Raw genomic sequence first — 228,514 nt, 5'->3', positions numbered from 1 at the left:
ACGACTTTCGGCTTCAGCCCCTTCTGCCGCGCCTGGTTCCAGAACGTGGTGAAGTCGGGCGGGATGATCACGCCGGTGACGATTTCGGCATCGGCACCACGAAACGCCGCGATCTGCGAGCTGAAATCGTCGTTGAGGTTCTGGAAGCGGCCGGGATCGGTGAGCTTGAAACCCTGCTTGGCCAACACGGGCGGGAAGCCGATGGTGGTGTCGCCCCAGGCGTTGCCGTCGGCATCGTTGGGGAACAGCGCGCCGACCGACTTGTTGGTCGCGACCTGGCTCCACATGCTGGTGAAGACGCCGATCACGTCCTCCAGCCCCCAGAAATAGTGGAAGGTGTATTCGAACGGCTTCCAGCTCTTGGGATCGCCCGGATTGGCCTGCCGACCGATGAAGTTGGTCTGCCACGGCGCGACGGAAGAGATGCACGGCACCTGCTCGAGCTCGCACTGCGTCGCCACCGGATTGTTGGTTTCGGGCGTGGCGCCGACCACGATCAGCCCGACATTGTCACGGGTGATCAGCTCCTTGGCGACCTCGGCGGCGCGGTTCGGATTTGACTGACTGTCTTTTGTCACCACCTCGACCGAGTAGGTCTGTGATCCGACCTTGACGCCATCCTTGATGAACTTTCTGAACTCGCCGAGCACGAAATCGTCAGCTTCGGCAAAGGCCGCCAGCGGACCGCTCTTCGGAGAGACATAGCCGATCTTGATCGGCTTGTTGGCCGCCCGCACCGCCGGCGCGAACAAAGTCGTCGAGCCTGCGGCGGCGAAACCACCGGCGATGCCCTGCAGCACACGGCGGCGATCGAAAGACTTTATGTTCAGTAGGTCCTTGGTCATCTTCCCCTCCCTTGAGGCAAGCCGGTCTTCAAGCCGGCTGCCGTTCATTCCGTTCTGGAAAATTATCCGCGCAGCGTCGCATCACGCGGCGGCGACGGACTTCGCCTGCGCCTTCGCGCTACGGCCGAGGATCTGGCCGAACACGTCGAGCAGCACGTCGGGGGCATTCACTGCCGCCTCTCTGGCGCGCCAGGCGACATACATGTCGGGACGCACCAGCACGCAGCCGTCCTCGTCGACTTCGCTCTGGCGATACCAGTCGGCATAAATGTCGAGCGCATCGCAGCCTTGCGGGCCGATGGTGACGACATCGACCGGCAGGCCGTAGGCCTTCTCGATCGCGGCAGCCGCCGCCTTCCAGCCATCGCCCCCGATCCCGGTGAGCAGCGTGAAACGGCCCTTGCCGACAAGATCGAGCGTCGATTTGCGCTTGCCCTGATGCTCGACCCAGACATGCGGCAAGTGCGCGCCGGGCCAGGTGGTGGCCTGATAATAAAGTTCGTGATCGCGGCTGAAGGCCGGCATCGGCGTTCCGTCGGACACCACGGCGGTCGAGCCATAGCGCTGGTTCATCTCGACGCCGTGGCAGTTGAACTCGTAGCTCTTGTTGGCGATGGCCTCATAGAGCTTCTTGCGGCGCGCCTTGCCCTCGGCGGTCGGCGCCTTGCGCGCGGCGATCGCCTTGCGCGCCTCAATCGGATCGGTCGAGGCGACAAGTCCCACCGCCTCGAAGATCGGCGGGAAGTCGCCGATGCTCTTGTTGGCGCGGGTCACGATCTGCTTGCCGACCGGCTGGCGCTCAGCCGAATAGGTCTCGAGCAGCGACGGCGCCGCATGGCCCTCGAGCACCAGCTTCAGCTTCCAGCACAAATTATAGGAGTCCTGGATCGAGGTGTTGGAGCCGAGGCCGTTGGTCGGCGGATGGCGGTGCACGGCATCGCCGACGCAGAACACGCGGCCGGAGGCGTAGTGGCCGGCATACATCTCGTTCACGGTCCAGGTCGAGGTCGAGCGAACCTTGACCTCCAACGTCTCGTCGCCGACGAGATTGCGCACGATCGAGATCGCCTCGTCATTAGAGAGCTTGCGCTCGCCCTGCTCGATGTCGTAGCCCCAGATGATCAGCCATTCGTTCCAGGGCCGCACCATTCGGATCAGGCCGGCGCCGATGCCGCCGATCTCAGCGCCAGGCTGCAGCACCCAATAGAGTACACTCGGCCTGTGCGCGACGTATTTGCTTAAGTCCGCCTGCACGATGATGTTCATGCTGCCGGCGCGGCCCATCTGCCCCTCCATCGGCAGCCCGATCACCTCGGCAACCCGGCTGCGGCCGCCATCGGCGCCGATCAGATACTTCGCGCGGATCTGGTAGGTCTCGCCGGATAGCCGATCCTTCACCGTTGCCGTGACGCCGTCGGCATCCTGCACCAGGTCGACGAACTCGGTGTTGAAGCACAGCGAAGTGCCGCGCTGGCCGGCGGCCTCGATCAGGATCGGCTCGAGCAAATTCTGCGGCAGGTCGCAGATCCGGGTCGGACTGGAGAGATCGTAATCCGCCTTGCGCGAGGGATGATTGCCCCAGGAATAGAGCCGGCCGAACTCCTCGCCGGCGAGGCTTTCGCAGAACACGTTGTTGGCCATCAGATGCTGCGGCACCGCCTGCGCCACCGCCTTGTCCTCGAGGCCGAGATCGCGCAGCACCTCCATCGCACGCTGGTTGGTGATGTGGGCGCGCGGCGTGTCAGCCAGCCAGCCATATTTCGTCACCAAGATGTGCTTGACGCCGTACATGCCGAGCAGCGCTGCCGCCGTCGCGCCGGCCGGGCCGCTGCCGACGACAAGCACGTCGGTCTCGATCGGTTTGCTGGTCATCATCCTCTCCTTGGTCGTGTTGTTGGTTGCGATCGTCATTCCGCCGCCATCATCGGCCGGGGCACCAGCCCTGCGCCCGGTTTCATCTGGAAGTCGTAAGTCATCAGGTGCCACGGGCCGGAGACCTGCTCGCCGTTCGGCAGCGCTGCTTCGTTGCGCGGCTCGACGCGCGCGATGAGCTCGTCCTTGACGCCGAACACCACGTCGCTGCGCAGATATTGGTCGCCGTCGAGGAAGACGTGGGTGATCAGCGGCTCGTAGCCTTCGGCCTTGACCAGGAAGTGCACATGCGCGGGGCGCATCGGATGACGCTGCGTGGCGGTGATGAGATCGCCGACCGGGCCGTCGGTCGGGATCGGATAGCTGCACGGCAAGATAGTGCGGAACGAGAAGCGGCCGTCGGCATCGGCGACGAAGCGCGCGCGCAGCGACGGACCGTGGGTCGCGTAATCGGCCTTCTGCGAATCGTAGAAGCCGTCGTCGTCGGCATGCCAGACGTCGATCTCGGCACCGGCGAGCGGCTTGCCGGCGAGGTCGGTGACGCGGCCCTGCACGAACATCACTTCACCGTCGATGCCCTCGGAGATATTGGCACCGTGCGGCGTAACGCGGTGCTCGCCGACATAGAACGGGCCGAGCACCGTGGTCTCGGTCGCGCCCTCGCGCTCGCGGTGATTGACCGCGTCGACCAGCATCGAGACGCCGAGCACGTCGGAGAGCAGGATGAACTCCTGGCGCAGCGGCGTGCAGGTCTGGCCGGTGCGGGTCAGGAACTCGATCGCCTGATTCCATTCCTCGAAGGTGAGTTCGGTGCGGCGCACCAGATCGTGCAGCGATTTCACCGTCTCCTCGATGAGGAACTTCAGCCGCTTGTTCGGCGTGTTGGCGAAGCTGCGAACCACCTCGTCAGTGAGGTTATGCTCGTTGAAATTGGCCATGGTGTTGTCCTTGGATCCCTGAGGTTCAGTCCTGCGCGGGCGCATCGCCGCGCCAGGCTGCCGCGATCAATTGCTCGATCGGGGCGCGATCAATCGGTCTGGGGTTGGCATATGGGTTGCGCACCGCCATCTCCGCGGCGCGTGCGATGCCGTCCTCGGGCATTCCGATGTCGGCGAGCGCGCGCGGCAGCGCGAGCTGCCGGGCAAGGTCAAACAGGCCCTGCGGAGCGTTGGCGCTGTGCAGCGCCCGCGCGACGCGAGTCATGGCCTCAGACGCGGCGGCGGCGTTGTAGGCGGTGGCGTGCGGCAGCACGATCGCGTGAGTTTCGGCATGCGGCAGGTTGAACATGCCGCCCAGCACGTGGCAGAGCTTGTGGTGCAGCGACATGCCGACCGCGCCGAGGCAGACGCCGCACAGCCAGGCGCCATAGAGCGCATCGCGACGGGCGCCGGGATCGGCGGGCGCCACCACGATGCGCGGCAGCGCGCGGGCGAGCGCGGCGATGCCATCCTCCGCCATCAGCGAGGTCAGAGGATTGGCGTCGGGCGCATAAAGCGCCTCGACGGCGTGGGCGATCGCGTTCAGGCCGCTGGCGGCGGAGATGTGCGGCGGCAGGCTGATGGTGAGATCGACGTCGTAGATGACGGTATCCGGCACCAGATCCTGGGATTGCTGCGTGGTCTTGATGCCGTTGCGGGTCTCGCCAAGAATCGGCGTCATCTCGGAGCCGGCATAGGTGGTCGGCATCGCGATATGCGGCAATCCCGAGCGCAGCGAGAGCGCCTTGCCGAGTCCGACCGTCGAGCCGCCGCCGATCGCGACCAGCCCGTCGATGTCGCGGGACTCCACAATCCGAAGCGCTTCGTTGGTGACTTCAACCGGCGTATGCATGCGTGCGCCGGTAAACAGTCCGGCGAGCCTGTCACCGAGGCCTGTGCCGAGCCGTCGCCCGAGGTCGTGCTGCTCACTTGTGGTCAGCACCAGCGCCCGCTTGATGCCGAGGCGCTCTGCCTCCTCGCCGAGTCGCGCCGAGGTGCCGGCACCGAACAGGACGCGATATTGCTGCGAGCAATAGGCAAACGCGCCCTTGCCGGCATCACCGGCCGTCGCAACGGACGCGCCTCCGGCATCGACCAGCGCGATGCTCATGGTAATCCTCCCAAGCCGGCGGACCGGCGATCTCATGTCGTTGGGAGGAAGCTAGGGGCAGGCTGGCGCGGCGGGCCTGCACGAAACCGAAGAAAATTTGCACAAAACCGGAAAAATAATGCAGGGCCGAATCGGGCCTTCGACCGCCCCGGCCGCGATCAGCGGAACCTAGTGGCTGTGTCGGTATCGTCCGGGTGTTATGCCAGTAAAGCGGCGGAACATCCGCGTGAAATGCTCTTGATGGGAGAAGCCGCAAGCCAGCGCGATCTCGGCCAGACTCAGGGTCTCGTCGGCAAGCAGCGCCCTGGCGCGCTCTATGCGCAAATTGAGCACGTATTGATAAGGCGAGACGCCGCTGGTCGCCTTGAAAAGCCGCACGAAATACTCGGTGCTGCGGCCACACAGCTCCGCCAGCTGGTCGAGGCGGATATCGCTATCGATATTGGCATCAACGAATTCGCGAATGCGTGCCATCTGCCTGCCACTGAGCAGGTTCGGATGCTTGCCGGCTTCCGTGCTCGGCTTGTGGAAGTTGATCGCCACGAAACGGTTGGCGATCGCTTGCGCGATCGGATCGATGAAGAGCGACGAGGCCGGCAGACCACCGGTGATGGTATCACCGATCGCCGAGGCAAGATGCTCCAGCACAGCGTCCTGATCGCCGAGCATCGGCGCGAGGCCGCTGATCACGCCGGGTGACCCGTCAGGGCCGGCGAAAAGGTCGGAGCGCAGATAGATATGGGTGGATTCCAGCGGTTCGCGCAGGAGCACGTTGCATGCATGGCCCGCCGGCAGGAAGAAAACGCCACCGCGCGGGATGTGCCGGGCGACCGACTTGCCCTCCATCACATACGTGATGTCGACCGGGCCGCCCCGATGTAACACCATCAGATTGTCGGATAGTGCGTGGAAGTGCCCCTCAAACGGTCGTTCGCGCTGAACCGAGGCAAATGCGGACGACCAGCCGAGCCCTTCGCTCGAGCCGCGGAATTCGGCCTGGAAGCGGTTCAGGATCCCGTGCGTCTCCTGCACCCCAAAATTCGACGTCGCCTGCATCCGACAGACCAAGGGCTCGAGGCTTCGGTGCCGCGGAGTAAAACCCAATGGCCCTCAATTTTCAATACAATCGCTCCCATCGTTGCTGCAGCGCAATGGCGATCGATCACCGACGAAAATCTCCCGATGTCGACGCTACTTGGTCGAGAGCACCTCACCGAACCGCTCCCACCGCTTGCCGGTGAAGCGCATGAACTGCAGCTGCTCGACCGGCAGATGGTCACTCTCGCCGGTATTGACCTTGATGCCGGGCAGTAGCATCGGCAATTCCAGGTCTTTGATCGACAGCGCCTGCCGCAGAATGTTCTCGCGACTGAGGTCGTCGCCGGCCGCCTTAAGCACGTGCTCCAGCCCCATGCCGTTGTTGTAACTGTTGACGTAGTTGGAGTCGCGGACATCGCCATCAGGTACGTATTTGGCCATGTAGTCGCGCCACCCCTTCACGCCGGGGTCGTCCGCCCAGGCCGGATCGAGCGGATCTTTGACATAGGCACTCGAAATGATGCCGGTGCCGGCGTCGAGCCCGGCGGGCTCCATCACCGAGGACATCCATACCGACACATTGGTCAGGAACGTCATCGGACGCCAGTTGATCTCGTAAGTCTTGCGGATCGCCTGCGCAGCGAATTTCGGCGTCGCGGCGATCACGAGCGCATCCGCGCCGGTCGATTTGAGCTTCACGATCTGGGAGTCGATCGTCGGCTCGGTCGGCTCGTAGGTCGCCGCCGTGACTGCCGTGTCGAACCGATCGCCGAGCACATCCTTGAGCCCGGAAAGGTAATCGCGGCCGAAATCGTCGTTCTGCGCCAGCACCGCGAAGGTCGCCTCGGGTTTCTTCTGCAGGGCATAGCGCGCATACATGCGGGCCTCGTTGCGGAACGGTGCCATCACGCCCATCAGCGCCAGGGGAAACTGCGTAAGGTCGCCGAACTTCGAGGCGCCCGAGGCGACGAACAGCTGGGGCACCTTCTTGCCCTGCAGATATTTGGCGATCGCCGTGTTATGCGCGGTCCCCATAGTCGAGAAGATGAACGAAACCTGGTCGCTCTCGATCAGCCGGCGCGTCTGCTCCACGGTCTTGGGTGGCACGTAGCTGTCGTCGAGCGAGAGCAGGTTGACTTTGCGGCCGTTGATGCCGCCGCGGTCGTTGACCATCTTGAAATATGCGACCTCGCCCTTGCCGAGGATGCCGAAGGCGGACACCGGCCCGCTATAGGGCATGGTCTGTCCGATGCGGATCTCGGTCGCGGTGATACCGGGCTCGTCTTCGGCTACAGCCGGCGCCGCGAGAACGGACCAGACCACGTACAGCCCTGCAGCTGCGATAGCGCTTCGCATCGACACCTCCCTGATAGGCCGCGCTGAGAGCGGCTGTTTGTCCGGGGCATAGCTTTCCCACGATTCTTGCGACGTCTTTCGAATTACTCGGCTGCGAGCGGGCGTCCAATGGAGATGGGCGGGGTCCTCGAGCGCCAGATCGAAGTTCTAACCAATGCTTGCAGCCAAGCGCTTGGCCTCCGTCGTCGCTTGCCGGCGCATCGCTTCGAACTGTTGCCGTTTCGGATCGATGTCTCGATTGGTCGGGAACGACTGAAGTATCTCTCCGAACGACTCTGCGACTTCGTCTTTGAATTCGCCGTGCGGAAGAATGTATGGCTCGTTCCCGACGATTCCTTCGACCACCCGTTCGCCTACGGCGAGAGGATCCATCCCGGCTTCCAACGGCGAACCGCCGGCCGCGAACGGGCCGCCCGCCGATTGAGCAGAACCGAACGTGTTGAGGTGAAGCGTCGTGTCGACGAGATTGCTGCGAACTAGGCCGGGACAAAGGAGCGAAACGCCGATGTTGTGCGGTCCGAGCGCCATTCGCAACGACTCCGTCAGGCCGCGCACCGCGAATTTGGATGTCGAGTAGATGCCGCCGGGATTTGGAAGAGCGAGAATGCCGGCCATCGAGGAGGTGTTGACGATGTGACCACCTTCTCCATGCGCTCGAATCCGGGGAACGAACGTCGCGACGCCGTTGACGACGCCCCCGACGTTGATGTTCATCACAAAATCCCAATCCGCGAAGCTCGCGTCTTCCATAGGCACCATGCTCGATACGCCTGCATTGTTGCAGAGTATGTGGACCTTGCCGAATACCTTCTCGGTCTCCGTCGCCGCCCGTGCCGTTGACTCGCGGTCGGTAACGTCCAGACGGATCAGATGGTAGTTCTTGTTGGAGCGATCGAGGGCGGAAGCCGCCGCATCGAGATGCGATTGACGGACGTCCGCGATAACGACCTTCACCCCATGTTGCAGGAACGCGCGGGCCATTCCGAACCCGATCCCACTCGCGCCTCCCGTGATGAACGCGACCTTATCTTCGATATCTTTCATTTGATGGCGCTCCTGATCCCTTGCGCTCGCCCCTCGACGTCATCGCGCCTTCTCGAGCATGAGCGATGCCTCTGGCGTCGCTTCACGGATGCGCCATGCCACGAACGTGTCAGGCCGCACCAGGACACAACCGCTCTCCTCAATTTCGCACTGTCGATACCAGTCGGCGTAAATGTCAAGTGCAGCGCATCCAACTGGGCCGATCGTGACCACCGCGACGGCGATGCCATGCTTGTCTTCGACAGCGTCCGCGGCCGCCTTCCACCATTCGCCGCCGATTCAAGCGGGCCTCTTTCCAAGACTCACACCGCCATCAATCGGAATTTGCGCACCGGTAATGTAGCTAGACGCGGGGGACGACAGGAAAAGAGCTAATCCCTTCAGGTCGTCAGCGTCTCCAATGCGGCCGATCGGGATCGTGGCTCCTATTGAGTTTTGGACCTCGGGCTGCTTTAGCCACCCACCTCCTATGTTCGTGACGACGAACCCGGGCGCGACTGCGTTCACGCGGATTTTGTATTGGGCCAGTTCGAGAGCAGCGTTGCGCGCCAGATGAGCTGCTCCAGCCTTCGCGGCCATGTAGGCTGCCCCTATCATGCCCTCATTCAAGTAGGCGGCGATCGACGTTGTGACGACGATGCTCCCGCCTCCTCCGCCTCGTTTCATGTGGCGCGCGGCAGCGCGAATGGTGGCGAAGATGCCATTGAGATTAACCTCAATATTTCTGTTCCACCGCTCGTCCTCGTAGTTTTCGATAGCACCTGCCTCGGACGGGCTGCCGTCCGGGTTGGAAAAGCCAATTCCCGGGTCGATGCCTGCGTTGGCAAAAACGACGTCGAGGCGTCCGTATTCTGCTGTGACTTCTGCGAAGACCTGATCGACCGCCTTGCGATCAGTCACATCAAGTTTGTGACCTCGAACGTCCAAACCTCTTGCGGAGAGCCGGTCCACCTGTTTGCCCAGGGAGATCGAGTCCACATCAAGGATCGCGACCCGTGCACCGCTATCGGCCAGTGCTTCGACAAAAGCGAGACCGATGCCGCTGGCGCCGCCCGTGACAATCGCGCCATATCCCTCGACAGAGAACCTCTCGAACATCATCAGCTCCCGCCCTAATCGAATAGCCTAGGACATCCCCGGGATGTCTAGCTGTTCGCAAGCCAATGCGAGGTCGCCCCGCCAGCATTGGTCAATGCCATGCGCGTCTCCCCCAGAATTCCGCGTCGTTCTTGCGAAGCGTTTGTTGAAGCAATTTAGGAGAAGCAGGATACCGCCGCCTGCACAAATCGATCCGGCTTGCAAAAAACTGACACAAACTGCATGTCGCAATGCGGCATCATCGTCGGCCACTTGAAAAAAGAAGGGATTCCTCAGTTCATCCGCGTCGATACGCACCGGGCGTGGACAGAGCTTGCGGCACGGCGGCAGTGCCATTCCTGCCCTTACACCCGCTGCGGCAGGTTCAGCTGCTCCGCGAACCTGACGAAGTATTCGAGGCTCGCCGGGTTCGCCATGGAATCGGGGCTCGCCACCCTTTCGGCAGGAGTGCCAAGCAGCAGCTTGCGCACCGGAAGCTCCATCTTCTTGCCGGTCAGGGTGCGTGGGATCTCCTCGACCTGGAAGATCTCGCTCGGCACGTGGCGAGCGGAGCCGTAGGTGCGGATCTGTGTGGCGATCCTCGCCTTTAGTTCATCGGTGAGCATGAGCCCCGGCTGCAGCACGACAAAGAGCGGCATGTAGGATTCTCGCCCGAGATACTCGAGGTCGACAACCAGACTGTCGCGGATTTCTGCAATATCCTCGACAACGCGATAGATCTCCGCGGTTCCGATACGGATGCCAAACCGGTTGATTGTGGTATCGGAGCGACCGTAGATCTGGCTGGTCCCGGCGGCTGAAAAACGGATCCAGTCGCCATGTCGCCAGCGGCCGGGAAACTGCTCGAAGTAGCTCTCCTGGTAGCGTCGGCCGCCCTCATCGTTCCAGAAGAATATCGGCATCGACGGCATCGGCTTGACGATGACGAGCTCGCCGACCTCGTCGATGACCGGTTCACCCGCCTCGTTGAAGGCGAATGCTGCGACGCCCAGTTCACGGCATTGGATTTCTCCGGCATGGACCGGCAGCACAGGACTGCAGCTCACGAAGCCCGAAGCTATGTCGGTGCCGCCGCTGATCGACGCAAGCCAAATATCTGATTTGATCGCGTCGTAGACCCACCGATAGGCCTCGACCGGCAGCGGCGAGCCGGTCGAGCTGATCGACCGCAGCTTCTCCAGCGCGACGAATTCCTCAGGGCGCAAGCCGTCCTTCATGCAGTTGGTGAGAAACGCGGCGCCGCAGCCGAAATGCGTGACGTCGTATGCATCCAGCAATTTCCAGATCGCCCGATTGTCCGGCCAGGCCGGATTGCCGTCGTACAGCACGATCGAGGCACCGGTCAGCAGCGCACCGACCTGCAGGTTCCACACGATCCATCCAGTGCTTGCCAGGAACATCAGGCGTTCGCCGGGACGCAGGTCGTGCTGGAGCGACATGGTTTTGAGATGGGTAAGGACGATACCGCCGTGGCCGTGTACGATCCCCTTCGGCAAGCCCGTCGTTCCGGAGGAATAGACGATCCAGAGCGGGTGCGAGAACGGCACTCGATCGAACTGCAATTCGGCGTCGCCGCTGACGGCATCGCCCCAGCTCATCACGTTGCGCCATCGGATCGGTCTCTCCGCCGCGAGCGGGCCGGGAACATGAATGATCTGGCCGACGCTCGGAAGCCCTTCGCGCAAATCCTCGACGATAGGCGCGCGATCGTGGGTCTTGCCGTTATAAGTGTAGCTGTCGGCCGCAAACAGAACTTTCGGTTCGATCTGGCTGAAACGATCGAGCACCATGGTTCGCCCCATCTCGGGAGAGCAGCTGGACCAGATGGCGCCAATACTGGCGCACGCCAGAAGCGCAACGACCGTCTCCGGGCGATTGGGCAGGTAGGCGGCAACGCGGTCACCCCGCTTGATGCCCAGACGACGCAGTGTTGCCGCCAGCGCGGCCGTCTGTTGCCGCAGAGCTTCCCAACTAACCTCCCGGGCCTCGCCCGTTTCACTGAGCACGACGAGCGCAGGCGATACGGGCCGAGCAGCGCGGAAGATGTGCTCGGCATAGTTCAGGCGGGTATTCGGAAACCAATCGACGCCGGGCATCGCGTCCGATTGCAGCACGGGGGTCGGGTCGCCGTCTGCCCGCACGTCGAAATAGTCCCAGATCGATCCCCAGAAGGTGTTCAAGTCGCTCGTCGACCAGCGCCAGAGGTCCTCGTAGTCCTCGAACTTGCGACCCTGGCGCTCATCAAGCCAACCCATGTAATCCCACAAGCGAGACCCGACGATCTTGTCCTCGGACGGGGTCCACAGCAGCTCCAAAGTCGCAGTTGCTTTCATCGTCAGTTCTTTCACTACTTGCGGCGCCCTCCGCTATCCAAGCATCAAGCGAGTAAGCCTATTCGAGCTTCGGCGAGGGGCGCACGGCGTGCAAGGCTTTCGCTGGCATCGTCGAACACCAGCAAGCTGGTCGCTGCGTCCACGACAATCCCGGAATTCATTTGACCAGATCCGTAGACGTCCGCCAACTTGGCCGGCTCATGGGATGGTCGGCCAGACCTCCGGCCGCTACTTCACCACAAGATGCGGCGGCGCGTAAAATCGAATTTACGTTGGTCGTGACCCCACATATTCCGAGATCCACCTTTCCAGGAAAGCAGCGATGTCATCGCTGTTCCTTTCTTGCATCATCAGGTGGCCGTTGCCGCGCAGGCCATGGTCTTCGAGCCGCAGATGGACGGCTCGCACGCCTGCCTGAACGAGATAATCGACGGTGCCATGGTCGTGCATGGACCAGGCCGACGCCTCCGATGTCACGACAGCAACGGGTATCGATGCGAGGTTGGGAAGACGCCTCGCCGGCTCTTTCTGAACGAAGCAGTCCGCCAGCCCCGGCTTCTGAGCCTTGCGGATTTCGCGCCGCAGTTCAGTTGGGCCTTTGACGGGCGGATCGAACGTCATCGGGATCGCGGTGAGTCCGTAAGAGAGGTCGCCCAGCCCCATTGGCAATTGGGCGAAAGGCGGCCCCATTGGCTCAACCGCGACAATGCCTTTCACCAGGTGCGGTCGACTATCGGCCACGAGCCAGCCGAAGGGCGCGCCCATGGAATGGGTGAGCAGGATCGCTGGACCGATACGATCCAGCAATTCGGCTCCGGCTCGCTGCATCAGCTGTTGCGTCTGTGCCAGAAAGACAAGGAATGGACCTTGGGTCGCGATGAATTGGTCCAGAACTGGATCGCCTACGACGCCGGAACCAGGCCACTGATTGTGCTTTTGCGCGTTCGGCCAGCTGTTCGGCTGCTTGCCGGGCGCGGTAAACAGCGTCATGGCAAATTCGTAGGTCAGCGGAGGTGTCATGGGACCCAGAGCCTCCGGATGCAGGGGTGAGCGACCGTGCCCTGGGCGGTCGACGACATAGACCGCGTAACCCTGTTTCAGAAAATAAGTGGCCCATCCAGGCCGTCCATCAGCAGTACCGAGAAAATCCGTTCCCTGCCCCCCACCTCCATGCACCATCACGATGGGATATGGATGCCGGATGTGCTCCGGGATCTGATATTGTACGAACATCTGGCCCGCAGCGATGGTGCCATTCGGTGTCTGCTGGCGGACCAAACCGGTCCAAAAGAATCCCTGATCTGCCAGCACCAACGGAGCAGGTTTTGCTTTAGTTTGGGTCACGTCCCCTCCGACTTTCTTCAGAGATCCAGAAAACCGGTCGGCAGCCCGAGATTGCTGCGACCAATGTACTTCGCGAAGGTCATGTACTGGGAGGACATGTGTCCTCGATACATCTGGGCGTCGCCAAAGTATCGAAGCATCCTTGAGCCCTTCCGCGCCGCGGTCGACCCGGCGGTCTGGAACAAAAGTTCGATGGCTTCACAGGCAAGACGTGCGCCGGTCTGCAGCATTCCCCAGAGTCGCAAGTTTTCTTCCGCGGAGGCTTGCAAACCCGTCTTCGCCCACCGCTGGCAGTAGTCCATGTGCTTACGCAAACCCTGGAGCAGCACGCCTTCGGCTGCATCGGTCAAAGCTATGGCGCGGCCATAGTTGACCTGGAAATCAGTCTCGAAGGCGCGCTTGATGAAAGGTGGAACAAATGTGTTTTGCGAGAACAGGATATCGCGATATTCATCGATCGCCGCGCGCGCGGCACCGACGATAGGCGATGTCAGGGCCGCGTGATAAGGACCCATGAGAACGCCGAGATACATGGGGTTGCCATGCAATCGCGTTCCGGGTGTGCCATCGGAGAGATCCTGCTTTACACCCAGCGCGTCGAAGAACGCGGTCATGTGCTCGGGCACGAAGACGTTGTCCAACTTGACGCTGTTCGAGCCGGAGCCGCGCATACCCAAGGTGCGGTCTCCACCCCAATCGCCCAGAATTGTGTATTGCCCACGCGGCACAACGAAGTTCAGGATTCGTGGTGGGAACGAAGTTTGAAGCAACGTTGCGCCCAGGAAGTGCGTGCTGTGCGGTATTCCCGACGAATATGGCCACACACCATTAATGATATAGCCGCCCTCGACCGGCAGGCACGTGCCCCCGGGGGCAGCCCGGTGCGGTGACGCGAAATGTCCGGATGAACCGAAGATTTCGATCTGTGCAGCTTCCGACCAGTGCGAGGCTATGACGGGCGCATGAGAAGCGGCCAACGTCAAGCACCACCCTGCGGACGGATGACCGCGCGATATCTCCACCATGACGCGAAAAAATGTTTCGTAATCGAACTCGTAGCCACCAAACATTTTGGGCTGCAAGATCCGATAGAATCCAGCATCAATGAACTTCTGCTGGATTTCGTCCGAAAAATGTCCCCGCTCATCGGTTTCGTCCTGCGATTCCCTCAACAGCGTTCTCATCGACGCGGCGCGGTCCACCAGATCCTGCGGAGTGAGGTGAGGTTCCGGTGCCGGCAGGCTCTTGCGCATGGCCTGAACGTTCATTTCTATCTCCTGATATTTCCGTTGAGCGCGGTTGCGGCTAACCGGCGACAGGCATTTATGCCGGCGAACTCACAATCATTCTTCTGTGCCGCTCGAGCACCCGCGGCGCAGTTTCGTCCAGCATCAGGCAAAGCAAGCCTGCACAGATACAAAGCGTAGCGGCGATCCACATCGAGCTGGACGGACCGAACACGTCGGAAGCGATCCCAGCGAGGGCCGGGCCCGCGAAGCCGCCCGCGAGCTCGCCCACCCCCATGATGAAGCCAAGCGCAGTAGCAACATGGGTCGCCGGGATTGTCTCGGACGGGACAGTGGCCATGAACAACGAGAAGCTGCCAATGGCGAGATAGCCGACCCCCATGAACAACACCATCAAAGGCAAAGGTCCATCGAACATTACGGTTGTCACCGGGGCAACCACGCCGACGAAGCCTGACAAGATGAGAATCGGACGGCGGCCAAATCGATCCGACAGCGCCGGTACGATGATCGAAGACGCGGCCGTTGCGATACCGGTCGCGGCCACGGCAACGCTCATCACGCCGGGCGACAGACCGCGAACCTGCACCAGGTAGATCGGAAGGAACGTTATCTGGATCAGGAGCCAGGACACCATCAGGCAGCTCACGATCGCGCAAACCCAGATGTTGCGATGTTTCAGCATCGTCGAAAGCGGGATCGTGTTGCGCGCAGACGCAGCCGATATCGGAACGGCACCCGACGAAGGTTCACGGATAAATGCGACAATCAGGGCCGCCACCACGAAGCCAGGCACCGCCGCAATGTAGAAAGCACTTCTCCAGCCGTAGATCTGCCCAATTGCGACGAGCACCAGAGGAGCGGCAAAATTACTTAGAAGCGCGCTGAAGAAATTCTGCAGAACGCCCATGTTGAAGCCGCGACGGTGCTCCGACGATTCCGCAGCCATGATCGATTGCGCGATCGGAAGTACAGGTCCTTCCGCAAATCCCATAACGAGGCGCGCGGCAAGCAACGTCAGAAACGAATTGGCGAGACCGGATCCTACCGAGCAGATCGAGAAGATCACTATCGCGCAGACCAGGAGCGTTTTACGATTTTGAAAATAGTCCGAAAGAGTGCCGACGGCATAGCCGGCGATTGCCCAGGTCAGCGCCAGGCCACCCGCGAGGGCACCCAGCTGGGTGTTGTTCAGATGGAGCTCAGGCACCAGAAATGGAGCTAGAAAATTCAGCGCCAGACGGTCGAAAAATACGAAGCCAAACGCGGCTCCCATCAAGACGACAACGAGATTTTCATAACTAAAAATGCGATTCTTGCTCATGAGCCCTCCTTAGTGTTTCCCGTTCTGGTTTTTTTCGGCCGCGTTCTACGCGCATTGCGCCGGCGCGGCTTCTGATATTTGTTGAGGCGCCAGCCCATTGCGCCGGCTCTCGTACAGCCGCCGCATTTTCGCGAACTCGACGACCTGCTCGGCCACGAATGCAAGCTGTTGCGCTATGATCGGATCACTGCACGCACCATCTGCGGAAAATGGCCTCTGCGCGGTGTTAATCACCGCTGAAAATGGAGTCGGCCAACCGCGCAGCGCGTGAACAATGGTCCGCAGAGTCCCCAGCGTCGCTCCCATGGCTTGGGCTCCGCCCGCGCATACGATGGCGCCGACAGCGCGTCCGGCAAGATAGCTGCGCGCGTCGGCGCGGAGATCCTCGGTGTAGTCTATTGCGTTCTTGACCAGGCCGGAGATCGAGCCATGATAGCTTGGGGTGGCAATGATGACGCCGTCTGCGGTGCGCAGTGCTTCGACCAACGACGTCGCACGCTCCGTACGTTCGATGGCGTCGTAGTGAGGCAGGTTCAACGATTGGCCCGCGAAGATCTGTGTTCTTGCACCGAGCCGCGCGGCTTCTGTCAAAGCCAGGCGGAGCGCCCTCTCCGAGGTTGATCCGTCGCGCAACGTTCCGCCGATCCCGACGACGAGCGGAGACCAGTCCTTCATCGCAGCGGCCCACTTTCCTGAGCAGCACGATCACCCGAGGTGCAAGGCTCCTCAAGCGAATGCTGGCCAATTTGGATATGCGAGCACCCTCGCCCGGCATCGAACAATGCCATGCGCGTCTCTCCCTATCATCGGCGCCGTCATTGCGTGTGGCGCCTCTTCGTGAGGTGAAATTAGGACATGCCGGGTGGCTAAGCCTGCACAAACCGGACCGGTTTGCAGGAAACTGACACAAACTGCCCGCTTCGTTGACAGGAAACGAGCCAGCGTTCAGATCGGAAAGGCTGATCGTGGGGCTCTTAGTTCATCGCCCGTCGATAAGCGCCCGGCGACAAGCCCGTCATCCGACGGAACGTGTTCGTGAAATGCTGCTGGTGCGCAAACCCGCATTGCCTTGCAACTTCCGCGAGGCCAATGTTTGGATCCGTCAGGAGCAGTTTCGCATGATGAATTCGCACCCCCACAACGTAGCGGTGAGGAGACACGCCCAGCGAAGCCTTGAACACCCGTATGAAATACTCGGGACTTACGCCGCAGATCGCAGCCAAATCGTCCAGCTTGATGCAATCCGCGATGTTGGCTTCGACAAAATCACGAATCGAGCGGACGCTACGTGTACTCAGCTGGCGTTCCACAGCACACGGCGCTTTCCGCTCCCGTGCATTGAGCACGACAAGGCGATTGGCTATTGCATGCGAAATTGAATCGGCCAGGAGGGAACACGAGGTATCACCCTCACGCACCATTTCTTCCACCACTGCCAGGAGATTGCCGGTTAGGGGCTCCGGCTCACCCAACAAAGGCAAGAGGCCAAAATCGGAGTTCTGCGCTTTACCTTCAGAGCCAGAAAACAGTTCAGGACGCAGGTACACATGGATCGAATTCAACGGCGTATTTAGCGTCACCTCACAGTCGCGGCGCGGCGGCAGGAAAAAGATACCCTTCTCCTGCAAGTGCCTGGATACAACACGCCCGTCGATCCGATAGGTAACATCGACTGGTCCACTAGCTGCAGTCACCAGCAGGGCGTTGGCATTGGCTTCGAAGCGGCCCCTGAACGGCTCTTCCCGCTGAACCGATGCGAACATAGTCGACCAGCCGAGCCCCACACTGGATGCCTCGCGTTTCACGGCGAACTGTCGCAGCACGGAATGGACCTCGCCTCCGTCAAAAGGCCGCACGGTATGCTCATTTTGCGCTGCGGCTGGCGATGGTAGATCGGAGCGTTTCTGCATTGGCCCTAGCTGCTTGTTCAGTTGACGCTGCGACGGTACCGACCAGGCGTTTGACCCGTCAGCCTGCGGAAGGCACGCGTCAAGTGTTCCTGATGGGAGAAGCCACAGCGTAGAGCTATCTCAGCGAGCCCTTCCTGGTCTTGCTCGATCAATCGCTTGGCCCGTTCGACACGTGCCGCGATCACATATTGGTATGGTGATTTGCCGGTCGTTGCTGCAAAAGCTCGAACGAACGACTTTGTGCCGATGCCGCACGCGCTGGCCATCGCAGCAAGGGTGATCTCACCCTCAAGATTGGCTTCTATGAAATCCTGAAGGCGCCGAAGTTGGTATTCAGGCAGCCCAGCGGTCTGAACCTGCCACGGTTCGCTACTCCTGCTAATCGCGGAGACCCTGTTCGCAAGCGCCCGCGCTATCGGATCGATGAAGCGATCTGAATTCGGGGCATTCTCGCAAACCGCCTGCTCAACCGCCTGTGCCAGATGCTGTATAACCACATCCCGTTCCACCAGCAGCGGTGTAACATCGTGGACAGGAATTAAGTTTGCGCGGAGATAAATATGGAGAGTATCCAGCGCCCCATGCAATCCTACCTCGCACGCATGACCTGCCGGCAAAAAAAAGATGCTTCCTTTTGGAATGCAACGTGAAGTGACGTGCCCGCCGGACGCAAAGGTCGTCTGCACGGGGCCGCTACGGTGCAACACAATGAGGTCGTCAGCGATCGCTTCGAACCGCCCCTCGAAGGGATTCTCTCTTTGGATCGACGCGTAAATCGAAGACCATCCATGCCCCTCACTTGTAGCACGGATGTCGGCCCCAAACCGTTGCAGAACACCGTGGGTATCGGAGCCTCTAAACTCGCGCTTGGCTTCCATCTCGTGCTCCGCGTGTAGTCAGCTGACGGGGCCCGCTGCAGCGCAATATGCGCCTCGTGGTGATGAACGATAGTTCATTATAACCACGATGCTGTAAGCACGCCAGCGCCCTCGTTCGTCTGACCGAGCCTCCGCAAGGGAGAGGTAAGGGGCTGGAGCTGATCAGTTCTGTCGCCAAGATATTCGGCAGGTCGTCGATAAAGTTGATGCGCTTCTGCTATTCGTTGCTCCTTCAGCACTGGATCCTTCGCAGCCAGGTCCATGCGACGCCTCTGACGATAGATCTTGATGATACCGCCTTCTTCGACAGGGCTAGCTTCGAGCGCTCATCAGACCATCGAACATTGTTCCAGCACGGAGTCGCTCCTGGGGCACTCGTAATGCATCAACGACGAAATGCAGCTGTTCCGTTTTACGTTGCCGGGTCCACCTAGGCATCACGGATGCACCACGCAATCGGCCCCGTTAGCCAATCGGCAAGCCCATATCTAACCATCTTAACCGCGGCAGTGAGTGGATATTGTTTGAGGCAACGCGTCGGGTTGTTGTTCGAGGCGTTCAACCTATTCCGTATCTGACTGCTGGCGGCAACAATCACGCCAGAGAGCGCGCGATTCGCGAGCTCCACCGCGTCGGGTTAGAATGCTGATGAGGACCTTGTGTTCGTAAGAAGCCAAGTCCTGTCTTGGCACCATGAAGCGACTCGTCAAGGACACGAAACATCACATCCCATGACACGCAGCTGGTCGTTGATCATCGCTTTCTTTGCGTCTGTTTGGCCAGCTCGCTCGCGCAGTGATCGAGTTCAAGTTCAGTGCAAAGCACCGGGCGGCGGCACCCCAACGCATCAGCACCAACTCGCTCCCGGCTTCCGTGTTGCGGATCGCGGACGCTGCATCGTCGGGGAAGACGCCGGGCATCGGTTGCAAGTTGCCAACGTAGCCGTTTACCACGCGGAAGAGCGCGAGAATGGCGACTTGGTTGGTGGTGATACTGTAAAGGTTGCACATCGTAGGCGAACCAAAAAAAACCGGGTCCCGTTCCGCGGCCAATGCCCTTGTCGTGGAGAACGGCTCAACAGCGTTGGCGAGCGTCTCGCCGTCCATGCCAACACCGCTGTCGGTGACGAAGATGCGGATGTAGTCCCCGGCAGGCAGGTCCTGCTCATTCCGCTCGGCGAGGGTCACCTCCGATGCTCCTGTAACCCGAGGATCGCAGAACCAGTGATGACGTAAACCGCCTCTCCGAATCGACACTGACGCGCAAGGGCGCCCTCCGTGCACCATTTTGCAGGACAAGTGTTCGCCGCGACCGGCCGCAAGTCTCGATAGCCTTTGCACCCGTTTTTTGCGAGGTGGAGCAACTGCTTGCTTCTGCTTTTGCTGCCGAAGATCTCGTCTATGCCCGGTTCTCGGTGGGGCATGGGTCGATGAGCAGGTCTGTTTTGGTTGGGCGCTGAAAACGTCCACCAAACGTCCCGTTCTGATGCTCATTCGCTACAAGCGATTGATTTTGCTTGGTGGGCGCACCAGGGCTCGAACCTGGGACCCGCTGATTAAGAGTTCAAAACCGGCGCCTCTCCGCGATTTCTGAATCTGCGCCACACTACGATGAAGCCGAGAAAGGTCTTTTATTTATAGAGACTTGTCGCATAGCTTCGCAGCTCAGCGAACCCTGACCCTCAAACACCTCAGTTCGCCAAAACCGTTTGAAAACCGTTTTAGCAGTTCACGTCGACCCTCATGACAGACCTCAGCGATAAGGCCATCGCCCAGCTGCCGACTCCTGAAGATGGCTGGTATTTGGCTCGCGACACCGAGTTGAAAGGCTTCTTCGTGGTTGTCGGGAAGCGAAAAAGGACCTTCACTGTTTCAAGGTGATCTTAGACAACGAGGAAAGCGGGCATCCCTCCATCAGAGTATCGATTGGTGACGCCAGCGAGTTGACGACCAGGGCAGCCCGCGCGATTGCCAAGGAATATCTTGCTCAGATCAGCAAGGGACAGCACCCGAAAGCCAGGGAGAACGGAAACTCCGAACAAGCCGCAACTGATGGGAATGGTGCTGTAGGGCCGCCACCCTGGAGCAGGCTTGGCAACGCTACCTGGAAGCCCACTTGATCCAAAAAGGCCGTAGCGAGAAAACGATCAGCGGGTATTGCGATCACGTTGAACGTCTCTTTTCGGAGTGGCTGGAGACCCCCGTATGGGGACCGGCGATTTGAAAGCATGGTTTCTCGAACTGGCAAATCTTGAGAACCCAATCCGGCGCGAATTCCATCTTTTAGCATTGCTGTGTGGATCTAGACCCACCGCCTTGCAGCAGGTCAGACCCGAACACATAGATTTTCGACGGCGTACGCTCCACATCCCAAAGCCCAAGGGAGGCAGTAAGCGAGCGTTCGACATCCCGCTATCTCGGCAAATGATCCTGTGTCTCATTCGGTGCTCCGTTTCGGCCACTGTCTCATCTGGGTTATCGATCCGCGCTTCATCAGGTCCTCAGCCCTTGAAGGCCGTTTGAGCTTCCGGCAGATCCCAAATCTTGCCGATCGCCTTGGCGCCTGCCGAAATGATCGTGGCCTCATCACGGTGGAGATACCGGCCGTCACCCACCAGCACCCGTCCATCGACGATCACGTGATCGATATTGGCGCGGTTGGCGAGCGCGACGAGGGCGCGCCGGGATCGTATAGCGGCTGAAGGTGCGGATGCGTCATGTCGACGACGGTGAGATCGGCGGTTGCGCCCGGTGTGACCGTGCCGAGGTCCGGCCGGTTGATGATGCCGGCAGCGGTCGCAGCCGCACAGCATCTGCGGCGAGACCTCGAGCGACGAGCTCATGCCGTAGAGCGTGTCGTAAACCGTGAAGCCGTGGTTTCGCGAGACCTGCGCGGTCGAATAGATCGGGTCGACGAAGGCAAGATCGATCGTCGGGATGAAGTGCAACGTGGTCTGCTCTTCGGCGCGCAAGATTCCCGGAAATGAGAGCGCCGGGACCGCGGCTGCAGCTTTCAACAGGGAGCGTAGCGGGGAGCACTCGCCGCCAACAGGCGAGCTATTCACCATCGTAGCCAACCCACGACTACCGTCACCGACTGGCCGCTGCTGGCAGCTTGATAAGCTTTCGTGTGAAATCTGTCAGTGTCGAGCGAGTTCGAGATCAATTGCGATTAAGCCCCGTCAAGCATCGGGCTTCGCTTTTTGGCGCCGGCAGAATGTCCGGGCGAACCTCCAATCCAGATGCGAACAATAACTATGCTACGCGGCCAGGTCGTATGGCATCCGCGAATGTCCAGTTCGCATCCTTACCGAGTTCGGTCAGCGGATTGGCGTCGCAAGAATGGTGCCGTTATTGCGCAGTTAGGCTCGAAGCTGGCCATCGAACGCTTGCATGCGGACGAAGTCGCGCTACATGTAAACAGACCAATGGACATCCGACCCGTGCTCCTGCAGTCTGAGCTGTTCAAAGCTCTGACCTGTGAAAGTGGAACGTCGCAAGCTCGCGCCTATTTGCACCGTATTGAAGCATAGAGCAATGTTTGAAGAGAGAAGCAAATCCCGACCGCGCGTCGTAGTCGTGGGAACAGGCGGCACTATTGCATCTTCCGCGACCGTTTCCACAGACTTTCACAACTACGATGTCAGCGACTCCATCGAGCAGATCCTGGCAGCCGTCCCGGAAGCCGCCGAACTCGCCGACCTTTGCGGAGTGCAGGCAGTCAACATCAGCAGCCACAGAATCGACAACTCGATTCTTTTAAGCCTCGCGCGTCGCGTCTCAGAGGCGCTAGACGATCCCGGCACAGATGGCGTTGTCATCACCCACGGCACGGATACACTCGAGGAAACTGCCTATTTCCTGCATCTCGTGCTTCGAACGACCAAGCCCGTTGTGGTGGTCGGCGCGATGCGTCCGGCCAGGTCGCTGAGCTCGGATGGAGCACTCAATTTTTTCAATGCCGTCGCCACAGCCACAACACAGTCTTCCCGGGGCAAGGGTGTTCTGGTGGTGGCCAACGGTCACATCTACGGCGCTCGTGACGTCATGAAGCGGGACACATCCTCAATCGACGCCATTCAGGGATCGAAATTCGGCATACTGGGTGAGGTCCGGGAACATGCCGCCCAATTCTTCCATTCTCCGGTACAGCGGCATACTGCATCCAGCGAATTCGAGATCAACCGCCTGCAGGAACTTCCTCAGGTTGATATTCTGTTCGATCATCAGGCGGCGGGCACTCACCTTTGCCGGGCATCCGTAGAGGCTGGTTCCAAGGCGATCGTCGTCGCAGGCATGGGCAACGGAAGCTTGTCGCCCGGGCTACGCAAAGGTGCCGCGCTTGCGCGCGATGCCGGTGTCATCTTCATTCGCGCCAGCAGATCCGGTCAGGGCATCGTGGCGCCGCTGCACAGCGATGCAGAGCTGGGCATCATCACGGCAGGTTCTCTACCGCCACAAAAGGCGAGAATCCTGGCGATGCTCGGCATCGCCCACGCCAAAGACATCGAGCAGTTGCAGAGGGCTTTCGATAGCTATTGAGGAGCCCGGCTTTGGTTCGAACGCAATCCAAGTCGCAGGCCACTCTGGAACACCGACTCGGGCCCCGACAGCGCGTCGAACGAAAATGCGGACCAGGACGTCCCTGGTCCGCGTGAGTCTACCGGACCCGCTCGCCATTCATGTACACGGCATCGAGCGCCATGGCTTCGATCCCCTGGCTGGCAAGGATCTTTCGATACTCGCCGTTTTCCATAAGCACCTTGAGCGCGGCTGCGTAGGCATCACGCACGCTCACCTCGCTCCTTGCGAAACCAATGCCCTGGTAGACGTCGGCGAACGGCTCGCCGATCAGGAAATACGTGTCCTTCTCCTGATTCATTATGAAAGGAAGCGTTTCCGAGCCCTGGACGACCGCGTCAACGCGCCCCTGCCTGAGTTGAGTGCGAGCGTCGGCTGAGCTTTGGGTGCCGAAAATGACGATAGGCGGTCTGCCCGACTTTTCGCAGTTTTGCGCACTCCACTTTATGGCTTGATCCGGGAACAGTGTAACCCTGCTCATGCCAATGGTCTTGCCACAAAGGTCGACCGGCGTCTTGAACTCGTTCTTTCGCGAAACAACACTGTAGAACTGCGGGCCCGACTTCATGTAATCGACGAAATCGAGTGATTCGCGGCGCTTTGGAGTGTCAGCCATACCCGAATGGATGACATCGACCCGGCCGGTAGTCACAGCCGAGATCATCTGTTCGAAGGCAGTTTCTGTCCACACGACCTCCACGCCGAGCTGTTTGGCGAGCGCTCGGCCCAAGTCGATGTCCGCACCCTTCAGTTCGCCCGTCCCTGGATCCTTGTATTCCATCGGCGGATAAACCGGCTGGGTTGCGACAATCACCTTTCCGGCGGCTTTTATGCGTTCGGGCAACTCGGCGGCCACAACCGTCGTCATGCCAAGCCACGCAATGACCATGCCCACAAAACACTTATTCATTCATTAGCTCCTCTCTCTGCGATCTCACGTCGGCTTCCACACTGCGGCTCTAGTTCTCTGACTACAGCCGTGCCGGCAATTTTCGGAGTGATGAGATCTCCAATTCCGCCCTTCGCCAGCGAACGCTTTCAAAACTAATGCTCGTGGCGTCCCGATTACCCAGCCAGGACTTCCCGCGCTTCCGGAAGCTCCCATATTCTGCCAATCGCAGCCGCGCCTGCCGAAGTAATCGCGGCTTCATCGCCCTGGCCGTAATGGCCTTGGTCGACGAGCACCCGGCCATCGACGATCACCTGATCGATATTGGCGCGGTTGGCGAGCGCCACGAGGGCGCGCCGGGGATCGTATAGCGGCTGAAGGTGCGGATGCGTCATGTCGACGACGGTGAGATCGGCGGTTGCGCCCGGTGTGATCGTGCCGAGGTCCGGCCGGTTGATGATGCCGGCCGCGGTCGCAGTGACCGACTCGATCAGCTCCGGCGAATTCGCCACATCGGCGCGCTGCGATGACGTCTTCGAGATGATCGAGGCGGCGTTGAGCTCGCCGAGCAGGTCCATGTTGTAGCCGTCGGTCCCAACCACCGTCCGGACGCCGTGCTCGGCAAAACGGCTGAACGGCGCGGTGACGCCTCGGCGCGCAAACACCCGCGGGCAGTTCAACACGGTCGCGCCGCGCGCCGCCATCAGCTTCAGGTCGTCGTCCGTGCAGGCAATGCAGTGTGCCGCGAGCAGGTCCGGTGCAAGGAGCCCAAGCCAATCCAGATATTCCGCCGGCGTGCGCCCACCATACCGTTTGCCGATGGTCTCGACCTCGGCACGGCTCTGCGCGAGATGCGTCGTGATGGGAACGCCAAGCTCGCGCGCCCGCGCCGCGCAGGCCTTCAGCAGGTCGGGACCGCAAGTGTCGGTCGCATGCGGACTCATCGCGAGCCCAATGCGTCCTTCGCCGCGGCCATGCCAACGTTGATAGAGCGCGTCCCAGGTCACCAGGTCGGCTGCGCCGTCGTCGCCAGCATAATGGACCACGCCGTCCGGACCGGCCTTGGCATCGGACGTCGAGAACAGATAGGGCGCGCCATAGAAGCGGATGCCCATCTCCTCAGCGGCGTCAAACATCTCCGGAATGGTATTGCGGAACGGCTCCATCACGGTGGTTGCTCCCCCTTTTAGGAGCTGGAGGATGCCAAGCCGCGCGATGGCGAGCCGCTCCTCCGGTGACAACAGATCAGCGCCGCGTTTGGTGAGCGGCAACAGCACCGTATAGACGATGCTCTGGTCGTGGCGGCAGCCGTTACCATCCTCGGTGTGGCTGCGTGCCACAGCCTCGCTGAAGCAGTGATTGTGAAGGTTCAACAGGCCCGGCAGGATGAAACGGCTAGGCCGGTCATAGACCTGGTCGGCGCGCGGCTTGTTGCGCGTGACCGCGGCGATGGTCTTGCCTTCGAGCAACACCCAGTGGTCGCGCAGAACATGCTGCCGACCATCCTCGCGCGACAGGACATAGCTACCGAAGATTGCGATCGTGCTCATGCGGGGCGTACGTTCCAGAAGACGGGGGTGCCGTCGAGAATGCCGGTGATGCTCTTGCGATAGGCGGTAGGCTGCTTGTACAGGCCGATCGGAAGATAGGGAATTTCCTCGAAGGCGAGCGCCTGGATGTCGCGGCAGATTCGCTGCTGCTCGGCCAGATCGGATGCTGCAAGCCACTGACTGCGCAAGTCTCCCATTTTCTCGCTCGCGTACCAGCCGGCCACCTTGCCCTCGCCGCGCAGGTTGGAGTTGCCGGCCGGATTGAGCCAATCGATCCCCTGCCAGTTGGCGACCGCAGCGCTCCAGCCGCCCTGCCCGATCGGATCCTTCTTGAGCTGGCGTTGCAGCACGACCGCGAAATCCAGCGCCGCGTATTCGACGTTCATGCCGGCCCTGCGCAGCGTGTCGGCCGCGATTTCGCCGAGCGGCCGCTGCGCCAGCGAATTGGTGGGAACGAGCAGCACGATCTTCTCACCATTGTAGCCAGCCGTCTTCAGGTCCGCCTTGACCTTGGCGAAGTCGCGCGGTCCGCGGAAGATATCGAGGCCGACGTCGCTCGCCATCGGCGTCCCCGGCGCAAAGAAGCCAATCGGCGACACCTGGTAGGCCGGATCGGTACCCGCGACGGCGGTCATGAACGAGGACTGGTCGATGGCGCCGAGGAGCGCGCGGCGGATGGCGGGATTGTCGAACGGCGGCTGCAAATGATTGAGACGCAGCATGCAGGTATAGCCTCTCGGATCGAGGATCCGCGTCTCGATATCGCCGGCCGCCTTGATGACCGGCAAGAGATCATGCGGCGTCGTTTCCTGCCAGTCCTGTTCGCCAGTCTGGAGTGCGGCAACACCGGTGCCGGCATCCGGCGTCGTGGTCCAGATCACGCGCTCGTAGTGCACGATCTTGGGACCGGCGGTCCAGTCCGGCTTGCCATCGGTGCGGGGCTGATAGCGTTCGAAGCGAGCATAGGCGTTGCGCACGCCTTGCACGCGCTCGTCCGCAAGGAAGCGGAACGGGCCGCTCCCGACGACCTCGGTAAGCGGCTTGAAGGGATCCTGGCTTGCGAGCCGCTCCGGCATCATGAAACAGGCGTTGATCGCGGCCTTGCCGAGCGCCTGCGGCAGCAACGGGAACGGGCGCTTGAGGCGGAAGCGGATGGTGTGATCGTCAGTGGCGGACAACTCGTCGGTCGCCGCCATCAGCTCGCCGCCGAAGCCGTCGCGGGCCGCCCAGCGCCGGATGCTCGCAACGCAGTCGCGCGCCAGCACGCGTTCGCCGTCGTGCCAGAACAGACCATCGCGCAGCGTGAGGTCCCACTGCCGTCCGTCATCCGACACGACATGACCGGACAGCATCTGCGGCGAGACCTCGAGCGACGCGCTCATGCCGTAGAGCGTGTCGTAAACCATGAAGCCGTGGTTTCGCGAGACCTGCGCGGTCGAATAGATCGGGTCGACGAAGGCAAGATCGATCACCGGGATGAAGTGCAACGTGGTCTGCTCTTCGGCGCGCAAGATTCCCGGAAATGAGAGCGCCGGGACAGCGGCTGCAGCTTTGAGCAGGGAGCGGCGGGAGATCGGCATCGAACAAGACTCCTAGGACGAGAAACGTGCCAGACGGCCGACCGGCCCGCCGAGCACTTCGTCGTCGCGCATCACGGTGTGGCCACGGATGATGGTTGAGACCGGCCAGCCCGCGATCTTCTTTCCGGCGAACGGCGTCCAGCCGCAGGGGGAGACGATCCAGGAGTCCTCGATCGTGCGCTTCGCCTTCATGTCGACCAGCGTGAAGTCGGCATCGTAGCCCGCAGCCAGGCGTCCCTTGCCGACGAGGCCATAGACGCGGGCGGGCCCGGCCGCCATGAGGTCGACGAGGCGCGACAGCGGCAGGCGGCCGGCGTTGACGTGATCGAGCATGATGGGGACCAGCGTCTGCACCCCGGTCAGCCCGGCCGGGCAATCCGGCCAGGGCAGTTCCTTGGCGGCGCGCGAATGCGGCGCGTGATCGCTGCCGATCGTATCGACGATGCCGTCGCGCACCGCGGCCCAGCTCGCCTCGCGATGCCGCTCGCCGCGGATCGGCGGATTCATCACACCAAAACCCTTGAGCGTATCGTAACAGTCCGGTGCGACCTGGGTGAGATGATTGACCAGCACCTCGACAGTCGCGACGTCGCGATAGTCGCGCAGATAGTTCAGCTCTTCCGCCGTCGAGACGTGGAGGATGTGCGCCGGTCGACCTGTCTTGCGCGCCAGCGCCATCAGCCGCCGCGTGCCGAGAAACGCGCATTCCTCGTCGCGCCACTCCATGTGGGTGCGATGCGGCATGCCGCGCGAAAACATCGGCTTGCGCGCCTGGAGACGATATTCGTCCTCGCTGTGAAAGGCGATGCGGCGGCGACCGGCGCGCATGAGCTTCTCGAGATGCTCGTCGTCCTCCACGAGCAGCGACGCGGTCGAGCTGCCGGCGAACACCTTGATGGCGCAAACGCCGTGCTGGCTCTCCAGCTGCGCGAGTTCGCCGATATTGGTCTTGGCGCCGGCGATGTAGAGGCCGATGTCGCACCAGCTTTGCTGTTCAGCAAAACCGCGCTTCCAGTCGAGCCGCTCCTGATCGATGATCGCGGGATTGGTGTTTGGCATGTCGAACAGTGTCGCGATGCCGCCGAGCACCGCCGCGCGCGTGCCGGTCGCCAAGGTCTCGACCGCGGGATCGCCGGGATCGCGCAGATGGACGTGACTGTCGATCAGGCCGGGCAGGACGTGCAGCCCGCTGGCGTCAACTACCTGATCGGCCGTGTCGGCCGATGTCGCGGACAGCGTCGCGATGCGCCCATCAAAGATTCCGACATTGGCGGCTTCCTCACCCCAGGGCGTGACGCAGATGCCGTTCCGGATCAAAAGGTCAAAATGCATCGTCAGCCTTTCATGATTTCAGCAAGACGGCGCCGATCGCGGCCGCGACCGCCTGCTGCGCCGGCTCGACGACGGGAACGCCGATCGCCTGTTCGATCGCGGATCGATGCGAGGCCATGCCCGCGCACCCCATCACGACGACATCGGCGCCACGCTGCGCGACCAGCGCCCGGCCCGCCTCGATCAACCTGTCGCGGATATCAGCGCCGGCCGTCTCCGCGGCACTGGCGCCGACCGACCAGCTTCCGGCATAGCGGCCGTCGACGCCGATCTGCCGCACCATCCGCTGTTGGCGACCGATGCTCGACGGCGACAGCGCGATGATGCCGAACCGCTCGCCTAGCGTCAGCGCGCGCAAGATGCCCCACTCGGCGATGCCCATCACCGGCCGGCTGCCCGCCGCCTCCCGCGCCGCATGCAGGCCGGGATCGCTGAAGCAGGCGATCACGAATGCGTCCGCATCGTCGCGCGCGATGCGGCCAGCCAGCGGCATGACGACGCTGTCGGCATCGCGTTGCGAGGTGATGCTGGGCGGCCCCTCGGCCAAACCGACCACCACAATCTCCGGGCCACCCGCAATCCGCAACGGCGCGACGGCGTCATCGATTGCCGCCGTGACCGCCGCGGAAGAATTCGGATTGATCGTCAGGATGCGACGGCGGGTCATGGCGCTGCTCAACGGTTGCCGGCCTCATGGCGCTGGAAGTTCGCCGCGATCGCTTCGCCGGTCGTGATCCACAGATCCGGGCACGATTTGGCATAGGTCAGGAACTCTCGCAGCAGGCGCAGCCGCATCGGACGGCCGCTGCATTGCGGATGCAGCACGGTTGTCACCATCGCGCCCCAATCCCTGACCTCGTCGAGCTCATCCTTCCAGATCGAGAGCACGTGCTCCTTGGGGAAGATCGAGCGTGGGCTGAAGCGGGCGGACAGGCCATGCATCCAGTCGTCATAGCTCGCGGTCACCGGAAGCTCGATCGTTCCCGGCTTCCCGTCCGCGAGGCGATGGCGATAGGGCCGCACGTCGTCGCGGAACGAGGAGGTGTAGACGATGCCATGGCGCACCAGCGCCGCGCGCAATTCCTCGGTGAATTCGCCATAAGGTGCGCGGTAGCCGATCGGCTTGACACCAAGCCGGCGCTTCAGCGCCTCAAAGCCGCGCTCCAGCTCCTCCTCGATCCACGGATCGCCGGGGTCGGGCAAGAGATGGTGATAGCCATGATGGCCGATCTCGTGCCCGGCCTTGAGAATGGCCTCGGCCATCGCCGGATGCGCATCGACCGACCAGCCGGTGACGAAGAACGTGGCCTTCAGGTCCAGTTGGCTCAGCAGCTCCAGGAGTTTCGGCGTGCCGACGCGCGCCTCATAGCCGCCATAGCTCATGGTGATGAGGCGCTGCGCATGCACAGCGTCCTTGCTGGTCCACGCACTTTCCGCGTCCACGTCGAACGACAGGAACATCGCTGACGTGTAGGGTTTTGGCCAGGGATAGTCCGGCGCCGGGTCCGCGATATTCGCCGGGACGAGCGGGATGCTTGCGAGTGCTTTACTGTCCAGCATTGATGGTCGCCTTCTCTATTCCGTTGCCGTTCAATTTCCACTTTGCAAGCAGGGCACGATAGGTGCCATCGGCGATCAGCGCGTCGACCGCTTCCGCCATCGCCTGCTGCAGTGCCTTCTCCTTGACGGGCAGGGCAATCCCGGTAAATCCGGGCGCGAACATCGTGCCGACCGGTGCATAGGCTCCGGGCTCGAGGTCCATGATGTAGGGCAGCGTCTCGCTGCCCTGGACGGCGGCGTCGATGCGCCCCTGCCTGAGCTGGGTTCGGGCATCGGCCGAACCGTCGGTGCCGACGAACTGAATCGGATTGCTGCCGCAATGCGCCTCGCTCCATGCGGCGACCTGCACCGGGAAACTGGTCCGGCGGCTGGCGCCAACCTTCTTGCCGCAGAGCGCGGCCGTATCCTTGAACTCGGCCGCATGCGACTGCTGGACGAAGAAATGCGGGCCGCTGCGCAGATAATCGACGAAGGTCGCGGTTTCGTGCCGGCTCGCATAGTCGCTCATGCCGGACAGGACGGCGTCCACCCTCCCGGTCGCAATCGACGACATGAACTGATCGAAGCTCGTCTCCTGCCACTCGATCTTGACGCCGAGCTTGCGGCCCAACGCCTCGCCAAGCTCGACGTCAAAGCCGGACAGGGCGCTGGTGGCGGGATCGCGGAACTCCAGCGGCGGATAGTTCGGCACGATGGCAACCCTGATGCTGCCCCGCTTGGTGATTTCCGCAGGCAACTCGATCGCCATCGCAGAATTTGCCATGGCCCATCCGAACACCAACGCAACAACAGTCAGCCTGATCATCCAATCGCCCTCATCAGATCACCGCAGAAAGAAAGGCCCTGGTGCGCGCCTCGCGGGGCGCACCGAGAACGTCCGATGCCGTCCCGGACTCGACGATCGTGCCATGATCCATGTAGACGACGCGGTCAGCGACCTCGCGCGCAAAGCCGAGCTCATGCGTCACCACCATCATGGTCATGCCGCTCTGTGCGAGCTCCTTCATGACTGCAAGCACCTCGCCGACGAGCTCCGGATCGAGCGCGCTGGTCGGCTCGTCGAACAGCATCAGCATCGGCTTCATCGCCAGCGCCCGGGCGATCGCAACGCGCTGCTGCTGGCCGCCGGAGAGCTGCGCAGGATAGGCATCCGCCTTCGCCGAAAGTCCGACGCGTCGCAACAGCTCCATCGCCTCGGCGCGCACCTCGTCGGATTTGCGGCCCTGCACCTGCAGCGGGCCCTCGGTGATATTTTCCAACGCCGTCTTGTGCGGAAAGAGATTGAAACGTTGAAATACCATGCCGGTCTTGAGGCGCTGCCGCGCGATCTGGCGCTCGGTCAGGCGGCGCAACCGCCCGCCGTCCTCGCGCACGCCGAGCAGCTCGCCGTCGAGCCAGATGCCGCCGCTGTCGATCGTGGTGAGCTGATTGATGCAGCGGAGCAGCGTCGTCTTGCCCGAACCGGACGCCCCGATCAGGCACATCACCTCGCCTGCCCAGACGTCCAGCGAGACGGCTTTGAGAGCCTGAAACTCTCCAAAATTCTTGCTGACGGACCGGATCGCGACGAGGGGTTTTGTCATCGGGCGAACTGCATGGTGCCGCGGGCAAAACGACGTTCGAGCAGCATCTGCAACGGCGTCAGGATCGACACGACCAGCAGATACCAGAGACCGGCAACGATCAGCAGCTCGATCACGCGTGAATTGGCGTAATAGATGTTCTCGGCGTTGTGCAGCACCTCCGGATACTGGATCACGCTGGCAAGCGAGGTCGCCTTCACCATGCCGATGAATTCGTTGCCGAGCGGTGGGATCACCACCCGCATCGCTTGCGGCAGGATGATCCTGCGAAGCGCACTCAGCCGTCCCATTCCGATCGCCTGCGCCGCCTCATATTGTCCGATGTCGACCGACAGCATGCCGGCCCGCATCACCTCGGACGTGTAGGCGCCCTGGTTGATGCCGAGCCCAAGCAGCGCCGAGAGGAACGGCGTCATGACGTCGACGGCGCGCGCCGTCCACAGGCCGGGAATGCCGATGGTCGGGAACACCAGCGCGAGGTTGAACCACAGCAGCAGTTGCAGGATCAGCGGCGTGCCGCGGAACAGCCATGTATAGCCCGCGGCAACCGACTTCAGCACCGGATTCGGCGACAGCCGCATGATCGCGACCACCACGCCCAGCACAATGCCGAGCGCCATGGCGAGCACGGCAATCACCATGGTGTTGACGATCCCTTCAAGGATCACCTTGGCGGTCAGGAAGCGACTGACAAAGGACCACTCGATCTGGCCGCCGGCGAAGGCCCGGCCGATCGCCGCCAGCACCACGAGGATCGCGGCCGCAGCGAGCCACCGCCGCCAATGCAGCTCGCGTGCGGTCTGCATCTGCGAGAGATCTGCAAATCCCTCCGCGAGGGTTGGCGCCATCCTCATTGCGGAGCCGCATTCATCAAGGGCTGGGCCACGGCGTTGGCTCCCAATCCCCATTTGTCGAGGATCTTCTTGTAGGAGCCATCCGCGATCATGGCCGCGAGCTTTTCCGTGACGACTTCGCGCAAGGCCGTGTCGTCCTTGCGGAACATGATGCCCTGATAGCCGGTGGCGAAGGGCTCGCCGACCACACGGTACTTGCCGGCTTCCTGCGCTTGCGCATAGGGCAGCGTTTCGCTGCCCTGCACGGCGGCGTCGATGCGGCCCTGCTTGAGCTGGTTACGAACATCGATCGAGTTCTCGCCCGGAACGTACTGGATGGCCGGCTTGCCGCCCGCCTCGCAGTTCTGCTTGCTCCACTTCTCGATCTCGATGGGAAAGCTTGTGCTGCGCGTCGTTCCGACCTTCTTGCCGCAGAGATCGGTGGCCGCCTTCGCCTCACTGTCCGCCATCACAAAGAACTGCGGACCGGTCGTCAGATAGTCGATGAAGTCAGCGGTCTCGCGCCGCGAGCTGCGGTCCGAGATCCCGCTGATGATGAAATCGGCGCGCTTAGTCTGCAACGACGGGATCAGCTCGGCGAACGGCGTTTCGCTCCACACGATCTTGAGGCCACCGAGCCGTTTGGCGATCTCATTGGCAAGGTCGATGTCGAGCCCGACGAGCTCATTTGAGGCGGGATCACGGTACTCCATCGGCGCGTAGGTCGAGTTGACCGTCAACCGCAATGCGCCCGACTGCTTGATCTCCGCCGGGAGCTCGGCTGCCCGCGCTCCGACCGCGGCGGCAAGCGCGGCTAGTCCGACGATAATCGAGAGGCGTGTCATGTCAGCTCCTTTTGCCGACGCCGCGACCGGCTGCATCACGTCAATCCGCATCGAGTACGGCCGGCTCGATGACGCCGGCGCGTTCGGTGATCACCCTGTACTGCTCTGGCCGCCGATGAGCGGCGAAATTGAACATCTTGTCCTTGCCCTGGCGGCAGAGATCGAGGTCGATGTCGGCGACAATCACCTCGTCCGCCAATGTCTCAGCCTGGGCAACGATGCGGCCGTTCGGATCGACGATGCAGGAGCCGCCGATCAGCCCCGAGCCATCCTCCTCGCCGGCCTTGGCCACGGAGATCGCCCAGGTCGCGTTCATGTAGGCATTGGCCTGCGTGACCAGCGTCGAATGGAAGGTGCGAAGTGCTGCATCTTCCGTGGTGCCGCCATTTGGATCATAAGCCGCCGAATTGTAGCCGATGCAGACGAGCTCGACGCCCTGCAAGCCCAGCACGCGCCAGGACTCCGGCCAGCGGCGGTCGTTGCATATCATCATGCCCATGATTGCATGAGCCCATGCCGATCCCGCGCGGAAGGCCGGAAAGCCGAGGTCGCCATATTCGAAATAGCGCTTTTCGAGCTGCTGGTACCGCGCCCCCAGTCGCGGCTCGACCGAGCCAGGCAGGTGCACCTTGCGATAGCGACCGAGAATGTCGCCGTCGCGGTCGACGAGGATGGAGCAATTGTAGCGACGGCCATCGGGGGTCAGCTCCGCATAGCCGACGTAGAAGCCGACGCGGAGCGCGCGGGCGCGCTCGAACAGCGGCGCGACGGCCGGGTTCGGCATGGCAGGCTCGAAATATCGGTCAAGCGCCTCGCCTTCGATGAGCCAGCGTGGAAAGAAGGTCGTGAAGGCGAGCTCGGGAAAGACCACAAGGGTTGCACCGCCCGCGGCTGCCTCTTCCAGCAGCCTGAGCATCCGGGCCAGCGTAGCCCTGCGCGAGTCCCCTTTTTGCGTCGGTCCCATCTGGGCGGCGGCAGCGCGAAGGATACGGGCCAACATTGCCTCCAATATGTGCGCGCTGCCGCCTTCATAAGCGAAGAACCGATTGATACAGCGTGCAAATCCGCGGCCATTACGCGGAATCGTGGCGCCTAATGCAATCATTTGCGCTATGATATTTTGGCCGAGAGTATAATCTGGATTTATATGAATCTGCGTCAACTCGAGATCCTTCGTGCGGTCATTCGCCATCGGACAACGGTCGCGGCGGCGGACGAGCTGGCATTGTCGCAGCCTGCGGTCAGCAACGCGCTGAAGACCATGGAGGCACAGGCGGGCTTCGCGCTGTTCGAGCGGGTCAACAACCGGCTGTTTCCGACCGTCGAGGCGATGGCGCTCTACAAGGAGAGCGAAGCGATCTTTGCGCTGCACGCCAAACTCGAAAGTCGCGTGCGGGACTTGCGGGAAAACCGGTCGGGACATTTGTCGATCGTGGCCACTCCGCCGCTCGCCTACAGCGTCATTCCGCCTGCGCTTTCGGGCTTCCTGCAGCGTCGTCCCCAGACACGGATGTTCTTCGACGTGCGACGCTATGAAGGCATTATCGAAGGCGTGCTCAGCCACGTCGCTGAGCTCGGCTTTGCGCTCGGTCTTTCGCATCATCCGGGCATTGCGCACGAGGTGGTTCACACCGGTGAAATGGTTTGCGTGCTGCCGCCTCGCCATCCCCTTGCCGAACGGCCGATGATCTCCGCGACCGATCTTGTCGGCTTGCCCCTGATCGGATTGGAGCGCGGAACGCGACTGGGCGAAGCCGTGCGCAACAGTTTTGCGGACGCCGGAGCGCCATTCCAACCGACGGTCGAGGTGCGATACTGCAACACGGCCTGCGTTCTGGCGGCCGCCGGGGTCGGCGCGGCCGTCGTCGATCCATTCTCGCCACGTCAAAGCAGCAACGGCCTGATTGTCCGCCCCTTCACGCCCAGGACGCTCGCAATCGCCTACATGTTGTGGTCGGAAGCTGAGCCCTTGTCGCGTTTGGCCAAGGCATTCCTGAACGAAGTTCGCCAAGCAAGCCGCCAACTGGACTGATATTTCGCAAGGCTGATCCATCTTCAACCAGCGGCGAAGACGGATATTGCCTGCTCCAGCGCCGCATGAGCGCGCTCCACCTGTTCCTCCAAACCGTCTAACAGCCGTGCGTCGGCATCGACCTTGCCACGCGCCGTCTTCACCTCGCGACTGATCGCCTCGTGAGCCGGACCGCCCAGCAGTTTGCGGCGGCCTACGAACGCTGCGGGATTCATCGCATCGGAAAAGATCTCCGGCCGAAGACTAGGCCTCCTCGCCCGGCGTCTTGGTGAGATAGTGGCGCATTAGCCAAGAAATCGCTCTCCCGATGCTCCCACGAAATTGCCGCCTCTTCTTCAATGGGCAGCGGACTCCGCCATTTCCAAATGACGCCACCAAGAAGGAGAATTTCTCCTGTAAAATCAAATGGCTGGGGCGGGAGGGATCGAACCTCCGAATGGCGGAATCAAAACCTGCTTGATGATTCAACGATATCAACGCGTGTTTGAAAAAAGCAGAGAATTGTACCCCAGCAATCGGAGATTTCCGGCGACGCCGTAATAGCCATAGTGGCCGCGCAGGACGACGTTGATTTCATCGGCCTGGTCACTGATCTTGTAATGCCGTATTCGCCGCATCAGCTCCTGCAGAGACATAAGGCTGCGCCTTAGCCGAGATTTCTCGGTACGCATCCCAACCTTGAAGTTGCCTCTTTGGTTTCGCGTGCAATAGAGCGTTAGACCCAGAAAGTAGATTGTTTCCGGGCGGTCTCTGCCGCGTTTGCCCGCGTGTCTTTGCGCGAACCGACCAAACTCGACCAACTTGGTCTTGGTCGGCTCTAGAGTGAGGCCGAACTTCCCCAACCGAAGACGCAAGGCCTCCTGTACGCGGATGGCGTCCGATCGATATTGGAAGCAGATCACAAAGTCGTCGATATAGCGCACCAGTCGGGCTTCGCCCCGCAACCGGCCCTTCACCACGCGTTCGAACGAGGTCGAGAACGTAATGAAGGTAGAGGTTGCTCAAAAGCACACTGATCGATCCGCCTTGTGGCGTCCCTTGTTCGCTCGGATGCACCGCTCCGTCTTCCAAGATGCCCGCTTTCAACCAGCGCCGGATCAAGCTGATCAGGCGCGGATCACCGACTCGATGTTCGACAAACCGGAGGACCCAATCATGATCGAGACTCCCGAAGAAGTTCTTCAAATCCGCCTCCAACACCCAGCTGATCATGCCGCCGGCGATGACCTCATTGAGGGTCGCCAAGGCGTGATGGGCGCTGAGCTTCGGCCTGCCGCCGAACGAGCTGGGCAAGAAGTCCTGCTCGTAGATGGCGGACAACACCTCAGCCGTGCTGCGCTGGAGGGCCCGGTCGGCGACAGTTGGAACCCCGAGGGGGCGCTTCTCCGTCTTACCGGGCTTGGGGATATAGACACGCCGAATGTTCGGCGCCCGATATCCCTGTCGGTGGATGGATTGGAGCATCGGCTCGATCCATCCGTCGAAGCTCTCCCTCGCCGCCTCCACCGTCTGTCCGTCCACCCCGGCGGCGGAGCGCTTCGGAATCTGTAATAGATTCTTTTGCACTCGGTCGCGCGTGATGTGATGGGCCAACGAGGTGAAGCGAAGATTTGGCTCGCGCCGAGCTTTCACTGCTATTTGTTCAAGTTTCGTTTCCATGGTCAGCTGATCTTCTCTTAGAATAGAAGGCCGTGACTCCCGTTGAATGGAGCCCATGTCGCCCAAGAACAATTCATCTACCGCTGACCGCTTCCCCATGTAGTCGGCTCTCCCGACCTCCGAGTACTATCAGTCAGTCTGACTTCCACCCGGTCATCAGACCCTTCTCACCTCATCGGCTTGGCAGGTCCTACAAGCTTGCGCTTGAACCGGATGGATCTCCCTTGTTCACGTTGCTTCCTTTGGTTGCATGCTGGCGGTACGAACCCCGCGAGCACCTCAGCCCGCTCGCGATGACGCGGGTTGCGATTCCGCCCTCCCCTTTGAGAGACAGGGTCGGCTACTCCGATCACGTTCGATTTCGGGGCTATCTTCCCGTTCACTTGATTCCGGCCTGCAACCTCCCTGTCTACGCTTCGCAACGGCCGTTACCGGACGCCACGCAAGACTCGGTTCGCGGCTGCTCGCTAGGCTTTGCCGCGGCCGTCATCGCAGACGGCAGACTTCAACGCGCTTGCAAGGCGCAACCCTCTCAGATCCGGACGTGCAGCTTTCCCGCATCCGGCTCCTCTGACGAGTAACTGGATCAGGCCATTTGGTGACGCCAGTCGTGTACATGCCCGATCGGTATCGGGAAGACCTTCAAGATCGCGCTGAACCGCTCCCACGACAGCTTCGGCCGTTGGCTTCGCCGGAGTAGGACTCGCCGCCACGCCTTCATTACTTGAAGACGGAAGCGACCGAGGCAGGTGCTGTTGCCAGGGATGCGCTAGATCAAACGCGAAAAAATGTCGCTCATGATCGGTTAGAGCGACACATGAATGCCGGAGCGGGTAAGGCGGTGCGCCACGTGGGTTCATCGGACTCAAGGATAGATCGTGGTGCTGTTTAGGGACAAATAATCAGGATCGCCTTTGTCGTTGGCTGACTACCTCGCCGAGGCAACAGCGGCCGCTGGTATGGACGCTGGATCGCAATAGGTTCGACGGAAACTGTCGAAGAATTTGATGCCAAACTCCGTTCCGATGCTCTCCGGATGAAACTGGACCCCCTCAATGCTGTAGTGCCGGTGCCGCACACCCATAACATAACCATCGTCGGTCGCCAGGGCAGTCACCTCCAGCTCATTCCCGATCCTAGCGCCATCAATGATCAAGGAATGATATCGAACCGCCGTGAGGTCAGGCGGCGCTCCCGCGAAACACCCCCTGCCATCGTGGTTGATGCGGCTGTCCTTTCCATGCATCAGCCGTTTGGCGCGGATGACCTCGGCACCAAAGGCCAAGCCGATCGCTTGATGTCCAAGGCAGACTCCCATGATCGGAATGCGGCCTTTGAAATGATGGATAATATCGACATATCCCGCGTCCGCGGGGTGGCCAGGACCAGGGCCAAGCAGGATCATATCGGGATTCATCCGCTCGATTTTTGCAATCGAGATATAATCATTACGGACAACCGTCGGATTCATGCCAGCCTGACTGAGATATTGCGCAATGATGTAAACGAAGCTGTCATACGCATCCACGACCAAGGTTTTCACATCCGTCCCCTTTTTGCTGAGCTACCGCGCCGGCTCGCCTGTATAATTCTTCGGGAAGTCGGCGCCCGTTATGGCAACAAACGTGCCCGCGAGTTTGCTAAGGGTTTCCTGCCATTCCGATTCGGGTTGCGAGTCTGCGACGACGCCGGCAGACGCCCGAATGAAATACTCGCCGCGACGAAAGAGTGCGGTACGAATACAGAGCGCGAGGACTCCGTCACCACTAAGGGTGATGAGCCCACCCGCACCGGCATAAAAGCTGCGGCGCGTCGACTCGAAACTCTCGATCAGTTCCATGGCCCTGATCTTCGGCGCACCCGTCATCGTCCCCGCCGGAAACGTCGCTCGGATGAAACTGAACACATCTTCCTCAGGTGCAAGAAACGCCCGGACGTTCGAGACGAGATGCAGGACGTGAGAGTAACGCTCGACAACCATGCATTCATCGACGACAAGCGTGCCCGGCTCACAAACACGTCCAAGATCGTTCCGGCACAAATCGATCAGCATAACGTGCTCGGCACGCTCCTTCTCGTCCTGGCGGAGCGCATCGGCGATCTTGGCATCGGTTGAATCGTCGCCCGAGCGTCGCTTGGTGCCCGCAATGGGACGCATCGAGGCCTCATTATTCTCCTTACGAATAAAAAGCTCTGGACTGGCACCGATGACCAAGGTCCCGCATACCGGAGCAAAATACATGTAGGGCGATGGATTGATGCTGCGGAGGCGCCGATACACATCGAAAGGATCCGCGGCGGATTGAATGCGTACTTCGTGACCAAGCTGGATCTGATAGATGTCACCAGCTGCAATGTGCTCCAGGCAATCGCGCACCGTCTCTTCAAACTTTTGCTTCGTCATCGAATCTGTCACACGAGAGGGCGGAACTGCCTGAGGAACGTCAATCGGCTCGACAACGGCGGCGATTTGGTCGCGCAGGGTTTGCGTCGAAAATGGCTCATCGGCCTCATTCTCGAGATACTCGACCTTTGCCGTTCCCTGGACGATGTCGAATGTGAGTGTCCCTCGAAAGAGAGAAAGCGATATGTCCGGCACCTCCGTTTCTTCCGCCGGAATATGTCGCGGCAGCTTCTCGATCAGCCAAGCGGCATCATAAGAAAAAAACGAAAGAAATCCGATGTCGGTCGTCCCCGGTGGCGCGAATTCCTGCCGCAACGCTTTCAAAACATCCCATGTACGATCAGGCTTGATCGTCAGGCCGCTAGCGTCACAGTCAATAAACACACAGCTGTGCGCCCACGCCCGGAACATGCCCACAAATGGGTCTCTTCCCTCGACCAAAAGTGAGCTTCCACGGATGGTTATCTCGGCGACCTTGTCGAATCCGACAAGGGCCACCCGTACGTCACGCCCCGGCCCCGCAAGAGATTCGAGGATGTAGACGCCGTCCGCGCCATACCGCTCGCGCAAGGCGAGATAGGATTGCAGGGGTGTGCAGCCGGTCAAGGTCTCCGACTGCACACGCCATGACGGGCGGCCCGGCAACGCGATCGAATTCATGGTGATACTCATCTCCAACAACGTTGCTGGATTCGCCCAGATACGCCGCTATGCCGCGACCGTTGCGAGCGCTTCACTCATCTTTTCTTCGTCAGGCGTGTCGTCGACCAGCTTCCCTCCGAGGTAGTCGCTGTAGGCTTGCATGTCGAAATACCCGTGGCCACACAGATTGAACAGGATCGTCTTCTTCTCGCCACGCATCTTGCAATCCAGCGCAGCCTCGATTGCGCCCTTGATCGCATGTGTCGCTTCCGGTGCCGGCAGGATGCCCTCAGCCTTGGCGAAGGTCAGACCGGCATCGAAGCACTCAAGCTGCTTGTAGGCGACGGCCTGGATATGCCCGCTGTCGACCAACTGACTCACCAGCGGCGCCATGCCGTGGTAGCGGAGGCCGCCCGCGTGCGTTGCCGGTGGAATAAACGCACTACCCAGGCTGTGCATCTTCAGGAGGGGCGTCATGCGAGCGGTATCGCCGAAATCATAACCGTATTTTCCACGGGTGAGTGAGGGACAGGCTCGACCGCGATAATCTTGACGTCGCGCTCCCCCCTCAGCTTCTCTCCGAGGAATGGGAAGGAAACGCCGGCAAAGTTGCTGCCTCCCCCGGTACATCCGACCACGATATCCGGGTAGTCGCCCGCAAGATCGAACTGCGCCATGGCTTCCTGGCCGATGATTGTCTGGTGCATCAGCACATGATTAAGAACGCTTCCGAGCGCGTATTTCGTATCATCGCGCTGGACAGCTCGCTCGACGGCTTCGCTGATTGCGATTCCGAGGCTTCCCGTGCTGTTGGGATCCGCCTTCAGGATCGCACGTCCCGCCTCAGTGACGTCGCTTGGGCTCGCGATGCACTTCGCGCCGAAGCTCTCCATGAAAGCACGGCGGTAAGGCTTCTGATTGAAGCTTACCCGAACCATGAACACTTCGACTTCGAGCCCGAAGAAATTACCGGCAAGCGACAGCGCCGATCCCCACTGTCCCGCGCCCGTTTCGGTTGTGAGACGCTTCACGCCTTCCTGCTTCGCATAAAAGGCCTGGGGAATGGCGGTGTTGGGCTTGTGGCTGCCCGACGCGCTGACGCCCTCGTACTTGTAATAGATCTTGGCAGGTGTATCGAGCGCCTGCTCCAGTCGGCGGGCACGGTAGAGCGGCGACGGTCGCCATTGGCGATAGAGAGCGCGAACCGGCTCCGGAATCTCAATGCGCCGTTCCTTGCTCAGCTCTTGCTGAATGAGCTCTCGGGGGAACAGCGGCTCAAGCTCGGTGGCACCGATCGGCGCACGCGTTGCAGGGTGAACGAGAGGTGATGCCCCACCCGGAAGATCAGCAGCAATGTTGTACCAGGTTTTTGCGAGATGTTGCTCGTCCAACACGTATTTAACGGTAGTATCCATCACACTCCTCTCCTTGAAAGCTTGTTTCGCAGGACTTCTGCGTTGCTATAGTTCGTCCACGACAAACACGACCGTCTGTCCGCTGGCCGCGCCTCGTGACCGATGCCGGATATTGTCGGGAATGACGAATGCGTCGTTCTGCTTGCAGGTGAACTCGTCACCGGTCTCAAAGCTGATCGTGAACTCACCTTCGAGTACGAAACCCTGGTGCCCCTTGTCGCACCAGTTCTGCTCGTCGAATCCTTTAGGCAATTCGAGAATCCGAACACGTTTGCCGAACGCTCGCGCTAGCTTGACGCGGCCATCTGCGCCCGGCTTGGACCATTTGTCCCAGGATATTTCCGGGAGGTTGATCCGCACCGGCGATCGCTTGAGCGCACTCTGCTCAGAGGCCAATGATGTTTCGTTCGTCACAGTTTTCTCTCCCCGATAGTTGCTCTCAGAAGGTCCGCTGCAAGGGGATGATCGTCTTATCCGCCGTGCTTAACAGTAACGTCTATGGAAGGACGGTATTGGTCGGCAAACTCGGTTCTCTACTGGAGCCGATCGACACCTTCTGATTTGCTGGCGCCCGCGAGGACATCAAACGACCCGGAGTTTCCATCGTATAACCAGATGTGCACGTTGCCGTCTGTCAGGCGCACCCCATGAGCCTTCAGCAATCGAATGACGTCGTCAGTCGCGGCACGCACAGTTTCGCCGGCATCTCCGTGTATCGCTTCTATCGTGATAAGAACGCGCTTTGACGTTCGACTGACCGCGGACGCGCCGCTTTGCTTATGATTCCAATAGCGCGCATGTGCTCGGCCACGGTCATCGAGATACGTAACCTCCTCGCCGCTCAGCGTGCTTTCGTTGCCGGATATGTCGAAGAAGACTTCGGTCCCCGACGCCTGCCTTACCACGAGCGGTAACGGCATCGTCGATATGTCGACAGCGGCAATCGGGATGCCGTGAACGACGGCCGCGTGGTTACACGCATCCACGACGGGATTGATCATCGGCAAGCTGCCATCCTTCTTGAAGCGTCGTATCAACGCCTCCGCTGCATTGCGCGTCTTGGTCGGGTTGACGCCCATCTGCCGATAGACGTCGCGCCACGCCTTGATGCTTGCCATCTCGGCGACATCCTGCTCGGCCGACAGCACGATTTTCGGAACAGCGGATTCAAGCTGAGTGAGTTCGAACTCGTCGATCAAGACGAGCCCGGCACGAAATCCGTCGAAGCGCGTCATCAAGCCGGCATCGTAAGCAATGATATTCTCAATTCGCATGAGTTCCTCTGGGCCCTCTTGGCCGGTTACTTGTCGCCAGCCTGCTGCGCGGCTTCCTTCAACTGTACTGCGGTGAACTCACGAATGATAAGTTCATAGATTCGCTGCGTGATGTCGGGGTCACCGCCTGACGCTAGCGCACGCTCGCGAACACGCGCGATCACCGCCGCAACGCGATCGCTCGCTTGGATACTCGTCTTGGTCGGCTCCTTGAACTGGCGGGCTTGCTGCGCCAATAGGAGACGGCGCGCCAGAAGAGCCACCAATTCATCATCGATCGTGTCAATTTCGGCCCGCACTTGGCGCAGCGTGGTCACAGGTTCATCCATGGCGTACCTCTGATTGTGGATAAGATGAAAAGGACGAACGGATGGCGTGCTTCATGGCGTAGGGGCATGTGCAGTCCATTACGCTGCGGCTTGTCAACGGCGCTTCAGGAGCCGCGCCACTCAGCCGGGCGCCGCGGAAAGCGACGGTCTGACTGGGGTCCATCGGAAATCCGGGTTGCTCCGTCAGAATTCGCAGATCGAGATCGGGCTGCATCCGCGTCGTCATGGCCCATAGAACATCTTCCGGCGAGTAGATGTCGATATCTTCGCCTACGACATAGACATTCTTGACGTATTTGTGCGTATCGAGGATTTTCCTGCCGAGGAAATGAACACCAGCATCGCCTTCCCGGGAGGTCTTGCACACGCTCACGACCGCCACGAGAAGTCCGCCGCCATAGCTCGGACAGTGAACATCAAGTACGGTCACCCCGGGAACCTCGCCGGCTGCCTCCAGGATCGAGACCTCTTGGGGGATGGCGAGGAGTTCCGACTGCTCTCGTCCTGGCCCCAGAAACGTCTGGTAGAATGGCTGATCGCGTGTGGTGATCGCGTTTATTCGAACGAGCGGCAACGTCGATTTGCTCTCCCCCATATAGCCGAGAAACTCCGGCATGGAGTATCCGGTGTGTCCCTCGGGAGCTGCTTCTGCCGTGATCTCCGCTTCGAGGACAATATCGGTATTTGCGAAACAGAACGCTTCGTTTGTCGCGCATTTAGCGATAGGCACAGGACGGCCGCGCATGGCGCCCGCAATGTGGAGTTCGTTGGTAAAGAGCTCTGTGTGCGGCGGCGAGAATGACGACGCGAGATAGATCAACGGATCACCACCAATATTGATGGATATCTTGAGCGATTGTCCGCGCGCTAAAGCCGCCTTGTAAAAGGTCTCCAGATGCCGTCCCGGCACCATCCAAATCGTGCAATGCCGGTCGTCGACAACACAGAGGCGATGGATCGACACGTTGGACGCGCCTCCCGTCGGACTTTGAGCATAAACGATCCCCGAAGTGATATACGGTCCGCCATCTTGTTGAGTATAGCGCAAGATGGGTAAGGCACTCAGCGCCACTGGCTCGATCCGCCGCCGTTGGCAACGCGGATCTTGCACGACGATCGGCGCGATCTGTCGCTTGAGGCGGTTGGCGAGACCCCGCTTGTCCAGGGTCGGCGCTCCGGACAACAAGATGTTATTTCTCCGACGCGCGCCGAACAGACCCATGACGACGGGTATCGCTGTGCCGGTATAGACAAGGATGCCTTCGTCCTCGCTGCGCGAAGAGGCGGGAGAACCCGCCTGTTGTGCGTAATGACCGGCGATCTCGAGGTCGGGCGAGAGGACCTGATCAACATAGCTTACGGTTTCGCCGAGCCGAGCGAATTCGCGAAGCACCGATGCGAGATCAGACATGTAGGTCAGCGGCTCACCCGACGCGTCAGACGGCCGGAGCGGCAACTCGTTCATTCCCCAGATCCATTTTCTTCATGTCCTGAAACGCCGGCCGCAGGTGAACGAGCAGATCCGACAACCGGCTCAGCATGGCATGAAGAGCGGACATGCCTTCCCCGTCCGAAAAGACTTTTCCGGGGCGCCCCCTTCGAGAAGTACGGGGTAACCACTTCCCGGTTTGATCATGCGGTTAAGGAGGATGTTGTTCACAAGCTGATCGTGAACACTACCGAGGCTATAACGCCGTCCGATGGTGATCACTTCGCCGATTTTGTTTTCGAGGGGGCGCTCGAAACGAAGGAAGCAAACGCCCGCGCGCTCGATAAAGACCTGCATAGGATGCGCCAAACCGAAGCCATGGACCGGTGCGGCGTAGATGACAGCATCCGACTGGATCATCCGCTCGATGATGCGCGGCATGTCGTCGTCGATCGTACAGGGACGCTGCGCAAAATTGCAATCCCCGCACGTCCCGCACGGCTCGATGTTGAGTCGACCAAGGCAGAACACTTCCACCTCGTGCCCACGCTGTGAGAGATAGTCCGCTGAATACCGAGAGATTTGCTCGGTATTGCCGTCCGAGCGCTCCGATCCACAAAGAATCGTAACTCGCGACCGAGCGTCCATGTCCCCGCCTCAGATTTGCGCGCCACACCACCAACCGCTCGATAATGCAGCGATACCGACATCGAGCGCGGGCACCAAATCAAAAATCGTAAAAGTCGTCAATTATAAAAAGACTCTTTTTAGTTGTATCGTTGCATTTCTCAACGATGCTCGAAGAACAATCACGCTGACGCTGCTACGCGTGTTGCGGGCATGGCGGTGACGGGCGCCGGACTGTCATCGCCTAGCCATTGCAATACAGCCGCGCCCAAGCCGACGATGACCACAGCGCTCCAGGCTACAGTGTAAGAGCCAGTGAAATCGAAACTCATCCCGCCCAGCCACGCGCCAGCAAACGAGCCCAGTTGGTGACTCAAGAACGTAAAGCCGAAGAGCGTGTTGAAGTGCTGCAGTCCAAACATGCGTCCAATAAGCCCGCTTACCAACGGCGTGACGCTGAACCAGAGCAGCCCCATAACGAATCCAAATACCAACGTCGCCACATCGCTAATAGGTAGTGCGAGGTAGACGACGATCGTGAGCGTGCGCAGTAGATACACCAGAGCCAGTAGGCGCTTCTGACTAAAACGAGCACCGAGTAGACCGCCAATGTAGGAGCCGATGGCATTGCCAAGCCCGATCAATCCGAGGGCGCTCGCACTCACCGCTGGAGCGATCCCACAGAGCTGGAGAAATTGGGGCAAATGGGTGGCGATGAACAGGAGCTGGAAGCCGCAGGCAAAGAAGGCGACAGTCATTACGATGAATCCGCGATGATGCGCGGCGCTGGACAGCGTTGTTCGAAGTGACCCGAAGTCAGGCTGCGCAGCTGATACCGACGGAGCATCGCGGTCGCGTCCGATCGCGAATGAAATAACACCGGTAAGAAGCGCGACAATTGCAAAGGCAATCAGGGCGGCACGCCAGCCGTGCCCTGAAATCAAAATCTGCCCGAATGGCGCAAGCGCGAGTGTACCAAGAGAGCCGCCGGCGGAAACGAGCCCTACGATCTGGCTTCGCCATTGAGGCGGGGCAATTCGGGATACGGTGCCAAGCAGGACGCCGAAGCTGGTTCCAGAAACGCCAAGCCCGACCAAAACTCCAGCTCCGAGGTCCAGCGCGGCAGTCGGGGATGCTGTAGCCATAAGCAAGAGCCCAGCGGCATAGATGATCGCACAGCCTACAAGAACAGGGCGAGCGCCAAAGCGATCGCCCAGAATTCCGATGAAAGGTTGGCTGATGCCCCACACCAGGCTTTGGAGTGCAATCGCAAATCCGAAGGCAGACGCGGAAACGCCGAGATCGGCCTCCATGGGGGGAAGAAACAGACTTAGACTTTGACGGAGCCCCATGCTCAACGAGATTATCGTCGCGGCGACAACGGCAACGACGATGGCACGTGTAGACATCAGCGTCGGAGGAGTTTCAGCGGCCGAGTCCGAGGTTGTCATGCAAGCAGCTCCACGCCTCAAAGCCTTGAGGTCATAGTGCAACTTATGATAGAGGTCAAATATGACGATAGCTCGTCACGACCGACTGCGGGTTGATCAACAATTCACTCGAATGGAACTCGCGGCCGCTGTGACGCTCCAATGCAGTTGAATGTGTCGATCGATTTCTACAATGACAGCAGCCATTCGCTTGACTTGTGATCTCCAATCGAGCATGGGGGTAAATTGTGGAGTTGCTGAATGGTTGATTTACCCCGTCTAGTTGTTGGGATTTCCGGCGCTTCAGGCATTGCTTATGGCGTGCGACTACTGAGCGTATTGCGGCAAGCTCCAGTGGAAACCTATCTCGTGATTTCCAAGGCCGCAGAAATAGCCATGGCTCACGAGGGACCTGTCAAGGTTGCCGATGTGCGATCATTGGCCGACAGGTGGTACAAGGCCGACGACATTGGTGCAGCGATTTCAAGCGGATCATTCAGAACGAACGGAATGATCGTCGCTCCCTGCTCCATTCGTTCGATGTCGGAAATTGCTACGGGCGTCACGTCGTCTCTGCTGACGCGTGCAGCCGACGTGGTCTTAAAGGAAAGACGACGCTTGGTGCTCATGGTGCGCGAAACGCCATTGCATACCGGCCACCTGAGAACGATGACGACACTGTCCGAGATGGGTGCGGTCATCTATCCGCCGGTTCCGGCATTCTATGCCAGACCGCAGACTCTCGAAGATATGGTTGACCATACCATTGGCCGTGTCCTCGATCTCTACGACATCGATGTGGGCGTCGTCCGTAGGTGGACCGATGACGAAGGCGGTTCGGTTCGCCGGCAAGACGCAATTGAACGGAGATAAAGATTTCTCGGCACATCGGCGTCAAGCTACACGTCTTGCAAATTTTAACGGCTCGCATCGTGTGTATTCTCGGAAACGAGGCTCTCAACCCGGCAACAAGCGGTCGATGCGCGCTTCAACGGGGCGTGTCGTAGCTGCCAACTTTAATACCCCCTCCGCACTCGAATTCGGAACGATCATATGAACAGCTTGTTTGGGGTCATCGAGCCCTACGCGGGAGATCCCATCCTGTTACTCAACGATCTCTATCGGGACGACCCGCGGTTGGATAAGGTCAACCTTGGGATTGGCATCTACGTCGATGAGGAAGGCAGAATCCCCCTCCTGCCGTCTGTGCGGATCGCGAGCCAGCGCTTTGGTGAGCAGGCGCGCGGCTATCTCCCGATGGAAGGACATCCGCTCTACCGCGACCTCGTTTGTCGCTTGGTCTTGGGAGATCGGCATCCTGCTGTCGTTGAGGGCCGTGTCGTAACCGTGCAGACCCTGGGAGGCACGGGCGGCATCAGTCTGGCAGCAGATTTCCTCGCCAAGCATTGCCCAAACCGACGCGTCTACATCAGCGATCCAAGCTGGGAGAACCACCACGGGCTGTTTCAGCGCTCGGGCTTTGGAACAGCGACTTACCCGTACTGGGACCCGCAGACCCGCTCTCTTGATTTTGACGGAATGACCCATACCCTGGAGCACGCGAGCGAAGGCTCGATCGTCGTCATACAGCCCATTTGCCACAATCCGACCGGCCTCGACCTGGACCAGCGTCAGGAGGCGCTCCTCACGAAGCTGCTCCTTGCGAAACGACACCTAGTGGTCTTCGACATGGCCTACCAAGGATTTGGCTCCGGTTTCGATGACGATGCCGGTTTCGTGCGGCGCTTCGCCGAACGCTCCGTTGACGGCGGCTGTCTCATCGTAAATTCCTTCTCCAAGAACCTAGCGCTCTATGGGGAACGTTGCGGCGGCTTGACGGTCGTCTGCCGCGACAACGACGAAGCGGAACGCGCTCTCGGTCAGCTAAAGCAAGCGGTGCGGCGCAGCTACTCAACGCCACCGATCACCGCAAGCGCCCTGGTAACGACCGTTCTCGGCGAGCCGGATCTTTTCTCGCTATGGTCGAATGAGGTACGCCATATGCGTGAACGCATGCTCACGATGAGGCGTCTGCTCGCAGCAGAGATCCAAACGCTCTCAAATGCAGTGGATACAGCGTTCCTTCTGCAACAGCACGGCATGTTCAGCTTCACCGGGTATTCCACGGCACAGGTCGCTCGGTTGCGAGAGGAAGGTATCTATCTTGTCGGTTCAGGACGGATGTGTGTTGCCGGCCTTACGCCTGACAATATCAGGAAGGTGGCGGGGTGCTTCACAACGATCGCACAATCTTCGATCGCCTGACTTCGACTCTCTAGCGGCTTGACATCCGCGCGACGACTGAGCAAATCTCGAAGCCGACAGTCTCAAAGAAATGGTGGGCCCGTTCATTCGTCTTACCCGATTCCAGAAAAAGGCGACGAATCTCTCTAGCGCGTGCCTCCTTTTCAAAGTTCCGTCTGTCCGATCCGGCCGCGAAAATCGTTCGACAAAAATTGCCAAGTAGCGCGGCAACCGCCCGGCCTTGCATAAATCCTACCAAGGTAATCTTCCGCAATTCTCGGATTGGTCCGGTAACCGGCCATCGCCTGCTTGGCCAAGTCGAGCGAAGATCACCGGACCAGTTTGACCATTGGCGACAAAGCGACAAATGACCAATCACGGTTTCAATGAAGGAGCGCTAATCGAGCGCATCGAACGCGGGTTGATTTTGCTCGGCTCATCGAGGCCGGCTTGCTTTAGTTGTTCGCGAGCAAGGCTACCCGAGAGCGCTTGGAAGATTTATGCCAAGAAGGTCGGACGGCACTGAACCGGCCGGAAGACCGGACGGAGGCCACAGAAGCTCTGCGCAATCTGATCGACCGGATAGTTCTGGAACCTGGTCCCGAGCGCGGCGAGATGAACGCCACGCTCTATGGCGAGTTGGGCACGATCTTGAACCGGATGACCCGCCAAGACAGTGAAAAGTCGACAAAAACGAAAACTCCCGCAGCGCCGGCTGCGGCGCTGGCACCGCTACTTTGACCGGTCCAGACAACGGGAAACTCCCGCTTGATCATCGTCCCCCTCCATCCAGTGTATTCTGACGAGCAACAGAGAACGCTTCAGTCCTCAGTAAGTCGTGACCACGCGAGCGGCACGCTCACTGTTCGGAAGATCAGGCCCAACGAGGCACCGCCGCAAGTCCGCAAGATAGTCCTCAAGTGATACTTCGTGGATCGGCGTGATGGTGTGCTGAAGGCCGGCCGGCAACTGCACGCGACTCATGTACCAGCCGCGCATGCTCATCCGATCTGCGACGTCCAACAGGTCGTACTCCTCGTGAGAGTAGGCGATCACCCCGAGCGGCTGCTCTCCGAGAAAATGAAAGCCGCCAATCGCCTCGATCCCCGCGATGTATCGCTGTTTGATCTCCAATACCTTTCGGGCCAGTGCCAGATATCCGGCCTCGCCAAGATAATTCATCACGGCCCATGCTATAGCGCGACAATCAGGATGAGAGCGGCGCGTCAATCAAGATGAGACGAGGCGGCCGAGTCAGAGGATGATTGACGCTCGCGGCGGTTTTGGCAAGCCTTGATTGACGCTGCGCGACAATCACGCAGGATTGCCAGCGTCAACCATTATCGAGTTCGTTCGGAGTGGTGTGGACGGGCGGCCGGCCTGGACCGCGCTTGCGATCGAGGGCAACTTGTCGACGATAGCTCTCGACGTTCATCTCGAGGATCGTGGCGTGGTGCACCAGGCGATCGACGGCCGCGAGCGTCATTGCCTGATCTGGGAAGATACGCCCCCACTCGCCGAACGGCTGATTGGCCGTGATCAGCAGCGAGCGGCGCTCATAGCGGGCAGCGATCAGCTCGAACAATACGCTGGTCTCCGCCTGATCCTTGCTCACATATGTGATGTCGTCGAGGATCAGGAGGTCGTAACGATCGAGTTTGGCGATCGCGGACTCCAACGCCAGCTCGCGCCTAGCCACTTGTAGCCGCTGTACTAGATCAGTCGTGCGTGCGAAGAGAACGCGCCAACCGTTTTCGACGAGAGCCAGACCGATCGCTGCGCCGAGATGAGTCTTGCCTCCGCCGGGCGGGCCAAACAACAGCAGATTGGCGCCCGTCTTCAACCAAACGTCGCCCGCGGCAAGCGCCATCGCCTGTGCCTTCGATAACATCGGCACGCTCTCGAAGTCGAACGTGGCGAGCGTCTTGCCGGCAGGCAAACGCGCTTCCGCCATGTGTCGCTCGATCCGACGGCGGGTGCGATCGGCTGCCTCGTGCTCGGCAAGGGCCGCGAGGAAGCGGGCGGCAGGCCATCCTTGACGCCCGGCAGGCGCAGCTCACTGAGCAGCAGCTCGACGCGGGCGGTATCGATGGAGGTCGCCATGCTGGTCATGCTGCCTCTCCCAGGTTCGAGCGGCCCGATACGATGCTGACGGAAGCCAGCTCATCGTAGACGTCGAGCGATGCCAGCTTGACGGCGACACTCGGGATCGAGGTCGCCTCGGGCCGGAAGCGATCGCGCAATGCCGCAAGATCGGGTAGCCGTCCGGCATCGAGATCGATCGCGACCGCCTCGGCGAGCTCGGTTCGCAGGCGCGCTCGTGGGCCAGCGCCAGAAGCTCGGCCGTCACCTTGCAGGCGCGCCGATCGTCACCGTGTTCCCGCAAAGTCTCGAACAGGCGTTTGTAGGCCGGACGCGGGAAGAGCTGGTCGCGATAGACGAGGCTGACGAGAGCCATCGGCTTGCGCCGCAGGGCGTGGATGACGCGCCGGTAATCGACGACATGCCCGCCCTGGCTCTCCGACACAGGCCGACCGCGCCGCGGCGTCACGATCGGCGTGACGCCGAGGAAGCATTCGAGCCGGTCGTCGAAGGTGCGCACACGCAGGCGATGGCCAATCAATCTTGAAGGCACGGTGTAGAACACGCGTCTCGAAATGAAGCCACCTGACGATGTCACCGGGATCACCTTCTCCTCGAAGTCGGTCGTGCGGCCTTTCGGCAGCGGCCCCAGTGCTTCCTTCTCGAGCGCGATCCGCTTGACGAGGTTGGCATTGCGCCGGCCGACAATCTCGTCGACAAAAGCCCGCCAGGCATCGAGACTGGCGAAGTCGCGCGTGCCCCGCAGCAACAGCGCATCCTCCAGCGCTCGTTTGAGATGGCCATGCGCACTCTCGATCGAGCCATTCTCGTGTGCGATGCCCGCGTTGTTGCGCGTTGGCGCCATGCCATAGTGGCCCATCAGCGCGGCGTAGCGCTGTGTCAGATCCTCCCGCGCGTCGGTCGCCAGATTGCGGAACGCGGCCGACAGGCTGTCGCTGCGATGCTCTCGCGGCACGCCGCCGAGCGCCCACAGCGCGTTCTGCAAGCCCTCGGCCAGGGCGACGAAGCTTTCACCGCCGAGCACGACATGGGCATGCTCGAAGCCGGAGAAGGCCAACCGGAAGTGATAGAGCCGGTGATCGAGCGGCTCACCCGCGATGGTAATGCCGAGCGCGCTCACGTCGGTGAAGTCGGACAGACCCAGGCGGCCGGGCTCGTGCTCCTGGCGGAAGATCACGTCCTGTTCGGGGCCGTTGAGCGCCCGCCAGGCATTGAGGCGCCGCTCCAGCGTGCGTCCCGGCCAGCTCCGACGAGACGAGCGCTACCAGTAAACCCCGCCGCGCGAAGGGGTCAAAATTGGACGCCGATGAGGGGGCAAATTTGCAAGCCGATTGACACTCCGGGCAAATACCGTCGGCCATTTTTGAGCCGCGAACAGCCGGAGGTTTCCTTGTTTTACAGACACTTAGACAAAGAAAAATACCGTCAGGCGCAGCATCGCGCGTGACGGTATCGATCAGGATCGCTGGTTTCAATGGACGGTGACGCCGTCAGGGGCTCCGTCTGTCCAGATTTCTGCGTATCGATAGATGTCGAACGTAGACGACGAGTTCAGTCGTAAAATCAGCCTGTTAATTCGTGCATTTGGATAGAGGGGGATGGTCCCGGACGGGCCCGAATTATTCCCACTCAATCGTTCCGGGCGGCTTGCTCGTCACGTCGTACACCACCCGGTTCACGCCCTTCACCTCGTTGATGATGCGCGTCGCCGTCTCCCCCAGAAACTTCATGTCGAACTGGTAGAAGTCCGCGGTCATGCCGTCGGTTGATGTCACGGCGCGCAGGCCCACGACGTAGTCATAGGTGCGGCCGTCGCCCATGACGCCGACGGTCTTCACCGGGAGCAGCACGGCAAAAGCCTGCCAGATCTCGTCGTAGAGGCCGTGCTTTCGGATCTGGTCGATGTAGACGGCATCCGCCTTGCGCAGGATGTCGAGCTTGTCCTTGGTGATGTCGCCGGGGCAGCGGATGGCGAGGCCGGGGCCCGGGAACGGGTGACGGCCGACGAAGATTTCGGGGAGGCCGAGCTCGCGGCCGAGCTCGCGCACCTCGTCCTTGAAGAGCTCGCGCAGGGGCTCGACGAGCTTCATGTTCATGCGCTCGGGCAGACCGCCGACATTGTGATGCGACTTGATCGTCACCGAGGGGCCACCGGTGAAGGAAACGCTCTCGATCACGTCGGGGTAGAGCGTGCCTTGCGCGAGGAAATCGGCGCCGCCGATCTTCTTCGCCTCCGCGTCGAACACGTCGATGAAGAGACGGCCGATGGTCTTGCGCTTCACTTCCGGGTCGGTGACCCCTTCGAGCTCGCCCAAAAACTGCTTGGATGCATCCACGTGCACGAGCGGGATGTTGTAGTGGTGGCGGAACAGGTCGACCACCGTCTCGGCCTCGTTGAGACGAAGCAGCCCATGATCGACGAACACGCAGGTGAGCTGGTCGCCGATCGCCTCGTGGATCAGCACCGCGGCCACCGCTGAATCGACGCCGCCGGAGAGGCCGCAGATCACCCTGCCCTTGCCGACCTGGCTGCGGATCTTCTGGATCGCCTCCTCGCGGAAGGCGCGCATGGTCCAGTCGCCGCTAAGGCCTGCGATCTTGCGCACGAAGTTGCGGATCAGTTTTGCGCCATCGGGCGTGTGCACCACCTCGGGGTGGAACATCAACCCATAGTACTTGCGCCTCTCATCCTGGATGATCGCGAACGGCGCGTTCGGCGAAGTGCCTGCGACGGTGAAGCCTGGCGGCATCTTGGTAATGCGGTCGCCATGGCTCATCCAGACCTGATGCTTGCCGCCAAGCTTCCAGGTGTCCTCGAACAGCTTGCTGTCGGCCTTCACCTCCACATCGGCGCGGCCGAACTCGCGATGATGACCGCCCTCGACCTCGCCGCCGAGCTGGGCCGCCATGGTCATCTGGCCGTAGCAGATGCCCATCACCGGCACGCCGGAGGCGAAGATCAATTGCGGGGCGCGGGGCGAGCCCTCTTCGTGCACCGACTCCGGTCCGCCGGAGAGAATCACCGCTTTCGGCTTCATCTCCTTGAAGGCCTCTTCGGCCTTGTTGAACGGGACGATCTCGCAATAGACGCCGTCCTCGCGCACACGACGCGCAATGAGCTGCGTCACCTGGCTGCCGAAGTCGACGATGAGAATCTTGTCGTGCGCCGAGGCCACATGGGGCGACGACGGGGAGCGGTCGTGCTGTGCTGCTGTCATGGCAAGCAGATACGCGAGCGGGCACGCCCCCGCAATGCCGGAAACCGGCTTTCCCGCCGGATTTTTGGGCCGGTTTCGGCAGGAGATGGCCGCGTCGGCCGTAGGTGAGCAAAGGCTCACTTGCGCCGTATCCACCCGACGACGCCGAGCTGCGCTGAAGTGCGCCAGATGCAGCGCAAGATAGAAAACCGGCTTGACGTCCCGAGTCGCGCGCGGCGCCTTGAAGTAGCCCCATTATTCCGCTATATGTTGTAGCATCGATACTTGGCCGAACTACTGGGCCGCTTCGCCTCGTTTTTGACGGGCGCGCACGTTTCAGAGATTTCCCCAAAATCGACCAATCGGGCCGTCGTGCGCAAAACATATGCGTGTCGGTCCACGTGCGAACATCGTCAATGAAAGGACGAGACTATGGCAATGGGCACCGTGAAGTGGTTCAACAATCAAAAGGGCTTCGGCTTCATCCAGCCGGACGACGGCAACAAGGACGTCTTCGTTCACATCAGCGCGGTTGAGCGCGCTGGTCTGAGCACCCTCAACGAAGGTCAGAAGGTGTCGTTCGACATCGTTGCAGACCGCCGCAGCGGCAAATCTTCCGCCGACAACATCCGCGCCGGCTAGTCCGCCGCGCGACGCGCAAGGGCGCTCTGACCACGGACGTACTGGCAGAGCACAAGCTATCAAGCCCCGCCACCGAGCTTCGGTGTGCGGGGCCTTTGTTTTGCGCAGGACAGTATTGCCTCACTCACCGCTGTCATTCCCCGCGGAAGCGGCAATCCAGTACACAGCGGCCGTTCCGTATCCCATCACTGCCTCTGGAATGCTGGATCGCTTCCGCGGGCGATGACGGTTGTGATTGTGGATCGCGGTTCGCCGCTACGGCCGGCCTGGAGTGACGGAGCGTGGTTACGATGCCTTCTTCAGCACCGAGACGAAGAACCCATCCGTCCCTGTGCGGCGCGGCGTCATTAGCCAGCCTTCGTCGGATTGCAGCGCGGCCTCTGCAAAGGCGTCCGCCTTGTCCCAGAGCACGCTCGCGGTCTGCTCACGCGGCACGACTGAGAATTCCGGATGGCGCGCCACGAACGCCCTCACCTGCTCGCCGTTCTCCTCCGACAGCACCGAGCAGGTGATATAGGCGATGCGGCCGCCCGCCTTCACCAGCGGCACGGCGCGCTCGAGCACCTCGGCCTGGTCCTTCAGCCGTATCTCCAGGGCGCCCGGGCGCATGCGCCATTTGGCGTCGGGGTTGCGGCGCCAGGTACCGGTTCCCGTGCAGGGGGCGTCGATCACGACGAGGTCCGCGGTGCTGTGGATGTCAGCGAGCGGGTCGGCCTCGCCCTTGGGCGAGCGGATTTCCGCATTGTGGACGCCCGCGCGCGACAGCCGCTCATGGATCGGCGCGAGCTGGCGCTTGTCGCGATCGGTCGCGATCAGGCGTCCTTTGCCCTGCATGAGGGCCGCCAGCGCCAGCGTCTTGCCACCGGCGCCGGCGCAGAGATCGATCACCTGCTCGCCGGGTTTTGCGGCCGTGAACAGCGCCGCAAGCTGCGAGCCTTCATCCTGGACTTCAATGGCGCCCTTGATGAAATCCTCCTCGGCCTGGACGCCGGGATTGCGCGCGTCGGCGCCAAGCTCGATGCGCAGGCCGTTCGGCGACCATGGCGTCGGCTTTGCGCCGAGATGAGCGAGCGAACGCAGCACCTTGTCGCGATTGCCTCTGAGCGTATTGACGCGCAGATCGAGCGGCGCGCGGCTCGCCATTGCGGCAGCTTCGGCCGCGCGGATCTCGCCGAACACTTTGGCAAGGTACGGATCGAGCCATTCGGGATAATCGCCGGCAACCGAAGCCGGCGCGTCCTTGAGGGAGCGTGAGGCGAGCGCGGCCTGCTCGGCCTCGGTCAGCGGCGCAGGCGCATAGCGGCCGCCGTCGAACAGCGCGGCCATGGTCGGCGTGTCCATGTTGCGCTCCAGGCGCAGCATACCGAGCAGGCGCGCCCGCGCGGTGTCCGAATCCATTAGCCAGGCGCTGGAGGCGTAGCGACGCAGCACGTCCCAGACGAGGCCGGCGATCGCGGCGCGGTCGCCGGAGCCGGCGAAGCGATGCGCAGTGCCCCACTCCTTCAGCGCTTTCGCCGCGGGCACGCGGTCTTTCTCGATGGTGTCGATCAGTTCGATGGCCGCGGACAGCCGGGCAGCAGGGGTCATTTCCAATCTTTCAGAATGAAATCCGATGCTGAAAGCATCAGATCAGCAACAAAATCTTCAGCGCGAAGTAGATCCACATCGCGAGCAGCACCAAGACGCCGGCAAGCCAGACGGTCGAGCGCTGGCCCAGATCGTTCGAAGAGACGAAGACGCCGGCATGGGCGAACCGCATCACCACGAACACCCAGGACATCAGCACGATGAAGAGATCGGCATGGCGGAGCGGCAGCGCCAGTGCGATCAGCACATAGAACAGCACCGGCAGTTCGAACTGGTTGGCAAAGCAATTGGCGATCTGTGTGGCGCGCTTCGGCCAGTTCGGCTCGCCGAGCGCAATGTCGCGGATTTTGGTCTCGCCGGAGACCAGTGTCTGCCGCCGCGCCAGCGCCATCCAGATCAGGAGCGCGAATGTCAGCGCGACCTGAATGAAGACCGGCAGCAAAACCATTTGAACGGACATCGGAATCGTTCCCGCTTGGCGGAGGGCGAGACCGTCCTTAGCCGCCGCCGCTGGCCCTGACAATCAACGACTTGACCCGCCGTTCCCACATCTGCGATCAACTATCGATAGTTAAAGCGATTTTCGCTTCTCCTCCTGCGCGACCAGCGAGACGCTGTCGCGCCTCTGTTTTGAGCTCCCTGTTCGGTGATTCCGCCGATGGCGGGCTCGGCATCCCGACGTCAGCGCTTCCAGGCGTCGCGGCGGCCACCTCGCCCACCGTGTCGCCTCGCCGATCGCGAGCGCACCGCAGGACGCGTTCGCGATCCGCTTCCGCTTGCTGTGACCGTCATGGTCCCGACGCTTGTCAGGCCTAACAAGGGGTATGACCGAGTTCCGCCTCACGCAGATCTCCGACACCCATCTCGGCCGCCGCTTCCCCGGCCTGATCGCGAACTTCCATCGTGTCGCCGAGCACATCGACGCCGCAAGGCCTGATCTCGTCGTCAACACCGGCGATGTGTCCTTCGACGGTCCGACCAGCCGCGATGATGTCGAATTTTCCAAGGGTTTGCACGACGCCCTGTCCGTGCCGTGCCGGTACCTGCCGGGCAATCACGACATCGGCGACAATCCGACCGCGGTCGGGCCAGCGCCATCGCCACCGGTGGATGAAGCTCACCGCCGGCAATTCTGCGCAGTCTTCGGCCACGACCATTGGCGGTTCGATGCGGCCGGCTGGTGCTTTATCGGCCTCAACTCGCTGGTGATGAATTCGGGTCTTGCGTTCGAGGCCGAGCAATTCGACTGGCTGGCGTCCGAACTGGCGCGCGCGAGGCACAAGCCGATCGCGCTGTTTGTGCACAAGCCGCTGTTCCTGAACCTGCCCGACGACCCCGAGACCGTGGACACCTCCATCCGCTATGTGCCGCAGCCGGCGCGACAGCGCTTGATCGAGATGTTTTCACACCTCGATCTCCGCCTCATTGCGAGCGGGCACGTCCATCAGCGGCGCGATTTCACCTTTCGTCACACAAGGCACGTCTGGGCGCCCTCGGCGGGCTTCACGATCAATGACAAGCGCCAGGTGCGGATCGGGACCAAGGAAACCGGACTCGTCGAATACCGCTTCCAGCCCGACGGCTTTGAGGTCCGCCACGTCAGGGCGGCCGGACAGGTCGATGTCGACATCGAGGAATTGCTGGCGCAGATGGACCAGCCTCATCCTTAGGCAATACTTTGGTACCTCTATGCCCACAATAGAACCAGAAATAGTTAGAAACTCCTGATGACAACGTTGTCATTTCCGTCATATCGTTGTCCGCGGCGATTAAACGCCGCGACACGGAGTGACCATGCAGTCGTCTTCCCGGTGGGGCGCCCGGCGCCTGTCTGCGACCACGAGGGGCATCCCCCTGGTCGACGGCCTCGCCACAGCGGAGATCGGCAGCCAGCGCTGGCAGCCCGCCCGTGGCGACCTCGCGCTCCCCGCCCTCACCCTGGATGAGGCCGCCTTTGGGGCCAACCGCGACCTCTTCCTGCGCTGGTGCAGTGGTGCCGGCGTTGCCGTTGCACCGCACGCCAAGACGCCGATGTCGCCGGAGCTCGCCCTCTCGCTGCGCGAGGCCGGCGCCTGGGGCACGACGGTCGCCAACATCCAGCAAGCCGCCGTGCTGCTCGCCCATGGCGAACGACGCCTGCTCTTGGCAAACGAGATCGGCGGCCTTGCTGCCGGGCGGCGGCTCGGCGCGTTGCTGAGCGCCTATCCTGATGTGGAATTTCATGCCTTCGCGGACTCGCCGGCAGCAGTCGCCTCGCTTGCCGAAGCCGCGCACCTGTCGGGCCGCGGCGACATTTCCGTGCTGGTCGAGCTCGGCGCGGGGCGCGCCGGCGCGCGCGATCGCGCGGCGATCGAGGCCGTCATCGCGGCGGTGCTCGCCTCGAAGGGCCTCTCGCTCGGCGGCGTTGCCACCTACGAAGGCGCTGTCGCCACGCCGGACACCGAAGAGACCGCGTTCGCCATCGCGAAACTGATGGAGCGCACGATCGAGGCCTTTACGCTCGTGCGCAGCGCCGCCGCCGGCCGCCCGCTGATCCTCAGCGCCGGCGGCTCGGCTTATTTCGATGTCGTCGCAGCCGCGCTCGTACCGGTCGCGCGGCGCGACGGCAACACGCGCGTCGTCTTGCGCTCCGGCGCGCTGTTCTTCGCCGATCATGGCATCTATGCGCGTGCCTTCGCGGAGGTCGACCGGCGCGGCGGTCTCGTCATCGATGGCGTGCGCCGCTGCGCAGCCCAAAGCTTTCGCCCTGCCCTCACGCTCTGGGCCGAGGTGCTGTCGCGCCCCGAGGCGAGGCTTGCGATCTGCGGCTTCGGCATGCGCGACGCCTCGTTCGATCAGGGCCTTCCAGTGCCCTTGCGCGTCCTTCGCGATGGCGTAGAGCAACGCGACCTCGCCAAGACGCTCACCGTCACGCGGCTCAACGACCAGCAAGCCTTCGTCGGCCTGCCTGAGGACAGCCCGCTCGCCGTCGGCGACATCATCGCCTTTGGCATCTCGCATCCCTGCACCTGTCTCGACCGCTGGCGCGTGATCTATGGCCTCGATGCCGACGGCACGGTCACACGTGCGCTCACCACGCAGTTCGGCTGAGCAGCGCATGAACTTCCTCCCGCTCTGGCGCTATCAGAACCAGTTGATCGACGGTGCCTTCGTCACGCTCGAATTGACCGTGATATCGGCGCTGGTCGGGCTGTTGATCGGCATTGCCGGCGCCGTCGCGCTGAAGGGACGCGTCACGCCGCTGCGCTGGCTGGTGCGCGGCTACATCGAGCTGTTCCGCAACACGCCGTCGCTGATCCAGATCTTCATCGTTTTTTTCGTGCTGCCGACTTTCGGCCTGAAGCTACCGGCGTTTGAGGCGGCAGCGGCGGCGCTGTCGCTCTATTTTGGCGCTTATTCGGTCGAGATCATCCGCTCGGGCCTCGATTCCATTCCGCGGAGCCAGGTCGAGGCCGGGCAGTGCCTCGGGCTTTCCGACTGGCAGGTGTTTCGCCACATCGTACTGCCGCCGGCACTGCGCAATGCCTATCCGGCGGTGACCAGCCAGTTCGTCCTGCTCTTGCTCGGCACTTCCCTCGCATCGCAAGTCGCCGCCGATGAGCTGTTTCACGTCGCAGGCTTCATCGAGAGCCGGACCTATCGCAGCTTCGAGGTCTACGCGGTGATCTGCGTCGTCTACTTCGCAATGGCGATGTCGTTCAAGGCGCTGTTCGCGGTCCTTGGCGCAGCTGCCTTCCGCTGGCCGCGACGGCGCTGAGGAAGAGGCGATGCGATCCTTCTCCCTCATCGACCTCGTCTCGCTGTTCGCGGCCCTGCGCTGGACCGTCGTCCTCGTCGTGCTCGCGCTCGTCTTCGGCGCGCCGCTGGCGCTCGGGCTTGCCATGGGCCGCATCAGCCGCTTTGCCGGGATGCGCTGGACGATGGCGGCAATCATCCAGGTCATCCAGAGCGTGCCGCTGCTCGGCCTCCTGTTCTTCTTCTATTTCGGCATGCCGGTCTTTCTCGGCATCCAAATGCCCGCGATCATCGCCGTCACCATCGCCTATACGCTCTACACCGCCGCCTTCCTCGGCGAGATCTGGCGCGGCGGGCTCGAGGCGGTGAAGCAGGCGCAATGGGAGGCCGGGAGTTGCCTCGGCCTGTCGCTCTGGCAGCAATTCCGCCACATCATCGCGCCGCAGGCGCTGCGGCTGTCGCTACCGCCGACTGTCGGCTTCCTGGTGCAGCTCATCAAGGGCACCTCGCTCGCCTCGATCCTCGGCTTCGTCGAGCTCGCCCGCGCCGGACAAGTGGTGAGCGCAGCGACGTTCCAGCCGCTGCTCACCTACGCGCTCGTCGCCGCGATCTATTTCGCGCTCTGCCTGCCGCTCACGCTCTGGTCCCGCTCCCTGGAGGCCCGCCTCGATGGCTCTCGTTGAAATCCGCGACGTGCACAAGAAGTTCGGCCGGGTGGACGTGCTCAAGGGGGTCTCGCTCGACGTCGAGGAAGGCGAGATCGTCACGATCATCGGCCGCTCCGGCTCCGGCAAGTCGACGCTGCTTCGCTGCATCAACGCGCTGGAGAGCGTCGATGCCGGCGAGATCCGCGTCGAGGGGCAAAAGGTCCACACCAAAATGCGCGATCTCAAGAAATTCCGCCAGCACGTCGGCATCGTGTTCCAGGCCTTCAACCTGTTTCCGCATCTGAAGGTCGAGCGCAACATCACGCTCGCGCCGCTGCTCACCGGCCGCATCGACAAATCGAAGGCCCGCGCGCTTGCCGAGGACGTACTCACCCGCGTCGGGCTTGCCGACAAGATCGACGCCTGGCCGGAACAACTCTCCGGCGGCCAGCAGCAGCGCGTCGCGATCGCGCGCTGCCTTGCGATGGCGCCTCACCTCATGCTGTTCGACGAGGTGACTTCGGCGCTCGACCCCGAACTCGTCGGCGAGGTTCTGAAGGTGATGGAGGCGATGGCCAAGCAGGGCATGACGATGATCCTCGTCACCCACGAGATGGGCTTTGCCCGCAACGTCGCCGACCGCATCGTCTTCATGCATCAGGGCCGCGTCTGGGAACAGGGTCCGCCGGCAAAGCTGTTCGCCAATCCCGAGACGCCCGAACTCGCAGGCTTCATCGCTTCGGCGAAATGAACGTCGTCCCACCAATCAGGCCATCGTGCCGCCACCAGGAGAAAGTCATGAGAAAGCGGAAGTCCCTCTTCACGGTCGCCGCAGCGGCACTTGCCGTCCTCGCTGCGACAAGCCTTGCCAAGGCCGACAAGCTCCAGGACGTGCTCGGCGCAGGCAAGCTTCGCGTCGGCATCCTCACCGACGCCGCGCCCTGGGGCTTCAAGGACGACAAGGGCGAGATCGCGGGCCTCGATGCCGACCTCGCCAAGCTGATCGCCGCCGACATGGGCGTGAAGCTCGAGCTCGTACCGGTGACGGGCCCAGCGCGCATCCCGAGCCTGCTGTCGGACAAGCTCGACATCCTCATCGCAGGCCTCGGCGCGACGCCCGAGCGCGCGCAGCAGGTGATGTTCTCGCAGCCCTATGCGGTGGTGAATCTCGGCGTCTACGGCGCCAAGTCGCTTCCGGCGGCGACCGGCAAGAAGCCCGACAATCTGGAGGGGCGCACCGTCGCCGTTGCCAAGGGCACGACGCTCGACGTCTGGCTCACCGACAACGCGCCGAAGGTGAAGCTCGTCCGCTTCGAGGACACGCCGGCGGCGATCGCCGCCTATCTCGCCGGACAGGCCGATTCCTTTGCCGAGAACAGCGCGATCGCGATCAAGGTACAGGAGCAGAACCCGACCAAGGACGTCGAGCTCAAATTCCTGATCCGCCAGTCGCCGGCCCATGTCGGCGTGCGCCAGGGCGAGCAGAACCTGCTCAACTGGATCAACACCGACATCTTCACCAACAAGCTCAACGGCAAGCTCGGCGCACTGCAGCTCAAATGGTTCAAGGAAGAGCAGTCGCTGCCGACGCTGTAAGTTCAGACAAACGCTCCCGCGCGCTGTGCGGGAGCTCACCTTCACGAGGAGAATCTTCAGATGATCAAACGTTACGTCGTCGGCCCCCGCATGAGCCAGGCCGTCGCCGCCGGCGGCATGGTGCACATCGCCGGCCAGGTCGCCGATGACCGCAAGGCAGGCATCGTGTCGCAAACCCGGCAAGTGCTCGCCAAGATCGATGCGCTGCTCAAGGAAGCCGGCTCCGATCGCTCCAAGTTGGTCGCGGTCAACGTCTTCCTGCCGCACATCACCGATTTCGACACCATGAACGCGGTCTATGACGGCTGGATCGATCCGGCCAATCCGCCGGCGCGGGCCTGCGTCGAAGCCCGCCTCGCCGATCCCGATCTGCGCGTCGAGATGACTGCGGTCGCCTTGCTCTAAGGCCTCCGCCCTTCTTCCAACCTTCGGCCGGCGTCGGCGACGACGCGGCCCTGAGGCGATCCATGCATACCGGACTTTTTCACGAGATCGATTTCGAGAACGACCAGAAATGGTCCGGCCATCTCGGCATTCCCTTCTCGATCGACCGCTCCCCCTACTTCCAGCTCAAGATTCCGATCTTTCGGATCAGGAACGGCGCCGGCCCGAAGCTGCTTTTGATGGCCGGCAATCACGGCGACGAATATGAGGGCGAGATCACGCTGACGCGGCTGTATCGCCGGCTCGATCTTGCCGCCATCAAGGGCGAGATCACCATCCTGCCCTTCGCCAACCTGCCCGCCGTGATGGCGGCGCGACGGCGCTCGCCGCTCGACGAGGGCAATCTCAACCGCGCCTTCCCTGGCGATGCCGGCGGCACGCCGACGTTTCGTCTGGCTCACTTCCTCGAGCACGAGCTGTTTCCGCGCCACGACGTCGTCTTCGACATCCATTCCGGCGGCACCTCGATGGCGCATCTGCCTTGCGCGCTGATCGAGCGGCAGGGGCCGCCAGAGATGTTCAGCCATGCGCTGCGCCTGATGGAAGGCCTGGGGATGCCCTTCGCCTTCGTCGCCGAGAATGGTGCCGCTGCTCCGACCTCGATGGCGGCGGCGGCGCGCGCCGGCGCCATCGGGCTGTCAGGCGAATTCGGCGGCGGGGGCACCGTCACACCGCAGACGATGGCGCTCACCGCGCGCGCCGTAGACGGGTTGCTGCTCGCGCTCGGCATCGTGCAGGCACCCGTGCTGGGACCTCATGCGCCGGTCGAGCGCCCCACCGAATTGCTGGCGCTGCAGAGCCACGCGCAAGCGGTGTTCGCGACCCGGCGCGGTTGGTTCGAACCGGCGGTCACGGTCGGTGCGCGCGTCAAGGCCGGCGACATCGCCGGCTGGTACCATGATTTCGAGCGCCCGGAAGTGCCCGAAGAGGTGCTGCGCTTCCCCGCGGATGGCATCGTGATCTCGCAACGCCTGCACACCGACAGCCAGAGCGGCGATTGCCTGGTCCAGGTCGGGCGCGCCCTGACGCGCGAGGAGGTTTTATCGGAATGAGGTCAGGGATTCGATGACCGCTCCGGCAAAGCCAACCTACGATGACGTGCTGCGCATTCCGGCGCCGCCTGGCCGCGGCGCTGCGGGTGGACGACCGCCGCGCATCGAGGAGGTGGCTGGGCGCGCCGGGGTCGCGCCAATCACGGTGTCGCGGGTGCTACGCCATCCCGAGAAGGTCAATCGCGAGACGCGTGACCGCATCCTCGAAGTGATCGAGGCGACAGGATATGCGTCGAATCCGCACGCGCGCGCGCTGCGCTCGGGCCGGTCGAACGTGGTGGTCGCCTTCGTCTCCAACATCCTGAGCCAGCAGTTCGGCCTCGCGGTGCGCAGCTTCGCTGCCACGCTCGAGCCGGAAGGCTTTGAAGTGCTGGTCGGCCAGACCTCCTACTCCTACGCCAAGGAGGTCGCGATGATCCAGTCGCTGCGCGGCATCCGTCCGGCAGCGGTGATGTTCACCGGCGTGATCGAGCTTCAGGAGAACCGTTCCGCGCTCGCCGAACTCGGCATACCCGTGATTGAGACCTGGGCGTTTCCGCGCGATCCGATCGACATGCTGGTCGGCCTCTCCAACACCGACGCCGGCGCAATGGCGGCACGGCGGCTGTCGGACGCCGGCCATCGCCGCGTCGCCTTCATCGGGCGCACCGGCGGCCGCGGTGCGCTCCGCCGCGACGGTTTTCGCGCGGCAGCGGCCACGCTCGGGCTCGAGATCGTGCACGAGATCGGCGTCGGCGAGATTACGGGCCTGGTCGACGGCCGCACCGCTTTCACCGCCCTGCTCGATCACGGCGGACGCGTCGACGCCGTGTTCTGCGCCAACGATCTTCTGGCGACCGGCGCCCTGATCGAGGCGCGGTCGCGCGGTCTGACGGTGCCCCGCGATCTCGCCGTGCTCGGCTTCGGCGACAACGACGTGGCGGACCAGATCACGCCGGGCCTCACAACCATCACCTTTGATTCGGCTGCGATCGGCCGCATCGCCGGCGAGCTCCTGCTGGCACGCCTGTCCGGCACGCCGAGCGCCGAGCCGCGACGCGCGGTCGAACTCGCCCTGGTCGAGCGCGGCAGCGTCTAAAGCGTGACGAGATTAAGTGCGATCAGTCGCATCGGGACGCCTCTCCCCAGCGGGGAGGTGAATCCTCGGCATCGCACCGATTCCACCAGAACTCATCCCGCTTTAGCCTTACTGCGTCATAAACGCTCTAACTCCTCATCCTGAGAGCTTGCGAAGCAAGCGTCTCGAAGGATGTGGGCCACAGGCGGGGCCTCATGGTTCGAGACGCGCTTCGCGCTCCTCACCATGAGGGTAAGTGACACAGTAAGGTTAGAAGCTTACGGAAATGAACCGACGGTCACGGCTGCGGCTTTTACGGGCCGGTGTTGCCGATGTGACCCCTTGTTAACCATTGCCGGCCCCGCAAGGGGCTGGCAGCCGCCGATCAAGCCTTGTCCGGCCCGACCCGCACGAGCTGCTTGCCGAAATTGGCGCCTTTCAGGAGCCCCATGAAGGCGCCGGGCGCGCTGTCCAACCCCTCTGTGACGAACTCCTTGTACTTGACCTTGCCCTCGTGGACCCACCCGGACATGTCGCGCAGGAAGTCGCCGTGGCGAGCGGCGAAGTCGCTGACGATGAAGCCGCGGAAGGTCAGCCGCTTGGTCAGGATCGCGCGCATCATGCTGCCCGCCCACTTCGGCGGCTTGGCTTCGGTGTCGTTGTAATGCGCGATCAGCCCGCAGACCGGCACGCGCGCGAAGGCATTGAGCTGCGGGAAGACCGCCTCGAACACCGCGCCGCCGACATTCTCGAAATAGACGTCGATGCCCTTGGGGCACGCGTCCTTCAGCTTCGCTGCGAGATCGGGATCGCGGTGATCGATGCAGGCGTCGAAGCCGAGCTCTTTGACGACGTAGTCGCACTTGTCCTTGCCGCCGGCGATGCCGACCGCTCGGGCGCCCTTGATCTTGGCGATCTGGCCGACGGCCGAGCCCACCGCGCCCGAAGCACCGGCGACGACGACGGTCTCGCCGGCTTGCGGCTTGCCGATGTCGAGGAGGCCCGTATAGGCCGTCATGCCGGGCATGCCGAGCACGCCGATCGAGGTCGAGATCGGCGCCAGCTTCGGATCGACCTTGATCAATCCCTTGCCGTTCGAAATCGCATGCGTCAGCCATCCGGCGCGCGTGCGCACGATGTCGCCCTTGGCGAAATCGGCATTGTTGGAGGCCATCACCTCGCTGACCGTTTCGCCCTCCATCACGCCGCCGATCGGCACCGGCGCCGCATAGGACGGACCTTCGCTCATCCGCCCGCGCATGTAGGGATCGAGCGACAGCCAGATCGTGCGCAAAAGCACCTCGCCTGCGCCAGGCGTCGGCACCGCGAATTCCTCGATGCGGAAATCGGACGGTTTGGGCTCGCCAACGGGACGCGCGGCGAGAACGATGCGTTTGCCTTGGGACATGATGGCTTCCTCCTGGATTTCTTCGTCGGCGGGAGCGAAGCGGAGCAAGGAGGTCGCGTCAACACAAAAGCGCTCGACTGCGAGGTCGCGAATGCGCGCACATCTCGTGTCCCGGACACGGCGCAGCGCGTCAGCGATGCACCGCAAAGCCGGGACCACGCCAAGCATTTCCGTAGGAATTGGGCCCCGGCTCTGCAGCGCACCGCTGAAGAAGCGCTGCGCTGCGTCCGGGGCACGAGAGCAGAGCGCGCTTACGCCCCGCCCGGATAATTCGGAGATTCGCGCGTTATCGTCACATCGTGAACGTGGCTTTCGCGCAGGCCCGCACCGGTGATGCGGACGAATTGCGCCTTGGCGTGCAGGTCGTTCATGTCGCGCGCGCCGACATAGCCCATCGCGGCGCGCAGGCCCCCGGCGAGCTGGTGCATCACGTTGCCGACCGGGCCCTTGTAGGGCACCTGGCCCTCGATGCCTTCAGGCACGAGCTTGAGCGTGTCCTTGATGTCCTGCTGGAAGTAGCGGTCGGCGGATCCGCGCGCCATCGCGCCGACCGAACCCATGCCGCGATAGGCCTTGTAGGAGCGGCCCTGCCACAGGAAGACTTCGCCGGGCGTCTCGTCGGTGCCGGCCAGCAGCGAGCCGACCATGGCGATGTCGGCACCGGCGGCGAGCGCCTTCGCAAGGTCGCCGGAGAACTTGATGCCGCCGTCGGCGATGACGGGGATGTCGGCCTTCTTCGCCGCTTCCACCGCATCCATGATCGCGGTGAGCTGCGGCACGCCGACACCGGCGACGATACGCGTGGTGCAGATCGAGCCTGGGCCGATGCCGACCTTGATACAGTCGGCGCCTGCGTCGATCAGCGCCTGCGCGCCGTCTTCGGTCGCGACGTTGCCGGCGACGACCTGCACCGAGTTGGACAGACGCTTGATGCGGTTGACGGCGTGAAGCACGTGACGGGAGTGGCCGTGCGCGGTGTCGACGACGACGAGATCGACGCCGGCGTCGATCAGCCGCTCGGTGCGCTCGAAGCCGGTATCGCCTACGGTGGTCGCGGCGGCGACCCGCAGGCGGCCCTGTGCGTCCTTGCAGGCGAGCGGATGGGCGACCGCCTTTTCCATGTCCTTCACGGTGATCAGGCCGACGCAGCGATACTGGTCGTCGACGACGAGCAGCTTTTCGATGCGGTGCTTGTGCAGCATCCGCCTCGCTTCATCCTGGCTGACGTTCTCGCGTACGGTGACGAGATTTTCGTGCGTCATCAGCTCGGAGACTCTTTGCCGGCGGTCGGTCGCAAAACGCACGTCACGATTGGTGAGGATGCCGACGAGTTTGCCCGGCGTGGTCTTGCCCGCGCCGGTGACGACGGGAATTCCGGAGATGCCGTGATCACTCATCAGCTTGAGCGCGTCGTCCAGCGTGGCGTCGGGGCTGATGGTGAGCGGGTTCACCACCATGCCCGACTCGTATCGCTTGACCTGGCGCACCTGGGCGGCCTGCCCCTCGGGATCGAAATTGCGGTGGATGACGCCGAGGCCGCCGGCCTGCGCCATGGCGATCGCCATGCGGGCCTCGGTGACCGTGTCCATGGCGGAAGCCATGATCGGGATGTTGAGCGGAATGGCGCGGGTGACGCGGGAGCGGATGTCGACCTCGGATGGAAGCACGTCCGAGAGGCCCGGCTTCAACAGCACGTCGTCGAACGTAAAGGCTTCGCGGATGCCTTGAAGACCTTGCACCGTGGCCATATGCCAACTCCTTCCTGCGGCCGCGCCGCAAATGCTTATGGATGAGCGCCGCCCTCGGCGTACCTTGCGGCAGCACCGTCGAATCGGAGCCCATCGGTGGGGTTGACGCTGGTCGATAGCACGGCCGGGTGACGAATCAAAGCAATTCGGCCCGATTGCCAGCCATGCACAGGCTTTTTTGGCCCCTAGCGCGGATAACCCGGCGGCGGGCCGTGCTGGCGGATCGCGTCCACGACCTCCCGATGCCGCCGGTCTTCCCGCTTCATGTGCACGGCGATGATCGCATGCGCCGAGGGCACCAGCAGCAAAATGTGAAAAACCAGGCCGAAAATCACGCAAACCACGCACAGGACGAGGTTGAAGATCGCCGAGAACGGCTGCCCGTTCAGAAGCAGCCCGATCGGCGGCAGCAGCGCGGCAAGGATGTAGATCATCGCGGGATCTCCGGCAGGCGATGCAACCCGGGACACAGTTTGGGTCGCACCGTCACGCAGGATTTAGGTGCTATGCGCGGTTCCGCAATGGTCTCGGGGCAGCGACGGTGTTAAGCCCCATCGCTCGCATCTCCCTTCTGATTTCCATTAAATATCCGTGATGTCGGTCAACAAGCAACGCGTGATCCCGCTGATCGTGGCCACCGCCCTGTTCATGGAGAACATGGACTCGACGGTGATCGCGACCTCCCTGCCCGCGATCGCCGCCGACATCGGCACCAGCCCGCTGACGCTGAAGCTCGCGATCACCTCGTACCTGCTCTCGCTCGCAGTGTTCATTCCGGCAAGCGGTTGGACCGCCGACCGGTTCGGCGCGCGGCTGGTATTCGCGATCGCGGTCGGCGTGTTCATGATCGGCTCTGTCGGCTGTGCGCTCTCAACCTCCGTCACCGACTTCGTGTTCGCGCGCATCCTGCAAGGAATGGGCGGCGCGATGATGACCCCGGTGGGTCGTCTCGTCCTGCTGCGCTCGATCGACAAGAGCGCGCTCGTCAACGCCATGGCCTGGGTCACCGTACCGGCGCTGATAGGCCCCGTGGTCGGCCCGCCGCTCGGCGGCTTCATCACGACTTATGCGTCCTGGCACTGGATTTTCCTGATCAACCTGCCGATCGGCCTGATCGGCATCTTCATGGCGCTGCGCTTCATCGATCCAATCAAGAGCGAGGCGCAGGAGCCGTTCGATCTCAAAGGCATGCTGCTCGCCGGCATTGGATTGGCCGGCATCGCCTTCGGTCTGTCGGTCGCGGGGCTGAACCTGTTGCCCTGGAGCACGGTGCTCGCGCTGATCGCTGGTGGGTCGATCTCGATGACGCTCTACGTGATGCATGCGCGGCGAACGGGCTCGCCGGTGCTGGATTTCTCGCTGCTCAACCTCGCGACGCTGCGCGCGGCCGTCATCGGCGGCTTCATGTTCCGGCTCGGCATCGGCGCGCTACCGTTCCTGTTGCCGCTGTTGATGCAGATCGGCTTCGGGTTGTCGCCGTTCCAGTCGGGCCTCGTCACCTTCGCCTCCTCGCTCGGTGCCATGGGCATGAAGACGCTGGCCGCGCGCATCATCCGCGCCTTCGGCTTCCGTCACCTGATGACCGTGAATGCGGTGATCTCGGCGGTCTTCCTGGCGGCCTGCGCGCTGTTCACGGTGACGACGCCGTTGCTCCTGATCATGATCATTCTGGTCGTCGGCGGCTTCTTCCGCTCGCTGCAATTCACCGCGATCAACACTGTGGCCTACGCCGAGGTCGAGAGCGCACAGATGAGCCGCGCCACCACGCTCGTCAGCGTCAACCAGCAGCTTGCGGTTTCTGCCGGCGTTGCGGTGGGCGCCTTCTCGGTGGAGTCGACGATGTGGTGGCGTCACGTGAGCGAGCTCGACGCCACCGTGTTCGCGCCGGCCTTCATCGTGGTGGCGTTGACGTCGGCGGCGTCAAGCTGGTACTTCTGGCAGATGCCCGACGATGCCGGCCATGAGATCTCCGGCCGCAAGGCCGTCGAGATCGCCAGCCGCAAGGGCGCCGCCAAGAGCGCGGCCAGTGCCGCCGTCAAGGCCGCGACGGAGGATACGCAGGACATGCGGGATCAGCGGCTGGGGTAGTGCCTCTCCTTCGTCATTGCGAGCGAAGCGAAGCAATCCAGAGTCTTTCCGCGGAGACACTCTGGATTGCTTCGTCGCTTCGCTCCTCGCAATGACGGAATATGTGGCTAGCTCCCGCGAAATCCCGTCGCCAGCACATAGCGCTCCGACGAGTCCTGTCGGCTCGCCGCCGGCTTCACGTGGCGCACGGTCGCGAAATCGCGCTTGAGCTGGGCCAGCAGTTCGGCGTCGGCGCCGCTCTGGAAGGTTTTTGCCAGAAACGTCCCACCGGGCTTCAGCACGTCGCAGGCAAAGGCGGCTGCGGTCTCGACGAGGCCGACGATGCGGAGCTGGTCGGTCTTGCGGTGGCCGGTGGTGTTGGCGGCCATATCGGACATCACGATGTCGGCGCCGCCGCCCAGCATCGTGGTCAGCTTGTCCGGCGCGTCGTTGTCCATGAAGTCGAGCTGAGCGAAGGCGACGCCGGGGATTTCCGGCATCTCCAACAGATCGATGGCGACGACCTTGCCCTTGCCCTCCGCCGCGCCGACGCGTTTTGCGGCGATCTGGCTCCAGCCGCCGGGCGCAGCGCCAAGATCGACCACGGCCATGCCCGGCTTCAGAAGGCGGAATTTGTCGTCGATCTCCAGCAGCTTGAACGCGGCGCGCGAACGATAGCCTTGCGCCTTGGCCTTGGCGACATAGGGATCGTTGAGCTGGCGCTCCAGCCAGAGCTTTGACGACAGCTTGCGCTTGCCGCCGGTCTTGACCTGGACGTGCAAGCGGCCGGTGGTGTCCTTGGCCATCTCACCAGCTCCTGAGCGCGCCGTCCTCGCGCATCATCTCGACCAGCATGCCCTCGCGCAGACCCCGGTCGGCGACGCGCAGGCGCGGCAGCGGAAAGGCGCGGCGGATGGCATCGAGGATGGCGCAGCCGGCGAGCACGAGATCGGCGCGCTCGATGCTGATGCAATTGTTGTTGGCGCGCTCCTCATAGCTCATGCCGAGCAGCTTGCTGATGGTCGCCGTGATGTCGGCATCGTCCATCCAGATGCTGTCGATGCGGCGGCGATCGTAGCGCGCGAGATTGAGGTGAATGCCGGCAAGCGTCGTCACCGTGCCCGACGTGCCGAGCAGATGCATCTTGGCGAGATCGCGACCATGCTCCTCGGCAAAAGGGGCGACATGCCGTGCGACCTCCTCTTCCATCGCTGCGTAAATCTTGGGCGTCACGTCGCGGCCGCCGAAATGCTCGGCGAGCGTGACCACGCCAAGCGGGATCGACATCCAGGCCTTGATGCGCGGCTGGGGATTCTCGTCGGCCGGATCGCGGTCGATGCGCACCAGCTCGGTCGAGCCGCCGCCGATGTCGAACAGGATCGCGCCGCGCCCCCTGGGGTCGACCAACGGGGAGCAGCCGAGCACAGCGAGCGCGGCCTCGGTCTCGCGGTCGATCACCTCGAGCTCGATGCCGGTCTCGGCGGCGACGCGGCTGCGAAAGCCCTCCGCGTTCGACGCGGCGCGGCAGGCCTCGGTGGCGATCAGCCGCAGCCGCTTGGCCTTGCGCAGCTCGATCTTGTCGCGGCAGATACTGAGCGCCGCGATGGCGCGCTCGATTGCGGCTTCGCTGATGCAGCCGGTGGCCGAAACCCCCTCGCCGAGCCGGATGATGCGCGAGAAGGAATCGACCACGCGGAACCCGTCGCTGGTCGGACAAGCGATGAGCAATCGGCAGTTATTGGTGCCGAGGTCCAACGCCGCATAGACGCCGGTTCCCGACATTTGCGCAGGGCTGGCCGGTTGGGCAGCCAGCGCTGCCGTGGCCATCGCACCCAGCTCTCCGTGCGGCGCAAGGCCGTCGCGGAGCCGCGTGTGGTCATTCATACAAACGGTCTTTCCACGGCCCGACAGGGCCGATCCGGAATTGCTTTTTCGCGGGAAACTTTAGCAGCGCTTGAGGCCTGCGCAACAACCCATCACATGGGACCATGCCTATTCGTGCGTTGTCGTGAGCGGGGCCGTGCGTTATCTCAGCGGGGTCCGGTTCTCAGGCCGCCGCGAAACCCGCGCAATTGCCGGCTTTTCAGGTCATTCCATGCAAGAACACACCAAATCGTCCTCACTCGAAAACGCTATTGCACTGCAAAAATACGGCGTCGGACAGCCGGTCCGGCGCAAGGAGGACGACACGCTGGTGCGCGGCATGGGCCGCTATACCGACGATTTCAACCTGCCCGGCCAGGCCTATGCCGTGATCGTTCGCTCGACCCACGCTCATGGCGTGATCCGCGGCATCGGCACCGAGGCGGCCAAGGCGATGCCGGGCGTGCTCGGGGTGTGGACCGGCACCGACCTCGACGCCGCCGGCTATGGCCCCTTCACCTGCGGCCTGCCGCTGAAGAGCCGCGACGGCTCGCCATTGCTCCAGACCAACCGCCGGCCGCTGGCAACCGACAAGGTCCGCTTCGTCGGCGATCCCATCGCCTTCGTGGTGGCGGAGACGCTGGCCCAGGCCCGCGACGCCGCGGAAGCCGTTGAGGTCGATGTCGAGCCCCTGCCCGCGGTCACCGATCCCGAGGAGGCCGCACAGGCAGGCGCGCCGCAGCTTTACGACCACATCCCCAACAATGTCGCGCTCGACTATCACTTTGGCGATGCCGAGAAGGTCGAGGCGGCCTTCGCCGGCGCCGCGCATGTGACCAGGCTCGACATCGAGAACACCCGCGTCGCGGTGGTCTCGATGGAGCCGCGCGTGGGGCTTGCATCCTACGACAAGAAGACCGAGCGCTACACCATCCAGGTGCCGACGCAGGGCGTTTCGGGCAACCGCGCCAATCTCGCCAAGAACCTGAAGGTGCCGAACGAGAAGGTGCGCATCCTCACCGCCAATGTCGGCGGCTCCTTCGGCATGAAGAACATCAACTACCCCGAGTACATGTGCATCCTGTTTGCTGCGAAGACGCTGGGCCGTCCCGTGAAGTGGACCGACGAGCGCTCGACGAGCTTCCTGTCCGACAGCCACGGCCGCGCCCAGAAGATCCACGCCGAGCTGGCGCTCGATGCCGAGGGGCATTTCCTCGCGGCCAAGCTCTCCGGCTACGGCAATCTCGGCGCCTACATCACCGGCGTCGCACCGAGCCCGCTCTCGCTCAACACCGGCAAGAATTTTTCCAGCGTCTATCGCACGCCGCTGATGGCGGTCGATATCAAGACGGTTTTGACCAACACCACCTTGATGGGGGCCTATCGCGGCGCCGGCCGGCCCGAAGCCAACTACTACATGGAGCGGCTGATCGACCGCGCCGCCGACGAGATGGGGATCAGCCGACTGACCTTGCGCAAGCGCAACTTCATCAAGCCGAACCAGATGCCGTTCCCGGCCTCCTCCGGCGTGACCTATGACAGCGGCGACTTCCAGGCCGTGTTCAACAAGGCGCTGGAGCTGTCGGACTACGAGAGCTTCTCCAAGCGCAAGAAGGAGAGCAAGAAGAGCGGCAAGCTGCGCGGCATCGCCATCGGCTCCTATCTCGAGGTCACCGCACCTCCCGGCGTCGAGCTCGGCAAGATCGTGTTCGATCCGGACGGCACGGTGCAGCTCATCACCGGCACGCTCGACTACGGTCAGGGCCACGCGACGCCGTTCACGCAAGTGCTGTGCGCGCAGCTTGGCGTGCCCTTCGAGAACGTAAAGCTCGTGCAGGGTGACAGCGACATCGTGCACACCGGCAACGGCACTGGCGGCTCGCGCTCGATCACCGCCAGCGGCATGGCGATCGTGGAAACCTCCCGCCTCATCATCGAGAAGGGCAAGCGCGCCGCGGCGCATCTGATGGAAGCGTCCGAGGCCGACATCGAGTTCGCCGATGGCCGCTTCACCATCGCCGGCACGGACCGCAGCATCAACATCATGGACCTGGCCAAGCGCCTGCATGAGGGCAAGGTGCCGGAGGGCGTGCCCTCTTCCCTCGACGTCGACCACACCACCGAGCCGGTGCCCTCCGCCTTCCCGAACGGCTGCCATGTCGCCGAGGTCGAGATCGATCCGGATACGGGCGTGGTGCAGATCGTACGCTATAGTGCGGTGAACGATTTCGGCACGGTGATCAATCCGATGCTGGTCGCGGGCCAGCTCCACGGCGGCGTCGTCCAGGGCATCGGGCAGGCGCTGATGGAGCATGTCCGCTACGACGAGAGCGGTCAGCCGATCACGGGATCGCTGATGGACTACGCGCTGCCGCGCGCGGAAGACGTTCCGTTCATGAGCGTCGGCGATCACCCGGTGCCGGCCACGAGCAATCCGCTGGGTAGCAAAGGCTGCGGCGAAGCGGGCTGCGCGGGCAGCCTGTCGACGGTGGTGAATGCGGTGATCGACGCGCTCTCCGACTACGGCATCAAGCACATCGACATGCCCTTGACACCGGAGCGCGTGTGGCGGGCGATACATGAGGCGAAGGCGACCGCGTAAGGGACGCAAACGTCCACTGCTCCACCAACGCTATCATCGCCCGCGAAAAGCGGGCGATCCAGTATTCCAGAGACGGCGCGAGGATACGGAGAGGCCGCGGCGTACTGGATGCCCCGCTTTCGCGGGGCATGACACCGAATTTGGCGCACGAGCTTACAGCGGCCACTTACGCCGCCTGCATGCTGTCGCCTTCGCCTGATTTTATTTGCTGCTTCAGGGGGCGATCGTAGGCCCGCAGGAACCCCGGTCAATCCCCTCGCCTTTGGGCGGCGAATGCGGTACCACGCGGCCGATGAAGAGCCCCCCAGCCCCGCCCCGCATCTATGTCGACGCCGACGCCTGCCCGGTCAAGGACGAGATCTATCGCGTGGCTGTCAGGCACTGCGTGCCCGTGAGCGTGGTTGCCGGCAATTTCATCCGCGTGCCCCAGGACCCGCTGATCGAGCGCGTCGCAGCGGGCGCCGGGATGGACGCTGCCGACAACTGGATCGCGGAGCGGGCCGGTGACGGCGATATCGTGGTCACCGCCGACATTCCGCTCGCGAGCCGCTGCGTGAAGGCGGGTGCCGACGTCATCGCGCCGAACGGCAAGCCGTTCACCGAGGAATCGATCGGCATGACGCTCGCGGTGCGCAACCTGATGACGGATCTGCGCTCGGCTGGAGAAATCACCGGCGGCCCGAGATCGTTCGGGCCGCGCGATCGTTCCGCCTTCCTGTCCGCGCTGGACCAGGCCATCCGCCGCATCCAGCGCCGGCGCGCCGGGCAGGCCGCGACGGTCAAGGACTGAGCATGGCGCCGCCACTGATCCAGCTGAAGGACATCCGCCTCACATTCGGCGGCACACCATTGCTCACCGGCGTCGAGCTCAACGTCGCGCCGTCCGAGCGCGTCTGTCTGATCGGCCGCAACGGCTCCGGCAAATCGACGCTGCTCAAGATCGCGGCCGGCCTCGTCGAGCCGGACGGCGGCACCCGTTTCGTTCAACCGGGCGCGACGATCCGCTATTTGCCGCAGGAGCCGGACTTCGGCGACCACGCGACGACGCATGCCTATGTCGAGGCGGGGATGGCGCCTGGCGACGACCACCATCAGGCGCGTTATCTCCTGGAGCAGCTCGGGCTCACGGGCGACGAGAATCCAGCCAATCTCTCCGGCGGCGAGGCCCGCCGCGCAGCGCTGGCGCGGGTGCTGGCACCCTCACCCGATATCCTGCTGCTGGACGAGCCGACCAACCATCTCGACCTCACCACCATCGAATGGCTCGAGCAAGAGCTCGACAGCCGACGCAGCGCGCTGGTGCTGATCAGCCATGACCGCCGCTTCCTCTCCAATCTCTCACGTTCGACCGCCTGGCTCGACCGCGGCAGGATCAGGCAGATCGATCGCGGCTTTGCCTCGTTCGAGGCCTGGCGCGACGAGGTATTGGCGGAAGAAGAGCGCGATCAGCACAAGCTCGACCGCAAGATCGTCGACGAGGAGCACTGGCTACGCCACGGCGTCTCGGGCAGGCGCAAGCGCAACGTCAAGCGACTCGCCAATCTGCATGCGCTGCGCGCGCAGCGGCGCAACTATCGCGGCACCGCCGGCGGCGCCAACCTCGCGGCAGCGGAAGCGGAAGCCTCCGGCAAGCTGGTGATCGAGGCGAAGGGCATCACCAAGGCCTATGGCGAGCGCAGGATCGTCGAGAATTTCTCCACCCGCGTGCAGCGCGGCGACCGGCTGGGCATCATCGGGCCGAACGGAGCAGGCAAGACTACGCTGGTCAATCTCTTGACCGGCGGGATGCAACCGGACTCCGGCACCGTGCGACTGGGCGCCAATCTCGAAATGGCGACGCTCGACCAGCACCGCGAAAGCCTCGATCCCAAATCGACGCTCGCCGAGGCCCTCACCGGCGGCCGTGGCGATCACGTCATGGTCGGCGGCAAGCCGAAGCACGTCGTCGGCTACATGAAGGACTTTCTGTTCGCGCAGGAGCAGCGCGGCACACCGCTGGAAGTCCTGTCCGGCGGCGAGCGTGGCCGCCTGATGCTGGCGCGCGCACTGGCAAAACCGTCCAACCTTCTGGTGCTGGACGAGCCGACCAACGATCTCGATCTCGAGACGCTCGACGTGCTCGAGGAGATGCTTGGCGATTACGAAGGCACGGTGATCCTGATCAGCCACGACCGCGACTTCCTCGACCGCGTCGTGACCTCCGTGATCGCGCCGGAGGGCAACGGCCGATGGATCGAATATGCCGGCGGTTATAGCGACATGCTGGCGCAGCGCGGCGCGGATCTGAAGCGCGAGACGGTGAAGGCGCAGCCTCTTGCGGAGAAGAAGGAAGAGCGGCCCGCCGCTCCGACGTCCGCACCAAAACGCAGGCTGAGCTTCAACGAGAAGCATGCGCTGGAAACACTGCCGAAGAAGATCGATAGCCTGCACGCCGACATCGCGAAGCTGCAGCGCGTGCTTGACGATCCCAATCTCTACGCCAAGGATCGCAAGAGATTCGACGACACCTCCGCCGCGATCGCCAAGGCGCATGAAGAACTTTCCGCTGCGGAAGAACGCTGGCTGGAACTTGAAATGCTGCGTGAAGAAATCGAACAGGCTTGACCACGATGACAACTCCCCTAGCTGCCAAGATCGCCCGTGAATACGGCACCCCGTGCGCCGTCATCGACATGGACAAGGTCGAGCGCAACATCGCGCGCATTCAGAAGGCCTGCGACGACGCCGGCGTTGCCCACCGTCCACACATCAAGACGCACAAGAACCCGACGCTTGCGAAGATGCAGGTGGCGGCGGGCGCGAAAGGCATCACCTGCCAGAAACTCGGCGAGGCCGAGATCATGGCCAATGCCGGCATCGACAACATCCTGATCAGCTACAATCTGCTCGGCGAGGAGAAGATGGCGCGCTTGGGGGCGCTGCAAGCCAAGGCCAACATGACAGTCGCGGCCGACAACTCCACCGTGGTTGCCGGCCTGCCCAAGGCGGCCGCGGCCTCAGGGCGGCCGCTGTCCGTCGTGGTCGAATGCGACACGGGGCGCAAGCGTGCGGGCGTCGTGACGCCGGCCGAGGCGATTGCACTGGCGCGCGAGATAGCGGCCTGCAAGGGACTGCAATTCGCCGGCTTCATGCTCTATCCGACCGAGACCGGCTGGGCCGACGCGCAAAAATTCTATGATGAAGCGCTGGCCGGCGTGCGCGCACACGGGCTCGATGCCACCATCGTCTCGACCGGCGGCACGCCCAACCTCGTCAATCTCGGCAAGCTCAGGGGCGGCACCGAGCATCGCTTCGGCACCTACATCTACAACGATCGCATGCAGGTCGCGGCCGGCTCCGCCACCTGGGACGACTGTGCGCTGCACATCTATTCGACCGTGGTCAGCCGCGCCGCGCCCGAGCGCGGCATTCTCGATGCCGGCTCGAAGACGCTGACCACGGATACCGGCGGGCTTGATGGCCATGGCCTGATCCTGGAGCACCCCGAAGCCAAGATCGCGCGTTTCGCCGAGGAGCACGGTTTCCTCGACCTCTCCCGCAGCAATACGCGACCGAACGTCGGCGACGTCGTACGCATCGTGCCGAACCACGTCTGCGTCGTGGTCAACATGATGGACGAGGTGGTCATGGTGCGCGGCGACGAGATCATCGGCACACTGCCGGTGGCTGCGCGGGGGAAGCTGCGGTAGGAGCGCCGCGCTGCCGTTGAGCCGGTAGGGTAGGCAAAGCGACCTGTCCGCCGTAGCTCGAAGAGCGAAGGCGGAAGCGTGCCCACCATGACGGTGCCGCACGCGGAGACATGGTGGGCACGGCGCTTCGCGCCTTTGCCCAGCCTACGATTTATCGAGCCACCTCAACACGCCCCTGCCCGCGGCAGCACCGGTCGCGAACGATGCCTGCAACAGATAACCGCCGGTCGGTGCTTCCCAGTCCAGCATCTCGCCGGCAGCAAACAAGCCGGGCAGCTTGCGGATCATGAAATCGGTGTCGAGCTCGCCGAACGAAATGCCGCCAGCGCTCGATATCGCATGCGCGATCGGCGCGACGCCCGTCAGCTTGACCGGCAGGGCGTTGATCAGTTCGGCGAGCCGCTCGGGCGGCAGCGATGAGAGCGACAGGCCCGCCCTGATCGCGGCCTCTTGCAACAGGCCAACGGCGACCGGAGAGAGCTGCGCAGCCTTGCGCAGGAAGTTGGAGACCGACTGCTTTCCGCGCGGCCCGGCTAGTCGTTTGAGCAGCTCGCCTGGATCGAGATCCGGCCGCAACGCGACGCGCAGAATCGCCTCGCCCGTTGCCAAGATCGACTCGCGCAATTCAGCTGACAGAGCATAGATCGCGCCGCCCTCGATGCCGGTGCTGGTGATGAGCGCCTCGCCGCGCACCGCGTGTCCGCCAAAGATGAGGGCAATGCCCTTTAGCGGCTGGCCTTCGAAGCGCGTCCGGAACACTTCGGACCAGGCGACGTCGAATCCGCAGTTCGCTGGTCGCAGCGGCGCGATCTTCACACCCTTCTCGGCAAGCGTCTTTGTCCAGCCGCCATCGGAACCGAGTCGCGGCCAGCTCGCTCCGCCGAGCGCTAGCACGGTGGCCGTCGCGTCGATGGCGGAAGGGCCCTTGGGCGTCAGAAACAACAGCTGTCCCTCGTCATCCCATCCCGCCCAGCGGTGACGAAACGCAAACCTCACGCCGCCGGCATCGAGCCGGCGCAGCCAGGCGCGCAGCAAGGGCGACGCCTTGAACGCCTTCGGAAATACGCGCCCGCTGGTGCCGACGAAGGTCGGCTCACCCAGCGCCGCGCACCAGTCGCGCAGTGCGCTTGGCGGAAATGCGTCGATTGCGGATTGCAGTCTCAGTGCCGCCTCGCGATAGCGCGCCAGAAACTGCGGCAACGGCTCGCTATGCGTGAGATTGAGCCCACCGCGGCCTGCCATCAGCAATTTGCGGCCCGCAGACGGCATGGCGTCATAGACGGTGACGGCAGCTCCACCCGCCGCCAACACCTCCGCCGCCATCAGCCCGGCGGGACCGCCGCCGATGACGGCGACGTTGGTCAGAGTTTTACCCCGACCCGAGCGGCCGCTTGCGCGACATATTTCTGCGTCTGCTCGAATGCGCCTTGCAGCGCCTTGGCCTTCGACATGTCACTGATCTCCGCAAAATGTGCTGATATCGCGTCGGGCGTCCAGTCGGACTCGGCCAAGTTGATGCCCTCGCTCTCGATGATCCTGATCACCGCGAAAGAGCCGGCGCCGGCGCCCATGATGGTGCGGGTCGGGGCGTCGTCGCTGAGCATATATTCGACCGCCGGCGTGATCGCTTCCGGCTTCATCAATTGCAGCGCCTGCGGTGGCAGCAGCTCTTCCGTCATGCGGGTGGCAGCCGTCGGCGAGATGATGTTGACGCGGATGTTGCTCTTGCGACCCTCTTCCGCCAGCACGTTCATCAGGCCGACCATACCGGACTTCGCGGCGCCGTAATTGGCCTGTCCGAAATTGCCATAGAGGCCGGAGGACGAGGTGGTCAGCACGATGCGGCCGTAGTTGCGGTCGCGCATGCCGGCCCATACCGCCTTGCAGCAGTAGAACGTACCGACGAGGTGCACGTCGAGCACCTTCTGGAAGTCGGCCGCCTCCATCTTGCCGAACGACTTGTCGCGCAGGATGCCGGCATTGGCGCAGAGCAGATCGACACTGCCCCATTCCCTGGAGACGCGCTCGACCATCGCGGCGACCTGATCGAAGTTCGAGACGTCCGCTCCATCAGCCATCGCGGTGCCGCCTGCCTTGCGGATCTCCTCGACGACCGTTTCAGCCGGCGACAGCGAGCCGCCGGAGCCGTCGCGCGCGCCGCCGAAATCGTTGACCACGACCTTGGCGCCGCGGCTTGCGAGCCCCAGCGCATGCGCCCGCCCCAGACCATTGCCCGCGCCGGTGACGATGGCGACGCGTCCGTCAAACCTGATTGCCATGAGTGTTGCTTCCTTTTTTGCTTCTCCCCTTGTCGGAGAAGGCAGCGCGCCCGATGAGGGCAAGCGAGCTCCGCGAGAGATTGGCCGCTTTTGAGCAGCGATGGATGGCCGGGTCAAGCCCTGCCATGACGGGCCGCTTTACGCGAAATAGATCAGCCCCAACCATTCGGCGACCAGCGCCGGCTTGTCCTCGCCCTCGATCTCCACCGTGACGTTGGTGCGGGACTGCAATTCCGTGGGCTTGCGGAGCTTCGCCTCGGCGAGCACGAAACGACCGCGGACGCGCTTGCCCGAACGCACCGGCGAGATGAAGCGCAGCTTGTCAAAACCGTAATTGACGCCCATCGTGGTACCTGCGATGACCGGCATCACCTCATATGACATGATCGACATCAGCGACATCGTCAGGAATCCATGCGCGATCGTGGTGCCGAACGCGGTCTCCTTCTTCGCGCGCTCGGGATCGACGTGGATAAACTGGTGGTCCTCGATGACGTCAGCGTAGCTGTTGATGCGCGGCTGGTCGATCAGGTGCCATGACGATATGCCGACCTCCGTGCCGACCATGGCCTGATAGGCCTCCAAGGAAATCGGCGGCTTCTTCCAGACTTCATTCATTCGTTTCAGGTCTCACTTCTTGCTTTCGGCAGCTCAGGAAAATCCTCTTCCCGGAATTCCTGACCGCGCAACGGATCGGCGCGATCGTCATCGCGCTCGAGCCGACGTAGCTGCACGCGACGGATTTTTCCAGAGATCGTCTTCGGCAGCTCGGTCACGATCTCGATGCGGCGGATGCGCTTGAAAGGCGCAAGTCGCGTGTGCAGATGCCTGAAGATCGACAGCGCCGTCTCCGGCGAACGCTCGGCACCCGAAGTCAGAAGCACGAACGCCTTGGGGATTGCGAGCCGGATCGGATCGGGGCTCGGCACCACGGCGGCTTCGGCGACCAGCTCATGCTCGAGCAGTACGCTTTCCAGCTCGAACGGGCTGATGCGGTAGTCGGAGGATTTGAAGACGTCGTCGGAGCGGCCGACGAAGGTGAGATAGCCGTCCTCGTCCTCGAACACAACATCGCCGCTACGATAGAGCTCGCCCCCGACGCCGGACAATCTGCCGTCGTCGCCCTGGTAGCCCTGCATCAGGCCGGCGGGACGGCTGTCGCCGAGCATGAGCGTCACCTCGCCCTCCTCCGCGGGGTTGCCGTCGGCATCGCTGATCTGTACGCGAAAACCCGGCAGCGGCCGGCCCATCGAACCGATCTTGACCTTCTGGCCCGGCGAATTGCCGGCAAGCGCGGTGGTCTCGGTCTGGCCGTAGCCGTCGCGGATGGTAAGCCCCCAGGCGGCGCGCACCTGGTCGATGACTTCCGGATTGAGCGGCTCGCCGGCGCCGCAGGCCTCGCGCAGGGACACCTTGAACGCGGCGAGGTTCTCCTGGATGAACAGCCGCCACACCGTCGGCGGCGCACAGAGCGTGGTGACGCCGCAGCGGCCGATGGTCGCGAGCAGTTCCTTGGCGTCGAAGCGCGGTTGGTTGACCACGAAGATGGTCGCCCCGGCATTCCACGGCGCGAAGAAACAGCTCCAGGCGTGCTTGGCCCATCCCGGCGAGGAGATGTTGAGGTGCACGTCGCCGGGCAGCAAGCCCAGCCAGTACATCGTGGAGAGATGACCGACCGGATAGCTGCGCTGGCTATGCCGCACGAGTTTTGGTTTGGCGGTCGTGCCCGAGGTAAAATAGAGCAGCATCGGGTCGTCGGCATTTGTGGGGCCATCAGGCGCAAATATCTCGGAAGCTTTTGCGGTCTCTTCAAAGGCAAGCCAGCCGTCCGATTCCGCCCCCACCACGACGCGAACGAGACCGTCAGCACCGAGGCTCGCGAACTTCGCGACCTGATCCTGTGCCGCCACCACCGCCTTCGCCTTGCCGCGCTCGAGGCGATCGCGCAGCTCATCCGCGGTGAGCAGCGTCGTGGCCGGGATCACGACAACGCCAAGCTTGATCGCCGCGAGCATGGTCTCCCAGAGTGGAACGACGTTCCCGAGCAACAACAGAAGATGATCGCCGCGCTTGAGGCCTTGCGCGCGGAGGAAGTTGGCAACCTGGTTGGAGCGGCGCGACAGCACTTTGAAGGAGAGTTTTGTCTGCCGTTCCTGCGCGGCATCGATGATCCAGAGCGCGGGCCGATCCTTGCTTCCACCGTTCGACGCGAGTTCGGCGTCGAACCAGTCGAGCGCCCAGTTGAAGGGAACCGGATCGGGCCAGCTGAAGCCCTTGACCGCAGCGTCGTAATCCGTGCGGTGCTCTAGCAGAAACGCGCGCGCTTCCTGAAATGTCGTCATGGTCCGAGCCCGTTGAATTGACCTTCCAGCGTAACCCGGATGGAGGGGAGCGCAATCCGGGGCCGGTTACGCAATTCGAAGCAGCTGTCCTGGATTTCGCTTCGCAAGCCTAGCTATTTTCCGGCGAGGCTGCGAACGTGCTCGATAATCCCGGAAAAATCCACCCCGCCGTGACCGGCTGCGTCGAAAGACTGATAGATCTCCTGGGCATGCTTGCCGAGCGGGGTCGCTGCGCCCGCGGCCTTGGCGGCGTCCTGCGCCAACGTCAGGTCCTTCACCATCAGCGCTGAGGCAAAGCCCGGCTTGTAGTCGTTGTTGGCGGGCGAGGTCGGCACCGGGCCCGGCACCGGGCAATAGGTCGTCAGCGACCAGCACTGGCCTGACGAGGTCGAGGCCACGTCGAACAGCGCCTGATGAGATAGGCCGAGCTTTTCGGCGAGTGCAAAGGCCTCGCTCACCGCGATCATGGAAATGCCGAGGATCATGTTGTTGCAGATCTTTGCCGCTTGACCTGCGCCGGCGCCGCCGCAATGGACGATCTTCTTGCCCATCTTCTCCAGCACCGGTTTTGCCGCCGCGAAGGCTCTCTCGTCGCCGCCGCACATGAAGGTAAGCGTCGCGCCCTTGGCGCCGCCCGTGCCGCCCGAGACCGGCGCATCCACGGAGAGCACGCTATGCTTGGCCGCGAGCGCATGCGCCTGCCGCGCGCTTTCGACGTCGATGGTCGAGCTGTCGATGATCAGCGCGCTCTTGCTCATTGCAGGAACGACGTCGCTCCAGACGGCAAGCACATGCTTGCCGGCCGGCAGCATGGTGACGACGACATCGGCGCCCTTCACGGCGCCGGCCGCGCTCTCGGCAATGTCGGCACCATCGGCCTTGGCCTGATTGCGCGAGGCCTCGACGAGGTCGAACGCGACCACCTTGTGGCCAGCCTTGACAAGGTTGGCCGCCATCGGGCCGCCCATGTTGCCGAGACCGATGAATGCGATCGTGGCCATCTTCGTTTCCTCCGCTTGAGCGCGTTTCGCTCTGTTAGTTGAATTTCAGCTCCTCAGTGCCGATCTCGGCGAAGTACGGCGCGACCATCTCAGACGTGACGTCCTCGATCCGAGGCGGCGACCATTTTGGATTGCGGTCCTTGTCAATCACGGCGGCACGTACGCCCTCGCGAAAATCGTCGCTGCGGAAGACTTCGAGCGCGGCGCGATATTCGCGCACGAGGCACTCTTCCAGCGAGCGCGATTGCCGCGCCAACCGCAACAGCTTCAGCGTTACCACCATGCCGCGTGGCGATTTCTCGGCGAGCGTCTTGAGCGTCACTTGCGCGAACTCCGAGCCGTCGCGCGCGAGCGCAGCGAAGATGTCTTCCATGCGGTCGAACGCGAATAGTGCATCGATCGTCGCCTGCCTTGCGGCCACCGGCCCCGCGGGCTCGCCAGTCGCAAGGCCATTGATGAGCTTGCTCACCGCTGCCGCGGACGCGCGCAGAGGAACCTGCGTAAGCGCCTCGCGCAGCTCCGGGAGCTTTGCAGCAGGCACGACAGCATCGGCGAACCGGGCATGGATCGCATCCGGCCCGTTCATGGTCTGGCCGGTCAGGCCGAAAAACGTGCCGATCTCGCCCGGCGCGTGCGACAACAGATAGGTGCCGCCGACATCGGGGAAGAAGCCGAGGCCGACCTCAGGCATCGCGAGCTTGGTGCGATCGGTGACGACGCGATGGCTTGCGTGCGCTGACAGGCCGACGCCGCCGCCCATCACGATGCCGTCCATGAAGGCGACGTATGGCTTCGGGAACTGCTTGATCCGGGCGTTGAGAATGTACTCCTCGCGCCAGAGGACCTTGCCGAGATCGCCGCCGACCTTTGAGCTCTCCCAGAGCGTGCGAATATCGCCCCCGGCGCACAGGCCGCGCTCACCGGCGCCCTCCAGCACGATCACGCTGACGGCGGGATCAGCCTCGAAGCGGTCAAGCGCCTTGTCGATATCGCGAAACATCTCCAGCGTCACCGCGTTGATCGCCTTGGGACGGTTGAGCCGGATCACGCCGGCCGTACCTTCGACGCGCGCGATAAGATCGCCCTCTTCAAGCGCAACCGTCATCGCGCGCCCTCGATCAGCTTGCGGGCCACGATCAGTCGCATGATCTCGTTGGTGCCTTCGAGAATCTGATGCACGCGCAGGTCGCGCACGATCTTCTCGATGCCGTATTCGCTGAGATATCCGTAACCGCCGTGGAGCTGCAGCGCGTGGTTGGCGACCTCGAAACCGATGTCGGTGCCGAACCGCTTTGCCATGGCGCAGAGCATCGTCGCATCCGCATCCCTGCGGTCGAGCGCGGCAGCTGCGCGCCAGAGGAAGGTGCGCGCGGCCTCGAGCTCGGTCGCCATGTCGGCGAGACGGAATTGCAGCGCCTGGAATTCGTCGAGCCGCTTGCCGAAGGCTTTGCGCTCCTTCATGTAGGTGCGCGCCTTGTCGAGCGCGGCCTGCGCGCCGCCGAGCGAGCACGCCGTGATGTTAAGGCGGCCGCCATCGAGGCCGGCCATTGCGATCTTGAAGCCGATGCCCTCTTCGCCCAGCAGGTTCTCGACCGGCACGCGCGCATTCTCGAAGATCACCGCGCGGGTCGGCTGCGCGTTCCAGCCCATCTTGCGCTCATTTGCGCCGAAGGACACGCCTGGCATCTTGCCGTCGATGACCAGCGTCGAGATGCCGCCGGGACCATCGCCGCCGGTTCTCACCATCGCGACCAGCACGTCGGTGCCGCCGGCGCCCGAGATGAACTGCTTCTGCCCGTTGAGGACGTAAGTGTCGCCGTCGCGCACCGCCCGGGTGCGCAGCGCCGCCGCATCCGAGCCTGCGCCCGGCTCGGTCAGGCAGTAGCTCGCGATCAGCTCCATGGTGCAGAGCCTTGGCAGCCACCTCGCACGCTGGGTGTCGCTGCCGAAGGCATCGATCATCCAGGACGCCATGTTATGGATGGAGATGAAGGCCGAGGTGGTCGGACAGCCCGTCGCAAGCGCCTCGAAGATCAGCGCCGCATCGAACCGCGTCATGGCGGAGCCGCCGACGTCGTCGCGGATGTAGATGCCGCCCATTCCGAGCTTTGCAGCCTCGCGCATGATTTCGACGGGGAAATGCTTCTCCTCGTCCCAGCGGAGCGCATGCGGCGCGATCTTCTCCGCCGCAAATGCCAGCGCCATGTCGCGAACCGCGATCTGATCCTCGTTCAGAGCGAACTGCATGCTGGGCTCCTCACCTTCCTCGTCATTGCGAGGAGCGAAGCGACGAAGCAATCCAGACTGCCTCTGCGGAAAGATTCTGGATTGCTTCGCTGCACTCGCAATGACGGGCTGGGCAACAGCCCTACTTCATCAGCGGGATCGAGAACTCCGCGCCCTCCTTGACGCCGGACGGCCAGCGCGAGGTCACCGTCTTGGTCTTGGTGTAGAAGCGGATCGAGTCCGGGCCGTGCTGGTTGAGATCGCCGAAGCCAGACTTCTTCCAGCCGCCGAAGGTGTAATAGGCGATCGGCACTGGGATCGGCACGTTGATGCCGACCATGCCGACGTTCACCTTGGCCGCGAAGTCACGTGCAGCGTCGCCATCGCGGGTGAAGATCGCAACGCCGTTGCCGTAGTCGTGCTCCGACGGCAATGCCAGCGCTTCCTTGTAGTCGTGCGCGCGCACGACGGAGAGTACGGGGCCAAAGATCTCTTCCTTGTAGATCCGCATGTCCTTGGTGACGTTGTCGAACAGCGAACCGCCGAGATAGAAGCCCTTCTCGTAGCCCTGCATCTTGAAGCCGCGGCCATCGACTGCCAGCGTCGCACCTTCCTTGATGCCGATGTCGATGTAGCTCTTGACCTTCTCGACCGCCTCGCGGGTCACAAGTGGACCGTAGTCGGCGGAGGGATCGATCGAGGTGCCGATCTTGAGCGACTCGACCCGCGGGATCAGCTTTTCCATCAGGCGGTCGGCGGTGGTCTTGCCGACGGGAACGGCCACGGAGACAGCCATACACCGCTCGCCGCCCGAGCCGTAGCCCGCACCGATCAAGGCATCGACCGTCTGGTCCATGTCGGCATCGGGCATCACGATGGCGTGGTTCTTGGCGCCACCGAAGCACTGGCAGCGTTTGCCGGTCTGCGCCGCGCGCTCGTAGATGTATTGCGCAATCGGCGTGGAGCCGACGAAGCCGATCGCCCTGATATCGGGATCATCGAGGATCGCGTCGACCGCTTCCTTGTCGCCGTTGACGACGTTGAGGATGCCGGCCGGCAGGCCCGCCTCCATCATCAGTTCGGCAAGCCGCATCGGCACGCCGGGATCGCGCTCGGAGGGCTTGAGGATGAACGCGTTGCCGCAGGCGATCGCGGGCGCGAACTTCCACATCGGAATCATCGCCGGGAAATTGAACGGCGTGATGCCGGCGACGACGCCGAGCGGCTGGCGCAGCGAATAGATGTCGATGCCGGGGCCGGCGCCTTCGGTGTACTCACCCTTCATCAGATGCGGAATGCCGCAAGCGAACTCGACGACCTCGAGGCCACGCTGGATGTCGCCCTTGGCGTCGGGAACGGTCTTGCCATGCTCGCGCGCGAGCAATTCGGCGAGCTTGTCGTAGTCGCGCTGCACTAGCTCCAGAAACTTCATCATGACCCGGCCGCGGCGCTGCGGATTCGTCGCGGCCCATTCCGGCTGCGCCGCGCGGGCATTCTCGACGGCAGCGCGAACCTCCGCTTTTGAGGCCAGCGCCACCTTGGCCTGGACGTCACCGGTCATCGGCTCGAAAACGTCGGCGGTGCGGCCCGAGGTGCCCTTGACCTCCTTGCCACCGATGAAGTGCCCGATTGCGCGCATGGAATGATCTCCTTAGGTCCGGCCTTGATCGCTTTGACAAATCCTATTGACCTGCATTTTATAGGATTCAAGTCCGAGATAATGCACCATAGATGTGCGAAAATGCTGGATCAAGGCACGATCGATTGGGACGACTTTCGCTTCGTGCTGGCCATCGTACGGGGCGGCTCGGTGTCGGCTGCGGCCAAACAGCTCGGCGTCGATCATGCGACCGTGATCCGCCGCGTCGACCGGCTGGAGAAGCACCTTTCGGCAAAGCTGTTTGACCGGCGCAAGACCGGCTATCTCCTGACCGAGGCCGGCCAGCGCGTCGCCGATAGTGCGGAGGCGATGGAATCGACCATCGTCGCCAACCAGGAACAGGTCGGCGGCTCGCTCGCGCGGCTGACCGGCACGGTGCGGATCGGGGCTCCGGACGGCTTCGGGACCGCGTTCCTCGCGCCGCGGCTCGCGCCATTCGCGGACCGGTATCCCGATCTCGATCTGCAACTTGTGGCTACAGCAAGGCTGTTCAGCCTCTCCAAGCGCGAGGCCGACATCGCGATCAGCCTGACCATGCCGAAGGAAGGCCGCATCGTCGGCCGCAAGCTGCTCGACTACCGCCTCGGGCTCTACGCCGCCCCCGCCTATCTCGATCGCTTTCCGAAGATCACCTCGCGCGAGGTGCTGCCGCAGCATCGCTTCGTCGGCTATATCGATGAACTCCTGTTCACGCCGGAACTCGACTACCTGCCGCAGGTGTCTTCGAAGATTTCCGCCCGTTTCCGCAGCGCCAATCTGATCGCACAGCTCAACGCCACCCTCGCCGGGTTTGGGATTGCGGTGCTGCCGCATTTCATGGCGGCCGATTATCCGCAGCTCAGGCCGGTTCTGCCTGAGGAGATCTCGATCACCCGCACCTTCTGGATGCTGATGCATGCCGACAGCAAGGATCTCGCGCGCATCCGCGCCGTGGCGGATTACATCTGTGAGATCGTAGAAAAGGAGCGCGCGCTGTTTGCGGGGCGGTGAGTTCGTAGCGCGGGTAAAGCGAAGCGTACCGCTTCTGTCGCGATCGTGGATCGGTGGCGGGCACGGCGCTGACGCGCCTTCGCCCACCCTACGGCAGCTCGCCTAGTTCTGCTTCTCGCGCGGCCTCTTCGGCGCCGGTTCACGGCGCACAGATTCGAGCGCGGTGTCTCTGCCGGCCTTCAACACCTCGTCGGACAGCTCGCTCGCGCCGGCAATCCGCGCCAGCAGCATGGTGCCGGCCATCGTGGCAAGCGTCGCGATCGCCTGCTTGCGCGCGGCCTTGCGCGGCACGCCGGTGACGTGATCGGCCATCATCTCGATCATCTCGTCGAGCTTGCCGGCAAAGGCCTTGCGCGTCTTCGGGCTTTCGCGGGCGATCTCGGCGCCGAGCGCGGGGATCGAGCAGCCATGGCCGGGATCGTCGCGGTGCAGCGCGGAGAGATAGCTTTCCGCGATCAGCGCCAGCCGCTTCTCGGGCGCGACTTGGCCAGTCATCTTGCGCCAGTGATCCATCGAGCGGTCCATGGCGTAGGCAAAGGCTTCGATCACCAGCGCCTCGCGGGAATCGAAATGCGCATAGAACCCGCCATGGGTCAGGCCCGCCTCCTTCATGAGGTCGACGACGCCGATGCCGTGGGCGCCCTTCTCGCGCAGCCGCACGGACGCCTTCCTCACGATGCGGTCGTGGGTTTCCTGCTTGTGTTCCCGGGAATAACGCATGAGCGTCTCATTGAATGTCGAAGATCATCTCATAACACGAGAATGGACCAAGCGGTGGATTAATTCATGTCAAGTTATTGCCGATCATGGAAAAGGTTGCAGTTGCATGCACTGCGAGCGCCCCCTTGCCATCTCGGACGAAACCTTCGGTGTAGCTGGTCTGGCGCCCGAGCGTGATCAGCTTGCCCTCGGCCGAGATCAGTCCCGAGCGAACCGAGAGCGGGCGCAGGAAGGTCAGCTTCAGATCGAGGGTGACCGAGCCCTGGCCGGCTTCCAGCCTGGTCGTGATCGCGCAGCCCATGGCGGTGTCGAGCAGCGCCGCGGCGGTCGCTCCGTGCAGAAGCCCGATGGTATTTTCGAGGTCCTCTCGCGGCTCCAGTTCCATCACGATCCGGCCGGGCTCGACCACGGACATGGTGAAGCCGATCAGCATCGCAAGCGGCGGACCGGGCAGCCGGCCGTCGCGGATCGCCTCCATCACCTCAATGCCGGATAGTCCCATGGCGGCCCTGGCAACTGGCCCCGGCGCCTGCCAGGCCACCACCCGCTCGCGCCGGAGCGCGGGCGAAAACAGCTCGATCGGATCGGATGCAGTCACGGCGACCCCTTTTATATGATATGCATCATACTATAAGACGGGGTTCGCCTTTGGCAACTCCATCCCGTTCACCGCTTGACAAGCCACTGCTTGACAAGTCCTGCGTTTCGGACCGGAAGTGACCCGTGCGTCCAGCATCCGTGTCCACCAACGTTCGAGTTCCCACGATGGATATGCTCAATCCCCACTGCGGCGTGACGCGCGATGCGCGCGGCCTCGTCCACGTCACGATCTGCAATGCCGGCTCGCTCAACATCTTGAGTTCGCCGGTCACCGATGCCATGCGCGACGGCTTGCAGCGTCTGGCCGCCGACCGCAGCATCCGTGTGGTGGTGCTGCGCGGCCAGAGCGAGAAGAGCCTGATCGGCGGCGCCGACATCAAGGAGATGGCGAAGCTGGACCAGACATCCGCCGAGGCGTTCATCTCTCGCCTGCGCGATCTCTGCGAAGCCGTGCGCAACTTCCCTGCTCCCGTGATCGCGCGGATGCCGGGTTGGTGCCTCGGCGGCGGGCTCGAGGTCGCGGCGGCCTGCGATGTCCGGATCGCCGCGCATGATGCGCATTTCGGCATGCCGGAGGTGCGCGTCGGCATCCCGTCGGTGATCCATGCCGCGCTGTTGCCGCGCCTGATCGGATGGGGCCGCGCGCGCTGGCTGGTGATGACGGCGGAAAATATCGACGCGCCGACGGCGCTGGCCTGGGGGCTGGTGGACAAGGTTGCGCCGGAGGGCGGGCTCGACGAGGCGGTCGAGCACGCCGTGAAGGCGCTGCTCGCATGCGGCCCCGAGGCGCTGCGCATCCAGAAGGATCTGCTGCGCCAGTGGGAGGAGTTGCCGCTGACGGAGTCGGTCAACCTCAGCGTCAAGTTGTTCGGCGAGTCGTTCCTGACGGACGAGCCGACACGGCTAATGCAGGAATTTGTCAATCGGAAGCGGTAAATTCGCCTCAAAAGCGGTGTCATGCCCCGCGAAGGCGGGGCATCCAGTACGCCGCGGCTTATCCGTATCCTCGCGCTGCCTCTGGAATACTGGATCATCCGCCTTCGCGGGTGATGACGGCGCCGTGTGAGACGCGAGCTCAGTCCACCTCGAAACACAGCCTCCATAAATCTCATCCGACGCACGATAATTTGTCATGACTGGCGCAGTTGCATTTTTTGCGGCGCATCATATGATGTTCATAATTCTACAAGCATCATCCCAGGGAGCCCGCTCATGGCCGCCGATCCCGTCGTCATCGTCTCCGCCGCGCGCACGCCGCTTGGTCGTTTCATGGGCGAACTGTCGCCGCTCGCCGCACACAAGCTCGGTTCCCATGTGATCTCCGCGTCGTTGGAACGAGCAAAGCTTGCGCCCGAGAAGATCGACGAGGTCTTCATGGGTTGCGTGCTGCCCGCCGGCCAGGGCCAGGCACCGGCCCGGCAAGCGGCGCGCGCCGCGGGCCTGCCCGACGCGACCGGCGCGACCACCGTCAACAAGGTCTGCGGGTCCGGCATGAAGGCCACCATGCTGGCGCACGACATCATCCGTGCGGGCTCGGCCGACATCGTCGTCTCCGGCGGCATGGAGAGCATGAGCAATGCGCCCTATCTCTTGGCGAAGGCGCGCGGCGGCTACCGCGCCGGTCACGACCGCATCATCGATCACATGATGATGGACGGGCTGGAGGACGCCTATGAGACCGGCCGCTCGATGGGCGACTTTGGCGAGGCCACCGCGGAAGCCTATCAGTTCACGCGTAGGGATCAGGACGTCTTTGCGATGGAGACGCTGAGCCGCGCGCGCAAGGCGGTGGAGAGCGGCGCGTTCAAGGCCGAAATCGCACCGATCACGCTGACCGAGAAGGCCGGACGCCGCATCATTGCCAATGACGAGCATCCGCTGAAGGTCGATCCGGCAAAGATCCCCGGATTGAAGCCGGCGTTCCGCGCCAACGGCACCATCACGCCGGCGGCATCGTCCGCCAATGCCGACGGCGCGGCGGCGCTCGTGCTGACGCGCCGCACGCTTACCGATCGCAACGGCCTGCCGGTGCTGGCCGAGATCAAGGGCCACGCCACTCACAGCCAGGAGCCGCAATGGTTCACCACCGCGCCGATTCCGGCGATCCGCAAGCTCTTGGACAAGGTCGGCTGGAGCGTCGATGACGTCGATCTGTTCGAGATCAACGAGGCCTTTGCCGTGGTCGCCATGGCTGCGCAGCGCGATCTCGGCATCGCGAGAGAAAAGCTCAACATCAATGGCGGCGCTTGCGCGCTCGGCCACCCCATCGGCGCCACCGGCGCGCGACTGATCGTGACGCTGTTGCATGCGCTGGAGGCGCAGAACCTCAAGCGCGGTGTCGCAGCGCTGTGCATCGGCGGCGGCGAAGCGACCGCGATTGCGGTCGAACGCCTTGAGCACTAGGCGGATTGGCCGAAATCGAGGGAAGTCTGGCATTTTAGACACGCGCGACTCGTGCCAAAATTGCAGGCTCGAACAGGTCACGCTAAGTCCTCCAGGTAAGGTTGGGGCTCAATGATTTCGAACTGGCTCGCGGCAGCACTCAGCCGCCGCAATATCCACTACGGCTGGGTGATGGTCGGCGTGACTTTCCTCGCCGCGCTGATCAGCGCCGGCACCGTCGGCGCGCCCGGCGTGTTCATCGTTCCCCTGCAAAAGGAATTCGGCTGGAGCACTGCGGAGATTTCCTCGGCGCTCTCGATCCGCTTCATCCTGTTCGGCCTGATGGCGCCGTTCGCAGCCGCCCTCCTCAATCGCTACGGCCTGCGCAACGTGACGCTGACGGCGCAGCTTATCGTCGTCACGGCGCTGGTGGCTTCGCTCGCGATGACGCAGGTCTGGCAGCTCATGCTGCTGTGGGGCGTCGTGATCGGCATCGGCACCGGCATGACCGCGCTGGTGCTCGGCGCGACGATCGCCACACGCTGGTTCGCCGCTCGGCGCGGCCTCGTGGTCGGCATCATGACCGCCAGCGTCGCCACCGGGCAGCTCGTGTTCCTGCCGCTGCTTGCGAGCCTCACCGAGCGTTTCGGCTGGCGCCTTGCCCTCAGCTTCGTCTGCGTGATGCTCGGCGTCTCCGCAACCGCCGTGGCGCTCGTGATGCGCGACCGCCCGAGCGATGTGGGCCTGCGCCCGTTCGGCGACGAGGGCAGCGAGCTCCTGCCCGCCCCGCCGGTCAGCCACGCGCCGATCACGGCCGTTGCGCTCGGCACGCTGCGCGATGTCTCGACGTCGCGCGCGTTCTGGATCCTGTTTGCGACCTTCTTCGTCTGCGGCGCCTCGACCAACGGTCTCGTCCAGGTGCACCTGATCCCGATGTGCCTCGATTTCGGCATCCCGCAGGTGCAGGCGGCGAGCCTGCTCGCGGCCATGGGCATCTTCGATTTCTTCGGCACCATCATGTCCGGCTGGCTGTCCGACCGCTACGACAATCGCTGGCTGCTGTTCTGGTACTATGGCCTGCGCGGGCTCTCGCTGGTGTTCCTGCCGTTCAGCGACTTCTCCTTCTATGGCCTGTCGCTGTTTGCGATGTTCTATGGTCTCGACTGGATCGCCACCGTGCCGCCGACGGTGCGGCTGACGGCGCAAAAATTCGGTCCCGAGCGCGCCAATCTCGTGTTCGGCTGGATCTTCGCTGGCCACCAGCTCGGCGCCGGCACCGCCGCCTTTGGCGCAGGCCTGTCGCGGACGCTGCTGGCGAGCTACCTGCCCGCATTCTTCATCGCCGGTGCACTCTGCGTGTTCGCCGCGCTCATCGTGCTGGCGCTGGCGCGTCATCCAAAACCTGCGGTCGCGTGAAGGGATCGCCACCGGCTGTACATTTCGTGAAATTCTCGCAATCGGTCTTGTGTCGCGGCGCCACCATCGCACTGGTCCGGCCGCACCTTGTCGCGATTGACGGGCTCGGCGCGATCTTCCTGGCGATCGCGCTTACCTGCTTCCGCCGCATGCTGGAGCGAGCGCAATAGTTCGGGACATTCTCTCTCCGGACTGCGATCGATTGAGAGCGAGCTACGGCCTGATCGTCATATTCCCCGGCGGCCCTGGCGTGCGCAGCGGCTCCGCCAGCCGTGCGAACTCGCAGAGCAAGGACCGCGTCTTGCGGGGGTCGATGATCTCCTCGACCCAGAACTTTTCGGCCGAGCGGAACGGCGAGCGCAGCTTGTTGAGGCGCTCCTCGATCTCCTTCAGCTTCGCCGCCTTATCCTCCGCCGCATCGATGTCGGCGCGATAGGCGGCCTCGATGCCGCCTTCGAGCGGCAGCGAGCCCCAATAGGCCGACGGCCAGGCGTAGCGGATCGAGAAGCGATCGGCCGGCTGATGCACGACGCCGGCAACGCCAAACGCGTTGCGCAGGATCACCGTGCACCAGGGCACCGTGGTCTGGTTGACCGCGGCCATGGCGCGCACGCCGTGGCGGATCGTGGCCGCCTTCTCGGCGTCCAGTCCGATCATGAAGCCCGGACAATCCATCAGATAGACGATCGGCAGATGGAAGGTTTCGGCGAAGTCGACCCAGCGCACCACCTTCTGGCAGGCATCCGCGGTCCACGATCCGCCATAGTGGAAGGGATCGCTGGCAAGCAGCATCACCGCCCTGCCCTCGAGCCGCGCGAGCCCGACGATGACCGGCTTACCGAAATTGCCGGCGACCTCGAAGAACGAGCCCTTGTCGACGACGGACTCGATGATCGGGCGCATCTTGTAGACCTGCCGGCGGCTCCGCGGCACGGCCTTCGTCAAGGATTCGTCAATGCGTTCCGGATCGTCATGGCAGGGCAGCGTCGGCGGCAGTTCATAGACCGACGACGGCAGATAGGACAGGAAGCGCCGCGCGCAGGCGAACGCCTCCGCCTCGGTCTCGACGGCATGATCGACCGCGCCGGCGCGGGTCTGGATGTCGGCGCCGCCGAGATCCTGCTTGGACAGATCGTGGCCGAGCCGCTTCACCACCGGCGGCCCTGCGACGAACATCGCAGACGATGTGGTCATGATGGAATAGTGGCTGGCGGCAAGCCGCGCAGCGCCAAGGCCCGCCACCGAACCGAGCCCGAGCGCCACGACGGGCACGCGCGCGAGGTTCTCCGTCGTGAAACGGTACCAGCGCGTGCCGCCGATGCCGCCCGGCAGGTTCGCGGCGCCCTTGGTCTCGATCGTCTTCACCGAGCCACCGCCGCCGGATCCTTCGATGATGCGGATGATGGGCAGACGGAAGTCATGCGCCATCTCCTCCGCCATCAGCGGCTTGGCGGAGATCGACGCGTCAGCCGAGCCGCCGCGCACGGTGAAATCGTCGCCGACCACCACCACCGTGCGGCCGTCGACCCTGGCGCGGCCGAACACGCAGTTCGCCGGCGTCACATGCTTGAGCTCGCCATGCGCATCGTATTCACCGATGCCGGAGACGGCACCGATCTCGTGAAAGCTGCCCTTGTCGATCAGCCCGTCGATACGCTCACGAACGGTGAGCCGGCCCTGATCATGCTGTCGCTTGACCTTGTCAACGCCGCCCATCTCCCGCGCGAAGGCTTCGCGCCGGGCGAGTTCGTCGAGTTCCGGCTTCCAGTTCATTCAGTCCCCCCGACGCGATTGGCTTGTTATTGTTTCGCACGGCCATCGCGATCGGCTTGCGCTCGAGACGGTTGTTGAGGAAGTCGCCCTCGGCGCCTTCGAGCAGGTCGCCGACCGCCTTGCCGAGCTTGACCATCAGCGGCGCGACCTCACTGTGCAGCCGCTCCTCGTCATACATGGCTGCCAGCAGACCGATCGTGACCACCACAACGGTCTGATATTGCGGCGACCACATCGGCACCGCGACGCCATTGATGTGCGGGCTCCAGAGGCCGCACGCCACGACATAGCCATGCTCACGCAGGAACTCGCGGTTGGCCTCGATGCGCGGCTTCAGCAGCCGGGCCGCCTCCGGCGCCTCCCGCTCCATCTCCGCAACCAGGGCATCGCCGATCTCGGGCTGTAGCGCCGCCGTGTAAGCGGCGCCCGCGGCGGTCGACGCCATCGCGATCCGGCTGCCGGTTCCTTCATGCAGACCCAGTGCGCTCGCCGAACGGGCAAACTCGAGATAGACGAGATTGAACCGATCGGGGATGACGAAGCCCACCGTCCCCGGCAATTGCTCGGCGACGTCCTCGAGCCGCTGGCGAATGAGGTTGCGCAGTTGCGCTCCCTTCATCATCGAGGCGCTCATCGCAACCGCGCTCGGCCCTATCCGGTATTTTTGATCACGCGGCAGATAGACGAGCTGCCCCATGCGCGTGAGCGTATGCGTGAGCCGCGACACCGTCGAGCGCGGCAGGCCGCAGCGGTTGGAGATTTCGAGATTGCCGAGCCGCGCCTCGTGGCCCTCGAAGCATCGCAACACATCGAATGCGCGCGAGACCACCTGGATGACATCACTTTCGCCGGCTTCGCCAGCGAGCATTCCTTGCCTACTCAACCGCTCCGATCGTCGTCCCATGTTCCCTACCAAGTTGTTTCGCTCTGCGGAATTAAATTCCGCTTGAAGGACACGCTACCTCAGGCACCCTGCGACGACAACAAAAAGGCGAATGGCATGCCAGAAATTAAGATCGTCACGGAAGTCGCAGGACGGATCTGCGCGATTCCCGTTGAGGTTGGGAAAAGCGTCGCAGATGGCGATGACGTTGCATTCGTCGAAGCCATGAAGATGGAGATACCGGTGCCCTCGCCTGCGGCAGGGACGATCACGTTGCTTCTCGTCAAGCTCGACGACGTCGTCGCCGAAGGCCAGGCGATCGCGATCATCGCGAGCTGACGATCCGTCGTCTTGCGTTGAGCTGCTCACCGCGCAATTGCGCCTATGCGTCGAACTGGCCCTCCGCGATCGCGTCGGCAACGGTTGCGCGTGCCCTGATGGCGTTGCACAAGGGAGGCGATGAAACCGCAATCGCCCCTCGCCTCCACTGCCTGGACCCGTTCGAAACCGCCCTTGCTGCGGTTCCTGAACGATTGCCTCAACGAATTCTCGGCCGAGACCTCCGGCGCCGTCGCCGACTACATCCCTGAGCTCGGCAAGGCTGATCCTGCCTATTTCGGCATCAGTCTCGCCACGCTGGATGGCCATGTCTATGAAGTCGGCGACAGCCGCGTCCCCTTCACCATCCAGTCGATGTCAAAGCCGTTCGTGTTCGCGCTGGCGCTGGACATCCTGGGCGCGGCGCGGGTCGAGAGCGCGATTGGCGTCGAGCCCTCCGGCGATCCCTTCAACTCGATCCGGCTCAATGCCGAGAACCACCCATTCAACCCGATGGTCAATGCCGGCGCCATCGCCTGCACCGGGCTGATCCAGGAGAGCAAGGGCGAAGCCGCCTTCGAGGAGATCCGAAAAGCTCTCGGCCGATTCGCCGGCCGCGAGCTGGACGTTGACGAGGCCGTCTACACCTCCGAGAGCCAGACCGGCGATCGCAATCGCGCCATCGCCTACCTGCTACGCACCAATGCCGTGATCAAGGATAACGTCGCGGCCGTGCTCGACGACTATTTCCGCCAATGCGCGGTGCTGGTTACGGCGCGCGACATCGCCGTGATGGCGGCAACGCTCGCCAACCGCGGCGTCAATCCGGTCACCGGCGCGCAGGTGATGACACCTTACGCGATCTCGCGGACGCTGTCGGTGATGACGTCGTCGGGCATGTACGACTATGCCGGCGAATGGATCTACCGGATCGGCATTCCCGCCAAGAGCGGCGTCGGCGGCGGCATCCTCGCTGCCCTGCCCGCCCGGCTCGGTCTCGGCAGCTACTCGCCAAGACTCGACAAGCACGGCAACAGCGTGCGCGGCATCAAGGTCTGCGAGGCACTGTCGTCGCATTATGACCTGCACATGCTCAACCGCAGCGACGACGCGCGCAACGCGATCATCGCGGATTATCACATCGGCCAGAGCCCATCGCGTCGCGTCCGCCGCCCGCAGGAGCGGGAGATCCTCGCTGCTCACGAGGACGAGGTGCGCGTCATCGAGCTCGTCGGCACGCTGTCGCTCTCGGCCGTCGACTACGTCTCGCGGCGGCTTGCCGCACGGCCGCGCCCGCAGCTCGTGATCTTCGACCTGCACCGCGTCACCTCGACGACGCGTGCCGGTGCGCGGCTCGTCGCCGAGGCCTTCGAAGAGCTCGCCGCGCTGAACGTCACCGTGGTCCTGTCCGGCGTCAAGCGCGCCTCGCGGGAATGGGACACGCTTCGCGAATGGACGGCTGGCTTAAAGAACGTTCGCGACTTCTACCTGCTGGACACCGCGATCGAATGGGCGGAAGACCAGATCGTGTACCGCTATGGCGGCTCGATCGACTTCCACGAGACCACCGAGCTATCCGAGCAGCCGCTGCTTGAAGGCCTGAACGACGGCGAGCTGACGGATCTGGCCTCGCTCTGCACCATCCGCACCTATAAGTCGGGCCAGAAGATCGTCGCGGCCGGCAATCCCGCCGATTCGCTGTTCTTCCTGCGCAGCGGTGCGGTGCACGTCACGCTGCCCGACGGCGTTCGCCTGGCAACGCTGACGGCCGGCATGGCCTTTGGCGAGATGGCGCTGCTGGAATCGACCCGCTCGGCGGACGTATTGGCCGATATGGCGGCGACCGCCTTCGAGGTGCCGCTGAAGGATTTCGAGCGCTTCCGCCAGCAGCATCCACACGCCAGCGAGCGCATCATGCGCAACCTGGCGCAGCTCCTCGCCGACCGGCTCATTGTCGCCAATGCCAGGGTGGACATCCTGACGTCAACGTAACGCCGTCCGGAGCTTCCACCTCTCCCCGGCGGGGAGAGGTAACCCAAAATCCTCAGCTCATATCGATCAACCAGTTCAGCGGCTCGCCGCCTCGCGCAGGCGTCTGTTGATCCTGGCCGCGCTCTTGGCCAGCAGATCGGACGGCTTCTGGCCGGTCGCCGCGCACAGGCAGGCCCAGTAGTAGATGGTGTCGCCGAGCTCATCCACGAGGCCGGCCTGATCGAGCCAACCGTCGCGCAACAGCTTCTTGATGTGATCGGCAACCTCTCCGGCCTCGGCCGCCAGGCCGAGACCGAGATAGGACAGCCGTTCGTTGGTCGGGTGCTCCTCGACCTTGGCGATCGTCGCAGCCCAGGCCGCGAATTCATCGATGTCCATCGGCATCCCTCGCCGCTTACTCGATCTCAGCCCACGACCTCCGTCACCGGCTGGAGGTCGATCTCGAACGTCTCAAGAAATTTCGACGTCATGATGTAGAAGCCGACCGAAAGCTGCAATTCGACCAGCGCAGCCGGCGTGAGTTTTGCGGCAATCGCCTTGAAGGTCGCATCCGTCGGCTTGTTCAGCTTGACGATTTCATCCGTGAACGCGAGCGCCGCGCGCTGTGTTTCGGTAAAGCATTTCGCCGCCTGCCAGTTCGCAAGCGCCTCGTTCTGCTCATCGGTGATGCCGACATTCTTGCCGATGCGCTTGTGCGCGATGACCTCGTAGGGCGCCTCGCAGAGAATCCCAGTCCGTGTGATCGCAAGTTCCCGAACGATCGGATCAAGCTCGCCCCTGCTCCGGATCGCTCCGCCCAGCCGGCAATACTGCACGAAATAGTCAGACGAATGCGACATCATCCGGAAGATGTTGGCGTTGCGATTCTTGGCGAGGATGTCGCGGGTGCGCTCGGACGCCTTGGACGGATCGGCGTAGTCGATACGGGCCATCATTCACCTTGGGTCTTGGTCTTGTTGTGGTTCTTACGGAGAGCTTCTCGAGACTATTCTTGCACCGACACAAGAGCAACATCATCGAGTCAAATTGCCGCCGCATTGCTGAATGAACTTGCAGAAATCGATATTCGCTGCGTGGGGACAAATCGCAGCGGTGCTCGAAATGGGGTGTTCCGAGTAAAAAAAATCCGACCGTCGTTTGCGCAGGCGCGCCACGCCGAGTCGCGCCCAGGTCTAGGGAGTAAACGGCATGAAGGAAGCCACCAGGAGGGCGGCCTCGGGAGCGTTCGCGCATATGCTGGCGGTGACGGCGATGCTCGTCATTGCCAGCATATTGTTCTACGGGCGCTGAAGGAGCTTTCGTCATTCCGGGGTGGTGCGTTCTTGCCAGACCTAGAATCCCGTTCCAGGTTCGGTCCGTTCGACCGCCCCCGAATGACGAAAACCATCAGCTAGACCTTTGTGAAAAATGGCAAGAATTTTCCGGCAAACGAGGCGAACTGCGCGGTGACCTCGTCGCCGATGGCGAGATCCTTCTCGCCGTGCGCCATCATGCGAAAGCCTTCGGCGCAGTCGACGAGCAGGATGTTGTAGGGCACATGCGCGCGGGCCTCGGGCGTTGCGGCACGGCAAACAAGCGAGGTGGCGTAGACCCTGCCCTTGCCGCTCGCGCGATGTTCTCGCGGGTCTGGCGCGCCGCAGGCCGCGCAGAAGTCGCGGTGGAAGTACTGTACGCCGCCGCATGCCTTGCAGCATTGATAGACGATCGCCGCTTCGCCCTTTGTCCAATCCGCGATTCGCGCGCTCATCGCACCTGCTCCAGGAACATGCTGACATGGGAGGACAACACGCCGCCGTCGCCATGCAACAGCGCGATCGAGGCGTCGCGGACCTGGCGATCGCCTGCGCGCCCGGTCATCTGAACATGCGCTTCGACCAGATGCGCCATCGCGCCGGCGACGCCGCAATGGCCGTAGCTGAGGAGCCCGCCGTGGGTGTTGAGCGGCATGCGGCCGTCACGGCTAAAATATCCGGACCGGATGCGCGCGGCGGCCTCGCCGCGCCCGGCAAGACCGAGATCTTCCAGCAGCATCGCGAGCGTGATGGTGAAACTGTCATAGACGGCGGCGTAACGCACGTCTGATATCGCAAGACGTGAAGCCTGTTTCGCGCGCGCGATCGAAATCTCGGCACCAAGCTCGCTCAGCGCCGGAGCCGCGGTGACATGCTGATGGGTGTGCGCCTGCGCGCAGCCGCGGATCCGCACGCCGGCCTCGCCGGTCCGCTCGCGGCTCATCACGAAGGCGGCGCCACCATCGGATACCGGGCAGCAGTCGAGCAGTTTCAACGGCAGCGCCACGGGCTTGGAGGCCATCACGTCCGCAACCGTGATCGGGTCGCGGAATTGCGCGCCGGGATGGGTGCAGGCGTGTGCGCGCATCAGCACGGCGAACTCCGCGAGATCCTCCTCGGTCATGCCGTGCTCGTGCATATAGCGGGACGCGACGAGGCCGTAATAGGCGGGGATGGTCGGTCCCAGCGGCACCTCGTAGGCGGGATGGCCGACCTGCGCCAACGCCTGGATCGAGGCATCGCGGCTTTGCCCGCTGAGACGGTTCTCACCGGCGACAACCAGCACATGCCGCACCACCCCAGCCTCGACCAGGTGATGCGCGAGCATGGCCATGGCGAGCCCCGTCGCGCCGCCGACCTGCACAGCATGCGCGTAGGCCGGGCGAATGCCGAAGTGCTCGGCGAAGACGGTCGCCAGCATGATGTGCGGTGATACCGTCGAATAACCGCAGAGGACGCCGTCGATCTCCGCGCGCGTCAGCCCGGCATCGTCGAGCGCGAGCTGGGCCGCGCGGCTCATCAGATCGAGCGAGGATGAGCCGTCATGCTTGCCGTAAGGCGTGAGCCCGACGCCGGTGATGAAGCTCATGACGCTCTCTCCCTATTCCGGCGGCGAGCGTGTCACGCCGTCGCGTATCAGGACCGCAATCTCGTCGGCGGAATAGCCGATCTCCTTCAGGATCTCCGCACCATGCTCGTTGAGGCGCGGTGCGAGCCGCGACGGTTCGGCGTCGGTGTCCGACCACGTCGCGGTGACCTTCATGCTGCGGATCGGGCCTTCGGTCGGATGGTTGACGACCGGAAAGAAGCCCGTCGCCTCCAGATGCGGATCATGCAGGATCGTTTGCAAATCGTGCATCGGCATGACCGGCACGTCGGCCCTCGTCAAAAGCTCGATCCATTCGGCGGTCGTGCGCGTTTCGAAGATGCGCGCGAGCTCGGCATAGACGAAGTCGATATTCGCAGCGCGGCCGGCAAAGGTTGCAAACCTCTTGTCGGCGCGCAGATCGTCGCGACCGGTCGCTTCGAAAAAGTTCTGCCACTGCTTGTCGTTGTAGACGATCACGCTCAGATAGCCGTCCGCGGTCTTGTAAGGCCTGCGGTCGCGCGACAAATGCCGCGCGTAGCCACCCTTGTCGAGCGGCGGTTCGAAGGTGAGCCCACCCATGTGATCGCCCATGACGAAGCCGGCCATGGTCTCGAACATCGGGATATCGACGCGCTGTCCGCGCCCGGTGCGGTCGCGGTGCACGAGGCTGGCGCAGATCGCGCCGACCGCGGTGAGACCGACGATGCGGTCGACCAGCGCGTTCGGCACGTAGCGCGGCACGCCGTCGCCTGTCTGCGCCATCAATGCGGGCAGCGCCGTTGCACCTTGGATCAGGTCGTCATAGGCGGGCTTCGCGGCATAGGGCCCGTCCTGGCCGAAGCCGAACACGCCGGCATAGACGAGGCGCGGGTTGATCGCGGAGACCACGTCATCGCCGAGCTGAAGCCGCGCCATTGCCTGCGGCCGGACGTTGTAGACGAGGACGTCGGCGTCCCTGATGAGCCGCAGCACGGCGTCGCGGCCGGCCGGCTTCTTCAGGTCGAGGCAGATCGAGCGCTTGCTGCGATTGGTGTTGAGGAATACCGGGCCCATGCCGGCATGACGCATCGGACCGATCAGGCGGGTGACGTCGCCTTCGAGCGACTCCACCTTGATGATGTCGGCACCGTAGTCGCCGAGCATCTGGGTCGCATACGGCCCCATCAGCACGGTCGTCATGTCGATGACCTTGATGCCCTTCAACGGCCCCATCGCTCACTCCCGATTGCGCGGGGCGACTACGGCCCGCGATTTCGGCCAGCTAACTGAAGCAACGAGGCTCGGGCAAGGGCGGCCGGCGTATGGCCGCATGCGCCGCGTGCGAGCACGGCGCGCTGCCGGCTCCGGTTATTTCTTCTGGCGGGCTTCGCGGATCTTGAGCAGCCGATCGAGCTCGTCGTTCTGCTGGTTGATGCGATCGGCGATACGCGCCTCGCTCTGCTCGCCGGACGCGGCGGCGGCCTGCTCGATGAGCTGCCTGATATTGCTCTCGAGGATCGCGATACGATCGTTGAGTTCGTCTAGTGATAGCGAGCTATCATTGCTCATGATGCATTCCCCGGCAATCAATCAAGAGCAGGTGAGCGAAGCGCAACGTGCCCACCTTGACATAGCGCAAGGAAGGGTGGGCGCGGCGCATTCGCGCCTTTGCCCACTCTTACGGGTTACTTCAACGGCTCCAGCACGGAAACGTAGTTGGCGACGGCTGCGCCGCCCATGTTGAAAATGCCGCCCAGCCTGGCGTTCTTGATCTGCATCCCCTCGGGCGCCTGGCCCGCAAGCTGCATCGCGGTCATCACATGCATGGAGACGCCGGTGGCGCCGATCGGATGGCCCTTCGACTTCAGCCCGCCGGACGGATTGACCGGCAGCTTGCCGTCCTTCAGCGTCCAACCTTCCTTGATGGCGCGGGCGCCCTGCCCCCTCGGCGTCAGGCCCATCGCTTCATATTCGATCAGCTCGGCAACCGTGAAGCAGTCGTGGGTCTCGACGAAAGAGAGGTCGGCGAGCGACACGCCGGCCTTCTCCAGCGCGCGCTGCCAGGCGACCGTGCAGCCTTCGAACTGGAGGATGTCGCGCTTGCTCATCGGCAGGAAGTCCTGGGCATGCGCGGTGGCGCGGAAGCCGATCGACTTGCCCATGCCCTTGGCGGTCTCGGCATCGGCCAGCACGAGGGCCGCCGCGCCATCGGAGACGAGCGAGCAGTCGGTGCGCTTCAAGGGGCCGGCGACGTAAGGATTCTTCTCGCTCTCGGAGCGGCAGAACTCGAAGCCAAAATCCTTGCGCATCTGGGCGAAGGGGTTGGCGACGCCGTTCTTGTGGTTCTTGGCCGCGATCAGCGCCAGCGCATCGGACTGGTCGCCGTATTTCTGGAAATAGGCGCTGGCGATCTTGCCGAACACGCCGGCGAAACCGCCGACGGTGTCGCCGTCTTCCGGCAGGTACGAGGCTTTGAGCAGGTTCTTGCCGATCTCCGGACCCGGCGTGCGCGTCATCTGCTCGACGCCGACGACCAGCACGATTTTGGCCGCGCCGGCCGCAATCGCGCGCAGGCCCTGGTGCACGGCGGCCGAGCCCGTGGCGCAGGCATTCTCGACGCGGGTCGCCGGCTTGAAGCGCAGATTCGGATCAGCCTGGAGCACCAGCGAGGCGGTAAAGTCCTGCGGAGAGAACCCGGCGTTGAAATGACCGAGCACGATCTCATCGACATCGCCCGCCGAGATGCCGGCATCCGCAAGCGCCTCATTCGCCACGCGCGTGACGAGGCTTTCGACGGTCTCGGTGTCGAACTTGCCGAACGGCGTATGCGCCCATCCGACGATGCTTCCCGTCATGGTCATTCTCCTCAGGTCTTCCCTGCCCGATTCTTAGCCCAAAGGGCCAAAGAGTTCACCCGGCTTTGAGGCCCTTGAGGGTGCGCTGGCAGATGGCAGTTATGCCGGCCCAGTTCCCGGCCCTGATCTCGGCCGCCGGACACAGCCAGGAACCGCCGACCGCGAGAACGTTAGGCTCGGCGAGCCAGGTCGCCGCATTGGCCTCGCCGACGCCGCCGGTGGGGCAAAAGCGCACATTGGGGAACGGACCGCCCAGGGCCCGCAGGCCCTTGATGCCACCGGCCTGCTCGGCGGGGAAAAACTTGGCAACATCGAGGCCGAACGCCAGCGCCTGCATCAGTTCGGACGCGGTCGCAATGCCCGGGGCAAATGGCAAGGCGCTGTCGGCGGCGGCCTTCAACAGATCGGGCGTGCCGCCCGGGCTGATGCCGAATTTGACGCCCAGCGCCTCGGCGCGGGCGAGGTCGGCGGGGTTGAGGATGGTGCCGATGCCGACGATCGCCTCCGGCACCTCTGATATCATCGCCTTCGCCGCCTCGATCGCCACGGAGGTGCGCAGCGTCACCTCCAGCGTCTTGACGCCACCGGCGACGAGGGCGCGCGCCAGGGGCACCGCATCCTCGAGACGCTCGATGGTGAGGACGGGGATGACGGTCGCGGCCCTGAACAGAGCGGCGAGCTTTTCCTGTTTGGCAGTCGTGGTCATGTCGGTTCGATTCTCACTTTGTCGCTTGGCGCGAGATGGCCGGCCGGGGCCGCTTCTTCGGCGGCATGGCATAGGCCGGAATGATGGCACCCGGATAGCAGATCACGAGGCTCGCGAGGCGATGTCCGGCCTGCGCGGCCTCAACGGGATCGGAACCTGCGAGCCTTGCGGCAATATAAGCCGCGGCAAAGCTGTCGCCAGCCGCCGTGGTGTCGACCACCGGCTTGGTCATCGGCTCGGCACCCACCTGGCCTGTGCCGTCCGGGAAGCGCAACAGGCTGACAGGCTCGGCGAGACGGAACACCAGCTCGGGGGTGGGGATGCGCGCCATCAGCTCGGCATGGCTCTCGCCCGGATACAGGGCGAGCAGATCCTCGGTCGAGGTCAGCACGATGTCGGCGGCCTCGAATGCCGCGGCAAACACCTCGCGAGCGACGTCGCGATCGGGCCAGCCACGGGCGCGAAAATTGGTGTCGAACACGAAGCGGGTGCCGAGCAGGCGCGCACGCTTGATCGCCGCGAACAGGCGCTCGCGCCCGGCCTGATCGTAGATCGAGAGCGTGATCGCGGAGAGATAGACGATGTCGTAGCTCATCAGCGAGTTGAGGATCTCGTCCGTCTCCGGCAGATCCATCAGCCGGCGCGCGGCCGCGCTCTCGCGCCAGTGAAAGAACTGCCGCTCGCCCTTGGCATCAAGCTGGATCATGTAGAGGCCGGGCAGCTTGCCGGGCAGACGCACGACGCGCCTGGTGCCGACGCCCTCCGCGGTCCAGGCCGTCACCATCTCATCGCTCAAGGCGTCATCGCCGAGCGCCGTGAAATAGTCGACCTTGACCTCGAGCCGCGCGAGATAGACGGCCGTGTTGAGCGTATCGCCGCCGAAGCCGCGCGAATAGAGCCCGCCCTGGCCGCCGGACTGTCCTCCTCCTTGGGCCTGCCGAAGCTCGACCATGCATTCACCGATGCAAGCAACGCTCGCCATCACTTAACCCACGCTATTTCGGTTGCGTCAGGCGACGAAATCGCCGCCGAGCTCGTCTTCGATGTGAATGCGGATGATATCATCGAAGCTCTTCTCGGCGGTAGTGAAGCCGAGCTCGCGCGAGCGCCGTGCATCGAAATTGCGCGGCCAGCCGCCGACGATGCCCACGATGAAGGGATCCGGCTCCCGCTTGATGCGGGCGGCGACCTTCTCGCCCGCGACCCGCTTCAGGGCCGCGATCTGCTCGCCGACAGTGGCCGACAGGCCGGGCATGGTGAGATTGCGGCGCGGACCGACCGCGGCGAGGTCCATCGTGCCGGCATGGAGCAGAAAGCCGACCGCGGAGCGCGGCGTCGCGTGCCAGTGGCGGACGTCCTCGGAAACCGGCAGGATCGCCTCCTTGCCGGCCAGCGGCTCGCGCAAAATGTTGGAGAAGAAGCCGGATGCCGCCTTATTGGGCAGGCCGGGGCGGATGCAGATGGTCGGCAGGCGAATGCCGATGCCGTCGAGAAAGCCGCGGCGGGAATAATCGGCGAGCAGCAGTTCGCCGATCGCCTTCTGGGTGCCATAGCTGAGCAGCGGGGTGTGGAAGAACTCGTCGCCGATCGCATCCGGGAACGGAGCGCCGAACACCGCGATCGAGGAGGTGAAGACCACGCGCGGCTTGTAGCCGCCGCCTGCGAGGCGGATGGCGTCGAGCAGCATCCGCGTGCCGTCAAGATTGATGCGATAGCCCTTGTCGAAATCGAGCTCGGCCTCGCCGGAGACGATGGCGGCCAGATGGAAGATCACGTCGGGGCGGCCCGCGATCAGCTTCTCGGCGGCTCCGGGAACGGCAAAATCGCCGGAGACCGTGTCGACGGCAAAGCCCGCCTTCTCGGGCTTCTTCGGCTCGACCACGTCATGCATGGTCAGCCTGGTGATGTCGCTCTTGCCGAGCCGGCCGTCGCGCAAAAGCCGTTCGCACAATTTGCGGCCGACCATACCGGCAGCGCCGAGAACCAGAATGTGCAAGAGCCTACTCCTTCTTATTGGTCTTGAACGCGCCCGTTTGGACGCGCTCTTGACGCGGGGCCCGCGATCATTCCTTCACGGCGCCGGTCATCGCCGACACATAATGCTCCACGAAGAAGGCGTAAAGGATAACCAGCGGCAGCGACCCCGCGAGCGCCCCCGCCATCAGCGAGCCCCAGCGGTAGATGTCGCCGTCCACGAACTCGTTGACGATCGCGACCGGCACCGTCTTGTTGCTGGTCGATTGCAGGAAGGTCAGCGCGTAGATGAACTCGTTCCAGCACAGGGTAAAGCAGAAGATGAAGGCCGAGATCAGGCCGGGGATCGCGAGCGGCAGGACGATCTTGATCAGGATCTGCCAGCGGCTCGCTCCATCGATCAGCGCGCATTCCTCGAGCTCGAACGGGATGGTCTTGAAATAGCCCATCAACAGCCAGGTCGAGAACGGGATCAGGATGGTCGGATAAGTCAGGATCAACGCCATCGGCGAGTCGAACAGGCCGTACTGGAACACGACGGTGGCGAGCGGGATGAACAGGATCGACGGCGGCACCAGATAGGCGAGGAAGATCAGACCGCCGACGAGGTTGGCGCCCTTGTAGCGCAGGCGCACGATGGCATAGGCCGCGAGCACCGATGCGATGATCGAGAGCACCGTGGCACAGACCGCCACATACATCGTGTTCCAGAGCCAGTGCGGATAGTAGCTCTCGAACAGAAGCTTGTGGAAATGCTTGAAGGTCGGATTCCAGGTCCAGAACGGATTATACTTGTCGAGATCGAGCAGCTGGTCGTCCGGTTTCACCGAGGTCAGCGCCATCCAGTAAAACGGAAACAGGAGGATCACGACGATGATCGTGAGCGGCAGATACAGCGTCACGATCCGGCGCGGCACCGACTGAAGATAGCTCATGCCTTCGCTGTGATCGGCAGTAGGCGCCGAGCCCGACAGCACATTCTTGAGATCGAGGGATCTGGTGGGCAGGTCAGTCATTGCTCTCTCCCTGCTGCCATTTCCGGCGCTGCAATCCGAACCATGAGACCATGATCGCGGCGAGCAGGAACGGAATCATCGCGCTGGAGATCGCCGCGCCCTCGCCGAGCTGCCCGGCGATGATCGCTCGCTGATAGGACAGCGTCGCCATCAGATGGGTGGCATTGACCGGACCGCCGCGGGTCATCGCCCAGATCAGCTGGAAGTCGGTGAAGGTGAACAGCACTGAGAAGGTCATCACGACGGCGATAATCGGCGTCAGCAGCGGATAGGTGATGTACCGGAAATTCTGCCAGCGCGTGGCGCCGTCCAGGGTTGCCGCTTCATAGAGCGAGGGCGACACCGTCTGCAGGCCGGCGAGCAGGGTGATCGCCACGAACGGCACGCCGCGCCAGATGTTGGCGAAGATCACGCAGATCCGCGCCCAGGTCGTGTCGCCGAGGAAATTGATGTTCTGGCTGATCAGGCCGAGCTGCTTCAGCGACCACGAGATGATGGAGAATTGCGAGTCGAATATCCACCAGAACGCCAGCGCCGAGAGCACCGTCGGCACGATGAAGGGGATCAGGACCATCGCGCGCAGCATCGCCTTGAACGGCATGTTCTCGTTCAAAAGCAGCGCAAGATAGAGCCCGATCGCGAATTTGAGAGCGCTGGCGACGAAGGTATAGAGCAGGGTATTGAACACCGACAGCCAGAAGATGGCGTCGTCCCACAGCCATTCATAATTCTCGGCGCCGATGAATTGCCCGACCCGGCCGATGCGAGTGTCGGTGAAGGACAGCCAGATGCCGAGCCCTAGCGGATAGGCCAGGAAGAAGATCAGGAAGGCCATGGCCGGCAGCATGAACCAGAAGCCGACCCAGTTGCGGTTGTGCTTGAGCTGGTCCCAGGCACTCGCCTCGCGAAACTGCTTGGTTTGGGAAGCAACTACGACATCGGCCATGCCCGATATCCCCGATCAGAGTGCGAATGTGCGGGCGGCCAGACGGCCGCCCGCGTCGAGATCATCAGCGATAGATGCGCTTCAATTGCCGTTCTGCTTCCGCAATTGCACCCTTTGCGTCCTTCGTGCCGGTGCAATAGTTGGCAAACATGTCGACGATGATGAAGTCTGCGATCGCGGTTGCCGCCTTCTCGCCCACCGTACCGATGCCGGACGCCGGCAGGGTGCGCTTGGATGCCTGCGCGAACACGGCGTTCTTTGGATCGGCCGACCAAACCGGCGCGGTTTCATACGCATTCAGGGTCTGTGTCAGGTAACCCTGCGCTCCATCCAGCCACTTCTCGTAGTTCTCCTTCTCCAGCATGAAGGCGATGAAGGCCTTCGCCGCGTTCGGATATTTGGTGAAGTTGAAGGCGAGAATCGGCAGAGCAAGCTGCAATTCAGTCGGCTTGCCGATGGGCCCGACGGGGTGCAGCGCGTGATAGGTATCCTCGGCGAGTTCCTTCTTGGTCGGGTCGGTCTTGGCCGCGACATAGATCGAAATGCCGTTGAGGGTGCAATAGAGCTCGCCGGCCAGGAACGCCTTGTTGTTGGAGGAGTCGTTCCAGGATGGGGTTCCGGGGATGAAGGTTTCGGAGAGCGCCTTGCAGTACTCCAGTGCCTTCACGGTCTCGGGCGAATTGATGATGATCTTGTCGTTCTGGTCGACCGTGTAGGCACCGTGGCCCCACAGTACCCAGTGCAACCAACCATTGGCGTCGCCGGTGGCATGCCCAAGAGCGAAGCCTGCAGGCGTGTTGTTCGCCTTGAGTGCCTTGCACATCTCGAGGAAGCCGGGAAAGTCTTTGGGAAACTCCTTGAAGCCCGCCTTGTCGGTCGCCGACTTGCGGTAGGTCATGTAACCGCCGTTGGTCGCGACCGGAATGCCCAGCCAGTCGTCGCCAAGCTTGCAGGTCTTGGCCGCCGCATCCGTCCAGCCACCGTATTTCTTGCCGAGGTAATCGGCGACGTCGTTCATCTTCAGCACTTTGGTCGGGAAGAGCTGCGGTAGCGTGTGCAGACCCCAGGCGAGATCGAGCCCGGAGCCGGTATTGGCCGCAACGGAGGCCTTCGGCTGCACGTCCTCGAAAGATTCGCTGAACACGTTCATTTCGGTGCCGGTCGCCGCCTTGAACGCTGCGACCATCGCGTTGAATGCATCGTCCTCCGCCGGCACGAAGCGCTTCCAGCGCATCACAGTCAGCTTGGCGCCCGACTCGGCCTTCCACGGCGAGTCAGCCGCCCAGGCTTTCGCGAATTCGAACAGTGCAGGCCCAGTCAATGCGCCGGTTGCAGCCAGCGCCGTTCCGCCTTGAAGCAACGCCCGGCGGGTAAAGTCTTGCATGTCGTCCTCCCAATGGTGATTTTCTTGATTTGTTTAAGCCTGCCTTAGGCGTTCAGTCGTTTTCCCGTTCCTTCGTCGAACAAGTGAACCAGCGACGGATCGGGCTTCAGCCGGACCTTGTCGCCGGGATTGAACTGGTGCCGCTCGCGGAAGACGGCGACGACCTGCTCGCCGCCGAGCTTTGCGAACACCTGCGTCTCCGAGCCGGTCGGCTCGACCACGATGATCTCGGCTTCCGCGCCGTCGTCGGCGATCGTGAAATGCTCGGGCCGCACGCCATAGACGGCGGGCTTTCCGTCGGACGCGGTCGGCGCGGTCTTGAGCGGCAGCTTGACGCCGTTCGGGCCCTCGAAGGTCGCGATGCCGTTCGAGCGCACATGGCCTTTGAGGAAGTTCATCGCCGGCGAGCCGATGAAGCCGGCGACGAACTGATTTTCGGGCTTGTCGTAGAGCTCGAGCGGGGTGCCCATCTGCTCGACGATGCCGTCATGCATGACGACGATCTTGTCGGCCATGGTCATGGCCTCGATCTGGTCGTGGGTGACGTAGACGGTCGTGGTCTTGAGCCGCTGGTGCAGCTCCTTGATCTCGGTACGCATCGCGACGCGCAGCTTGGCATCGAGGTTCGACAACGGCTCGTCGAACAGGAACACCTGCGGATCGCGCACGATGGCCCGCCCCATGGCGACGCGCTGGCGCTGGCCGCCGGAGAGTTGGCGCGGATAGCGATCGAGCAGCGGCGTCAGCGCGAGGATCTCGGCGGCGCGCTTGACGCGCTTGTTGATCTCGTCTGAGCTCGCGCTGCGCAGCTTGAGCGAGAAGCCCATGTTGTCGGCGACCGTCATGTGCGGATACAGCGCGTAGTTCTGGAACACCATCGCAATGTCCCGCTCCTTGGGCTGGACATTGTTGACGACGCGCTCGCCGATCGAAATCGTGCCTGATGTGATGTTCTCGAGCCCTGCGAGCATGCGCAGCAGCGTCGACTTGCCGCAGCCGGAGGGGCCAACGAGAACGACGAACTGGCCGTCCTCGATCGGAATCGTCACGCCGTGCAGGACTTCAAAATTGCCGAACGATTTCCGCACATCGCGGATTTGCACAGACGACATCTAGCTCCCTCCTCACTGGTCCGCAGCGCCCATCGAGCACCGCTACCGCCTTTTCTTCTGGGGCTCCACCAACGAGGCCCCATCTTACAAGGCAGCATTGTCCGCAGTTTGCGCGGCTTTGGCAATTTGTCTTTGGTTAATCTGGGCTGGTAGCGCTGTCAACGTTCCTTTGTTTGCCGGAACGGCTATGCTATGAGCAACAAATGGGACGAAAACGCACCAAATCTGGCAAGATCCGGCTGGCGGAGGTCGCCGAGCTCGCCGGAGTGAGCCCTATCACCGCGTCCCGCTTTTTCAGGAATCCCGAAGCGCTTTCGGTTGCCAAGCGGGCGCGTGTCGAAAGCGCCGCGCGCGAACTCGGCTATGTGCCAAATCTCGCGGCGCGTGCATTGGCCTCGCAACGCACGGAAGTGATCGGCGTGCTGATCCCGTCGCTGACCAACAACGTGTTCTCCGACGTGCTGCGCGGCATCTATGACGCGTCCGAAGGCAGCCGCTACTCGATCCAGCTTTCCAACACCCGCTACAGCATCCTCCAGGAGGAGAAGCTTCTTCGCCTGTTCCTGGCGCAGAAGCCGGCCGGGCTGATCGTCACTGGCATCGACCAGACGACCGAATCGCGCGCGATGCTCGAGGCGGCCGATTGCCCGATCGTACAGATCATGGAGCTTGGACCCGCCCCCGTCGACATGATGATCGGCTTTTCGCACTATGAGGCGGCGCGCGCGGCGATCGCGCACCTGCTCGTGCAGGGCTGCCGCCGGATCGGCTTCGTCGGCGCGCGAATGGATCCGCGGGTGCAGCGGCGGCTGGACGGCTATGTCTCGGCAATGAAGGACGCCGGTCTGTTCGACCAGCGCCTCGTCGTGACGACGGCTACGCCGACCTCGGTGACGTTGGGGGGAACGTTGTTTGCTGACCTGCTCGCGCGGGAGCCGAACATCGATGCGGTGTTTTGCGCCAATGACGACCTCGCGCTCGGCGTGCTCTTTGAGTGCCGACGCCGGGAGATCACTGTCCCCGATCAGATCGCCATCATCGGCTTCAATGACCTCGAATTCATGGCGAGCGCCGTCCCCACGCTCACCAGCGTGCGCACCAACCGCTACGAGATGGGCCGGGCCGCCGCCACGATGCTGATCGAGGCCATCGAAGGCCGTCGTCCGGAGCAACCGGTGCTCGATCTCGGCTTCAAGGTGATCGAGCGGCAAAGCTCGCTGGCGCAGCGCGCCGACAGCCCGCCGGCCCTTTCGGAAGTGGTGGCGGGCCGAACAAAATGATAGCGTTACCAACGACCGATGACTAGTATCGCACTTGTGAGGAAACGACCGCCGCTTGCGCTGTTGGGCATCGCACAAGCCGACACGACAGACCAACGCCTGCGCGTTCGCATTCTAGGAGATATCAATGACAAAAAAGCCAACCGACGGGCATGCGCCCTCACCCAATGGCAGCCGCCGGCGCCTTCGTTCCCAGGAATGGTTCGACAACCCGCATAACCCCGGCATGACCGCGCTCTATATGGAGCGCTATCTGAACTTCGGCCTCACCCGCGAGGAACTCCAGTCCGGCAAGCCGATCATCGGCATCGCGCAAACCGGCAACGACCTCTCCCCCTGCAACCGCCACCACATCGAGCTCGCGCACCGTGTCCGTGAAGGCATCCGCATGGCTGGCGGCATCGCGCTGGAGTTTCCGACCCATCCGATCCAGGAGACCGGCAAGCGGCCGACCGCGGCACTTGACCGCAACCTCGCCTATCTGGGCCTCGTCGAGGTGCTGTTCGGCTATCCTCTCGACGGCGTGGTTCTGACCACCGGCTGCGACAAGACGACGCCGGCCTGCATGATGGCGGCGGCGACCGTCAATCTGCCGGCGATCGTGCTGTCGGGCGGCCCGATGCTGAACGGCTGGCATGACGGCGAGCGCACCGGCTCGGGCACCATCGTCTGGAAGTCGCGCGAGCGGCTGGCCGCAGGCGAAATCGACTACGAAGAGTTCATGGAGATCGTGGCCTCGTCCGCACCGTCGGTCGGCCATTGCAACACCATGGGCACGGCCTCGACCATGAATTCGCTCGCGGAAGCACTCGGCTTCTCGCTGCCAGGCTGCGCGGCGATCCCCGCGCCCTATCGCGAACGCGGCCAGATCGCCTATGAGACGGGCAAGCGCATCGTCGAGATGGTCTGGGAGGATCTGAAACCCTCCGACTTCCTGACCCGCAAGGCGTTCGAGAACTGCATCGTGGTGAATTCGGCGATCGGCGGCTCGACCAATGCGCCGATCCACATCAACGCGCTCGCACGCCACATCGGCGTGGAGCTTTCGATCGACGACTGGCAGAAGTACGGCCACGACGTGCCTTTGCTCGTCAACCTTCAGCCGGCCGGCTTCTATCTCGGCGAGGAATTCCACCGCTCCGGCGGCGTGCCGGCCGTGGTGCGAGAGCTGATGAAGCACAAGCGCATCCACGAGGACGCGCTCACCGTCAACGGCCGCGGCATCGGCGAGAACTGCGCGAACGCGCCCAAGCCCGATCAGGACGTGATCTGGGCGTACGACAAGCCGATGGTGAAGGATGCCGGCTTCCTGGTGCTGCGCGGCAACCTCTTTGATTCCGCGATCATGAAGACCTCTGTGATCTCCAAGGAATTCCGTGACCGCTATCTGAGCAACCCGAAGGATCTGAACGCGTTCGAGGGACGCGCGATCGTGTTCGAGGGGCCGGAGGACTATCACGAGCGGATCGACGATCCCTCGCTCGACATCGACGAGCGCTGCGTGTTGTTCATCCGCGGCACCGGCCCGATCGGCTATCCCGGCGGTGCGGAAGTCGTGAACATGCAGCCGCCGGCGGCGCTGATCAAACGCGGCATCCTGTCCCTGCCCTGCATCGGCGACGGCCGGCAGTCCGGCACGTCCGGTTCACCCTCGATCCTCAACGCTTCGCCCGAGGCCGCTGCCGACGGAGGACTTGCGATCCTCAGGACCGGCGACAAGGTGCGCATCGACCTCAACAAGGGCAGCGCCAATATCCTGATTTCGGATGGCGAGGTGAAGCAGCGCCACGCCGAGCTGAAGGCCAATGGCGGCTTCAAGCATCCGCCGAACCAGACGCCCTGGCAGGAGATCTATCGCAACACCGTCGGCCAGCAGTCGACCGGCGCCTGCATGGAGCTCGCCACCCGCTACCAGAACGTCGCTGGCACGTTCGGCGTGGCGCGGGATAACCACTGAATTGAGCACGCGTAGCCCGGGTGAGCACAGCAACACCCGGGTCAACCCGCCCCCGGATCGCGCTAGCGCGTTCATCCGGGCTAGCGCATTGAGGGCATCAAGGAGAACAAGAAAATGGCAGACCGCCTCAAGGGGAAACGCGCCGTTGTCACCGCCGCGGCGGCGGGCATCGGGCGCGCATGCGCCATCGCATTCGCGCGTGAAGGCGCGACCGTCATCGCCACCGACATCAACGAAAGCGGCATCGCCGAATTAAGCAAGGACGGCATCGCCGAGACGGCAAAGCTCGACGTTCGCAACACCGCCGACGTCAACGCCTTCGCCAAGCGCATCGGCACGATCGACATCCTGCTCAATGCCGCGGGCTTCGTGCACAACGGAACGATTTTGGACTGTTCGGAAGAAGACTGGGACTTCTCGTTCGACCTCAACGTCAAGTCGATGCACCGGACCATCAAGGCGTTTCTGCCGGCGATGATCGCGGGCGGCGGCGGCAGCATCGTCAACATCTCGTCTTGCGCTGCGCTGAGGCCGCCGGCCAACCGTTATGTCTACAGCGCGTCCAAGGCGGCGGTTTCGCTCCTCACGCGCGCGGTTGCGCTCGACTTCATCACGCAGGGAATTCGCTGCAACAGCATCTGCCCCGGCACGGTCGAGACGCCCTCGATGCTCGACCGCGCCGCCGCCGTCGGCCCGCAAGGCAAAGAGATGTTCATCGCCCGCCAGAAGATGGGCCGGCTCGGCACCGCAGAGGAAATCGCGGCCATGGCGGTCTATCTCGGCAGTGACGAAAGCGCGTTCACCACTGGCGTCGACCTCATCGTCGACGGCGGTTTCATGCTCTGATTGATCCTCATCCCGAGGAGGCGCGAAGCGCCGTCTCCTGGGGATGGGCCAGCGGACTTCATGGTTCGAGACGCGCGCTAGGGACGCGCTGCTCACCATGAGGGTGAGAGGGAGGAATTCTCGCATGAACAAGATCGACCTCAACGGCCGTTGCGCCATCGTCACCGGCGGCGCCCAGGGCTTTGGCCGCGCCATCGCCGAACGTTTCGTCGCCTCCGGCGCCAAGGTCGCGATCTGGGATTTTGACGCTGATCTCGCCGAGAAGACAGCCAAGGACATCGGCGGCGACGTTCGCGTCTTCAATGTCGATGTCGCCGACACGGCCGCGGTCGAGCAGGCGCGCGACGCGACCCTCGCCGCCTTCGGCAAGATCGACATCCTCGTCAACAATGCCGGCATTGCCGGCATCAACAAGACGGTCTGGGAGACCGATCTCGAGGAATGGCGCAAGGTGCTGCGCATCAACCTCGACGGCCCCTTCATCTGCTGCAAGGCGATCGTGCCCACGATGCTCAAGCAGAAATACGGGCGGATCGTGAACATCGCCTCGATCGCCGGCAAGGAAGGCAATCCGAACGCGGCGCACTACTCGGCCTCCAAGGCCGGCCTGATCGCGCTGACGAAGTCGCTCGGCAAGGAGCTTGCGGCGCACGACATCCTGGTGAACGCCGTGACGCCGGCAGCCGCGAAGACGGCGATCTTCGAGCAGCTGACGCAGCAGCACATCGATTTCATGCTGTCGAAGATCCCGAAGGGCCGATTCGTGCTGGTGGAAGAACTCGCCGCGATGGTCGCCTGGCTTGCCTCGGAAGACTGCGGGTTTTCGACGGGCGCAGTGTTCGATATCTCCGGCGGCCGCGCCACCTATTGAGGGCACCATGATCAGAGAAGGCGGATGCCTGTGCGGCGCGGTGCGGTTCAAGGCCGAGGGCGAGCCGCTCAACGTTCGGGTCTGCCATTGCCGCAACTGTCAGAAGGCGATGGGCTCGCCCTTCTTTGCCCGCGCGCTGTTCCCGCAGACCGCGCTGAGTATCGAAGGCGAGACCGGCCGCTTCCCAACGTCGGAAAACATCGATCGTGTCTTTTGCAAGCAATGCGGCACTCGGTTGTTCTCCTGGCGGCGGAACGGCACCGCCGCGGGGGTCGCGCTTGCGACCTTTGACGACCGCAACGCCTTTTCGCCGACCGAGCACATCTGGGTGTCGGAGAAGATGAGCTGGCTGAAACTCGACGACGGCCTGCCCCAATATCCGACCACGATTCCATCCTGACGCCACCGGGTTGGGCCGGCCCGCGACATGAGCTTCATCACAAGGATCAGCACCGTGGTTCGCCGCGGGGCTGAAACGTGGTAGTTCGGCCCATCAGGCCACGAACTGGAACACCCCGCTTGAACGTCTCCCTCTACGACCTTTCCGTCTGGGTGATCCCCCTGGTGATCGCCATCACCTTCCACGAGGCCGCACACGGCTTCGTTGCCCACCGGCTCGGCGACAACACCGCCTGGCAGCGTGGCCGGGTCAGCTTCAATCCGCTCCGGCACATCGACCCGTTCGGCACTCTCATCCTGCCGGCGATGCTGTTATTTGCACATTCGCCGTTCCTGTTCGGCTATGCCAAGCCGGTGCCGGTGAACTTCCGCAAGCTCAACAACCCGAAGCTCGACATGGTCTGGGTGGCGCTGGCCGGCCCCGCGACCAACATCCTGCTGGCGCTGCTGGCGGCCCTGGCATTCCATGCCATGCGCCTCGCGCCGGCGAGTTCGGCGCAATGGATCTTCGACAATTTGAAGAATTCGCTGCTGATCAACGTGGTGCTGGCCGTGTTCAACATGATGCCGATACCGCCGCTGGACGGCGGGCGGGTCGCGGTCGGCCTGTTGCCGCGCCCGCTCGCCCTGCCGCTGGCTAGGCTCGAGCCGTTCGGCATGCTGATCTTGATCGCCATCCTGATCCTGCTCCCCCTTGCGGGTTCGCAGTTCGGTCTAAATCTTGATGTTATCTCGGCAATACTGCGAACGTTGACCGGATATGTGATTCAGGCTGTTCTCTTCCTGACCGGCAACGGGTAGTTGAACCAGGACAAACCCAGAGAACCACAAGGGCCCGAGGCCAACTTGGTCAAAGCTGCCGACATGCTGATCGCGCGACGAGCCGACACCCGCGCCCGCGCCGATTTTGCCACCTGGAAGATGATGGCCAAGCTCAATGGGTTGTCAGCGCTGCCTCCAGAGGCCCAGGAGTTCCTCGCGAGCTACAAGAAGCTGCTGGAGCAGATGAGCGAGGACGAAGCCACCGAGGCCACCATCGCCTCGGTCTACAAGGCCTATTATGTCGAAATGGGCGGCGCCGGAACCCCGCCCGATGTTCGCCCCCGGGCCAGCCAGCCCGTGAAGGACAATGTTACCGCCTTCCGCCGCCCTGCGCCGAAGCCGAAGAAGGCCGGCACGTTCCGGGTGGCGGCGTTCGGTGGAACCGAGAAGCGGCCGCTTCCGGTGGCGCTGATCTTCGCATGCTTGGTCGTGGTCTACGTCGCGATCCGCTACTACTGGCGCTGAGCGGACTTCTTTTTCGTCTCCCGCGGCGGGAAGGTCACGTCGAGTGTGCGCTCGAACTTTTCATCCGTCAGTCCGGCCGGCGGTTGCGGCACGGGATCCGACCGACGAATCATCGAGACCGCCGCCGCATCGAACGCCTGGTCTCCCGAGGACTCCACCACGTCCACCGAAAGCACGTTGCCTTTGCGGTTGAGGACGAGGGTCACCTTGACCTTCTGGGACTTGGGTTCCCTGCCCTCCGGGTAGACCTGGTGCAGCTTGAAATGCGCACTGATCTTGCGGTTCCAGTCGGTCGTCAGCTTCAGGATGTCCTTGCCGACCCCGAGCACGGGCGCCATCGCCTTCTCAGCCTCGCGCGCGGCCTCGTGAAGCTTCTGTCTCGCCGTGGCAACCGACTGCGGCGATGCCTCGGCGGCCGGGGTCTCGATGGCCGCCACCTTCTGACTCTCGTCGTCCGGCTTTTTCGAATTGTTGTCGGTAACGATCCGATCGGCGTCGTCGACGTCCTGATGCTGATCCTTCGGCAGCTCGGTTTCCTTCACCTCCGCCTTTTGTTCGGGCATCGCCCGCTGCTCCTGCAAGGCCTCGCTGTCAGGGCCGGGCGGAAGTTCGGACTCGGGAGCATCGGGCGAAGCCATCTCGACGGCGAACTCGGCACCGGCCGCGCCCAAACCATCATCACCGCCATCCGTCCGCAAATTCGCCAGCGCCAATGCAGCGCCACCCAGATGGAGCCCAAGCGCTGCCACTGCGGCCAAAACCCACAGCCGCCGGGATGGTCTTGGCTCGATCTCGAGATCGGACATGGCAAGAGCCTCTAGGGCATGATCCGGAAAAGTGTGACGCGGTTTTCCGAAAGGATCATGCTCAAACAACAACAACCTAAAGCGCGATGACGATTCATTCCAATCTCATCGCGGTTTAGGGCTTGGCAGGGTCTGCCGCAGGCGCCCCTGAAGAGACTGGGACACCTTCCAGCGTAACCAGCTTGACCTTGGAGTAGCCACCCGAACGCAACAGCTCCATCACGCCCATCAGCTCGCCATAAGGCACCGAGCGATCGGCGCGCAGGAAAACGTATTTGTCCTTACTCATGTCCGAAAGGCCGTCGAGCGAGCCGACCAGGTTGGCACGCGTGACCGGATTCTCCCCGATGGCAAGCGTCAAATCAGACTTGATGCTGAGATAGGTCGGCTTGTCCGGCTTCTTCTGCGGCGTTGCACTTGAGGTCGGCAGATCTATGGGCAGGTCAACCGTCGACAAGGGCGCTGCGACCATGAAGATGATCAGCAGCACCAGAATGACGTCGATGAATGGCGTGACGTTGATCTCATGCGTCTCGGAGAAGTCCGCATCGTCGTCGAGATCATTGTCTGCGATCGAAGCGCCCATCGCTTACTCCGCCGCTGCGCGCGAATGATGAACACTGCCATGGCTGCGGTCGAGGTCGCGCGAGAGCAGCCGCGCCGCCGCACCCGAGGCGCGGCTCACGAGCTCGAGATAGCCCTTCGTCATGCGCGCGAAATGATTGTAGATGATGACGGCGGGGATCGCCGCGACGAGGCCGATCGCGGTCGCCAGCAGCGCTTCGGCGATGCCGGGCGCCACGACCGCAAGATTCGTCGTCTGCGACTTCGAGATGCCGATGAAGCTGTTCATGATGCCCCAGACGGTGCCGAACAGGCCGACGAAGGGCGAGGTGGCACCGATGGTCGCGAGCACGCCCATGCCGATCCGGATCCGGCGCGACTCCGCGCGGGCGATCTCGGCAAAGCTCGAGGCGGCGCGCTCCTTGATGCCGGCGTCGCTGGAGATGCCCGCGGACGCCCTCGCCTCGCGCAGCGCGGCCGCAAGGAATGACGGCAAGATGCCTGCCTTGGCGCCGAGCGCAAACTGGGCCTCCGCTAGCGAGCGTGCGTCGGCGATCCTCTTCAGGGCCGAACGCAGCCTGCTCTGCGCCAGCATCAGCTCGATCGATTTCGCGATGAAGATGGTCCAGGTGACGAGCGAAGCGAAGGCAAGCCCGATCATCACCGCCTTGACGATGATGTCCGCCGACATGAACATCGCCCAGGGCGACAGCTCCTTCATCACGGGCGCGGTCGATTTCAGCGCGCGGCCGGCATCAGTCGACGCCGCCTCGGACGCTGGCGGTGCGGGGACAGCGATCGCCGCAGGTGCGGCGGCCGATGGCGCTACCGGCGCTGCTGCCGGAGTGGTAGCCGGCTGCGATGCCGGCATTGCCCTCTGCTGCTGTGCCGAAGCGGGAACTGCGAGGGCGATCACCGCTGATATCACGGTTGCGGCAAAGCTTGCTCGGAAGGGTGTTGTCTTCATACTTCGGCCCAGTAGCGAATGAGGTTGTGATAGATACCCGTCAATTTGACCGTTTCGGGGTCGTCGCGTCCAAGCCGCTGCGCCAGCGCCTGAATGGCGGTATCGAGGTCAAAGATCAGGCTGCGGGCCTGATCGTCCCGTACCATGCTCTGCAACCAGAAAAAAGACGCAACGCGCGCGCCCCGCGTCACTGGCGTGACGAGATGCAGGCTGGTCGAGGGATACAGCACGCAGTCGCCGGCCGGCAACTTAACGTCGTGCGAACCGTAGGTGTCCTCGATCACGAGTTCGCCACCGTCGTATTCCTCCGGCTCGGTGAGGAACAGCGTGACCGACAGGTCGGTGCGGATGCGAAGGCCGGTCAGGCGATCGCCGCGGATCGCGTTGTCGACGTGCAGACCGAAATGGTGCCCGCCGCTCGCCGCATAGCGGTTGAACAACGGCGGGAAGATCTGGAGCGGAATCGCTGCCGCGAGGAAGCGCGGGTTCGAGGTCAGCGCCGAGATGATGCGGTTGCCGAGCTTGCGCGCAACCTCGCTGTCCGGCGGCAATTGCTCGTTGCGCTTGACCATCGCCGATTGCGCACCCGCCGTCGAGCGGCCGTCTTCCCAGTCGCTGGCGTCCATGATGCGGCGGAAATCCGCCACATCATCCTTGCTCAAGACGCCGGGTATGCAGGTCAGCATGATGCCTCGTTACCCTTCCGTTCAATACCGCGCCGAGACGACCAGATAGGCAGCACGTCCCGGAGCTTCCAGCACGAAGGGCGTGGCGCTCTGGTAAAGAGCGTCGTAGTAGCGCTTATCGAAGATGTTGTTGACGAACAGCTTCACCGTCCAGTGCTTGTCGACCTTCGCCTCGGCGAAGGCGTCGAAGCGCCAATAACCCGGGATCGACGTCCCCTGGTTGGCCGCGAGCAACGTGCCGCCATAGATCTGCGAGCGGTACACCGCCTGCCCGCCGAGCTCCCAGATGTCGTTCAGCTCATATTTCGTGAGCAGGCTGAAGGACTGGTGCGCCACGTTGGCGAGCGGCCGTCCGACATTCGTCGGATACAACAGCGGCTGCGGCGACGGCGCGAGCGACTTGGTCACTTCCGACTGCATCAGGACGAGGCCGCCGAACACGCTCCATTTGTCGGTGATCTTGCCGCCGACGCCGAGGTCGATGCCGCGGATGCGGTACGCGGCGCCCGCCGTGATGCAGGATACGGTGCCCGTCGTCGCCGGAATCGTAACCGGATAGGGACAGGTCGCGGTGGCCGTGGCCGGAGTAATATTCTGCGCCTCGCGCGCGTTTTCCTTCTCCGTCTGGAACAGCGCCGCTTGCAGCAACAGATGGCGATCGAACAATTCCCACTTGGTGCCGACCTCGATCGCCTTGTTCTCCTCCGGCCCGAAGATCTGGTTCGAGCTGCCGTTGAGAACCGGCGAAAGGCCGCCATAGGCCGTGCTGGTGCCGTCGAATTCGGCACCCACCGGGTTCGACGACGTCGCATAGGCCGCGTAGAAGCTTCCGTTCGGGAGCGGCTTGAGCGTCAGGCCGAGATTGAAGTTGGGCAGCCCGAACTCGGCGCTCTGCGATCCGAACCTGTTCACGCCGCCGATGGACGCGTAGCCACTGGTGTTGATGGTGTAGTCGTCATAACGAACGCCGCCATTCAGAATGACGAGATCGTTGTAGTTGATGCTGTCCATCGCATAGACGCTCTTGGTGTCGACCGAGAGATTGGTCGGCAGTCCCGCCAGCGTCGGCGTCCCGAACGGCAGAAACGTGTATTGCGGCGCGAACACGCTAACGCCCGACAACGAGCCACCGCCCGTGAAGGGGGTGCCGGTCGTCAGCTCCGAGCTCAGCCCGCTATACTTGTCGATATAAGACGTCTCCCGAGAGACCTCGACGCCTGCGAGCGCCGTATGCCTGAAGCCTCCGGTGTCGAACTTGTAGGTCGCCTCACTCTGGTTGGCCAGCACGCTGGTCACCTGATAGCGGCTCTGCGGATTGGCCGTGATGGTTGATGCCGACAGCGGAATCCTGGCGATCGGCGATTCCGCCAGCGTTCCGATGTAGTCATTGACGGAGCGCGAGACACGGATCTTGTCGCTGAGGACGAGATCGGGCGTCACTTGGACCTCGGTGTTAACAGTCCCGATGTCCTGCTTCACCTTGAAGAAGTCGCGATTGACGAAGCCGTAGAAATTGTTGCGGTTGGAGCCGAAGTCCGGAAACGGACCGCCGGCGGTCGACCGATAGACGTTTCCTGCCGCCGGGGATCCCGGCCGGTAATACGGCACGCCGAAATCCGGGATGCCGTGCAGGTAGGTGTGCACGTAATCCGCGGTCACCTTCACCGCATCGACTGGTGTCCATTTCGTGGCCACGAACGCGCCGCTGCGGTCATCAGTTACGAAGTCGCGGCCAGCGACGCCGGCATCCTGGAACAGGCCGCCGGCGCGCACCGCGAAGGTCGGGCTGATCACCTGGTTGACGTCGAGCGTCACACGCTTGGTCTTGTCGGTGCCAAACGTGGTGTCCATGTTGTAGAAGCTCTTCTCCGTCACGGCCTGCTTGGTGACGATGTTGATCGCGCCGCCCGTGGTGCCGCGCCCGGCGAAGGACGAGCCGGGACCGCGCAGGATCTCGACCTGCTCGGTGAAGAAGTTTTCGCGCACGCTGACACCGGGATCGCGCGCGCCGTCGATGAAGATGTCGTTGCGGGCGTCGAAGCCGCGGATGAAGAAGCGGTCCCCGAAGGCGTTGCCACCCTCGCCGGTGCCGAGCGTCACGCCCGCCGTGCTCAGGATCGCCGACTTCAAGGAGGTGGCGTTCTTGTCCTCGAGTACCTCCTTGCTCAAGACCGTCACCGTCTTCGGCGTGTTGAGCAGCGGCTCGGGAAATTTGCCCGACGCCTGGAGGTGATCGACCTTGTAGGGAGCTGCCGGATCGGCATAGGGATTGCGGTCCGGCGCGCTTGCGCTCTGGGACGGCGCGGCTGCGGCCTGCTGCGCCTGCTGGCGCTGCGCCGCGCGGCGAAGCGCATTGCGCGCACGAATCTGCTCCGGTGATGGCTTCGAGGCGGCAGGCCGCGGGCGCTCGACCGGCGCATCGACGCTGACCGGCGGAAGATTCGACTGCTGCGCCCCGGCGGCGCCCGAGAACGATGCCACCGCGATCAATCCGGCAACCGCCGATGCCGCCTTGCCAGAGCCGCCTTCGAATCTTTCGTCGATGAAATCGATTGCCGCGAACGATCGCAGCGACTTCGGTGCAACCACCTGCCCCATTACCCAACGCCCCATTTTCATGATCGCTCATGCGCACCATTCGCGATGAACGTTGGGCGTTGGTATCGGCCGCAAAATATGCGGTCAATGAGGGCAGGCCCGTGAGGAGGCTTGAATACTTCCAGATCAAAACGATTCTAATCTGGAGTTTTTAATCATTCTAAGATGAGAGGTTGTAACCGTTCTAAAGGAATGAAGAACACCGGGTCACATCGCACCGATTGTCGCCAATCAATCACTGCTCGGCGGCTTCATCAGCGAGAACAATTCGTCGACCGTTTGCTGCGCGACGGAACGAACGCGATCGGTGTTGTCCATGCCGGCGATGTTGACGCCCTTAACGACGGCTTTGATCTCGTCGCGAAAGTCGGTGAGGAAGCGCAAAGGATCGCCCTGCTCGTTGGCGACGCGCGCGATCAGGCCCGTGATCAGAATCTGACACGCGATCAGCTTGCCGTTCAGTTCGTCCATCATGCGCTCCCGTTGTGCGGCGCTGATATGGACGACGTCCCATGTGCTGACAACGGAAACACGGCGCGATCAATTTAGAACTGTTCTCGCGCACGACCGGAATTCGCACGGCCTGACCGATCGGCGCAGTGCAGACGATTCACACCCGGCGCGAGCATGTCGAATCTTATGCACGCTCGTCGATCTACCGCCTTGCGAGAACGGCTGTTCGCAACGTGCGCACGCCCCGCCCAGATCGGATGCAAAGCTTTCCAATTGTTTAGGATTCTCAAGCAACGGTGTTGTTTACACTGGAACTTGGCGTGTATTATACAGCGCTGCACGCCGGAACCCTTTCAAAGACCCATAATTCAATAATTGGGCAAACGAGCCGATACGAAGCCGATATGAAAAAGTCGCGGCCGATCCTGTGGTTTTCCCTCATCGCAGCCGTGACCATTGCGGGCTACTTCGGCTGGCAGCACTTCTACGGTCCGAACGCCGCCAAGACCCAAACCGCACAAAAAGGTTCGCAGCGGGCGGTCGCAGTTCCTGTCACCATCGCTCCCGTTCAGCAGGTCGATTTTCCGGTCTATTTGACCGGCCTCGGTACGGTTCAGGGTTTCAACACCGTACAAGTACGGACGCGGGTGGATGGCCAGATCGACAAGATCGCCTTCACCGAAGGCCAGATCGTCAATCAGGGTGCCCTTCTGGTCGAGATCGATCCCCGGCCGTTCCAGGCGGCGCTCGACCAGGCCAAGGCGAAGAAGGCGCAGGATGAGGCGAACCTCGCCAACGCCAATCTCGACCTTCAGCGCTATACCAAGCTCGGCGAATTCGCGACGCGGCAGCAGACCGACACCCAGCGCTCCACCGTCGCCCAGCTCACCGCGCAGATCGCCGCCGACGAGGCCGCGATTTCCAATGCCCAGACCCAGCTCGACTACACCCAGGTCAAATCGCCGATTACCGGTGTGGCTGGTCTACGCCAGGTCGATATCGGCAACATCGTCAATGCCTCCAGCCAGACGGCGATCGTCTCCATCGCTCAGATCGAGCCGATCACGGTGATCTTCACCGCGCCCGAGGACCAGTTGCCCTATATCAATGAGGGCCAGAAGGCCGGCGCGCTCAAGGTGATCGCGTTGACCACCGACGGCAAGAAGACGCTCGCGGAGGGCAAGCTCGCCGTCATCAACAATCAGGTCGACACCACCAGCGGGACTATTCGGCTGAAAGCGGTGTTCGACAACAAGGACCACACGCTGTGGCCGGGCCAATCGGTCTCGACGCGTCTTCTGGTGCGGACGCTGAAGGACGCCACCGTGGTGCCCGACGACGCGGTCCAGCATTCGACCAACGGTCTCTACGCTTATACTGTCAATCGGGAGAACAAGGCTGAACTGCGCAAGCTCAAGGTCAGTTACTCCATCGACGGGCGCTCGGTAATCGATGAAGGACTTAGTCCGGGACAACAAGTAATCACCGGCGGTCAGTTCAAGGTACAGCCCGGAAGCCTCGTCTCTACGGCGGTCGCGAGTTCGAATCCGGGTCAGAACAAGGTTCGACAGGAATGAACGACGGCGGGATTTCGGCACCTTTTATCCGTTATCCCATCGGCACCTCGCTGCTGATGGCCGGCATTCTCTTTGTCGGTCTGGTCGCCTATCCCCTGCTACCGGTCGCGCCGCTGCCGCAGGTGGATTTCCCGACCATCCAGATCACCGCGAACCTGCCCGGCGGCAGCCCGGAGACGATGGCCTCCTCTGTCGCCCAGCCGCTGGAGCGCCAGTTTGCCCAGATCCCCGGCATCGCCCAGATGACGTCGACGAGCTATCTGGGCACGGCCTCGATCACAATCCAGTTCGACCTCAATCGCAGCATCGACGGCGCGGCCAACGACGTGCAGGGCGCCATCAACGCAGCCAGCGGCCAGTTGCCGAAAAACCTGCCCTCGCCGCCGACCTATCGCAAGGTCAACCCGGCGGACTCGCCGATCCTGCTGCTGTCGGCGACATCCGAGACGCTGCCGCTGACCACCGTGAGCGATGCGGTCGACGCCCAGCTCGCCCAGCAGATCAGCCAGATCTCCGGCGTCGCGCAGGTGTTCATCGGCGGCCAGCAGAAGCCGTCGGTTCGCGTGCAGATCGACCCGGCGAAACTGGTCGCCAAGGGCCTGTCGCTGGAGGACGTGCGCAGCGCAATCGCGATCACGACGGTCGACAGCCCCAAGGGCAATATCGACGGCGACAGACGCGCCTACACCATCTACGCCAACGACCAGCTGCTCCAGTCCAAGGACTGGAACGACGTCATCATCGCCTATCGCAACGGCGGCCCGCTGCGTATCCGCGATATCGGCCAGGCCGTCACCGGCCCCGAGGACGCCAAGCAGGCGGCCTGGGCCAATGGCAAGCGCGGCGTGTTCCTGGTGGTGTTCAAGCAGCCCGGCGCCAATGTCATCGAGACCGTCGACCGGATCAAGGCAACGCTGCCGCGGCTGGTGGCGGCGATCCCGCCGGCGATCAAGATCGAGCTGATCAGCGACCGCACCACGACCATCCGCGCCGCGGTCGAGGACGTCCAGTTCACGCTGCTCCTGACCATCATCCTGGTGGTCATGGTCATCTTCGTCTTCCTGCGCAGCTTCTGGGCGACCGTCATCCCCACCGTCACGGTTCCGCTGGCGCTGCTCGGCGCGTGCGCACTGATGTGGGTGTTCGGCTATTCGCTCGACAATCTGTCGCTGATGGCGCTGACGATCGCGGTCGGCTTCGTCGTCGACGACGCCATCGTGATGCTCGAGAACATCACACGCTACATCGAAAATGGCGACTCACCCCTGGCCGCCGCCTACAAGGGCGCCAAGGAGATCGGCTTCACCATCGTGTCGATCAGCATCTCGCTGGTTGCGGTGCTGATCCCGCTGCTGCTGATGGGCGGCATTATCGGCCGCCTGTTCCGCGAATTCGCCGTCGTGCTCGCGATGACGATCTTCGTCTCGATGTTCGTGTCGCTGACGCTGACGCCGATGATGGCCTCGCGCTTCCTTCGTGCTCATGGCGAGGTGCACCACGGCCGCTTCTACCAATGGAGCGAACGCGCCTTCGACGCGATGCTGCGCGGCTATGAATACGTCCTCGACCACGCCTTGAGCTGGCGGCGCACCACGCTCACCATCTTCTTCGTCACGCTCGGCCTGTCGATCTACCTGTTCGTCCTGATCCCAAAGGGCTTCTTCCCGCAGCAGGACGTCGGCCTGATCACAGCGACCTCCGAGGCCTCGCAGGACATCTCCTTCAAGGACATGGTGCGGCGCCAGGAGGAGCTCGGCAAGATCATCATGGCCGATCCCGACGTCGCTTCCGTCGCGATGGCGATCGGCGGCAGTGGCCGAGCCGGCAACAATGGCAACCTGTTCATCACGCTAAAGCCGCGCAACGAGCGCGAAGCTTCGGCGCAGCAGGTCATTGCGCGGCTGCGTCCCAAGTTCGACAAGGTTGAGGGGGCTCGCCTCTACATGCAGGCGGCCCAGGATGTCCGCCTCGGCGGCCGACCGACGCGCACCCAGTTCGAATTCACGCTGCAGGACGCCGATCTCGGCGAGCTCAACGAATGGGCGCCGAAGATTCTCGCCAAGATGCAGACGCTGCCGGAGCTGCGCGACGTCGCCACCGACCAGCAGACGCAGGGCACCACGGTTCAACTCAAGATCAACCGCGACACCGCCTCGCGCTACGGCATCCAGCCGCAGTTGATCGACGACACGCTCTATGACGCGTTCGGCCAGCGCCAGGTCACGCAGTACTTCACGCAGCTCAACAGCTATCACGTGATCCTCGAGATCCTGCCGGAGATGCAGGGCGACCTCGACAGCCTGAACAAGCTCTATTTGAAATCGCCGCTGACCGGTGATCAGGTGCCACTGTCGACCTTTGCGACCTGGACGACCGACCCGGTCCGCCCGCTTTCGATCAGCCACCAGGGCCAGTTCCCGGCGATCACGATCAGCTTCAACCTCGCGCAGGGCGTGGCGCTCGGACAGGCCACGGAGTCCGTGCAGAAGGCGATGGCCGATCTCGGCGCGCCCGCGACGCTGAATTCGAGCTTCCAGGGCACTGCGCAGGCGTTCCAGCAATCGCTGGGCACCGTGCCGTTGTTGATCCTGGCAGCGCTGGTCGTGGTCTATCTGATCCTCGGCATCCTCTATGAGAGCTACATCCATCCGATCACGATTCTCTCGACGCTGCCTTCGGCCGGTGTCGGCGCGCTCGCGATCCTGATGGCATTCGGCTACGACTTCAGCCTGATCGCGCTGATCGGCATCATTCTCCTGATCGGCATCGTGAAGAAGAACGGCATCATGATGGTCGACTTCGCGATCGCGGCCGAGCGCGACGAGCACAAGACGCCGGAAGAATCGATCCGCCAGGCCGCGTTGCTCCGATTCCGCCCGATCATGATGACGACCATGGCGGCCCTCCTCGGCGGCGTGCCCTTGATGCTCGGGCACGGCACCGGCGCCGAAATCCGCCAGCCGCTCGGCTACGCCATGGTCGGCGGCCTGTTCGTCAGCCAGGCGCTGACCCTGTTCACCACGCCCGTGGTCTATCTCTATCTCGACGAGCTCTCCAACTGGTTCTCCGGCTGGGGCCGCTCTGAGGAGAGCGAGCACGAGACGACAAAACACGGCACGGTCAAGGAAGCCGCCGAATAAGCCAGCGTCGCCGGTCCCTTCCGGCGCGCTACGTCTCGACGCCGACTTCGGCGGACCTGCTTGCGGCGCTGAAATCCGGCAAGCAGCTGAAGGTCTCCTTCCAGAACGTGGCCAAGGAGAGCATCAGCATTCCGTTGCCGCTGACCGATTTCGCGGCCGCCTACGACAAGATCAAGGAGCGGTCGCTCTCCGTTTCACCCTGCCCCGAGATAAGCCTTCTGCACCTGCGGGTCGTTCGCGAGCGCCGCGGCGGTGCCCGACAATACGCTCTTGCCCACCTGGAGCACGGTCGCGAAATCGGAGACTTCGAGGGCAAGCTCGATCGACTGTTCGGCGAGCAGGATGGTCAGGCCCTCGCGATGCAGGCGGCCGAAGGTTTCGTACATGGACTCCACGACCGCCGGCGCCAGTCCCAGCGACGGCTCGTCCAGCATCAACAGTTTCGGGTCGCTCATCAGCGCGCGGCCGACCGCAAGCATCTGCCGCTCGCCGCCGGACATGGTGCCGGCGCGCTGGTTGCGGCGTTCCTTCAGCCGCGGAAAGATCACATAGACGCGATCGAGCAGCGCCGCCCTGCGCGATTTGTCGAGCAACGGCGTGGCGCCGAGCAGGAGATTGTTCTCGACGCTCTGCTGCACGAACAGCCGCCAGCCCTCCGGAGACAGCGCAAGCCCCTTGCGCACGATCGCAAAGGCGCGTTGGCCCGCGATCGCCTCGCCGCGAAAGCTGATCGTGCCGGCATGCACCGGGATCAGACCTGCGATCGCATTCAGCGTCGTGGTCTTGCCGCCGCCATTGGAGCCGAGCAGCGCGACGATGCTGCCTTCGGGCACCTCCAGCGATACGTCGGACACGCCGATCAGGTCGCCATAGCGCACTTCGAGGTGCTCGATCCGAAGCAGAAGCCCGCTCATGTGGGGCCGCCCATCAATTCGATCGGCGTGTGGCCGGCAGCCGCTTTCGCGGCGCGCGTGCCGAGATAGGCTGCGATCACCGCTGGATTCGCCGTTACCTCACGCGGGCTGCCACGGGCAATCTCCCTGCCCTGGTGGAACACCATCACTCGGCTCGCCAGCGACATGATCACTTCCATGATGTGCTCGACGATGACGAGCGTGATGCCGGCGCGGTGGATGTCGCGCACCAGATCGATCGCGAGCTTGACCTCGTGGGCATTGAGGCCCGCCATGGCTTCATCGAGCAGCAGCACCTTCGGCTCGGTCGCAAGCGCACGGGCGATCTCCAGCCGCTTGCGGCCGGGCGTACCGAGCGAGCGCGCAGGCGCATCCGCGAGCCTGATCATCCCGACCCGCTCCAGCACGGCGCGCGCCTTGGCCTCGGCCTCAGTGCGATGCGCGGCACGCAGGAACGCGCCGATCATGACGTTCTCGAGCACCGTCATGCCCTCGAACGTCTGCGGCACCTGGAAGGTGCGCGCGAGCCCGAGTTGCGCGCGCTGCTCGGGCGCGAGATCGGTGATGTCGCGGCCTTCGAACAGGACGCGGCCCGCGGTCGTCCTGAGATCGCCGGTAAGGCAGTTGAAGAAGGTCGACTTGCCGGCGCCGTTCGGCCCGATCAGGCCGAGGATATCGCCCTGCTCCAGCATCACGGAGGCATCGTCGACCGCCTTGAAGCTGCCGAAGGCCCTTGTGATGCGGCGCGCTTCAAGGAGCATGAGGCACTCCCGCTTCGCTCACGGGCTTGGACCGCGGCTTGAAGAGACTCAAGATGCCGCCGGGCTGGAAGCGCGCGATCAGCACGATGATGGCGCCGTAAACCACGAAGGTGAGGCCTGCGCCCTTGCCGCCAAGCACGCTGTTGGAGATTTCCTCCAGCGGCACGAGGATTGCGGCGCCGACCAGGGGACCGAACAGAAGCCCTGCTCCGCCGAGCGCGGCCATGATCAAGATCTTCACGGAGATCAGAATGCCGAGCCCGGACTCGGGATCGACAAAACCGAACATCATCGCGTAGAGCGCCCCGGCGACACTCGTCAGCGCCGCGCTCAGCATGTACGCATAGAGTTTCGTGCGGCTTGCGGGCGCACCGAGCGAGCGCGCAGCCCGCTCGGAATCCTTGATCGCGCGCAGATAGAAACCCATCCGGCTGTCGGCCATCCACCAGGTGATGAAGAGCGTGATCGCAAGGACCAGGAGGAAGAGATAGTAGTAGGGCAGCGACGATATGAACGAGAGATCGAAGATGTTGCGGGCCACCGTCGGGCCGCTCAATCCCACGGCCGCGCCAAGGTAATCGGTATTGGTGACGATCAGCCGCATCGTCTCGGCAACCGCAATCGTCGCCATGCTGAAATAGTGGCCAGACAGGCGCAGCGTCGGCACGCCGACGACGGCCGCCAGCACCACCGCAATCACGATACCGCAGGGAATGCCGAATAGCGGCGACAGACCGAACTTGGCGTAGGCTCCCATCGCTGCATAGGCGCCGCAGCCGAAGAACACGACATGACCGACCGAGACCTGGCCGGCATAGCCGCCGACGATGTTCCAGGCCGAGGCCGCGATCGCATAGAGCAGCACCAGTGCGCCGAGGCGCTGCTGGAACGGCGAGGACAGCAGCAGCGGATAGGCAATCGCGGCCGCTAACAGCACCGACAGCCAGAGCAAGCGCCGCATCACATCTTCCCCATCAGGCCTTGCGGCCGAAACCAGAGGAAGAACAGGAACAGGATGTAGACGACGATGTCCTTGTAGACGGCGCCGATCAGGAATCCCGACAGCGACTCGATGACGCCGATCAGGAGGCCCGCGACCAGAGCGCCGGGCACGCTGCCGAAGCCGCCGAGCGAGACCGTGACGAAGGCGACGATACCGAGCGTCTCGCCCACCGTCGGCACGATATAGAAGAAGTTCGCGATCAACGCGCCGGCTAGTCCGGTAGCCCCCGCCGCAATCGCCCAGGCGATCGCCTGCATCGTGTCGGGCCGGATACCCATGAGTTGGGCGGCGGTTGCATCTTCCGCCACCGCCAGCATTTTCGAACCGAGCGAGGTGCGCGTCAGCAACAGGTGCAGTCCGAGCGTCACGAGCATTGCGACGATGCCGGCGAGCAGCCGCGATGCTTCGAGACGCAGCCCCGCCACCGCATACGTGCCGCCGACGATATTCTGCGGCAACGACTTGAAGTCGGCACCGAACCACCAGAACACGGAATAGCGCAGCAGCAATGCGAGACCGAAGGTGCCGAGAATCTGCGCCAGCATCGGCCCTTTCATGATGTCGCGGATCAGGCCGAAATAGACGACGACGCCGAGCGTCGCCAGCACCAGTACCGCCAGCGGCGCGCCGACGATCGGCCCGCCGCCCATCAAGGTGTAAACGACATAGGCGACGTACATGCCGAGCATGACGAAATCGCCATGCGCGAAATTGACGATGTTCATCATGCCCCACACCAACGTGAGGCCGGAGGAAAACAGGGCGTAGACGGCACCGAGCAGGAGCCCGCCGACGATCACCTGCACGAGGACAAAGGACATGAGCCGCGCTGCCCTATCAAGCCGACAAAAAGCGGGACCGCCAGTCCCGCCTCCGAAATCGTCACCACCCTTTGTAGGGCATCAGCGGCGCCTTCTCGGCATTGCCCTTGGGCCACACCGAGACGTAGTTCTCGCCGTCCTGAAGCTGGATGATATAGGCCGACGCCAGCACGTTCTGCCCCTTCTCGTCGAACTTCACACCCTTGTAGCCCATGATCAGCTGCTCGGGCTTGAGGTCCGTTGCCTTCAGCGCCGCCTGGATTTTCGCGGGATCCGTCGAGCCCGCGCGGTCGATGGCGTCGACCAGCACGAAGAAGCCCTGCATTTCGCGCCCGACCGTGTCTTCCATCTCCTCGCCGCTCTTCTTCTTGTACATGTCGGCGATGACGGCGCTCGGCGAGCCGGCGGGACCTACGGCAAAGGACGAACGGTTGAACACGCCCTGCGAGAGCTTTCCAACCGCCTTGATGAACGACGGATCCGAATAGCCGGCATCGTCAGCCAGCAGCATCGGCGGCTTGTAGTCGAGCGACTGCATGGTCTTGGCAAACAGGATCGCGTCCGATGTGTAGGAGATCATCAGCACGACGTCGGGCCTCTTCTCCTTGAGCTGAAGCACCTGCGCCTGCACATCGGTAGCGTTGACGGCATAGGCGACGTCGATGACGCCGGTGCGCCCCTTCGCCTTGAAGCCGGCGGTGATCGTGTTGGCAACGGAGGTGCCGTATTCGGTGTTGTCATGGACCAGCGCGATGGTGTCGGTCTTGGCGCCGGCCGCCTTCATGTCGCTCAAAAATTCGTCGTAGATGCGAACGAAATCCGGCGCGATCGGCGTGGTGCGGAAAAACCACTTGAAGCCGCGCTCGGTGAGATTGGCGGCGACCGATTCCGGCGTCAGGTACGGAATGCCATATTTCTCGGCGATCGCGCTCGAGGTCAGCGTGATGCCGGACTGGTAGGCGCCGAGGATCGCGACCACCTTCTCTTCCGTGATCAGACGCAGTGCCTGGTTTTGCCCCGTGGCCGGGCTGCCCTGGTTGTCGGCGATGACAAGCTCGACCTTGGCGCCGCCAAGGCCTGCGAGCCCGGCGTTGTTGGCAAGCGGCAGCTTGTCGAGCTCGGGATGGGCGTTGTTGATGATGTCGGTCGCCACTTCGAGCGCAGCCTTGGCATGCGCACCGATCGACGCCGTGCTGCCGGACATCGGCAAGATCACTCCGATCTTGACGACCTTGTCCTCAGCCTGCGCGCCTCCCGCAAGCACAACGGACAACACGGCCGCGCAAAGCAGCCGGGTAGCGAGCTTCAATGCCATGAACCAGACCTCCCAAAGGGTTTCCCCGGCCAGATTATTAAGGCTTGGAAGCATTCTGCGAGCGGCCTGCTTCCGTTTGATTTTTCCTGGCGCGCGGAGGATGGCATGGCGGTCTTGAACCGGCAAGGTGAGACGCGATTGCACAATGCCGCATTGGCAGATGCGGATCACGTTGGCGCGCGAGGCGCGCCCGTTCGCGCAACCTGACATTGTGGTCGATGCCGAACATGCCTTCGCGGCGCGTTTCGCCCCTGCGCGGCCGCCCCGACGGCATCTTCATCGCGCCCTTCGAGGTCGGCGACATCGGTCCCGAGCTGTTCCGCGCGGACTGCAGCATGGGTCTCGAAGGCTTGGTCTCCAAACGGCGCCAATCGCGCTATCGTGGCGGCCGTCAACCCTCCTGGATCAGGATGAAGAACCGCAGTCACCCGGCGATCGACCGCGTCAAGGATGCGTTCACTTAAAACCCTGACGTCACGTTGCCTGTCATCCTCGCGAGCAGGTGAACGATCGAATGATCTCGCGGCTAACCGCAATTCATTAGAAATCTTCAACCGTCATATCATCCCGTCCCTTAATCAATCCTCTGGCGCGCCCTTCATTTGGCTCACTAAAAATCTGCTCACCATCGGAAAACGTTACTGTGATGGCATCATTCCAAATCACAGCCTCAACCTTCTTGCCGACCAACGCCCACAAGACTCTTAGGTCCCCAAGTCCCTCCTTGGGAAGGAATCTTGCGAGGTCTCGTCGGTGAGTGATACTGAAAATGGAGCACCGATCTGCATTTCCGATCTGACGAAGGTGAAATACACGTGGTACGGGCGAAGTGAGACTTCAACAAGCTCATCCCCCACAATTGGATCTGCGTCTTCTCGCTTGGTCATGGCTTTGTTGTAAGTTGCGGGACCCCAACCGGGTAGTGCGCGGCATCTCTTGGCACAACGCGGCTGGTAACGGGCGAAATTATTTGTCCCGAAGAATTGTACATCTCAAAGTACCCCTGTCCGATAACGGCATTCTTATATCCGACTCTGACCGATGACTGCGGGTCTTGTCCAGGGATGACGGCAGGAGATCCATCTGGAGAAACGACACATCCAACCTCGAGGCAGCCATCGTGATACCCGCCTGATCTCCCGTACTGCCCGGCGCGCAGCTCACAGCGCACAAGGGTCCATCGCCTCATCGGTTCAGGAGCGCGCGTTTGCGGAACTCTCCGCTAATTGCGCCGACCTGAGCGTGCGTTCATAGTCCGAGCGACAGCAGGTCGCGCGGCGGCTCGAGTCCCTCGGGCGTGGGGCCGCTGACCAGCAACTCGGCGACGTCAAGCCATTTGCCGCCGGAGGCCGTATAGCGCGTCGAGAGAGACTCGACGCGAAAGGAGCCAAACATCGCACGCGTTTCCGGGACATCGTTGACGGACAGGATGAACTTGCCCTGGATAAGCTTCAGCCGATCGGCCAGAGTCCTGAAAGTCGGCTCGATCGAACACGCCGGCGCCGTAGTCATCCTCCGAGCCCCAATAAGGCGGATCCAGATACAACAGCGTCGCCGCCCGAAGTTGGATTTGTCGATCGATATCCATAACGCGGCGCAGCCGCGTTCGCTGCGCCAGCGAAGCTTGCCCGCTCCGCCGCCGCAGCCGTTGGCACTTAGGCGGCGCGAACGTAGCCGTAGCGGAGGTTCGAGGGTTGCTTCGCAGCTTGAGTGTACTCGTTCTTGAGTGCCGCGAGGCGATCCTCAGAAAAGGCCGGCATCCTGGTGTTATCGGCTGCTTTCAGCTTAATCTTGTAAAACCTGGTTGCGTTGCCCGCGAAGATCAGCTGCTTGGTCGCGCTGTTGGCGTCGCCGAGCGGCGCAAAGCCGTACTTCTTCTGCATGTCCTCCGGGATTTCGAGCCGGCGGAGCGCCTCGATCTGCCACTGCGGTGAGCCGTACCAGACCGAGTCGGTGCCCCACATCACGTGGTCGACCCCCATGCCTTTGATCAGCGTGCCGACCAGCGCGGCGCAGAACTTCGGATGCGCCACCGCCGAGTTGGCAAAGGACGTGCCGAGCTCGGCATAGACATTGGTGACGCCGAACTTCTGCGGGATATCCGCGAGATCCGTGGCCCACTGGATGCGGCCGGTCTGCTCGAACTCCGCCCACGCCTTGTCCGGCAGCTCGAGGAACGCTCGCAGCGCCGAGTGATAGATCACGAAGTTCATCTGCGGCCAGTCCTTGGCAGCCTTTCCGATGTCCCATGCGGTTGCGTATTCCCACACGCCGGCGAACGACTTCTCGTAATCGGGCGGCAGCAGCCCCTTGTGGATGCACAGCGTGTTGATGCCGGCCTTTACCGCCTTTTCGTAGAACGGATACATCACCTGCTCGTCGTCGAGCCGCCACGGGAACTTGGAGGGCGCCAGCGGATCGCCGATGGTGTAGGACTTCCAGGAATCCGGCTTGTAGACCTCTATCGCCTTGTCGACCTCCTCCATCCAGCCGGGCTGCTTGGGGGTAATGACGCTGTGCGCCAGCAGGCGGCGCGATCCGGCGAAGTCGTTGATGAGTTCGCGTGCCTTGACGATCTGCTCGTTGGACAGAAGCCACCAGCTCGGATCGTCGAACGGCGCACCACTCAGGAGCGCCATGTTGGTGTCGCTGTCGTAGTAGATCTCCTTCACATAGTTCTGGAACTTGTAGCGGGCGAGCGAGGAGACGCCCTCCTCCTTCATCTTCGGATTCCAGTGCTGGCTCGCAAAGTCCGCCAGCCCCAGGAGCTCCTTGTGATCGAAGTCGTCGCGCACGAAATGGGTCTGGACATCGAAGATGAACTGGCCGGCGAGACCTTGCGCGCGCGCCAGCATCAGTTCGGGCTCGCGGGCCTCCGCGGGCGCGACCTGGAAAACATTGCCGTAGATGTCGTTCATGGCGAGGAATGCCGCCGCCATGCCGCAGCTCGTGTGCAGGAACTGCCTGCGGCTCAAGCCGAGGTGCTTGCCGTTCGCGTCGGCGAGCTCGTTGATCCGTGCCTCGACCTTCTTCTGCGTATCGCTCTGCGGAGGCGGCAGATACTCGCCGTTGGAAACGATCTGAGTGGGAATCGGCGTTGCCGCCGATGCCGCCTCCGCGCCCGCGACAAGGCGCTGCTCTCGCTCGCTAAGCCAGGTGCTCATTGTTCTCCTCCCTCTTTGGGCCATCGATAGTACTGGTCGGTGCGCGCATGAGGCTTCGCGTTTGGCCACTCTCGATCAGTAGACGAACTACACGTACCCTCCTGTTCGGCTAGGCACGAAACCATCACACTCGCCTAGCGCCCAGGCGGGTGTCTTCATCGCTTCATCCTGCGAGAGTGCAGACACACTTGAAAAACTACGTAAGGTAGTGGCGCGTCTTCGGCTGAATTCAAGGCTCAAACTTCGATTGGCAAGCGATGTTATCCGACAGTCACACTGTCCCAACGCGCCCATCTGGCGGCCTTCCCGGAATGAGCGCGACGCGCCGCCGTGGTGCGCGTGATGTTGCTCTTTGGCCCATACCGACGAAAACCACAGTTGGCCTGCGTGTCGACTGTTGAGGGTAGACCGGAAGTGGTCGGCACGCGGCTAAACCGACGCGATTGACCCAACTGCGACATGAATCATTTGCTGCGCAGATTGCGAAAGCGCTGAAGATCGACGCATTGGTGATGTCGCCCGGCCCGATGATTTGCTTGCCGAACCGCCCGCTTTATGCCGGATTGCGGTATAGTTTCCTCCCAGCAAAAAATGGGAGGAAACCATGGCAAGTGCAATGACCGTTCCCCACAAGCAAGCCCTCAACCGCCGCAACATCATCAAAGGTGCTGCGGCGCTGGCCGCGACGGCGGCGAGCCTCAAAGCGGCCTCTGCGGCGACCGTGACGCCGTTGGGCCAAACGGGCGCTCCAACAACGGCGAGCGAGCCGTTGCCCTTGGGGCCGCTGCCCGGCAGCCGCTATCCGGACTCCCATCTGGAATCTGCCAAGAAGGGGCCACCATCGTTCGGGCCCCCCGATTTCCCGGCCTTCGCCGGCACTATGGCGGTTGAGCGCGTCGCAACCGGGTTCCGCTGGGCCGAGGGCCCGGTCTACTTCGCGGCCGGGCGCTACGTGCTCTTCAGCGACATTCCCAACAACCGCATCATGCGGTTTTCCGAGGACGACGGTCACGTCAGCGTATATCGCCAGCCTTCGATGAATTCGAACGGCAACACCATTGATCGGGAAGGACGTCTGATCACTTGCGAACACAGCGGACGACGGGTGACCCGGACCGAACTCGACGGATCCATCACGATCATCGCCGACAAATACAATGGCAAGAGGCTGAACTCACCGAACGACGCAGTCGTCACTTCGGACGGTGCGATCTGGTTCACCGATCCGGTCTACGGGATCGGCGGTTATTACGAGGGCGTCAAAGCCGAGCCGGAGCAGGAAAAGCACAACGTCTACCGGGTCGATCCGAAGTCGGGTGATATCAAGGTTGTAGTCGACGACTTCGTTGAACCCAACGGCATTGCGCTCTCGCCCGACGAGAAGAAGCTCTATGTCATCGACACCGGCTTCACCGATGGGCCCAACAATCCGTCGCAGATCCGCTCCTTCGACCTGGATGTGAGCGCCGGGAAGGTGTCGAACAGCAAGGTCTTTGCGGACATGCCGAAGCCGAGCATTACGGATGGCGTGCGCACTGACACCGACGGTCGAGTTTGGCTTTCCGTCGGTTGGGGCGACCCGAATGAGGACGGCGTGCGTTGCTATACTCCCGCCGGCGAACTGCTCGGCAAGATCCACATACCCGAAACTGTCGCCAATCTGTGCTTCGGCGGTCAGCAACGAAACCGGCTGTACATCTGCGGCTCGACGTCGCTCTATGCCGTCTACACCAGTGTGCAGGGCTCTATGAAGCCGTAAGGCCAGCGATAACCCAGCCAATCTTATAAGGAGAGCCGCTCCCTCCGGGGCGGCTCTTAGGTTTTGCGTAGGTATTGCGCTGGTCAGATCCCAGTCGTCACCATTCTTGCGGCCGTGACGCCAATAAGTCGCTCGTTTTTCTTAACGCCAGGTTCCATCTTGCTTTGGCATTAGTTTTGCAAAGGGACATTGCAAAGGACAAACGTCGACCTTGATGATGGCTCGTTCATGTACTCCAGATAGCCGCGCATTCAGGCGATGCCACCTGCGTTGGTGCTGCCGTCATCCTCTTCGGCATTTTCGAGAGGCATTAACACAATGACCGCGCCTGAAGAATCAGGAATACGAGACTGGATGATTTTTGTCGCCTCTATCCTGCCACTCGTTCTCGCTGCCCCCACTCTAACACTTCACAAAGCGGCCGCCCGGGATCTCGAGGGCCGATATGCAAACTCTCCGCTCAAAGGCTGGTTCGACAGCCTCCGCTCAGGCAAAGGCCCCTGTTGTTCCGACGCTGACGGGACAGCGTTGGCTGACGTCGATTGGGAAGCAAAAGGCGGGCATTATCGCGTCCGCATCGAAGGCCAATGGTGGGACGTTCCGGATGACGCCGTGATCAAAGAACCGAACCGAGTTGGCCGGACGATGGTGTGGCCGGTCTACGTGAGCCCGATGGGCGGTCCGGTGCGGATCGACATCCGCTGCTTCATGCCCGGCAGCATGACATAACGGATGGCCGGCTGACTCTACAGCGAAGGTCAACAGCTCAGAAACTGCGGGGTTGGAACTGTCTCTTGCGCAAGTCGATCCTCGCCCCGGCTGTGGGCGCGCGCGTTCTACTTGCTCGCGTCAAGACAACCTCCAATGTCTTGACGCCAAATCAACGCGGTGGGTTTTCTCTAGGCCGCTTTACTGACTATGTCAGGTCGTGTGCCTTTAGCGTCGAACGGCTCTTTGGGGTAGACCGGACGTGGTCCCGGTCATCGCCGAATGCCCTGCACGACCGGCCACGGCGCCAGCGCCTTAAGGACCTCTTCCATTGCCGTCCCTTTGGCCGCCCCTTTGGCCCCTCACGGCCCGGTGGGCCACGTCGACTTCGCCCACCACGAACATGGTCCGGAACGGCAGCCCGGGCGACATGAAGCCCTGCGCAAGCGAGAGCTGCACCAGCGCGAGGTCGAACTGCACCCGCATCACCGCGCAGCCGATCGCCATGATCGAGCGGATGGCCGGCCCCACGCGATGGCCCCGCACCTGGTGACCGTTGAGCACGAGCCCGATCAACCGCACCCAGCCGATCGCGAACAGCGCGGCATCGACAACGGAAGGTGACATCACCAGCGTCACCCACTGGAACGCGCTCGCCGGCAGGATCTCCGGCGAGATCGCCATGGCGATGGCCAGCCACAGCATCGAGATGGTGATGACCCATTCGAAGCGTCGGCCTTCGAGATAGTAATCGAGCAGGGCCATGGGCTTCACCGCTTCAGGATGCGGGAGATCTTTTCGAGCGTGCGGCCGCCGAACTACATCGCAGTCAGCCACACGAAGGCCTGCGCAACGTCGCCCTTGAGCGCCGGCGTCGAACCGAGCCCTAGAACCGTGTCCCAGACCACCACCTTGGCGATGAAGATCGCGAACGACCAGCAGGCGATCGCCCGCGGCGCGGCTGTCCACCAGCGCCCCTCGTCGGCCTCGTTCTGCTTTCCGTTGAGCTCGCGCTCGCGAAGCTCCGCTCATAGGTGAGCCACTCGATCCCGCGCGGCAAGGTCGACGATCGCGGGCCAGAGGTCGATCGAGATGCTCTCGCGCCGCTTCATCTCGGAAGCGGTCGACGGATTCTTCAAGCCGAAGGTCCGCGAGAATTTCGCCGGCCCGCCGAATACGGCGAACACATCCGACACGGTCTTCTGCGAATCAGCCTGCTCCCATGGATTCGGCCTACATGATTCGTGTTGATTGCCTCAACATGATTTATGTTAACACGATTTGTGATCATACGCCCATGGAAACAATGGGTGAGAGACTGCGCACGGCGCGCGAAAAAGCCGGATTTCGCTCGGCAATGGCCGCAGCCAAGCGGTTCAGCTGGCCGACGTCGACCTATGCCGCGCACGAGAACGGGCAGAACCAATTTCCTGTGGAAGTCGCCGAGAGGTATGCCCGCGCCTTCAAGGTGTCGGCCGGGTGGCTCTTGTCCGGAGAGGGCGGCGAGGCGCGAAAGAACGTCGTGGTGGTGGAGGGCCTGGTCGGCGCCGGCGGCGCCATCGAGACAAGCGCGGAGCACCTGGATCATGACGGGCTGGACGAGATCGAGGTGCCCTTCCCCCTACCTCCTGATGCCGCGGCCTACCGGGTTGCGGGCGATTCGATGTTTCCCCGCTACGACGACGGCGACATCATCATCGTCATCAAGCGGGAAAGGCCGCCAACGGAGCTTCTCAACTTCGAGACGCTGGTCACCACGATCGAAGGCAACCGCTATCTCAAGCGCATCGTGGCCGGCGCCCGCAAGGGCCTGTTCGATCTGGAAAGCTTCAACGCCCCGCCTATGCGCAACGTGAAGATCCGGAGCGCGACCGAGGTGCACTCCGTCGTCAGGCGAGGGAAGTGGAAAAGCCTAGGTGCAGCGGGCAAGCGGAGGCTCGTCCAGCGCGCATTGAAGGGAAAGACCTGACGCTGGCGGTGATGCTCGCAGGCAGCATCGCTTTTGCGATCGTCTGTGCGGCCGTCCGGATCATTCCTCGGCTGGGTGCTGCCGGTCCCCACGATGCGAATTGTCGGTCAGACCGCGCGAACCTTTCTGGTTATAGTCAAGCTTTCGTGGTCGCACTAGGCCGTGTACCTGTAAACCCGGCGGCGTCATGTGACTGGTGACTATGTCCGCTTTGCTCCCATGGCGACCAAGTTCGTGCAGCAGCGCAGTATGTCGCGATGGGCACAATACAGACTCATGCGCCGCAGCAAAAGGGGCTATTCGATAACCTCATCGGCGCGGGCGAGCAACGCGGGCGGTACTGTCAGACCCAGAGCCTTTGCAGTCTTGAGATTGATCTTGAGTTCGATCTTCGTTGACTGCTGGACCGGCATATCGGATGGCTTCTCGCCCTTAAGAATTCTGCCGGTGTACACACCAGCCAACCGGAACCCATCGTCAACGCTGCTTCCATAGCTGATCAGGCCGCCGGCCGCCGCAAACTCAAGATTGCTGGAGATGGCAGGGATCGCATGGCGCAGCGCAAGCATAGCCAATCGTTCGCTTCGGGCAGTGAACAATCCATCGGTGGCGATCAGCAGCGCGGCGGAGTGCAATTGGACTATCCTTGAAAAAACCTCATCGAAATCAGCTTCGCTGGTTGCTTTTAGAACGTGCAGCTCAAGCCCGAGGACGCGCGCCGCCTCTAACAGATCTCTCGATTCGATCTGCGCAAGCGGAGTAGAGGGATTGACAATCAGTCCGAAGACAGTTGCGGCGGGCATCAACTCGTGGAGGAGTTGGAGCCGCTTCGGCCCAACCTCAACCGTCAGGTTGGTGACCCCCGTGATATTGCCGCCGGGCCGGTTAAGGCTGGCGACCAGCCCAAGTTGCACCGGGTCGCCGCCGACGAAGAACACTATTGGGATGGTGGTGGTTGAGGCCTTCGCGGCAAGGGCGGCCGCGGTATTGCCGGGTGCTGCCAAGACGTTGATCCCAAGGCTGACCAGCTCGCCGGCCAGCTTGGGCAATCGCTCAGTCTGGAATTCGGCCCTGCGATATTCGATTGTAGCGTCGCGTCCCTCGACAATTCCGACTTCTGCAAGGCCCTGGCGAAATGAACGGACGCGATCTGGGCCCACCCCGGCAGAGCCAAAGACGAGATATCCGATCACCGGCATTCTCGCCTGCTGCGCCCGTGCGCCGACGTAGCTTGCCACGGTCGCGCCAGCGAGAAATGTGATGAACACGCGTCGTCGCATGTGACCCTCCGAGAGTGGGTCTTGCGCAATCCCGAAACTATAGCAGCTTCGAGCGGCAAATGGCGCGAAAACGCCGGAAACTGATCCGGCTCCAATGTCCGAAACGGGTCATTTTCTACCAAGTCAGCGGGCCTTGCCCGTCAACTGATGTCCGCTTCACTCCAAGTGCGGCCGAAGTGTTCATTGCCGCGAAATGACGAAGGGCCACGACCAGAACTCGCCATACCTTCCACCGAATGCTAGAGTCAAACGTCTGGGGTTACTCGTTTCTGCTTTGCTTGTGCTTGTCCAGCCTGCTGCATGCGCCGAGGCGAATATGCGCAAGGTTGGCATCGTGACGATCGCCAGTGTCGATGCCGCGTCTCGCTCGCCCTTGTACAAGCAGTTCACGGACGCAATCCTTGCTTCAGCCCCGAGTCTGGACATTTCGTTCGAATGGCGAAGCGCCGAAGGCAAGCAGGATCGTTATCCGCAAATGGTGACCGATTTGGTTCAGCATTCGCGATCGTCTACCTGTTTTGAATCGCCAGTGCGTAAATCAACATAACTCATGTTGACATCTTTCATGTAGAAACCGACAGTTCCTCCCCGCGTCCACCCCGGGAGACGGACATGCCGCGCCAGCAAGTCAACGACACTTCCAAGAGCGATTTCCCTTATCAGCTGAGGCTTCATAGCCTTGCCTACCTGCCCAACATCAACCGCTTCATTGATCTCCGGCATCCGAAGGCCGGGCGCCATATCCTTCCGGTCATGGACGAGGCCGGCGATCGCCTGTTGCGCGATGCCTCGATCCAGTCATGTCTCGCCGCGCGCAGCGCCTATGAGGCCGAGCTCGCGATGCAGGCGAGGTGCGAGCAGGAGAAGCTCGCGCTCGCCGAGCGCCTCGCCCCGAGTGCGCTGGCGCCCTGCCGGGCCGATCTCGAAGGCTCCGCCGCCATCTCCCAGCTTGCCGACGACTTCATCGTGCAGACCACGCGCAACGACGGCGTGGTGTTCGCTGACCTCATCCGCATGGGCTGGCGAGGGGAGCAGTTGAAAGAGCACGCCGACGCCGCCCGCATCGTCGCGCAGCGGCGCCAGGAGAAGCAGATGGTGGGGGTCGTGGCATGAAGATCTCAGCTGCCAAGCGCCGCATGTCCCCGGATATGAATCTCCAGTGGTTCCCTGAGATCGATGGGAAGATCGTAGGTGGCCTCGCCATCCCCTTCTGTGGTTTTACCACGCGCGCGGACGCCATCGAAGCAGCACGCATTCACGCCGGCCTGACCAAAGCCGTTTGGCCCAAGGACAAGCTGCTACAGCACGGCCCCGAGCTGCCGATGGCCGAACGCGTGCGGCGCCACCAGCACAACATCCGCGAAATCCGCGCGGCCGGCTGCCAGGTGCCGACCATTGCGATGCCCGACACGCTCGACCCCGTCGAACGAAACCTGGTTCGTTGAGAGCGCTGTGCACAGTCAGCAGCTGCGGCAGTTGATCGGCAGGCTGGCGAAGCTGCCCGAGGACACGCTCGTTCCTGTGAGGCTGCCATGAAGCCTGCCAACGCCAAGGACATCACCGTCCCGCCATGGCGGCGCATCTGCGCAAGGCCGGCATTCCCGCGACCGAACGCGAGGCCATCCGCATCCTCACTGCGCACGGCTTCCGCTACGGCGACGTGCTCGTGCTCGTCGAGGACGCGCTGTTCGCGGCGCGCCAAGAGATCGTCGCCGAGACCATGAGAACCTGCTGCGCGGCGACCGCACGCCGGCCTATGTCAGCCGGGAGACCGGGGCTGCGGAGCTGCAGATCTCGCCCGACACCTGGGACCAGTGGGTCAGGGATGGCCGCCTGCCCGCCCCTTGCGACGCCTTTCCTTCCCGCACACCCCGCTGGCGCTGGGAAGATGTTGATCGTAAGCTCTCCGGCCGGACGGTGGTCGGGTTGGAGGCTGCCCTCAAGGGAGCGGCAAACTTTGGCAAGAAACCGGGAAGCCGGCGTGATGCTGCCTGAAGGCGTCGAAAAGAGCGTCGTTCGCAAGCCGAACGGAAAGGTCTATACCTACTACTATTGGAATCCCGGCCGCGGCACCCATCGCGAAGGCGAGCGCCTCAAGCTTCCGAATGCCGACACTCACCCGGACGCGTTCTGGACCGAGGTCAAGCGCCGCAGCGAAGCAGCCCCCACCGCCTATCCTCCAGGCTCCGTCGGCGATCTCATCGCGCGCTATCGCAAGAGCGACGAGTTCACGCGCCTTTCCGAGGGCACAAGGAGCAATTACGAGGTCTCGATGCGGCGCTTTGAATCCATCGAGACGTGGGGGCTCGTTGCGGCGCGCGATCTTGTGCCGCTGGTCGTGCAAACGGCGCGCGATGCGATGAAGGACACGCCCGTGATGGCCAACCAGATGCTCTCGGTTGGCCGCACGATCTGGGACTGGGCTATCCCGCTCGGCTTCGCCGAGGCCAATCCGTTCGACAAGGTCCGCGACTTCGAGATCCCCGACCGCGGGCACGTGCCCTGGCCGGCCTTCGCGATCGATCTCGTCGCGGCCCACGCCTGGCCGGACCTGGTGCGAATGCTGCGGCTCGGCATCATGACGTGCCAGCGCGGCAGCGACATGATCCGCATGGGCCCGGAGCACCGCGAGCGTAACGGCATCTGGTGCCGGCCGAAGAAGACGCGCAAGCGCCGACGCGCGTTTCACATCCCGCTCGCCACGGTCGATGCGCTCGAACTCGACCGCTGGGCCGAGACGCCTGTGCGCTTCACCAATTCGCGCTGGCTGAAACCCATCGATCGCTTCCGCGAGGATCTCTACCTCTACTCGCCGAAGGGCGCGCAATACACGGCAGACGGCCTGCGCGCGCGGTGGGGCCGATGGCTCGCCGACACGCCGGAGGGCAAAGCCCTGTGCCGGCGCTGGAAGGCGTGGGTGGCCGGCCAGGTCAAGAAGTACGAGTGGGACATCGACCCGGAAGATGCCGATCACCCGACCATTCACGGCCTGCGCGGCACTGGCATCCTCAGCCGCGCGGAGGCCGGCTATGACGTCGACCAGATCGCCACCGACATCGGCATGTCACGCCAGAACGTCGAGCACTACATGCGGTTCAAGGACCAGATGAAGGTCGGCGCGGACGGGCAGCAGGGGCTCCGAGTTGTGGGTGGCGATAAGGACTGAGGACTCAAAAAGAGTCAGACCGCCTTCAAAGCTGGCCGGCCCTTCGATCTGGCTGGAGGCGCTACGTCACCGGTCAATCCAAAGATGAGGTTTTCGAGCTCCGCAGGCGGCAGGTTCAGCTCACTAGCTACCTGATTTCTCGATACGCGGTCGCTCCACAGCTCCGTAAACACCTTTTTCCAGACGATAGATTCCTCCCGCGGCAAGCCATTGGGCTCCTCGGTCCGGTACCCGCGCTGGTTAATTTGAATGCAGAACGTTCGGTATTGCCAGTCACTCAAAATCCCGAGCTTGTGCAGACGGTATGCCAGCGCCGCCGTGGAAACTCCCCAGCGCCGCTTTGCCTGGACGAGTTGATCAAGTTTGGCCACGAATGGCAGGCGCGACAGCACGTCAGCTTTCGGCATCAAGAGCGACGATGCAAAATGGTTGGCCTCGTTCTCGGCATCCCGACCCTGCCTAGGCCCGCCATGCTTGTGCAAAACAAGGTGACCAAGCTCATGAGCTGCGTCTAGGCGGCTTCGTTCTGCGGACTTGAAGGTATTGAGGAAGACGTACGGAACGTCATTTCGCCAGCACGAAAACGCGTCGACGTTCTTAGTGTTCTCTGCCAACGAAAAAACTCTGACACCCTTCGATTCCAGCAGTTTGATCATGCTCGCGATTGGTTGCTCACCTAGGCTCTGGGAGATTGAAGCGAGACGTCACATAGTCGGACAAGAGATACGCCAATGAACCAGACGCCAGAGCCGCGTCACGCTCACGAGCCGTCATCGACGTAAGACTTCGGAAACTTGCGCTGTCCTTGTCCAAATCGTCGATGTCGTCTTCAAAGAAGAATTGCCGGGGGAAATGGAGAGCCTTGGCGATCAGATCGACAGTAGCTGGGTCGGGCTCATTGTTGCCGTTCTCAAGGCGCGTCACCGTCACCGGCGACATGCCAATCAACTCAGCGAATCCTTTGCTGGTGAGCCGTCGCCGTTTTCTAGCGAGGCTCAGTCTCTGCGGATTGAACATCAGACTCAAGTCTTGCGTGTGACGTTGATCTCGAACTCCTGCGTTGGTTCGCTATCGTCGATCACTGGGTTAGGCATGATGCCGGTCCACTCGCCGGGCTTGATGACGTAAATGCGCTCGTTGAAGCCCTTGAACTGACCATCTTCGATTCGCTTTGGGAACGATAGCTCCGCCCGAACGTCATCGCCGTTGATGTGCACGAAGAAGTACCACAGAGGGGCGTTCTCGCGACGATGCCTTGCGCGATCCTCCACGTCGAACTCGGGGAAGAGATTGCGCTGGCCAAGATCTACGGCCCTGCTTGCAGCCGGCCCCTTCTCTGAAATCGCCTTGTCGCGATCATCTTCGCACGCGCTATCCGCGTTCTGAAAGACGATCTTGATCCCCGTTGTCGGGTCGAAGGTCGCTTCGACGTTGCCCGCTCGATCAATTTGCCATCCCTTTGGCCGCAAGACGTCGCGCAGTGCGCCCGTGGCGTAGATATAGCTGAGCTGTCCGGCCGCATTGAGAGGCTGGTTCAGGACGAAGTTCGCCTTTTGCTGGACGACTGCGATCAATTCGCCGGCGGAGAGGCCGAGTTGATCCAAACGCGACGCGACTTCGAAATCCTGAGCAACAATGCGATCAGCGGCCATACAAAGCTCCATGTTAATTTTCTGCACCTCATTTGGGTGGGTGTGAGGGAGCCGGGCGTGGACCACGTCGCTCCCCAGGGCAAAAGCAAAGCCGTACCCGATAAGGACTGGACCGCGAACGCCGACGCGGCTATATGAGCGCCAGCAATCGCCTCAGTTTGCAAAACTTTTGCCCAGGATTGCAAAACTTCCGAAGAAAGCTTAGCAGTATCAGCTACTTCGGTGGGGAATGGTGTAACGGTAGCACAACAGACTCTGACTCTGTTTGTCTTGGTTCGAATCCAGGTTCCCCAGCCAGACTCGGCAAATCTGCCAACAGCTTGATCCGAACGGGCTTTTCGCCGCAGACGACGGACCGTCTATTCCATCGTGGACCGTGCAACCGGCCTACAATTCGGGCCCCAGGAGACCGCTTTCGCGGCGGCTCCTCACCGGCTCGGCCAGAAAGGACCCAGTGCTGGTCCCAACCGTTCAGCAAGTCCCGGCAGTACGTGAACGATCTCCAAAAGTGAGCAGAGCCGCCTCAGCCAGCGCCAACGACGGGGGCGCGAGCGGATGTCCCGACTCTCGCGGTGTCCGGAATTGTTGCTCGAGCTAGATCGCCGCCCGGGCTCGACCGCCCAGTCCGGCGCGCCGTTGACTGATGAGCCGTTCGAGACGTTGGGTTGCCAGCCCAAGAGCCGCATACTCGGCGGCCTCAGCCTCGCCGCGTGAGTACTTCTCAAGCTCCAATTTCAGGATCTCATCGATCTTCCATTCGGCGTCCGCCAGTTCAGCTTCGCTGTTCGCGGCGTTGATCTCCTCCGTCAGTCTGAAGAGCCGCGTCAGCGGACGATCCTCCGCAACGCCGGAGTCCTTCATCATGAACTTCCACAAAGCCGCGAGCGCCGAGGCGACGAAGCCGAGAATCATCGACAGATAAAAGAGCTTGTCGGCATATTTATCCAGGAAGGATTGCTGCTCACCGTCGAAATAGGCGGCCGCCCCGGGATGGATCGGGATATAGGCATCCTTATCTGCGCTGGCGGGGGCGATCTGGGCGAGCAGCGGATACTCCCCGACCAAATCGCGCCGAACATCCATCATCGACTTTGCCAGGGCAGCCACGACGGTTTCTCCGAGTTTCTTGTTTGCAACGAGGTAGAACGGGACGCGCAATGTCGTCAGATCCTCATCCGGGATTGCGGGCGAACCTCGAAGTGTCCCTTTCGGCAGATCGTAGCTCTCATACGCCCCGGCAGAGGCGGCGATCGCTCCGGCCAGCTCGATTGGCACGAGCCCAGGCCTCAGTTTTGCGCTGCGCGGGAAGACATCGCGGAGCATGCCGAGGTATTTTTCGGATATGGGCATCACCACCAGTAGAGCCTGCAGCTGCCTCGCCTGCAGCGCCTGCGCAGTATCCTTGGGCAAGATATCCTTGAAGCTCACCTTGGCCCGATCGAGGTCGTAGGCCTTGACGATCGCCGCGACGAGCGGCTGGTTCACAGTCGCGCCGATCACGCCGACGGTTTTTCCCTTGAGTGCGTCCATGGTGTCGATGCTGCTTCCGGGCGGAACGGCAAGCAGCGTCACGGCGTAAGCCATGACCACCACGGTCCGCGCGGACGACAGATCTCCGGTGTCAGCCCTGACGACGGCCAGGTCGGTCTCGCCACCTGCGAACGCGTTCCCGGCATCGAGCGCCGTCCCCTTGTCGATGACCTTGACTCGCACTGGCGCGCCGGCGTCGGCCATTCGGGCCGAGATGGCCGACATCAATCGCGTTGCATCGCCGTCAATCGAACCAGTCGCCACCGTGAGCGTGGTGGGATGGGTCGCATATCGATATCCGACAAGACCCGTGGCGCAGGCCAGTATCGCGAGGCTGAACACAAGGGTGATGCGCAGCCAGCGCGGCAGCCGTCCCGCAGCAAGCGCCGCGAGCACTGCGACGACGCTTGCAACGAACGCAATCCTTTCGACTCGAACCGACTCCATCGTGGCTGCCTCGCAACCTAGCACAACCCGACCGCGATGCCGCTCAAGGCGATCGGTAGCTTAACTTCCACAGGCACTCCCGCAAGCTCAAGAACGCTGCCCTTCGCATCTGAGGTGCTTCACCTTGCCCTCACCTAGTTTTTGGTATGATGCCAGACACCATCCCAGTCGGGTGCCGGTGCCGAGGACCGCAAGACGCCAACCCGTTCTAGGAAAACGCGCGCCGGCCCATCATCAGGCATCATGCGCAGGCATGCTTCGAAGTGCATCTGCGCTCCATCCCAATCCTGGCGGCGATACGCGGCGAGCCCCTCCGCAAATGCCTCGCGCAATTCCGCCCTGGACGGCTCGAGCTGACCGGCAAGCGACATCAACTCGTAAACACGAACCGGCTCCGTCTTGCCCCTCCCGCGCTTCGATATCCTCTTGCGGAAAGCTGGAAATTAGCAGCGGCACAGCCCAGCTTGCAGCCCTGGCGGTTCCCACGAAACCTCTTTCCAAGACCACGAAATACGCCTGAAACAGACCCCCACTATGCTGGTCGCCAAAATCATACAGGGACGGCCACCATGCAATTCTTCCTCGATCTGATCTGGGACTATTCCTGCGGCCAATATCTGGTCGCCCTGCCGGTGCGGGAGGACGAGCTATGATCGAGCTGATCTCCGGCCTCCTCGCCCTTTGCAGCATCGGCGTTTTTGCAGCGCACGCGCTCGACGCCTACCGCACCTCACACTCCTGAGACGGGGTGCTATCGCGCCCCTTCCCCATCGATCTGCCGCCCCATCAGCGCGATCGCCTTCTGGTAGACGCCGGCGGCATTCCAGGCTTCAATGGCCGCAAAGTTCGGCTCGCCCGGCTGGTAGCCGGCGCCGGCGCGCCAGCCATGGGCCCTCAGAAAATTCGCGGTCGAATTCAGCGCATTGGCGGCAACGTCGAGATTCCCGGTGCCATAGGCCAGGATGTTCTTGGGCATGAACTGGGTCTGGCCGACCTCGCCATGCATGGAGCCGCGTTGCGCGGGCGACAGCGCGCCGCGGTCGATCAGTTTCAGCGCCGCATAGAGCTGATCGGTGAAGAACTCCGGACGGCGGCAGTCATAGGCGAGCGTCGCGATCGAGGATAGCATGTTCTGATTGCCGCGCTGGCTGCCGAATCCGGTCTCCATGCCCCAGATCGCGATCAGCGGCCCCGGCGGCACGCCATAGCGCTGCTGGATCGAGGCAAACAGTGCGGCCTGCGATTGCTTGAGCGAGCGTCCGCGCGCCACGATGGTCGAGGCGCCGCGCTTGGCCAGGAATTGCTCGAGGGAGAGCGAAAAACTGCGCTGGCTGCGATCGGCCGCAATTGTCGCACTCGCGTAATTGACCTGCATCAACGCGCCGACGCCTGTCGCGCCGATGCCCTTGCCACGGGCCTCCTCGCCGAACTCGCGCTTCCAGCCTTCAAAACCGCCGGGCCCGTTGCCGCATTGCGCAGCGCCGGCCGTCGCGAGATGTGCGAACAGTGCGATCACGCCGAGCGCGGCCGTTGCAACTCTGCCCCTGTTCATTTTCGTTCCTCTGTTCCGGGGCATCCGCCCTGCTCGCAATCAACCAATTGCCGGCATTCGCCTGCCTTCACGGCATGATCCTACGCCTGCTCCGATCGCTCAAGCCCCGCCGCGCGCAAACCGCACGCTGCTCGACGCTTGACATTCGCGAGGTCAACCGCCGAGCAGAAAATCCACCATGATGCTCTGCTGCTGCCGATACATGTCGGTACCAGTCGCCGTGATGCCCCCACGCGCGGCGAACGCGGCTGTGAGCCCTGCGGGCGAGCGCACCTGGGCGATGGGATCGCCGACGATGACATAGAGCCGCGTCGCGCCGCTCAGCGTCGGGGCTACGCCGCTCAAGCCGGCACCGGAGAGCTGCCGGTCCCGGCAGCGGTCGCATGGGTCAATTCCAGTCCCTCCAGATTGCCCTCCTTGCGCCACTTGTCGAGCAGCCGCAGGAACGCCACCGGCCCGCGCCAATACTGGCTGTTGCGCGCGGCGATCGGATCGAACACGCCTTCGTTGTTGTAATAGCCGGGGGTGCATTCGGCGAGATAGGTCTGCCGGCCGATCGCGGCCTTCACGACCTCCTCGACCCAGGCGTTCTCGGCGGCGAGCGTCGGCTCCAGCGTCCGCACCCCGCGCGTGCGCGCCTCCTTGATCACATAGGCGATGTGGCGCGACTGCTCGTCGATGATATGCGGGAAGTTGGCGCTCTGGCCGGCCTGCACGGTGACGATCAGGAAGCAGTTGGGAAAGCCGCGGCTGTAGAAGCCGTGCATGGTCTTCACGCCCTCGCGCCAGCGCTCGGTCAGGCTGAGGCCGCCGCGGCCATAGAGTTCAAATCCCATGCGGCGGGCATAGTCGGTGCCGACCTCAAAACCGCTGGCATAGATCAGGCAGTCGAGCTCATAAGCCTTACCGCCCGCGACAACGGCATTTTCGGTGATCCGCTCGACGCCGTGGCCCTTGGTGTCGACCAGATGCACATTTGGACGATTGAAGGTGTCGAGATATTCGTCGTGGAAGCACGGCCGCTTGCAGAACGCCTTGTACCAGGGCTTTAACGCTTCGGCCGTTGCGGGGTCCTCCACCACGGCATCGACGCGGGCGCGGATCTCTTCCATCTTCCGGTAATCGGCCTGCTCGATCACCTTGAGAACCTGCTCGAGCGAGGTCACGGGCTCCGGCTGACGGCGAGGCGCGAGCAGGATTTCGCCGAGCAGGCCGGTCCAGCCGTCCTGCACCAGATCCTCCTCGAACGGCTCGCCGGAGATCACAGCCGTAAAGTTGTCCATGCGCTCGCGTTGCCAGCCGCGCTTCAAGCTCTTCGCCCAAATGTCATCTGTCGGCCGGTCGTCGCGCACCCCAATTGCGGACGGCGTGCGCTGGAAGACGTAGAGCTCCTTTGCCGAACGCCCGAGATGCGGCACGCACTGCACGGCAGTCGCACCGGTGCCGATGATGCCGACGCGCTTTTCGGCCAGTCCCGTCAGCGCACCCTCCGCGGTGCCGCCGGTATAGGCATAGTCCCAGCGGCTGGTGTGAAAGCTGTGGCCTTTGAAACTCTCGATGCCGGGAATTCCCGGCAGCTTCGGCCGGCTGAGCGGCCCGCCGGCAAGAATGACGAAGCGGGCGCGGATCTTGTCACCGCGATCCGTCTCGACCAGCCAGCGCGCCTCCTCTTCCCGCCATTCCATCCGCGAGACGACGGTCTGGAACACTGCGCGCCCGTAGAGGTCAAAATGGCGGCCGATCCGGCGCGAGTGCTGATAGATCTCGGGCGCGCGCGCATATTTTCGCACGGGCATGTAACCGGTCTCTTCCAGCAGCGGCAGATAGATGTAGCTCTCGGTGTCGCAGGCGGCGCCCGGATAGCGATTCCAGTACCAGGTGCCGCCGAAATCCGCGGCCTTTTCCACGATGCGGAAATCGTCGATGCCGGCCTCGCGCAAGCGCGCACCGCACAACAGGCCACCGAAGCCCCCTCCGACCACGACGACCTCCGTTTCCTCGCTGATTGCCTGCCGCGCAAAGCCGGGATCGGCCCAGGGATCGTCGAGATAGTGGCCGAATTCGCCGGTCATCTCGACATATTGCGCCTTGCCCTCGGCGCGCAGACGCCGGTCGCGCTCGTCGCGATAGCGCGCACGGAGCGTTGCGATGTCGATGTTGGATGCGCCGGTTGTGCCGGTCTTGTGATTGTCCAATGACATCGATGCTTCCTCCGCCGCGGACGTTGCTCTTCCGACAATTCAGACCAGTTAGCCCACAAAAGAGGGGATGCGCAACGTTAGTTCAGCACCTCGACGGTCGCCGAGCGGCCGGCGACGAGTGCGACGTTGTCGGGGATCTGGTCGAGCGCGATCCGCACGGGAACGCGCTGCGCCAGACGCACCCAGCTGAAGGTCGGGTTGACGTTGGCGAGCAAATTCGCGCCCGCGGCGCGGTCGCGATCCTCGATGCCTGCAGCGATGCTTTCGACGCGGCCGGCGAGCCTGACGGGTTCACCCATCAGGCGGATCTGCGCCTTGTCGCCAATGCGGATGCGCGCGAGCTTGGTCTCCTCGAAATAACCCTCGACATGCAGCGTGTCGGTGTCGACCAGCGCCATCACGCCCTTGCCGGCCGTCACATAGGCGCCCGGCCGCAAGTCCATGTTGGTGATGACGCCGTTCACCGAGGCCCGCACGTCGCTGCGATCGAGATTGAGCTGGGCCACTGCACGGTCGGCGACCGCCTGATCGTAGGTCGCCTTGGCCTGCAACTGCGTGGCCAGCACCTGCTCCTGCTTCTGCTGCGAGACCGCGTCGGTGGTCAGCGCGCTGTAGCGCTTCAGGTCGGCATTGGCCTGGTCGAGCGTGGCGCGATGGCCGGCCAACGCTGCGTCGGCCTGTTGCAGCGCCAGCGCAAAGCGCTCCCGATCGATGCGGAAGAGGACGTCGCCGCGGTGAACCTTCTGGTTGTCCTTGACCAGAACTTCCGTGACGAAACCTGACACGTCGGGCGCAACCTGGACCACGTCGGCGCGGACGCGCCCGTCGCGCGTCCACGGCGCCTCCATGTAGTAGGCCCAAAGCCCGCGGCCGACGGCGATCGCCGCAACGACCACAAGCACCGTCAAGGCAACCCGGCCGAGCCAGGCGAAATTCCCCCTCATGGCAGAAACTCCGAAAGATACACGACGCCGCCAAGAATGCAGACGAACAGCGCGAAATTGAACAGCGCGCGATGCCAGACCAGCCGGTAGAGGCCGATGCGCTGCATCAGCCTGCGCAAGAGAGCGCTGAGCGCAAACGCCACGATCAGCCACAAGAGCAGCGCCGGGACGAGCACGCCGTAAATGTCGATCTCGTACCTCATGCCGCAAAGCTCTCCCCTCGCTGCGGGCGATAGGCCGGCGCCTCCGGAAACAGTCCGCGCCGGATGCCGACGAGCCCGAGCAGCGCGTCCTCCCGCGCCTGCGGGTTGGGATCCTCGACGGCCGCAGCAAGCGCAGCGTCGATGCGCGCGAGCAGCTCGGGCGGCATGCCGCCGCCGACATAGCGGCGGAATGCGGCGGCGAGTTGATCCAGCATATCGTCCAGAACGAAGAGCGTGGATGCTGCGATCCCGTAGCGAGCCCGCCTGAGGTGTATGATGTTGAGTCCGATGCGCAGCTGTGCCAGGCTCTCGGTATCGCGACGGTCGGCCTCCGAAACGAAGGCGATACGCTGCACGAGCAATCCCATCCGGTGCAGCATCAGGCCCGCGAATTCCGCGCGATCGTGCTTGCCGCGGCGCTCGGCGGCGACCGCCAGCGTCTTCCAACTCGACAGCACCAGACGCTTGGCGACCCACTCCGCTCCCACCCCGCGCGCGATCCGGGTCACGAGCTCGGCAACGACGACGCCGATGAAAAATGCGAGCGCGGAATTGGCATAGGCGGCAAAATCCGCGCTGTAGGTCGATTGCAGCGCGAGCAGCGTCGCCGTGTTCGCGGCGAGCGCCATGCCGGCGCCCGTCGTCGCAGGCCGCGCGATCAGGAGGCCATAGAGCAGGAAGGTCGGCGCCAGCGCGACGATCAGGACCTCGATATGGGAGATCGCGGGCACCAGCGCGAAGAGGTAGATCGCGACCACGACGATCGCGACCAGCGACCACAGGCCAAAGCTGCGGATGAAGCGCGCGGGATCGTCCTGGGCGGCGAAGAAGCAACAAGCCACTGCCGCCATCATCGGCGCCGAGGCGCCATCCGGCCAGCCGGTCCCGATCCAGAAGGCGCAACAGATCAGGATGGCGATGACGGCACCGGCCGCCGACCACAGCGCCAGGCCGCGGTCGCGATGACGCACGGCCGCAGCATCAGCCTCGGGACGGAAGACGAGATCGACCGTCGAAATCCTGCGGCCCGCGGCGATCGCCTCGCTCAACGCGCGGCAGTCACGGGAGAGATCGACAAGCTCGCGCAATCGCGACAGGAGGCTGGTCGTTATGATCCGCTCCCAGGAGGCGTTGCCGTCCAGCGCCGCCTGCCGCGCCTCGATCGTGGCGCGGATCGGCCCGGCCGGCCGCCGCGAGTCCTCCAACACCCATGTGCCGAGATCCCCAAGAAGGCGGTTCAGTTCGGGCTGCGCCTGGAGACCCCGTTCGCCAAGCGCGGCCAGCCGATCCTCGATCGAGGCGATCACCGGCAAGAGCATCAGCATCCGCAACCGGATTTCACGCAGGCCTGTGACGGCCTCGGCGTCCGCCAGGCGGTCATAGCCGAGATGGACCGCGAGCGTATCGATCTCGACGATGTCGGTGGCAAGGCGCAGCCGGAGCGTGCGGCGTGCTTCGTCGGTGCCGCGACCGAGCAGTGTGTCGTGGCTGAGGCGGCGCGCGTCCCGGAGCCAGTTGTCGACGCGCGCGGCGACGGCCGGCGCGACGCTGCGGGGAAACACGACGGTCGAGACGAGGCTCGCACAGATGATGCCGAGCGAGATCTCCTCCATGCGCGAAAGCGCGGTGTCAAAGATGTTTCCGGGGTCGGAGACGGAGGGAAAGCCGATCAGCGCAACCGTGTAGCCGGCCAGCATGAAGAGATAGCTGCGCGGCGTGCCGTCGAGCAGCGAGACATAAAGACAAAGACCGACCCACAATGCGATTGCGAGACAGAGCAGTTCCGGCGCGTCGACGAGATTGGGTACTATGGCCACCGTCGCCGTGGCTCCGACCAGCGTTCCTATCACGCGGAAGAACGCCTTCGAGCTGGTGGCGCCGGCGAGCGGCTGCGAGGTGATGTAGACGGTTGCCATCGCCCAATAGGGCCGCGGCAGGTCCATCCATAGCGCGATGACGAGCGCCAGCATCGACGCGGCAAACGTCTTCAAAGCAAAGATTAGGTCCGCGTGGCGGACAAGGAACGGCTCATCAACACGCATGATTATTTCGACTCTGAACCAGTCTTCGCGTCATGCAGGCGGCTGGCGCGCTGTTCGATGCGCTGGAGCGTCGTGAAGGTTATCGCAAGTTCCTCGGCTCCGATATCCTTGAGCAGTCTCGCCCGCACCCGGCGCAGGACGCGGTTGGTTTCCTCGACCTTGGCTTTACCAATTGCTGTGAGGTGTAGCGTTTTGGCACGCCGGTCGGCCCGATCCTCGCGGCGTTCTACCAGACCCTCGATCTCGAGCAGATCGATCAGCCGCACCAGGGAAGGTCCCTCGATCCCCAATTCGTCGGCGAGCATGCCCTGACGCACCGAAGTTCCCTGCCTCGACAGCACCATGAGCGGAATCGCGGTCGCATATGACAGGCCGTGATCGGACAGCGAGCGGCGGTCATCGGCCTGTTCGAGGGCCTGAGGGGCCGGATCGACGGCCTCGCCCATCTCGGGGTCGGCCTCGACGTCAGTGATGTCGACTACGCCTGCAACGTCGTGCTGTTCTCCGAATTCGCCGACCAGACCGCGCTTGCCCCTATGCGACCCATCCGGAGCACCTGCGCGTGCGCGAGGCGCTTGGCGACTTGCGCACCGGCCGCTTTTAGGTCGATTATCCCATCAAAGAGACGCCGCATGATCGGTTCGTTCACCTTTGAAAACCTCCCCTGCCGCGTCGTGTTCGGCAGCGGAACGCTTGCGGCGGCCAAGGCCGAGGTCGAGCGGCTCGGCGGCAAGCGCGCGCTGGTGCTGACGACGTCGCAGCAGGAGGCGCAAGGCAGGAACCTCGGCGCGGCACTCGGCCCGCTCTATGCGGGCCTGTTTGCCGGCGCCACCATGCACACCCCGGTCGAAGTCACCGCGCAGGCGCTCGCGGCGATGAAGGCTTGCGAGGCCGACTGCGTCGTCTCGCTCGGCGGCGGATCGACCACGGGCCTTGGCAAGGCGTTGGCTTTACGCACCGGCGTCAACCAGCTCTGCATACCCACCACCTATGCCGGCTCGGAGATGACGCCGATCGTCGGCCAGACCGAGAATGGTCTCAAGACCACGGTGCGCGATGCGGCCGTACTGCCGGAGACCGTGATCTACGATGTCGACCTGACCTTGACGCTGCCGGTCGGCCTGACAGCGACCTCGGGCATCAATGCGATCGCGCATGCGGTCGAAGCGCTTTACGCGCGCGACGCCAATCCCGTGACCACGCTGATGGCGGAAGAAGGCATCCGTGCCCTCGCGCGTGCCCTGCCCGCCATTGCCGCGAAGAGCGACGACCGCGAAGCGCGGACCGAGGCGCTCTACGGCGCCTGGCTCTGCGGCGTCTGCCTCGGCACGGTCGGCATGGCCTTGCATCACAAGCTCTGCCACACGCTCGGCGGCACGTTCGACCTGCCGCACGCCGAGACCCACACCATCGTGCTGCCGCATGCGCTGGCCTACAACGCGCCCGCCGTGCCCGACGCGATGATGCGCATTTCGCGCGCAATCGGCGCGGCCGATGCAGCGCGGGGGCTGTACGATCTCGCGAAGCGGCTGCATGCAAAGCTGGCGCTGCGCGACATCGGCATGGCCGAGGGTGGTATCGACAAGGCGGCCGATCTCGCAGTCACCAACGCCTACTGGAATCCGCGCCCCCTCGAGCGCAATGCCATTCGAGATCTGATCGCGCGGGCCTGGGCCGGAGAGCCGCCGGCCGCAACCCAAGCGGCGGCCTGAGGCGATGCGGCGCACGCTCATCAGATCCGCAACCATCATCAGCATGGACGATGCGATCGGCGATCTGCGCACGGGCGATGTGCTGATCGAAGACAACCGGATCGTCGAGGTGCGCCCGAAGATCGACCTCGGCAGCCGCACAGCCGAAACAGAGATCGTCGACGGCACCGGTCGCATCGTCATCCCCGGGCTGATCAACGCGCATATGCACACTTGGCAGACGGCCTTGCGCGGGTTTGCCGCCAACTGGACGCTGCTCGAATATTTCCGCCGCATGCATGCCGGGCTGGCGACAGTGTTCCGCCCAGACGACATCTACATCGCGACCCTCGTCGGCGCGCTCAACCAGATCAATCAGGGCACCACCACACTGGTCGACTGGTGCCACAACAATCCGACGCCCGGCCATACCGACGCTGCCGTGCGCGGCCTGATCGAGAGCGGCATCCGCGCCGCTTTCTTCCACGGCTCGCCAAAGCCGGAGCCCAAACCGGGCGAACCGCATTTCTCTGAGATCCCGCATCCCCGCCGTGAGGTCGAGCGGTTGCTGGCGGGGCCCCTCGCCGATCGCGACGGCCTCGTCACGCTCGGACTGGCCATTCTAGGCCCGCACTATTCAACGCTCGACGTCGCCATGCATGATTTCCGCCTGGCGCAGGAGCTCAAACTGATCGCATCGATGCACCAGGGCGGCGGTCCGGCCAAGACGCCGGGTGGCTGGGAGAAGCTGATCGAGGCTGGTCTCGCCGGACCCAACGTCAATATCGTCCACGGCAACGACCTGCCCGATGATCTTCTGGCACGCCTCGTCGATCTCGGCGTCTCCTTCTCGGTGACGCCCGAGAACGAGATGATCCAGGGCCACGGCTTTCCGATCACGGGACGACTCCTGAAGCGCGGCGTCCGCCCCTCGATCGGAATCGACCTCGAATCCGTGCTGGCCGGCGATCTCTTCTCCGCCGCGCGCGTCGCGCTGTCGATGCAGCGGGCGCTCGACAACGCAGAATCCCGCAAGAACCACGGCACCATTCCGGCGACGACGACGATCCCGGTGCGCGAAGCGCTGCGCTGGATCACGCTGGAGGGCGCCCGCATGCTCGGCCGCGACGGCCAGATCGGCTCACTGACGCCCGGCAAACTCGCCGATCTCGTTATCATCGATACCTCCGATCTCAACCTCGTCCCGGTGCACGATCCCGTCGCCACCGCGGTGATGCAGACGAGCCTCACCAATATCGAGGCCGTCATGATCGGTGGCGTCTGGAAGAAATGGAATGGCCGTCTGCTGGTTGACGGGCTGGAGACCAAGAAGGAGCTGCTCGCACGATCGGGGCAGCGGCTGGTGCAGGATATCGAACGACAGGGACGCGCCGCCTGAGGCGCCAACGGGCAACAAGAATGACACCGCCGAGGTCGTGCTGAAACCCACCGTCATCACCAAGGACAATTTCGGGCCTTTCGACGTGCCGCTCGAGCAGCGCGCGTGCCCGACCTGGGAAGAGGCGCAAAAGCTCGGCGCAAAGCAAGCTCGCTCTTTCGAAAATCGGGACGGCCGTTCAATACGGCCGTCCCCAACATATCGTCCGGAGACATCATGCTGTTTGCCATCCACGCCATCGACCGCGGCGGCGCCCTGCCGACCCGGCTCGCCAATTACGACGCGCACAAGGCTTTCCTGTCGGACAGCTCACGCTTCAGCGTCAAGATCGTGATGTCCGGTCCGCTCGTCTCCGACGACGGCGAGAAGATGATCGGCAGCCTGTTCTTGATCGAAGCGCCGGGACGGGCCGAGGTCGAGGCCTTCAACCGCGCCGATCCGTTTGCCGCGGCCGGCATCTGGGAGAAAGTCACCATCACCGGCTTCCTGCGCCGCCAGGGCTGAGCCGGTCCTCACCTCGCCCGCAGAAGGGCCGCGGGACCGGGCTGGTTGGCCTTTCATCAAAAATCGAAAAACAACCCCATGCAAAGGCAAGAGCGGCTGTCGGATGACGTTTGCGGATTTTACGAAATAACTTGACGCGTCGGGCAAATCACTCGCAATATGCCATAGTCGTACAATCCGGAATGACGGATCGTCTCCGTGGAAACAGGGGGACGGCCGGACTTGCGGAGGCTTCCCCTCAATCCCCCCTCCCACCGCGCCCTACGCGTCGATGCCGCGCTGAACCAGGATCCGCTCGGCGCTGTCGTTCCAGACGTCCATCTTGGTGATCTTGCCGCCCTTCACCACGAAACGATCGACATAGCGGTTGCCCTCGAAGGACGTGCCATCGTGCCATTCGCCGTAGAGCGTGCCGACGCTGTAGACCACGGTCTCGCCCTCGCCGGGGCAGACGTCGAACCGCTCCATCTTCTTCTTGACCCAGCGATAGCGCTTGGCGTTGAAGCCGACCGGCCCGCGCGGATGATCGAACTCGCGCCCGCCGGTGAAGGTGATCACCGTGCCGGGTGCCATGTAGACCGCCGCGGCCTCCGGATCGGGAATCATCGAGGCCGTCAGATAGGCTTCGACGATCTCGGCGTCGGACATGGTCTTGCTTGGGGCTTTTGCGGCAACGGACATAGCGGCTTCTCCGAAAGATGCGGGATACTACCGCCGGTCTGCTCGAACGCATGCATATTTTTTGAACATTTCCCTCGCTAGACTGCCGGAATTCTGGTGGCGCCCCGCATGGCACATTCCTGTACGCTCACGCCGCAAAGTGCTGGTGCCATGACGACGCGGACCCTCGACCTGATCTTTCGCAACGCGCTGATGCGCGGCGCGACAGCTGCTGCGGATATCGGCATCTCCCAAGGCAAGATCGCCGCGATCGAGCCGTGCCTTCAGGCCGAAGCCGTCGAGATCGACCTCGAAGGGCGGCTCGTACTGCCCGGCTTCGTGGATAGCCACATCCATCTCGACAAGTCCTGCCTGCTCGGCCGCTGCGGGCACGAGCACGGCACTCTCAGCGACGCCATCCGCGCGGTCTCGGCGATGAAGCGCGATTTCACGGTCGAGGACGTCTATGCCCGCGGCGCCAGGGCTCTGGAGCGCGCGATCGTGCATGGCACGACGCGGATGCGCACCCATGTCGAGATCGATCCGCGGATCGGCCTGCGCAGCTTCGAGGCGGTCAAGGCACTGAAGCACGACTATGCCTGGGCACTAGATCTCTCGCTGTGCGTCTTTCCGCAGGAGGGGCTGACCAATGATCCCGGCGCCGAGGAGCTACTGATCCAGGCGCTGCGCGACGGCGGCGAGGTGATCGGTGGCTGCCCCTATACCGACACCGATCCGACCGCGCATCTCGCGCGCATCTTCGACCTCGCGCAGGAGTTCGACGTCGATGTCGATCTCCACCTCGACTTCGACCTGGATACAGCCTGGTCGCATCTCGATGAAGTGTGCCGGCAGACCGAGCAACGCGGCTATCAGGGACGCGTCGCAATCGGCCATGCCACCAAGCTGTCTGCGCTGCCGCCGGTGCGCCTGAAACCGGTGGTCGAGCGTCTGGCAAAAACCGGTGTCGCGGTCACGGTGCTGCCCGCAACCGATCTCTATCTGATGGGCCGCGACGCCACCCACAACGTGCCTCGCGGGATCACGGTCGCCCACAAGCTCGTCGCGAGCGGCGTGCTGTGCTCGGTCGCGACCAACAACGTGCTCAATCCCTTCACGCCCTTCGGGGATGCCTCGCTGCTGCGGATGGCGAATTTCTACGCCAACGTCGCGCATGCACCAGTTGGCGAGTTCGACACCTGCCTCGACCTCGTCACCGAACTGCCGGCCCGGCTGATGAACTTGAAGAACTATGGCATCAAGGTCGGCAATCCCGCCGACTTCGTCGTGCTCGATACGCGCGACAGCCGTTTTGCCATTGCCGAGCTGCCCGATATCACGATGGGCTTCAAGAACGGAAGGCCGGTGTTCGAACTGCGTCAGGCCGTTCTGTTTCCGCCGTCAGACCGCGGCAAGCCGCGCGCCGTCATCCCTCACGCTTGATCTTCGCCAGGATCCGGTCGGCCTCGGTGCGCCAATCGGCGCTGCGGGCAAACTCTTTGGTGCCCTTTGTGCCGAACAGCCCCTCGTCGGCGAGATCGGCGACCCAGGCCTGCCGCTCGGCGGTACCTTGCGCCGACCACGGTGTCAGCCCCGCCTCGCGTACGGTCTCGGCGACCTCGCGCACTTCCTCGGCGCGGCGGCGGCCGTGCTCGATCACGCGCTGGAAGAAATAGGCGCCCTGCTTCTCCCAGGCGATCCCGGGAAAGGTCTCCGCGAGCGAAGCCAGCACCGCATCCTCGACGCCATAGGCGCGCGCGGTGGTAAAGCTCTCGATCACCATGGCTTCCAGGCCCTTGATCATGATGCTCCGGCACATCTTCACCGCCGAGGAGACGCCGAGCTTGTCGCTCGCGATCTTGGCGGCAAAGCCGATCGAATTGAGGAGCGGCTCGAGCTCGCGTGCACCGGGGCCGCCGAGCAGCAGCGGCACCTTGATGCGAAAAGGCGGCACCGAGGTCATCACCGCGCCCTCGACATAACGTCCACCGGCGTCATCGATCAGCTTCGCGGCGCGCTGCTTGGCGCCCGGCGAGGCCGAGTTGAAGTCGAGAAACCAGCGGCGCTGGTTGATCGCCGCGGCGCAGGCCTGCGCCACCGACACAGCCTGGCTCGCGGTCACGGCCGAGACGATGAGGTCGCATCTTGCCGTCAGATCGGCGTGCGAGGCGGCCAGCTTGACACCATGCTTCGTGGTGTGATCGCGCAAGGCCACGCCCTGCCCGTTCCCGAGCTTGAGGTCGAAGGCTGCGACCTTGATGTCCTGCTGACGCAAGTCTTCCGCAAGGATCTTGCCGACCTCGCCATAGCCGACCAGTCCTATCTGCCACCGCCTGGGATCGTCCAACATCAGTTCATCCTTCGCGTTGAATCGTCAAAGAGCTCCTCGACCGCAAAGCGGCGCGGGATCAGGGCCTGCTGATACGCATAGTCGATGATCAACTCCAACGCCTTTCGGTTGGCCTCGACCCCGAACGGCAGGAGATCGGGCGACCCGGCCACGCCTGCCTTCGCCTTGGCTGCTTTCAGGAGATCGTACACGCCCGAGACGACATCAGGGCGCGATCTTGCCAAAGCCTCGGTCACGACCACGAGATGATTGACCGGGACCACACCACGCCGCGCGTACCAAGTCGCGGCCTCCGCGGCCGGATCGGGGAACAGCGGCTTGAGGCGCGGATCGTTCGAGGCCTCGCCGAGCACGGCGTCGAGCTCGCCATCGAGCAGCATTTGCAGGATCGTCTTGTCCTTCGGCGCGCGCTCGGTGGTGTCGACATATTCGGCCACGTGGGGGTCCTCGAAGGTGATCCACTTTATGTTGTGGAGGTCCACGCCGTAGTCGTTGGCCAAAATGCCCCTGATCCAGGCGCCGGTCGTGGTGGTGAACGATCGGATTCCAACGCGCTTGCCTTCGAGGTCTGACGGGCCGAGCGTGCCGCGCTCGGGATTGTACAACGCGTAAGCATGCTGGAAGCGGCCGAGCATGGTCGCCGGCAACAGCACCAGCGGCTTGCCGTGGGCTTTCGCCATCAGATAGGTGGCGATCGCCATCTCGCAGACGTCGAAAGCCTGCTCCCGCACCATCGGCTTGAACGCCGTATTGGTCGGCGCGTACTCGATGAAGTCGAGATCGAAGCGGTCGGAGCGGAGCTCGCCGCTCTTCAAGGCCTGCACATGCGGATGACTGCCGAGCACGGTCCGCAGCTTGAGACGATCCATCAGCCCGCTCCGCTTCCCGTCTGCTCAGACGTCCTCGGGATTGTCGAGATAGACGAGCCCGGCCTTCGCCAGGTCCTCGCGCATGTTGTACATGTCGAGGCCGAGCTCGCCCGAGGCGAGGCGGTTGCGCTTGCCGCTCTCGTCCGCATTGCGCTTCCTGGCCTTCTCGGCGACCTCGGCCGCGAGCCGCTTCGGCACCACCACGACGCCGTCGTCGTCGGCGACCACGATATCGCCGGGTTCGACATTGACGCCGGCGCAGACCACGGGAATGTTGACCGAGCCGAGCGTCGCCTTGACCGTTCCCTTGGCCGAGATGGCGCGCGACCATACCGGGAAATTCATTTCGTGCAGCGCCTTGACGTCGCGGCAGCCGGCATCGATGACGAGCCCCTGCACGCCGCGCGCGTGAAGCGAGGTGGCGAGCAGGTCGCCGAACATGCCGTCGGTGTTATCCGTGGTGCAGCCGACGACGAGGATGTCACCCCGCCTGCACTGCTCGACAGCGACATGGATCATCCAGTTGTCGCCGGGCTGCGCCAATACGGTGACCGCTGGGCCGGCGATCTGCGCGCCGGGCCAGATCGGCCGCATATAGGGCTTCATCAGTCCGAGGCGGCCAATCGCCTCGTGCACCGTGGAGACGCCATAGACCGCCATGCCGGCGGGGTCGGCGCGCTTGATGTTGCGGACAACGACCGGCTTCATGCCAAGACCTCCTCGACCGTCGGGAACAGGCGCTGATAAGCCTCGCCATAGGTCATGGGCACGCCGGTGTTGCGGCTGCCCTGGATGCCGCGGTTGAGCGCGACGCGCTCGTAATAGCCCCAGAGATGCTTTTGCGCGGCGAGAATCTGGAACGCCTCGTACTTCTCCTTCCAGACCTCGTCGATCTTAAGAATCAAGTTCGGCCTGAAATTGCACATCTCGGGCTGATGCGGCTCGAACAGGAACACCGGCGGTGCGGCATATTTGTACTGCGCGCCGGGCTTGTGGCCCATGGCCTGCGCGACGATGCGGGTCTCCTGCGCGAAATGCGCCGCATTCGGGTGGTCGAAATTATAGGGATCCTCCAGCGCATGGGTCAGCACGAAGCTCGGGCTGAGCTCGCGGTAGATGTCGACCATGCGGTCGAAATGCGCCTCGTTCAGCCTCAGCGGATAGTCGCCGCAGTCGAAGAACTCGATCTCGGCGCCAAGGAGTTTGGCGGCGCGTTCGGCCTCGTCCTTGCGGCCGGCTTTTACCGATTCCAGCGTCGCGCCCTTCTCCTTCCAGGCGAACTGACTCTCGCCGCGCTCACCGAAGGACATGCAGACGATCTTCATCCGGTAGCCTTTCCTGGCATGCAGCGCGATGGCGCCGCCCGCGCGCCAGACGAAGTCGCCGGGATGCGCGGTAATCACAAGACCTGTCTTCATGAGACAAACTCCCCTTTCATCTCTTCAAGAGCTTGACTTGCTCCCTGCGCAGCGCAAGCAGCCAATTCATCACGACCCTGCGGCCGGCACGGCCTCGCCGTCGGCCGCCATGGCGAGGAGAACCTGGACCCAGAGCTCCTTCCACCAGGCGCGGCTGCACGGCTTGTCGAGAGCGCCGTCATTCTCCGAACTCGAACAGGCGGGCCGGATTGCTGACCAAAATCTTCTGCTGGAACGCCGCCTCAGGCGCGAACAGCGGAATCAAGTCGACGAGGTCGCCGTCATTCGGCATCACCTTGACGTTGGGATGCGGCCAATCCGTGCCCCAGATGACGCGGTCGGCCGCGGTCTCGACGATCCTGCGTGCGAACGGCACGGCATCGGCGAAGGGCGGGCCCGCCGACGACACGCGCTCGGAGCCGCAGATCTTGACCCAGCATTTCTCGTCGCGCCGCATCAGGTCGATAAGGATCCTGAACGGAAGCTGGTCGAGCCCCTCGGACGCCTTCACCCGTCCCATGTGATCGATGGTGTAGCGCACCGGAAGCCTCGCCAGCATGTCGGCATAGTCCGGCAGGTCGATCGCATCGAAATGCAGGTCGATATGCCAACCGAGCGGCGCGACCATCGCGATCACCCGGTCGAACACGCCCTTGTCCGGGACGCCGCCGAGATGGCGGACGAAATTGAAGCGACAGCCGCGGAAACCGCCTTCGTGCAACGCACGCAGGCCCCGCTCGGTGATGGTGTCATCGATATTGGCCACGGCGCGATAGGCACCGTTGCTCTGCGCGATCGCATCGAGCGCAACGGTGTTGTCGGTGCCGTGCACGCTGGCATTGACGATGACGGCGCGCCCGACGCCGAGCTTGGCGTGCAACGCCTTGAAATCCTCCAGCGGCGCGTCGGGCGGCGTGTAGGAGCGGTCCGGCGCGTACGGATATTTCGAGCCCGGGCCGAAGATGTGGCAGTGCGCGTCGCAGGCGAGCGGCGGCAACTTGAATTTCGGCGTGCGCGTGTTTGGATCGGGCGGCGGAATGGTCGGCGTGTACATCTGATGTCTACAGGTCAACTTGAACAGGCACGCGGGATTGTCGACAAGGAGCTCGTGTCCGCGCTCGCCCAACGACGGGCCTTTCGCTCTTCGCGTCGCTGGCGACCGGTTCACGTCTTGCTGTCGGCCGCTAAGCGCCGACGTGCCGGCGCGGCCTGGTCGAGCGCCGGCGCCTGGAACGAGGCCACTGTCGCCCGAACGAGCTGCTCGATCGCGGCGGCCGCATCGCTGCCGTCGGCCTCGCCGCGCGACAGGCGCGAGACGCGCTCCGGCGTCACCAGCGAGTAATAGAGGGCACCGAGCAGGAAATGGCTGCGCCAGACGATCTCGGTGCGCGGCACCTGCGGCAGGCTCTCATGGATCGCGTCGATGAAGGCGTGGCTGGTGTCGTCGAAGGTCTGCGCGATGATGCGCCGCGCCACCTCGTTGCCCTCGGCCGACATCACGGCGCGCAGCCGCGTGAACCGCGCCCCGCCGCCGGCAAGATCGCTCCCCGAGGTGAAGGCCGGCACGATATAGGCCCGCACGATCGCCTCCAGCCGGTCCTGGAGATCGCGCACGCGCTTGGCGGCGGCTAGCAGCTCGGACCGGCGGAGATTCATCGGTCCGCAATGGCGGCGATAGATCTCGAGCAGCAGACCGTCCTTGGTCTTGAAGTGATAGGTGACGCTGCCGGGGTTGGCCCCGGCGGCCTGCGCGATATCGCGCACCGACACGGCGTTGAAGCCGTTGGTCGCGAACAAATCTTCCGCCGCGGCGAGGATCGCCTCGCGCATGTTCGGCTTGCGGGCCGTCTCTTTGCTGGTGGACTTGCGTGCCATGTGATTTGTACTATCGTACAAAAGATCAGGTCTCGTCAACAAAAACGATGGGTGACAGCGCGCGGGCGCAGGCGGCCCGCACGGACGTTCGTCCCAAGGAACGCTGGAAGATGCTGGGTGAGCCGATCATGAACGATATCCAGAGGGAGCACGCCCTGGCAGGCGCGAGTCCACGGCTAGTTGTGCGCGCTCGCCCGCATTTTCTCCGGCGCGACGACGCGCCGAACGAACTCCGCATCGTCATCTCCGGTCGGCATCAGGATCGCGCGTTCGCGTGGCAGCGCTTCGGGCAACTCATCGCGAATGAAGGCCACGAGCTTCTCCCGGATCTCGCAGCGCAGATCCCAGGACTGCGGCGCATTCCTGGCGCTGACCAGCGCGCGAAGCTGGATGGTGCGGGAATCGGCATCGATCACCTGGAGATTGACCACGGCGCCGTCCCACAGCTTCGACTCCTTGACCGCCTCCTCCAGCCTGCGGCGGATGCGCGGCACGTCGGCCCGGTAATCGACATGAAGCGCGATGGCGCCGATCAGGGAGGCCGCGTCGCGCGTCCAATTCTGGAACGGCTTTTCGATGAAGTAGGACAACGGCACCACCATGCGCCGCCAGTCCCACAACCGCACCACCACATAGGTCGAGGCGATGTCCTCGACCCAGCCCCATTCGTTCTCGATGATCACCGCGTCTTCGATGCGGATCGGCTGAGTGATCGCAATCTGCAGGCCCGCGATCAGATTGCTGAGCAGCGGGCGTGCGGCAAGACCGACGATGATCCCGGCAGCGCCGGCGGAGGCGAACAGGCTGAGCCCATATTGCTTGACCGAGTCGAACGTCATCAGTGCCGTGGAGATGGTGATCATGATGATGAGCGTGTCGATCACCCGCTTGAACACCCGCACCTGCGTGACATGCTTGCGCGCGATGAAATTCTCGGTGACGTCGCGGAAATTTTGCAAATAGCGCGCCGCCGTCATGTCGACCGCCCGGATCGAAATCCAGCCGATCAGCGCGATCACCGCCACAACGAAGAGATGCCTGAGGTCCAGACGCGTCTCGTCACCGAGCGGCGCCCATGGCAGGACGAGGGCGACAGCCAGGAGACAGAGCGCAAGCTGCGTCGGCCCTGCGGTGCGGTCGAGGAACGGATTGACGAGAGCAAAGCGGCTTGCAAAGGCGCGCCGCAGGAGCTGCGCCGCAATCCGATACAGGAACAACGCCGCCAGCATCGCACACGCAATGATGCCGAGGCCGATGAACCAGGGCGGAACCCACCCGAAGAGTTCATCGACCCTTGCGATGATCGGTTGTATCTCCATCCTGCCTCCGGAAAACCGCTTGCGACCTGGCGCTCAACGCCCAACGCTGCGCTTCGCTCCCCCGTTTGGATGCAACGCAGCATTTCCCGTCGTGCAACCGAGGCAGAATCCGGCTATCAATGGCCATGACCCGACGCACCGGCAGCGCCGATCTCCCTCTCCACACCGGGCGGGTTCCGCCGTGGCTCGCAAGCCGCATGGCTTCGCTGGGCGCGATCGTCACGCAAGCGATCGTCCATCATTACGGCCGCGACGAATTCATGCAGCGGCTGTCGCATCCCTTCTGGTTCCAGTCGTTCGGCGCCGTGATGGGCATGGACTGGCACTCTTCCGGCATCACCACCTCCGTAATCGGCGCGCTGAAGCGCGGGCTGACTCCGCTCCAGAACGAGCTCGGCATCTACGTCTGCGGCGGGCGCGGCCAGCACTCGCGCAAGACGCCGGATGAGCTCCTGGCCCTCGGTGATCGCGTCGGCTTCGACGGCGCCAGGCTGACGCGAGCGAGCCGCCTCGTTGCGAAGGTCGACAGCGCCGCGGTACAGGACGGCTTTGACCTCTATCTGCATGGCTTCTTCGTCACCGCCGACGGCAAATGGACGGTCGTGCAGCAGGGCATGAACGGCGAGAAGCGACAGGCGCGCCGCTATCACTGGCACTCCGAGGCGCTGAACAGCTTTGTCGATGCGCCGCACAGCGCGATCGATGGCCCTGCACAGGGTGAGATTGTGAACCTCACCGACCACCGCGCCGACGTCTCGCGCTCGGCGCAGCTCGAGCTGCTCGCGGGTCTCGGCCCCGATCGCATCGTGTCCGAATTCGAACGTCTGAGCGGCCTCGAACCCGCGCAAGCCGTGCTGCCGCACCTCATCATGCCCGCGCATCACGACGTGCGGCCGAAGGATGTCTTCGCGCGGCGCCTGCACGGCACGCTGGCTGCGGTCGCCGAGCGCGGTCCTGTCGATTTTCCGGAGCTGTTGCTGACGCCCGGCGTCGGCGCGCGCACCGTGCGCTCGCTCGCGATGGTCGCCGAAGTCGTGCACGGCGCGCCCTATCGCTTCAAGGATCCCGCGCGCTTCTCGCTCGCCCATGGCGGCAAGGACCGCCACCCCTACCCCGTGCCGATCAAGGTCTATGACGAGACGATTCGTGTGCTCAAAGGCGCGATCGCAAACGCAAAGCTCGGGCGCGAGGAGGAAATGCAGGCGATCAAGCGCCTCGACGACCAGGCACGGCGGCTGGAACGAACCACGCGCGGTCCATCGGTCGAGGCCTTCATCGCGACCGAGCGCGCGGCTTCACCGGAACTCGACGGCCGGTCCGTGTTCGGCTGGGAACGCGACCTCGTCGGCTCGAAGAAGCTGACCGGCTCGTAAACCCTCTAACCCTCGTCCTCATCCTCCACGAGTCGGTTGGCCGAGTGATCCTGGTACTGTTCGGTCTGGATATATTTTCCGTCCATGCCCCTGATGTCGGAATGCTGCGCCTTGTCGCGGTTCGACAGGATCATGTTGTCGCCGATCTTGTCTTTCGGAATTTCGGTGAGCGCGCCGTTCCCCGCGCCCTTGCCATGCGCACCGGTTCCAATATGCGTCTTGCCTCCGCTGGGCATGGATTGCTCCATAGTTGCTGCTCCGCACGAAGTTAACGCCCGCGCGTCGGATATTGTTTCGCGGATCGCGCATCGGGATCATAGCTGCATGGTTCTCGAATCGCTCACGTGACTCAGTTCGCGAGCAATTGTTCGGCCTTGGCCGTGCGATTTCCTGCCCCGCGGTTCCCACCGGCGTCTGCGACGACAGGCAGTTTCGCGATCGCACGAAGACCCGGCCGTTTGCGCCAATTTACCTGCGACGAATCGACGGCGAGGCCAAGCCGCGGCCAGCGCGTGAACAAGGCCTCTAGCGCGCAGGCCGCCTCAATGCGCGCGAGTTGGTGGCCGAGACAGAAATGGATTCCCGTGCCGAAGGAGATGTGCCGATTGGGCTTGCGTTCGAGATCGAGCTGCTCCGCATGATCGTGAATAGCGGGATCCATGTTGGCCGCGGCAAGCATGACCATGACGCGATCGCCCTTTTTCAGACGCACGCCCTCGAGCTCGAGATCCCGCCGCACATAGCGCGGCTTGGAGAATTGCACCGGCGAGACGAAGCGCAGGAATTCCTCGACGGCAAGGCCGGCGCGAGACCAATCCTCTTCCAGCCAATCGCGCAAGCCGGGATTTTTGAGGAGCTCATAGACCGAGCCGCTGATGAGATGCGTCGTGGTTTCCGAGCCCGCGGCCAGCAACAGGAACACCATCGATACCATCTCGTCCGGCGAAATGCGGCCGCCTTCCCGCTCGACCTGGACCAGTTCGGCAATCAGGCCCTCGCCGCCCTGCGCGCGGGCAATCCGCAATTGCTCTTCGAGATAGGCGCGCATCTTGCGGAACGCGAACATCAGGCGGAAGAAGCTGACGACGTTCGTCAGCGAGGACATCGCATTCGCCCAGGCGATGAATCGGGGTCGATCGGCCATCGGCAGGCCGAGCAGTTCGGAGATCACCGACAGCGGCAGGATGCGCGCGTAGCGCTGAACGAGATCGGCCGGACTTCCTGTCGCGAACAGTCCGTCCGCGAGATCATCCGCGATGGCGCGGATCCGCGGCTCCATCGCGACGATCGCGCGGCGGCGGAAGGCCTCGTCGACGATGCTGCGCAGCCGCTTGTGATCCGGCTCGTCCATCGTCAGCATATTGTTGGCGATGGTCGTGACGAGTTTCGGCATCCACCAGCGCAGGCCTGCGACCTTGCCGTCCTCCTTGCGCAGCGTGAACGTCACGCCGTCCTTCAGCACCTCCGCCGTCGCATCGTGGGTGGTGGTGATCCAGACATCGCCGATGAGAGGAAAGCGGGTCGCGACCACGGGCCCGGAGGCGCGCAACGACGCGATCGCCTTGGGCGGGTCGCGAAAGAAGGCGTCGCTGGTGAAATCGATGCGCGGTGTCATGGGTCACCGCCCTTGTTGATGGAGCGCCTCACCACATGGTGCGCGCAATCGCCGGCGCAAGTGCCGGAACGTCGATCAAAAGAAGGCGATCAGCCGCGCCCCGGCGACCGTGGCCCCGATTTGCGCTGGCTGGTATAGGCGCCCCAATGGCTCCAGCTCCCGTTGCTGAGGCTTTGCAGGTCGGTCGCGAGCGGGCGGCGCGTACGCTTCTCATAGTCGGCGATCGTGCGTTCGAATTGCGCGATCTTGCGCTTGAGCTCCGCGATCGCCTTCTGGCTCTGTCCGTTGCGCTTGGTTGACGCGATCTCGCCCATCGTAAAGCGCGCGGTCTCGAGCGCCTTCAACTCGGCGCGATTCTTCTTCAACTGAACCCGTTGCCAGGCGATGTTGCTGTCGCTGTCCGCAACCATTTGGGAACTCCGCTGATTCGGCATCCCTATAGTATCGCCTGCCGAATCGGCGCCGCAACGGGCGCCGAGCGGCGAAAATGCGGCTTTATTGCGCGGCTGAAACCCGTTTAGCGCTCGGCAAAGGCCTTTTCGACCACGAATTGCGCCGGCTCGCCGTGATTGCCCTCAATGAAGCCGCGCTCGGTCAGCAGCACGCGGGTGTCGGCGACCAGCGCCGGACTGCCGCAGATCATCACGCGGTCGTGGGCCGCTTCGAGCGGCGGCAGGCCGATGTCGCTGAACAGCTTGCCCGAGGTGATGAGGTCAGTGATGCGGCCACGGTTGCGGAAGGGATCGCGGGTGACGGTCGGGTAGTAGATCAGCTGGTTGCGGATGTAGTCGCCGAGCAGTTCGTCATTCGGCAGCTGCTCGGTGATCATCTCGCCATAGGCCAGCTCCCTTACGTGCCGGCAGCCATGCAACAGCACGACCTTCTCGAATCGCTCATAGGTCTCGGGATCCTTGATCACGCTCAGGAAGGGTGCGAGCCCGGTGCCGGTGCCGACGAGGTAGAGATTGCGACCCTCTTCCAGATTGTCGATCACGAGCGTGCCGGTCGCCTTGCGGCTGACGATGATCTCGTCGCCTTCCTTCAGGTGCTGGAGGCGCGAGGTCAGCGGGCCGTCCGGCACCTTGATCGAGAAGAATTCAAGCGTGTCCTCGTAATTGGCGCTGGCGACGCTATAGGCCCGCAGCAGCGGCTTCTCGCCGACCCTGAGCCCGATCATGGTGAACTCGCCGTTGCGGAAGCGGAAGGTCGGGCTGCGGGTGGTCTTGAAGCTGAACAGCGTGTCGGTCCAGTGATGGACGCTGAGGACGCTTTCCTGGTTGAAATTGCTCATCTCACCCTTCCCTTGCCGGCGCGCAGGCGATTGTCAGCTATGCATCATTCGTATACGATCGTTCGTATACAAATGAATAATCCGGCTTGATCCTTTGGTCAAGGCTGCCCAAGATCGCGAGCGTTGCAGTTAGGAATAAGGAGCCTTTCCATGGCGCATGACGCACCCCAGGCGACCGGGCCTTCGAAGCTCGTGATCCGCAATATCGGCCTGATGCTGTCGGGCGCCCTGGAGAAACCGATCCTGGATGGCGACACGATCGTCGCGGAGAACGGCAAGATATCAGCCATCGGCCGCTTCAAAGACGTCAATACGGACGGTGCGACCAGCATCGTCGATGCCAACGGCACCACTGTCGCACCCGGCCTGATCGACAGCCATGTCCACCCCGTCGCCGGCGACTGGACGCCGCGGCAGAACCAGATCAACTGGATCGACAGCTACCTCCACGGCGGAGTCACCACCATGATCTCGGCCGGCGAAGTGCACATGCCCGGCCGCCCGCGCGACGTCGTCGGTCTGAAGGCCATGGCGATCTTTGCGCAGCGCGCATTCTGGACGCTGCGTCCAGGCGGCGTGAAGGTTCACGCCGGCGCGCCCGTCATCGAGTGCGAGATGGTGGAGGAGGATTTCAAGGAGATGGCCGCCGCCGGCGTCAAGCTGCTCGGCGAAGTCGGCCTTGGCGGCGTCAAGGACGGCCCCACCGCGCGCAAGATGGTCGGCTGGGCGCGCAAATACGGCATCCAGAGCACGATCCACACCGGCGGCCCCTCGATCCCCGGCTCCGGCCTGATCGACAAGGACGTGGTGCTGGAGGCCGACACCGACGTGGTCGGCCATATCAATGGCGGCCACACGGCTCTCCCCGACGACCAGATCCGCTGCATCTGCGAGGGCTGCAAGCGCGGGCTCGAGCTCGTTCACAACGGCAATGAGCGCTCGGCCCTGTTCACGCTGCGCACCGCGCGCGAGATGGGCGATTTGCACCGCGTCATCCTCGGCACCGACGCGCCGGCCGGTTCCGGCGTGCAGCCGCTCGGCATTTTGCGCATGGTCTCGATGCTGTCCTCGCTCGGCGAGCTGCCAGCCGAGATCGCGTTTTGCCTCGCCACCGGCAACACTGCGCGCATGCGCGAGCTCGATTGCGGCCTCATTGAAGTGGGCCGTTCCGCCGACTTCGTCATCATGGACAAGGCGCAGCATTCGCCGGGCAAGAACATCCTGGAGAGCGTCCAGCTCGGCGATCTCCCCGGCATCGGCATGACCATCATCGACGGCATCGTGCGGACGCAGCGCAGCCGCAATACGCCGCCCGCCGGGAAGGTGCCGGAGGTGGTTGGGAAGTAGGCCATCGCGTAGGACCGGTGGGTGGGCAAAGCGAAGCGTGCCCACCACTGCGGCCAACCAAGACAGCAGAAGAAATGGTGGGCACGGCGCTGACGCGCCTTTGCCCGCCCAACGAAGGTGGCATCACCGCAACTTGCCCAACAACGCCATCAGCAGCTCGCGCTCCTTCGGCTCGAGCGGCGCCAGCGTCTCGCGCGTGATGGCGAGCGCGTTCGGCGCGACCTTTTCGGCGAGCTGCTGACCGGCACGTGTGAGGCTGACGAGCAGGCGCCGGCCATCCTCTGGATCCTGGCTCGTCTCCGTCAGTCCGCGAGCGCTGAGCCGGTCGATCACGCCCTTGATGGTCGCAACGTCCATCGCCGTCAGCCGACCCAACTGGTTCTGCGAGCACGGTCCGGTCTCGGCAAGCTTCGACAGTGCCGCCCATTGCGTCGGCGTCAGGTTGGTGCCGATGTCGCGGGCAAAGATCGCGCTGTGACGCTGCCACACCTGGCGCAGGATGAAGCCGACCTGCTCGTCGAGCACATAAGGCGGCTTGGCCTGCCTGACGCTCTTCTTGGCTGCAACGCCTCTCGCCATTCCCGCCCCGCCCTCACAATGACAGATGCGCGTCGCGGATATCCGGGCGCGCATCGAGCTCGGCCATCGTACCACCGAAACAGATTCGACCGCGCTCGATGATATAGGCGCGATCGGAAATCAACCGCGCGAAATGCAGATTCTGCTCGGAAACGACGATGCTGACGCCTTCCTTCTTCATGGTCAGGATCGCATCGACCATCTGCTCCACGATCTTTGGCGATAGCCCCTCCGACGGCTCGTCCAGCAGCACCAGCGACGGATTGCCCATCAACGTGCGGGCGATCGTCAGCATCTGCTGCTCGCCGCCGCTCATGCGGCCGCCCGGCCGGTTGCGCATCTCGTTCAGATTCGGGAATAGCGTGAACAGCTTTTCGCGCGTCCAGTATGGCGCGTTCGCCCGTTTCGGCTGGCGGCCGACTTCGAGATTCTCCTCGACCGTGAGGTCGGTGAAGATACGCCGCTCCTCCGGTACGTAGCCGAGCCCACCGCGGACGATCTCATGCGTCGGCCGTGACGAGACGTCCTTGCCCTCGAACACAATCCGGCCCGAGCGCTGCGCCACGAGGCCGACAATGGAGCGGAACGTCGTCGACTTGCCGGCGCCATTGCGTCCGAGCAAGGCGACCACCTCGCCGTCACCGACCTCGAGCGCGATGTCGAACAGGATATGGGCCGGACCGTAATGGCTGTTGAGCCCCTCGACCGTGAGCTTCATGTCGAGGCTCCCTCGCGATGACGGGCATCATAGACGAGGCCCTCGCCGAGATAGACCGCCTGTACTTGCGGATTGCCCCGCACCTCCGTCGGCGAGCCCTCGGCGATCAGCGTGCCGCGGTTGAGCACGATGATGCGGTCGGCATGCTCGAACACCACGTCCATGTCATGCTCGGTGAAGAGCACGCCGATGGATTTCTCCCGCGCGATGCGCGCGGTGAGCCGCATCAGGTCGATGCGCTCGCGCGGCGCCATACCGGCGGTCGGTTCGTCCATCAGCAGGAGCTTTGGCTGGTTGGCCAGCGCAACCGCAAGCTCGAGCCGCTTGAGGTCGCCATAGGCGAGCTCGCCGCAGGGACGATCCGAATAGCCGCCCATGCCGACGAGTTCCAGGAGGCGCACCGCCTCGTCGCGATCGAAGCGCGGCGCCGCCCCCCAGAGATTGAACAACTGCCTTTGGTGCGAGATCAGCGCGACCTGCACGTTCTCGCGCACCGTCATGGTCGCGAACGTCGCGGTGATCTGGAACGTGCGGCCGACGCCAAGGCGCCAGATCTCGCGCGGTTTCCTGCCGGTCGTGTCCTCGCCGAGTAGACGGATGCGGCCGGAGTCCGGTCTGTTCTGGCCGTTGAGCATGTCGAAGCAGGTGCTCTTGCCGGCGCCGTTCGGGCCGATCAGCGCAAGAATCTCGCCGGCACGCAGCTCGAACGAGACGCCGCGCACGGCATGGATGCCGCCATACGACTTGGTCAGGCCTTCGACCGCGAGAAGTGTGGGTGCGACGCTCATTCGGCGGGCCCGATCGGTTTGGCGAGCAAAGTGGAGCCCGGCGGCGAAGCCCCCTTGCGCCGTTGCGCGAGCATCTCCAGCATGCCGACGATGCCCTTCGGGAAGACGACGACGATCAGCACGATGAAGCCGCCGAGCACGAGCTTCGACAGGTCGGTCTGGCTGACGAGCCAGATATTGAGTGCCTTGTACACGATCGCGCCGATCACCGCGCCCGACACAGTCTCAACGCCACCGAGCAGCACCATGACGAGCGCATCGACCGAGAGCGAGATGCCGAGATTGTCCGGGAAGACGCTGCCCTTCAGGTACGCGAACAGCGCTCCGCCGATGGCGGCCGTCGTTCCCGCGATCACGAACGCCGTCCACTGCATTTGCTTGACGTTGATGCCGATCGCTTCGCTCCGTAGCGCCGAGTCGCGCGTGGCGCGCAGCGCGTAGCCAAACGGCGAGAACACCGCGATGCGCAAGGCGATCGTCACGAGCGCGGCAACGCCAAGCGCCAGCCAGTAGAAATGCGAGGGGCTCGCCGCCCATTTTTCCGGCCAGACGCCCAGGATGCCGTTGTCGCCGCCGGTGACGCTGACCCACTGGAACGCGATCGACCATACGATCTGCGCAAAGGCGAGCGTCAGCATCGCGAAATAGACGCCCGAGAGCTGCACGGCGAAGAAGCCGAACACGGCGGCACCGAGACAGCCGAGCAGCGGCCCCAGCAGCAGGCAGACGATCATCGGCAAGCCGGCCATCTTGGCGAGGAACGCAATACCATATGCGCCGAGCCCGAAATACGCGGCGTGTCCAAAGGACGCGAGGCCGCCGACCGCCATCAGGAAATGCAGGCTGACGGCGAAGATCACGAAGATCGCGATCTCCGAGCCGACCGTCAGCGCATAGCTGCCGGCGAACAGCGGCAGCCCTGCCGCGAGGACGAGCGCAGCAAGTGCGGCCAGCCGTTCGTTCGACGTCAGCGGCCGCCAGGGATTGACGGTGAGGCCCGGCGTCCGGCGCGCGGGCGCCTCAGGCTTGCCGAACAGGCCCCACGGCCGCACGATCAGCACCACCGCCATCACCAGGAAGACCAGGATGATGGAGATCTTCGGGAAGATCAGGATGCCGAAGGCGTTGAGCTCGGAGACCAGCACCGCCGCGACGAAGGCGCCGACGATGCTGCCGAGACCGCCGATCACGACGACCACGAAGACCTCGACGATGATGCGCAAATCCATGGCGTGATGCACGGCATCGCGCGGAATCTGCAGCGCGCCGCCGAGCGCTGCGAGGAAGACGCCGACCGCGAACACCGACGTGAACAGCCATTTCTGATTGACGCCGAGCGCCGCCACCATGTCGCGGTCCTGCGTCGCCGCGCGCACCAGCACGCCCCAACGGGTGCGCTGGAACAGCAGCCAAAGGATGCCAAGCACGACCGGGCCGAGCACGATCAGGAACAGGTCGTAGCTCGGGATGTTCTGGCCGAAGAAATCCACCGCGCCCTTGAAGCCCGGCGCACGGCGGCCGAGGAGGTCATCGGGGCCCCAGATGAGCACGACCAGGTCCTCGACCATCAGCGTCAGGCCGAAGGTCGCGAGCAACTGGAACAGTTCGGGCGCGTGATAGATGCGCCGAAGCAGCACCATCTCGACGAGGACACCGATCAGCGCCACCGCGAGCGCCGCTGCAACGATGCCGCCCCAGAAGCCGAACGCGCCGGAGAGGCGATCCGTCAGCGTGAAGGCGATGTAGGCGCCGACCATGTAGAAGGCACCGTGCGCAAAGTTCACGATCCGCGTCACGCCGAAGATGATCGACAGGCCCGAAGCCACCAGGAATAGCGACGCCGCGCTGGCGAGTCCGGTCAGAAACTGTACGACATAAAAGGCCATCGGCGGTCCGGCTTCACAAGACTCTCAGCATACGGGCTTCATCCTTCGAGACGGCGCTTCGCGCCTCCTCAGGATGAGTCCGAGACCCTCATGGCGAGGAGCGCGGCGACGCCGCGCGTCTCGAACCATGAGGCCCCCGGTGTAGTCGCAACATCAATCCTTCGGGCGTAGCTTCTCGACTTCGGCATCGCTCGGCAGATAGTCCGCGCCCTTCTTATAGGACGAGTCAACCATGACGCCCTTGCCGTCCTTCAGGGCGGTCTTGCCGACGAAGGCCCCGAGCGTCGACTGGTGATCGATCTTGCGGAAGGTCATCTCGCCGAAGGGTGAGCCCACCGAGAGCCCTTCGGCTGCTGCGATCAGCTTCTCCGGATCGGTCGAACCGGCCTTGGCCAGGATCGCCGCCGCCGACTTGATGGTCTGATAGCCAACGATCGAACCGAGGCGCGGATAGTCGTTGTACTTGGCCTGGTAGGCCTTGAGGAACGCGTCATGCTCGGGGGTCTTGATCGAGTACCAGGGATAGCCGGTGACGATCCAGCCCTCGGGCGTCTCGTCCTTCAGCGGGTCGAGATATTCCGGCTCGCCGGTCAGGAAGGAGACGACCTCGCGTCCCTTGAACAGGCCGCGGGTATTGCCTTCGCGCACGAGCTTCACGAGATCGGCGCCGAAGGTGACGTTGAGGATCGCCTCCGGATTGGCTTGGGCGACTGCCTGCACCACCGGGCCAGCATCGATCTTGCCCTGCGGCGGCCACTGCTCGTCGACCCACTGGATGTCCGGACGCTTCTCCGACATCAGCTTCTTGAACACCGCGACTGCCGACTGGCCGTATTCATAGTTCGGCGCGATCGTCGCCCAGCGTTTTGCCGGCAGCTTGGCCGCCGCTTCCACCAGCATCGCGGCCTGCATGTAGTTCGAGGGACGCAGGCGGAACGTGTACTTGTTCCCCTTCGACCAGGTGACGGCATCGGTCAGCGGCTCGGCGGCGAGGAAGAACACCTTCTTCTGGTTGGCGAAGTCGCTCACGGCAAGGCCGATGTTCGACAAGAACGTGCCCGCGAGCATCGCGACGCCTTCGCTCGACACGAGCTCATTGGCCGCGGTTTGCGCATCGGCCGGCTTGCCGCCGTCATCCTTGGAGATCACGACAAGCTTCTTGCCGTTGATGCCGCCGGCCGCGTTGATCTCCTCGACGGCGAGCTGCCAGCCCTTACGGTAGGGCTCGGTAAACGCCGGCAGCAGCGAATAGCTGTTGATCTCGCCGATCTTGATCTCCTGCGCCTTCACCGAGCCGGCCATGCCGCCGACCAGGAGCGCAAACGCCGCGCCCACAAAATACTTCGTTGCTCGCATCCCAACCTCCACTGATTTAAAGATTAACGCAGGCCGTCTTCGCCCTTGATCTCTGCAACCGTTAAGCCCCCGACCCGCGGCAGCGGACGGCCGCTGTCGGTGACGGCGACCGCAACCATGATCTCGTTGGCCCGCGGCGCGTCGTTGATCTGCACTTCCATGCCGTCAAAATGGCTGCGCACGAAGGCCGCGTCCTTGTGGCCCAAGGGAATGTCGAGCGTCGTGCCGGGCCCGCTGCGCTTTTTCGACGACGGGATCAGCGCCGCGCCCTTGGTCAGGGTCTTGCGCACCGGCGCGCCCATCTTCGGATGCAGGATCGCGGCCGCATGCTCCAGCTCGCCGTTCTCGCCGACGGCAGCGGCCTTGCCGTAGCTCTGCACTTTTGCACCGTCGATGCCGAGCGCCGCTACGGCACGCTTCGACAACAAATCGCCGAGCTCCTCGCCGATCGCGATCAGCGGCGACAGGTCCTCGACATATCTTCCGGCGAACGGGTTCTCGATCACGGCGATCGCCGCGGCGCGCCGGGTCGGCGGCGACACGGACCTTCCCATCTCCATCTGCGTCTCTTCGACGACGGTGACGATCTTGCGGATGATCGCGCTCATGACTTGCTTCCCCGTTCAGGCATGGATCGCGCTCCCCGCGATGCGGGCGCGCGGCCGCTGCCGTTCAATATCCCTGGTCCCGATGACGAGCATATCACCACAAAGCCTGAGCACGGCACCCTCGATCAGCCCGCGATCGAACACTTGCCGTGCACATTCTGCGCCAGATTGGAGCGCCTCACGAATTTCTGTCTGAGACAACGCGCCGACGTCGCGGGTGACGAGACGCGCGCCGAGATCATTGTCGGGCTGGATCTCGTTCGCCGGACGGCGCTCGACCGCCGGATGCCCTGGCAGATCGACGGCATTGGCGATGACGGTCGCTGCCGCATCGGCTTGCGAGGCCGTCGCAGCCAGCACCGTCACCGCATCGGCAATTCCGAGCGAGAAACTGCGGCCATGGCGCCCGCTGGTCGCGATGCCGCGGACCGGATCGTCCGCCTCGATCGTCATCGCCCGCATCACGCCGTCGCGGTCGGGTCGGTCCATCAAGCCGATGGTAAAGTGCTCGCCTTCGCCAAGATGAAGCGCGATATCGCCACCGTTGTTGACGTAGGCCTGGTCGAGCTGCGCGGCATTCAGCATGACGCTCAGAATTTCCTCCGCCACGCTGCCCGCAACCGCGGCCATCGGCGTGATGAAGCAGTCGGCCGCATACGGCGCGACCGCGGCGTGCATCCGTCGCGCAACGAGGCCGGTCAACGAACAGACCCCCGCCGTCGCGGGCTTGCGCAATTCCGTCAACTCCGCGCAGAGCGCGTCGAGCAGCCCGGTGAAACGCCCCGCCGCCGCCTCATAGGCCGCGCGCACCCGGTGCCCGGCTCCCCTCGCCTCCACGATCAGATCAATCGGACCATCCTGCAAATGCAGCCGCCGGCCATCAGACAGCAATGCGATTTGCGGGAGTCTCATCATGCGCGCCGCCCCGGGATCGGGTTCTGCCACGGCACCTGGCGGCTATCATCGCTCTCCTGGACCTCGGACAGCGGACGCACATGGTCCATGTGGCCCCCGAGCGCAGCATAATCGGACAGCCTCATCGTGAACTCGATCGGTGCGACAAGGGCCGGCGTCGGCACATAGCCGAACGCACCGGCCGGCATCTGCGTGACATCGACCATGTAGGTGATACCGCCGCCCGGCCAGACATAAACCGGCGCGCCCCCGCTGGTGACGCGTGTCAGGGCATCCTTCACCGAGCGCGTCAGCCGCACCGGGTTGTCGGTGACGCCGGCGCGCAAGGAACCGCCGGCCCCCGCCATGAACAGCACGGTGCACAAGGCCGGCTCGCAATTCTCCTGGATGCGCTCGACCGAGAATCGCAAATCCGCCGGCATCTCGGTCTCGACAGGCTTCAAGGCATCGTCGAGCACATAGTAGGACGCGTGCTCGCCGGTCGTGGAGACCATCAGCATGGTCAGCCCGGGTTTCGCTTCCTTGGCATCGAACGGACCGAGGATCGACAGCGGATCGGAGATGTTCGTCCCGCCCCAGCCCGTGCCGGGATCGGCGACCTGAAAATAGCGGCCGGGCGTCGAGCGCCGGCCCTTCATCTTGATGCCGGTGTCGGCGATGTCGAGCAGCTTGCCGGCCTGGTGCTCGCTGAGCACGCCGGTGATGTGGTCGTCGACCACGACGACCTCGTCGACCTTGCCGTGCCACTGCTTTGCGAACATGCCGATCGTCGCCGAGCCGCAGCCGACCCGCATGCGCTCTTCCTTCACGCCGTTGACGATCGGTGGCTCGCCCGCCTGCACGACCACCGTCGCGCCACCGTCGATCGTGAACTCGACCGGCTTGCAGTTGGAGAGATCCATCAGCGTATCGCAGGTGACGCGGCCCTCCTTCTTGGAGCCGCCAGTCAGATGATGCACGCCGCCGAGCGACAGCATCTGCGAACCGTATTCGCTGGTCGTGACGTGACCGACCGCCTCGCCCTGCGCGCGCACGGTCGCGCTTTCCGGGCCGAGATAGCGGTCGGTGTCGATCTTCACCTTGACGCCGCAATAGGAGAAGATGCCTTCGGTGACGACGGTGACCATGTCGACGCCATCGACCTCCGACGAGACGATGAACGGCGCCGGCTTGTAGTCGGGATAGGTCGTGCCCGCGCCGATTGCTGTGACGAAGGTCGAGGGTTCGTGGACGATCTTGCCGTCCCAATCCTCTGACCGGCTGAACGGCACGAGCTTGCCGCCATGCGAGACCGTGCGCTCGAGGATGATATGCGGATCGACGCGGACGAGCTTGCCCTCGTGGTTGGCGTAGCGGTCACAGGCACCCGCGGCGCCCGGCTTGATGTAGCACATCACCGGACAGGCATCGCAGCGGATCTTGTCGGAGGCAGCGCTCGTCGCTTCAGTCACCATGTCAAAGCCAGCGGATCACGGCGGTTATCATTCGTATACGAACGATGTTGCGCGCGATGCCGGAAGCTGTCAAGCGGCGCCACCGGCAAAACCGCGAGGCTGCCGAATAAAACCTCATCCGCCTGCCCGCCCTGTCCACAAAGCAGGCAGCCGCGCTGCACTGCGGCATGCGGTGCTTGCACGTTTGTGTACAAACGGTATCGTCATGCTTCGCAATTCGACACGCGCGCACCGCGCCGGGACCAGAGATGACGCAGACAATGATCCGCCTCACCGTGAATGGCAGGATCCACGACGTCGCCGCCGCACCGGAGACGCCGCTGCTGTACGTGCTGCGCAACGACCTCGCGCTCAACGGTCCCAAATATGGCTGCGGCCTCGGCGAATGCGGCACCTGCACTGTCCTGATCGACGGGCTTGCCGCGCGTTCCTGCGTCATTCCGATCAGCGGCTGCGTGGGGCGCGACATCGTGACGCTCGAAGGTCTCGGCACGCGCGACAAGCCCGACCCGGTGCAGCAGGCCTTCATCGATGAGCAGGCCGCGCAATGCGGCTACTGCCTCAACGGCATGATCATGACCACGAAGGCGCTACTTGCGATCAACCCTCAGCCGACCGCGCAGGAGGCGATGGCAGCGCTGCGTTACAATCTCTGCCGCTGCGGCACGCATGTCGAAATCGTCCGCGCCGTGATGCGCGCATCAGGCCAGCTTGCCGAGGCCGGTGATTGATGGCCTCCCCTGTTTCGAATGAAGCTGAGCGGCGCTCCGGCTCGCTCGTCGTGGCCCGCGCACTGGACGACGGCGCGTCCGAGACCTTTGTCCGGATCACCGCGGACGGCTCGGTCAGCGCTTACAACGGCCATGTCGATCTCGGCACCGGCATCCGCACCGCGCTCGGCCAGATCGTTGCCGAGGAGCTCGACGTGTCCTTTGCCCGCGTCGTCGTGGTGCTCGGCGATACGGCCGTCGTGCCGAACCAGGGCGCGACGATTGCGAGCGAGACGATCCAGATCACCGCCATTCCCCTGCGCAGGGCCGCCGCGCAAGCGCGGCATTTTCTGATCGCGCGCGCCGCCGAAAGGCTGGAGCTGCCGTCTGCGGAACTCAGCATCGAGGACGGGCTCGTTCGCGGCCACAACCGCAGCATCAGCTTTGGTGAGCTGATCGGCGATGAGACGATTCGCCTCGAGCTTGCCGATGATGTCACCGTGAAACCCGTCGGCGACTACGCCATCGTCGGCCACTCGGTGCCGCGCGTCGACCTGCCCGCGAAGGCGACGGGCGAGCTGACCTTCGTCCACGACGTCCGCGTTCCCGGCATGCTGCACGGCCGCGTCGTGCGTCCGCCCTATGCCGGCGTCGATGCGGGACCGTTCGTGGGGACCAGCCTGATCGCGGTGGACGAGTCCTCGGTGCGCGACGTTCCCGGCCTCGTCGGCGTGGTGCGCATCGGCGACTTCGTCGGCGTCGTCGCCGAGCGCGAGGAGAATGCGATTCTGGCCGCAAGCCAGCTCAAGGTGAGCTGGAAGCCAACACCCGCCCTGCCCGATCTCGCCGATCTCGAGACTGCGCTGCGCGCCAACCCGTCGACGCCGCGCACGCTGATCGACAAGGGCGACGTGACCGCGGCGATCGCCGGCGCCGCCAAGCCGATGCAGCGCACTTACGTCTGGCCCTACCAGATGCACGCTTCGATCGGCCCGTCCTGCGCCGTCGCCGACTATCAGGACGCCGCAATCAGAGTGTGGTCCGGCACGCAGAATCCGCACATCCTGCGCACCGACCTTGCCTTGCTGATCGAGCGGCCCGAGACCGAAATCGAGGTGATCCGGCTGGAGGCCGCCGGTTGCTACGGCCGCAACTGCGCCGATGACGTCACCGCGGATGCACTGCTGCTCTCGCGCGCGGTCGGACGGCCCGTGCGGGTGCAACTGACGCGGGAGCAGGAGCACGCCTGGGAGCCGAAGGGCGCCGCCCAGCTCATCGACGTCAATGGCGGGTTGAACGCCGACGGGGGCGTCGCCGGTTACGATCTCGCCACGCGCTATCCCTCGAACGCTGCGCCGACACTCGCGCTGCTTCTCACCGGCCGGATCTCGCCCGAGCCCGACGTGCTTCAGATGGGCGACCGCACCGCCATTCCGCCCTACGATTACGACCACATGCGTGTCGTCGCCCACGACATGGCGCCGATCGTGCGCGCCTCCTGGTTTCGCGGCGTCTCGTCGCTGCCTAACACTTTTGCGCATGAATCCTATATCGACGAGCTCGCGACCGAGGCCGGCGTCGATCCGATCGAATATCGCCTGCGCTATCTCAGGGATCAGCGCGCGGTCGATCTCGTCAATGCGGTCGCCGAGCGCGCGGGCTGGACGCCGCGGCCGGCGCGGCAGGACAAGGACGGCGAGATCGTGCACGGGCGCGGCTTCGCCTATGCGCTCTATGTGCATAGCAAGTTTCCCGGCTATGGCGCGGCGTGGTCGGCCTGGATCACCGACGTAGCCGTCAACAAGATGACCGGCGATGTCAGCGTCACCCGCGTCGTCGCCGGCCAGGATTCCGGATTGATGATCAATCCGGACGGCGTGCGCCACCAGATCCAGGGCAACGTGATCCAGTCGACCAGCCGGGCGCTGATGGAGGAGGTCTCGTTCGAGCGCGGGGCGGTGGCGGCGCGCGAATGGGGCGCCTACCCCATCATCCCCTTTCCCGACGTGCCCAAGATCGACGTGCTGATGCTGCCGCGTCAGGACCAGCCGCCGCTCGGCGTCGGCGAGTCCGCCTCGGTGCCGAGCGCTGCGGCGATCGCGAATGCGATCTTCGATGCCACCGGCGTGCGCTTCCGCGAGCCGCCGTTCACGCCGGAGCGCATCCTCACGGGTTTGCGTAGCGACGTGCCGACCGAGGCTGAGGCGTTACCTGCGCCGGTGGCCGTCCCGACCCGTTCCTGGACAAACCCGTTTGCGAAGCGCGCCGGCATCTTCGCAACGATGGCCGCGCTCTGCACGGCCGCGATCGGCATCGGCGCCGCCCTGGTGCCGGGCCGCGCCATCGCGCCGATCGGGCGGCCCGATGCGTCCGTCTATTCGGCGGCGACGATCGCCCGCGGCCGGCAATTGGCTGCCCTTGGCAATTGCGCGGAGTGCCACACGACCGTCGGCGGCGCGCTGAACGCCGGTGGTCGTGGGCTGGAAACGCCGTTCGGCACGATCTACAGCACCAACATCACGCCCGACATCGACACCGGCATCGGCGCCTGGTCCTATCCCGCCTTCGAGCGCGCGATGCGCGAGGGACTGCATCGCGACGGCCGGCAGCTCTACCCCGCATTCCCCTACACGCATTTTGCGAAGACGAGCGACGCCGACATGCAGGCGCTGTACGCCTATCTGATGGCGCAGCCTGCGGTACACGCGACGGCGCCGTCGAACTCACTCGCCTTCCCGTTCAATCTCCGGCCGCTGCTTGCGGGCTGGAATGCGTTGTTCCACCAGACCGGCGAGTTCAAGCCGGATTCGGCCAAATCCGAGCAGTGGAATCGGGGCGCCTATCTCGTCGACGGACTCGGCCATTGCAGCGCCTGCCATTCGCCCCGCAACGCGCTCGGCGCCGAGCAGCGCAATGCCTATCTTGCCGGCGGCTTTGCCGAGGGCTGGGAGGCGCCGGCGCTGACCTCGCTGTCGCGCGCGCCGATTCCCTGGAGCGAAGACGAGCTTTACGCCTATTTGCGCACCGGCCATTCGCGCTTCCACGGCGTCGCGGCGGGCCCGATGGCGCCCATCGTGCGGGACCTTGCGAGTCTGCCCGATCACGACATCCGCGCGATGGCGGTCTATCTCGGCTCGTTCAACGACACCGCGACGAACGGCCAAGCGCAGGACGCGCTCGCCGCCAGGCTCGAGAGCGCCACGCAAGTCACCATCGCTTCCTCGACCGGCGCGCGGCTCTACCAGGGCGCGTGCGCCGTCTGTCACGAGGTCGGCGGCCTGGCGCTGTTCGGCAGCCGTCCGTCGCTCGCGCTCAACAGCAATCTGCACGGCGCAACGCCGGATAATCTCGTGCAGGTCATCCTGCACGGCATCACCGAGCCCGCATCAAGCGACCTCGGCTACATGCCCGCGTTCAAACACAGCATGAGCGATGCGCAGGTCGAGGAGCTCGTCACCTTCCTGCGCAAGCAGTTCGCGCCGGACAAGCCGGCGTGGACCGGCATCAGGGAAACGATCGCCCGCGTCCGCACATCTGCAAACTAAGGCAGGATGAGCTTTGGTCGAATCGATGTAAGCAGAGAACTCAGAATACCTCTCCCCGCTGGGGAGAGGTGATCCCCGGGATCGCCAGCCGAGCCTGATTTCATCACGCTTTAGGCGTGCTTCTTGATGTCGACCGGCGGCGTGCCGTGGGTGTGGAAGGACTCGATCGTCCTCAGGCCCCACGCCTGGCCCTTCTTGCGCTCCTCTTCCGTCCATACGATCGGCTTCCAGTCGGGTGCGAGGATGAGGCGCGCACCGGCATTGGCGACTTCGACGCGATTGCCGCCGGGCTCATAGACGTAGAGGAAGAAGGTCTGCTGGATCGCATGCTTGTGCGGGCCGGTCTCGATATAGACGCCGTTCTCAAGGAAGATGTCGGCAGCGCGCAAGATCTCCTCTCGGCTGTCGAGCGCGTAGGTGACGTGGTGGAAGCGGCCGGGCACGCCGGAGTGGTCGAGCGAATAGGCAAAATCGTAGCTCTTGTTCGACATCGTCAGCCACATCGCGGCTTCGCGTCCGTCGTTGAGCACGATCTGCTCGGTCAGGCGGCAGCCGAGATAGTTCTCGAAGAACTCGCGATTGGCCTTGATATCGACCGCGAGGCAGTTGAGATGGTCGAGGCGGCGCACGTTGACGCCGCGCGCGGGAAAACGCTGCGCCTGGTTCTTCAGCGCAGGCTTCAGCTCGGGCGGAGCCTGATACCATTCGGTCTCGTAATAGAGCTCGACGATGTGGCCGTCGGGATCGCGGCAGCGGAAGGTCGGCCCCTGCCCCATGTCACCGTCGATCCAGCCGATGTCGAAGCCGGATCCCTTGAGCGCGGCGACGCGCCGCTCCAGCGCCTGCTGGCTGCGCGCGCGCAGCGCCATGTGACCCATGCCCGAGGTCTTCGACGCCGTGAGCTTCAGCGAATAGCGCTCATAGTCATCCCAGCCGCGCAAATAGACCGACTCGCCTTGTCGTCCGCTGACGGTCATGCCCATGACGTCGACGAAGAATTTCAGGCTCTCGTCCGGTTTCGGCGTCAGCAGCTCCATGTGACCGAGATGGGCGAGATCGAGGATCGGTTCGGGCTGCATCATTTCCTCCATGGCATGACGGTGATCCGCCTCGCGGGATCGCAATATCCGGCACCGAGCGCGGACGCGAGCGCCGCAAGCGCATGAGTTGACGGTTCCTAATCATTTGTACCAATGTACAAATGATTAGGTCTAGTCAACAAACTCTTCAACTCGCTCTTAGGGTTTCGCCCTGAGCGCAGGCATCTCCGCAAGTGGCAAACTAGCTCCGCGCGTTTCAGGGACCGGCTGCCGGCATGGTAAAGACTGGGTAAAGACGTCTGATGCCCGTTGCACGGAAACAGCGTATTCCCGGCCGATTTCCGCAACAAGTTCCAACTGGGAACAAATCTCCCGGCCGAATTGTCGCAGATTTAACAAAGCGACGGCGCCTCGCATTTAACCGTTTGTGCAGTGACGGCTGCGCATAGTTGCGAACAAATCCTTGTCGTTGCCAGGTTCATCATCGTGACATCCTTTGGACGCGTGATTTCGGTACGCGGATCGCTCGCCCGGGTCGGGCTTTTGGCGGAAGGCCGGATGCCGATTTCGGAAGTGCGCGCCACCGTCGGGCGCTTCGTCAGCATCCGCTGCGCCAGCTCGATCATCGTCGCCATGATCACAGAGGTCTCCTGCGAGAACCTGGGGCATTCCGATACCTATATCGCCATTGCCTCCGTCGACCTGCTCGGCGAGATCCTCAACGCCAGCGACAAGGCGAAATTCCAGCGCGGCGTCACCAACTATCCGACCATCGGCGATGCAGTCGACCTGATCACCAGCCAGGAGCTGCGCACGATCTACGCGCCGACGGGATCGGACCAGATCAACGTCGGCTTCCTGCAACAGGACCGTTCCGTCGTCGCCTATGTCGACGTCGAGGAAATGCTCTCCAAGCATTTTGCGGTGCTCGGCTCGACCGGCGTCGGCAAATCGACCGGCGTGTCGCTGCTGCTCAACGAGATCCTCAAGGCGCGCCCGAACCTGCGCATCTTCCTGCTCGACGTCCACAACGAATATGGCCGCTGCTTCGGCGACCACGCGCTGGTGCTCAACCCGCGAAACCTGAAGCTGCCGTTCTGGCTGTTCAATTTCGAGGAAATCGTCGACGTGCTGTTCGGCGGCCGGCCTGGCGTACCCGAAGAGCTCGACATCCTCGCGGAAGTCATCCCGATCGCCAAGGGCGTGTACACGCAGTATCAGAACGCCGACCGCATCGGCCTCAAGCGTATCGATCCCAAGCAGGTCGGCTTCACCGTCGACACGCCGGTGCCGTACCGCCTGGTCGATCTGATCTCGCTGATCGACGAGCGCATGGGCAAGCTGGAAAACCGCTCCTCGCGTATCGTTTATCACAAGCTGATCTCGCGTATCGAGGCAGTGCGCAACGATCCACGCTACGCCTTCATGTTCGACAATGCGAATGTGGGCGGGGACACCATGGCGGAGGTAATCAGTCATCTGTTCCGCCTGCCCGCCAACGGCAAGCCGATGACGGTCATGCAGCTCGCCGGTTTCCCGGCCGAGGTCATCGATTCCGTCGTCTCGGTGCTCTGCCGGATGGCCTTCGATTTCGGCCTGTGGAGCGACGGCGTCTCGCCGCTGCTGTTCGTCTGCGAGGAGGCGCACCGCTATGCATCCGCCGACCGCAACATCGGTTTCGGGCCGACCCGCAAGGCGGTGTCGCGCATCGCCAAGGAAGGCCGCAAATACGGCGTCTATCTCGGCCTCATCACCCAGCGTCCGGCCGAGCTCGACGCCACCATCATCTCCCAGTGCAACACGCTGTTCACGATGCGCCTGGCCAACGATCGCGACCAGGCGCTCTTGCGCGCCGCGGTGTCGGACGCCGCCGCCAACCTGCTCTCTTTCGTGCCCTCGCTCGGCACCCGCGAGGTGCTGGCGTTCGGCGAAGGCGTGGCGCTGCCGACGCGACTGCGCTTCAAGGAGGTGCCGCCGCATCAATTGCCGCGCGGCGAAGCGACCATCAGCAGCGTTCCCTCGGTCACCGCCGGTCACGACATGCATTTCGTCGGCGCCGTGCTCGAGCGCTGGCGCGGCGCCACCTCGCAGCGCGACGTGCCGAACGATCCGGTGTTCTCGGCGCCGCCTGCGAAAATGCTCTCCAGCCTCGACGCTCCGATGCTCCAGCCATCGATGGGGCTCGATCCCGACCGCTTCTCGCTGCTCAAGAAGCCGCTGCGGTAAGGCCACGCTTTCTCCACACCGTCATTGCGAGCGCCGCGAAGCTATCCAGAGTGTTTCCGCGGAGGGATTCTGGATTGCTTTCCCAATGACGGCGGATGGAGCGTCGCTCATAACTCGCACGTTCGTTGCGGCCAGTTCGGCCTGACAGATTGAGCAGACCGCCCGCATCGACTATGGTTTCCGGCCCCAAGCCGGAATCCATGCACATGACAAAAACCGCCGCGCAACGCTTCCCCGCTCCCGCCCTCGCCACGCTGCCCGAGGACATCCGCACCCGCCTCCTCGCCGTGCAAGAGAAGAGCGGCTTCGTGCCGAACGTGTTCCTCACCCTGGCCTACCGGCCCGACGAGTTCCGCGCCTTCTTCGCCTACCATGACGCGCTGATGGAGAAGGACTCCGGCCTCACCAAGGCCGAGCGCGAGATGATCGTGGTGGCGACCTCGGCCGCCAACCAGTGCCAGTATTGCGTGATCGCGCACGGCGCGATCCTGCGCATCCGCGCCAAAAATCCGCAGATCGCCGACCAGGTCGCGGTGAACTACCGCAAGGCCGACATCACGCCGCGGCAGAAAGCGATGCTCGATTTCGCAATGAAAGTGTCAGCCGACGCGCAGCGGGTTTCCGAGGAGGATTTCGCCGCGCTCGCGCCTCACGGTTTCAGCGACGACGACATCTGGGACATCGCCGCGATCTCGGCATTCTTTGCGCTGTCGAACCGGCTCGCGAACTTCACGGGCATGCGACCGAACGACGAGTTTTACCTGATGGGGCGCCTGCCGAAGCAATGATCGCCTCGCTCGACTGGCCCGAGATCGTGCTGCGGCTCGGTACCGCCACGCTGGCGGGCTGCGCAATCGGCTTGAACCGCGACCTGCACGGCAAGCCGATCGGGCTGAAGACGCTCGGCATCGTCGGCCTGTCGACCGCGACCGTGGTGCTGCTCGCGGTCCAGTTTGCCGAGCCTGGCAAGATCTCGGACGCTGCAAGCCGCATCATCCAGGGCATTTTGACCGGCATCGGCTTTCTCGGCGCCGGCGTCATCGTCCACGAGAGCCGGCGGTTTCGCGTACGAGGCCTGACCAGCGCCGCCTGCACCTTCCTCGCCGCCTGCCTCGGGATCGCCTGCGGCGTCGGAGAGTGGCTGATCGTCGGCACGGCGTTTGTGCTGGCCTTCCTGATCCTCATCGTCGGCAACCGCGCCGAGCACTGGCTGCACCGCGTGCTCGGCGGCGAGAACGAGCCGCATGATGCGGAACAATCCTAATCGTTCTCGTTGCTCTCGAGGATGAAGGCTGCGGTAAAGATCGAACCGGCGCCCGTCCGAACCTCGATCACCATGTTACGCTGCCGATCCAACGTTGCATGGTCTTGCGCCATTCCCGCCAACGTGCGGGCAGCTTCCATCTCGGCCGCTCTCTGGCAAGGCAGCTCCAGACCGACCTCGTCTGCTTGGAGGTCCGATCCGTCCCTGATGTCGAAATAGTATCGCGTGGTCACGGTCGTGCCTTCAACGGGGCAATGATTGGCCAACGAACTCACTGAATCACCGTTCCTACTTCCCATGTCTCCGTTCGAAGGAACAGCATCCTGAAGCCGCCTTCCCCTTGACGGTTGTCACAATGCGGCGCCTTGATCTCCAATCGAGACATGGCGCTCTCGAGCACCGACAGCCTGAGCCTTGCGAGCCCGCGGGTCTTTGGCCGCCTCATATCAGCCCTGCTGACAGAAGGCTGGCAGCAGGGCTCACCTATGGTCGCTCGCGCCGCCGGGGGCGCCCGGCAACCACCGGGGGACATCTGAAAAACGGAGATGAGACGACGATGACGGAACGTACGGGGGGATGCGCTTGTGGCGCGATCCGATTCAGGATCACGGCGCCGCTAATGGGTGTCGGGGTCTGCCACTGCACCGACTGTCAAAAAGCTTCCGGGGGCGGCCCAAACTACGTCGCGCTCGCGCCGATAACCGCCCTCGAAGTCACGAAGGGCGATGCAAAACTCTACTCCAGCAAGGGCGGTAGCGGCGAGGACGTCGGACGCGGCTTCTGTCCGGATTGCGGGACTTCGCTATGGGGCCTGTCACCGAAAGTAACGTTTGCGACCATTAAGCTGGGCGCGCTCGACCACAATTCAGACCTGACGCCGGATCTGCATCTCTATACATCGTCGGCACAGCCGTGGCACCTGATGCATGAGGGCCTGCCGACGTTTCCCAAGATGCCGCCATCTCCTCCGCCCGGAGTGTGAACTGCTCCGGTTCACCCCGCGACGGGCCGCATCACTGATGCTTCGCCGTCAACTGGAGCGCCGGGGCAAAGCGTTCGGAAAACGTTGCGGCCTTGGCCTCGCGAGCTGCGGCAAGCGAGGCCGAGATGAAAGTGTGAAACCCTACCGAGGCGACCGCGAGCAAGGCGGCGGCGAAGACCAGTTGGCGCATTCCTCCCTCCTTTGTGGGCTCGACTGCCCCGAAGGATGGAGCCGCTTTGTTTCAGGACCTCTTCGTGCGGCCGGAAAATGATTTCGCTCAAGAGACTGTGATGAAGGACCGGTTCGTGCGGCCGCGTGCCGCAACGAGGCTGGCATACCTTCGTATAGCCCGCCCATCCCTTCTTATGCCCTCTGCATAGACTCGTACAATTGAGTGAGGGCGAGCGGTTCTTATGCTCGCGGACTAGTCCAAAGCGACGCATGCACAGCGCGAACTTCGCTCTTGAGCAGCGCGACTAACAATAGTCACCGTCGTTTTACCATGGGCGCGAGCCGTGTCGGGAATTTCGCGCCCGCGATCACGATCGTGAATCGCAAGACTGCCGCGACAAGCAGCCCTTGCTGGAATGCAGAGTCTGTAGGGAATACTCAAAATGAACGTCGTCATTCAGAAGTTCAATGGCCTGTGGCATCTCATCGTCGGGTCATGTCAGATCCGAACTCCTTTCCTGGAAACCCAGGATCGCGAGCTGGTCGTGACTTATGCCCGGCGCGTCTACCCCGGCGCCAAGATCTTCCAGCGCGACTGATGTGAGCGTTGCGCCTAAAACGCAGAGATTGGGATGAATCATCATCGCGCTTTAGGAAAGCCGCTTCACACTTTTCCGGATCGTGCCTAATCCTCCGACGCCGGTCCGCACCAGCCTGGCAGATAGATTGCGTCCTTGGTCTTTGCGGCAGCCAGCGCCCTCTCCAGTGCCTTGTCGAAATTGGCATCGACCGCCTTGCGCGACAGCTTGCGACGCAGAAAGTCGGCCCACAGGAATTCGGAAAACGGCGTGGTGTCCTTGGCGAAGCCGCCCATGCGGCGAAGCTCGCCGGCGAGGCTGCGGAACGGATCGTCCTTGAGATCGGCGACCGATTTCGGCAGGTCCTTGAAATGCCGCCGCCCCCCCTTCGCGTCATAGGGGTAGACCCAGCGCTTGTTGTCCATCACGCCCCAGAAGGCATCGCGCTCGACCATCCTGAGGTCGCCGACGATGGTGACCAGGACGTCCTTGACGCCCTCGTCGTGCAGCGCGCGGGCCAGATGATGATGGTCGATGACGTAGTAGCGCTGATCCGGCCCGTGAACCACGGGGATCATGTGCCTGCCCAGCGAGTCCGCCTGCTTCTTCTGGTCCTGTTCTCGCCAGCGCCTGCGCTTCTCCTTGACCTCGCGCATGCCGACCGTCATCTGCGTCGGCCTCAGCGACAGGATCGACACCGGATGCACTCTGGGCTCGCGCGTGTTGGTCATGATCGAAAATCCCACAAAGGTTGCAAAGAACGTCCTGAGGTCCGTACGATTATGCCATGACGGCCGGCACGGCAAATGCCGATGCGGCGCGAAGAGATCGAGAGCGGATGCTTTCGCGGGTCGTCAGGCTCGGCGGAGATCATCGCCGAAGGGTTGACGCTGAATTTCTGGGCCGACAACGCCATCGCTGCATGACGGCATCCTGGCCGGTATTCATCGCGAGCGCCGCGCTGGTCTTTCTCGCCTTCAACGCGTTCTTCGCCTTGTTCTACTGGATCGGCGACCTGCCGATCTCGAACGTCCCCGGCAGCGCCTATATCGACTATTTCTATTTCTCGATCGAGACGCTCTCGACCGCGGGCTATGGCGACATGCACCCGCAGAGCCATTACGGCCACCTCATTGCGACGGTCGAATTGTTCACCGGCATCTTCTCGATGTCGCTGATGACCGGGCTGATCTTCGCCCGCTTCTCGCGGCCGAGCGCACGGCTGTTGTTCGCCGAAAATCCCGTGATCTCGCTGCATGAGGGCAAGCCGACCCTGATGGTCCGCCTTGCCAATGAGCGGCACAACGTCATCGCCAATGCCAATGCGCGGGTCTGGGCGTTCAAGAGCGTGGTGACGAAGGAAGGCCAGCTGCTGCGGCGCTTTTACGAACTCGCCCTCGACCGCAACGAGATCCCCGGCCTGGCATTGAGCTGGACGCTCTATCACACGCTGGACCGAGACGAGCCCGTTGCATGGTTTGTCGGCGGACGACATGGAAGCCGCAATCGTGGCGCTCATCGTGGTGCTGTCGGGCTACGACGTTGTTGCAGCGCAAACGGTGCATGCCCGCAAATCCTGCGAGCATTTCGAAATCAGGTTCGGCCATCGCTATGCCGACATCCTCGATACGCAGGACGATGGACGGCTGCGCATCGACTACGGCAGGTTCCACCAAACACTGGAAAGGACCGGGGAAGGATAATTCCGGATGCGCGGATGCACGCTGTATTTGCGAAGATTTTCTGCAACGCCTCGCGCCCGTGTGCTATCTAAATTTCGCTGCTTTGAAGGCTGATCCGCGACCGATCCTTGGCATGAAAACCCAGCGGCCCATAACCTCGGACGACGAGCACCGGGTGCTCCAGTTCAGGCCGCGCAGCGAGCTCCAGGGCATGAACCGGCGGGGGAACGGGACGGTACAGCCGTTGCACGCCCAGCCCGCGCCGGAACCGCTCGACCTCTCGCGTTACGAACAGCCCCGCACCGAGCCGGACGACTTCCGCCACCGCATGCTCGCCAACATCGCAGCCCTCGCCTTCACCATCGCGCTCACCGCGATCGGGATCTGGCTCGCGGTCAGCATTGCCGACCTCAGGCGGACCCAGGACTGCGTGCTGATGGGCCGGCGCGACTGCGTGAAGATCACGACGCCGCATATCTAGGCAGCCTGGCCCGAGCAGCCCCGGTTGGCGGGGCTCCGACCGGCATCCCGAGCCAGTCCCCGGGCTTGTCCTCACCCCGGCCCGGCTCCATTGAACTCAGGGCTGCCCTCCGATATACGGGCACTCGACCCGGCCAGAGGGCGTTTGAGGGCATCACTCGGGGCGCGATGCCCGCCCACCGTGCCTCTCTGGAACATCTGACAAATACCTGCAATATATCAAAGGCTTAGTGATGTCCTCTACATTCGATCAGGTCGCCACGATCATCGCTGAAACCTGCGACATCCCGCGCGACACGATCACGCCGGATAGCCACGCCATCGACGATCTGGGCATCGACAGCCTCGATTTCCTGGACATCGCGTTCGCGATCGACAAGCAGTTCGGCATCAAGCTGCCGCTGGAGAAGTGGACCCAGGAGGTCAACGACGGCAAGGCGACCACCGAGCAGTATTTCGTGCTGAAGAACCTGTGCGCGCGCATCGACGAGCTGGTGGCGGCCAAGGGCGCGAGCGCCTGATCGCGCGACCATGCAACTCGAATACTTCCATCTGATCGACCGCATCGTCGACCTCAAGGTCGATGAAAAGAAGATCGTCGTCGAAGCCCAGGTCCCGAAAGAGAGCACCATCTTCGAGGGGCACTTTCCCGGCTATCCCTTGATGCCCGGCGTGCTCCTGATCGAATCGATGGCGCAGGCCTCGGGCTGGCTTCTGCTTGGCGTCCTGAAGTTCGAGCGCATGCCGATTCTCGCGGCCGTGAAGGAAGCCAAGGTGCGCGGCTCGGTCTTCCCGGGCGACCTCATCAGTATCGAGGCGAGCGTCGCCCATGAAGGCTCCGGCTATGCGATGACCGAGGCCAAAATCAGGGTCGGCGGCAAGCTGCGTGCGAATTCGACGCTCACCTTCACGCTGATCCCCTTCCCCAATGCGGATATGCGCGGATACATGGACGCGGTCGCCAAGCGCGTCGGCTTTCCGCAACAGGCCGTTTCGCCATGACCGACACTCCTGCTTCGAAGCCCGGCCAGACGGAAGTCTGGATCACCGGTATTGGGCTCGCCACTTCGCTCGGCGAAGGGCTGGACGCCAACTGGGCCGCGCTCGGCGAGCGGCGCATCAATGTCGACGAGAAGGGTTTTGCCCCTTTCATCGTGCATCCCCTGATGCCGGTCAGTTTCGACAGCCAGATCCCGAAGAAGGGTGACCAGCGCCAGATGGAAGCCTGGCAGCGCATCGGCACCTATGCGGCGGGTCTGGCGCTCGATTCGGCCGGGATCAAGGGCAACAAGGACATTCTGTCCAAGATCGACATGGTGGTCGCGGCCGGCGGCGGCGAGCGCGATCTCAACGTCGATACCGGCGTGCTCACGGCCGAGGCCAAAGGTGCCAATGCGCCCGGCTTCCTCAACGAGCGGCTGATGAGTGATCTGCGGCCGACGCTGTTCCTGGCCCAGCTCTCCAACCTGCTCGCCGGCAACATCGCCATCGTGCATGGCTTAGGGGGCACCTCGCGCACCTTCATGGGCGAAGAGGTGGCGGGCGCAGATGCCACGCGTATCGCACTGGCGCGGATCGCCTCGGGCGAGAGCGACATTGCGCTGGTCGGCGGCTCGCACAATGGCGAGCGCAAGGACCTGATGGTCCTCTACGAATTCGGCGACTTCAACCTGAAGGACAAGTTCGCCCCGGTCTGGGCGCGCCAGGGCCACGCCGGCTTCGCACTCGGCTCGGCCGGTGCGTTCCTGGTACTGGAATCGAAGGCCCATGCGGAAGCGCGAGGCGCCAAGCCGTTCGCGAAGCTGACGAGCGTGGTAGCCGATCTCGCCAGGCGCAAGCAACCGGGCGAGTTGACCGCGACGCTCCAGAAGCTGTGGTCGAAGCTGCCCAGGCGCGAGGGCAAGGGCGCGATCATCACGGGTGCAACCGGCGCGGAGCCGGCGACCGCCGAGGAACGCACCTTCCTCCAGAGCCATTCGGATTTTCCGGTTCGCGCCACCGGTACCATGTTCGGCCACACCATGGAGACGCAGTTCCCGCTCGGGATTGCGCTCGCCGCACTGTCGCTCTCGCGCGGGGCCCTGTTCCCACCGAACGATTCGACCGGCCTCGAGATTGAAATGCAGGGGGCTCCGGCCCAGATTGTGGTGGTGGGAGCCGGACACTGGCGTGGCGAAGGCATGGCGCTGGTGGAAGCGGTGAGTTGAGCTGCGCATTCGGCTGGCTGTTTGGCACGATTGAGACGAGCGGGGGAAACATGACTGCACCACGCGACAAATTCGGACGGCCTGTCGTCGTCGTCACTGGCATGGGCATCATGACCTCGCTCGGCGTCGGCAAGGCCGACAACTGGTCGAAACTCGTCGCCGGGCAATCCGGCATCCGCACCATCACGCGCTTTCCGACCGACGGGCTGAAGACGACGATGGCCGGCACGGTCGATTTCGTCAGCGTCGATCCGTTCTCCTCCACCGGCCTCTCCGAGCGGATGGCCGAGATGGTCACGGAGGAAGCGCTGGATCAGGCCGGCATCGGCGCCAAAGGTGATTTCCCGGGCCCCCTCTTCCTCGCGGTCGCGCCGGTCGAGGTGGAATGGCCGCAGCGCCGTGAGCTCGGCCGCGCCGTCGGCCAGCCCGACTTCACCTACGATGATCTCCTGCGCATCTCCGGCGGCGGCAAGTACACGGCCTATCATCACCGCTTCATGTTCGGCTCGGTCGCGGCCCATCTCGCCGAGACCTTCGGCACCAAGGGCTCGCCGATCTCGCTGTCGACGGCCTGCGCCTCGGGGGCGACTTCGATCCAGCTCGGCGTCGAGGCGATCCGCCGCGGCGAGACCGATGCGGCGCTGTGCGTCGCGACCGACGGCACCGTGAATCCTGAAGCGCTGGTTCGCTTCTCGCTGCTCTCCGCCCTCTCGACCCAGAACGAACCACCGCAGGCCGCCTCACGGCCGTTCTCGAAGAATCGCGACGGCTTCGTCATGGCTGAAGGCGCCGGCGCGCTGGTGCTGGAAAGCTATGAGGCGGCGACCGCGCGCGGCGCAAAAATCCTCGGCGTGCTCGCCGGCTGCGGCGAGCTCACCGATTCCTTCCACCGCACCCGGTCCTCCCCCGACGGCAAGCCGATCATCGGCTGCATGAAGAAGACGCTGGCCGATGCCGGCATGGAGCCGGACCAGATCGACCACATCAACGCGCACGGCACCGCGACGCCCGAAAACGACAAGATGGAGTATAATACGACATCGGCCGTGTTCGGCGAACTCGCGCAGAAGATTCCGGTCACCTCCAATAAGTCGATGGTCGGCCACACCATCTCGGCCGCCGGCGCCGTGGAGGCGATCTTCTCGCTGCTCACGCTCGAGCATCAGCGGATCCCGCCGACCATCAACTACGACAACCCGGATCCCACGATCCTGTTCGACGTCGTCGGCAACACCGCGCGCGATGCCCGCGTCACCGCCGTGATGTCGAACTCGTTCGGCTTCGGCGGCCAGAACGCGTCCCTGATCCTGACCCGCGAACCGGCCTGACCGGACGCACATGTCGCAGGCTACGGCGAGCATGAAGGCCCGCGCGCGGGAGGCCGCCAAGTCGCTCGGCGCGAGCCTGATCGGCGCGGCTACCGTCGGCATGCTGCGCACCACGCGCTATTTCGATCCGCTGAAGACCTCCAACTTCTTCGCGCGCGTCACCCAACTGATCGGCCCTCGCCTGCGCGAGCACAGGATCGGCCGCGCCAATCTGGCGGCCGCCTTTCCGGAAAAATCTCCCGAGCAGATCGAAAAGATCCTGATGGGCGTCTGGGACAATCTCGGCCGCGTCGGCGCCGAGTTCGCCCATATCGATCACATCTGGGACTATGATCGCGATCATCCGGAAAAGAGCCGGATCGAACTCTCGCCGCGCAGCATCGAGCTGTTCGACCACATCAGGGACGACGGCAAGCCAGCGCTGATCTTCGCTTCGCACCTCGCCAACTGGGAATTGCCGGCCCTCGCGGCCGTCGCGCACGGCCTCGACGCGGCGATCCTCTATCGCCGCCCGAACATCGCTTCCGCCGACCGGATCATCCAGGAGATGCGCCAGGTCAACATGGGTACGCTGATCCCAGCGGGGCGCGACGCGCCGTTCCGGCTCGGCGAAGCGCTCAGGAACGGCCAACACGTTGCGATGCTGGTCGATCAATATCTGACCGGCGGCGTCGAGGTCACCTTCTTCGGCCGCAAGACCCGCGCCAATCCGATGCTGGCGCGGCTGCTCCGCCAGGTCGAATGCCCGATCCACGGGGTGCGCATCATCCGCCTGCCCGGCTATCGCTTCCGCGCCGAGCTGACCGAGGAGATCCCACCGGTGCGCGACGCCGACGGCAAGATCGACGTCCAGGGCACGACGCAGGCGATCACCAACGTGGTCGAAGGCTGGGTCCGCGAATATCCGGAGCAGTGGCTGTGGCTGCATCGGCGGTGGCGGTAGCTGCTCCGTCGTTGCGAGGAGCGAAGCGGCGAAGCAATGACCGGTGCGCCCCCCTCATCTCCCCGTCTTCACCTTGGTCCAGAGCCGGTTGATGATGCGCTGGGTCGCCGGATCGCGGGCGGTGATGACGAACAGCTTTGAGAGCGTCGCCTCGTCCGGGTAGATGTTCTTGTCGTTCAGGATCTTCGGATCGACCAGTTTCTGGCTGGCGAGGTTGCCGTTGGCGTAGGACAGGAAGTCGGAGTTCTTGGCCGCGACATCCGGGCGGTAGAGATAGTTGATGAGCTCGTAGGCCTCCGGGACGTTCTTCGCATCCGCAGGGATCGCGAGATTGTCGAAGAACATCTGCGCGCCCTCTTTCGGTATAGCGTAGCCGATCTCGATGCCGCTCTTGGCCTCGGCCGCGCGGGCGCGGGCCTGCATGATGTCGCCGGACCAGCCGACTACGAAGCAGATCTCGCCGGTTGCCAGCGCGCTGAGATATTCGGAGGAGTGGAACTTGCGCACGGACGGGCGCACCTTCATCACCGCATCGGCCGCCTTCTCCAAGTCGGCCTGCTTGGTCGAGTTCGGATCGAGCCCCAGATAGTTCAGCGCTGCGGGAAAAATGTCGTCGGCGGAATCCAGCATGTGCACGCCGCAATCTCTAAACTTGGCGAGGTTCTCCGGCTTGAAGACGATGTCCCAACTATCGATCTTCGCATCTGCCCCGAGGATCTCCCTCACCTTCTTCACGTTGTAGCCGATGCCGGTCGTGCCCCACATGTAGTTGGCGGCAAAGACGTTGCCGGGATCGTAGATCGCGAGGCGCTGCGTCACCACGGGCCAGGCGTTGGCGAGGTTCGGCAATTTCGATTTATCGAGCTTCTGGAAGATGTTCGCCTTGATCTGGCGCTGCAGGAAATAGGCGGTGGGCACCACGACGTCGTAGCCGGACTTGCCGGCCATCAGGCGTGTCTCCAGCGTCTCGTTGGCGTCGAAGGTGTCGTAGACCACCTTGATGCCGGTCTCCTTGGTGAAGGCCTCAAGGACGTCCGGCGCCATGTAGTTGGACCAGTTGTAGAAGTTGACCACGCGCTCCTCGGCCCCTGCGGGAGCGGAAAGGAGGGTCAGCGCTGCGGCGATTGCAAGACCGAGGCAAAAGCCAGAGCGGCTGACGTTCGTCATCTCAGATCTACCTCTTTCGTCCACGCACGGCGTCGGACAACCGCTCCAGTGCGGTGTCGAGCGTCTGGTCCTTCTTGGCGAAGCAGAAGCGGACCACCGAGGTAACCGGGTCCTGCTCGTAGAAGGCCGACACGGGGATCGCCGCGACCTTGTAATCTTTGACGATGCGCCAGCAGAAATCGGTGTCGCTCTCATTGAGCCCGAGCGGCGACAGGTCGACGGTGAGGAAGTAGGTGCCTTGCGACTTCAGCACCGGGAAGCCGAGGCTTTCCAGGCCCTTGGTCAGACGATCCCGGCTCCGCGCCAGATCCTTGCGCATCGAGACGAAATACTCGTCCGGCTTTCCGAGGCCGTAGGCGACCGCAGCCTGGAGATTGGGCGCGGTGGTGAAGGTCAGGAACTGGTGCACCTTGGCCGCGACCCGCAGCAAGGGCGGCGCGGCGCAGACGAAGCCGACCTTCCAGCCCGTCAGCGAGAAGATCTTGCCGGCCGAGCCGACCTTGATGGTGCGCTCGCGCATGCCGGGGATGGTAATCAGCGGGATATGCTTGTGCTGGTCGAAGGTGACGTGCTCCCAGACCTCGTCGCAGATCGCGATCACGTCGAACTTCTGGCAGTAGCGCGCCAGCAGTTCGAGATCCTCGCGCGGATACACCACGGCGGATGGATTCAAGGGGTTGTTGAACAGGACCGCCTTGGTCTTTGAATTGAACACGTTTTTGAGCATGTCCTCGTCCAACCGCCAATGCGGCGGCTGGAGCCGCACCAGGCGCGGAATGCCGCCGGCCTGGCGGATGATCGGCAGGTAGGAATCATAGACAGGCTGGAAGCAGACGACCTCGTCGCCGGGCTGCACCACCGCGAGGATCGCCGAGGTCAGAGCCTCGGTGCCGCCGGAGGTCACCATCACCTCACTCATCGGATCGAGCTTCAAGCCGTGCCAGTGCCCGTAATGCGTCGCGATCGCCTGGCGCAGCTCGGGGATGCCCATCATCGACGGGTACTGATTGTAGCCGTTCACCGAGGCATCGGCCGCGGCGCGGCGGATGTCCTCGGGACCGGGATCGTCAGGAAAGCCCTGGCCGAGATTGATGGCGGCGTTGTCGCGCGCGGCCTGCGACATCGCCTCGAATATGGTGACGGGCAGGTCCGCGAAGACCTTGTTCAGGGCGGAGCTCTTGGACATCGGCCGGATCAGCCACCGACCTTGCTGGGAAGACCCGCCGCCTTCCACCCCAACATGCCGCCCGCGAGATGCTTGTCGTAGGCAAGTCCCGCCGCCTGCGCTGCGAGCGAAGCCGTCACCGAGCGCTTGCCGGAGCGGCAGGCGAACACGACTTCCTTGCCCTGGGGATTGGGAATCGCCTTGGGATCGAAGGTCGAGAGCGGCACGACGACGCCGTAGGGGTAGGCCTCCGCGGCAACTTCATTGGGTTCGCGGACATCGACCAGCAGATAACGCCCTTCCGTCACACCCTTGGCGACCTCGTCCGGGGTCAGATCTTGCACCTGGTTTGCCACTTCATCCTCCAGAATGGCCGCGCGGTAGGCCGGGCTGCCCCGGCCGGCGGCAACGTCGCCTCTCGGCTGCACAAAATCAAGCGCTACAAAGGCTTGAGCGATGCCCCGCAACTTAAAGCTAAATCGCAGGGCATTGAAGCGGAGCTTTAGATCGCCCGGCTAGATCGTCACCTGCGTTCCGACCTCGACCACCCGCCCGCTCGGGATCTGGAAGTAGTCGGTGGCATCGTTCGCCGAGCGGCTGAGCGAGATGAACAGGCGGTCCTGCCAGCGCGGCATGCCGGAATGGGCGGCGGGCTTCAGCGCCCTGCGCGACAGGAAGAACGAGGTCGACATGATGTCGAACTGCCAGCCGAGCTTGCGGGCGATCGCCAGCGCCTTCGGCACGTTGGGCGATTCCATGAAGCCGAACTTCAGCGTCACCTTGGAGAAGGTCGGGCTGACCTGCTCCAGCTTGACGCGCTCCGACGGATCGATGCGCGGGGTCGGCGCGGTCTCGATGGTGAGAATAACATTCTTCTCATGCAGCACCTTGTAGTGCTTCAGACTATGCATCAGCGCGGTTGGGGCGCTCAGCGGGTCGGAGGTAAGGAACACCGCCGTTCCGGGCACCCGCTGCGGCGGCCGCTTCTCCAACATCGCCACGAGGTCGGCGAGCGGGAACTCGAGCTTGCGCGACTTCTCGAACAGGAGCCGGCTGCCGCGTCGCCACGTGTACATCAGGATGATCATCAGCGAGCCGAGCGCGAGCGGCACCCAGCCACCCTCGAACACCTTGAGCAGGTTCGCGGCCAGGAAGGTCAGGTCGAGGAACAGGAAGGGTGCGATGAGCGCCCCGGCGGCGAGCGGCGACCACCGCCAGACCTTCCAGATCACGACAAAGCCCATCATCGCCGTGACCACCATGGTGCCGGTTACGGCGATGCCGTAGGCCGACGCCAGCGCGCTTGAAGAACGGAACAGGAGCACCATCAGGATCACGGCGACCAGCAGCAGCTGGTTGATGCGCGGGATGAAGATCTGGCCGGAATGGGCCTCAGACGTATGTCGAATTTCAAAGCGCGGCAGCAGCCCGAGCTGGATCGCCTGGCGCGTCAGGGAATAGGCGCCGGTGATGACGGCCTGGCTGGCGATGACGGTCGCCAGGGTGGCAAGCACGACCATGCTGCCGCGGAGCCAACCTTGCGGAAACAACTGGAAGAACGGGCTCACGATCGCCCCGGGGTCATCCAGGACCAGAGCTCCCTGCCCCAGATAATTCAGCGCCAGCGACGGCAGCACGATGAACAGCCAGGCGGTCTGGATCGGCCGCTTACCGAAATGGCCGAGATCGGCATAGAGCGCCTCGGCGCCGGTGACCGCCAGGAACACCGCGCCCAGCGTGACGAAGCCGATGATGCCGTGGTGGAGCATGAAGGACACCGCGTAGAGCGGGTTCAACGCGAACAGCACCTGCGGCTGCCGGACGACCGGACCGATCGCCGCCACTGCGATCACCGCGAACCAGACGCACATCACCGGACCGAAGAACGCCGCGACGCGGGCCGTGCCGCGCGATTGCACGGCGAACAGGCAGACCAGGATCAGCACGGTCAGCGGAACGATGTAAGGCTCGAACGTCAGCGTGACGTCCTTCATGCCTTCGATGGCTGACAGCACTGAGACCGCCGGCGTGATCACGGCATCGCCGTAAAACAGGGCGCCGGAAATGATGCCGAGCAGGACGATGGTCGCCCCGCCCGGGCCGACCGCACGCTGGGCCAGCGCCATCAAGGCGAGCGTGCCGCCCTCACCGTTGTTGTCGGCGCGGAGCAGGATCACGACGTATTTCAGCGTGACCACGACGACCAGCGCCCACAGGATCAGCGAAACCACGCCGAGCACAGCAGCCGTCGTGGGTGCGCCTTCCGCCCCCGACGCCGCCGTCACCGCCTCGCGGAACGCGTACAGTGGGCTGGTGCCGATATCGCCATAGACAACGCCGATGCTGCCAAGGGTCAGCGCGCCGAAACCGGCGGTAGTGTGGGCATCCGCATGCCCATTGGCCGCCACCGTTTCCGGGGCGGGAACTGCGACTTCACTCGTCATGGGAGAGACTGTTGGCCTCTAAGGATGCTTTACTGCGCAATGGCGGCAGAGCGCGCGGGCTTATAGTCCTGCGCTACCGGCATAGCCTAGTGCGATTTTGGGCCTTTGCCATGCAAAAATCGCATAAGTCCCGCCAATTTCCGTCAGATAGTGACCTGGGTGCCGACTTCAACCACCCGTCCGGTCGGAATCTGGAAATAGTCGGTGGCGTCGTTGGCGGACCGGCTCAGCGCGATGAACAGGTGATCCTGCCAGAGCGGCATGCCTGACTGCGCCGACGGCTTCAGCGAGCGGCGAGACACGAAGAACGACGTCGACATGATGTCGAACTGCCAGCCTTGCTTGCGCGCGATCGCGAGCGCCTTGGGCACGTTGGGCTGTTCCATGAAGCCGAAGCGCAGGCGTACTTTGGAAAACTTGTCGCTGATCTTCTCCATGCGGAAACGCTCCGAAAGATCGACCCGCGGCGTGTGCGCGGTCTCGATGGTCAGGATCACGTTGTGCTCGTGAAGCACCTTGTTGTGCTTGAGATTGTGCAGCAGCGCGGTCGGCACGAAGGCGGGATCGCTGGTGAGGAACACCGCCGTGCCCTTGACGATATGCGGCGGTCGCTTCTCCAGGCTCTTGATGAGATCATCGAGAGGAACCTCGATGCGCCGTGTCTTCAAGGTCAGGATGCCCGTGCCCCGCCGCCACGTCCAGATTGTCGCCGCCATGACGACCCCGAACAGCAGCGGCACCCAGGCGCCCTCGAGCAGCTTGAGCAGATTGGCGCTGAAGAACGTCATGTCGACTACGACGAAGGGCAGGATCACCGCCGCAGCGGTCGCCGCGCGCCAGTTCCAGAGCTTCCAGATCACGATGAAGCCCATGATCCCGTCGGCCACCATGGTGGTGGACACCGCGATGCCATAAGCTGAGGCAAGACCGCTGGGGGTCCGGAACAGCAGCACCAAGAGCATCACGCCGATCAGGAGCAGGCGGTTGACGCGCGGCAGATAGATCTGGCCGGCGTGGGTCTCCGAAGTATACCGAACCTCGAAGCGCGGCAGCAGACCAAGCTGCACGGCCTGGCGCACCAGCGAATAAGCGCCCGTGATCACGGCCTGGCTTGCAATCACGGTCGCCGCAGTCGCAAGCAGGACCAGAGGCACGATCAACTCCTCCGGCACCATCCGATAGAAGGAGTGTTCAAGCGCTGCCGGATCGGACAGCACCAGCGCGCCCTGGCCGAAATAGTTGATCAGGAGCGAGGGCAGCACGAAGAACAGCCAGGCCAACTGGATCGGCCTGCGACCGAAATGGCCGAGATCGGCGTACAGCGCCTCCCCGCCGGTCACCGCCAGGAAGACCGCCCCCAATGTCACCAGCCCGATCTCCCCATGCGAGAGCAGGAACTGGATAGCGTAATAGGGATTGATCGCCGACAGCACCGACGGATCGTCGCTGATGTGGACCAGCCCCATCGCCGCGATGCACGAAAACCAGATCACCATCACCGGCCCGAAGGCGGACGCAACGAGCGCCGTGCCCTTGCTCTGGACCGCAAACAACACCGCCAGGATGAAGACGGTGAGCGGCACGACATAGGGTTCGAGTCCCGGTGCCTTGATCTTCAGGCCATCCACCGCCGACAGCACCGAGATCGCCGGCGTGATCATGGAATCGCCGATAAACATGGAGGCGCCGACGACTCCGAGCGCGAGCAGGAACCAGCTTCGACGCCCGAGCGCACGCTGGCCGAGCGCCATCAGCGACAGCGTGCCGCCCTCTCCGTTGTTGTCGGCGCGCAGCAGCAGCAGCACATATTTGGCGGTAACGACGATCAAGAGCGCCCACAGGATCAGCGAGAGCACCCCGAGCACGATGGCCCGCGAGACCGACTCGCCATGGGCCGCGCCCCTGACCGCCTCGTGGAATGCGTAGAGCGGCGAGGTGCCGATATCGCCGAAGACGACGCCGATGCTTCCGAGCGTCAGTGCCCAAAAGCCCGACTTGGCCGTCGTCTCCTGGCCGTCGGTTGTCGTGATGCTGGCGGTCATGAAGATGGAGAACGCTTCTTCCCTGGACTTTGATCCAGCGCCTTTTGACGCTTCCGGCAGCATAGCAGGCACTGAGGCGGGATGCTGCGACGGCGCAGCCAGGTTCATCGCCGGCGCGAGGACGTGCCTCAGGTAAAAAGGTAGCGCAAGGGATTCAAAGCGGGATGGTTTTTGGTTGAATCGGTGCGATGCCGTCCGGAGGGAGAGGTCTCCCAATGCGACTGACCGTACTTAATCTCATCCGCTTTAGGGCTTCAAATTCGGCGGCAGCGGTGGATCTTCGCGCATCAGGGTGATGGTCACGCGGCGATTGGCGGCCAGTGACGGATCGTCTGGAAACAGGGGCTGGGTGTCCGCCTTGCCGGAGACGGCGAAGATGTGCGAGGGCGGCAGCCCTTCATGCTCGAGGATCTGGCGCACGGCATTGGCACGGTCTGCCGAAAGGTCGAAGGCGCCGTAGTCGCTACGGTTCGGCACGAAACCCGCGGCAGTATGGCCGACGATGGAGACCCGCAGCGGCGTCGCCTTGAGCGGGACCGCCAGCTTCTCGATCAGGCGGCGGGTGCGGTCATAGGGCACCTTGGAGCCGTCCGCAAACATCGAGCGACCGTCCTGGTCGACGATCTCGAGATTGAGGCCCTGCTTGGTCTCCTCGAACATGATGTGCTTGGACATCTCGGTGAGCTCGGGCAGGTCCTGAAGCGCCTGGCGCAGCGAGGCCGCGGCAAGCGCGAAGTCGCGATCGACCTTGATCTTGGCGCCCGAGGTGCGGTCGCGATCCTGCTGATCCGGGGTCGGTGTGTTGGACGCATCCTCGGGCTGGATGTGATCGACATTCTTCAGCTTGGGACGCGTTGGCAGGCCGTCGGATTCGATGATGCCGGCATAGCGCGCCTCGCTCTGGATGCCGAAGGCGTCGCGCATGGAGCCTGCGACGATCTTGAGCTTGTTGGCGTCTTGGGTCGAGAACGCGACGAGCATCACGAAGAAGCTCATCATCAGGCCCATCAGGTCGGCGAAGGTCACGAACCAGCCGTGACCGCCTCCATGTGCATCGCCGCGCTTCTTCTTGGCCATGTCCTAAACCCGGCGTGGCTGATCAGGCCGGCACCGGCTCGCCCTCGGCATGGCGATGCTTCTCCGGCAGGTAAGCCAGCAGCATTTCGCGCACCAGGGTCGGGCTCTTGGAGTCGCGGATCATCAGGATGCCGTCGATGATCAGCGTGCGGTTGGTCTCCTCGTCGAGCAGCTTGCCGTGCAGCTTGTCGGCGATCGGCAGACAGAACAGGTTCGCGACCAGCGCGCCGTAGAGCGTGGCGAGCAGCGCGGTCGCCATGAACGGGCCGAGCTTGGAGGGGTCGGTCATGTTGGCGAACATCTGCACCATGCCGATCAAGGTGCCGATCATGCCGAAGGCCGGGGCGCAGTCTCCGATGGCGCGGTAGATCTTGCTGCCCTCGTCCAGATGCATCAGGAAGTTGTCGCGATCGCGCTCGAGGTTGTCGCGGATGAAGTCGAGGTCGTAGCCGTCGGCGACGTAGCGGATGCCCTTGGCGAGGAACGGCTCGTCGGTTTCGACCTTTTCCAGGCCGACCGGGCCCTGCTTGCGGGCGATCTCGGCGATGCGGGCGAGTTCGTCGACGAGGTCATGCGCCGACAGCCGGCTCATCGTGAAGGCGAACTTGGCGCCGAGCGGCAGGCCGTGCAGCAGCGCGCTGAGCGGAAAGCGGATCATGGTCGCCGAGATCGAGCCGCCGAAGATGATGATCATCGCATGCTCGGAGATGAACATGTGGAGATCGCCACCCATGATCATCATCACCGAGATGACGATGAGGCCGGCCACGAGCCCGACGCCCGTCATGATATCCATGGGAGACTCCAACCCACACGCCACACACCGGCCGTCCTGGCCGGCGGCGCGGCCCAACCCCGAACCGCGTCGGAGGAACCCTAAAGAGCTGCCATTAAAGACGCGTAAAGGTTAAGTGCGGCCGCCTCGATCCGGCCACATCGCCGGGCTCATCGCGCGGGCGAATTGCCGCGAGGCGATCCCGATCGCAAGTCTTTGCTAACCATAATGGGCCGGAGCTATCCCGACAGGCCGGTCAGCTTCAGGCTGAGCGCGCGCAGCCGCTTGCGCGCCTCGATGTCATAGGCCTGCGGATTGGCGCGCGCCTCGTTCATGCCGTTGAAGAACAGGCCGCTCTTGCCTGCAACGTCGTCACCGCTCACAAGGTGCACGATCGCGTCACCACCCTGCTCCACCGTCGACATCGGCGTGATGCCTCCGGCGCGCACCATCGTGGTGTTCATGTACGTTGCCGGATGCAGGGCGTTCACGGTGATGCCCAGGCTCTTCACTTCCTCCGCGAAATCGATAGTGAACATGATCTGCGCGAGCTTGCTCTGCGCATAGGCGCGCGAACCGTTATAGCCCTTCGTGATCATCACATCGTCGAAATCGATCGGATGCTGACCAAGCGAGGCCACGTTGACGATGCGCGATGGCGCTGCGCTCTTCAACAGCGGCAGCAGGACGTGCGCGAGCACGAAGCCCGAAAGGTAGTTCACGGCAAACCGCAGCTCGTGACCGTCGGCGCTTTCCTGGCGCTGCGGCCCGCCGTTCTGTGAGCCGATTCCGGCATTGCTGACGAAGACATCGAGACGACGATGATCGCGTATCACGGCGCCCGCGAGCTCTTGCGTGCCAGCCATCGACGACAGGTCGGCCTTATAGAAGGTCGGCTCGGCGTGGCCGGCCTTCTCGATCTCGTCGATCAGCGTTTTCGCGCGCGCGGCGTCGCGGCCATGGATGAGGACTTTTGCGCCCTCGGCGGCCAGGCGGCTTGCGACATAGCGGCCGACCCCGTCGGTCGAGCCCGTGATCAGCACCGTCTTGCCGCGCATGTCCATAGCGTCACTCCATGCTAGTGAATCTCCGCCGAACGCTTCAGCGCGGCCTTCAGCTTCTCCAGCGAGAAGTCGGGGCTGCGCGCGATCTCCAGGATCGGCGTCTCGCGGCGGCCGCAAAGCTCGGCGGCCTCGGGCAGTTTTGCCGCGACGTCGAGCGGGATCACGATCGCGCCGTGCCGGTCGGCGTGGATGAGATCGTCGGACTTCACGGTCATGCCGGCGACCCGCACCTCGCCGCCGAAGCTTTCCGCATGCACCCAGGCATGCGAGGGGCCTATCGAGCCGGCGAGCGCCTGGAAGCCCGGCGCCCATTGCGGGACGTCACGGACGGAGCCGTCGGTGACGACGCCGAGGCAGCCGAGCGCCTTGTGCACGTTGCTCTGCACCTCGCCCCAGAACGCACCGTAGCCGACGTCCGGGCCGTCGATGTCCTGGATCACCGAGATGCGCGGACCAAAGCCGGTGCCGACATATTCGTAATAGTCGATGCGGCGCTTGGCCTGCTCCTCGGCGGGAAGCGAGGATTTCAGCACCGAGCGGATCGTCACCGTGCGCGCATAGCCGACGATCGGCGGCAGATCGGGGAACGGGCAGACCAGCGGCTTGGTGGTGAAGCCGATCAGCCGCCGTTCAGGCGCCACGATCTCCATGGCGTTGCAGATCGTCGGCGTGTCGTAGCGGCCGAGCGCTTCGAGGACGGATGCAGGCAGCGGCCCGGTTGCGGATGTCGTCACGGCGTTCTCTCCCCTGTTGGCCGCGGCAGATCGCAAACGCCGCAGGCCGTGGCGATATAGCCGAGATCGGGCGTCAACCCAACGCGCGCGCCTTCATGGCAGATATCCGCACCTGCGGCTTAATGCAGCCGCTCCGGCCGGTCGTCGTGTGGGGTTTCCGGCAGGTTCGGCGACAGCGTCGGCGCGGGACCGGACGGCGCGACACCGACCGGCGCGGGTGATGCCGCGGCGGCGTATGCACGCGCCTGCTTCTGATAGGAGCTCCAGCCCAATGGCAGGCCCAGCAGGTAGAGCGCGGAGCCGGCCAGAAGGATGTGCCAGGGATAGCTGATCAGAAGCGCGATGAAGAAGATCACGCCGACGAACACCGGCAGCACCAGCTCCGGCGGCACGCGCATGCGCACCGTTTTGCCGGAGAACACCGGCAGCCGAGATACCATCAGGAAGGCGATCAGCAGCGTGTAGCCTGCCGTCACCGCCGCGGGCCAGCGTCCGAGATCGAGGAAGGCCGCATAGATCGGCAGCAGCACCGTGATCGCACCGGCGGGCGCCGGAATGCCGGTGAAGAAGTTCGAGGCGAACGGCGGCTTATTGGGATCGTCCATGGTGGCGTTGAAGCGCGCGAGCCGCAAGCCGCCGGAGATCGCGAACACCATGGCCGCGATCCACCCCGCATTGCGCAGCTCATGGAGCTGCCAGAAATACAGCATCAAGCCGGGCGCCACGCCGAAATTGACGAAGTCGGCGAGGCTGTCGAGCTCGGCGCCGAATTTCGACTGGCCCTTGATCAGCCGCGCGATGCGGCCGTCGATGCCGTCGAGGGCCGCAGCGAACACGATCGCATAGACCGCAAGCGTCATCCGCCCTTCGATTGACAGCCGGATCGAGGTCAAGCCGGCGCAGATCGCCAGCAGCGTGATGACGTTGGGCACCAGCATCCGCACCGGAATCGGGCGGAACCGCCGGCGGCGCTCAGGGTTCTTGAAGTCGTAGGGCGTCATGGCTTTGACCTCGCTCCAGCCTGATATAGCAAGCCGCCCCGCATCCCGCCAATGCGCTAGCAGTTACCTTTCGCCGACGTCATAGTTAACTGGCGCGGTAGGACCGGCCGGTGTCGTCAGCGACGATATCGGCCAAAACCGTCTCGCCGGCGATCGCGGTCTGGCCTTCCGAGACCAGCGCCCTCGTGCCGAGCGGCAGATAGACGTCGAGCCGCGAGCCGAAGCGGATCAGGCCGAACCGCTCGCCGGCTCCGATCGACTGGCCCTCCTTGACGAAGCAGACGATACGCTTGGCCACGAGGCCGGCGATCTGGATGACGCCGATCCGCCCCTGCGCCGAGGAGATCACCAGCGAATTGCGCTCATTGTCCTCGCTCGCCTTGTCGAGTTCGGCATTGATGAACAGGCCGGGCCGGTAGGCGATGCGATCGATCCGCCCCGCGATGGGGCTGCGATTCACGTGGCAGTTGAACACGCTCATGAAGATCGAGACCCGCGGCAGCGGCCGGTCGCCGAGCCCGAGCTCGGCCGGCGGCAGCGCCATGGTGACCATCGAGACCCGCCCGTCGGCAGGTGATACCACGAGCCCCTCGCGCACCGGCGTCACCCTGACAGGATCGCGGAAGAACAGCGCGCACCACACCGTGAGCACGGTGCCGATCCACCCCAGGGGCGACCAGAGCCAGAACAGGAAGAGGCTCACCAGCGCGAAGATGCCGATGAAGGGATACCCTTCCTTGTGGATTGGCGGGATCTGCCGTTGGATCGAATCGAGAATGGACATCGCTAACTGCCGCCTGGGGTTGATGACGCGCGGGTCATCTCGCGCGCGGGAGAGGTTTAGGCCAGAGTTGGGACCATAGACAAGGTCACTCGGCGGCCGCCGGTGTGATGAGGACGTCATCGACCGGCGGCGGCTCGCGGTTCGGCGCCTCGGCGGAGTCGGCGATCTTGGCGAGCTTCTCGCGCGCGGCCTCCGCCTCGCGCTGCCGGTTCCACATGCTGGCATAGAGCCCGCCGAACGCCAGCAGGCTGGCGTGCGTCCCCCGCTCGGCGATCCGCCCCTGGTCCAGCACGATGATCTCGTCGGCACTGACGATGGTCGAGAGCCGGTGCGCGATCACCAGCGAGGTGCGATTCTTCGAGACGCGGTCGAGCGCGCCCTGGATCTCGTGCTCGGTGTGGCTGTCGAGCGCCGAGGTCGCCTCGTCCAGCACCAGGATCGGCGGCGCCTTCAGCACGGTACGCGCGATCGCCACGCGCTGCTTCTCGCCGCCGGAAAGTTTCAAGCCACGCTCGCCGACCTGGGTCTCATAGCCCTTCGGAGCCATGCGGATGAAGTTGTCGATCTGCGCGAGCCGTGCTGCCTGCTCCACGTCGGCATCGCTTGCGTCCCAGCGGCCATAACGGATGTTGTAGCGGATGGTATCGTTGAACAGCACGGTGTCCTGCGGCACCATGCCGATGGAGGCGCGCAGCGATCCCTGCGTGACGTCGCGGATGTCCTGGCCGTCGATCAGGATCTTGCCGCCGGAGACGTCGTAGAGGCGGAACAGGAGCCGCGAGATCGTCGACTTGCCGGCCCCGGACGGTCCGACGATCGCGACGGTCTTGCCGGCCGGCACCTCGAAGCTGATGCCTTTGAGGATCGGCCGCGCCGCCTCGTAGGCAAAGCGTACGTCCTCGAAGCGCACCGAGCCTGCGGACACCACCAGTGGCCTGGCGTCGGGCGCGTCCTTGATCTCGGCCTCCCGCGACAGCACGTCGAACATCTTCTCGATGTCGATGATCGCCTGCTTGATCTCGCGATAGACCATGCCCATGAAGTTCAGGGGCTGGTAGAGCTGGATCATCATGGCGTTGACCAGCACGAAATCGCCGACCGTGTTGCGCCCGCTTCGCACGCCGATCGCGCACATCAGCATGGTTGCGGTGAGCCCGAGCGTGAAGATAACGGCCTGCCCGGTGTTGAGCACCGCGAGCGAGGTGTAGGTCCTGACGCTCGCCTCCTCGTAGCGCTCGACCGAACGGTCGTAGCGCTGCGCCTCGCGCGCCTCGGCGCCGAAATATTTCACGGTCTCATAATTGAGCAGCGAGTCGATCGCCTTGGTGTTCGCCTCGGTATCGGAATCGTTCATTTTGCGGCGGATGCCGATGCGCCATTCGGTGGCGACGTAGGTGTAGTACATGTAGATCACGACGGTGATCAGAGTTGCGACCACGTAACGCCAGTCGAACTGCCAGAACAGCACGGCCATCAGCAGCGACACCTCGACGATGGTCGGGATGAGCTGGAGGATCACCATGCGCACGATCACCTCGATGCCCTCGCGGCCGCGCTCGAGCACACGCGTCAGCCCGCCGGTCTTGCGCTCGAGGTGAAAGCGCAGCGACAATTCGTGCATGTGGATGAAGGTGATGGTAGCAAGCTTGCGCACCGCGTGCATGGCGACGCGGGCAAAGATGCCGTCGCGCCACTGCGTCAGCACCGCCATCAGGATGCGCGTCGCCCCGTAGCTTGCGGTGAGGACCAGGGGCGAAGCGATGACCCAGAGATGCCAGTTGGAGGCTTCCACGGGCGCCGTGTTCGCGCCGGTCAGCGCGTCGGTCGCCCATTTGAAGGTGAACGGCACCGATAGCGTGATGAGCTTGGCGATGAGCAGCAGCACCATCGACCAGACCACGCGCATCTTCAGGTCGAAGCGGTCACTCGGCCAGATATAGGGCCACAGATGCGCCAGCGTTCCGGCCAGGGTCGCCTGCTCCGCGGAATTGCGCGCTGAAGCAGGGACGTCGTCACCGGCGCGGGACGAATGAGGGTGAGCCATAGACAGCCTTGAAAAGCCCGCCGGTTGCGAGCCCGTTTGCGATTAACCGTTTTCGCTTGTCATATAGAGCCTTCCCGGCTCGAACGCACCCCGCCAACAGGTCAGTTCTTTGATTATCTGTCGCTATTTACCGGTAGATTTCCGGAAGCTCCGAATCACCGATGGGACTTGACGCCCCTTCGCTGCAATGCATCATGGGTTCAATGAGCACTATCAAAACCGTCTGTGTCTATTGCGGCTCCGGCCCAGGAACCAATCCCCGTTTCATCGAAGGCGCCAAGGCGCTCGGCAAGGCGCTCGCGGAGAACAACGTCCGCCTCGTCTATGGCGGCGGCTCGCTCGGCATGATGGGCGCGGTCGCGACCTCCGTGCTCGATCACGGCGGCTCCGTCACCGGCATCATCCCTGACTTCCTGCGGATGCGCGAGAACGCGCTGACCCGCGTGCAGGAGATGGTCGTCACGCCCGACATGCATGAGCGCAAGCGGCTGATGTTCGAACGCTCCGACGCCTTCGTGGCGCTGCCCGGCGGTGTCGGCACGCTGGAGGAGCTGGTCGAGCAACTCACCTGGAAGCAGCTCGGCCGTCACGCCAAGCCCGTGCTGCTCGCCAATATCGACAATTTCTGGGAGCCGCTGTTCTCGCTCCTGTCGCACATGCGCCAGACGGAATTCATCCGCGCCGGCCTCAACGTCGACATCCTCAAGGCCGATCGCGTCGATGAGATTTTGCCAAAGCTGACGGCGGCTGCAGCAAAGGTGGCCGAAGCAGAGAAGAACCTCGCGCCGGAGGTTGCGCGGAAGCTCTAGAGGATGATCCGGAAACGTGCGAAGCGGTTCTCCCTCGCGACAAGCGCCGAACGCGTTTGCGCGGAGATCATGCTCAAGATAACTGCTATTCGCTCGGAAACGTCACCGCCTCGATCCGATTGCCGTCGGGATCGGTGACGAAGGCCGCATAATAGCGCACGCGGTCGTGCGGACGGATGCCCGGCGCACCGTCGGAAGCGCCGCCCGCCGCAAGCGCCGCGGCGTGAAACGCGTCGATTTCGGCAGTCGTCTTCGCCCGCAGGCAGATGTGCGCCCCGCTCCCTGGCGGCACGCGCGGCATGCCGGCGCGCAAATTGATCCAGAATTCCGGATAGGCCTTGCCGAAACCGACCGTCCCCGGCCGCGTCACGAGCCGCGTCAGCCCGAGCGTTGCGAGCGTGGCCTGGTAGAATTTTGCCGAGCGATCGAGATCGCCGACGCCGACGGAGATGTGGTCGATCATGTAATACCCTCACCCATCGTTGGCGGCCTCTCCGCACTCTCTGCTGTCATCGCCCGGCTTGACCGGGCGATCCAGTATTCCGAGGCGCCGCGGCGTCACGGAGAAGCCGCGGCGTACTGGATACCCCGCTTTCGCGGGGTATGACGGCGGTCACGGGTCTTACGCCGGCGCGCCTGACTTCACGAGCTTGTAGATCACTGAATCCATCAGTGCCTGGAACGAGGCGTCGATGATGTTGGGCGACACACCGACCGTGGTCCAGCTGTCGCCGTTCTCGTCCTCGCTCTCGATCAGGACGCGCGTGACGGCGCCGGTGCCGCCATTGAGGATACGCACGCGATAGTCGATCAGCTTCAGGCCTTCGATGTATTTCTGGTACTTGCCGAGATCCTTGCGCAGTGCGACGTCGAGCGCGTTGACGGGCCCGTTGCCCTCAGCCGCCGAGATCAGCCGCTCGCCGGCGACGTCGACCTTCACCACGGCGAGCGCGACGGTCACGCGCTCGCCGAGCGCGTTGTAGCGCTGCTCGACGTTGACGTCGAACTGCTCGACCTCGAAATAGTGCGGCACCTTGCCGAGGGTGCGGCGCGCCAGCAGGTCGAACGAGGCGTTGGCGGACTCGTAGGCGTAACCCTGCGCCTCGCGCTCCTTCAGCTCCTCGACCAGCCGCGTCAGCTTCGGATCGCTTTTCTCATAGGCGATGCCGGCGCGGTCGAGCTCAGCGATGACGTTGGAGCGCCCGGCCTGGTCGGAGACCAGCACCTTGCGATGGTTGCCGACGGACTCCGGCGCCACATGCTCATAGGTCTGCGGATCCTTCAGCACGGCGGAGGCGTGGATGCCCGTCTTGGTGACGAAGGCGCTCTCGCCGACGTAGGCTGCGTGCCGGTTCGGCGCGCGGTTGAGCATGTCGTCGAGCGTGCGCGAGACCTTGACGAGGCTTGCGAGCTTGTCGCTCGTCACGCCGATCTCGAAGGAATCGGAAAATTCCTTCTTCAACTTCAGCGTTGGGATCAGCGAACAGAGGTTGGCGTTGCCGCAGCGCTCGCCCAGCCCGTTGAGCGTGCCCTGGATCTGCCGCGCGCCGGCGCGCACGGCCGCGAGCGAATTCGCCACCGCCTGCTCGGTATCGTTATGAGCGTGGATGCCGACGTGATCGCCGGGGATGTGGTTGATCACCTCCGTGACGATGGTCTCGACCTCGTACGGCATGGTGCCGCCATTGGTGTCGCACAGGACCACCCAGCGCGCGCCAGCCTCATAGGCAGCCTTCGCGCACGCCAGCGCGAAGGCTGTGTCCTCCTTGTAGCCGTCGAAGAAATGCTCGCAATCGAGCATCACCTCGCGACCAGCCTTCTTCGCGGCGCTGACGCTGTCGCGGATCGAGGCGAGGTTTTCTTCTTTCGTGGTCTCGAGCGCGACGCGCACCTGGTAGACGGAGGATTTTGCGACGAAGCAGATCGCATCGGCCTTCGCCTCCAGCAGCGCGGCAACGCCGGGGTCGTTCGACACCGATCGGCCCGCCCGCCGCGTCATGCCGAAGGCAGTGAAGCGGGCCTGCGCGAGTTTTGGCCGCTCGGCGAAGAATTCGGTGTCGAGCGGATTGGCGCCGGGATAGCCGCCCTCGACATAGTCGATGCCGAGTTCATCCAGCATCTGCGCGATGACCTGCTTGTCGGCCAGCGTGAAATCGACGCCGTTGGTCTGCGCGCCATCGCGCAGCGTGGTGTCAAAAAGATAAAGGCGCTCTCTGTGTTGCGTACTCATCAACGCCGCCCGTTGTTGTCACCTCCCCCTTGCGGGGAGGTCGACGATGCGCAGCATCGTCGGGAGGGGTGCCCCGGGTGAGATGGGAGTTTGTGGCTACCCCCCTCCCCAACACTCCCCCGCAAGGGGGGAGGGAGAAGAGAGAGGATCGCACGGAATAAAGGCGCTCCTTGCTCATTGCGGTGCTCCGAGCGTCTTCTTCATGGTGGTGTTGGCGAGCCATTCGTCGTTGATCGTGACGCTGTTGCGCTGCTGGGCGGTGTAGCCGCGCTTGGCGAAGAAGCCCTGCGCGGTGTCGCTGGCATCGACCGTCAGGCTCGTGGCGCCACGGCTGCCGGCCAGCTTCTCCAGAGCACCGACGAGCAGGGTCGCGATGCCCTGCCCGCTCACCGCCGGATGCACGTAGAGCATGCGGATGTGATCGCTGCCGCGCAGCGAGGCAAAACCGACCGGCGAGCCGTCCAGCGTTGCGACCAGCGTGAGGTCGGAGGCCAGCCTGCGGCCAAACTCGTCGTCCCCGGCCGCCGCCATCCAGGCTTCCTGTTGCGCCTCGCTGTAGTCGTCGCCGGTCAGCTCCTCGATCGCTGACGCGAAGATCGCGGCAAGCATCGGGACATCGGCCGGCAGGAACGGCCGCAAGGCGGGCTTTGGCAAAGTCTGTCCCATCGTCTTCACCAGATCCCATAGAGCTTGAGCACCAGCGCCACGGCGGCCGCAAGGAGCGCGATTTTCAGCGCAATGTAATAGAGCCAATGCCTCGGAAAAGGCGTGTCGGGCCGTTTCATCACGAGAGCTCCCAGGTCGTCACCGGCTTGCCGTCGGCATCCTTGCCGTCCTTGAGCACGACGCCCTTGGCGGCGAGCTCGTCACGGATGCGATCGGACTCCTTGAAGTCTTTTCGCGCACGCGCCGCCGTCCGCTCCGCAATCAGGCGATCGATTTCGCTCGCGTCGACGCCGCTGGCCTTTTGCTTCCGTGCCTCCCACTGCGCCGCGCTTTCAGAGAGAAAGCCGAGCAACCGCAAGGACGCCGCCAGGCCGGCGACGTCGCTGTTGCGTAAGCCGTGCAGCGCCGCGATCGTCTGCGGCGTGTTGAGGTCGTCCAGCAAGGGCTCGATCACCGACGCAGCCGGCTTGCCCGGCGCGACGTCCGCCGCGACACGATACCAGTCATCGAGCGTCTTGCCGCTCTCCTCGAGCGACTTCAGCGTCCAGTCGATCGGCGAGCGATACTGCGTCTTCAACATATTCAGGCGCAGCACCTCACCCGGCCAATCCGCAAGCAGGTCACGGATGGTGATGAAGTTGCCGAGGCTCTTCGACATCTTCTCGCTCTCGACCTGAAGGAAGCCGTTGTGCATCCAGTAGTTCGCCATGCGCGACTGGTGGAATGCGCAGCAGGTCTGCGCGACCTCGTTCTCGTGATGCGGAAACACGAGATCGATGCCGCCGCCATGAATGTCGAAATGCGTGCCGAGATGCTTCCAGGCCATGGCCGAGCACTCGATGTGCCAGCCTGGACGGCCCGGCACCTTGATGCCGGCCGGCGACGGCCATGACGGCTCGCCCGGGGTGGACGGCTTCCAAAGGACGAAATCCGTGTTGCCTCGCTTGTAGGGCGCGACATCGACACGGGCGCCGGCGACCATCTCGTCCAGTGAGCGATTGGACAGCGCGCCATAGCGCGGCAGTTCGGAATCGGCCGCGTTCATCGCATGCGGCGAGAACAGCACGTGATCCTCGGCGGCGTAGGCAAAGCCGCCGGCGACGAGCTTTTCGATGATCTCGCGCATCTCGCCGATATGCTCGGTCGCGCGCGGCTCGACGCTTGGTCTGAGCGCGCCAAGCGCGTCGACGTCGGCATGAAACTGCCGGACCGTCTCCTCGGTGACCTTGCGGATCGCCTCGTTGAGCGGCAGCCCTGGAAAATCCCGCGCGGCACGGTCGTTGATCTTGTCGTCGACGTCGGTGATGTTGCGGACATATTTGACGTGCGCCTCGCCATAGAGATGGCGGAGCAGCCGAAACAGCACATCGAACACGATCACCGGCCGCGCATTGCCGATATGGGCGAAGTCGTAGACGGTCGGTCCGCAGACATACATGCGGACGTTCTTCGGATCGAGCGGCACAAAGGGCCGCTTTTCTCTCGTCAGCGTATCGTGAAGACGCAATTCCATATGGATACCCATCGGCTGTTGGCCGGGCGTCCAAGGCTCTCAATGTTTTTGAGAAAAGACGGCTCCAGCCAGCGAATCGCTAGCTCGTAATCTCGCGGCAAATGGCGCAAATGGCGAGGAGACCGTTCATGCGGAACATATGGGCCACAAGCGGGGCTGCCGTCAAGTGAGCCGCGAAAAAGCCGCTTTCTCTACTCAAAGCGCCTGCCTCCCGTCATCAGGGTTAATCATCCTTAACCTTTTGAGTTTATTCATGTGGTGGCGGTTCCTCCCAAGCCACGGTGCAGTTCATGCGATCCCTCCCGGCACTTCTTTGCTGTGCCTTCATCGTCGCCGCGTCCAACGCTTCGGCGGAGACCCGGGTCTTCATCATCGCCAACCAGGCGGACGGCTATGGCGTCGACCAGTGCCTGGCCAAAGGCGACCGATGCGGCGCGCACGCCGCCCGCTCCTATTGCCAGTCCCGCGACTTTGCCCAGGCCTCGTCCTATCGCCGGGTCGATCCCGATGAAATTACCGGTTCTGTCCCCAAATCCGGCGCAAACTGCTCCCATGGCCATTGCGACGAATATGTCGCAATCACCTGCCAGCGCTGAATTCGGTCGGAGCTGGGGGACTTTAGGTCCAATCTTCGCCCCCGAAACGACGTGACGATGCCCTGAGAAGCGGGTATTGGAGGGCGCGCACGGGCCCCATGTTTGGGGCCGTGACATCGCTAGAATGGCGGATATGCCGGAATTTTTGTCTCTCTCTCGCTCCCGTTCGATCCTTGCCGGCACCGCGCTGATCAGCGCGCTCGCCCTCGGCACTGATGCCCTCGCACAAGCAGGTCCCCCCGGCCCGCCGCCATCAACGCAAGCCTCGCCGGCGACGAACCCGATCTGCTCGCGGCTGGAAGGCCAGCTTGCCGCGCTCGACCGCGGCGGAAGCGGTGATCCCGCGAAGGACGACCAGATCCGCCGCTACCAGGATTCGGCGACCCGCCAGCAGGCGGAGCTCGATCGCCTCACCTTGCAGGCCAAGCGCATGGGCTGCGACAGCTCCGGCTTCTTCTCGCTGTTCAACAACCAGTCGGCGCAATGCGGTCCGGTGAATAACCAGATCCAGCAGATGCGGGCCAATCTCGACCAGATCACCTCCAGCCTCGAGCGGCTGCGCAACGGCGGTCCTGGCAGCTACAGCCCCGACCGCGACAACCAGCGCCGCTCGGTACTGGTCGCGCTCGCGCAGAACAACTGCGGCCCGCAATATGCCAACGCTGCGCAGTCGCAAGGCCCCGGCAATTTCCTCAGCAATCTGTTCGGCGGCGGCAACAACGCCAACCCAAACCCGGTCGGCGCACCGCCCGCGGATCTCGGCCCGCAATCGGGGACTTATCGTACGGTCTGTGTCCGCACCTGCGACGGTGCCTACTTCCCGATTTCGTTCGCGACGGTCCCCGCGCGCTTTCCGGATGACGAGAGGACCTGCAAGGCGCTGTGCCCGGCGGCGGACGCCGCGCTCTATGCCTATCGCAATCCCGGCGAGGACATGAACGCGGCGGTCTCGGTCAACGGCCAGCCCTACACCGCACTTCCGAACGCCTTCAAATTCCGCAGCGAGTTCAACCCGTCCTGCTCGTGCAAGGCCGCGGGCCAGAGCTGGGCGGACGCGCTGAAATCGGCCGACGACAAGGCGGCGGTCGAGCAGCAGGGTGACATCATCGTCACCGAGGAAAGCGCCAAGAAGATGCAGCAGCGGCAGCTCACCAAGGGCGCGCCGGCGAGCGGCAAGAAGGGCGCGCCACCGCCGCCGGCCACGGCGAACGCCCCGGCCGCTCCTACTGCGCCCGCGGATTCCACTGCGACGCCCACGAACGAAAACAAGCCGATCCGCTCAGTCGGGCCGACCTTCATCGCTCCGAAGCAATAGTTCTGCACCTACCTCGAGCGTGGGCCGCCGGAAGCGGCCAACTTGCTGTTACTGCTCGCCCTCGCGGCTCCACGGGAAGAGATTGGCCGGAAAGTCCGCTGCATAACGCCTTCCCTTCGCGGGCGGCGGCGGTTCGTCCGGCGGATTCGGATTCGGCTCGACCACCCTCCGGTAAAGATGCCAGGTGGCATGACCGAGCACCGGGAGGACGACGGCGAGACCGACGAAGAGCGGCAGCGAGCCGATCACGAGCAGCGCCGCGACGATCAGCCCCCACCCGGCCATCGCAGCCGGATTGGCGGCCACGGCCCGCAGCGACGTGCGGATCGCATCGATCGCGGTTGCATGCCGGTCGAGCATCAACGGAAACGACACGACGCTGACGCATAGGGCCACGACCGCAAACAGGAAGCCGACACCGCAACCGACAATGATGAGAGACCATCCTTCCGGCGTCATCAGCACGCGCGTTGCGAAGTCGGGAATGCTGGCAGCTGGCGCGTTACCAAAGATCGTGACGTAGATCGCATTCGCGACGCCGATCCAGGCCCCGAACAGGACGAGCAGGAGCACGCCAAGCTCGATCATGGCGCCGAACGATGGCGCGCGCAGGACCTTGATCGCGTCCCATGCTTCGACGTCCTCGCCGCGCTCGCGGCGACGGCTGAGCTCGTAGAGACCGATCGCGGCAAAGGGGCCGACCAAGGCAAACCCGGCGGCCAGCGGAAACAAGAGCGGCAGCACCGAATAGCCAAGAACCATCCTGAACAGGACGAGACCGAGAATGGGATAAATCAAGCATACGACGAGCGCATGACTCGGCATCGCCTTGAAATCCTCCCAACCCAGACGCAGCGCTTCTGCCAAGTCGGACAGGCTGATCTTGCGAATGGGGTAAGAGGCCGCCTCGCCGAACAAGTGCCGCTTTACGATGTTGTCGGAGTACAGAGTGGCCATGGAACGCACCCTCCCGTGCTGAAGGTCGCGGCGGTGAAACGACGCGCTTTCAAGCCACGCGTGTCCGCCTCATGAGCGGGAAACGCGATCGGGCTGAGTACGGCAAACCCAGGTTCAACGAAACGAGCCTGGCCCGACGGAACCCGTCGCGACCTGCCTGACGAGCTTAACGCGGTCAGCAATTGGAGCCAAGCAGCGTTCTCGGTGAGATGAATTGTGCATCTGCACACCACCAGGTTTGTGCGACGCACCACCCAACGCGCGCGACTGACGGCTCGCCGCGGTGCACGGCGAAGAGTCGTCCGCTCCGCGTCAGCACGTCAGTATGCACTTGAGCTATTGACGCCGGGTTCGACGGGGATCATTTTAAAAGTCTAGACGCCCCCAGCTCCGATGAGGCTGGCGGTCGCGACTTGTCTCTTGATATCGCGGCCGGGTGAATGGGAGAAGCAAGAGGCGCGGCGGTGGCCAATTGTGCCAACGCAGATAAGTCGGCCATCGCGACAGACTTGAGCTTCGCCCTGGATTCGTATCCGCAGCCTTGATGGCAAGGATGGATCAGGATGGCTGTCGCACTGATACTGCTGTTGGTCGCGATAGGCTCGGTGCTGTTTCACCTCTACAGCCCGTGGTGGTGGACGCCGATTGCAACCAACTGGAACTACATCGACCAGACGATCAACATCACGTTCTGGATCACCGGGGCTGTCTTTACCGCGGTCATCGCGTTCATGGCCTACTGTGTCTTTCGCTTCCACCATAGGGAGGGAAGACGGGCAGACTACAATCCCGAAAACAAGAAGCTTGAATGGTGGCTCAGCGTCGGGACCGGCGTCGGCGTCGCCGCCATGCTCGCGCCCGGCCTGGTCGTCTGGCACCAGTTCGTAACAGTTCCGGCGGACGCGACGGAAGTGGAGATCATGGGCCAGCAATGGCAATGGAGTTTCCGCTTGCCAGGCAAGGATGGCCGGTTGGGCACGTCCGATGTCCGCAATATTACACCCGAGAACCCGATGGGGCTCTATCACGACGATCCACATGGGCAGGACGACGTCGTGATCGAAAATGGCGAGTTGCATCTTCCGATCGGCAAGCCGGTCAAGGTCCTGCTGCGCTCCATCGATGTCCTGCACGATTTCTATGTGCCGGAGTTCCGGGCCAAGATGGACATGGTGCCGGGCATGGTCACCTATTTCTGGATCAAGCCGATCCGGACAGGGACCTTCGATGTTCTGTGCGCGGAGCTCTGTGGCGCCGCTCATTATCAGATGCGGGCCAAGGTGATCGTCGAGGAAGAGAGCGACTATCACGCCTGGCTCGAGCAGCAGAAGACGTTCGCCGAGTTGTCAGGTCGAAAAGCCGTTGTGAGGGCGACGTACCAATCCGGCGGCAAATAGGCAAATGCCGCGAAACATAGATCGGGCGCGCGAGCCAGCGCATTTCATCCGCCCGAAGGAAACGACCGAGGAGGTACTCTATGGTCGATGTTCCATATGATGGGATCGCCGGCATTCCGCCTGCCGAAGTGCCCGATGTCGAGCTCTACCATCCGAAGAGTTGGTGGACACGGTATGTCTTTTCGCAGGATGCCAAGGTCATTGCCGTCCAGTACGCGCTGACAGCTTCGGCCATTGGGCTGGTTGCTTTGGTCCTGTCGTGGCTGATGCGGCTGCAACTGGGATTTCCCGGCACCTTCTCCTTCATCGATGCCAATGAGTACCTCCAGTTCATCACCATGCACGGCATGATCATGGTGATCTACCTGCTCACGGCGTTGTTCCTGGGAGGCTTCGGCAACTACCTGATCCCGCTGATGGTCGGCGCCCGGGACATGGTCTTCCCCTATGTGAACATGCTGAGCTACTGGGTCTACCTGCTCGCAGTCCTGGTCCTGGCCTCGACATTCTTCGTGCCGGGAGGCCCGACCGGCGCCGGCTGGACGCTGTACCCGCCGCAGGCGATTCTCTCCGGCACACCCGGGCAGGATTGGGGCATCATTCTCATGATGTCGTCGCTGATCCTGTTCATCATCGGCTTCACCATGGGCGGGCTGAACTATGTGGTGACGGTGCTGCAGGCGCGCACCCGCGGCATGACGCTGATGCGTCTGCCCTTGACGGTGTGGGGCATTTTCACCGCCACCGTCATGGCACTGCTGGCATTCCCCGCGCTCTTCGTTGCCTCGGTGATGCTGCTGCTCGACCGTCTGTTGGGCACCAGTTTCTTCATGCCCTCGCTCGTCGAGATGGGCACGCTGTCGAAATATGGCGGCGGCAGTCCGCTGCTTTTCCAGCACCTGTTCTGGTTCTTCGGCCATCCCGAAGTCTACATCGTCGCGCTCCCCGCCTTCGGCATCGTCTCGGATCTGATCAGCACGCATGCGCGCAAGAACATCTTTGGTTATCGGATGATGGTCTGGGCCATCGTGGCCATCGGCGCGCTCAGCTTCATCGTCTGGGCGCACCACATGTATGTGAGTGGCATGTTCCCGCAATTCGGGTACTTCTTCGCCACGACGACGCTGATCATCGCAATCCCCACGGCGATCAAGGTCTACAACTGGGTGCTGACCCTGTGGCGCGGCGACATTCATCTCACGGTGCCGATGCTGTTTGCCCTCGGCTTCATCATCACCTTCGTGAACGGCGGACTCACCGGCCTCTTCCTCGGCAACGTCGTCGTGGACGTGCCCCTCTCCGATACCATGTTCGTCGTGGCGCATTTCCACATGGTGATGGGTGTGGCACCAATCATGGTCGTGCTTGGGGCAATCTATCATTGGTATCCCAAGGTCACGGGACGAATGCTGAACGACGTGCTCGGCAAGTTTCATTTCTGGGTCACCTTCCTCGGCGCCTACCTGATCTTCTTCCCCATGCACTACCTTGGACTGCTGGGGGTTCCGCGTCGTTATTTCGAACTCGGCGACGCGGCGTTCATCCCGCCGTCGGCGCATTCACTGAATGCCTTCATCTCCGTGGTGGCCCTGACCGTCGGCTTCAGCCAAATGGTGTTCCTGTTCAATCTCTTCTGGAGTCTGTTCAAAGGTGAGCCCTCAGGCGGCAATCCATGGCGCGCGACGACGCTGGAGTGGCAGACGCCGGAGACGCCGCCCGGCCACGGCAACTGGGGCAAGGAGCTCCCGATCGTCTATCGCTGGGCGTATGATTACAGCGTACCGGGCGCCGAGCAGGACTTCATTCCGCAGAACCAGCCGCCGCGTGCGACGCCGGCCGTTCAGGGAGCCGCTTCGTGAGCGCCATCATCCTGTTCCTGGCTGTGATTGCGGTCATCGCGGGATGGTGGCTGTCGCAGCAACGGCTGACGGCAAAACCCTGGCTGGAGGAAGGTCCGATGAGTGACTTCCCCGGCACGGACGCCATGACCTGGCCGGCAGCGAAGATCGGACTTGGCGTGTTTCTCGCCGTCGCAAGCGGATTGTTCGTGCTCTTCATCAGCGCTTACTCCATGCGCATGGCCATGGTGGACTGGCGGGCCCTGCCCGTGCCGACCCTGCTGTGGTTCAACACGGGCGTCCTGGTCCTGAGCAGCGTCGCGCTGCAATGGTCGTATGTGGCCGCGCGCCGACACGACATTGACGGCGTCATGGTGGGCCTGCTCGCAGGCGGAGCATCTGCAGTTATCTTCCTCGCCGGGCAGCTTCTGGCCTGGCAACAGCTCAACGCCGCCGGATATTTCATGGCGTCCAATCCCGCCAATTCCTTCTTCTACCTGTTGACTGCGGTGCACGGGCTGCACCTGACGGGCGGCCTGGTGGCGCTTGGCAGAACCTCGGCCAAGGTGTGGCGACACGACGCTGCGACGGATGACATAAGTCTGAGCGTGGAGCTGTGCACCATCTACTGGCATTTCCTGCTGCTGGTCTGGCTGGTCCTGCTCGGTCTGCTGACCGGCTGGACCGACCATTTCGTCGACATCTGTCGCCAATTGCTGAGCTAGGGAGGGCGAAACCAGATGGCCGAGACCATGCTGACGAATACGGAACAAGGCGCCGGGCGACTTCCGGGCTGGCGTGGCATCGCCGCCGACTGGGCGTCCGATCAGCGGGCCTTCAAGAATGTGTCCTGGGGCAAGGCCATGATGTGGATCTTCCTCCTCAGCGACACATTCATCTTCAGTTGCTTCCTGCTGTCCTACATGACGGCGCGCATGTCGACGACCGTGCCGTGGCCCAATCCGAGCGAAGTCTTCGCGCTCAACTTCGCGGGCAAGCACATCCCGCTCATCCTGATCGCCATCATGACTTTCATCCTGATCAGCAGCAGCGGGACGATGGCGATGGCCGTCAATTTCGGCTATCGCCGCGATCGCGTCAGAACCGCAGCCTTGATGCTGGTCACTGCGGCGTTCGGCGCAACCTTCGTCGGCATGCAGGCTTTCGAATGGACCAAGCTGATCAGGGAGGGCGTCCGGCCCTGGGGCAACCCGTGGGGCGCGGAGCAGTTCGGCTCAAGCTTCTTCATGATCACCGGCTTCCACGGCACCCATGTGACGATCGGCGTGATTTTCCTGATCGCCATTGCACGCAAGGTCGGGCGCGGAGACTTCGACGTCGGGAGGCGCGGCTTCTTCACGAGCCGGAAAGGATACTACGAGATCGTCGAGATCATGGGCCTGTACTGGCACTTCGTCGATCTCGTGTGGGTGTTCATCTTTGCGTTCTTCTATCTTTGGTGAGGTCGGCGCATGACAAACGCAGCGTTACACATGGAAGGACAGCTCCAGGCTCATGCGCATGATGCAGCAGCAGAAGCGGTGCACGCCAAGGGTCAGCAGCATCCGATCAAGCTCTACCTCGTGGTCTGGGGTTGGCTGTTCGTCCTCAGCACTTGCTCCTATCTGGTCGACTATTTTGGCATACACGGCTATCTCAGGTGGTCCCTGATCCTGCTGTTCATGGTGTTGAAGGCCGGCCTCATCGTCGCCGTCTTCATGCACATGGCCTGGGAGCGGCTGGCCCTGGCCTATGCCATTCTGCTGCCGCCAATAGCCGTGCTGGTCTTCGTGTCGATTATGGTGCTCGAATCCGAATACACGCACCTCCTGCGGGTGCTGTTTTTCGCAACCCCGTCGTAGCACTCATCTGAGCTCACCACTGTCATGCCCCGCGAAGGCGAGGCATCTAGTACTCCTCGGCAGGAGTCAGTTTCTACAATTTCCGCCGCGGAGTACTGGATCATCCGCTTTCGCGGATGATGACACATAGACGTTGGCGTGACCGCCCGCCTCTCTCCAGTGTTACCCCTCGAACGCGTCGATCGAGGCGCTGCTGCAGCCCGAGAGCAGCGTCTCGTCAGGCTCGGGCAGCGGCTCACCCTTGTCGCGAAAGCGGTTGGTGATGGGATAGCGGCGGTCGCGGCCAAAGTTCTTGCGCGTCACCTTCACGCCCGGCGCGGCCTGGCGGCGCTTGTACTCGGCGATGTTGAGGAGATGGTCGATTCTAGCGACCATCGCGCGGTCGAAGCCGGCGGCAATGATCTCTTCCAGCGGCTCTTCGCGCTCGACCAGGCGTTCGAGCACCGCGTCGAGCAGATCATAGGGCGGCAGCGAATCCTGGTCGATCTGGTTCTCGCGCAACTCCGCCGTCGGCGGGCGCGCGATGATATCAGGCGGAATGACCTCGCCGGAGGGGCCAAGCGCGCCATCCGGCTTCCACGCATTGCGCAAGGCTGCGAGGCGAAACACCTGCGTCTTGTAGATGTCCTTGATCGGATTGAAGCCGCCGTTCATGTCGCCATAGAGGGTGGCGTATCCGACCGACATCTCCGACTTGTTGCCGGTGGTCACCACCATCAAGCCGGTCTTGTTCGAGATCGCCATCAGCAGCGTGCCGCGGGTGCGCGCCTGGAGGTTCTCCTCGGTGATGTCGGGCGGCAGATTCTTGAAGATATCGGAGAGGATGGTCCCAAAACCGTTCACCGCCTCTGCGATCGGCAGCACCTCGTACCGGATCCCGAGGTGACCTGCGAGTTCGCCGGCATCGGCGATCGAGCCTGGCGCGGTGAAGCGATAGGGCAGCATCACGCCATGCACCTGATCCGCGCCCAGTGCATCGACGGCGATCGCCGCACACAGGGCGGAATCGATGCCGCCGGAAATGCCGAGCAGCACGCCGGGAAAACCGTTCTTGCCGACATAATCGCGCAAGCCGAGCACGCAGGCCGCATAGTCGGCCTTGTCGCCTTCGGGCAGTTGCGCAACCGGACCCGTGCAGCGCCAATCGTCGCCGGTCTTGGTGAAATGCAGCGTGGTGATGCTCTCCTCGAATGCCGGCAGCTGCGCGGCAAGCGAGAGATCGCCGTTCAGCGCGAACGAGGCACCGTCGAACACCAGCTCGTCCTGGCCGCCGACCTGGTTGAGATAGACCAGCGGCAGGCCGCTTTCGGTCACGCGCGCGACCGCGACTGACAAACGCACGTCGCCCTTGTCGCGGGCGTAAGGCGAGCCGTTGGGCACGAGGATGATCTCCGCGCCGGTCTCAGCCAGCGTCTCGACGACGTTCTCGTAGTCCTCGGATTCCTCCAGCCAGATGTCCTCGCAGATCGGCACGCCGATCCGCACGCCGCGCACTGTCACCGGGCCGGCCGCAGGG

Annotated in this window: 214 protein-coding genes, 1 tRNA gene and 12 pseudogenes (2 of these 227 cut by a window edge); 80 read left to right on the top strand and 147 right to left on the bottom strand. The window is 63.4% G+C overall.

What is annotated here, in order from left to right:
• From QA640_RS20605 to QA640_RS20530, 17 genes and pseudogenes are all read right to left on the bottom strand, one after another.
• Positions 1–845: the 5' portion of an ABC transporter substrate-binding protein gene (locus tag QA640_RS20605; RefSeq protein WP_283042416.1), read on the bottom strand. The gene continues 481 nt to the left of window position 1, outside the view; only the first 845 of its 1,326 coding nucleotides appear in the window; its start codon is at positions 843–845; the stop codon falls past the left edge of the window.
• A gap of 81 nt (positions 846–926) precedes the next feature.
• A complete protein-coding gene (locus tag QA640_RS20600; RefSeq protein WP_283042415.1) occupies positions 927–2,756 on the bottom strand; it encodes an FAD-dependent monooxygenase in 1,830 nt (609 codons plus the stop codon).
• The gene (locus QA640_RS20595) at positions 2,753–3,655 is read right to left on the bottom strand and encodes an intradiol ring-cleavage dioxygenase (protein ID WP_283042414.1); all 903 of its coding nucleotides are present in this window, start codon (positions 3,653–3,655) and stop codon (positions 2,753–2,755) included. Before QA640_RS20595 ends, QA640_RS20600 begins: the two co-directional genes overlap by 4 nt.
• Before the next feature lie 25 nt (positions 3,656–3,680).
• Entirely contained in the window at positions 3,681–4,805 is a 1,125-nt protein-coding gene (locus QA640_RS20590) for a maleylacetate reductase (RefSeq protein ID WP_283042413.1), read from the bottom strand.
• A gap of 168 nt (positions 4,806–4,973) precedes the next feature.
• The gene (locus QA640_RS20585) at positions 4,974–5,861 is read right to left on the bottom strand and encodes an AraC family transcriptional regulator (RefSeq protein ID WP_283042412.1); all 888 of its coding nucleotides are present in this window, start codon (positions 5,859–5,861) and stop codon (positions 4,974–4,976) included.
• Between the two features lie 135 nt (positions 5,862–5,996).
• Positions 5,997–7,199 (bottom strand): ABC transporter substrate-binding protein, encoded by a 1,203-nt coding sequence (locus QA640_RS20580; protein ID WP_283042411.1) that lies wholly within the window; start codon positions 7,197–7,199, stop codon positions 5,997–5,999.
• A gap of 147 nt (positions 7,200–7,346) precedes the next feature.
• A complete protein-coding gene (locus QA640_RS20575) occupies positions 7,347–8,243 on the bottom strand; it encodes an SDR family NAD(P)-dependent oxidoreductase (RefSeq protein ID WP_283042410.1) in 897 nt (298 codons plus the stop codon).
• A gap of 39 nt (positions 8,244–8,282) precedes the next feature.
• Positions 8,283–8,522 carry a hypothetical protein gene (locus QA640_RS48360; RefSeq protein ID WP_349253751.1) on the bottom strand — a complete coding sequence of 80 codons (240 nt, stop codon included), beginning with the start codon at positions 8,520–8,522 and terminating at the stop codon, positions 8,283–8,285.
• Positions 8,523–9,341, bottom strand: coding sequence for an SDR family NAD(P)-dependent oxidoreductase (locus QA640_RS20570; RefSeq protein WP_283042409.1), 819 nt, complete (start codon positions 9,339–9,341; stop codon positions 8,523–8,525).
• Positions 9,342–9,685: 344 nt separating this feature from the next.
• Positions 9,686–11,674 (bottom strand): acetoacetate--CoA ligase, encoded by a 1,989-nt coding sequence (locus QA640_RS20565; RefSeq protein ID WP_283042408.1) that lies wholly within the window; start codon positions 11,672–11,674, stop codon positions 9,686–9,688.
• Positions 11,675–11,941: 267 nt separating this feature from the next.
• Positions 11,942–13,018, bottom strand: a complete 1,077-nt coding sequence (locus QA640_RS20560) for an alpha/beta hydrolase (RefSeq protein ID WP_283042407.1) — start codon at positions 13,016–13,018, stop codon at positions 11,942–11,944.
• A gap of 17 nt (positions 13,019–13,035) precedes the next feature.
• Positions 13,036–14,286 carry an acyl-CoA dehydrogenase family protein gene (locus QA640_RS20555; protein ID WP_283042406.1) on the bottom strand — a complete coding sequence of 417 codons (1,251 nt, stop codon included), beginning with the start codon at positions 14,284–14,286 and terminating at the stop codon, positions 13,036–13,038.
• 55 nt (positions 14,287–14,341) lie between these two features.
• Positions 14,342–15,589: an MFS transporter gene (locus tag QA640_RS20550; protein ID WP_283042405.1), complete on the bottom strand. Its 1,248-nt coding sequence runs from the start codon at positions 15,587–15,589 to the stop codon at positions 14,342–14,344.
• A gap of 45 nt (positions 15,590–15,634) precedes the next feature.
• The gene (locus QA640_RS20545; protein WP_283042404.1) at positions 15,635–16,264 is read right to left on the bottom strand and encodes an NAD(P)H-dependent oxidoreductase; all 630 of its coding nucleotides are present in this window, start codon (positions 16,262–16,264) and stop codon (positions 15,635–15,637) included.
• A 299-nt stretch (positions 16,265–16,563) separates the two neighbouring features.
• Positions 16,564–17,499: an AraC family transcriptional regulator gene (locus tag QA640_RS20540; RefSeq protein ID WP_283042403.1), complete on the bottom strand. Its 936-nt coding sequence runs from the start codon at positions 17,497–17,499 to the stop codon at positions 16,564–16,566.
• A gap of 17 nt (positions 17,500–17,516) precedes the next feature.
• Positions 17,517–18,377 (bottom strand): AraC family transcriptional regulator, encoded by an 861-nt coding sequence (locus QA640_RS20535; RefSeq protein WP_283042402.1) that lies wholly within the window; start codon positions 18,375–18,377, stop codon positions 17,517–17,519.
• Between the two features lie 875 nt (positions 18,378–19,252).
• A pseudogene (locus QA640_RS20530) lies at positions 19,253–19,387 on the bottom strand (SOS response-associated peptidase); the annotation flags it as partial.
• A 732-nt stretch (positions 19,388–20,119) separates the two neighbouring features.
• On the opposite strand from QA640_RS20530, the gene QA640_RS20525 reads away from it, so the two are divergent.
• On the top strand, positions 20,120–20,257 hold the full coding sequence (locus QA640_RS20525) for a hypothetical protein (RefSeq protein WP_283042401.1): 138 nt from the start codon (positions 20,120–20,122) through the stop codon (positions 20,255–20,257).
• Positions 20,258–21,183: 926 nt separating this feature from the next.
• Here QA640_RS20525 and QA640_RS48355 read toward each other — a convergent pair.
• Positions 21,184–21,444: pseudogene (locus QA640_RS48355) on the bottom strand (ABC transporter substrate-binding protein); the annotation flags it as partial.
• Between the two features lie 469 nt (positions 21,445–21,913).
• On the opposite strand from QA640_RS48355, the gene QA640_RS20515 reads away from it, so the two are divergent.
• Positions 21,914–22,918 (top strand): asparaginase, encoded by a 1,005-nt coding sequence (locus QA640_RS20515; protein ID WP_283042399.1) that lies wholly within the window; start codon positions 21,914–21,916, stop codon positions 22,916–22,918.
• A gap of 118 nt (positions 22,919–23,036) precedes the next feature.
• On the opposite strand, the gene QA640_RS20510 is transcribed toward QA640_RS20515, so the two are convergent.
• The 11 genes from QA640_RS20510 to QA640_RS20460 all read right to left on the bottom strand — a co-directional run bounded on the left by QA640_RS20510 (position 23,037) and on the right by QA640_RS20460 (position 34,093).
• Positions 23,037–23,867 (bottom strand): ABC transporter substrate-binding protein, encoded by an 831-nt coding sequence (locus tag QA640_RS20510; RefSeq protein ID WP_283042398.1) that lies wholly within the window; start codon positions 23,865–23,867, stop codon positions 23,037–23,039.
• 155 nt (positions 23,868–24,022) lie between these two features.
• Positions 24,023–25,396 (bottom strand): amidohydrolase family protein, encoded by a 1,374-nt coding sequence (locus tag QA640_RS20505; protein ID WP_283042397.1) that lies wholly within the window; start codon positions 25,394–25,396, stop codon positions 24,023–24,025.
• On the bottom strand, positions 25,393–26,976 hold the full coding sequence (locus tag QA640_RS20500) for an ABC transporter substrate-binding protein (RefSeq protein ID WP_283042396.1): 1,584 nt from the start codon (positions 26,974–26,976) through the stop codon (positions 25,393–25,395). Before QA640_RS20500 ends, QA640_RS20505 begins: the two co-directional genes overlap by 4 nt.
• A 12-nt stretch (positions 26,977–26,988) precedes the next feature.
• On the bottom strand, positions 26,989–28,308 hold the full coding sequence (locus QA640_RS20495; protein WP_283042395.1) for a dihydroorotase: 1,320 nt from the start codon (positions 28,306–28,308) through the stop codon (positions 26,989–26,991).
• 10 nt (positions 28,309–28,318) lie between these two features.
• Positions 28,319–28,975, bottom strand: a complete 657-nt coding sequence (locus QA640_RS20490; protein ID WP_283042394.1) for an aspartate/glutamate racemase family protein — start codon at positions 28,973–28,975, stop codon at positions 28,319–28,321.
• Positions 28,976–28,983: 8 nt separating this feature from the next.
• Entirely contained in the window at positions 28,984–29,868 is an 885-nt protein-coding gene (locus QA640_RS20485; protein WP_283042393.1) for a polysaccharide deacetylase, read from the bottom strand.
• Positions 29,855–30,673 carry an ABC transporter substrate-binding protein gene (locus QA640_RS20480; RefSeq protein ID WP_283042392.1) on the bottom strand — a complete coding sequence of 273 codons (819 nt, stop codon included), beginning with the start codon at positions 30,671–30,673 and terminating at the stop codon, positions 29,855–29,857. Before QA640_RS20480 ends, QA640_RS20485 begins: the two co-directional genes overlap by 14 nt.
• A gap of 13 nt (positions 30,674–30,686) precedes the next feature.
• Positions 30,687–31,451, bottom strand: a complete 765-nt coding sequence (locus QA640_RS20475) for an amino acid ABC transporter ATP-binding protein (protein ID WP_283042391.1) — start codon at positions 31,449–31,451, stop codon at positions 30,687–30,689.
• The gene (locus tag QA640_RS20470; protein ID WP_283042390.1) at positions 31,448–32,305 is read right to left on the bottom strand and encodes an amino acid ABC transporter permease; all 858 of its coding nucleotides are present in this window, start codon (positions 32,303–32,305) and stop codon (positions 31,448–31,450) included. The genes QA640_RS20475 and QA640_RS20470 overlap by 4 nt, the downstream gene beginning before the upstream one ends.
• The gene (locus QA640_RS20465; RefSeq protein ID WP_283042389.1) at positions 32,302–33,129 is read right to left on the bottom strand and encodes an ABC transporter substrate-binding protein; all 828 of its coding nucleotides are present in this window, start codon (positions 33,127–33,129) and stop codon (positions 32,302–32,304) included. Before QA640_RS20465 ends, QA640_RS20470 begins: the two co-directional genes overlap by 4 nt.
• Before the next feature lie 40 nt (positions 33,130–33,169).
• Positions 33,170–34,093, bottom strand: coding sequence for an N-carbamoyl-D-amino-acid hydrolase (locus QA640_RS20460; RefSeq protein WP_283042843.1), 924 nt, complete (start codon positions 34,091–34,093; stop codon positions 33,170–33,172).
• 183 nt (positions 34,094–34,276) lie between these two features.
• Here QA640_RS20460 and QA640_RS20455 point away from each other — a divergent pair, with 183 nt between their 5' ends.
• The gene (locus tag QA640_RS20455) at positions 34,277–35,161 is read left to right on the top strand and encodes a LysR family transcriptional regulator (RefSeq protein WP_283042388.1); all 885 of its coding nucleotides are present in this window, start codon (positions 34,277–34,279) and stop codon (positions 35,159–35,161) included.
• Between the two features lie 23 nt (positions 35,162–35,184).
• On the opposite strand, the gene QA640_RS20450 is transcribed toward QA640_RS20455, so the two are convergent.
• From QA640_RS20450 to QA640_RS20400, 10 genes and pseudogenes are all read right to left on the bottom strand, one after another.
• A complete protein-coding gene (locus QA640_RS20450) occupies positions 35,185–35,376 on the bottom strand; it encodes a hypothetical protein (RefSeq protein ID WP_283042387.1) in 192 nt (63 codons plus the stop codon).
• A 258-nt stretch (positions 35,377–35,634) separates the two neighbouring features.
• The gene (locus QA640_RS20445; RefSeq protein WP_349253750.1) at positions 35,635–36,117 is read right to left on the bottom strand and encodes a reverse transcriptase domain-containing protein; all 483 of its coding nucleotides are present in this window, start codon (positions 36,115–36,117) and stop codon (positions 35,635–35,637) included.
• 109 nt (positions 36,118–36,226) lie between these two features.
• Positions 36,227–36,625 (bottom strand): annotated as a pseudogene (locus QA640_RS20440) (reverse transcriptase domain-containing protein); the annotation flags it as partial.
• Positions 36,626–37,748: 1,123 nt separating this feature from the next.
• Positions 37,749–38,363 carry an aminodeoxychorismate/anthranilate synthase component II gene (locus tag QA640_RS20435; RefSeq protein WP_283042386.1) on the bottom strand — a complete coding sequence of 205 codons (615 nt, stop codon included), beginning with the start codon at positions 38,361–38,363 and terminating at the stop codon, positions 37,749–37,751.
• Between the two features lie 21 nt (positions 38,364–38,384).
• Positions 38,385–39,884: an anthranilate synthase component I family protein gene (locus tag QA640_RS20430; protein WP_283042385.1), complete on the bottom strand. Its 1,500-nt coding sequence runs from the start codon at positions 39,882–39,884 to the stop codon at positions 38,385–38,387.
• 48 nt (positions 39,885–39,932) lie between these two features.
• Positions 39,933–41,281: pseudogene (locus tag QA640_RS20420) on the bottom strand (TrpB-like pyridoxal phosphate-dependent enzyme).
• A gap of 45 nt (positions 41,282–41,326) precedes the next feature.
• Positions 41,327–41,695 (bottom strand): hypothetical protein, encoded by a 369-nt coding sequence (locus QA640_RS20415; RefSeq protein WP_283042382.1) that lies wholly within the window; start codon positions 41,693–41,695, stop codon positions 41,327–41,329.
• A 119-nt stretch (positions 41,696–41,814) separates the two neighbouring features.
• A complete protein-coding gene (locus QA640_RS20410; protein WP_283042381.1) occupies positions 41,815–42,516 on the bottom strand; it encodes a phenylalanine--tRNA ligase beta subunit-related protein in 702 nt (233 codons plus the stop codon).
• A gap of 65 nt (positions 42,517–42,581) precedes the next feature.
• Complete coding sequence (locus QA640_RS20405; protein WP_283042380.1) at positions 42,582–42,872, bottom strand: chorismate mutase; 291 nt, start codon at positions 42,870–42,872, stop codon at positions 42,582–42,584.
• A 4-nt stretch (positions 42,873–42,876) separates the two neighbouring features.
• Complete coding sequence (locus QA640_RS20400; protein ID WP_283042379.1) at positions 42,877–44,349, bottom strand: UbiD family decarboxylase; 1,473 nt, start codon at positions 44,347–44,349, stop codon at positions 42,877–42,879.
• A 204-nt stretch (positions 44,350–44,553) separates the two neighbouring features.
• Between QA640_RS20400 and QA640_RS20395 the strand changes: the two genes are divergently transcribed.
• Positions 44,554–44,868 carry a hypothetical protein gene (locus QA640_RS20395; protein WP_283042378.1) on the top strand — a complete coding sequence of 105 codons (315 nt, stop codon included), beginning with the start codon at positions 44,554–44,556 and terminating at the stop codon, positions 44,866–44,868.
• 254 nt (positions 44,869–45,122) lie between these two features.
• Here QA640_RS20395 and QA640_RS20390 read toward each other — a convergent pair whose 3' ends face one another.
• On the bottom strand, positions 45,123–46,391 hold the full coding sequence (locus QA640_RS20390; RefSeq protein ID WP_283042377.1) for an MFS transporter: 1,269 nt from the start codon (positions 46,389–46,391) through the stop codon (positions 45,123–45,125).
• Between the two features lie 240 nt (positions 46,392–46,631).
• Here QA640_RS20390 and QA640_RS20385 point away from each other — a divergent pair, with 240 nt between their 5' ends.
• From QA640_RS20385 to QA640_RS20375, 3 genes are all read left to right on the top strand, one after another.
• Entirely contained in the window at positions 46,632–47,243 is a 612-nt protein-coding gene (locus tag QA640_RS20385) for a UbiX family flavin prenyltransferase (RefSeq protein WP_283042375.1), read from the top strand.
• A 180-nt stretch (positions 47,244–47,423) separates the two neighbouring features.
• Entirely contained in the window at positions 47,424–48,635 is a 1,212-nt protein-coding gene (locus QA640_RS20380; RefSeq protein WP_283042374.1) for an amino acid aminotransferase, read from the top strand.
• A gap of 468 nt (positions 48,636–49,103) precedes the next feature.
• Positions 49,104–49,355, top strand: a complete 252-nt coding sequence (locus tag QA640_RS20375) for a hypothetical protein (RefSeq protein WP_283042372.1) — start codon at positions 49,104–49,106, stop codon at positions 49,353–49,355.
• An 87-nt stretch (positions 49,356–49,442) separates the two neighbouring features.
• On the opposite strand, the gene QA640_RS20370 is transcribed toward QA640_RS20375, so the two are convergent.
• The 3 genes and pseudogenes from QA640_RS20370 to istA form a co-directional block, all read right to left on the bottom strand.
• Positions 49,443–49,796, bottom strand: coding sequence for a hypothetical protein (locus QA640_RS20370; RefSeq protein WP_283042371.1), 354 nt, complete (start codon positions 49,794–49,796; stop codon positions 49,443–49,445).
• 25 nt (positions 49,797–49,821) lie between these two features.
• Positions 49,822–50,726, bottom strand: a pseudogene (gene istB / locus QA640_RS20365) (IS21-like element helper ATPase IstB).
• A pseudogene (gene istA, locus QA640_RS20360) lies at positions 50,723–51,951 on the bottom strand (IS21 family transposase); the annotation flags it as partial. The pseudogenes istA and istB, both read right to left, overlap by 4 nt.
• On the opposite strand from istA, the pseudogene QA640_RS48350 reads away from it, so the two are divergent.
• A pseudogene (locus tag QA640_RS48350) lies at positions 51,945–52,052 on the top strand (IS21-like element helper ATPase IstB); the annotation flags it as partial. The pseudogenes istA and QA640_RS48350 sit on opposite strands and share 7 nt — an antisense overlap.
• A gap of 284 nt (positions 52,053–52,336) precedes the next feature.
• Here QA640_RS48350 and guaA read toward each other — a convergent pair.
• Complete coding sequence (gene guaA / locus QA640_RS20355) at positions 52,337–53,935, bottom strand: glutamine-hydrolyzing GMP synthase (RefSeq protein WP_283042370.1); 1,599 nt, start codon at positions 53,933–53,935, stop codon at positions 52,337–52,339.
• 411 nt (positions 53,936–54,346) lie between these two features.
• Between guaA and QA640_RS20345 the strand changes: the two genes are divergently transcribed.
• On the top strand, positions 54,347–54,556 hold the full coding sequence (locus tag QA640_RS20345) for a cold-shock protein (protein ID WP_349253739.1): 210 nt from the start codon (positions 54,347–54,349) through the stop codon (positions 54,554–54,556).
• Positions 54,557–54,841: 285 nt separating this feature from the next.
• On the opposite strand, the gene QA640_RS20340 is transcribed toward QA640_RS20345, so the two are convergent.
• Entirely contained in the window at positions 54,842–56,143 is a 1,302-nt protein-coding gene (locus tag QA640_RS20340; RefSeq protein WP_283042367.1) for an RsmB/NOP family class I SAM-dependent RNA methyltransferase, read from the bottom strand.
• 37 nt (positions 56,144–56,180) lie between these two features.
• On the bottom strand, positions 56,181–56,603 hold the full coding sequence (locus QA640_RS20335; protein WP_283042366.1) for an MAPEG family protein: 423 nt from the start codon (positions 56,601–56,603) through the stop codon (positions 56,181–56,183).
• A gap of 364 nt (positions 56,604–56,967) precedes the next feature.
• Between QA640_RS20335 and QA640_RS20330 the strand changes: the two genes are divergently transcribed.
• From QA640_RS20330 to QA640_RS20290, 9 genes are all read left to right on the top strand, one after another.
• Positions 56,968–57,813: a metallophosphoesterase gene (locus QA640_RS20330; protein WP_283042365.1), complete on the top strand. Its 846-nt coding sequence runs from the start codon at positions 56,968–56,970 to the stop codon at positions 57,811–57,813.
• Positions 57,814–57,937: 124 nt separating this feature from the next.
• Positions 57,938–59,233 carry an alanine racemase gene (locus QA640_RS20325; RefSeq protein WP_283042364.1) on the top strand — a complete coding sequence of 432 codons (1,296 nt, stop codon included), beginning with the start codon at positions 57,938–57,940 and terminating at the stop codon, positions 59,231–59,233.
• 7 nt (positions 59,234–59,240) lie between these two features.
• The gene (locus QA640_RS20320) at positions 59,241–59,900 is read left to right on the top strand and encodes an amino acid ABC transporter permease (RefSeq protein WP_283042363.1); all 660 of its coding nucleotides are present in this window, start codon (positions 59,241–59,243) and stop codon (positions 59,898–59,900) included.
• A gap of 10 nt (positions 59,901–59,910) precedes the next feature.
• Complete coding sequence (locus tag QA640_RS20315; protein ID WP_283042361.1) at positions 59,911–60,561, top strand: amino acid ABC transporter permease; 651 nt, start codon at positions 59,911–59,913, stop codon at positions 60,559–60,561.
• Positions 60,548–61,276, top strand: a complete 729-nt coding sequence (locus tag QA640_RS20310) for an amino acid ABC transporter ATP-binding protein (RefSeq protein WP_283042360.1) — start codon at positions 60,548–60,550, stop codon at positions 61,274–61,276. The genes QA640_RS20315 and QA640_RS20310 overlap by 14 nt, the downstream gene beginning before the upstream one ends.
• 47 nt (positions 61,277–61,323) lie before the next feature.
• Entirely contained in the window at positions 61,324–62,121 is a 798-nt protein-coding gene (locus tag QA640_RS20305; RefSeq protein WP_283042358.1) for a transporter substrate-binding domain-containing protein, read from the top strand.
• A 60-nt stretch (positions 62,122–62,181) separates the two neighbouring features.
• Positions 62,182–62,526: a RidA family protein gene (locus tag QA640_RS20300; RefSeq protein ID WP_283042357.1), complete on the top strand. Its 345-nt coding sequence runs from the start codon at positions 62,182–62,184 to the stop codon at positions 62,524–62,526.
• A gap of 62 nt (positions 62,527–62,588) precedes the next feature.
• Complete coding sequence (locus QA640_RS20295; protein WP_283042356.1) at positions 62,589–63,617, top strand: succinylglutamate desuccinylase/aspartoacylase family protein; 1,029 nt, start codon at positions 62,589–62,591, stop codon at positions 63,615–63,617.
• A gap of 13 nt (positions 63,618–63,630) precedes the next feature.
• A complete protein-coding gene (locus QA640_RS20290; protein WP_283042355.1) occupies positions 63,631–64,695 on the top strand; it encodes a LacI family DNA-binding transcriptional regulator in 1,065 nt (354 codons plus the stop codon).
• A 364-nt stretch (positions 64,696–65,059) separates the two neighbouring features.
• Here QA640_RS20290 and QA640_RS20285 read toward each other — a convergent pair whose 3' ends face one another.
• The 3 genes from QA640_RS20285 to QA640_RS20275 form a co-directional block, all read right to left on the bottom strand.
• Positions 65,060–66,082, bottom strand: a complete 1,023-nt coding sequence (locus QA640_RS20285) for an NADP-dependent oxidoreductase (RefSeq protein WP_283042354.1) — start codon at positions 66,080–66,082, stop codon at positions 65,060–65,062.
• A 251-nt stretch (positions 66,083–66,333) separates the two neighbouring features.
• Positions 66,334–67,830: an IMP dehydrogenase gene (guaB, locus tag QA640_RS20280; protein ID WP_283042353.1), complete on the bottom strand. Its 1,497-nt coding sequence runs from the start codon at positions 67,828–67,830 to the stop codon at positions 66,334–66,336.
• Between the two features lie 185 nt (positions 67,831–68,015).
• On the bottom strand, positions 68,016–68,264 hold the full coding sequence (locus tag QA640_RS20275) for a hypothetical protein (RefSeq protein WP_283042352.1): 249 nt from the start codon (positions 68,262–68,264) through the stop codon (positions 68,016–68,018).
• A 160-nt stretch (positions 68,265–68,424) separates the two neighbouring features.
• On the opposite strand from QA640_RS20275, the gene QA640_RS20270 reads away from it, so the two are divergent.
• Positions 68,425–69,918, top strand: coding sequence for an MFS transporter (locus QA640_RS20270; protein ID WP_283042351.1), 1,494 nt, complete (start codon positions 68,425–68,427; stop codon positions 69,916–69,918).
• A gap of 107 nt (positions 69,919–70,025) precedes the next feature.
• Here the strand turns inward: QA640_RS20270 and QA640_RS20265 are convergent, their stop codons facing one another.
• Both QA640_RS20265 and QA640_RS20260 read right to left on the bottom strand, forming a co-directional pair.
• On the bottom strand, positions 70,026–70,703 hold the full coding sequence (locus QA640_RS20265) for an RlmE family RNA methyltransferase (protein WP_283042350.1): 678 nt from the start codon (positions 70,701–70,703) through the stop codon (positions 70,026–70,028).
• A 1-nt stretch (position 70,704) separates the two neighbouring features.
• Positions 70,705–71,781, bottom strand: coding sequence for a Ppx/GppA phosphatase family protein (locus QA640_RS20260; protein ID WP_283042349.1), 1,077 nt, complete (start codon positions 71,779–71,781; stop codon positions 70,705–70,707).
• 211 nt (positions 71,782–71,992) lie between these two features.
• Between QA640_RS20260 and QA640_RS20255 the strand changes: the two genes are divergently transcribed.
• The 4 genes from QA640_RS20255 to QA640_RS20240 all read left to right on the top strand — a co-directional run bounded on the left by QA640_RS20255 (position 71,993) and on the right by QA640_RS20240 (position 78,051).
• Positions 71,993–74,362: a xanthine dehydrogenase family protein molybdopterin-binding subunit gene (locus tag QA640_RS20255; protein ID WP_283042348.1), complete on the top strand. Its 2,370-nt coding sequence runs from the start codon at positions 71,993–71,995 to the stop codon at positions 74,360–74,362.
• Positions 74,363–74,654: 292 nt separating this feature from the next.
• Positions 74,655–75,152, top strand: a complete 498-nt coding sequence (locus QA640_RS20250; RefSeq protein ID WP_283042347.1) for a YaiI/YqxD family protein — start codon at positions 74,655–74,657, stop codon at positions 75,150–75,152.
• A 2-nt stretch (positions 75,153–75,154) separates the two neighbouring features.
• The gene (locus QA640_RS20245) at positions 75,155–76,966 is read left to right on the top strand and encodes an ATP-binding cassette domain-containing protein (RefSeq protein WP_283042346.1); all 1,812 of its coding nucleotides are present in this window, start codon (positions 75,155–75,157) and stop codon (positions 76,964–76,966) included.
• A gap of 5 nt (positions 76,967–76,971) precedes the next feature.
• Positions 76,972–78,051 carry a D-TA family PLP-dependent enzyme gene (locus QA640_RS20240; protein WP_283042345.1) on the top strand — a complete coding sequence of 360 codons (1,080 nt, stop codon included), beginning with the start codon at positions 76,972–76,974 and terminating at the stop codon, positions 78,049–78,051.
• 144 nt (positions 78,052–78,195) lie between these two features.
• On the opposite strand, the gene QA640_RS20235 is transcribed toward QA640_RS20240, so the two are convergent.
• From QA640_RS20235 to QA640_RS20200, 8 genes are all read right to left on the bottom strand, one after another.
• Complete coding sequence (locus tag QA640_RS20235) at positions 78,196–79,374, bottom strand: TIGR03862 family flavoprotein (RefSeq protein WP_283042344.1); 1,179 nt, start codon at positions 79,372–79,374, stop codon at positions 78,196–78,198.
• 38 nt (positions 79,375–79,412) lie between these two features.
• On the bottom strand, positions 79,413–80,330 hold the full coding sequence (locus QA640_RS20230; RefSeq protein ID WP_283042343.1) for an SDR family NAD(P)-dependent oxidoreductase: 918 nt from the start codon (positions 80,328–80,330) through the stop codon (positions 79,413–79,415).
• A gap of 138 nt (positions 80,331–80,468) precedes the next feature.
• Positions 80,469–80,948 (bottom strand): MaoC family dehydratase, encoded by a 480-nt coding sequence (locus QA640_RS20225; protein ID WP_283042342.1) that lies wholly within the window; start codon positions 80,946–80,948, stop codon positions 80,469–80,471.
• A 5-nt stretch (positions 80,949–80,953) separates the two neighbouring features.
• Complete coding sequence (locus tag QA640_RS20220) at positions 80,954–82,672, bottom strand: AMP-binding protein (RefSeq protein ID WP_283042341.1); 1,719 nt, start codon at positions 82,670–82,672, stop codon at positions 80,954–80,956.
• 113 nt (positions 82,673–82,785) lie between these two features.
• Positions 82,786–83,673, bottom strand: coding sequence for a 3-hydroxyisobutyrate dehydrogenase (gene mmsB, locus QA640_RS20215; protein WP_283042340.1), 888 nt, complete (start codon positions 83,671–83,673; stop codon positions 82,786–82,788).
• A 34-nt stretch (positions 83,674–83,707) separates the two neighbouring features.
• The gene (locus tag QA640_RS20210; protein WP_283042339.1) at positions 83,708–84,778 is read right to left on the bottom strand and encodes an enoyl-CoA hydratase/isomerase family protein; all 1,071 of its coding nucleotides are present in this window, start codon (positions 84,776–84,778) and stop codon (positions 83,708–83,710) included.
• The gene (locus QA640_RS20205) at positions 84,775–85,920 is read right to left on the bottom strand and encodes an acyl-CoA dehydrogenase family protein (protein WP_283042338.1); all 1,146 of its coding nucleotides are present in this window, start codon (positions 85,918–85,920) and stop codon (positions 84,775–84,777) included. Before QA640_RS20205 ends, QA640_RS20210 begins: the two co-directional genes overlap by 4 nt.
• A gap of 121 nt (positions 85,921–86,041) precedes the next feature.
• On the bottom strand, positions 86,042–87,538 hold the full coding sequence (locus tag QA640_RS20200; protein ID WP_283042337.1) for a CoA-acylating methylmalonate-semialdehyde dehydrogenase: 1,497 nt from the start codon (positions 87,536–87,538) through the stop codon (positions 86,042–86,044).
• 102 nt (positions 87,539–87,640) lie between these two features.
• Between QA640_RS20200 and QA640_RS20195 the strand changes: the two genes are divergently transcribed.
• On the top strand, positions 87,641–88,549 hold the full coding sequence (locus tag QA640_RS20195) for a LysR family transcriptional regulator (protein ID WP_283042336.1): 909 nt from the start codon (positions 87,641–87,643) through the stop codon (positions 88,547–88,549).
• Between the two features lie 102 nt (positions 88,550–88,651).
• On the opposite strand, the gene QA640_RS20190 is transcribed toward QA640_RS20195, so the two are convergent.
• Positions 88,652–89,269 (bottom strand): TetR/AcrR family transcriptional regulator, encoded by a 618-nt coding sequence (locus QA640_RS20190; RefSeq protein WP_283042335.1) that lies wholly within the window; start codon positions 89,267–89,269, stop codon positions 88,652–88,654.
• Positions 89,270–89,333: 64 nt separating this feature from the next.
• Complete coding sequence (locus QA640_RS20185) at positions 89,334–89,867, bottom strand: PaaI family thioesterase (protein ID WP_283042334.1); 534 nt, start codon at positions 89,865–89,867, stop codon at positions 89,334–89,336.
• A 167-nt stretch (positions 89,868–90,034) separates the two neighbouring features.
• Here QA640_RS20185 and QA640_RS20180 point away from each other — a divergent pair, with 167 nt between their 5' ends.
• The 4 genes from QA640_RS20180 to QA640_RS20165 all read left to right on the top strand — a co-directional run bounded on the left by QA640_RS20180 (position 90,035) and on the right by QA640_RS20165 (position 93,837).
• Entirely contained in the window at positions 90,035–90,805 is a 771-nt protein-coding gene (locus tag QA640_RS20180) for an enoyl-CoA hydratase (RefSeq protein WP_283042333.1), read from the top strand.
• A 276-nt stretch (positions 90,806–91,081) separates the two neighbouring features.
• The gene (locus tag QA640_RS20175) at positions 91,082–92,272 is read left to right on the top strand and encodes an acetyl-CoA C-acyltransferase (protein WP_283042332.1); all 1,191 of its coding nucleotides are present in this window, start codon (positions 91,082–91,084) and stop codon (positions 92,270–92,272) included.
• A gap of 111 nt (positions 92,273–92,383) precedes the next feature.
• Positions 92,384–93,667, top strand: coding sequence for an MFS transporter (locus tag QA640_RS20170; RefSeq protein ID WP_283042331.1), 1,284 nt, complete (start codon positions 92,384–92,386; stop codon positions 93,665–93,667).
• A gap of 26 nt (positions 93,668–93,693) precedes the next feature.
• Positions 93,694–93,837, top strand: coding sequence for a hypothetical protein (locus tag QA640_RS20165; protein ID WP_283042330.1), 144 nt, complete (start codon positions 93,694–93,696; stop codon positions 93,835–93,837).
• Between the two features lie 43 nt (positions 93,838–93,880).
• Here QA640_RS20165 and QA640_RS20160 read toward each other — a convergent pair whose 3' ends face one another.
• Both QA640_RS20160 and QA640_RS20155 read right to left on the bottom strand, forming a co-directional pair.
• Positions 93,881–95,440, bottom strand: coding sequence for a carboxyl transferase domain-containing protein (locus QA640_RS20160; protein ID WP_283042329.1), 1,560 nt, complete (start codon positions 95,438–95,440; stop codon positions 93,881–93,883).
• Complete coding sequence (locus QA640_RS20155; RefSeq protein WP_283042328.1) at positions 95,370–96,344, bottom strand: helix-turn-helix domain-containing protein; 975 nt, start codon at positions 96,342–96,344, stop codon at positions 95,370–95,372. Before QA640_RS20155 ends, QA640_RS20160 begins: the two co-directional genes overlap by 71 nt.
• A gap of 96 nt (positions 96,345–96,440) precedes the next feature.
• On the opposite strand from QA640_RS20155, the gene QA640_RS20150 reads away from it, so the two are divergent.
• The gene (locus QA640_RS20150) at positions 96,441–96,662 is read left to right on the top strand and encodes an acetyl-CoA carboxylase biotin carboxyl carrier protein subunit (RefSeq protein ID WP_283042327.1); all 222 of its coding nucleotides are present in this window, start codon (positions 96,441–96,443) and stop codon (positions 96,660–96,662) included.
• A gap of 120 nt (positions 96,663–96,782) precedes the next feature.
• Positions 96,783–98,633: a glutaminase A gene (glsA, locus tag QA640_RS20145; protein WP_283042326.1), complete on the top strand. Its 1,851-nt coding sequence runs from the start codon at positions 96,783–96,785 to the stop codon at positions 98,631–98,633.
• A 75-nt stretch (positions 98,634–98,708) separates the two neighbouring features.
• On the opposite strand, the gene QA640_RS20140 is transcribed toward glsA, so the two are convergent.
• From QA640_RS20140 to ugpC, 14 genes are all read right to left on the bottom strand, one after another.
• Positions 98,709–99,011, bottom strand: a complete 303-nt coding sequence (locus tag QA640_RS20140; protein WP_283042325.1) for a nucleoside triphosphate pyrophosphohydrolase family protein — start codon at positions 99,009–99,011, stop codon at positions 98,709–98,711.
• Between the two features lie 26 nt (positions 99,012–99,037).
• Entirely contained in the window at positions 99,038–99,565 is a 528-nt protein-coding gene (locus QA640_RS20135; RefSeq protein ID WP_349253749.1) for a carboxymuconolactone decarboxylase family protein, read from the bottom strand.
• Between the two features lie 458 nt (positions 99,566–100,023).
• Positions 100,024–100,380 (bottom strand): OB-fold domain-containing protein, encoded by a 357-nt coding sequence (locus QA640_RS20130; protein WP_283042323.1) that lies wholly within the window; start codon positions 100,378–100,380, stop codon positions 100,024–100,026.
• Complete coding sequence (locus QA640_RS20125; protein WP_283042322.1) at positions 100,377–101,513, bottom strand: thiolase family protein; 1,137 nt, start codon at positions 101,511–101,513, stop codon at positions 100,377–100,379. Before QA640_RS20125 ends, QA640_RS20130 begins: the two co-directional genes overlap by 4 nt.
• A 12-nt stretch (positions 101,514–101,525) precedes the next feature.
• Positions 101,526–102,725 (bottom strand): CoA transferase, encoded by a 1,200-nt coding sequence (locus QA640_RS20120; protein ID WP_283042321.1) that lies wholly within the window; start codon positions 102,723–102,725, stop codon positions 101,526–101,528.
• Positions 102,726–102,860: 135 nt separating this feature from the next.
• On the bottom strand, positions 102,861–103,061 hold the full coding sequence (locus QA640_RS20115) for a hypothetical protein (protein WP_283042320.1): 201 nt from the start codon (positions 103,059–103,061) through the stop codon (positions 102,861–102,863).
• A gap of 116 nt (positions 103,062–103,177) precedes the next feature.
• Complete coding sequence (locus QA640_RS20110; RefSeq protein WP_283042319.1) at positions 103,178–104,347, bottom strand: acetyl-CoA acetyltransferase; 1,170 nt, start codon at positions 104,345–104,347, stop codon at positions 103,178–103,180.
• 55 nt (positions 104,348–104,402) lie between these two features.
• Positions 104,403–105,053 (bottom strand): bifunctional 4-hydroxy-2-oxoglutarate aldolase/2-dehydro-3-deoxy-phosphogluconate aldolase, encoded by a 651-nt coding sequence (gene eda, locus QA640_RS20105; RefSeq protein WP_283042318.1) that lies wholly within the window; start codon positions 105,051–105,053, stop codon positions 104,403–104,405.
• A 13-nt stretch (positions 105,054–105,066) separates the two neighbouring features.
• Complete coding sequence (locus tag QA640_RS20100) at positions 105,067–106,035, bottom strand: sugar kinase (protein ID WP_283042317.1); 969 nt, start codon at positions 106,033–106,035, stop codon at positions 105,067–105,069.
• Between the two features lie 27 nt (positions 106,036–106,062).
• Entirely contained in the window at positions 106,063–107,049 is a 987-nt protein-coding gene (gene denD, locus QA640_RS20095) for a D-erythronate dehydrogenase (RefSeq protein ID WP_283042316.1), read from the bottom strand.
• A 67-nt stretch (positions 107,050–107,116) separates the two neighbouring features.
• A complete protein-coding gene (locus tag QA640_RS20090; RefSeq protein WP_283042315.1) occupies positions 107,117–108,043 on the bottom strand; it encodes a carbohydrate ABC transporter permease in 927 nt (308 codons plus the stop codon).
• A complete protein-coding gene (locus tag QA640_RS20085) occupies positions 108,036–108,989 on the bottom strand; it encodes a sugar ABC transporter permease (RefSeq protein ID WP_283042314.1) in 954 nt (317 codons plus the stop codon). Before QA640_RS20085 ends, QA640_RS20090 begins: the two co-directional genes overlap by 8 nt.
• A 64-nt stretch (positions 108,990–109,053) precedes the next feature.
• Complete coding sequence (locus tag QA640_RS20080; protein ID WP_283042313.1) at positions 109,054–110,373, bottom strand: ABC transporter substrate-binding protein; 1,320 nt, start codon at positions 110,371–110,373, stop codon at positions 109,054–109,056.
• Positions 110,374–110,417: 44 nt separating this feature from the next.
• Positions 110,418–111,485: a sn-glycerol-3-phosphate ABC transporter ATP-binding protein UgpC gene (ugpC, locus tag QA640_RS20075; RefSeq protein WP_283042312.1), complete on the bottom strand. Its 1,068-nt coding sequence runs from the start codon at positions 111,483–111,485 to the stop codon at positions 110,418–110,420.
• Positions 111,486–111,688: 203 nt separating this feature from the next.
• Between ugpC and QA640_RS20070 the strand changes: the two genes are divergently transcribed.
• The 7 genes from QA640_RS20070 (at position 111,689) to QA640_RS20040 (ending at position 118,125) form a co-directional block, all read left to right on the top strand.
• Positions 111,689–112,765, top strand: a complete 1,077-nt coding sequence (locus tag QA640_RS20070) for a LacI family DNA-binding transcriptional regulator (protein WP_283042311.1) — start codon at positions 111,689–111,691, stop codon at positions 112,763–112,765.
• 127 nt (positions 112,766–112,892) lie between these two features.
• Positions 112,893–114,722, top strand: a complete 1,830-nt coding sequence (locus QA640_RS20065; protein ID WP_283042310.1) for an IlvD/Edd family dehydratase — start codon at positions 112,893–112,895, stop codon at positions 114,720–114,722.
• A 114-nt stretch (positions 114,723–114,836) separates the two neighbouring features.
• Entirely contained in the window at positions 114,837–115,568 is a 732-nt protein-coding gene (locus QA640_RS20060) for an SDR family oxidoreductase (protein ID WP_283042309.1), read from the top strand.
• Between the two features lie 124 nt (positions 115,569–115,692).
• Positions 115,693–116,439 carry an SDR family NAD(P)-dependent oxidoreductase gene (locus QA640_RS20055; RefSeq protein WP_283042308.1) on the top strand — a complete coding sequence of 249 codons (747 nt, stop codon included), beginning with the start codon at positions 115,693–115,695 and terminating at the stop codon, positions 116,437–116,439.
• A 7-nt stretch (positions 116,440–116,446) separates the two neighbouring features.
• The gene (locus tag QA640_RS20050; protein ID WP_283042307.1) at positions 116,447–116,839 is read left to right on the top strand and encodes a GFA family protein; all 393 of its coding nucleotides are present in this window, start codon (positions 116,447–116,449) and stop codon (positions 116,837–116,839) included.
• Between the two features lie 119 nt (positions 116,840–116,958).
• On the top strand, positions 116,959–117,639 hold the full coding sequence (locus QA640_RS20045) for a site-2 protease family protein (RefSeq protein WP_283042306.1): 681 nt from the start codon (positions 116,959–116,961) through the stop codon (positions 117,637–117,639).
• Between the two features lie 63 nt (positions 117,640–117,702).
• On the top strand, positions 117,703–118,125 hold the full coding sequence (locus QA640_RS20040; protein WP_283042840.1) for a hypothetical protein: 423 nt from the start codon (positions 117,703–117,705) through the stop codon (positions 118,123–118,125).
• On the opposite strand, the gene QA640_RS20035 is transcribed toward QA640_RS20040, so the two are convergent.
• The 6 genes from QA640_RS20035 to QA640_RS20010 all read right to left on the bottom strand — a co-directional run bounded on the left by QA640_RS20035 (position 118,113) and on the right by QA640_RS20010 (position 124,217).
• A complete protein-coding gene (locus tag QA640_RS20035; protein ID WP_283042305.1) occupies positions 118,113–118,931 on the bottom strand; it encodes an energy transducer TonB in 819 nt (272 codons plus the stop codon). The two genes, QA640_RS20040 and QA640_RS20035, sit on opposite strands and share 13 nt — an antisense overlap.
• Positions 118,932–119,046: 115 nt before the next feature.
• On the bottom strand, positions 119,047–119,517 hold the full coding sequence (gene exbD, locus QA640_RS20030) for a TonB system transport protein ExbD (protein WP_283042304.1): 471 nt from the start codon (positions 119,515–119,517) through the stop codon (positions 119,047–119,049).
• Positions 119,518–119,520: 3 nt separating this feature from the next.
• The gene (gene exbB, locus QA640_RS20025) at positions 119,521–120,462 is read right to left on the bottom strand and encodes a tonB-system energizer ExbB (protein ID WP_283042303.1); all 942 of its coding nucleotides are present in this window, start codon (positions 120,460–120,462) and stop codon (positions 119,521–119,523) included.
• Positions 120,459–121,148 (bottom strand): Fe2+-dependent dioxygenase, encoded by a 690-nt coding sequence (locus tag QA640_RS20020; RefSeq protein ID WP_283042302.1) that lies wholly within the window; start codon positions 121,146–121,148, stop codon positions 120,459–120,461. The genes exbB and QA640_RS20020 overlap by 4 nt, the downstream gene beginning before the upstream one ends.
• Before the next feature lie 21 nt (positions 121,149–121,169).
• Positions 121,170–123,746, bottom strand: a complete 2,577-nt coding sequence (locus tag QA640_RS20015) for a TonB-dependent receptor (protein WP_283042839.1) — start codon at positions 123,744–123,746, stop codon at positions 121,170–121,172.
• 231 nt (positions 123,747–123,977) lie between these two features.
• Positions 123,978–124,217 (bottom strand): hypothetical protein, encoded by a 240-nt coding sequence (locus QA640_RS20010; protein WP_254094533.1) that lies wholly within the window; start codon positions 124,215–124,217, stop codon positions 123,978–123,980.
• A 386-nt stretch (positions 124,218–124,603) separates the two neighbouring features.
• Between QA640_RS20010 and QA640_RS20005 the strand changes: the two genes are divergently transcribed.
• From QA640_RS20005 to QA640_RS19995, 3 genes and pseudogenes are all read left to right on the top strand, one after another.
• Positions 124,604–125,776, top strand: coding sequence for an efflux RND transporter periplasmic adaptor subunit (locus QA640_RS20005; protein WP_283042300.1), 1,173 nt, complete (start codon positions 124,604–124,606; stop codon positions 125,774–125,776).
• The gene (locus QA640_RS20000) at positions 125,773–128,916 is read left to right on the top strand and encodes a multidrug efflux RND transporter permease subunit (RefSeq protein WP_283042298.1); all 3,144 of its coding nucleotides are present in this window, start codon (positions 125,773–125,775) and stop codon (positions 128,914–128,916) included. The genes QA640_RS20005 and QA640_RS20000 overlap by 4 nt, the downstream gene beginning before the upstream one ends.
• A 29-nt stretch (positions 128,917–128,945) precedes the next feature.
• Positions 128,946–129,092 (top strand): annotated as a pseudogene (locus QA640_RS19995) (invasion associated locus B family protein); the annotation flags it as partial.
• 18 nt (positions 129,093–129,110) lie between these two features.
• On the opposite strand, the gene QA640_RS19990 reads toward QA640_RS19995, so the two are convergent.
• The 5 genes from QA640_RS19990 to QA640_RS19970 all read right to left on the bottom strand — a co-directional run bounded on the left by QA640_RS19990 (position 129,111) and on the right by QA640_RS19970 (position 133,730).
• Complete coding sequence (locus QA640_RS19990) at positions 129,111–129,830, bottom strand: ABC transporter ATP-binding protein (protein WP_283042297.1); 720 nt, start codon at positions 129,828–129,830, stop codon at positions 129,111–129,113.
• The gene (locus QA640_RS19985) at positions 129,827–130,591 is read right to left on the bottom strand and encodes an ABC transporter ATP-binding protein (protein WP_283042296.1); all 765 of its coding nucleotides are present in this window, start codon (positions 130,589–130,591) and stop codon (positions 129,827–129,829) included. Before QA640_RS19985 ends, QA640_RS19990 begins: the two co-directional genes overlap by 4 nt.
• Positions 130,581–131,552: a branched-chain amino acid ABC transporter permease gene (locus tag QA640_RS19980; RefSeq protein WP_283042295.1), complete on the bottom strand. Its 972-nt coding sequence runs from the start codon at positions 131,550–131,552 to the stop codon at positions 130,581–130,583. The genes QA640_RS19985 and QA640_RS19980 overlap by 11 nt, the downstream gene beginning before the upstream one ends.
• Positions 131,552–132,415, bottom strand: coding sequence for a branched-chain amino acid ABC transporter permease (locus QA640_RS19975; protein WP_283042294.1), 864 nt, complete (start codon positions 132,413–132,415; stop codon positions 131,552–131,554). The genes QA640_RS19980 and QA640_RS19975 overlap by 1 nt, the downstream gene beginning before the upstream one ends.
• Positions 132,416–132,476: 61 nt before the next feature.
• Complete coding sequence (locus QA640_RS19970; RefSeq protein ID WP_283042293.1) at positions 132,477–133,730, bottom strand: ABC transporter substrate-binding protein; 1,254 nt, start codon at positions 133,728–133,730, stop codon at positions 132,477–132,479.
• 227 nt (positions 133,731–133,957) lie between these two features.
• Here QA640_RS19970 and QA640_RS19965 point away from each other — a divergent pair, with 227 nt between their 5' ends.
• Positions 133,958–134,194 carry a hypothetical protein gene (locus QA640_RS19965; protein ID WP_349253738.1) on the top strand — a complete coding sequence of 79 codons (237 nt, stop codon included), beginning with the start codon at positions 133,958–133,960 and terminating at the stop codon, positions 134,192–134,194.
• 76 nt (positions 134,195–134,270) lie between these two features.
• Here the strand turns inward: QA640_RS19965 and QA640_RS19960 are convergent, their stop codons facing one another.
• The 3 genes from QA640_RS19960 to QA640_RS19950 form a co-directional block, all read right to left on the bottom strand.
• Entirely contained in the window at positions 134,271–134,420 is a 150-nt protein-coding gene (locus QA640_RS19960) for a hypothetical protein (protein ID WP_283042292.1), read from the bottom strand.
• A gap of 558 nt (positions 134,421–134,978) precedes the next feature.
• On the bottom strand, positions 134,979–135,242 hold the full coding sequence (locus tag QA640_RS19955) for a hypothetical protein (RefSeq protein ID WP_283042291.1): 264 nt from the start codon (positions 135,240–135,242) through the stop codon (positions 134,979–134,981).
• A gap of 143 nt (positions 135,243–135,385) precedes the next feature.
• Entirely contained in the window at positions 135,386–136,894 is a 1,509-nt protein-coding gene (locus QA640_RS19950; protein WP_283042290.1) for an amidohydrolase family protein, read from the bottom strand.
• 604 nt (positions 136,895–137,498) lie between these two features.
• On the opposite strand from QA640_RS19950, the gene QA640_RS19945 reads away from it, so the two are divergent.
• Positions 137,499–138,653 carry an SMP-30/gluconolactonase/LRE family protein gene (locus QA640_RS19945; protein WP_283042289.1) on the top strand — a complete coding sequence of 385 codons (1,155 nt, stop codon included), beginning with the start codon at positions 137,499–137,501 and terminating at the stop codon, positions 138,651–138,653.
• 318 nt (positions 138,654–138,971) lie between these two features.
• The gene (locus QA640_RS19940) at positions 138,972–139,382 is read left to right on the top strand and encodes a hypothetical protein (RefSeq protein WP_283042288.1); all 411 of its coding nucleotides are present in this window, start codon (positions 138,972–138,974) and stop codon (positions 139,380–139,382) included.
• A 294-nt stretch (positions 139,383–139,676) separates the two neighbouring features.
• Here the strand turns inward: QA640_RS19940 and QA640_RS19935 are convergent, their stop codons facing one another.
• Positions 139,677–140,126, bottom strand: a complete 450-nt coding sequence (locus QA640_RS19935) for a hypothetical protein (RefSeq protein ID WP_283042287.1) — start codon at positions 140,124–140,126, stop codon at positions 139,677–139,679.
• Positions 140,127–140,389: 263 nt separating this feature from the next.
• The gene (locus tag QA640_RS19930; RefSeq protein WP_283042286.1) at positions 140,390–140,557 is read right to left on the bottom strand and encodes a hypothetical protein; all 168 of its coding nucleotides are present in this window, start codon (positions 140,555–140,557) and stop codon (positions 140,390–140,392) included.
• Positions 140,558–140,583: 26 nt separating this feature from the next.
• On the opposite strand from QA640_RS19930, the gene QA640_RS19925 reads away from it, so the two are divergent.
• Positions 140,584–141,330 (top strand): S24 family peptidase, encoded by a 747-nt coding sequence (locus QA640_RS19925; protein ID WP_283042285.1) that lies wholly within the window; start codon positions 140,584–140,586, stop codon positions 141,328–141,330.
• Positions 141,331–141,626: 296 nt separating this feature from the next.
• Here QA640_RS19925 and QA640_RS19920 read toward each other — a convergent pair whose 3' ends face one another.
• Positions 141,627–142,610: an ABC transporter substrate-binding protein gene (locus tag QA640_RS19920; RefSeq protein ID WP_283042284.1), complete on the bottom strand. Its 984-nt coding sequence runs from the start codon at positions 142,608–142,610 to the stop codon at positions 141,627–141,629.
• A gap of 316 nt (positions 142,611–142,926) precedes the next feature.
• Here QA640_RS19920 and QA640_RS19915 point away from each other — a divergent pair, with 316 nt between their 5' ends.
• From QA640_RS19915 to QA640_RS19900, 4 genes are all read left to right on the top strand, one after another.
• Positions 142,927–143,157 carry a hypothetical protein gene (locus tag QA640_RS19915; protein ID WP_283042283.1) on the top strand — a complete coding sequence of 77 codons (231 nt, stop codon included), beginning with the start codon at positions 142,927–142,929 and terminating at the stop codon, positions 143,155–143,157.
• A gap of 65 nt (positions 143,158–143,222) precedes the next feature.
• Positions 143,223–143,723, top strand: a complete 501-nt coding sequence (locus QA640_RS19910; protein WP_283042282.1) for a phospholipase — start codon at positions 143,223–143,225, stop codon at positions 143,721–143,723.
• On the top strand, positions 143,720–144,055 hold the full coding sequence (locus QA640_RS19905) for a hypothetical protein (protein ID WP_283042281.1): 336 nt from the start codon (positions 143,720–143,722) through the stop codon (positions 144,053–144,055). The genes QA640_RS19910 and QA640_RS19905 overlap by 4 nt, the downstream gene beginning before the upstream one ends.
• Before the next feature lie 512 nt (positions 144,056–144,567).
• Positions 144,568–145,776 (top strand): hypothetical protein, encoded by a 1,209-nt coding sequence (locus tag QA640_RS19900; RefSeq protein ID WP_283042280.1) that lies wholly within the window; start codon positions 144,568–144,570, stop codon positions 145,774–145,776.
• 14 nt (positions 145,777–145,790) lie between these two features.
• Here QA640_RS19900 and QA640_RS19895 read toward each other — a convergent pair whose 3' ends face one another.
• Genes QA640_RS19895 through QA640_RS19885 form a run of 3 tightly spaced genes read right to left on the bottom strand, consistent with a single transcriptional unit; the run spans position 145,791 to position 147,494 of the window.
• Entirely contained in the window at positions 145,791–146,432 is a 642-nt protein-coding gene (locus QA640_RS19895) for an ImmA/IrrE family metallo-endopeptidase (protein WP_283042279.1), read from the bottom strand.
• A 16-nt stretch (positions 146,433–146,448) separates the two neighbouring features.
• Entirely contained in the window at positions 146,449–146,793 is a 345-nt protein-coding gene (locus QA640_RS19890; protein ID WP_283042278.1) for a helix-turn-helix transcriptional regulator, read from the bottom strand.
• 5 nt (positions 146,794–146,798) lie between these two features.
• Entirely contained in the window at positions 146,799–147,494 is a 696-nt protein-coding gene (locus QA640_RS19885; protein WP_283042277.1) for a hypothetical protein, read from the bottom strand.
• 157 nt (positions 147,495–147,651) lie between these two features.
• Between QA640_RS19885 and QA640_RS19880 the strand changes: the two genes are divergently transcribed.
• A tRNA-Gln gene (locus QA640_RS19880) sits at positions 147,652–147,725 on the top strand.
• Positions 147,726–148,022: 297 nt separating this feature from the next.
• On the opposite strand, the gene QA640_RS19875 is transcribed toward QA640_RS19880, so the two are convergent.
• From QA640_RS19875 to QA640_RS19840, 8 genes and pseudogenes are all read right to left on the bottom strand, one after another.
• Positions 148,023–149,162: a TAXI family TRAP transporter solute-binding subunit gene (locus QA640_RS19875; protein ID WP_283042276.1), complete on the bottom strand. Its 1,140-nt coding sequence runs from the start codon at positions 149,160–149,162 to the stop codon at positions 148,023–148,025.
• A 994-nt stretch (positions 149,163–150,156) separates the two neighbouring features.
• Positions 150,157–150,957: a lytic murein transglycosylase gene (locus QA640_RS19870; RefSeq protein WP_283042275.1), complete on the bottom strand. Its 801-nt coding sequence runs from the start codon at positions 150,955–150,957 to the stop codon at positions 150,157–150,159.
• A gap of 231 nt (positions 150,958–151,188) precedes the next feature.
• Positions 151,189–151,302: pseudogene (locus QA640_RS19865) on the bottom strand (shikimate dehydrogenase); the annotation flags it as partial.
• Entirely contained in the window at positions 151,299–153,158 is a 1,860-nt protein-coding gene (locus tag QA640_RS19860) for an NAD(P)/FAD-dependent oxidoreductase (RefSeq protein ID WP_283042274.1), read from the bottom strand. The gene QA640_RS19860 and the pseudogene QA640_RS19865, both read right to left, overlap by 4 nt.
• Positions 153,159–153,235: 77 nt before the next feature.
• Entirely contained in the window at positions 153,236–154,102 is an 867-nt protein-coding gene (locus QA640_RS19855) for an HlyD family secretion protein (RefSeq protein WP_283042273.1), read from the bottom strand.
• Positions 154,099–154,305 (bottom strand): DUF1656 domain-containing protein, encoded by a 207-nt coding sequence (locus tag QA640_RS19850; protein ID WP_283042271.1) that lies wholly within the window; start codon positions 154,303–154,305, stop codon positions 154,099–154,101. The genes QA640_RS19855 and QA640_RS19850 overlap by 4 nt, the downstream gene beginning before the upstream one ends.
• Entirely contained in the window at positions 154,302–156,347 is a 2,046-nt protein-coding gene (locus QA640_RS19845) for an FUSC family protein (protein WP_283042270.1), read from the bottom strand. Before QA640_RS19845 ends, QA640_RS19850 begins: the two co-directional genes overlap by 4 nt.
• Before the next feature lie 2 nt (positions 156,348–156,349).
• Positions 156,350–156,793, bottom strand: a complete 444-nt coding sequence (locus QA640_RS19840) for a MarR family winged helix-turn-helix transcriptional regulator (protein WP_283042269.1) — start codon at positions 156,791–156,793, stop codon at positions 156,350–156,352.
• Between QA640_RS19840 and QA640_RS48345 the strand changes: the two are divergent.
• The 5 genes and pseudogenes from QA640_RS48345 to QA640_RS19820 all read left to right on the top strand — a co-directional run.
• Positions 156,734–156,951 (top strand): annotated as a pseudogene (locus QA640_RS48345) (Dabb family protein); the annotation flags it as partial. The gene QA640_RS19840 and the pseudogene QA640_RS48345 sit on opposite strands and share 60 nt — an antisense overlap.
• A 28-nt stretch (positions 156,952–156,979) precedes the next feature.
• On the top strand, positions 156,980–158,059 hold the full coding sequence (locus QA640_RS19835) for a maleylacetate reductase (RefSeq protein WP_283042268.1): 1,080 nt from the start codon (positions 156,980–156,982) through the stop codon (positions 158,057–158,059).
• Positions 158,060–158,063: 4 nt separating this feature from the next.
• Positions 158,064–159,437, top strand: coding sequence for an amidohydrolase family protein (locus QA640_RS19830; RefSeq protein WP_283042267.1), 1,374 nt, complete (start codon positions 158,064–158,066; stop codon positions 159,435–159,437).
• A gap of 28 nt (positions 159,438–159,465) precedes the next feature.
• A pseudogene (locus QA640_RS19825) lies at positions 159,466–159,582 on the top strand (sugar ABC transporter substrate-binding protein); the annotation flags it as partial.
• A gap of 71 nt (positions 159,583–159,653) precedes the next feature.
• On the top strand, positions 159,654–159,941 hold the full coding sequence (locus QA640_RS19820; protein WP_283042266.1) for a YciI family protein: 288 nt from the start codon (positions 159,654–159,656) through the stop codon (positions 159,939–159,941).
• Between the two features lie 261 nt (positions 159,942–160,202).
• Here the strand turns inward: QA640_RS19820 and QA640_RS19815 are convergent, their stop codons facing one another.
• Entirely contained in the window at positions 160,203–160,622 is a 420-nt protein-coding gene (locus QA640_RS19815) for a nuclear transport factor 2 family protein (RefSeq protein WP_283042265.1), read from the bottom strand.
• Between the two features lie 150 nt (positions 160,623–160,772).
• Here QA640_RS19815 and QA640_RS19810 point away from each other — a divergent pair, with 150 nt between their 5' ends.
• Positions 160,773–162,044 (top strand): amidohydrolase family protein, encoded by a 1,272-nt coding sequence (locus tag QA640_RS19810; protein ID WP_283042264.1) that lies wholly within the window; start codon positions 160,773–160,775, stop codon positions 162,042–162,044.
• Here the strand turns inward: QA640_RS19810 and QA640_RS19805 are convergent.
• The 7 genes from QA640_RS19805 to QA640_RS19775 all read right to left on the bottom strand — a co-directional run bounded on the left by QA640_RS19805 (position 162,028) and on the right by QA640_RS19775 (position 168,432).
• Positions 162,028–162,951 carry a DUF1932 domain-containing protein gene (locus QA640_RS19805; RefSeq protein WP_283042263.1) on the bottom strand — a complete coding sequence of 308 codons (924 nt, stop codon included), beginning with the start codon at positions 162,949–162,951 and terminating at the stop codon, positions 162,028–162,030. The genes QA640_RS19810 and QA640_RS19805 overlap by 17 nt on opposite strands.
• Positions 162,951–163,820, bottom strand: coding sequence for a hypothetical protein (locus QA640_RS19800; RefSeq protein ID WP_283042262.1), 870 nt, complete (start codon positions 163,818–163,820; stop codon positions 162,951–162,953). The genes QA640_RS19805 and QA640_RS19800 overlap by 1 nt, the downstream gene beginning before the upstream one ends.
• Positions 163,821–163,844: 24 nt before the next feature.
• A complete protein-coding gene (locus QA640_RS19795) occupies positions 163,845–164,528 on the bottom strand; it encodes a 4-carboxy-4-hydroxy-2-oxoadipate aldolase/oxaloacetate decarboxylase (protein ID WP_283042261.1) in 684 nt (227 codons plus the stop codon).
• Complete coding sequence (locus tag QA640_RS19790) at positions 164,525–165,238, bottom strand: PIG-L deacetylase family protein (protein ID WP_283042260.1); 714 nt, start codon at positions 165,236–165,238, stop codon at positions 164,525–164,527. The genes QA640_RS19795 and QA640_RS19790 overlap by 4 nt, the downstream gene beginning before the upstream one ends.
• A 178-nt stretch (positions 165,239–165,416) precedes the next feature.
• Positions 165,417–166,292 carry an amidohydrolase family protein gene (locus QA640_RS19785; RefSeq protein ID WP_283042259.1) on the bottom strand — a complete coding sequence of 292 codons (876 nt, stop codon included), beginning with the start codon at positions 166,290–166,292 and terminating at the stop codon, positions 165,417–165,419.
• A 110-nt stretch (positions 166,293–166,402) separates the two neighbouring features.
• Entirely contained in the window at positions 166,403–167,113 is a 711-nt protein-coding gene (locus QA640_RS19780) for a TetR/AcrR family transcriptional regulator (RefSeq protein WP_283042258.1), read from the bottom strand.
• Between the two features lie 176 nt (positions 167,114–167,289).
• On the bottom strand, positions 167,290–168,432 hold the full coding sequence (locus tag QA640_RS19775) for a mechanosensitive ion channel family protein (protein ID WP_283042257.1): 1,143 nt from the start codon (positions 168,430–168,432) through the stop codon (positions 167,290–167,292).
• A gap of 125 nt (positions 168,433–168,557) precedes the next feature.
• Between QA640_RS19775 and QA640_RS19770 the strand changes: the two genes are divergently transcribed.
• Positions 168,558–169,805 (top strand): DUF763 domain-containing protein, encoded by a 1,248-nt coding sequence (locus QA640_RS19770; RefSeq protein ID WP_283042256.1) that lies wholly within the window; start codon positions 168,558–168,560, stop codon positions 169,803–169,805.
• A gap of 5 nt (positions 169,806–169,810) precedes the next feature.
• Here QA640_RS19770 and QA640_RS19765 read toward each other — a convergent pair whose 3' ends face one another.
• The 4 genes from QA640_RS19765 to QA640_RS19750 form a co-directional block, all read right to left on the bottom strand.
• Positions 169,811–170,041, bottom strand: a complete 231-nt coding sequence (locus QA640_RS19765) for a hypothetical protein (protein ID WP_283042255.1) — start codon at positions 170,039–170,041, stop codon at positions 169,811–169,813.
• Positions 170,042–170,154: 113 nt separating this feature from the next.
• The gene (locus QA640_RS19760; protein WP_283042254.1) at positions 170,155–171,420 is read right to left on the bottom strand and encodes a cytochrome P450; all 1,266 of its coding nucleotides are present in this window, start codon (positions 171,418–171,420) and stop codon (positions 170,155–170,157) included.
• A gap of 89 nt (positions 171,421–171,509) precedes the next feature.
• On the bottom strand, positions 171,510–171,830 hold the full coding sequence (locus QA640_RS19755) for a hypothetical protein (protein WP_283042253.1): 321 nt from the start codon (positions 171,828–171,830) through the stop codon (positions 171,510–171,512).
• A 107-nt stretch (positions 171,831–171,937) separates the two neighbouring features.
• On the bottom strand, positions 171,938–172,711 hold the full coding sequence (locus QA640_RS19750) for a ferredoxin--NADP reductase (protein WP_283042252.1): 774 nt from the start codon (positions 172,709–172,711) through the stop codon (positions 171,938–171,940).
• A 150-nt stretch (positions 172,712–172,861) separates the two neighbouring features.
• Between QA640_RS19750 and QA640_RS19745 the strand changes: the two genes are divergently transcribed.
• On the top strand, positions 172,862–174,058 hold the full coding sequence (locus QA640_RS19745) for an amidohydrolase family protein (RefSeq protein WP_283042251.1): 1,197 nt from the start codon (positions 172,862–172,864) through the stop codon (positions 174,056–174,058).
• Positions 174,059–174,181: 123 nt separating this feature from the next.
• Here the strand turns inward: QA640_RS19745 and QA640_RS19740 are convergent, their stop codons facing one another.
• The 8 genes from QA640_RS19740 to QA640_RS19705 all read right to left on the bottom strand — a co-directional run bounded on the left by QA640_RS19740 (position 174,182) and on the right by QA640_RS19705 (position 182,362).
• Positions 174,182–174,637 carry a MarR family winged helix-turn-helix transcriptional regulator gene (locus tag QA640_RS19740; RefSeq protein ID WP_283042250.1) on the bottom strand — a complete coding sequence of 152 codons (456 nt, stop codon included), beginning with the start codon at positions 174,635–174,637 and terminating at the stop codon, positions 174,182–174,184.
• A gap of 13 nt (positions 174,638–174,650) precedes the next feature.
• Positions 174,651–175,355, bottom strand: a complete 705-nt coding sequence (locus tag QA640_RS19735; RefSeq protein WP_283042249.1) for an ABC transporter ATP-binding protein — start codon at positions 175,353–175,355, stop codon at positions 174,651–174,653.
• On the bottom strand, positions 175,352–176,143 hold the full coding sequence (locus tag QA640_RS19730; RefSeq protein ID WP_283042248.1) for an ABC transporter ATP-binding protein: 792 nt from the start codon (positions 176,141–176,143) through the stop codon (positions 175,352–175,354). The genes QA640_RS19735 and QA640_RS19730 overlap by 4 nt, the downstream gene beginning before the upstream one ends.
• Positions 176,140–178,029 (bottom strand): ABC transporter permease, encoded by a 1,890-nt coding sequence (locus QA640_RS19725; RefSeq protein WP_283042247.1) that lies wholly within the window; start codon positions 178,027–178,029, stop codon positions 176,140–176,142. Before QA640_RS19725 ends, QA640_RS19730 begins: the two co-directional genes overlap by 4 nt.
• Positions 178,030–178,182: 153 nt before the next feature.
• Entirely contained in the window at positions 178,183–179,385 is a 1,203-nt protein-coding gene (locus tag QA640_RS19720; RefSeq protein ID WP_283042246.1) for an ABC transporter substrate-binding protein, read from the bottom strand.
• A gap of 23 nt (positions 179,386–179,408) precedes the next feature.
• Complete coding sequence (locus tag QA640_RS19715) at positions 179,409–179,993, bottom strand: amino acid synthesis family protein (RefSeq protein WP_283042245.1); 585 nt, start codon at positions 179,991–179,993, stop codon at positions 179,409–179,411.
• A gap of 15 nt (positions 179,994–180,008) precedes the next feature.
• Positions 180,009–180,908 carry a UPF0280 family protein gene (locus QA640_RS19710; protein ID WP_283042244.1) on the bottom strand — a complete coding sequence of 300 codons (900 nt, stop codon included), beginning with the start codon at positions 180,906–180,908 and terminating at the stop codon, positions 180,009–180,011.
• Positions 180,905–182,362: a 6-hydroxynicotinate reductase gene (locus tag QA640_RS19705; protein WP_283042243.1), complete on the bottom strand. Its 1,458-nt coding sequence runs from the start codon at positions 182,360–182,362 to the stop codon at positions 180,905–180,907. The genes QA640_RS19710 and QA640_RS19705 overlap by 4 nt, the downstream gene beginning before the upstream one ends.
• 248 nt (positions 182,363–182,610) lie before the next feature.
• On the opposite strand from QA640_RS19705, the gene QA640_RS19700 reads away from it, so the two are divergent.
• Positions 182,611–183,093: a (2Fe-2S)-binding protein gene (locus QA640_RS19700; RefSeq protein ID WP_283042242.1), complete on the top strand. Its 483-nt coding sequence runs from the start codon at positions 182,611–182,613 to the stop codon at positions 183,091–183,093.
• Positions 183,093–186,617, top strand: a complete 3,525-nt coding sequence (locus QA640_RS19695; protein ID WP_283042241.1) for a molybdopterin cofactor-binding domain-containing protein — start codon at positions 183,093–183,095, stop codon at positions 186,615–186,617. Before QA640_RS19700 ends, QA640_RS19695 begins: the two co-directional genes overlap by 1 nt.
• A 110-nt stretch (positions 186,618–186,727) precedes the next feature.
• Here QA640_RS19695 and QA640_RS19690 read toward each other — a convergent pair whose 3' ends face one another.
• A complete protein-coding gene (locus QA640_RS19690) occupies positions 186,728–187,696 on the bottom strand; it encodes a catechol 2,3-dioxygenase (protein WP_283042240.1) in 969 nt (322 codons plus the stop codon).
• A 447-nt stretch (positions 187,697–188,143) separates the two neighbouring features.
• Here QA640_RS19690 and QA640_RS19685 point away from each other — a divergent pair, with 447 nt between their 5' ends.
• From QA640_RS19685 to QA640_RS19675, 3 genes are all read left to right on the top strand, one after another.
• Positions 188,144–189,883, top strand: a complete 1,740-nt coding sequence (locus QA640_RS19685; protein WP_283042239.1) for a DUF87 domain-containing protein — start codon at positions 188,144–188,146, stop codon at positions 189,881–189,883.
• A gap of 206 nt (positions 189,884–190,089) precedes the next feature.
• Positions 190,090–190,671 carry a peroxidase-related enzyme gene (locus tag QA640_RS19680; protein WP_283042238.1) on the top strand — a complete coding sequence of 194 codons (582 nt, stop codon included), beginning with the start codon at positions 190,090–190,092 and terminating at the stop codon, positions 190,669–190,671.
• Positions 190,671–191,147: an MgtC/SapB family protein gene (locus QA640_RS19675; RefSeq protein WP_283042838.1), complete on the top strand. Its 477-nt coding sequence runs from the start codon at positions 190,671–190,673 to the stop codon at positions 191,145–191,147. The genes QA640_RS19680 and QA640_RS19675 overlap by 1 nt, the downstream gene beginning before the upstream one ends.
• On the opposite strand, the gene QA640_RS19670 is transcribed toward QA640_RS19675, so the two are convergent.
• Positions 191,144–191,380, bottom strand: a complete 237-nt coding sequence (locus tag QA640_RS19670) for a hypothetical protein (RefSeq protein WP_283042237.1) — start codon at positions 191,378–191,380, stop codon at positions 191,144–191,146. The genes QA640_RS19675 and QA640_RS19670 overlap by 4 nt on opposite strands.
• 323 nt (positions 191,381–191,703) lie before the next feature.
• Between QA640_RS19670 and QA640_RS19665 the strand changes: the two genes are divergently transcribed.
• Positions 191,704–192,129, top strand: coding sequence for a GFA family protein (locus QA640_RS19665; protein WP_283042236.1), 426 nt, complete (start codon positions 191,704–191,706; stop codon positions 192,127–192,129).
• Positions 192,130–192,160: 31 nt separating this feature from the next.
• Here QA640_RS19665 and QA640_RS19660 read toward each other — a convergent pair whose 3' ends face one another.
• On the bottom strand, positions 192,161–192,319 hold the full coding sequence (locus tag QA640_RS19660; RefSeq protein WP_283042235.1) for a hypothetical protein: 159 nt from the start codon (positions 192,317–192,319) through the stop codon (positions 192,161–192,163).
• A gap of 424 nt (positions 192,320–192,743) precedes the next feature.
• Between QA640_RS19660 and QA640_RS19655 the strand changes: the two genes are divergently transcribed.
• A complete protein-coding gene (locus QA640_RS19655) occupies positions 192,744–192,899 on the top strand; it encodes a hypothetical protein (RefSeq protein WP_283042234.1) in 156 nt (51 codons plus the stop codon).
• Positions 192,900–192,985: 86 nt separating this feature from the next.
• Here QA640_RS19655 and QA640_RS19650 read toward each other — a convergent pair whose 3' ends face one another.
• Positions 192,986–193,609 (bottom strand): ParB-like protein, encoded by a 624-nt coding sequence (locus tag QA640_RS19650; RefSeq protein WP_283042233.1) that lies wholly within the window; start codon positions 193,607–193,609, stop codon positions 192,986–192,988.
• A gap of 56 nt (positions 193,610–193,665) precedes the next feature.
• Between QA640_RS19650 and QA640_RS19645 the strand changes: the two are divergent.
• The 8 genes and pseudogenes from QA640_RS19645 to QA640_RS19610 form a co-directional block, all read left to right on the top strand.
• Positions 193,666–194,289 (top strand): annotated as a pseudogene (locus QA640_RS19645) (ion channel); the annotation flags it as partial.
• An 82-nt stretch (positions 194,290–194,371) separates the two neighbouring features.
• A complete protein-coding gene (locus QA640_RS19640) occupies positions 194,372–194,581 on the top strand; it encodes a hypothetical protein (protein WP_283042837.1) in 210 nt (69 codons plus the stop codon).
• A gap of 112 nt (positions 194,582–194,693) precedes the next feature.
• A complete protein-coding gene (locus QA640_RS19635; protein ID WP_283042232.1) occupies positions 194,694–195,041 on the top strand; it encodes a hypothetical protein in 348 nt (115 codons plus the stop codon).
• A 232-nt stretch (positions 195,042–195,273) separates the two neighbouring features.
• Positions 195,274–195,561, top strand: a complete 288-nt coding sequence (locus QA640_RS19630) for an acyl carrier protein (protein ID WP_007592476.1) — start codon at positions 195,274–195,276, stop codon at positions 195,559–195,561.
• A gap of 10 nt (positions 195,562–195,571) precedes the next feature.
• Entirely contained in the window at positions 195,572–196,042 is a 471-nt protein-coding gene (locus QA640_RS19625) for a 3-hydroxyacyl-ACP dehydratase FabZ family protein (protein WP_283042230.1), read from the top strand.
• Complete coding sequence (locus QA640_RS19620) at positions 196,039–197,247, top strand: beta-ketoacyl-ACP synthase (RefSeq protein WP_283042228.1); 1,209 nt, start codon at positions 196,039–196,041, stop codon at positions 197,245–197,247. Before QA640_RS19625 ends, QA640_RS19620 begins: the two co-directional genes overlap by 4 nt.
• Before the next feature lie 50 nt (positions 197,248–197,297).
• Positions 197,298–198,575, top strand: a complete 1,278-nt coding sequence (locus QA640_RS19615; protein ID WP_283042227.1) for a beta-ketoacyl-ACP synthase — start codon at positions 197,298–197,300, stop codon at positions 198,573–198,575.
• A 10-nt stretch (positions 198,576–198,585) separates the two neighbouring features.
• Entirely contained in the window at positions 198,586–199,518 is a 933-nt protein-coding gene (locus QA640_RS19610) for a lipid A biosynthesis lauroyl acyltransferase (RefSeq protein ID WP_283042226.1), read from the top strand.
• A 54-nt stretch (positions 199,519–199,572) separates the two neighbouring features.
• Here the strand turns inward: QA640_RS19610 and QA640_RS19605 are convergent, their stop codons facing one another.
• From QA640_RS19605 to QA640_RS19550, 12 genes are all read right to left on the bottom strand, one after another.
• Entirely contained in the window at positions 199,573–200,685 is a 1,113-nt protein-coding gene (locus tag QA640_RS19605) for a polyamine ABC transporter substrate-binding protein (protein WP_283042225.1), read from the bottom strand.
• 7 nt (positions 200,686–200,692) lie between these two features.
• Positions 200,693–201,871, bottom strand: coding sequence for an aminotransferase (locus QA640_RS19600; RefSeq protein WP_283042224.1), 1,179 nt, complete (start codon positions 201,869–201,871; stop codon positions 200,693–200,695).
• Positions 201,872–201,879: 8 nt separating this feature from the next.
• On the bottom strand, positions 201,880–202,206 hold the full coding sequence (locus tag QA640_RS19595) for a rhodanese-like domain-containing protein (RefSeq protein WP_283042223.1): 327 nt from the start codon (positions 202,204–202,206) through the stop codon (positions 201,880–201,882).
• Positions 202,207–202,365: 159 nt separating this feature from the next.
• Complete coding sequence (locus QA640_RS19590) at positions 202,366–204,294, bottom strand: potassium transporter Kup (protein WP_283042222.1); 1,929 nt, start codon at positions 204,292–204,294, stop codon at positions 202,366–202,368.
• A 143-nt stretch (positions 204,295–204,437) separates the two neighbouring features.
• Complete coding sequence (locus tag QA640_RS19585; RefSeq protein ID WP_283042221.1) at positions 204,438–206,336, bottom strand: potassium transporter Kup; 1,899 nt, start codon at positions 206,334–206,336, stop codon at positions 204,438–204,440.
• A gap of 246 nt (positions 206,337–206,582) precedes the next feature.
• Positions 206,583–207,413 carry a flagellar motor protein MotB gene (locus QA640_RS19580; protein WP_283042220.1) on the bottom strand — a complete coding sequence of 277 codons (831 nt, stop codon included), beginning with the start codon at positions 207,411–207,413 and terminating at the stop codon, positions 206,583–206,585.
• 22 nt (positions 207,414–207,435) lie between these two features.
• Positions 207,436–208,209, bottom strand: coding sequence for a MotA/TolQ/ExbB proton channel family protein (locus QA640_RS19575; protein WP_283042219.1), 774 nt, complete (start codon positions 208,207–208,209; stop codon positions 207,436–207,438).
• Between the two features lie 218 nt (positions 208,210–208,427).
• On the bottom strand, positions 208,428–209,252 hold the full coding sequence (locus QA640_RS19570; RefSeq protein ID WP_283042218.1) for an SDR family NAD(P)-dependent oxidoreductase: 825 nt from the start codon (positions 209,250–209,252) through the stop codon (positions 208,428–208,430).
• A gap of 14 nt (positions 209,253–209,266) precedes the next feature.
• Positions 209,267–209,986: an RraA family protein gene (locus tag QA640_RS19565; protein WP_283042217.1), complete on the bottom strand. Its 720-nt coding sequence runs from the start codon at positions 209,984–209,986 to the stop codon at positions 209,267–209,269.
• 119 nt (positions 209,987–210,105) lie between these two features.
• Positions 210,106–210,987, bottom strand: coding sequence for a phosphatidylcholine/phosphatidylserine synthase (locus QA640_RS19560; protein ID WP_283042216.1), 882 nt, complete (start codon positions 210,985–210,987; stop codon positions 210,106–210,108).
• Between the two features lie 85 nt (positions 210,988–211,072).
• A complete protein-coding gene (locus QA640_RS19555) occupies positions 211,073–211,771 on the bottom strand; it encodes a phosphatidylserine decarboxylase (protein ID WP_283042215.1) in 699 nt (232 codons plus the stop codon).
• 85 nt (positions 211,772–211,856) lie between these two features.
• On the bottom strand, positions 211,857–213,815 hold the full coding sequence (locus QA640_RS19550; RefSeq protein WP_283042214.1) for an ABC transporter ATP-binding protein/permease: 1,959 nt from the start codon (positions 213,813–213,815) through the stop codon (positions 211,857–211,859).
• Between the two features lie 203 nt (positions 213,816–214,018).
• Between QA640_RS19550 and QA640_RS19545 the strand changes: the two genes are divergently transcribed.
• Positions 214,019–214,624: a TIGR00730 family Rossman fold protein gene (locus QA640_RS19545; RefSeq protein ID WP_283042213.1), complete on the top strand. Its 606-nt coding sequence runs from the start codon at positions 214,019–214,021 to the stop codon at positions 214,622–214,624.
• Between the two features lie 85 nt (positions 214,625–214,709).
• Here QA640_RS19545 and QA640_RS19540 read toward each other — a convergent pair whose 3' ends face one another.
• From QA640_RS19540 to cysS, 4 genes are all read right to left on the bottom strand, one after another.
• Positions 214,710–215,087 carry a VOC family protein gene (locus tag QA640_RS19540; protein ID WP_283042212.1) on the bottom strand — a complete coding sequence of 126 codons (378 nt, stop codon included), beginning with the start codon at positions 215,085–215,087 and terminating at the stop codon, positions 214,710–214,712.
• Positions 215,088–215,246: 159 nt separating this feature from the next.
• Entirely contained in the window at positions 215,247–216,854 is a 1,608-nt protein-coding gene (gene cimA / locus QA640_RS19535) for a citramalate synthase (RefSeq protein WP_283042211.1), read from the bottom strand.
• 174 nt (positions 216,855–217,028) lie between these two features.
• Complete coding sequence (locus tag QA640_RS19530; RefSeq protein ID WP_283042210.1) at positions 217,029–217,520, bottom strand: GNAT family N-acetyltransferase; 492 nt, start codon at positions 217,518–217,520, stop codon at positions 217,029–217,031.
• Positions 217,521–217,638: 118 nt separating this feature from the next.
• Positions 217,639–219,033, bottom strand: coding sequence for a cysteine--tRNA ligase (cysS, locus tag QA640_RS19525; RefSeq protein ID WP_283042209.1), 1,395 nt, complete (start codon positions 219,031–219,033; stop codon positions 217,639–217,641).
• Positions 219,034–219,323: 290 nt separating this feature from the next.
• Between cysS and QA640_RS19520 the strand changes: the two genes are divergently transcribed.
• Positions 219,324–219,629 carry a hypothetical protein gene (locus tag QA640_RS19520; RefSeq protein WP_283042208.1) on the top strand — a complete coding sequence of 102 codons (306 nt, stop codon included), beginning with the start codon at positions 219,324–219,326 and terminating at the stop codon, positions 219,627–219,629.
• A 124-nt stretch (positions 219,630–219,753) separates the two neighbouring features.
• Complete coding sequence (locus QA640_RS19515; RefSeq protein WP_283042207.1) at positions 219,754–220,944, top strand: DUF2865 domain-containing protein; 1,191 nt, start codon at positions 219,754–219,756, stop codon at positions 220,942–220,944.
• Positions 220,945–220,992: 48 nt separating this feature from the next.
• On the opposite strand, the gene QA640_RS19510 is transcribed toward QA640_RS19515, so the two are convergent.
• Entirely contained in the window at positions 220,993–221,901 is a 909-nt protein-coding gene (locus tag QA640_RS19510) for a DUF2189 domain-containing protein (RefSeq protein ID WP_283042206.1), read from the bottom strand.
• Positions 221,902–222,464: 563 nt separating this feature from the next.
• On the opposite strand from QA640_RS19510, the gene QA640_RS19505 reads away from it, so the two are divergent.
• The 5 genes from QA640_RS19505 to QA640_RS19485 all read left to right on the top strand — a co-directional run bounded on the left by QA640_RS19505 (position 222,465) and on the right by QA640_RS19485 (position 226,998).
• Positions 222,465–223,298, top strand: coding sequence for a cytochrome c oxidase subunit II (locus tag QA640_RS19505; protein ID WP_283042205.1), 834 nt, complete (start codon positions 222,465–222,467; stop codon positions 223,296–223,298).
• 80 nt (positions 223,299–223,378) lie between these two features.
• Positions 223,379–225,157 carry a cbb3-type cytochrome c oxidase subunit I gene (locus tag QA640_RS19500; protein ID WP_283042204.1) on the top strand — a complete coding sequence of 593 codons (1,779 nt, stop codon included), beginning with the start codon at positions 223,379–223,381 and terminating at the stop codon, positions 225,155–225,157.
• Positions 225,154–225,861, top strand: coding sequence for a cytochrome c oxidase subunit 3 (locus tag QA640_RS19495; protein WP_283042203.1), 708 nt, complete (start codon positions 225,154–225,156; stop codon positions 225,859–225,861). Before QA640_RS19500 ends, QA640_RS19495 begins: the two co-directional genes overlap by 4 nt.
• A 15-nt stretch (positions 225,862–225,876) precedes the next feature.
• Positions 225,877–226,599: a heme-copper oxidase subunit III family protein gene (locus QA640_RS19490; RefSeq protein ID WP_283042202.1), complete on the top strand. Its 723-nt coding sequence runs from the start codon at positions 225,877–225,879 to the stop codon at positions 226,597–226,599.
• A 9-nt stretch (positions 226,600–226,608) separates the two neighbouring features.
• On the top strand, positions 226,609–226,998 hold the full coding sequence (locus tag QA640_RS19485; protein WP_283042201.1) for a cytochrome C oxidase subunit IV family protein: 390 nt from the start codon (positions 226,609–226,611) through the stop codon (positions 226,996–226,998).
• A 162-nt stretch (positions 226,999–227,160) separates the two neighbouring features.
• Here QA640_RS19485 and QA640_RS19480 read toward each other — a convergent pair whose 3' ends face one another.
• Positions 227,161–228,514, bottom strand: partial view of an NAD+ synthase gene (locus QA640_RS19480; RefSeq protein WP_283042200.1) — the 3' portion only. 404 nt of this gene lie beyond the right edge of the window; the window shows 1,354 of its 1,758 coding nt (coding positions 405–1,758); its start codon lies beyond the right edge, outside the window; it ends in the stop codon at positions 227,161–227,163.

Source organism: Bradyrhizobium sp. CB82, assembly GCF_029714405.1.
Taxonomy (GTDB): domain Bacteria; phylum Pseudomonadota; class Alphaproteobacteria; order Rhizobiales; family Xanthobacteraceae; genus Bradyrhizobium.
This window is presented reverse-complemented; position numbering and strand designations above follow the sequence as displayed.

Bases quoted from the DNA above. Each gene is read 5' to 3' on its own strand.
- QA640_RS20600 (WP_283042415.1), bottom strand. From the start codon at position 2,756: ATGACGATCGCAACCAACAACACGACCAAGGAGAGGATGATGACCAGC.
- QA640_RS20595 (WP_283042414.1), bottom strand. From the start codon at position 3,655: ATGGCCAATTTCAACGAGCATAACCTCACTGACGAGGTGGTTCGCAGC.
- QA640_RS20590 (WP_283042413.1), bottom strand. From the start codon at position 4,805: ATGAGCATCGCGCTGGTCGATGCCGGAGGCGCGTCCGTTGCGACGGCC.
- QA640_RS20585 (WP_283042412.1), bottom strand. From the start codon at position 5,861: ATGCAGGCGACGTCGAATTTTGGGGTGCAGGAGACGCACGGGATCCTG.
- QA640_RS20580 (WP_283042411.1), bottom strand. From the start codon at position 7,199: ATGCGAAGCGCTATCGCAGCTGCAGGGCTGTACGTGGTCTGGTCCGTT.
- QA640_RS20575 (WP_283042410.1), bottom strand. From the start codon at position 8,243: ATGAAAGATATCGAAGATAAGGTCGCGTTCATCACGGGAGGCGCGAGT.
- QA640_RS20570 (WP_283042409.1), bottom strand. From the start codon at position 9,341: ATGTTCGAGAGGTTCTCTGTCGAGGGATATGGCGCGATTGTCACGGGC.
- QA640_RS20565 (WP_283042408.1), bottom strand. From the start codon at position 11,674: ATGAAAGCAACTGCGACTTTGGAGCTGCTGTGGACCCCGTCCGAGGAC.
- QA640_RS20555 (WP_283042406.1), bottom strand. From the start codon at position 14,286: ATGAACGTTCAGGCCATGCGCAAGAGCCTGCCGGCACCGGAACCTCAC.
- QA640_RS20550 (WP_283042405.1), bottom strand. From the start codon at position 15,589: ATGAGCAAGAATCGCATTTTTAGTTATGAAAATCTCGTTGTCGTCTTG.
- QA640_RS20545 (WP_283042404.1), bottom strand. From the start codon at position 16,264: ATGAAGGACTGGTCTCCGCTCGTCGTCGGGATCGGCGGAACGTTGCGC.
- QA640_RS20540 (WP_283042403.1), bottom strand. From the start codon at position 17,499: ATGCAGAAACGCTCCGATCTACCATCGCCAGCCGCAGCGCAAAATGAG.
- QA640_RS20535 (WP_283042402.1), bottom strand. From the start codon at position 18,377: ATGGAAGCCAAGCGCGAGTTTAGAGGCTCCGATACCCACGGTGTTCTG.
- QA640_RS20525 (WP_283042401.1), top strand. From the start codon at position 20,120: ATGACAGACCTCAGCGATAAGGCCATCGCCCAGCTGCCGACTCCTGAA.
- QA640_RS20515 (WP_283042399.1), top strand. From the start codon at position 21,914: ATGTTTGAAGAGAGAAGCAAATCCCGACCGCGCGTCGTAGTCGTGGGA.
- QA640_RS20510 (WP_283042398.1), bottom strand. From the start codon at position 23,867: ATGAATAAGTGTTTTGTGGGCATGGTCATTGCGTGGCTTGGCATGACG.
- QA640_RS20505 (WP_283042397.1), bottom strand. From the start codon at position 25,396: ATGAGCACGATCGCAATCTTCGGTAGCTATGTCCTGTCGCGCGAGGAT.
- QA640_RS20500 (WP_283042396.1), bottom strand. From the start codon at position 26,976: ATGCCGATCTCCCGCCGCTCCCTGCTCAAAGCTGCAGCCGCTGTCCCG.
- QA640_RS20495 (WP_283042395.1), bottom strand. From the start codon at position 28,308: ATGCATTTTGACCTTTTGATCCGGAACGGCATCTGCGTCACGCCCTGG.
- QA640_RS20490 (WP_283042394.1), bottom strand. From the start codon at position 28,975: ATGACCCGCCGTCGCATCCTGACGATCAATCCGAATTCTTCCGCGGCG.
- QA640_RS20485 (WP_283042393.1), bottom strand. From the start codon at position 29,868: ATGCTGGACAGTAAAGCACTCGCAAGCATCCCGCTCGTCCCGGCGAAT.
- QA640_RS20480 (WP_283042392.1), bottom strand. From the start codon at position 30,673: ATGATCAGGCTGACTGTTGTTGCGTTGGTGTTCGGATGGGCCATGGCA.
- QA640_RS20475 (WP_283042391.1), bottom strand. From the start codon at position 31,451: ATGACAAAACCCCTCGTCGCGATCCGGTCCGTCAGCAAGAATTTTGGA.
- QA640_RS20470 (WP_283042390.1), bottom strand. From the start codon at position 32,305: ATGAGGATGGCGCCAACCCTCGCGGAGGGATTTGCAGATCTCTCGCAG.
- QA640_RS20465 (WP_283042389.1), bottom strand. From the start codon at position 33,129: ATGACACGCCTCTCGATTATCGTCGGACTAGCCGCGCTTGCCGCCGCG.
- QA640_RS20460 (WP_283042843.1), bottom strand. From the start codon at position 34,093: ATGGGACCGACGCAAAAAGGGGACTCGCGCAGGGCTACGCTGGCCCGG.
- QA640_RS20455 (WP_283042388.1), top strand. From the start codon at position 34,277: ATGAATCTGCGTCAACTCGAGATCCTTCGTGCGGTCATTCGCCATCGG.
- QA640_RS20450 (WP_283042387.1), bottom strand. From the start codon at position 35,376: ATGAATCCCGCAGCGTTCGTAGGCCGCCGCAAACTGCTGGGCGGTCCG.
- QA640_RS20430 (WP_283042385.1), bottom strand. From the start codon at position 39,884: ATGAATTCGATCGCGTTGCCGGGCCGCCCGTCATGGCGTGTGCAGTCG.
- QA640_RS20410 (WP_283042381.1), bottom strand. From the start codon at position 42,516: ATGACGCGCTTCGACGGATTTCGTGCCGGGCTCGTCTTGATCGACGAG.
- QA640_RS20400 (WP_283042379.1), bottom strand. From the start codon at position 44,349: ATGAACGAGTTGCCGCTCCGGCCGTCTGACGCGTCGGGTGAGCCGCTG.
- QA640_RS20390 (WP_283042377.1), bottom strand. From the start codon at position 46,391: ATGACAACCTCGGACTCGGCCGCTGAAACTCCTCCGACGCTGATGTCT.
- QA640_RS20385 (WP_283042375.1), top strand. From the start codon at position 46,632: ATGGTTGATTTACCCCGTCTAGTTGTTGGGATTTCCGGCGCTTCAGGC.
- QA640_RS20380 (WP_283042374.1), top strand. From the start codon at position 47,424: ATGAACAGCTTGTTTGGGGTCATCGAGCCCTACGCGGGAGATCCCATC.
- QA640_RS20370 (WP_283042371.1), bottom strand. From the start codon at position 49,796: ATGAATTATCTTGGCGAGGCCGGATATCTGGCACTGGCCCGAAAGGTA.
- guaA (WP_283042370.1), bottom strand. From the start codon at position 53,935: ATGACAGCAGCACAGCACGACCGCTCCCCGTCGTCGCCCCATGTGGCC.
- QA640_RS20345 (WP_349253739.1), top strand. From the start codon at position 54,347: ATGGCAATGGGCACCGTGAAGTGGTTCAACAATCAAAAGGGCTTCGGC.
- QA640_RS20340 (WP_283042367.1), bottom strand. From the start codon at position 56,143: ATGACCCCTGCTGCCCGGCTGTCCGCGGCCATCGAACTGATCGACACC.
- QA640_RS20335 (WP_283042366.1), bottom strand. From the start codon at position 56,603: ATGTCCGTTCAAATGGTTTTGCTGCCGGTCTTCATTCAGGTCGCGCTG.
- QA640_RS20330 (WP_283042365.1), top strand. From the start codon at position 56,968: ATGACCGAGTTCCGCCTCACGCAGATCTCCGACACCCATCTCGGCCGC.
- QA640_RS20325 (WP_283042364.1), top strand. From the start codon at position 57,938: ATGCAGTCGTCTTCCCGGTGGGGCGCCCGGCGCCTGTCTGCGACCACG.
- QA640_RS20320 (WP_283042363.1), top strand. From the start codon at position 59,241: ATGAACTTCCTCCCGCTCTGGCGCTATCAGAACCAGTTGATCGACGGT.
- QA640_RS20315 (WP_283042361.1), top strand. From the start codon at position 59,911: ATGCGATCCTTCTCCCTCATCGACCTCGTCTCGCTGTTCGCGGCCCTG.
- QA640_RS20310 (WP_283042360.1), top strand. From the start codon at position 60,548: ATGGCTCTCGTTGAAATCCGCGACGTGCACAAGAAGTTCGGCCGGGTG.
- QA640_RS20305 (WP_283042358.1), top strand. From the start codon at position 61,324: ATGAGAAAGCGGAAGTCCCTCTTCACGGTCGCCGCAGCGGCACTTGCC.
- QA640_RS20300 (WP_283042357.1), top strand. From the start codon at position 62,182: ATGATCAAACGTTACGTCGTCGGCCCCCGCATGAGCCAGGCCGTCGCC.
- QA640_RS20295 (WP_283042356.1), top strand. From the start codon at position 62,589: ATGCATACCGGACTTTTTCACGAGATCGATTTCGAGAACGACCAGAAA.
- QA640_RS20290 (WP_283042355.1), top strand. From the start codon at position 63,631: ATGACCGCTCCGGCAAAGCCAACCTACGATGACGTGCTGCGCATTCCG.
- QA640_RS20285 (WP_283042354.1), bottom strand. From the start codon at position 66,082: ATGTCCCAAGGCAAACGCATCGTTCTCGCCGCGCGTCCCGTTGGCGAG.
- guaB (WP_283042353.1), bottom strand. From the start codon at position 67,830: ATGGCCACGGTGCAAGGTCTTCAAGGCATCCGCGAAGCCTTTACGTTC.
- QA640_RS20275 (WP_283042352.1), bottom strand. From the start codon at position 68,264: ATGATCTACATCCTTGCCGCGCTGCTGCCGCCGATCGGGCTGCTTCTG.
- QA640_RS20270 (WP_283042351.1), top strand. From the start codon at position 68,425: ATGTCGGTCAACAAGCAACGCGTGATCCCGCTGATCGTGGCCACCGCC.
- QA640_RS20265 (WP_283042350.1), bottom strand. From the start codon at position 70,703: ATGGCCAAGGACACCACCGGCCGCTTGCACGTCCAGGTCAAGACCGGC.
- QA640_RS20260 (WP_283042349.1), bottom strand. From the start codon at position 71,781: ATGAATGACCACACGCGGCTCCGCGACGGCCTTGCGCCGCACGGAGAG.
- QA640_RS20255 (WP_283042348.1), top strand. From the start codon at position 71,993: ATGCAAGAACACACCAAATCGTCCTCACTCGAAAACGCTATTGCACTG.
- QA640_RS20250 (WP_283042347.1), top strand. From the start codon at position 74,655: ATGAAGAGCCCCCCAGCCCCGCCCCGCATCTATGTCGACGCCGACGCC.
- QA640_RS20245 (WP_283042346.1), top strand. From the start codon at position 75,155: ATGGCGCCGCCACTGATCCAGCTGAAGGACATCCGCCTCACATTCGGC.
- QA640_RS20240 (WP_283042345.1), top strand. From the start codon at position 76,972: ATGACAACTCCCCTAGCTGCCAAGATCGCCCGTGAATACGGCACCCCG.
- QA640_RS20235 (WP_283042344.1), bottom strand. From the start codon at position 79,374: ATGGCGGCGGAGGTGTTGGCGGCGGGTGGAGCTGCCGTCACCGTCTAT.
- QA640_RS20230 (WP_283042343.1), bottom strand. From the start codon at position 80,330: ATGGCAATCAGGTTTGACGGACGCGTCGCCATCGTCACCGGCGCGGGC.
- QA640_RS20225 (WP_283042342.1), bottom strand. From the start codon at position 80,948: ATGAATGAAGTCTGGAAGAAGCCGCCGATTTCCTTGGAGGCCTATCAG.
- QA640_RS20220 (WP_283042341.1), bottom strand. From the start codon at position 82,672: ATGACGACATTTCAGGAAGCGCGCGCGTTTCTGCTAGAGCACCGCACG.
- mmsB (WP_283042340.1), bottom strand. From the start codon at position 83,673: ATGGCCACGATCGCATTCATCGGTCTCGGCAACATGGGCGGCCCGATG.
- QA640_RS20210 (WP_283042339.1), bottom strand. From the start codon at position 84,778: ATGACGGTTGCGCTTGAAGAGGGCGATCTTATCGCGCGCGTCGAAGGT.
- QA640_RS20205 (WP_283042338.1), bottom strand. From the start codon at position 85,920: ATGCAGTTCGCTCTGAACGAGGATCAGATCGCGGTTCGCGACATGGCG.
- QA640_RS20200 (WP_283042337.1), bottom strand. From the start codon at position 87,538: ATGCGCGCAATCGGGCACTTCATCGGTGGCAAGGAGGTCAAGGGCACC.
- QA640_RS20195 (WP_283042336.1), top strand. From the start codon at position 87,641: ATGCTGGATCAAGGCACGATCGATTGGGACGACTTTCGCTTCGTGCTG.
- QA640_RS20190 (WP_283042335.1), bottom strand. From the start codon at position 89,269: ATGCGTTATTCCCGGGAACACAAGCAGGAAACCCACGACCGCATCGTG.
- QA640_RS20180 (WP_283042333.1), top strand. From the start codon at position 90,035: ATGGATATGCTCAATCCCCACTGCGGCGTGACGCGCGATGCGCGCGGC.
- QA640_RS20175 (WP_283042332.1), top strand. From the start codon at position 91,082: ATGGCCGCCGATCCCGTCGTCATCGTCTCCGCCGCGCGCACGCCGCTT.
- QA640_RS20170 (WP_283042331.1), top strand. From the start codon at position 92,384: ATGATTTCGAACTGGCTCGCGGCAGCACTCAGCCGCCGCAATATCCAC.
- QA640_RS20160 (WP_283042329.1), bottom strand. From the start codon at position 95,440: ATGAACTGGAAGCCGGAACTCGACGAACTCGCCCGGCGCGAAGCCTTC.
- QA640_RS20155 (WP_283042328.1), bottom strand. From the start codon at position 96,344: ATGGGACGACGATCGGAGCGGTTGAGTAGGCAAGGAATGCTCGCTGGC.
- QA640_RS20150 (WP_283042327.1), top strand. From the start codon at position 96,441: ATGCCAGAAATTAAGATCGTCACGGAAGTCGCAGGACGGATCTGCGCG.
- glsA (WP_283042326.1), top strand. From the start codon at position 96,783: ATGAAACCGCAATCGCCCCTCGCCTCCACTGCCTGGACCCGTTCGAAA.
- QA640_RS20140 (WP_283042325.1), bottom strand. From the start codon at position 99,011: ATGGACATCGATGAATTCGCGGCCTGGGCTGCGACGATCGCCAAGGTC.
- QA640_RS20135 (WP_349253749.1), bottom strand. From the start codon at position 99,565: ATGGCCCGTATCGACTACGCCGATCCGTCCAAGGCGTCCGAGCGCACC.
- QA640_RS20130 (WP_283042323.1), bottom strand. From the start codon at position 100,380: ATGAGCGCGCGAATCGCGGATTGGACAAAGGGCGAAGCGGCGATCGTC.
- QA640_RS20125 (WP_283042322.1), bottom strand. From the start codon at position 101,513: ATGAGCTTCATCACCGGCGTCGGGCTCACGCCTTACGGCAAGCATGAC.
- QA640_RS20120 (WP_283042321.1), bottom strand. From the start codon at position 102,725: ATGGGGCCGTTGAAGGGCATCAAGGTCATCGACATGACGACCGTGCTG.
- QA640_RS20115 (WP_283042320.1), bottom strand. From the start codon at position 103,061: ATGAGCAATGATAGCTCGCTATCACTAGACGAACTCAACGATCGTATC.
- QA640_RS20110 (WP_283042319.1), bottom strand. From the start codon at position 104,347: ATGACGGGAAGCATCGTCGGATGGGCGCATACGCCGTTCGGCAAGTTC.
- eda (WP_283042318.1), bottom strand. From the start codon at position 105,053: ATGACCACGACTGCCAAACAGGAAAAGCTCGCCGCTCTGTTCAGGGCC.
- QA640_RS20100 (WP_283042317.1), bottom strand. From the start codon at position 106,035: ATGGCGAGCGTTGCTTGCATCGGTGAATGCATGGTCGAGCTTCGGCAG.
- QA640_RS20090 (WP_283042315.1), bottom strand. From the start codon at position 108,043: ATGACTGACCTGCCCACCAGATCCCTCGATCTCAAGAATGTGCTGTCG.
- QA640_RS20085 (WP_283042314.1), bottom strand. From the start codon at position 108,989: ATGGCCGATGTCGTAGTTGCTTCCCAAACCAAGCAGTTTCGCGAGGCG.
- QA640_RS20080 (WP_283042313.1), bottom strand. From the start codon at position 110,373: ATGCAAGACTTTACCCGCCGGGCGTTGCTTCAAGGCGGAACGGCGCTG.
- ugpC (WP_283042312.1), bottom strand. From the start codon at position 111,485: ATGTCGTCTGTGCAAATCCGCGATGTGCGGAAATCGTTCGGCAATTTT.
- QA640_RS20070 (WP_283042311.1), top strand. From the start codon at position 111,689: ATGGGACGAAAACGCACCAAATCTGGCAAGATCCGGCTGGCGGAGGTC.
- QA640_RS20065 (WP_283042310.1), top strand. From the start codon at position 112,893: ATGACAAAAAAGCCAACCGACGGGCATGCGCCCTCACCCAATGGCAGC.
- QA640_RS20060 (WP_283042309.1), top strand. From the start codon at position 114,837: ATGGCAGACCGCCTCAAGGGGAAACGCGCCGTTGTCACCGCCGCGGCG.
- QA640_RS20055 (WP_283042308.1), top strand. From the start codon at position 115,693: ATGAACAAGATCGACCTCAACGGCCGTTGCGCCATCGTCACCGGCGGC.
- QA640_RS20050 (WP_283042307.1), top strand. From the start codon at position 116,447: ATGATCAGAGAAGGCGGATGCCTGTGCGGCGCGGTGCGGTTCAAGGCC.
- QA640_RS20040 (WP_283042840.1), top strand. From the start codon at position 117,703: ATGCTGATCGCGCGACGAGCCGACACCCGCGCCCGCGCCGATTTTGCC.
- QA640_RS20035 (WP_283042305.1), bottom strand. From the start codon at position 118,931: ATGTCCGATCTCGAGATCGAGCCAAGACCATCCCGGCGGCTGTGGGTT.
- exbD (WP_283042304.1), bottom strand. From the start codon at position 119,517: ATGGGCGCTTCGATCGCAGACAATGATCTCGACGACGATGCGGACTTC.
- exbB (WP_283042303.1), bottom strand. From the start codon at position 120,462: ATGAAGACAACACCCTTCCGAGCAAGCTTTGCCGCAACCGTGATATCA.
- QA640_RS20020 (WP_283042302.1), bottom strand. From the start codon at position 121,148: ATGCTGACCTGCATACCCGGCGTCTTGAGCAAGGATGATGTGGCGGAT.
- QA640_RS20015 (WP_283042839.1), bottom strand. From the start codon at position 123,746: ATGGGGCAGGTGGTTGCACCGAAGTCGCTGCGATCGTTCGCGGCAATC.
- QA640_RS20010 (WP_254094533.1), bottom strand. From the start codon at position 124,217: ATGGACGAACTGAACGGCAAGCTGATCGCGTGTCAGATTCTGATCACG.
- QA640_RS20005 (WP_283042300.1), top strand. From the start codon at position 124,604: ATGAAAAAGTCGCGGCCGATCCTGTGGTTTTCCCTCATCGCAGCCGTG.
- QA640_RS20000 (WP_283042298.1), top strand. From the start codon at position 125,773: ATGAACGACGGCGGGATTTCGGCACCTTTTATCCGTTATCCCATCGGC.
- QA640_RS19990 (WP_283042297.1), bottom strand. From the start codon at position 129,830: ATGAGCGGGCTTCTGCTTCGGATCGAGCACCTCGAAGTGCGCTATGGC.
- QA640_RS19985 (WP_283042296.1), bottom strand. From the start codon at position 130,591: ATGCTCCTTGAAGCGCGCCGCATCACAAGGGCCTTCGGCAGCTTCAAG.
- QA640_RS19980 (WP_283042295.1), bottom strand. From the start codon at position 131,552: ATGCGGCGCTTGCTCTGGCTGTCGGTGCTGTTAGCGGCCGCGATTGCC.
- QA640_RS19975 (WP_283042294.1), bottom strand. From the start codon at position 132,415: ATGTCCTTTGTCCTCGTGCAGGTGATCGTCGGCGGGCTCCTGCTCGGT.
- QA640_RS19970 (WP_283042293.1), bottom strand. From the start codon at position 133,730: ATGGCATTGAAGCTCGCTACCCGGCTGCTTTGCGCGGCCGTGTTGTCC.
- QA640_RS19965 (WP_349253738.1), top strand. From the start codon at position 133,958: ATGCCTTCGCGGCGCGTTTCGCCCCTGCGCGGCCGCCCCGACGGCATC.
- QA640_RS19955 (WP_283042291.1), bottom strand. From the start codon at position 135,242: ATGACTACGGCGCCGGCGTGTTCGATCGAGCCGACTTTCAGGACTCTG.
- QA640_RS19950 (WP_283042290.1), bottom strand. From the start codon at position 136,894: ATGAGCACCTGGCTTAGCGAGCGAGAGCAGCGCCTTGTCGCGGGCGCG.
- QA640_RS19945 (WP_283042289.1), top strand. From the start codon at position 137,499: ATGGCAAGTGCAATGACCGTTCCCCACAAGCAAGCCCTCAACCGCCGC.
- QA640_RS19940 (WP_283042288.1), top strand. From the start codon at position 138,972: ATGACCGCGCCTGAAGAATCAGGAATACGAGACTGGATGATTTTTGTC.
- QA640_RS19935 (WP_283042287.1), bottom strand. From the start codon at position 140,126: ATGGCCCTGCTCGATTACTATCTCGAAGGCCGACGCTTCGAATGGGTC.
- QA640_RS19925 (WP_283042285.1), top strand. From the start codon at position 140,584: ATGGATTCGGCCTACATGATTCGTGTTGATTGCCTCAACATGATTTAT.
- QA640_RS19920 (WP_283042284.1), bottom strand. From the start codon at position 142,610: ATGCGACGACGCGTGTTCATCACATTTCTCGCTGGCGCGACCGTGGCA.
- QA640_RS19915 (WP_283042283.1), top strand. From the start codon at position 142,927: ATGCGCAAGGTTGGCATCGTGACGATCGCCAGTGTCGATGCCGCGTCT.
- QA640_RS19910 (WP_283042282.1), top strand. From the start codon at position 143,223: ATGCCGCGCCAGCAAGTCAACGACACTTCCAAGAGCGATTTCCCTTAT.
- QA640_RS19905 (WP_283042281.1), top strand. From the start codon at position 143,720: ATGAAGATCTCAGCTGCCAAGCGCCGCATGTCCCCGGATATGAATCTC.
- QA640_RS19895 (WP_283042279.1), bottom strand. From the start codon at position 146,432: ATGATCAAACTGCTGGAATCGAAGGGTGTCAGAGTTTTTTCGTTGGCA.
- QA640_RS19890 (WP_283042278.1), bottom strand. From the start codon at position 146,793: ATGTTCAATCCGCAGAGACTGAGCCTCGCTAGAAAACGGCGACGGCTC.
- QA640_RS19875 (WP_283042276.1), bottom strand. From the start codon at position 149,162: ATGGCCGACGCCGGCGCGCCAGTGCGAGTCAAGGTCATCGACAAGGGG.
- QA640_RS19870 (WP_283042275.1), bottom strand. From the start codon at position 150,957: ATGAACAGGGGCAGAGTTGCAACGGCCGCGCTCGGCGTGATCGCACTG.
- QA640_RS19860 (WP_283042274.1), bottom strand. From the start codon at position 153,158: ATGTCATTGGACAATCACAAGACCGGCACAACCGGCGCATCCAACATC.
- QA640_RS19855 (WP_283042273.1), bottom strand. From the start codon at position 154,102: ATGAGGGGGAATTTCGCCTGGCTCGGCCGGGTTGCCTTGACGGTGCTT.
- QA640_RS19850 (WP_283042271.1), bottom strand. From the start codon at position 154,305: ATGAGGTACGAGATCGACATTTACGGCGTGCTCGTCCCGGCGCTGCTC.
- QA640_RS19845 (WP_283042270.1), bottom strand. From the start codon at position 156,347: ATGCGTGTTGATGAGCCGTTCCTTGTCCGCCACGCGGACCTAATCTTT.
- QA640_RS19840 (WP_283042269.1), bottom strand. From the start codon at position 156,793: ATGGGCGAGGCCGTCGATCCGGCCCCTCAGGCCCTCGAACAGGCCGAT.
- QA640_RS19835 (WP_283042268.1), top strand. From the start codon at position 156,980: ATGATCGGTTCGTTCACCTTTGAAAACCTCCCCTGCCGCGTCGTGTTC.
- QA640_RS19830 (WP_283042267.1), top strand. From the start codon at position 158,064: ATGCGGCGCACGCTCATCAGATCCGCAACCATCATCAGCATGGACGAT.
- QA640_RS19820 (WP_283042266.1), top strand. From the start codon at position 159,654: ATGCTGTTTGCCATCCACGCCATCGACCGCGGCGGCGCCCTGCCGACC.
- QA640_RS19815 (WP_283042265.1), bottom strand. From the start codon at position 160,622: ATGTCCGTTGCCGCAAAAGCCCCAAGCAAGACCATGTCCGACGCCGAG.
- QA640_RS19810 (WP_283042264.1), top strand. From the start codon at position 160,773: ATGACGACGCGGACCCTCGACCTGATCTTTCGCAACGCGCTGATGCGC.
- QA640_RS19805 (WP_283042263.1), bottom strand. From the start codon at position 162,951: ATGTTGGACGATCCCAGGCGGTGGCAGATAGGACTGGTCGGCTATGGC.
- QA640_RS19800 (WP_283042262.1), bottom strand. From the start codon at position 163,820: ATGGATCGTCTCAAGCTGCGGACCGTGCTCGGCAGTCATCCGCATGTG.
- QA640_RS19795 (WP_283042261.1), bottom strand. From the start codon at position 164,528: ATGAAGCCGGTCGTTGTCCGCAACATCAAGCGCGCCGACCCCGCCGGC.
- QA640_RS19790 (WP_283042260.1), bottom strand. From the start codon at position 165,238: ATGAAGACAGGTCTTGTGATTACCGCGCATCCCGGCGACTTCGTCTGG.
- QA640_RS19785 (WP_283042259.1), bottom strand. From the start codon at position 166,292: ATGTACACGCCGACCATTCCGCCGCCCGATCCAAACACGCGCACGCCG.
- QA640_RS19780 (WP_283042258.1), bottom strand. From the start codon at position 167,113: ATGGCACGCAAGTCCACCAGCAAAGAGACGGCCCGCAAGCCGAACATG.
- QA640_RS19775 (WP_283042257.1), bottom strand. From the start codon at position 168,432: ATGGAGATACAACCGATCATCGCAAGGGTCGATGAACTCTTCGGGTGG.
- QA640_RS19770 (WP_283042256.1), top strand. From the start codon at position 168,558: ATGACCCGACGCACCGGCAGCGCCGATCTCCCTCTCCACACCGGGCGG.
- QA640_RS19765 (WP_283042255.1), bottom strand. From the start codon at position 170,041: ATGCCCAGCGGAGGCAAGACGCATATTGGAACCGGTGCGCATGGCAAG.
- QA640_RS19760 (WP_283042254.1), bottom strand. From the start codon at position 171,420: ATGACACCGCGCATCGATTTCACCAGCGACGCCTTCTTTCGCGACCCG.
- QA640_RS19755 (WP_283042253.1), bottom strand. From the start codon at position 171,830: ATGGTTGCGGACAGCGACAGCAACATCGCCTGGCAACGGGTTCAGTTG.
- QA640_RS19750 (WP_283042252.1), bottom strand. From the start codon at position 172,711: ATGAGCAATTTCAACCAGGAAAGCGTCCTCAGCGTCCATCACTGGACC.
- QA640_RS19745 (WP_283042251.1), top strand. From the start codon at position 172,862: ATGGCGCATGACGCACCCCAGGCGACCGGGCCTTCGAAGCTCGTGATC.
- QA640_RS19740 (WP_283042250.1), bottom strand. From the start codon at position 174,637: ATGGCGAGAGGCGTTGCAGCCAAGAAGAGCGTCAGGCAGGCCAAGCCG.
- QA640_RS19735 (WP_283042249.1), bottom strand. From the start codon at position 175,355: ATGAAGCTCACGGTCGAGGGGCTCAACAGCCATTACGGTCCGGCCCAT.
- QA640_RS19730 (WP_283042248.1), bottom strand. From the start codon at position 176,143: ATGAGCGTCGCACCCACACTTCTCGCGGTCGAAGGCCTGACCAAGTCG.
- QA640_RS19725 (WP_283042247.1), bottom strand. From the start codon at position 178,029: ATGGCCTTTTATGTCGTACAGTTTCTGACCGGACTCGCCAGCGCGGCG.
- QA640_RS19720 (WP_283042246.1), bottom strand. From the start codon at position 179,385: ATGCGAGCAACGAAGTATTTTGTGGGCGCGGCGTTTGCGCTCCTGGTC.
- QA640_RS19715 (WP_283042245.1), bottom strand. From the start codon at position 179,993: ATGAGCGCGATCATCCGCAAGATCGTCACCGTCGTCGAAGAGACGCAG.
- QA640_RS19710 (WP_283042244.1), bottom strand. From the start codon at position 180,908: ATGATGAGACTCCCGCAAATCGCATTGCTGTCTGATGGCCGGCGGCTG.
- QA640_RS19705 (WP_283042243.1), bottom strand. From the start codon at position 182,362: ATGGTGACTGAAGCGACGAGCGCTGCCTCCGACAAGATCCGCTGCGAT.
- QA640_RS19700 (WP_283042242.1), top strand. From the start codon at position 182,611: ATGACGCAGACAATGATCCGCCTCACCGTGAATGGCAGGATCCACGAC.
- QA640_RS19695 (WP_283042241.1), top strand. From the start codon at position 183,093: ATGGCCTCCCCTGTTTCGAATGAAGCTGAGCGGCGCTCCGGCTCGCTC.
- QA640_RS19690 (WP_283042240.1), bottom strand. From the start codon at position 187,696: ATGCAGCCCGAACCGATCCTCGATCTCGCCCATCTCGGTCACATGGAG.
- QA640_RS19680 (WP_283042238.1), top strand. From the start codon at position 190,090: ATGACAAAAACCGCCGCGCAACGCTTCCCCGCTCCCGCCCTCGCCACG.
- QA640_RS19665 (WP_283042236.1), top strand. From the start codon at position 191,704: ATGACGGAACGTACGGGGGGATGCGCTTGTGGCGCGATCCGATTCAGG.
- QA640_RS19660 (WP_283042235.1), bottom strand. From the start codon at position 192,319: ATGCGCCAACTGGTCTTCGCCGCCGCCTTGCTCGCGGTCGCCTCGGTA.
- QA640_RS19655 (WP_283042234.1), top strand. From the start codon at position 192,744: ATGAACGTCGTCATTCAGAAGTTCAATGGCCTGTGGCATCTCATCGTC.
- QA640_RS19650 (WP_283042233.1), bottom strand. From the start codon at position 193,609: ATGACCAACACGCGCGAGCCCAGAGTGCATCCGGTGTCGATCCTGTCG.
- QA640_RS19640 (WP_283042837.1), top strand. From the start codon at position 194,372: ATGGAAGCCGCAATCGTGGCGCTCATCGTGGTGCTGTCGGGCTACGAC.
- QA640_RS19635 (WP_283042232.1), top strand. From the start codon at position 194,694: ATGAAAACCCAGCGGCCCATAACCTCGGACGACGAGCACCGGGTGCTC.
- QA640_RS19630 (WP_007592476.1), top strand. From the start codon at position 195,274: ATGTCCTCTACATTCGATCAGGTCGCCACGATCATCGCTGAAACCTGC.
- QA640_RS19625 (WP_283042230.1), top strand. From the start codon at position 195,572: ATGCAACTCGAATACTTCCATCTGATCGACCGCATCGTCGACCTCAAG.
- QA640_RS19620 (WP_283042228.1), top strand. From the start codon at position 196,039: ATGACCGACACTCCTGCTTCGAAGCCCGGCCAGACGGAAGTCTGGATC.
- QA640_RS19615 (WP_283042227.1), top strand. From the start codon at position 197,298: ATGACTGCACCACGCGACAAATTCGGACGGCCTGTCGTCGTCGTCACT.
- QA640_RS19610 (WP_283042226.1), top strand. From the start codon at position 198,586: ATGTCGCAGGCTACGGCGAGCATGAAGGCCCGCGCGCGGGAGGCCGCC.
- QA640_RS19605 (WP_283042225.1), bottom strand. From the start codon at position 200,685: ATGACGAACGTCAGCCGCTCTGGCTTTTGCCTCGGTCTTGCAATCGCC.
- QA640_RS19600 (WP_283042224.1), bottom strand. From the start codon at position 201,871: ATGTCCAAGAGCTCCGCCCTGAACAAGGTCTTCGCGGACCTGCCCGTC.
- QA640_RS19590 (WP_283042222.1), bottom strand. From the start codon at position 204,294: ATGACGAGTGAAGTCGCAGTTCCCGCCCCGGAAACGGTGGCGGCCAAT.
- QA640_RS19585 (WP_283042221.1), bottom strand. From the start codon at position 206,336: ATGACCGCCAGCATCACGACAACCGACGGCCAGGAGACGACGGCCAAG.
- QA640_RS19580 (WP_283042220.1), bottom strand. From the start codon at position 207,413: ATGGCCAAGAAGAAGCGCGGCGATGCACATGGAGGCGGTCACGGCTGG.
- QA640_RS19575 (WP_283042219.1), bottom strand. From the start codon at position 208,209: ATGGATATCATGACGGGCGTCGGGCTCGTGGCCGGCCTCATCGTCATC.
- QA640_RS19570 (WP_283042218.1), bottom strand. From the start codon at position 209,252: ATGGACATGCGCGGCAAGACGGTGCTGATCACGGGCTCGACCGACGGG.
- QA640_RS19560 (WP_283042216.1), bottom strand. From the start codon at position 210,987: ATGACGCCCTACGACTTCAAGAACCCTGAGCGCCGCCGGCGGTTCCGC.
- QA640_RS19555 (WP_283042215.1), bottom strand. From the start codon at position 211,771: ATGTCCATTCTCGATTCGATCCAACGGCAGATCCCGCCAATCCACAAG.
- QA640_RS19550 (WP_283042214.1), bottom strand. From the start codon at position 213,815: ATGGCTCACCCTCATTCGTCCCGCGCCGGTGACGACGTCCCTGCTTCA.
- QA640_RS19545 (WP_283042213.1), top strand. From the start codon at position 214,019: ATGAGCACTATCAAAACCGTCTGTGTCTATTGCGGCTCCGGCCCAGGA.
- QA640_RS19540 (WP_283042212.1), bottom strand. From the start codon at position 215,087: ATGATCGACCACATCTCCGTCGGCGTCGGCGATCTCGATCGCTCGGCA.
- cimA (WP_283042211.1), bottom strand. From the start codon at position 216,854: ATGAGTACGCAACACAGAGAGCGCCTTTATCTTTTTGACACCACGCTG.
- QA640_RS19530 (WP_283042210.1), bottom strand. From the start codon at position 217,520: ATGGGACAGACTTTGCCAAAGCCCGCCTTGCGGCCGTTCCTGCCGGCC.
- cysS (WP_283042209.1), bottom strand. From the start codon at position 219,033: ATGGAATTGCGTCTTCACGATACGCTGACGAGAGAAAAGCGGCCCTTT.
- QA640_RS19520 (WP_283042208.1), top strand. From the start codon at position 219,324: ATGCGATCCCTCCCGGCACTTCTTTGCTGTGCCTTCATCGTCGCCGCG.
- QA640_RS19515 (WP_283042207.1), top strand. From the start codon at position 219,754: ATGGCGGATATGCCGGAATTTTTGTCTCTCTCTCGCTCCCGTTCGATC.
- QA640_RS19510 (WP_283042206.1), bottom strand. From the start codon at position 221,901: ATGGCCACTCTGTACTCCGACAACATCGTAAAGCGGCACTTGTTCGGC.
- QA640_RS19505 (WP_283042205.1), top strand. From the start codon at position 222,465: ATGGCTGTCGCACTGATACTGCTGTTGGTCGCGATAGGCTCGGTGCTG.
- QA640_RS19500 (WP_283042204.1), top strand. From the start codon at position 223,379: ATGGTCGATGTTCCATATGATGGGATCGCCGGCATTCCGCCTGCCGAA.
- QA640_RS19490 (WP_283042202.1), top strand. From the start codon at position 225,877: ATGGCCGAGACCATGCTGACGAATACGGAACAAGGCGCCGGGCGACTT.
- QA640_RS19485 (WP_283042201.1), top strand. From the start codon at position 226,609: ATGACAAACGCAGCGTTACACATGGAAGGACAGCTCCAGGCTCATGCG.